This window comes from Labrenzia sp. THAF35, assembly GCF_009363595.1.
Lineage (GTDB): Bacteria > Pseudomonadota > Alphaproteobacteria > Rhizobiales > Stappiaceae > Roseibium > Roseibium algicola.
On record NZ_CP045380.1, the window covers coordinates 2,160,343 to 2,391,028 of the forward strand.

Annotated in this window: 199 protein-coding genes, 2 tRNA genes, 1 other RNA gene and 1 riboswitch (1 of these 203 cut by a window edge); of the genes, 119 read left to right on the forward strand and 83 right to left on the reverse strand. The window is 59.6% G+C overall.

All coding sequences use genetic code 11. The features are described 5' to 3' along the window. The 4 genes from FIU93_RS09925 to FIU93_RS09940 all read left to right on the forward strand — a co-directional run. A protein-coding gene (locus FIU93_RS09925) for an AMP-binding protein (RefSeq protein WP_152505493.1) crosses the window boundary here: on the forward strand, positions 1 to 1,118 show its 3' portion. It extends 121 nt beyond the left edge of the window; only the last 1,118 of its 1,239 coding nucleotides appear in the window; the start codon falls outside the window, past its left edge; its stop codon occupies positions 1,116 to 1,118. Between the two features lie 298 nt (positions 1,119 to 1,416). Further along, entirely contained in the window at positions 1,417 to 2,496 is a 1,080-nt protein-coding gene (gene hemH, locus FIU93_RS09930) for a ferrochelatase (protein WP_152505494.1), read from the forward strand. Between the two features lie 227 nt (positions 2,497 to 2,723). Next, complete coding sequence (locus tag FIU93_RS09935; RefSeq protein WP_152505495.1) at positions 2,724 to 3,713, forward strand: SPFH domain-containing protein; 990 nt, start codon at positions 2,724 to 2,726, stop codon at positions 3,711 to 3,713. Then, positions 3,710 to 4,165: an NfeD family protein gene (locus FIU93_RS09940; RefSeq protein WP_152505496.1), complete on the forward strand. Its 456-nt coding sequence runs from the start codon at positions 3,710 to 3,712 to the stop codon at positions 4,163 to 4,165. The genes FIU93_RS09935 and FIU93_RS09940 overlap by 4 nt, the downstream gene beginning before the upstream one ends. 54 nt (positions 4,166 to 4,219) lie before the next feature. Here FIU93_RS09940 and FIU93_RS09945 read toward each other — a convergent pair whose 3' ends face one another. The 3 genes from FIU93_RS09945 to FIU93_RS09955 form a co-directional block, all read right to left on the reverse strand. Beyond that, positions 4,220 to 5,077, reverse strand: a complete 858-nt coding sequence (locus FIU93_RS09945; protein WP_023003573.1) for a flagellar motor protein MotB — start codon at positions 5,075 to 5,077, stop codon at positions 4,220 to 4,222. A gap of 126 nt (positions 5,078 to 5,203) precedes the next feature. After that, positions 5,204 to 5,971, reverse strand: coding sequence for a MotA/TolQ/ExbB proton channel family protein (locus tag FIU93_RS09950; protein WP_023003571.1), 768 nt, complete (start codon positions 5,969 to 5,971; stop codon positions 5,204 to 5,206). A gap of 157 nt (positions 5,972 to 6,128) precedes the next feature. Then, positions 6,129 to 7,142 (reverse strand): KpsF/GutQ family sugar-phosphate isomerase, encoded by a 1,014-nt coding sequence (locus tag FIU93_RS09955; protein WP_023003569.1) that lies wholly within the window; start codon positions 7,140 to 7,142, stop codon positions 6,129 to 6,131. Positions 7,143 to 7,347: 205 nt separating this feature from the next. Here FIU93_RS09955 and FIU93_RS09960 point away from each other — a divergent pair, with 205 nt between their 5' ends. From FIU93_RS09960 to FIU93_RS09970, 3 genes are all read left to right on the forward strand, one after another. Then, entirely contained in the window at positions 7,348 to 8,811 is a 1,464-nt protein-coding gene (locus FIU93_RS09960) for an outer membrane beta-barrel protein (protein ID WP_152505497.1), read from the forward strand. A gap of 76 nt (positions 8,812 to 8,887) precedes the next feature. After that, complete coding sequence (locus tag FIU93_RS09965; protein WP_209009929.1) at positions 8,888 to 10,159, forward strand: lytic murein transglycosylase; 1,272 nt, start codon at positions 8,888 to 8,890, stop codon at positions 10,157 to 10,159. 34 nt (positions 10,160 to 10,193) lie between these two features. Then, the gene (locus FIU93_RS09970; protein WP_152505499.1) at positions 10,194 to 11,471 is read left to right on the forward strand and encodes a GDSL-type esterase/lipase family protein; all 1,278 of its coding nucleotides are present in this window, start codon (positions 10,194 to 10,196) and stop codon (positions 11,469 to 11,471) included. Between the two features lie 78 nt (positions 11,472 to 11,549). On the opposite strand, the gene FIU93_RS09975 is transcribed toward FIU93_RS09970, so the two are convergent. Beyond that, complete coding sequence (locus FIU93_RS09975; protein WP_031270545.1) at positions 11,550 to 12,980, reverse strand: glutamate synthase subunit beta; 1,431 nt, start codon at positions 12,978 to 12,980, stop codon at positions 11,550 to 11,552. Positions 12,981 to 13,071: 91 nt separating this feature from the next. Continuing rightward, the gene (gltB, locus tag FIU93_RS09980; RefSeq protein ID WP_228866389.1) at positions 13,072 to 17,748 is read right to left on the reverse strand and encodes a glutamate synthase large subunit; all 4,677 of its coding nucleotides are present in this window, start codon (positions 17,746 to 17,748) and stop codon (positions 13,072 to 13,074) included. Between the two features lie 668 nt (positions 17,749 to 18,416). On the opposite strand from gltB, the gene FIU93_RS09985 reads away from it, so the two are divergent. The 5 genes from FIU93_RS09985 to FIU93_RS10005 all read left to right on the forward strand — a co-directional run bounded on the left by FIU93_RS09985 (position 18,417) and on the right by FIU93_RS10005 (position 22,320). Next, entirely contained in the window at positions 18,417 to 18,716 is a 300-nt protein-coding gene (locus FIU93_RS09985; protein WP_023003557.1) for a DUF2282 domain-containing protein, read from the forward strand. Between the two features lie 190 nt (positions 18,717 to 18,906). Continuing rightward, positions 18,907 to 19,803, forward strand: coding sequence for a DUF692 domain-containing protein (locus FIU93_RS09990; protein WP_152505500.1), 897 nt, complete (start codon positions 18,907 to 18,909; stop codon positions 19,801 to 19,803). Position 19,804: 1 nt separating this feature from the next. Continuing rightward, on the forward strand, positions 19,805 to 20,590 hold the full coding sequence (locus tag FIU93_RS09995; protein WP_152505501.1) for a DNA-binding domain-containing protein: 786 nt from the start codon (positions 19,805 to 19,807) through the stop codon (positions 20,588 to 20,590). A gap of 43 nt (positions 20,591 to 20,633) precedes the next feature. Continuing rightward, the gene (locus FIU93_RS10000; protein WP_023003550.1) at positions 20,634 to 21,218 is read left to right on the forward strand and encodes a DoxX family protein; all 585 of its coding nucleotides are present in this window, start codon (positions 20,634 to 20,636) and stop codon (positions 21,216 to 21,218) included. 43 nt (positions 21,219 to 21,261) lie between these two features. Then, positions 21,262 to 22,320, forward strand: coding sequence for a low specificity L-threonine aldolase (locus FIU93_RS10005; RefSeq protein WP_152505502.1), 1,059 nt, complete (start codon positions 21,262 to 21,264; stop codon positions 22,318 to 22,320). Positions 22,321 to 22,429: 109 nt separating this feature from the next. Here the strand turns inward: FIU93_RS10005 and FIU93_RS10010 are convergent, their stop codons facing one another. Then, positions 22,430 to 22,876, reverse strand: coding sequence for an Hsp20 family protein (locus FIU93_RS10010; protein WP_055661173.1), 447 nt, complete (start codon positions 22,874 to 22,876; stop codon positions 22,430 to 22,432). A 274-nt stretch (positions 22,877 to 23,150) separates the two neighbouring features. Between FIU93_RS10010 and FIU93_RS10015 the strand changes: the two genes are divergently transcribed. Next, positions 23,151 to 23,570 carry a hypothetical protein gene (locus FIU93_RS10015; protein ID WP_139314149.1) on the forward strand — a complete coding sequence of 140 codons (420 nt, stop codon included), beginning with the start codon at positions 23,151 to 23,153 and terminating at the stop codon, positions 23,568 to 23,570. 215 nt (positions 23,571 to 23,785) lie between these two features. Next, positions 23,786 to 24,859 carry an alpha/beta hydrolase gene (locus FIU93_RS10020; protein WP_075282862.1) on the forward strand — a complete coding sequence of 358 codons (1,074 nt, stop codon included), beginning with the start codon at positions 23,786 to 23,788 and terminating at the stop codon, positions 24,857 to 24,859. A gap of 30 nt (positions 24,860 to 24,889) precedes the next feature. Here the strand turns inward: FIU93_RS10020 and hisN are convergent, their stop codons facing one another. Both hisN and FIU93_RS10030 read right to left on the reverse strand, forming a co-directional pair. Next, positions 24,890 to 25,696, reverse strand: coding sequence for a histidinol-phosphatase (gene hisN, locus FIU93_RS10025; RefSeq protein ID WP_083660621.1), 807 nt, complete (start codon positions 25,694 to 25,696; stop codon positions 24,890 to 24,892). A gap of 268 nt (positions 25,697 to 25,964) precedes the next feature. Further along, positions 25,965 to 26,810 carry an N-formylglutamate amidohydrolase gene (locus FIU93_RS10030; RefSeq protein ID WP_161633288.1) on the reverse strand — a complete coding sequence of 282 codons (846 nt, stop codon included), beginning with the start codon at positions 26,808 to 26,810 and terminating at the stop codon, positions 25,965 to 25,967. A 444-nt stretch (positions 26,811 to 27,254) separates the two neighbouring features. Between FIU93_RS10030 and cpdR the strand changes: the two genes are divergently transcribed. The 5 genes from cpdR to FIU93_RS10055 all read left to right on the forward strand — a co-directional run bounded on the left by cpdR (position 27,255) and on the right by FIU93_RS10055 (position 30,030). Then, positions 27,255 to 27,614 carry a cell cycle two-component system response regulator CpdR gene (gene cpdR, locus FIU93_RS10035; protein WP_006932209.1) on the forward strand — a complete coding sequence of 120 codons (360 nt, stop codon included), beginning with the start codon at positions 27,255 to 27,257 and terminating at the stop codon, positions 27,612 to 27,614. 149 nt (positions 27,615 to 27,763) lie between these two features. Further along, positions 27,764 to 27,838 (forward strand) — tRNA-Val (locus FIU93_RS10040). Positions 27,839 to 27,987: 149 nt separating this feature from the next. Further along, entirely contained in the window at positions 27,988 to 28,113 is a 126-nt protein-coding gene (gene ykgO, locus FIU93_RS10045) for a type B 50S ribosomal protein L36 (RefSeq protein ID WP_006932207.1), read from the forward strand. A 174-nt stretch (positions 28,114 to 28,287) separates the two neighbouring features. Next, positions 28,288 to 28,938, forward strand: a complete 651-nt coding sequence (locus tag FIU93_RS10050) for a tetratricopeptide repeat protein (protein WP_209010328.1) — start codon at positions 28,288 to 28,290, stop codon at positions 28,936 to 28,938. A gap of 84 nt (positions 28,939 to 29,022) precedes the next feature. After that, positions 29,023 to 30,030, forward strand: coding sequence for an alpha/beta hydrolase (locus FIU93_RS10055; RefSeq protein WP_209010329.1), 1,008 nt, complete (start codon positions 29,023 to 29,025; stop codon positions 30,028 to 30,030). Positions 30,031 to 30,087: 57 nt separating this feature from the next. On the opposite strand, the gene pyk is transcribed toward FIU93_RS10055, so the two are convergent. Both pyk and FIU93_RS10065 read right to left on the reverse strand, forming a co-directional pair. Further along, the gene (gene pyk / locus FIU93_RS10060) at positions 30,088 to 31,524 is read right to left on the reverse strand and encodes a pyruvate kinase (RefSeq protein WP_023003528.1); all 1,437 of its coding nucleotides are present in this window, start codon (positions 31,522 to 31,524) and stop codon (positions 30,088 to 30,090) included. Then, positions 31,521 to 31,952 carry a DUF1036 domain-containing protein gene (locus FIU93_RS10065; protein WP_228148130.1) on the reverse strand — a complete coding sequence of 144 codons (432 nt, stop codon included), beginning with the start codon at positions 31,950 to 31,952 and terminating at the stop codon, positions 31,521 to 31,523. The genes pyk and FIU93_RS10065 overlap by 4 nt, the downstream gene beginning before the upstream one ends. A 467-nt stretch (positions 31,953 to 32,419) precedes the next feature. Between FIU93_RS10065 and FIU93_RS10070 the strand changes: the two genes are divergently transcribed. The 3 genes from FIU93_RS10070 (at position 32,420) to FIU93_RS10080 (ending at position 33,985) form a co-directional block, all read left to right on the forward strand. Then, complete coding sequence (locus FIU93_RS10070; RefSeq protein WP_062487009.1) at positions 32,420 to 33,229, forward strand: N-formylglutamate amidohydrolase; 810 nt, start codon at positions 32,420 to 32,422, stop codon at positions 33,227 to 33,229. Between the two features lie 37 nt (positions 33,230 to 33,266). Next, positions 33,267 to 33,563 (forward strand): DUF1244 domain-containing protein, encoded by a 297-nt coding sequence (locus FIU93_RS10075; RefSeq protein WP_023003523.1) that lies wholly within the window; start codon positions 33,267 to 33,269, stop codon positions 33,561 to 33,563. Positions 33,564 to 33,715: 152 nt separating this feature from the next. After that, positions 33,716 to 33,985, forward strand: coding sequence for a DUF2312 domain-containing protein (locus FIU93_RS10080; RefSeq protein WP_031270542.1), 270 nt, complete (start codon positions 33,716 to 33,718; stop codon positions 33,983 to 33,985). A 90-nt stretch (positions 33,986 to 34,075) separates the two neighbouring features. On the opposite strand, the gene FIU93_RS10085 is transcribed toward FIU93_RS10080, so the two are convergent. Further along, positions 34,076 to 35,899, reverse strand: coding sequence for a DUF882 domain-containing protein (locus tag FIU93_RS10085; protein WP_152505505.1), 1,824 nt, complete (start codon positions 35,897 to 35,899; stop codon positions 34,076 to 34,078). 235 nt (positions 35,900 to 36,134) lie between these two features. Beyond that, positions 36,135 to 37,709, reverse strand: a complete 1,575-nt coding sequence (locus tag FIU93_RS10090; protein ID WP_152505506.1) for a sigma-54 dependent transcriptional regulator — start codon at positions 37,707 to 37,709, stop codon at positions 36,135 to 36,137. A 190-nt stretch (positions 37,710 to 37,899) separates the two neighbouring features. On the opposite strand from FIU93_RS10090, the gene FIU93_RS10095 reads away from it, so the two are divergent. Together FIU93_RS10095 and FIU93_RS10100 are read left to right on the forward strand one after the other, a co-directional pair. Continuing rightward, the gene (locus FIU93_RS10095; protein ID WP_031270540.1) at positions 37,900 to 39,726 is read left to right on the forward strand and encodes a M3 family oligoendopeptidase; all 1,827 of its coding nucleotides are present in this window, start codon (positions 37,900 to 37,902) and stop codon (positions 39,724 to 39,726) included. Between the two features lie 11 nt (positions 39,727 to 39,737). Beyond that, on the forward strand, positions 39,738 to 40,640 hold the full coding sequence (locus FIU93_RS10100; RefSeq protein WP_152505507.1) for a DUF3445 domain-containing protein: 903 nt from the start codon (positions 39,738 to 39,740) through the stop codon (positions 40,638 to 40,640). On the opposite strand, the gene FIU93_RS10105 is transcribed toward FIU93_RS10100, so the two are convergent. Continuing rightward, entirely contained in the window at positions 40,627 to 41,484 is an 858-nt protein-coding gene (locus tag FIU93_RS10105) for a helix-turn-helix transcriptional regulator (protein ID WP_055661180.1), read from the reverse strand. The genes FIU93_RS10100 and FIU93_RS10105 overlap by 14 nt on opposite strands. Before the next feature lie 97 nt (positions 41,485 to 41,581). Here FIU93_RS10105 and FIU93_RS10110 point away from each other — a divergent pair, with 97 nt between their 5' ends. The 4 genes from FIU93_RS10110 to FIU93_RS10125 all read left to right on the forward strand — a co-directional run bounded on the left by FIU93_RS10110 (position 41,582) and on the right by FIU93_RS10125 (position 45,234). Further along, positions 41,582 to 42,469, forward strand: a complete 888-nt coding sequence (locus FIU93_RS10110; RefSeq protein WP_152505508.1) for an SDR family oxidoreductase — start codon at positions 41,582 to 41,584, stop codon at positions 42,467 to 42,469. Between the two features lie 167 nt (positions 42,470 to 42,636). Then, a complete protein-coding gene (locus tag FIU93_RS10115; RefSeq protein ID WP_152505509.1) occupies positions 42,637 to 44,016 on the forward strand; it encodes an AarF/ABC1/UbiB kinase family protein in 1,380 nt (459 codons plus the stop codon). Between the two features lie 155 nt (positions 44,017 to 44,171). After that, a complete protein-coding gene (locus tag FIU93_RS10120; RefSeq protein WP_023003505.1) occupies positions 44,172 to 44,453 on the forward strand; it encodes an aa3-type cytochrome c oxidase subunit IV in 282 nt (93 codons plus the stop codon). A gap of 109 nt (positions 44,454 to 44,562) precedes the next feature. Next, on the forward strand, positions 44,563 to 45,234 hold the full coding sequence (locus tag FIU93_RS10125; protein ID WP_023003504.1) for an RluA family pseudouridine synthase: 672 nt from the start codon (positions 44,563 to 44,565) through the stop codon (positions 45,232 to 45,234). Positions 45,235 to 45,295: 61 nt separating this feature from the next. Here the strand turns inward: FIU93_RS10125 and FIU93_RS10130 are convergent, their stop codons facing one another. The 3 genes from FIU93_RS10130 to rpsU all read right to left on the reverse strand — a co-directional run bounded on the left by FIU93_RS10130 (position 45,296) and on the right by rpsU (position 47,577). Beyond that, a complete protein-coding gene (locus FIU93_RS10130) occupies positions 45,296 to 46,156 on the reverse strand; it encodes a sulfotransferase domain-containing protein (RefSeq protein ID WP_023003503.1) in 861 nt (286 codons plus the stop codon). Positions 46,157 to 46,329: 173 nt separating this feature from the next. After that, positions 46,330 to 47,181 (reverse strand): tetratricopeptide repeat protein, encoded by an 852-nt coding sequence (locus FIU93_RS10135; RefSeq protein WP_209010330.1) that lies wholly within the window; start codon positions 47,179 to 47,181, stop codon positions 46,330 to 46,332. Positions 47,182 to 47,349: 168 nt separating this feature from the next. Beyond that, the gene (rpsU, locus tag FIU93_RS10140) at positions 47,350 to 47,577 is read right to left on the reverse strand and encodes a 30S ribosomal protein S21 (RefSeq protein ID WP_008188883.1); all 228 of its coding nucleotides are present in this window, start codon (positions 47,575 to 47,577) and stop codon (positions 47,350 to 47,352) included. Between the two features lie 403 nt (positions 47,578 to 47,980). Between rpsU and FIU93_RS10145 the strand changes: the two genes are divergently transcribed. After that, complete coding sequence (locus FIU93_RS10145; RefSeq protein ID WP_173017297.1) at positions 47,981 to 49,378, forward strand: MATE family efflux transporter; 1,398 nt, start codon at positions 47,981 to 47,983, stop codon at positions 49,376 to 49,378. Between the two features lie 90 nt (positions 49,379 to 49,468). On the opposite strand, the gene FIU93_RS10150 is transcribed toward FIU93_RS10145, so the two are convergent. The 3 genes from FIU93_RS10150 to FIU93_RS10160 form a co-directional block, all read right to left on the reverse strand. Further along, positions 49,469 to 50,560 (reverse strand): 5-(carboxyamino)imidazole ribonucleotide synthase, encoded by a 1,092-nt coding sequence (locus tag FIU93_RS10150; protein WP_152505510.1) that lies wholly within the window; start codon positions 50,558 to 50,560, stop codon positions 49,469 to 49,471. Positions 50,561 to 50,589: 29 nt separating this feature from the next. After that, on the reverse strand, positions 50,590 to 51,078 hold the full coding sequence (purE, locus tag FIU93_RS10155) for a 5-(carboxyamino)imidazole ribonucleotide mutase (RefSeq protein WP_055661187.1): 489 nt from the start codon (positions 51,076 to 51,078) through the stop codon (positions 50,590 to 50,592). Between the two features lie 148 nt (positions 51,079 to 51,226). Continuing rightward, entirely contained in the window at positions 51,227 to 51,433 is a 207-nt protein-coding gene (locus FIU93_RS10160) for a DUF465 domain-containing protein (protein ID WP_023003497.1), read from the reverse strand. Positions 51,434 to 51,788: 355 nt separating this feature from the next. On the opposite strand from FIU93_RS10160, the gene FIU93_RS10165 reads away from it, so the two are divergent. Continuing rightward, positions 51,789 to 51,968: a DUF465 domain-containing protein gene (locus FIU93_RS10165; protein WP_031270536.1), complete on the forward strand. Its 180-nt coding sequence runs from the start codon at positions 51,789 to 51,791 to the stop codon at positions 51,966 to 51,968. A gap of 58 nt (positions 51,969 to 52,026) precedes the next feature. Here FIU93_RS10165 and FIU93_RS10170 read toward each other — a convergent pair whose 3' ends face one another. Continuing rightward, the gene (locus tag FIU93_RS10170) at positions 52,027 to 53,661 is read right to left on the reverse strand and encodes an acyl-CoA synthetase (protein WP_055661270.1); all 1,635 of its coding nucleotides are present in this window, start codon (positions 53,659 to 53,661) and stop codon (positions 52,027 to 52,029) included. 201 nt (positions 53,662 to 53,862) lie between these two features. Next, entirely contained in the window at positions 53,863 to 54,627 is a 765-nt protein-coding gene (locus FIU93_RS10175) for a sulfite exporter TauE/SafE family protein (protein ID WP_152505511.1), read from the reverse strand. Between the two features lie 185 nt (positions 54,628 to 54,812). Here FIU93_RS10175 and FIU93_RS10180 point away from each other — a divergent pair, with 185 nt between their 5' ends. Both FIU93_RS10180 and FIU93_RS10185 read left to right on the forward strand, forming a co-directional pair. After that, positions 54,813 to 56,720 (forward strand): propionyl-CoA synthetase, encoded by a 1,908-nt coding sequence (locus FIU93_RS10180; RefSeq protein ID WP_152505512.1) that lies wholly within the window; start codon positions 54,813 to 54,815, stop codon positions 56,718 to 56,720. Between the two features lie 135 nt (positions 56,721 to 56,855). Beyond that, positions 56,856 to 57,647 (forward strand): 3-oxoacyl-ACP reductase family protein, encoded by a 792-nt coding sequence (locus FIU93_RS10185; protein WP_055661189.1) that lies wholly within the window; start codon positions 56,856 to 56,858, stop codon positions 57,645 to 57,647. 65 nt (positions 57,648 to 57,712) lie between these two features. On the opposite strand, the gene FIU93_RS10190 is transcribed toward FIU93_RS10185, so the two are convergent. Next, the gene (locus tag FIU93_RS10190; protein WP_152505513.1) at positions 57,713 to 59,521 is read right to left on the reverse strand and encodes an ABC transporter transmembrane domain-containing protein; all 1,809 of its coding nucleotides are present in this window, start codon (positions 59,519 to 59,521) and stop codon (positions 57,713 to 57,715) included. A gap of 319 nt (positions 59,522 to 59,840) precedes the next feature. Between FIU93_RS10190 and rpmE the strand changes: the two genes are divergently transcribed. After that, on the forward strand, positions 59,841 to 60,065 hold the full coding sequence (gene rpmE, locus FIU93_RS10195; RefSeq protein ID WP_006932159.1) for a 50S ribosomal protein L31: 225 nt from the start codon (positions 59,841 to 59,843) through the stop codon (positions 60,063 to 60,065). 375 nt (positions 60,066 to 60,440) lie between these two features. Here rpmE and FIU93_RS10200 read toward each other — a convergent pair whose 3' ends face one another. Together FIU93_RS10200 and FIU93_RS10205 are read right to left on the reverse strand one after the other, a co-directional pair. Beyond that, positions 60,441 to 60,980 (reverse strand): DUF1465 family protein, encoded by a 540-nt coding sequence (locus FIU93_RS10200; protein WP_023003489.1) that lies wholly within the window; start codon positions 60,978 to 60,980, stop codon positions 60,441 to 60,443. A gap of 414 nt (positions 60,981 to 61,394) precedes the next feature. After that, entirely contained in the window at positions 61,395 to 61,592 is a 198-nt protein-coding gene (locus FIU93_RS10205; RefSeq protein ID WP_152505514.1) for a DUF1192 family protein, read from the reverse strand. Positions 61,593 to 61,775: 183 nt separating this feature from the next. Here FIU93_RS10205 and FIU93_RS10210 point away from each other — a divergent pair, with 183 nt between their 5' ends. The 4 genes from FIU93_RS10210 to FIU93_RS10225 all read left to right on the forward strand — a co-directional run bounded on the left by FIU93_RS10210 (position 61,776) and on the right by FIU93_RS10225 (position 66,868). Beyond that, positions 61,776 to 62,780, forward strand: a complete 1,005-nt coding sequence (locus FIU93_RS10210; protein WP_152505515.1) for an NAD(P)H-quinone oxidoreductase — start codon at positions 61,776 to 61,778, stop codon at positions 62,778 to 62,780. Between the two features lie 155 nt (positions 62,781 to 62,935). Then, positions 62,936 to 63,676: a cell cycle transcriptional regulator TrcR gene (locus tag FIU93_RS10215; RefSeq protein ID WP_055661191.1), complete on the forward strand. Its 741-nt coding sequence runs from the start codon at positions 62,936 to 62,938 to the stop codon at positions 63,674 to 63,676. Between the two features lie 208 nt (positions 63,677 to 63,884). Further along, positions 63,885 to 64,841, forward strand: coding sequence for a TAXI family TRAP transporter solute-binding subunit (locus FIU93_RS10220; RefSeq protein WP_152505516.1), 957 nt, complete (start codon positions 63,885 to 63,887; stop codon positions 64,839 to 64,841). Positions 64,842 to 65,074: 233 nt separating this feature from the next. Next, positions 65,075 to 66,868, forward strand: a complete 1,794-nt coding sequence (locus FIU93_RS10225) for a TRAP transporter fused permease subunit (protein WP_031285013.1) — start codon at positions 65,075 to 65,077, stop codon at positions 66,866 to 66,868. A 9-nt stretch (positions 66,869 to 66,877) separates the two neighbouring features. Here the strand turns inward: FIU93_RS10225 and FIU93_RS10230 are convergent, their stop codons facing one another. The 17 genes from FIU93_RS10230 to FIU93_RS10305 all read right to left on the reverse strand — a co-directional run bounded on the left by FIU93_RS10230 (position 66,878) and on the right by FIU93_RS10305 (position 81,643). Beyond that, a complete protein-coding gene (locus tag FIU93_RS10230; protein ID WP_152505517.1) occupies positions 66,878 to 67,126 on the reverse strand; it encodes a DUF1272 domain-containing protein in 249 nt (82 codons plus the stop codon). Positions 67,127 to 67,193: 67 nt separating this feature from the next. Beyond that, positions 67,194 to 67,883 carry a M50 family metallopeptidase gene (locus FIU93_RS10235; RefSeq protein ID WP_152505518.1) on the reverse strand — a complete coding sequence of 230 codons (690 nt, stop codon included), beginning with the start codon at positions 67,881 to 67,883 and terminating at the stop codon, positions 67,194 to 67,196. A gap of 103 nt (positions 67,884 to 67,986) precedes the next feature. After that, on the reverse strand, positions 67,987 to 69,027 hold the full coding sequence (locus tag FIU93_RS10240; protein WP_023003479.1) for a peptidoglycan -binding protein: 1,041 nt from the start codon (positions 69,025 to 69,027) through the stop codon (positions 67,987 to 67,989). A 3-nt stretch (positions 69,028 to 69,030) separates the two neighbouring features. Further along, positions 69,031 to 70,020, reverse strand: coding sequence for a flagellar motor protein MotA (locus FIU93_RS10245; RefSeq protein WP_023003478.1), 990 nt, complete (start codon positions 70,018 to 70,020; stop codon positions 69,031 to 69,033). Between the two features lie 272 nt (positions 70,021 to 70,292). After that, complete coding sequence (locus tag FIU93_RS10250) at positions 70,293 to 71,099, reverse strand: inositol monophosphatase family protein (RefSeq protein WP_152505519.1); 807 nt, start codon at positions 71,097 to 71,099, stop codon at positions 70,293 to 70,295. A gap of 73 nt (positions 71,100 to 71,172) precedes the next feature. Continuing rightward, positions 71,173 to 71,736 carry an elongation factor P gene (gene efp, locus FIU93_RS10255; RefSeq protein WP_006932138.1) on the reverse strand — a complete coding sequence of 188 codons (564 nt, stop codon included), beginning with the start codon at positions 71,734 to 71,736 and terminating at the stop codon, positions 71,173 to 71,175. A 245-nt stretch (positions 71,737 to 71,981) separates the two neighbouring features. Further along, positions 71,982 to 73,142: a tetratricopeptide repeat protein gene (locus FIU93_RS10260; RefSeq protein ID WP_152505520.1), complete on the reverse strand. Its 1,161-nt coding sequence runs from the start codon at positions 73,140 to 73,142 to the stop codon at positions 71,982 to 71,984. 14 nt (positions 73,143 to 73,156) lie between these two features. Next, positions 73,157 to 73,798, reverse strand: coding sequence for a thiamine phosphate synthase (locus tag FIU93_RS10265; RefSeq protein WP_062487041.1), 642 nt, complete (start codon positions 73,796 to 73,798; stop codon positions 73,157 to 73,159). Between the two features lie 116 nt (positions 73,799 to 73,914). Further along, positions 73,915 to 74,982, reverse strand: a complete 1,068-nt coding sequence (gene fba / locus FIU93_RS10270; protein WP_023003474.1) for a class II fructose-bisphosphate aldolase — start codon at positions 74,980 to 74,982, stop codon at positions 73,915 to 73,917. Between the two features lie 234 nt (positions 74,983 to 75,216). Further along, positions 75,217 to 75,585, reverse strand: a complete 369-nt coding sequence (locus tag FIU93_RS10275; RefSeq protein ID WP_152505521.1) for a VOC family protein — start codon at positions 75,583 to 75,585, stop codon at positions 75,217 to 75,219. 24 nt (positions 75,586 to 75,609) lie between these two features. Continuing rightward, positions 75,610 to 76,803, reverse strand: coding sequence for a phosphoglycerate kinase (locus FIU93_RS10280; RefSeq protein ID WP_152505522.1), 1,194 nt, complete (start codon positions 76,801 to 76,803; stop codon positions 75,610 to 75,612). Positions 76,804 to 76,831: 28 nt separating this feature from the next. Continuing rightward, the gene (locus FIU93_RS10285; RefSeq protein ID WP_023003471.1) at positions 76,832 to 77,455 is read right to left on the reverse strand and encodes a LysE family transporter; all 624 of its coding nucleotides are present in this window, start codon (positions 77,453 to 77,455) and stop codon (positions 76,832 to 76,834) included. A 40-nt stretch (positions 77,456 to 77,495) separates the two neighbouring features. Further along, complete coding sequence (locus tag FIU93_RS31375; protein WP_173017298.1) at positions 77,496 to 77,669, reverse strand: hypothetical protein; 174 nt, start codon at positions 77,667 to 77,669, stop codon at positions 77,496 to 77,498. A gap of 22 nt (positions 77,670 to 77,691) precedes the next feature. Further along, positions 77,692 to 77,880, reverse strand: a complete 189-nt coding sequence (locus FIU93_RS10290; protein ID WP_023003469.1) for a hypothetical protein — start codon at positions 77,878 to 77,880, stop codon at positions 77,692 to 77,694. 163 nt (positions 77,881 to 78,043) lie between these two features. Beyond that, the gene (gene gap / locus FIU93_RS10295) at positions 78,044 to 79,054 is read right to left on the reverse strand and encodes a type I glyceraldehyde-3-phosphate dehydrogenase (protein ID WP_023003466.1); all 1,011 of its coding nucleotides are present in this window, start codon (positions 79,052 to 79,054) and stop codon (positions 78,044 to 78,046) included. A gap of 144 nt (positions 79,055 to 79,198) precedes the next feature. Continuing rightward, a complete protein-coding gene (gene tkt / locus FIU93_RS10300; RefSeq protein WP_152505523.1) occupies positions 79,199 to 81,187 on the reverse strand; it encodes a transketolase in 1,989 nt (662 codons plus the stop codon). Positions 81,188 to 81,271: 84 nt separating this feature from the next. After that, positions 81,272 to 81,643 carry a hypothetical protein gene (locus FIU93_RS10305; RefSeq protein ID WP_023003462.1) on the reverse strand — a complete coding sequence of 124 codons (372 nt, stop codon included), beginning with the start codon at positions 81,641 to 81,643 and terminating at the stop codon, positions 81,272 to 81,274. Between FIU93_RS10305 and FIU93_RS10310 the strand changes: the two genes are divergently transcribed. From FIU93_RS10310 to FIU93_RS10340, 7 genes are all read left to right on the forward strand, one after another. Then, on the forward strand, positions 81,642 to 81,920 hold the full coding sequence (locus FIU93_RS10310; protein WP_023003460.1) for a DUF4164 domain-containing protein: 279 nt from the start codon (positions 81,642 to 81,644) through the stop codon (positions 81,918 to 81,920). The genes FIU93_RS10305 and FIU93_RS10310 overlap by 2 nt on opposite strands. Before the next feature lie 6 nt (positions 81,921 to 81,926). After that, the gene (locus FIU93_RS10315) at positions 81,927 to 82,307 is read left to right on the forward strand and encodes a cell division protein ZapA (RefSeq protein WP_023003457.1); all 381 of its coding nucleotides are present in this window, start codon (positions 81,927 to 81,929) and stop codon (positions 82,305 to 82,307) included. Between the two features lie 108 nt (positions 82,308 to 82,415). Beyond that, positions 82,416 to 82,570: non-coding RNA, 6S RNA (gene ssrS / locus FIU93_RS10320), on the forward strand. 44 nt (positions 82,571 to 82,614) lie between these two features. After that, positions 82,615 to 83,193, forward strand: coding sequence for a 5-formyltetrahydrofolate cyclo-ligase (locus FIU93_RS10325; RefSeq protein ID WP_062487054.1), 579 nt, complete (start codon positions 82,615 to 82,617; stop codon positions 83,191 to 83,193). 42 nt (positions 83,194 to 83,235) lie between these two features. Continuing rightward, complete coding sequence (locus FIU93_RS10330) at positions 83,236 to 84,066, forward strand: TIGR00282 family metallophosphoesterase (RefSeq protein WP_023003453.1); 831 nt, start codon at positions 83,236 to 83,238, stop codon at positions 84,064 to 84,066. A gap of 99 nt (positions 84,067 to 84,165) precedes the next feature. Further along, on the forward strand, positions 84,166 to 84,912 hold the full coding sequence (locus FIU93_RS10335; RefSeq protein ID WP_023003451.1) for a YebC/PmpR family DNA-binding transcriptional regulator: 747 nt from the start codon (positions 84,166 to 84,168) through the stop codon (positions 84,910 to 84,912). 99 nt (positions 84,913 to 85,011) lie between these two features. Beyond that, complete coding sequence (locus FIU93_RS10340) at positions 85,012 to 85,323, forward strand: MazG-like family protein (RefSeq protein WP_152505524.1); 312 nt, start codon at positions 85,012 to 85,014, stop codon at positions 85,321 to 85,323. 213 nt (positions 85,324 to 85,536) lie between these two features. On the opposite strand, the gene FIU93_RS10345 is transcribed toward FIU93_RS10340, so the two are convergent. Continuing rightward, entirely contained in the window at positions 85,537 to 86,298 is a 762-nt protein-coding gene (locus FIU93_RS10345; protein ID WP_077291772.1) for a sulfite exporter TauE/SafE family protein, read from the reverse strand. A 190-nt stretch (positions 86,299 to 86,488) separates the two neighbouring features. On the opposite strand from FIU93_RS10345, the gene ruvC reads away from it, so the two are divergent. The 18 genes from ruvC to serA all read left to right on the forward strand — a co-directional run bounded on the left by ruvC (position 86,489) and on the right by serA (position 106,602). Beyond that, positions 86,489 to 87,004 (forward strand): crossover junction endodeoxyribonuclease RuvC, encoded by a 516-nt coding sequence (gene ruvC / locus FIU93_RS10350; RefSeq protein ID WP_062487062.1) that lies wholly within the window; start codon positions 86,489 to 86,491, stop codon positions 87,002 to 87,004. Continuing rightward, entirely contained in the window at positions 87,001 to 87,618 is a 618-nt protein-coding gene (gene ruvA / locus FIU93_RS10355; RefSeq protein WP_023003447.1) for a Holliday junction branch migration protein RuvA, read from the forward strand. The genes ruvC and ruvA overlap by 4 nt, the downstream gene beginning before the upstream one ends. Beyond that, positions 87,615 to 87,860, forward strand: a complete 246-nt coding sequence (locus FIU93_RS10360; protein ID WP_023003446.1) for a hypothetical protein — start codon at positions 87,615 to 87,617, stop codon at positions 87,858 to 87,860. Before ruvA ends, FIU93_RS10360 begins: the two co-directional genes overlap by 4 nt. Then, complete coding sequence (gene ruvB / locus FIU93_RS10365) at positions 87,850 to 88,890, forward strand: Holliday junction branch migration DNA helicase RuvB (protein ID WP_023003445.1); 1,041 nt, start codon at positions 87,850 to 87,852, stop codon at positions 88,888 to 88,890. Before FIU93_RS10360 ends, ruvB begins: the two co-directional genes overlap by 11 nt. A gap of 171 nt (positions 88,891 to 89,061) precedes the next feature. Further along, complete coding sequence (locus tag FIU93_RS10370) at positions 89,062 to 91,116, forward strand: methyl-accepting chemotaxis protein (protein WP_023003444.1); 2,055 nt, start codon at positions 89,062 to 89,064, stop codon at positions 91,114 to 91,116. Positions 91,117 to 91,200: 84 nt separating this feature from the next. Next, complete coding sequence (gene ybgC, locus FIU93_RS10375; protein ID WP_023003443.1) at positions 91,201 to 91,668, forward strand: tol-pal system-associated acyl-CoA thioesterase; 468 nt, start codon at positions 91,201 to 91,203, stop codon at positions 91,666 to 91,668. A gap of 265 nt (positions 91,669 to 91,933) precedes the next feature. Next, a complete protein-coding gene (gene tolQ / locus FIU93_RS10380; RefSeq protein ID WP_023003442.1) occupies positions 91,934 to 92,638 on the forward strand; it encodes a protein TolQ in 705 nt (234 codons plus the stop codon). Between the two features lie 3 nt (positions 92,639 to 92,641). Beyond that, a complete protein-coding gene (tolR, locus tag FIU93_RS10385; RefSeq protein WP_023003441.1) occupies positions 92,642 to 93,094 on the forward strand; it encodes a protein TolR in 453 nt (150 codons plus the stop codon). Positions 93,095 to 93,100: 6 nt separating this feature from the next. Then, positions 93,101 to 94,051, forward strand: a complete 951-nt coding sequence (locus FIU93_RS10390; RefSeq protein WP_023003440.1) for a cell envelope integrity protein TolA — start codon at positions 93,101 to 93,103, stop codon at positions 94,049 to 94,051. Between the two features lie 45 nt (positions 94,052 to 94,096). Then, entirely contained in the window at positions 94,097 to 95,446 is a 1,350-nt protein-coding gene (gene tolB / locus FIU93_RS10395; protein ID WP_023003439.1) for a Tol-Pal system beta propeller repeat protein TolB, read from the forward strand. Between the two features lie 151 nt (positions 95,447 to 95,597). After that, positions 95,598 to 96,083, forward strand: coding sequence for a peptidoglycan-associated lipoprotein Pal (gene pal / locus FIU93_RS10400; protein WP_023003438.1), 486 nt, complete (start codon positions 95,598 to 95,600; stop codon positions 96,081 to 96,083). A gap of 245 nt (positions 96,084 to 96,328) precedes the next feature. Next, entirely contained in the window at positions 96,329 to 97,276 is a 948-nt protein-coding gene (ybgF, locus tag FIU93_RS10405) for a tol-pal system protein YbgF (protein WP_031270520.1), read from the forward strand. 88 nt (positions 97,277 to 97,364) lie between these two features. Beyond that, the gene (tilS, locus tag FIU93_RS10410; RefSeq protein WP_173017299.1) at positions 97,365 to 98,633 is read left to right on the forward strand and encodes a tRNA lysidine(34) synthetase TilS; all 1,269 of its coding nucleotides are present in this window, start codon (positions 97,365 to 97,367) and stop codon (positions 98,631 to 98,633) included. A gap of 169 nt (positions 98,634 to 98,802) precedes the next feature. Beyond that, positions 98,803 to 100,722: an ATP-dependent zinc metalloprotease FtsH gene (ftsH, locus tag FIU93_RS10415; protein ID WP_023003435.1), complete on the forward strand. Its 1,920-nt coding sequence runs from the start codon at positions 98,803 to 98,805 to the stop codon at positions 100,720 to 100,722. A gap of 186 nt (positions 100,723 to 100,908) precedes the next feature. After that, entirely contained in the window at positions 100,909 to 102,252 is a 1,344-nt protein-coding gene (gene glmM / locus FIU93_RS10420) for a phosphoglucosamine mutase (protein ID WP_023003434.1), read from the forward strand. 434 nt (positions 102,253 to 102,686) lie between these two features. Then, positions 102,687 to 103,484 (forward strand): outer membrane protein, encoded by a 798-nt coding sequence (locus FIU93_RS10425; RefSeq protein ID WP_168692129.1) that lies wholly within the window; start codon positions 102,687 to 102,689, stop codon positions 103,482 to 103,484. A 274-nt stretch (positions 103,485 to 103,758) separates the two neighbouring features. Next, positions 103,759 to 104,937 carry a phosphoserine transaminase gene (locus FIU93_RS10430; RefSeq protein WP_152505525.1) on the forward strand — a complete coding sequence of 393 codons (1,179 nt, stop codon included), beginning with the start codon at positions 103,759 to 103,761 and terminating at the stop codon, positions 104,935 to 104,937. A gap of 78 nt (positions 104,938 to 105,015) precedes the next feature. Then, complete coding sequence (gene serA / locus FIU93_RS10435; protein ID WP_023003430.1) at positions 105,016 to 106,602, forward strand: phosphoglycerate dehydrogenase; 1,587 nt, start codon at positions 105,016 to 105,018, stop codon at positions 106,600 to 106,602. 158 nt (positions 106,603 to 106,760) lie between these two features. Here serA and FIU93_RS10440 read toward each other — a convergent pair whose 3' ends face one another. After that, positions 106,761 to 107,657, reverse strand: coding sequence for a DMT family transporter (locus FIU93_RS10440; protein WP_075284533.1), 897 nt, complete (start codon positions 107,655 to 107,657; stop codon positions 106,761 to 106,763). A 317-nt stretch (positions 107,658 to 107,974) separates the two neighbouring features. On the opposite strand from FIU93_RS10440, the gene FIU93_RS10445 reads away from it, so the two are divergent. The 5 genes from FIU93_RS10445 to FIU93_RS10465 all read left to right on the forward strand — a co-directional run bounded on the left by FIU93_RS10445 (position 107,975) and on the right by FIU93_RS10465 (position 114,914). After that, the gene (locus FIU93_RS10445; RefSeq protein ID WP_077291776.1) at positions 107,975 to 109,246 is read left to right on the forward strand and encodes an MFS transporter; all 1,272 of its coding nucleotides are present in this window, start codon (positions 107,975 to 107,977) and stop codon (positions 109,244 to 109,246) included. 283 nt (positions 109,247 to 109,529) lie between these two features. Continuing rightward, on the forward strand, positions 109,530 to 110,822 hold the full coding sequence (locus FIU93_RS10450) for an adenylosuccinate synthase (RefSeq protein WP_023003427.1): 1,293 nt from the start codon (positions 109,530 to 109,532) through the stop codon (positions 110,820 to 110,822). Between the two features lie 264 nt (positions 110,823 to 111,086). Further along, positions 111,087 to 112,859, forward strand: a complete 1,773-nt coding sequence (locus tag FIU93_RS10455; RefSeq protein ID WP_152505526.1) for a hypothetical protein — start codon at positions 111,087 to 111,089, stop codon at positions 112,857 to 112,859. A gap of 81 nt (positions 112,860 to 112,940) precedes the next feature. After that, positions 112,941 to 113,047: riboswitch (TPP riboswitch) on the forward strand. Between the two features lie 57 nt (positions 113,048 to 113,104). Further along, positions 113,105 to 113,950 carry an ABC transporter permease gene (locus FIU93_RS10460; RefSeq protein ID WP_353621964.1) on the forward strand — a complete coding sequence of 282 codons (846 nt, stop codon included), beginning with the start codon at positions 113,105 to 113,107 and terminating at the stop codon, positions 113,948 to 113,950. Positions 113,951 to 113,972: 22 nt separating this feature from the next. Beyond that, complete coding sequence (locus tag FIU93_RS10465) at positions 113,973 to 114,914, forward strand: ABC transporter substrate-binding protein (protein WP_152505527.1); 942 nt, start codon at positions 113,973 to 113,975, stop codon at positions 114,912 to 114,914. Positions 114,915 to 115,218: 304 nt separating this feature from the next. Here the strand turns inward: FIU93_RS10465 and rpoH are convergent, their stop codons facing one another. After that, the gene (gene rpoH / locus FIU93_RS10470; RefSeq protein WP_023003423.1) at positions 115,219 to 116,103 is read right to left on the reverse strand and encodes an RNA polymerase sigma factor RpoH; all 885 of its coding nucleotides are present in this window, start codon (positions 116,101 to 116,103) and stop codon (positions 115,219 to 115,221) included. A 177-nt stretch (positions 116,104 to 116,280) separates the two neighbouring features. Next, entirely contained in the window at positions 116,281 to 117,306 is a 1,026-nt protein-coding gene (locus tag FIU93_RS10475) for an RluA family pseudouridine synthase (RefSeq protein WP_075284841.1), read from the reverse strand. On the opposite strand from FIU93_RS10475, the gene FIU93_RS10480 reads away from it, so the two are divergent. Then, the gene (locus FIU93_RS10480) at positions 117,305 to 117,661 is read left to right on the forward strand and encodes a hypothetical protein (RefSeq protein ID WP_152505528.1); all 357 of its coding nucleotides are present in this window, start codon (positions 117,305 to 117,307) and stop codon (positions 117,659 to 117,661) included. The genes FIU93_RS10475 and FIU93_RS10480 overlap by 2 nt on opposite strands. A 135-nt stretch (positions 117,662 to 117,796) precedes the next feature. Next, a tRNA-Glu gene (locus tag FIU93_RS10485) sits at positions 117,797 to 117,872 on the forward strand. 91 nt (positions 117,873 to 117,963) lie between these two features. Here the strand turns inward: FIU93_RS10485 and FIU93_RS10490 are convergent. The 3 genes from FIU93_RS10490 to FIU93_RS10500 form a co-directional block, all read right to left on the reverse strand. Next, positions 117,964 to 118,746: a DeoR/GlpR family DNA-binding transcription regulator gene (locus FIU93_RS10490; RefSeq protein ID WP_031270508.1), complete on the reverse strand. Its 783-nt coding sequence runs from the start codon at positions 118,744 to 118,746 to the stop codon at positions 117,964 to 117,966. A gap of 148 nt (positions 118,747 to 118,894) precedes the next feature. Beyond that, positions 118,895 to 120,205, reverse strand: coding sequence for a hypothetical protein (locus tag FIU93_RS10495; RefSeq protein WP_209010331.1), 1,311 nt, complete (start codon positions 120,203 to 120,205; stop codon positions 118,895 to 118,897). 139 nt (positions 120,206 to 120,344) lie between these two features. Then, complete coding sequence (locus tag FIU93_RS10500; RefSeq protein WP_023003415.1) at positions 120,345 to 120,950, reverse strand: DUF1134 domain-containing protein; 606 nt, start codon at positions 120,948 to 120,950, stop codon at positions 120,345 to 120,347. A 273-nt stretch (positions 120,951 to 121,223) separates the two neighbouring features. Here FIU93_RS10500 and FIU93_RS10505 point away from each other — a divergent pair, with 273 nt between their 5' ends. The 9 genes from FIU93_RS10505 to FIU93_RS10545 all read left to right on the forward strand — a co-directional run bounded on the left by FIU93_RS10505 (position 121,224) and on the right by FIU93_RS10545 (position 131,121). Further along, positions 121,224 to 121,559, forward strand: a complete 336-nt coding sequence (locus tag FIU93_RS10505) for a hypothetical protein (protein ID WP_208984764.1) — start codon at positions 121,224 to 121,226, stop codon at positions 121,557 to 121,559. 183 nt (positions 121,560 to 121,742) lie between these two features. Further along, the gene (chpT, locus tag FIU93_RS10510) at positions 121,743 to 122,387 is read left to right on the forward strand and encodes a histidine phosphotransferase ChpT (protein WP_023003413.1); all 645 of its coding nucleotides are present in this window, start codon (positions 121,743 to 121,745) and stop codon (positions 122,385 to 122,387) included. Positions 122,388 to 122,521: 134 nt separating this feature from the next. Further along, positions 122,522 to 125,320, forward strand: a complete 2,799-nt coding sequence (locus tag FIU93_RS10515) for a chemotaxis protein CheW (protein ID WP_152505529.1) — start codon at positions 122,522 to 122,524, stop codon at positions 125,318 to 125,320. Continuing rightward, complete coding sequence (locus FIU93_RS10520; protein WP_023003411.1) at positions 125,317 to 125,808, forward strand: chemotaxis protein CheW; 492 nt, start codon at positions 125,317 to 125,319, stop codon at positions 125,806 to 125,808. The genes FIU93_RS10515 and FIU93_RS10520 overlap by 4 nt, the downstream gene beginning before the upstream one ends. 36 nt (positions 125,809 to 125,844) lie before the next feature. Continuing rightward, positions 125,845 to 126,210: a response regulator gene (locus FIU93_RS10525; protein WP_031270504.1), complete on the forward strand. Its 366-nt coding sequence runs from the start codon at positions 125,845 to 125,847 to the stop codon at positions 126,208 to 126,210. Positions 126,211 to 126,230: 20 nt separating this feature from the next. Beyond that, positions 126,231 to 127,454, forward strand: coding sequence for a chemotaxis response regulator protein-glutamate methylesterase (locus tag FIU93_RS10530; RefSeq protein ID WP_023003409.1), 1,224 nt, complete (start codon positions 126,231 to 126,233; stop codon positions 127,452 to 127,454). Continuing rightward, complete coding sequence (locus FIU93_RS10535; RefSeq protein WP_152505530.1) at positions 127,451 to 128,341, forward strand: protein-glutamate O-methyltransferase CheR; 891 nt, start codon at positions 127,451 to 127,453, stop codon at positions 128,339 to 128,341. Before FIU93_RS10530 ends, FIU93_RS10535 begins: the two co-directional genes overlap by 4 nt. A 311-nt stretch (positions 128,342 to 128,652) precedes the next feature. Continuing rightward, entirely contained in the window at positions 128,653 to 129,624 is a 972-nt protein-coding gene (locus FIU93_RS10540) for an MBL fold metallo-hydrolase (protein ID WP_152505531.1), read from the forward strand. A gap of 141 nt (positions 129,625 to 129,765) precedes the next feature. Then, complete coding sequence (locus tag FIU93_RS10545) at positions 129,766 to 131,121, forward strand: lamin tail domain-containing protein (RefSeq protein WP_152505532.1); 1,356 nt, start codon at positions 129,766 to 129,768, stop codon at positions 131,119 to 131,121. Positions 131,122 to 131,204: 83 nt separating this feature from the next. On the opposite strand, the gene ctrA is transcribed toward FIU93_RS10545, so the two are convergent. Then, positions 131,205 to 131,897, reverse strand: coding sequence for a response regulator transcription factor CtrA (gene ctrA / locus FIU93_RS10550; RefSeq protein WP_031270498.1), 693 nt, complete (start codon positions 131,895 to 131,897; stop codon positions 131,205 to 131,207). A 405-nt stretch (positions 131,898 to 132,302) separates the two neighbouring features. On the opposite strand from ctrA, the gene fliI reads away from it, so the two are divergent. The 3 genes from fliI (at position 132,303) to FIU93_RS10565 (ending at position 134,674) form a co-directional block, all read left to right on the forward strand. After that, complete coding sequence (fliI, locus tag FIU93_RS10555) at positions 132,303 to 133,595, forward strand: flagellar protein export ATPase FliI (protein WP_286202443.1); 1,293 nt, start codon at positions 132,303 to 132,305, stop codon at positions 133,593 to 133,595. Between the two features lie 28 nt (positions 133,596 to 133,623). Next, entirely contained in the window at positions 133,624 to 134,031 is a 408-nt protein-coding gene (fliJ, locus tag FIU93_RS10560) for a flagellar export protein FliJ (protein ID WP_023003403.1), read from the forward strand. Positions 134,032 to 134,239: 208 nt separating this feature from the next. Further along, positions 134,240 to 134,674, forward strand: coding sequence for a paraquat-inducible protein A (locus FIU93_RS10565; RefSeq protein WP_055661214.1), 435 nt, complete (start codon positions 134,240 to 134,242; stop codon positions 134,672 to 134,674). An 87-nt stretch (positions 134,675 to 134,761) separates the two neighbouring features. On the opposite strand, the gene FIU93_RS10570 is transcribed toward FIU93_RS10565, so the two are convergent. After that, positions 134,762 to 135,877: a DUF2336 domain-containing protein gene (locus tag FIU93_RS10570; RefSeq protein WP_023003401.1), complete on the reverse strand. Its 1,116-nt coding sequence runs from the start codon at positions 135,875 to 135,877 to the stop codon at positions 134,762 to 134,764. A 298-nt stretch (positions 135,878 to 136,175) separates the two neighbouring features. On the opposite strand from FIU93_RS10570, the gene FIU93_RS10575 reads away from it, so the two are divergent. From FIU93_RS10575 to arsB, 10 genes are all read left to right on the forward strand, one after another. Continuing rightward, complete coding sequence (locus FIU93_RS10575; RefSeq protein ID WP_209010332.1) at positions 136,176 to 138,479, forward strand: mechanosensitive ion channel domain-containing protein; 2,304 nt, start codon at positions 136,176 to 136,178, stop codon at positions 138,477 to 138,479. A gap of 171 nt (positions 138,480 to 138,650) precedes the next feature. After that, on the forward strand, positions 138,651 to 140,171 hold the full coding sequence (gene glpD, locus FIU93_RS10580; RefSeq protein WP_152505534.1) for a glycerol-3-phosphate dehydrogenase: 1,521 nt from the start codon (positions 138,651 to 138,653) through the stop codon (positions 140,169 to 140,171). 76 nt (positions 140,172 to 140,247) lie between these two features. Further along, positions 140,248 to 141,741: a glycerol kinase GlpK gene (gene glpK, locus FIU93_RS10585; protein ID WP_152505535.1), complete on the forward strand. Its 1,494-nt coding sequence runs from the start codon at positions 140,248 to 140,250 to the stop codon at positions 141,739 to 141,741. 297 nt (positions 141,742 to 142,038) lie between these two features. Continuing rightward, positions 142,039 to 143,643 carry an ABC transporter substrate-binding protein gene (locus tag FIU93_RS10590; protein WP_023003397.1) on the forward strand — a complete coding sequence of 535 codons (1,605 nt, stop codon included), beginning with the start codon at positions 142,039 to 142,041 and terminating at the stop codon, positions 143,641 to 143,643. A 118-nt stretch (positions 143,644 to 143,761) separates the two neighbouring features. Beyond that, positions 143,762 to 144,769 carry an ABC transporter permease subunit gene (locus tag FIU93_RS10595; RefSeq protein WP_023003396.1) on the forward strand — a complete coding sequence of 336 codons (1,008 nt, stop codon included), beginning with the start codon at positions 143,762 to 143,764 and terminating at the stop codon, positions 144,767 to 144,769. A gap of 16 nt (positions 144,770 to 144,785) precedes the next feature. Next, entirely contained in the window at positions 144,786 to 145,715 is a 930-nt protein-coding gene (locus tag FIU93_RS10600; RefSeq protein WP_023003395.1) for an ABC transporter permease subunit, read from the forward strand. A 3-nt stretch (positions 145,716 to 145,718) separates the two neighbouring features. Next, the gene (locus FIU93_RS10605; protein WP_055661219.1) at positions 145,719 to 146,555 is read left to right on the forward strand and encodes an ABC transporter ATP-binding protein; all 837 of its coding nucleotides are present in this window, start codon (positions 145,719 to 145,721) and stop codon (positions 146,553 to 146,555) included. A gap of 1 nt (position 146,556) precedes the next feature. Continuing rightward, on the forward strand, positions 146,557 to 147,387 hold the full coding sequence (locus tag FIU93_RS10610) for a dipeptide ABC transporter ATP-binding protein (RefSeq protein ID WP_152505536.1): 831 nt from the start codon (positions 146,557 to 146,559) through the stop codon (positions 147,385 to 147,387). Between the two features lie 193 nt (positions 147,388 to 147,580). Then, the gene (locus FIU93_RS10615; protein WP_055661220.1) at positions 147,581 to 147,934 is read left to right on the forward strand and encodes a metalloregulator ArsR/SmtB family transcription factor; all 354 of its coding nucleotides are present in this window, start codon (positions 147,581 to 147,583) and stop codon (positions 147,932 to 147,934) included. Between the two features lie 158 nt (positions 147,935 to 148,092). Beyond that, a complete protein-coding gene (arsB, locus tag FIU93_RS10620; RefSeq protein ID WP_023003391.1) occupies positions 148,093 to 149,139 on the forward strand; it encodes an ACR3 family arsenite efflux transporter in 1,047 nt (348 codons plus the stop codon). On the opposite strand, the gene FIU93_RS10625 is transcribed toward arsB, so the two are convergent. Beyond that, on the reverse strand, positions 149,136 to 149,783 hold the full coding sequence (locus FIU93_RS10625; protein ID WP_152505537.1) for a GntR family transcriptional regulator: 648 nt from the start codon (positions 149,781 to 149,783) through the stop codon (positions 149,136 to 149,138). The genes arsB and FIU93_RS10625 overlap by 4 nt on opposite strands. Before the next feature lie 192 nt (positions 149,784 to 149,975). Here FIU93_RS10625 and FIU93_RS10630 point away from each other — a divergent pair, with 192 nt between their 5' ends. Beyond that, positions 149,976 to 151,217: an FAD-dependent oxidoreductase gene (locus FIU93_RS10630; RefSeq protein WP_152505538.1), complete on the forward strand. Its 1,242-nt coding sequence runs from the start codon at positions 149,976 to 149,978 to the stop codon at positions 151,215 to 151,217. A gap of 42 nt (positions 151,218 to 151,259) precedes the next feature. On the opposite strand, the gene FIU93_RS10635 is transcribed toward FIU93_RS10630, so the two are convergent. Both FIU93_RS10635 and FIU93_RS10640 read right to left on the reverse strand, forming a co-directional pair. Beyond that, the gene (locus FIU93_RS10635) at positions 151,260 to 151,685 is read right to left on the reverse strand and encodes a GNAT family N-acetyltransferase (protein WP_152505539.1); all 426 of its coding nucleotides are present in this window, start codon (positions 151,683 to 151,685) and stop codon (positions 151,260 to 151,262) included. A gap of 224 nt (positions 151,686 to 151,909) precedes the next feature. Further along, a complete protein-coding gene (locus FIU93_RS10640) occupies positions 151,910 to 152,596 on the reverse strand; it encodes a DUF2270 domain-containing protein (RefSeq protein ID WP_152505540.1) in 687 nt (228 codons plus the stop codon). Between the two features lie 252 nt (positions 152,597 to 152,848). Between FIU93_RS10640 and FIU93_RS10645 the strand changes: the two genes are divergently transcribed. Further along, the gene (locus FIU93_RS10645) at positions 152,849 to 153,787 is read left to right on the forward strand and encodes an MliC family protein (RefSeq protein WP_152505541.1); all 939 of its coding nucleotides are present in this window, start codon (positions 152,849 to 152,851) and stop codon (positions 153,785 to 153,787) included. Positions 153,788 to 153,830: 43 nt separating this feature from the next. On the opposite strand, the gene FIU93_RS10650 is transcribed toward FIU93_RS10645, so the two are convergent. Beyond that, on the reverse strand, positions 153,831 to 156,281 hold the full coding sequence (locus FIU93_RS10650; RefSeq protein WP_152505542.1) for a Tex family protein: 2,451 nt from the start codon (positions 156,279 to 156,281) through the stop codon (positions 153,831 to 153,833). Between the two features lie 406 nt (positions 156,282 to 156,687). Here FIU93_RS10650 and FIU93_RS10655 point away from each other — a divergent pair, with 406 nt between their 5' ends. Continuing rightward, on the forward strand, positions 156,688 to 157,338 hold the full coding sequence (locus FIU93_RS10655) for a TetR/AcrR family transcriptional regulator (RefSeq protein ID WP_152505543.1): 651 nt from the start codon (positions 156,688 to 156,690) through the stop codon (positions 157,336 to 157,338). Here the strand turns inward: FIU93_RS10655 and FIU93_RS10660 are convergent. Both FIU93_RS10660 and FIU93_RS10665 read right to left on the reverse strand, forming a co-directional pair. After that, positions 157,322 to 158,443, reverse strand: coding sequence for an ATP-dependent RecD-like DNA helicase (locus FIU93_RS10660; protein WP_152505544.1), 1,122 nt, complete (start codon positions 158,441 to 158,443; stop codon positions 157,322 to 157,324). The genes FIU93_RS10655 and FIU93_RS10660 overlap by 17 nt on opposite strands. A gap of 401 nt (positions 158,444 to 158,844) precedes the next feature. Further along, positions 158,845 to 160,167 carry an FAD-dependent oxidoreductase gene (locus FIU93_RS10665; RefSeq protein WP_152505545.1) on the reverse strand — a complete coding sequence of 441 codons (1,323 nt, stop codon included), beginning with the start codon at positions 160,165 to 160,167 and terminating at the stop codon, positions 158,845 to 158,847. Between the two features lie 285 nt (positions 160,168 to 160,452). Here FIU93_RS10665 and FIU93_RS10670 point away from each other — a divergent pair, with 285 nt between their 5' ends. Both FIU93_RS10670 and FIU93_RS10675 read left to right on the forward strand, forming a co-directional pair. Further along, the gene (locus FIU93_RS10670) at positions 160,453 to 161,388 is read left to right on the forward strand and encodes a fatty acid desaturase (RefSeq protein ID WP_152505546.1); all 936 of its coding nucleotides are present in this window, start codon (positions 160,453 to 160,455) and stop codon (positions 161,386 to 161,388) included. Then, positions 161,385 to 162,212, forward strand: a complete 828-nt coding sequence (locus FIU93_RS10675; protein WP_209010333.1) for a PhnD/SsuA/transferrin family substrate-binding protein — start codon at positions 161,385 to 161,387, stop codon at positions 162,210 to 162,212. Before FIU93_RS10670 ends, FIU93_RS10675 begins: the two co-directional genes overlap by 4 nt. Before the next feature lie 78 nt (positions 162,213 to 162,290). Here the strand turns inward: FIU93_RS10675 and FIU93_RS31680 are convergent, their stop codons facing one another. Beyond that, positions 162,291 to 162,419 (reverse strand): hypothetical protein, encoded by a 129-nt coding sequence (locus FIU93_RS31680; protein WP_023003379.1) that lies wholly within the window; start codon positions 162,417 to 162,419, stop codon positions 162,291 to 162,293. 168 nt (positions 162,420 to 162,587) lie between these two features. Between FIU93_RS31680 and FIU93_RS10680 the strand changes: the two genes are divergently transcribed. Next, positions 162,588 to 163,490 carry a LysR substrate-binding domain-containing protein gene (locus FIU93_RS10680; RefSeq protein WP_031270486.1) on the forward strand — a complete coding sequence of 301 codons (903 nt, stop codon included), beginning with the start codon at positions 162,588 to 162,590 and terminating at the stop codon, positions 163,488 to 163,490. A 122-nt stretch (positions 163,491 to 163,612) separates the two neighbouring features. After that, positions 163,613 to 163,921 carry a hypothetical protein gene (locus tag FIU93_RS10685; RefSeq protein WP_152505547.1) on the forward strand — a complete coding sequence of 103 codons (309 nt, stop codon included), beginning with the start codon at positions 163,613 to 163,615 and terminating at the stop codon, positions 163,919 to 163,921. A 641-nt stretch (positions 163,922 to 164,562) separates the two neighbouring features. On the opposite strand, the gene FIU93_RS10690 is transcribed toward FIU93_RS10685, so the two are convergent. Then, complete coding sequence (locus tag FIU93_RS10690) at positions 164,563 to 166,998, reverse strand: FAD-dependent oxidoreductase (RefSeq protein WP_152505548.1); 2,436 nt, start codon at positions 166,996 to 166,998, stop codon at positions 164,563 to 164,565. A 66-nt stretch (positions 166,999 to 167,064) separates the two neighbouring features. Then, complete coding sequence (locus tag FIU93_RS10695) at positions 167,065 to 168,642, reverse strand: trimethylamine methyltransferase family protein (protein ID WP_152505549.1); 1,578 nt, start codon at positions 168,640 to 168,642, stop codon at positions 167,065 to 167,067. Between the two features lie 253 nt (positions 168,643 to 168,895). On the opposite strand from FIU93_RS10695, the gene FIU93_RS10700 reads away from it, so the two are divergent. Next, on the forward strand, positions 168,896 to 169,813 hold the full coding sequence (locus FIU93_RS10700; protein ID WP_055661233.1) for a phosphotransferase: 918 nt from the start codon (positions 168,896 to 168,898) through the stop codon (positions 169,811 to 169,813). A 55-nt stretch (positions 169,814 to 169,868) separates the two neighbouring features. Beyond that, positions 169,869 to 170,915 (forward strand): ABC transporter ATP-binding protein, encoded by a 1,047-nt coding sequence (locus FIU93_RS10705; RefSeq protein ID WP_152505550.1) that lies wholly within the window; start codon positions 169,869 to 169,871, stop codon positions 170,913 to 170,915. 71 nt (positions 170,916 to 170,986) lie between these two features. Here FIU93_RS10705 and FIU93_RS10710 read toward each other — a convergent pair whose 3' ends face one another. The 3 genes from FIU93_RS10710 to FIU93_RS10720 form a co-directional block, all read right to left on the reverse strand. After that, entirely contained in the window at positions 170,987 to 172,687 is a 1,701-nt protein-coding gene (locus FIU93_RS10710) for an iron ABC transporter permease (protein ID WP_152505551.1), read from the reverse strand. A 252-nt stretch (positions 172,688 to 172,939) separates the two neighbouring features. Further along, positions 172,940 to 173,920 (reverse strand): ABC transporter substrate-binding protein, encoded by a 981-nt coding sequence (locus FIU93_RS10715; protein ID WP_077291800.1) that lies wholly within the window; start codon positions 173,918 to 173,920, stop codon positions 172,940 to 172,942. Between the two features lie 189 nt (positions 173,921 to 174,109). Next, entirely contained in the window at positions 174,110 to 175,030 is a 921-nt protein-coding gene (locus FIU93_RS10720; RefSeq protein WP_152505552.1) for an MBL fold metallo-hydrolase, read from the reverse strand. Between the two features lie 103 nt (positions 175,031 to 175,133). Between FIU93_RS10720 and FIU93_RS10725 the strand changes: the two genes are divergently transcribed. Together FIU93_RS10725 and gndA are read left to right on the forward strand one after the other, a co-directional pair. Beyond that, positions 175,134 to 175,973, forward strand: a complete 840-nt coding sequence (locus tag FIU93_RS10725; protein WP_152505553.1) for a LysR family transcriptional regulator — start codon at positions 175,134 to 175,136, stop codon at positions 175,971 to 175,973. A gap of 102 nt (positions 175,974 to 176,075) precedes the next feature. Beyond that, positions 176,076 to 177,500 (forward strand): NADP-dependent phosphogluconate dehydrogenase, encoded by a 1,425-nt coding sequence (gene gndA / locus FIU93_RS10730; protein ID WP_208997645.1) that lies wholly within the window; start codon positions 176,076 to 176,078, stop codon positions 177,498 to 177,500. A gap of 126 nt (positions 177,501 to 177,626) precedes the next feature. Here the strand turns inward: gndA and FIU93_RS10735 are convergent, their stop codons facing one another. The 3 genes from FIU93_RS10735 to FIU93_RS10745 all read right to left on the reverse strand — a co-directional run bounded on the left by FIU93_RS10735 (position 177,627) and on the right by FIU93_RS10745 (position 179,888). Then, positions 177,627 to 178,445 carry a sugar phosphate isomerase/epimerase family protein gene (locus FIU93_RS10735; protein ID WP_152505554.1) on the reverse strand — a complete coding sequence of 273 codons (819 nt, stop codon included), beginning with the start codon at positions 178,443 to 178,445 and terminating at the stop codon, positions 177,627 to 177,629. A gap of 85 nt (positions 178,446 to 178,530) precedes the next feature. Next, the gene (locus FIU93_RS10740) at positions 178,531 to 179,478 is read right to left on the reverse strand and encodes a glyoxylate/hydroxypyruvate reductase A (protein ID WP_152505555.1); all 948 of its coding nucleotides are present in this window, start codon (positions 179,476 to 179,478) and stop codon (positions 178,531 to 178,533) included. Next, the gene (locus FIU93_RS10745; RefSeq protein WP_152505556.1) at positions 179,475 to 179,888 is read right to left on the reverse strand and encodes a VOC family protein; all 414 of its coding nucleotides are present in this window, start codon (positions 179,886 to 179,888) and stop codon (positions 179,475 to 179,477) included. Before FIU93_RS10745 ends, FIU93_RS10740 begins: the two co-directional genes overlap by 4 nt. 90 nt (positions 179,889 to 179,978) lie before the next feature. On the opposite strand from FIU93_RS10745, the gene FIU93_RS10750 reads away from it, so the two are divergent. The 4 genes from FIU93_RS10750 to FIU93_RS10765 all read left to right on the forward strand — a co-directional run bounded on the left by FIU93_RS10750 (position 179,979) and on the right by FIU93_RS10765 (position 184,313). Next, on the forward strand, positions 179,979 to 180,851 hold the full coding sequence (locus FIU93_RS10750) for a LysR family transcriptional regulator (protein WP_152505557.1): 873 nt from the start codon (positions 179,979 to 179,981) through the stop codon (positions 180,849 to 180,851). A gap of 478 nt (positions 180,852 to 181,329) precedes the next feature. Next, positions 181,330 to 182,322: an ABC transporter substrate-binding protein gene (locus FIU93_RS10755; protein WP_055661242.1), complete on the forward strand. Its 993-nt coding sequence runs from the start codon at positions 181,330 to 181,332 to the stop codon at positions 182,320 to 182,322. An 82-nt stretch (positions 182,323 to 182,404) separates the two neighbouring features. Next, a complete protein-coding gene (locus FIU93_RS10760) occupies positions 182,405 to 183,289 on the forward strand; it encodes a proline/glycine betaine ABC transporter permease (protein WP_152505558.1) in 885 nt (294 codons plus the stop codon). Next, positions 183,282 to 184,313: a glycine betaine/L-proline ABC transporter ATP-binding protein gene (locus tag FIU93_RS10765; RefSeq protein WP_055661244.1), complete on the forward strand. Its 1,032-nt coding sequence runs from the start codon at positions 183,282 to 183,284 to the stop codon at positions 184,311 to 184,313. The genes FIU93_RS10760 and FIU93_RS10765 overlap by 8 nt, the downstream gene beginning before the upstream one ends. A 163-nt stretch (positions 184,314 to 184,476) precedes the next feature. On the opposite strand, the gene FIU93_RS10770 is transcribed toward FIU93_RS10765, so the two are convergent. The 3 genes from FIU93_RS10770 to FIU93_RS10780 are packed head-to-tail and all read right to left on the reverse strand — an operon-like array spanning position 184,477 to position 189,828. After that, positions 184,477 to 185,817, reverse strand: coding sequence for an HlyD family type I secretion periplasmic adaptor subunit (locus FIU93_RS10770; RefSeq protein ID WP_055661245.1), 1,341 nt, complete (start codon positions 185,815 to 185,817; stop codon positions 184,477 to 184,479). Positions 185,818 to 185,868: 51 nt separating this feature from the next. Continuing rightward, a complete protein-coding gene (locus tag FIU93_RS10775) occupies positions 185,869 to 188,055 on the reverse strand; it encodes an ATP-binding cassette domain-containing protein (protein ID WP_152505559.1) in 2,187 nt (728 codons plus the stop codon). Between the two features lie 9 nt (positions 188,056 to 188,064). Further along, positions 188,065 to 189,828, reverse strand: coding sequence for an ATP-binding cassette domain-containing protein (locus FIU93_RS10780; RefSeq protein ID WP_152505560.1), 1,764 nt, complete (start codon positions 189,826 to 189,828; stop codon positions 188,065 to 188,067). Positions 189,829 to 190,005: 177 nt separating this feature from the next. Here FIU93_RS10780 and FIU93_RS10785 point away from each other — a divergent pair, with 177 nt between their 5' ends. Continuing rightward, complete coding sequence (locus tag FIU93_RS10785) at positions 190,006 to 195,861, forward strand: cadherin domain-containing protein (RefSeq protein ID WP_152505561.1); 5,856 nt, start codon at positions 190,006 to 190,008, stop codon at positions 195,859 to 195,861. A 53-nt stretch (positions 195,862 to 195,914) separates the two neighbouring features. Here FIU93_RS10785 and FIU93_RS10790 read toward each other — a convergent pair whose 3' ends face one another. Then, the gene (locus tag FIU93_RS10790) at positions 195,915 to 197,405 is read right to left on the reverse strand and encodes a TolC family outer membrane protein (protein WP_209010335.1); all 1,491 of its coding nucleotides are present in this window, start codon (positions 197,403 to 197,405) and stop codon (positions 195,915 to 195,917) included. A gap of 196 nt (positions 197,406 to 197,601) precedes the next feature. After that, positions 197,602 to 199,641, reverse strand: coding sequence for an EAL domain-containing protein (locus FIU93_RS10795; RefSeq protein ID WP_152505562.1), 2,040 nt, complete (start codon positions 199,639 to 199,641; stop codon positions 197,602 to 197,604). Between the two features lie 673 nt (positions 199,642 to 200,314). Between FIU93_RS10795 and FIU93_RS10800 the strand changes: the two genes are divergently transcribed. Further along, complete coding sequence (locus FIU93_RS10800; protein ID WP_152505563.1) at positions 200,315 to 200,983, forward strand: GntR family transcriptional regulator; 669 nt, start codon at positions 200,315 to 200,317, stop codon at positions 200,981 to 200,983. On the opposite strand, the gene FIU93_RS10805 is transcribed toward FIU93_RS10800, so the two are convergent. Continuing rightward, entirely contained in the window at positions 200,984 to 202,027 is a 1,044-nt protein-coding gene (locus FIU93_RS10805) for a substrate-binding domain-containing protein (protein WP_152505564.1), read from the reverse strand. It abuts the gene before it with no gap. Positions 202,028 to 202,276: 249 nt separating this feature from the next. Between FIU93_RS10805 and FIU93_RS10810 the strand changes: the two genes are divergently transcribed. The 4 genes from FIU93_RS10810 (at position 202,277) to ugpC (ending at position 207,303) form a co-directional block, all read left to right on the forward strand. Then, entirely contained in the window at positions 202,277 to 203,644 is a 1,368-nt protein-coding gene (locus FIU93_RS10810; protein WP_023001179.1) for an ABC transporter substrate-binding protein, read from the forward strand. 144 nt (positions 203,645 to 203,788) lie between these two features. Next, complete coding sequence (locus FIU93_RS10815) at positions 203,789 to 205,030, forward strand: sugar ABC transporter permease (RefSeq protein WP_075283675.1); 1,242 nt, start codon at positions 203,789 to 203,791, stop codon at positions 205,028 to 205,030. Then, the gene (locus FIU93_RS10820) at positions 205,030 to 206,178 is read left to right on the forward strand and encodes a carbohydrate ABC transporter permease (RefSeq protein ID WP_152505565.1); all 1,149 of its coding nucleotides are present in this window, start codon (positions 205,030 to 205,032) and stop codon (positions 206,176 to 206,178) included. The genes FIU93_RS10815 and FIU93_RS10820 overlap by 1 nt, the downstream gene beginning before the upstream one ends. Before the next feature lie 33 nt (positions 206,179 to 206,211). After that, positions 206,212 to 207,303, forward strand: a complete 1,092-nt coding sequence (ugpC, locus tag FIU93_RS10825; RefSeq protein ID WP_023001182.1) for a sn-glycerol-3-phosphate ABC transporter ATP-binding protein UgpC — start codon at positions 206,212 to 206,214, stop codon at positions 207,301 to 207,303. A 278-nt stretch (positions 207,304 to 207,581) separates the two neighbouring features. Here ugpC and FIU93_RS10830 read toward each other — a convergent pair whose 3' ends face one another. The 5 genes from FIU93_RS10830 to FIU93_RS10850 all read right to left on the reverse strand — a co-directional run bounded on the left by FIU93_RS10830 (position 207,582) and on the right by FIU93_RS10850 (position 212,268). Next, positions 207,582 to 208,145: a copper chaperone PCu(A)C gene (locus tag FIU93_RS10830; RefSeq protein ID WP_152505566.1), complete on the reverse strand. Its 564-nt coding sequence runs from the start codon at positions 208,143 to 208,145 to the stop codon at positions 207,582 to 207,584. A gap of 26 nt (positions 208,146 to 208,171) precedes the next feature. After that, positions 208,172 to 209,494 (reverse strand): FtsX-like permease family protein, encoded by a 1,323-nt coding sequence (locus tag FIU93_RS10835; RefSeq protein ID WP_152505567.1) that lies wholly within the window; start codon positions 209,492 to 209,494, stop codon positions 208,172 to 208,174. Beyond that, positions 209,487 to 210,167, reverse strand: coding sequence for an ATP-binding cassette domain-containing protein (locus FIU93_RS10840; protein WP_152505568.1), 681 nt, complete (start codon positions 210,165 to 210,167; stop codon positions 209,487 to 209,489). The genes FIU93_RS10835 and FIU93_RS10840 overlap by 8 nt, the downstream gene beginning before the upstream one ends. 9 nt (positions 210,168 to 210,176) lie before the next feature. Next, the gene (locus tag FIU93_RS10845; protein WP_209010336.1) at positions 210,177 to 210,635 is read right to left on the reverse strand and encodes a hypothetical protein; all 459 of its coding nucleotides are present in this window, start codon (positions 210,633 to 210,635) and stop codon (positions 210,177 to 210,179) included. A gap of 130 nt (positions 210,636 to 210,765) precedes the next feature. Then, a complete protein-coding gene (locus tag FIU93_RS10850; RefSeq protein WP_152505569.1) occupies positions 210,766 to 212,268 on the reverse strand; it encodes an alkaline phosphatase in 1,503 nt (500 codons plus the stop codon). A 455-nt stretch (positions 212,269 to 212,723) separates the two neighbouring features. Here FIU93_RS10850 and FIU93_RS10855 point away from each other — a divergent pair, with 455 nt between their 5' ends. From FIU93_RS10855 to FIU93_RS10885, 7 genes are all read left to right on the forward strand, one after another. Beyond that, positions 212,724 to 213,530, forward strand: coding sequence for a DeoR/GlpR family DNA-binding transcription regulator (locus FIU93_RS10855; RefSeq protein WP_023001188.1), 807 nt, complete (start codon positions 212,724 to 212,726; stop codon positions 213,528 to 213,530). Continuing rightward, positions 213,527 to 214,615, forward strand: a complete 1,089-nt coding sequence (locus FIU93_RS10860) for an ABC transporter ATP-binding protein (RefSeq protein WP_023001189.1) — start codon at positions 213,527 to 213,529, stop codon at positions 214,613 to 214,615. The genes FIU93_RS10855 and FIU93_RS10860 overlap by 4 nt, the downstream gene beginning before the upstream one ends. 67 nt (positions 214,616 to 214,682) lie before the next feature. Continuing rightward, positions 214,683 to 215,966, forward strand: coding sequence for an ABC transporter substrate-binding protein (locus FIU93_RS10865; protein ID WP_152505570.1), 1,284 nt, complete (start codon positions 214,683 to 214,685; stop codon positions 215,964 to 215,966). Positions 215,967 to 216,086: 120 nt separating this feature from the next. Further along, a complete protein-coding gene (locus FIU93_RS10870) occupies positions 216,087 to 216,977 on the forward strand; it encodes a sugar ABC transporter permease (protein WP_077291824.1) in 891 nt (296 codons plus the stop codon). Beyond that, the gene (locus tag FIU93_RS10875) at positions 216,974 to 217,795 is read left to right on the forward strand and encodes a carbohydrate ABC transporter permease (protein ID WP_062487164.1); all 822 of its coding nucleotides are present in this window, start codon (positions 216,974 to 216,976) and stop codon (positions 217,793 to 217,795) included. Before FIU93_RS10870 ends, FIU93_RS10875 begins: the two co-directional genes overlap by 4 nt. Positions 217,796 to 217,989: 194 nt before the next feature. Next, complete coding sequence (locus FIU93_RS10880) at positions 217,990 to 218,898, forward strand: sugar kinase (RefSeq protein WP_152505571.1); 909 nt, start codon at positions 217,990 to 217,992, stop codon at positions 218,896 to 218,898. A 247-nt stretch (positions 218,899 to 219,145) separates the two neighbouring features. Beyond that, positions 219,146 to 221,566 (forward strand): methyl-accepting chemotaxis protein, encoded by a 2,421-nt coding sequence (locus tag FIU93_RS10885; RefSeq protein ID WP_209010337.1) that lies wholly within the window; start codon positions 219,146 to 219,148, stop codon positions 221,564 to 221,566. A 237-nt stretch (positions 221,567 to 221,803) separates the two neighbouring features. On the opposite strand, the gene iolB is transcribed toward FIU93_RS10885, so the two are convergent. From iolB to FIU93_RS10920, 7 genes are all read right to left on the reverse strand, one after another. Further along, complete coding sequence (gene iolB, locus FIU93_RS10890; protein ID WP_152505573.1) at positions 221,804 to 222,607, reverse strand: 5-deoxy-glucuronate isomerase; 804 nt, start codon at positions 222,605 to 222,607, stop codon at positions 221,804 to 221,806. Continuing rightward, positions 222,604 to 223,500, reverse strand: coding sequence for a myo-inosose-2 dehydratase (iolE, locus tag FIU93_RS10895; RefSeq protein ID WP_152505574.1), 897 nt, complete (start codon positions 223,498 to 223,500; stop codon positions 222,604 to 222,606). Before iolE ends, iolB begins: the two co-directional genes overlap by 4 nt. A gap of 201 nt (positions 223,501 to 223,701) precedes the next feature. Beyond that, on the reverse strand, positions 223,702 to 225,543 hold the full coding sequence (gene iolD / locus FIU93_RS10900) for a 3D-(3,5/4)-trihydroxycyclohexane-1,2-dione acylhydrolase (decyclizing) (protein ID WP_152505575.1): 1,842 nt from the start codon (positions 225,541 to 225,543) through the stop codon (positions 223,702 to 223,704). Beyond that, a complete protein-coding gene (gene iolC / locus FIU93_RS10905) occupies positions 225,540 to 227,498 on the reverse strand; it encodes a 5-dehydro-2-deoxygluconokinase (protein ID WP_152505576.1) in 1,959 nt (652 codons plus the stop codon). Before iolC ends, iolD begins: the two co-directional genes overlap by 4 nt. 28 nt (positions 227,499 to 227,526) lie before the next feature. After that, a complete protein-coding gene (locus FIU93_RS10910; RefSeq protein ID WP_023003004.1) occupies positions 227,527 to 228,306 on the reverse strand; it encodes an ATP-binding cassette domain-containing protein in 780 nt (259 codons plus the stop codon). A gap of 1 nt (position 228,307) precedes the next feature. Continuing rightward, positions 228,308 to 229,435, reverse strand: a complete 1,128-nt coding sequence (locus FIU93_RS10915) for an ABC transporter permease (RefSeq protein ID WP_055656387.1) — start codon at positions 229,433 to 229,435, stop codon at positions 228,308 to 228,310. A 169-nt stretch (positions 229,436 to 229,604) separates the two neighbouring features. Then, entirely contained in the window at positions 229,605 to 230,546 is a 942-nt protein-coding gene (locus FIU93_RS10920; RefSeq protein ID WP_023003006.1) for a sugar ABC transporter substrate-binding protein, read from the reverse strand. Between the last annotated feature and the right edge of the window lie 140 nt (positions 230,547 to 230,686).

Consider the following 230,686-nt stretch of genomic DNA (forward strand, 5'->3'; position numbering starts at 1 on the left):
CACATCTGGACGGATGCGATATTGCTGGCGTTACTGACCGGACAGCGCTTGCGGGACTGCCGGTTCTGCGCAAGTCGGACCTTCTGGAAAAGCAGCGGGCACAGCCGCCCTTCGGCGGATTTCTGGCAGGTGAGCTTTCCGGTGCTGCAAGGGTTTTCATGTCGCCAGGACCTATCTGGGAACCGCAGGCGCCCGGGCTCGATCCCTGGAACGGTGCGCGAACTCTGTTCGCAGCCGGTTTCCGCAAGGGCGATGTGGTTCTCAATGCGTTTTCCTATCACCTGACACCGGGCGGCTTCATTCTGGATCAAGGTGCCATTGCACTTGGATGCACGGTGTTTCCCGCCGGCGTTGGCAATACGGACAGTCAGGTCGAAGCGATCGAGGTGCTCAAACCGTCCGGTTTCGTCGGCACGCCGGACTATCTGAAGATCCTCCTCGATCGTGGCCGGGACCAGGGCCGGGATGTCTCCTCCATCAAGAAGGCCCTGGTCTCGGGTGGTGCATTGTTTCCATCCCTGCGCGAGGAATACGAGGCAGGCGGAATTCGTGTCGGACAGTGCTACGCGACAGCGGACCTCGGCGTCATCGCCTATGAAAGCGAGGCAAGGGAGGGCATGGTCGTCAACGAGGACTATATCGTGGAGATCGTGCGCCCGGGCACCGGCGAGCCGGTGGCAGATGGTGAGGTCGGCGAACTGGTGGTCACCAACTTCAACAGCCTCTATCCGCTGATCCGCTTCGCGACCGGCGATCTGTCCAAGATCATTCCCGGACAGTCGCCCTGCGGACGCACCAACATGCGGCTTGCCGGCTGGATGGGACGGGCAGATCAGCGCACCAAGGTCAAAGGCATGTTCGTCGACCCGGCGCAGATCGCGCAGATCGTTGCCGCCCATCCCGAAATCAGCAAGGCCCGCCTTGCCGTCAGCCGCATTGGCGAGGCCGATGCCATGACACTGACCGTGGAAACCGACGCCTCCGGCAACGGCTTGCCGGAACGGGTTGCGGAAACACTGCGTGAAGTGACCCATCTGAAGGGGGACGTCCTGACCGTTGCTCCGGGCGGTTTGCCGAATGATGGCAAGGTGATTGCGGATGAACGGGAGTACGGTTGAGGCTCGGAGCAACGCGCAGGCATGCCTCCGGAGTTAATGCAAGTTTCAGTCTCATCCTGAAGAAGCGCGCAAGCGCTGTTTCGAAAGATGGCTGCATACTCCGGAGCAAGTTGCCCATCCGACGGGACGAAGCTGGCGGCTCTCCTCAGTTTGAGGTCTTTTGTTGTTGCACTTCCGCCTGAAATTCGGTGATCTGCCTGCTCAAATCTGCGTATGACAAATGCCGCATTGGCCTCGGCATGTGCTTGGCCTATGTATGGCGTCAGACAGACAGATCGTTTTAGGACCAATCCCGCAGATGACCGTTCAACCGACCGCGCCGATCGCAGCCGACCAGGAAGCCGCATTCAGAAAACTCGACCTGCCGAAGGACCATCCTTCGGTCAAGAGCGGCAAGGTGGGCGTGCTTCTGGTCAATCTGGGCACACCGGACGGCACGGACTATTGGCCGATGCGCCGGTATCTGCGCGAATTCCTGTCCGACAAGCGCGTTATCGAGTGGCCCCGGGCAATCTGGTATCCGATCCTCTATGGCATTGTTTTGATGACCCGGCCAGGAAAGTCCGGCAAGGCCTACGAGGAGATCTGGAACAAGGAAAAAGACGAGTCGCCTCTGCGCACGATCACGCGCAGCCAGTCGGACAAACTGTCCGAGATGCTGGGCGATGCGGACGGCAAGCTGAAGATCGACTGGGCGATGCGCTATGGTCAGCCGTCGATCCCGGACAGGTTGAAGGCGCTCAAGGACGAGGGCTGCGACCGGATCCTGATCTTCCCGCTTTATCCGCAGTATTCGGCAACCACCACGGCGACCGTCAATGACGTTGTCTGCAAGACGCTGTTGAAGATGCGCTGGCAACCGGCGATCCGGACCGTGCCGCCCTATCACGACGACCCGGTCTATGTGACCGCCCTCGCAAAATCAGTTGAGCGGCATCTGGAAAGCCTCGATTTCAAGCCGGACGTGGTGCTGACCTCCTATCACGGTATTCCGCAATCCTATTTCAAACGCGGGGATCCCTATCACTGCCACTGCATGAAGACGACCCGTCTCATGCGCGAGGTCCTGGGCTGGGACGCCGAGAAACTGCGCGTGACCTTCCAGTCCCGGTTCGGTCCGGAAGAATGGTTGCAGCCCTACACGGACAAGACCGTCGAACAGCTGGCCAAGGACGGCGTGAAAAACGTTGCGGTGATGAACCCGGGTTTCGTTGCAGACTGTCTTGAGACGCTTGAGGAAATTGCCGGCGAGGCCGGGGAGATCTTCGAAGAGAGCGGCGGCGAGAATTTCAGCCATATCCCCTGTCTGAACGACAGCGATCTTGGCATGGATGTGCTGTCCCATATCGTGCGGCGGGAACTTGGCGGCTGGATCTGACCAGCCGCAAATCCACAGGCGTTTAACCTTGCCGGTGGAAAATACTCGTAAAATTTCGCGATACTGCCCATAAGTCACGGCACTGTTTCACGAGCGCCTTAAGTGTTTGTGCGAACGGGGCTAGCGGACGTGTGTCCGTATAGGCTCAACGCCGCGAATACGCTGGAAACGCTCTGGTATTCGGCGCATAGTGACGGTGCTATTTTAGAAAATTACGGGAGACGTATATGCCAATCGCGGGATTTGACATTTTCCTGATCGGCCTTGTCGTGCTGGTCATTCTGGTCTTTTTCGCCGGCGTAAAGACGGTGCCGCAAGGCTACAATTATACGATCGAACGTTTTGGAAAATACCGGAAGACGCTGACACCGGGCCTGAATTTCATCATTCCGTTCATCGACAGGGTCGGCCACAAGCTCAACATGATGGAGCAGGTGCTGGACGTGCCGACACAGGAAGTGATCACCCGCGACAATGCGACGGTGAGCGCGGACGGCGTAACCTTCTACCAGGTGCTCGATGCTGCCCGTGCTGCCTACGAAGTGCTTGGTCTTCAGAACGCTATTTTGAACCTGACCATGACCAACATCCGCTCGGTGATGGGGTCGATGGATCTCGACAACCTTCTGTCCAACCGCGATGAAATCAATGCCCAGATCCTGCGCGTCGTCGATGCGGCTGCAGAGCCATGGGGCATCAAGATCACCCGTATAGAGATAAAGGATATCAATCCGCCGCGCGATCTGGTGGATGCCATGGCCCGCCAGATGAAGGCGGAACGCGAGAAGCGTGCCTACATTCTCGAGGCCGAAGGCAAGCGCCAATCGGAAATCCTGAAAGCCGAAGGCCAGAAGCAGTCGCTTATCCTGGAGGCCGAAGGCCGCCGCGAATCCGCGTTCCGTGATGCGGAAGCTCGCGAACGCGAGGCGGAAGCGGAAGCCAAGGCAACGCAGCTGGTGAGTGCGGCTATTGCCGCCGGTGACGTTCAGGCGATCAACTACTTCGTCGCCAACAAATACGTCGAAGCCTTCAAGGAACTGGCGACCTCGCGCAATCAGAAGACACTCATCCTCCCGATGGAAGCGACGTCGCTGCTGGGGTCCCTGAGCGGTATCGGTGCCATTGCCAAGGAAGCGTTCGGTGACGACGGCTCTTCAAGCCGGTCTTCTTCCCGCATTCCCAATACCCGCAGCGATGAAGGAGACGAGAACCGGTGAGCCTGATTGAAAGCACGATCGCTGCCCTCGGGGCCTGGAGCTGGTTCGTTCTGGGGCTTCTGCTGCTGGGACTCGAGATCCTGGCGCCCGGCACGATTTTTCTCTGGTTTGGCCTGTCGGCGCTTGTCGTCGGTGTCGTGGCTCTGTTGTTCGATTTCGCCTGGCAGGTGGATGTTGGGCTGTTCCTCGTGCTGTCACTCGTCAGCCTGCTGATCGGACGTCGGCTGATGCAGAAGCTTGCGTCGGAGAAGGGCGATCCGGGGCTCAACCAGCGCGGAAGTCGTTATGTCGGCCGAGAATTCACCCTTGCCGCGCCCTTGAACGAGGGCGCCGGAAACCTGTCCATCGATGACACGATCTGGCGCATTACCGGACCGGACATGCCGGCCGGCACGAAAGTTCGTGTCGAGGCAATTGACGGGGCGCGGCTGGTGGTCTCGCGGGTCAGCTAGATCTCACCGGCATCGTACGCGTTTCCCTTGCAGGGGGGCTCTTGCCGTACGGGACTAAAGTTTGTGGCCGGCCGGCAGCGGCGGTTCTTCAGCCTTGAGCAGAATGCCGATCCTGCGGTTTGCCGCCAAGTAGGGGTCGTTGGGGAACAGCGGTTCGGTGTCGGCCTTGCCAACCACTGAGTAGAACTGATTATCCGGCACGCCGTATTCGGACAGGATCTGCCGGGCGACATTGGCGCGTTCGCTGGACAGCTCCCAGCCGGTATAGCTTGGATCGATGGACTGTCGGCCAGCAGTCGTGTGACCTGTAATCTCGATGCGATTTGGCATCTGCGACAGCACAGGTGCCATCTTGGCGATCAGGCGGCGGGTGGTCTCGTAAGGATACTTCGAGCCTTCCCGGAACATTGAGCGCCCGTCCTGATCGACGAGCATGATGTTCAGTCCGTCCTCGGATTCTTCCAGAATGATGTTGCTGGAAATCTCGGTGATTTCCGGCATCTCCTGCCAGGCCTGGCGCAGCGAGGCGGCAGCCGTCGCAAATTGCCGCGGTTTTTCGATATCGGCTTCCAGCGTGTCGTGCGTGTTGGCTTCCGGACCCTGTTTGCGCCGCTGTTCATGGCGCACCTGGGAGAAGTCGGAATCCATCTCCTGTTCGACCTGGCTGATATCCTTCATGTAGTCGCGGATCGGAATGCCCTCGACCTCGATGATACCGGTCTTGCGGGACGTGTCCTTCACACCGAAGGCTTCGCGCATGGAGCCGGCGACCACCTGAAGCTTTTCCTTGTCCTGAATGGAAAAGGAAATGATCAGAACGAAGAAGCAGACGAGCAGGGACATCAGATCGGCAAAGGTCACCAGCCAGTCCGGTGCGCCGCCGCCGCCTTGAGGTTTCTGTTTCTTTGCCATCGCGCTGTGGTCGCTCTTTTGTCAGTTCCGGATCAGACTTGGTACGATCGATTGCGATTGAGCCCTTACCAATCGCTTCCAGGGTTGGCGAACAATCTGCCCGGGTTCATCTGAACGCTTCCTGCTCTAGGCCGCGTCCGCCAGTTCGGCGCGCAATTTGTCCGGCAGGTATGCAATCAGCATTTCCTTGATCAAGGCCGGGCTCTTGGATTCGCGGATCTGGCAAACACCGTCGATGATCAGCGTCTGGTTGAGATCGTCGACGTCGAATTTCGCATCCAGCTTGTCCACCAGAGGCAGACAAAGGATGTTGGAGATCAACGCGCCGTACAGGGTCGTCAGAAGGGCGACGGCCATGGAAGGCCCGATTGCCGCAGGGTCGTCCATGTTGGCAAGCATCTGCACCAGGCCGACCAGTGTCCCGATCATGCCGAAGGCGGGAGCGGAATCGCCAAGTGCCTTGAAAACGCGCTTGCCTTCCGCGAGCCGGGAAAGCTGCAGGTCGCGCTCGCGTTCCATCGATTCCTTGATGAATTCCAGCTCATAGCCGTCCGCAATATATTGCACACCCTTGGCAAGGACCGGATCGGAGACGTCCACGTTCTCCAGGCCAAGCGGGCCGGACTTGCGGACAATTTCACCCAGGTTGCTGATTTCGGTAATCAGGTCGCGAGGGCTTGCGTTCTTGCCCGCAAGCGCAACCTTGAAGCCCGTAACGAAAGCAGTGGCGATGTCGGTAAGCTGGAAGCGGATCAGTGTGGCGGCGAGACCGCCGCCGACCACGATGAGGACCGACGGCACGTCAATAAACTGACCGAAACTGCCACCAAGAAAAATAGCGGTCGTCACGATGCCAAAGGCACCCACAATGCCGATTAATGTCGCCAGATCCATTCTGTACACACACCAAGGTCTGCGGCGTCAAGCCGATGAAACTTCGGGGCAGTGTAAGAGGCTTATGGCTAATCAAATCCTAATGACGCGCCACTTGCCGGCCGGAAAAGAAACTTTTTCGACCCCGTGAGGCAATATTGCCTGCTTCGGTGAAAGATCAGGCTGCGCCGATGCGAAGAAGATCGTGCAGATGGACAATACCGACGGGGCGACCGTCCTCGATCACGAACACGGAGGTGATCGACAGGCTGTTGGCCAATTCAAGAATTGAAGCCGACAATGTGTCCGGAGAAACGGTCTTTGGAGCACGCGTCATGATTTCACCGGCAGATTTTGCCAGGAGATTTGACGATACATGGCGGCGCAAGTCACCGTCGGTGATGATGCCGATCAACTGTTTCAGTTCGTCGACGACACCCAGCACACCGAAGCCGCGCTGGGTCATCAGGACGATGCCTTCGCTCATCGAGGTGTTTGCGGACACCAGCGGCATGCGTTCGCCGGTGTGCATGATGTCCTTGGCCGTTTTCAGGCTGGCGCCCAGGCGGCCGCCCGGGTGGAACACACGGAAGTCCTGCGCGGTAAACCCACGTCCTTCCAGAAGAGCCACAGCGAGTGCATCACCGACGGCCAGCTGAATGAGGGCGGAGGTTGTCGGGGCGAGGCCATGCGGGCAGGCCTCGGTGACAGCAGGCAGGTTCATGACGATATCAGCTGCACGGCCGAGGGTGCTGTCCTTGCGCGAGGTGATCGCGATCAAGGGCACCTTGAAGCGACGGGTGTAGCTGACGATGCCTGCCAGTTCCTGAGTTTCACCCGACCAGGACAGGGCGATCACGACGTCGTCTTCGGTGATCATGCCCAGGTCGCCGTGACTGGCTTCACTGGCATGAACGAAGAAAGACGGCGTTCCCGTTGACGCAAGGCTTGCTGCGATCTTGGTGCCGATATGACCACTCTTGCCGATGCCGGTGATGACAACGCGTCCCTTGCTCTTTTGAATGAGATCGAAGGTCTTCTGGAACGGGATGGCAAGTCCGTTCTTCAGCGCTGCGCGAACGGCACTCAGGCCGGCAATTTCCGTTTCCAGGGTCCGCTCTGCGGAGACGAGGCACAGGGACGTCATGTCTGTATTTTCTTCGGAAACCGGGTCGCGCAGAACGGTGGTCATGAACATAATTCTTTTTTTATTTAGGATCGCCTAGCTCTATGCCAGTCGCCGACGGGGATCAAGAACCCGTGATCTATTAAATGCATTAGATCAGGTGACTTTATGTAACTTTGTGTAACCTTCCAAATTGCGAAAAAGAAACGAAGGATTAACCATCATTCGTCAGGTTGGACCGGACATTCCACGTCGACTGGTCCCGGAATTCATGCGCAGCTTTCTGCCTCTGATCACTTTTCTTGCCGTTTTGCAGGCCGTTTCCGCGGCTGCACAAACGACGCTCGACGATTTGCGTGGATCGGACGACCCAGGCGGGGCGCAAGAATCAGCAGACCCTTCCGATCAGGCAGCCCAGGCGGCAGACCGCAATCCTACGCAGGCAAATGTCTTTTCCCTTCGTTCGACACTGAATTCGGCAACAGCGGAAACTGGGTCGAGCGGCCTTGGAACCAATGGCAGAGCCACTCCTGTCAGGCCATTTGCCGACAGGATTGCAGCTGTCGACAGGGCGGTTCCTCTATCGGACAGCGGTATCGATGACAGCGTTTTTGGCGGAGATACGACCTTCGATGCAGCAGAGGGGATCCGGCTCGGGTCCTTCACGCTGACGCCCCAACTGACCGTATCGACAGGTTGGACCGATAACCGGTCACAGGCGGCAGACGGAACCTCTGGCAAGTTCTACCGGATTTCTCCCGATGTTTCGCTGAACTCGAACTGGTCACGCCATCAGCTGGACACGTCGCTGCGCGGTTCCTTCACCGGATATCCCGGTGATACCGACGACAACGAGGCGAATGTCTTTGCGGCGGCAAACCTGCGGCTCGACATCAGCGAAGCGACACAGGTCACGACCAGTATATCCTACACGCTCAGCCAGGAGGACGACGGCAGCGCAGAATCGGCTTCCGGGACCGACTACGATCACGAACTTTCGGGAAGCCTTAGTGGTACGCGCGCAGTCGGCATCGTTGCCGCAACAGCTTCGCTCGGCGTCGACCGGAATTTCTATACGTCGGAAAGCGGACCGGAATCCGGACGCAACAACACGCTCTACTCTGCCAGCCTGCGGCTGGACGGCAATACCGGCAGCGTGTTTTCTCCGTTCGTCGAGGGGGCGCTGCTTCTGCGGCGCTATGACGATACCTGTAGCGATGCCTTGTGCGAAAAACGAAATGCCAATGGCTATCAGGTCATGGGTGGTGTCACCATCGCATCCGGCCCCAAACTTACCGGGGAACTCGGTGCGGGGTGGCGGATCGAGGACATTGAGGATGACAGGCTTAAAAACCTGTCAGGCCTGATTGCCGACGCCTCCCTGGTCTGGTCGCCAAGCCGCCTGACGACGGTTACCGCTGGTCTTGGCACCTCCTTCGAGGCGACCGATATCGACGGTGCCAGCGGTTCGATCATCTACTCCGGCGACCTGCGCCTTGCTCATGCCTTCAGTGATCGTCTGGTGGGCGAGACCGGTGTCGGTTACAGTTACCGGACCTATGAAGGTGTTTCGATCGAAGAGCGTACCCTGACAGGGTTTGGTGGTCTGACCTTCGCTGTGACGAAGAACATTGCGGTAACGGCGGATTATACCCATCGTCGTTTCGACAGTTCCCAGCAGGGGAACGACTATTCCGAAAACGCTGTTGAAGCCGGGTTTAGATTGCGGCATTAACGTCACGGTAACCAAATCAACATCATTCATGGGGCGGGGGCAGAAACTTACGGACCTGGGCATCGAGGAGGCCCTGATGCGGAACCTTGCGCAGCTGACTGCGAACGTGAAAACCATATTGCCCTTTTCAGGAAGACTGAGAACCCTCGGGCGCCGGCTGCTTTTGACTGCCGCGGCGACGGGCACTTTGCTGGCCGTTTCGGTGCCGGCACAGGCCGATCAGGGGTTCAGCCAGTTCGTTTCCGGCTTCTGGCCGACGGCCAGGGCAGCCGGCATTTCTTCCCAGACCTACAACGCGGTCTTCACCGGCATGCAGCCGGACGATGACACCTTGCGCCTGATGAGCAAGCAATCCGAGTTCGTGAAACCGATCTGGGATTATCTCGATAGCGCCGTTTCAGACACGCGGGTCGAAAAAGGCCGCGAGATGCTGAAGGAGTACAGCCAGGTTCTTGCGGTCATCGAAAACCGCTACGGCGTCGATCGTGAAGCTGTCCTGGCGATCTGGGGCATGGAAACCAACTATGGCGGCTTCATGGGGCGTCATAACGTAATCCAGGCACTGGCGACGCTGGCCTATGCGGCGCCGCGCCGGAAGAGCTTCTGGGAAAAGGAACTTGTTACCGCGCTGGCGATCGTCCAGGCAGGTCATGTGCGTTTCCAGGACATGGAAGGTTCCTGGGCCGGCGCCATGGGACACACCCAGTTCATGCCCTCCAGCTGGAAGGCCTATGCAGCCGACTATGACGGTGACGGCCGCCGGGATATCTGGACGTCCATACCCGATGCACTCGCCTCAACCGCTGCCTATCTGCAAAAGCACGGCTGGCAGACAGGCAAGACCTGGGGATACGAGGTAGCCTTGCCCAGCGGCTTCGACTATCACATGGCCGATGGCGAAAAGACGCTGACGCTAGGCGAATGGGGGCGATACGGAATTCGCCGGTCAAACGGCAAGGATTTTCCGCGGCCGTCCGACAACGCCATCCTGGTTCTGCCTGCCGGAGCAAGCGGACCGGCGTTTCTGATGCTGAAGAACTTCTACGTGATCAAGCGTTACAACAACGCGACTGCCTATGCGCTTGCCGTCGGCCATCTTGCCGACCGGATCATTGGCGGCGGACCGATCGAGGGCGACTGGTCGCGCGAGCACCTTCCGCTCAATCGCTCTGAAACCGCGGAATTGCAGGCGCTTTTGAACCAGCGTGGATTTTCTGTCGGTACGGCGGACGGCAGGATTGGACCTGCTACCCGAAAGGGTATCCGAGCCTACCAGCGCTCACGTGGCATGGTTCCCGACGGTTATGCATCCATTGTTTTGCTGGCACGCCTGAAGCTGGACGGCTAAACTGGGCGCAGTGCAGCTGCAGCAGGAGCACAGCGTGAGAGTTCAGACACGGCAACGGGAAGGGAAGGGGACACGCGCCGCCTCGCTTCGGGTTGTCGTATGCCTTGGCCTTGCGCTTGTTGCCTGCTCTGCCGGACTCTCTGCCGCACAGAACGCGCAGCGCGGTGAAATCGTGGTTGCGCAGAACGGGCCCTTCCGGGGGTTCAATCCGTTTGCTCCATTGCAGCGGCTGTTTGGCGGTGGGGGCGAGAAGCGCAGAAAGCAGCCGCAAAAGACACAGCAGAAGCCGCGGGTTTCCCGGCCCGCGGGTGCACCGCCCAAATTCGACGTTCTCGAAAAGGACCCCAATGCCGGCCTGATCCTGGTCGTTGGAGACCGCATGGCACGCGGTGTCGCCGACGGGTTGAAATACACACTTGCGCAAAAACCACAGATCCGTGTCGAAGCCATTACCGAGGACAAGGAAGGCTTTGTCGGGGAAGGTTCGCCGGACTGGGCGACGCAGGTGGTTTCCAGGATCCGGGGGGCGGACGTTCAGGCCGTTGTGGTGATGATCGGCCGGCAGGATCTGGGTAAATCCTTTTCCGGTGAACCGCCTGTTGAATTCATGACTGCAGAGTGGCTGGAGAGCTACCGCAGGAAGGTCGACGGGCTTGTGCGTGTGGTGCGACAGGAAAAGAAACCGCTTGTGTGGGCCGGCCTGCCGCCCACGGGCGACGAACTGGTGAACGCGGATTTCACGCAGCTCAACTCGATCTTCCAGGGCGCGTCGGAGGACAGGCGGGTCCGCTATGTCGACATATGGGATATCTTCCTGGCTGAAGACGGCAGCTTTTCCTCTTACGGACCCGATGTCGACGGCAAGAACACGCGTCTGCGGACGAACGACAAGATCGATTTCACATGGGCGGGCTATCGGAAAGTCGCATTCTTCGTGGAACGCGAACTGTCCCGCCTGCTCGGAGGCTATGGCGGGCTGGCTTTCGAAGGCGTGGAGGATGATCCGAACTTCATCGTCCTGACCGGACGTACGACGTCGCCCGAAGCACTGCTTCTGGGTGGTGAGGATGAAGAAGAGATCAATTCGGCCAGCAGGACCTATCGTTTCTTTGTGAAGGGCGAGCCCTTGCCACCCATGCAGGGACGGGTGGACGATCCACGGATGCCTGCCGTTGCAGTGTCTGCGCCGGCTGCCGCTGTTGAGGAAGTGTTTGCCCCTACAAGTGCCGATTTGCGTGAGAGCTTGAGTTCAGCAGCCAGCCAGGATGCGCAAGGCCGCGTTTCTGTGACTGTGCGTCCGGGATCGCAATGACCCTTTGAAATAGGTTCGAAAAACACAAAACCCCGCAGGCGTTTGCCGGCGGGGTTTTTTCATTTCCGGATGTAGAGTTCAGCGCGGCAGGTCGGTAGAGCCGGTCAGGAACTCGTCAACAGCGCGCGCTGCCTGACGGCCTTCGCGGATTGCCCAGACAACCAGGGACTGACCCTTGCGCACGTCGCCGGCAGCATAGACCTTGTCCAGGCTGGTCTTGTAATCGTCGGTGTTGGCCTTGACGTTGGTGCGGCCATCCAGCTCAAGCTTGTCGCCGGCTTCGGCGATGTAGGTTTCCAGCAGCGGGCCGGAAAAGCCTATAGCCGCCAGAACGAGGTCTGCGCGCAGGATGAATTCGGTACCTTCAATCGGGCGGCGCTTTTCATCCACGCGGGCGCATTTGACGCCGGTAACCTTGCCGTCTTCGCCGACAAGGGCAAGCGTTGCGGCAGAAAACTCACGCTCAGCGCCTTCGGCCTGCGACGACGAGGTGCGGAACTTGGTCGGCCAGTACGGCCAGATCGCCAGCTTGTCTTCCTTCAGCGGCGGGATCGGGCGAATGTCGAGCTGCGTCACCGACAGGGCTCCCTGACGGAATGCGGTGCCGACGCAGTCGGACGCGGTGTCGCCGCCGCCGATGACGACGACATGCTTGCCACCGGCCCAGATCGGGGCCTCGTCGCCTTCCGGCTCACCGCCGACCCGGCGGTTCTGCTGGACCAGGTACGGCATCGCCCAATGGCAGCCTTCCAGTTCCATGCCGGAGACACCCGGATCACGCGGACGTTCGGCACCTGCGCACAGGATAACCGCGTCGTGACGCTCGGCCAGTTCTTCCAGGGCAACGGTTACACCGACATTGACGCCGTAATGGAACGTCACGCCTTCAGCTTCCATCTGCTTCACGCGGCGGTCGATGTAGTGCTTTTCCATCTTGAAGTCGGGAATGCCGTAGCGCAGCAGGCCACCGGCCTTCGGCTCACGCTCATAGACATGCACGGTGTGACCAGCGCGGGCGAGCTGCTGGGCGGCCGCCATGCCTGCGGGGCCGGAGCCGATGATCGCCACTGCCTTGCCGGTCTTGGTCGCGGACAGCTCCGGTACGATCCAGCCTTCTTCCCAACCCTTGTCGGCAATCGCCTGTTCCACGCTCTTGATGTTGACCGGAATGTCTTCCAGGTTCAGCGTGCAGGCTTCCTCGCAAGGAGCCGGGCAGATGCGCCCGGTGAACTCGGGAAAGTTGTTGGTGGAATGCAGGTTCTTGAGCGCGTAGTCCCAGTCACCCTGGTAGACCAGATCGTTCCAGTCCGGGATCTGGTTGTTGACCGGACAACCGGTCGGGCCATGGCAGAACGGAATACCGCAATCCATGCAGCGGGCCGCCTGATTGGTGACGTCCTGGTCGTTCAGCGGAATGGTGAACTCGCGGAAATGGCGAATACGGTCAGAGGCAGGCTGATACTTCTGTTCCTGCCGATCGATTTCCATAAAACCGGTTACCTTGCCCAAGGCGACCTCCTCAAAATTTCATGCGTCTGTCCAGGGTGGCTGCAATCGGCCGCGTCATGCGGCCGAGAGCCAGTTCGTGCGTTTGGCCGGATTATTCGGCGGCGACCATGCCGAGGCGCTGTTCTTCCATTTCGCGCAGGGCCCGGCGGTATTCGACCGGCATCACCTTGACGAACTTGGGCCGGTACTGGGTCCAGTTGTCGAGGATTGCCTCGGCCTTTGTCGAGCCGGTCAGTTCCAGATGTTTCGTCAGCATCTGGCGCAGGCGCTCATCGTCATGACGGGTCATGTCGCAGGAAAGGTCCACGCGGCCCTTGTGCTCGATATCGCCACCATGGTGGTGCAGCTTCTCCAGAAGATCGTCTTCTTCGGTCACCGGTTCCAGTTCGACCATGGCCAGGTTGCAGCGGGAGCCGAATGTGCCGTCTTCATCGAGCACATAGGCAATGCCGCCGGACATGCCGGCCGCGAAGTTGCGTCCGGTCTGGCCGATCACGACGACGACGCCGCCGGTCATGTATTCGCAGCCGTGGTCACCCACGCCTTCGACAACGGCAACAGCGCCGGAGTTGCGAACTGCAAAGCGTTCCCCGGCAACACCGCGGAAGTAGCATTCACCTTCGGTTGCGCCGTAGAGCACCGTGTTGCCGACAATGATCGAGTTTTCCGGCACGATCCGGGTGTTCTCCGGCGGGCGGACGATCAGCTTGCCACCGGCAAGACCCTTGCCGACATAGTCGTTGGCATCGCCGACAAGATCAATGGTGACGCCGCGGGCGACGAAGGCGCCGAACGCCTGGCCTGCCGTGCCCTTCAGATTGATCTTCAGGGTGTCGGGGTGTTTAAGGCCCTTGTTGCCGTACCGCTTGGCGATTTCACCGGAGAGCATGGCACCAACCGACCGGTCAACGGAACAGATCGTCTCGTCGACAATTGTCGGTTCCTTGCTGTCCAGGGCCGGCTTGGAAGCGGCAATCAGGCGACGGTCCAGGATGTCGTGGATCGGGTGATCCTGACGCGTGGTCCAGCGGGTCTCTTCCGGTTTTGCTTCCGGCTGGAAGAAAATACGGGAGAAATCGAGACCCTTGGCCTTCCAATGATCGATTGCGGCTTCCTTGTCGAGGAAGTCGGACCGGCCGATCATGTCTTCCATCGTTTTGAAGCCGAGGTTGGCCATCAGCTCGCGCACTTCTTCGGCGACGAAGAAGAAGTAGTTGATGACGTGTTCCGGGGTGCCCTTGAAGCGCTTGCGCAGGACCGGGTCCTGGGTGGCGATGCCGACCGGGCAGGTGTTGAGATGGCACTTGCGCATCATCAGGCAGCCCGCGGCAATCAGCGGAGCGGTCGAGAAGCCGAATTCGTCGGCACCAAGAAGCGCACCGATGATGACGTCCCGGCCTGTGCGGATGCCGCCGTCGACCTGAAGGGCGATGCGCGAGCGCAGTCCGTTCAGCACCAGGGTCTGCTGGGTTTCGGCAAGGCCGATTTCCCAGGGAGAGCCGGCGTGTTTGATCGAGGTCAGCGGTGATGCACCGGTGCCGCCGTCGTAACCGGAAATCGTGATGTGGTCGGCGCGTGCCTTGGCAACGCCGGCAGCAACCGTTCCGACACCCACTTCCGACACCAGCTTGACCGAGATATCGGCTTCCGGGTTGACGTTTTTCAGGTCGTAGATCAGCTGCGCCAGATCTTCGATGGAGTAGATGTCATGGTGCGGCGGGGGCGAAATCAGGCCGACGCCCGGGGTCGAGTGACGCACCTTGGCGATCACCGCATCCACCTTGTGACCCGGCAACTGGCCGCCTTCGCCGGGCTTTGCACCCTGGGCAACCTTAATCTGGATCATGTCGGAGTTGACCAGATATTCCGTGGTCACGCCGAAGCGGCCGGAAGCAACCTGCTTGATGGCAGAGCGCTGCGGGTTGGACGAGCCGTCCGGCAGCGGATTGAAGCGCTCCGGCTCTTCGCCGCCTTCACCGGTGTTCGACTTGCCGCCGATCTGGTTCATGGCGATTGCCAGGGTCGTGTGAGCTTCACGCGAAATCGAGCCGAAGGACATGGCGCCGGTGACGAAGCGCTTGACGATGGCTTCTGCCGGTTCCACCTGGTCGAGCGCGATCGGCGAGCGGCCGATTTCGTCCGCGGACTTGATCCGGAACAGGCCGCGGATCGCGTAGCGTCCGCTCTTTTCGTTCACTTCCTTGGCGAAGGCGCGATAGGTGTCCGGGAGCTTCGCGCGCACTGCATGCTGCAGCAGCGCGACGGAGTCCGGGGTCCACATGTGGCTTTCACCACGGGTCCGGTAAGCGTATTCACCGCCAACTTCCAGCGAGCGGCGCAGGATGGCGACGTCACCGAAGGCCTGCTCGTGGCGCAGAACGGTTTCATCGGCGACTTCGGCAAGGCCGATGCCTTCGATCATGGTTGCCGTGCCGAAGAAGTACTTCTTCACGAAGGACGAGCCGAGGCCGACAGCGTCGAAAATCTGCGCGCCGCAATAGGACTGGTAGGTCGAGATGCCCATCTTGGACATGACCTTGAGGATGCCCTTGTCGATGGACTTGATGTAGCGGTAGACGACTTCGTCCTGATCGACTTCCTCCGGGAAGTCCATTTCCATATGCATGGAAAGCAGCGTTTCAAACGCGAGATAAGGGTTGATCGCTTCCGCGCCATAGCCGGCCAGAACACAGAAATGGTGGACTTCGCGCGCTTCACCGGTTTCCACCACCAGGCCAACAGAGGTTCTCAGACCCTTGCGGATGAGGTGATGATGCACGGCAGCGGTTGCCAGCAGCGCGGGGATCGCGATGCGTGACCGGCTGATCAGACGATCGGACAGGATGATGATGTTGTATCCGTCCAGAACCGCTTTTTCGGCGCGCTCGCACAATTCGTCGAGAGCGCCTTCCATACCGACAGCGCCTTTTTCGGAATTGTAGGTGATGTCCAGTGTCTTGGCGGAGAACTGGTTGTCTGCGATGTCGCCGATCGCGCGGATCTTCTCCAGGTCCTCGTTGGTGAGGATCGGCTGGCGCACTTCCAGCCGCTTGGAGGTCGACAGGCCTTCAAGGTCGAAGATGTTCGGACGCGGGCCGATGAAGGAGACAAGGCTCATCACCAGCTCCTCGCGGATCGGGTCGATCGGCGGGTTGGTGACCTGGGCGAAGTTCTGCTTGAAATAGGTGTAAAGCAGCTTGGACTTGTCGGAGAGCGCTGAAATCGGCGTGTCCGTGCCCATGGAGCCGATGGCTTCCTGGCCGACGGTTGCCATCGGGGTCATCAGAAGCTTGATGTCTTCTTCCGTGTAGCCGAAGGCCTGCTGGCGGTCGAGAAGGCTTTCACCGGCTACCGGCGCGCGCTGGCGCACGCCCGGAAGGTCTTCCAGTACGATCTGGGACCGGTGCAGCCAGTCCTTGTACGGGTTGGCCGTGGAAAGCTGCCGCTTGATTTCGTCGTCGGAAACGATCCGGCCTTCGTCCATGTCGATCAGCAGCATCTTGCCCGGCTGCAGACGCCATTTCTGGACAATGCGCTCTTCTTCGACCGGCAGGACGCCAACTTCGGAAGACATGATGACGAAGTCGTCGTCGGTGACGATGTAGCGGGCAGGACGCAGGCCGTTCCGGTCCAGCGTTGCGCCGATCTGGCGGCCATCGGTGAAGGCAACGGCTGCCGGGCCGTCCCACGGCTCCATCAGGGCAGCATGGTATTCGTAGAAGGCACGACGGTTGTCGTCCATCAGCGGGTTGCCGGCCCAGGCTTCCGGGATCAGCATCATGGCCGCATGGGCGAGCGAATAACCACCCATGACCAGGAACTCGAGGGCGTTGTCGAAGCAGGCGGTGTCCGACTGGCCTTCATAGGAAATCGGCCAGAGCTTGGAGATGTCGTCCCCGAGCAGCGCCGACGATACGGACGCCTGACGCGCCGCCATCCAGTTGACGTTGCCGCGCAGCGTGTTGATCTCACCGTTGTGCGCAACCATACGGTAGGGGTGCGACAGATCCCAGGACGGGAACGTGTTGGTGGAAAAACGCTGGTGGACAAGGGCCAGGGCCGACGAAAAGCGCTCGTCCTTCAGGTCGGCGTAATAGGCCCCGAGCTGATAGGCGAGGAACATGCCTTTGTAGACAATGGTCCGGCTGGACATTGAAACGATATAAAAGCCTTTTGAAACCGCATCGGTTTCGGCACGCACACGGTTCGAGATGACCTTGCGCAGTACATAAAGGCGGCGTTCGAAGGCATCTGCCTCACCGCCGGTCTTGCGGATGAAGACCTGACGGGAAACCGGTTCGGTGGCAGCAATGTCCGGCGCCTTGGAAAGCGATGAATTGTCGACGGGCACGTCACGCCAGCCGATCAGTTCCTTGCCTTCGTCTTCAATGACACGCTCGACGATGGCTTCGCACTTGGCGCGCAGCTCATCGTCCTGCGGCATGAAGATGAAACCGACACCATATTCACCGGCATCGGGAAGCGGTGTGCCGGCGTTCGCCAGTTCTTCTGCAAAGAACGCGTGCGGGATCTGCACCAGCATGCCTGCGCCATCGCCCATCAACGGGTCGGCACCAACCGCGCCGCGGTGCGTGAGGTTTTCAAGAACCTGCAGACCGTCGGCAATAATCTTGTGGGACTTCTCGCCTTTCATGTGGGCGACAAAGCCGACACCGCAGGCGTCGTGTTCGCGCGACGGATTATAGAGCCCTTTGTCGGCGGCCGTGCTCAGTCGTTCCGCAAGTGTAGTGGTTGCGGTGGTCTTCATGTCCACGCTCCCAGCTTGCATGGCTGTGCTCGTCGTCAGCTCTATCTTCGTCATGTGCGCCCTCACTGTTGACCCCAGTGCCGCCGTGGCTGGGAGCGTCCGGTTCCGTTCGGGTCGCATTCCATCAAGAATGCGGTCCGGCGAACCCTGGCTTTCCTGCCCCGGCTCTGTTGTTGTATTAACCACGGCCGTTTATCAAAGCAAACCGCCGCATTGACGCAGCGGTCCTCCGCTGCCGAAACGTTCCGTCTCGCTTCCTTGCGGATCCTCCCCGGATCCGCCCAGTGGTCAGCCTGGCTATCACCGATGCCTTTTTGTCCTGCGCCCTGTCCGGGCCGTTTTGGGCATGGCGATAATTGGGACAGCATACCTGTCCTATTCCAAGCGGCGCGAACATGACAGATTTCGCCGTCGTGAGCAAGAGTGTTTCTGCGTCGCCGCATTATAATTGTTTCGCGCGAAAAGTGCCAATCGTCCGGAAAGGTCAAAACCGACGATAAATATGTAAGAATCTTGCGTTTGTTAAACTTTGTGCAGTTATGCTCGCAAAACAGTCACATGCGTTTGATTTCCTATTTATCTTCAATAGGGTCATCTACGGTGGGTGACTGGCGGCCCAGCAAAAACGCCGGTACGCAGTGATTTTTCAACGACGAGAGGAGATCGAGATGAAGCATAAGGCCATGTCTGCAGCTATTGTTGCCGGTGCGGTGGCAACCGCGGTTGCGGGTCTGTCGTCAACCGTTCCGGCCCACGCCCAGGCCAAGGAAAAATGCTATGGTGTGTCCTTGAAAGGTCAAAACGACTGCAAGGCGGGTGCAGGTACGACTTGCGCCGGTACATCGACCGTCGACTATCAGGGCAACGCCTGGACCCTCGTCCCGAAGGGCACCTGCGTGACGATGGATGTTCCTGGTGGCCGTCACGGCTCTCTGACCGAACTTACGCGCGACCTGCCGGAAGCCTGATAGGCTTCAAACGGCCGCAACTGCGGCAATCTGGTCAGGCAGGCACCTGCTTATCCCGCACTTGGTGCCGAGGCGGGCAGGGTGCCAGCCCTTTCAAAGTCATGAGCCATGGTGCTTCAGTCATTCCAGTCTGAAGATGTCCTCAGCCAGTGTGCCTGCCTGACAAAACTTTTTCCACCCGGAGGGCTCCATGGTTTCCGATACCCGATCAAACCCGGTACAGCGCTGCGAGGCGGCCATTCCGGCGCGCGCCGGAGCCGGTCTGAAGCCGGAGCATGTCGCGGCTATTCTGGAAACATCCGCGGATATCGGTTTTTTTGAAGTTCATGCCGAAAACTACATGGGGGCCGGCGGTCCGCCGCACCGGCAACTGGAGGCAATCCGCGAGCGGTATCCCCTGTCTCTACATGGTGTCGGTCTTTCGATCGGCGGTGAACAGCCTCTGGACAAGGATCACCTGCGGCGCTTGTCAGACCTGAACAAGCGATATGAACCGGGACTGTTTTCCGAGCATCTGGCCTGGTCGACGCACGACACGACTTATTTCAACGACCTGTTGCCGGTGCCCTATGACGAAGCCACGCTGAACCGTGTGTGCGATCACATAGATGAAGTGCAGGAGACCGTCGGACGGCAGATGCTTCTGGAAAATCCATCGACTTACGTCGCCTTTGCACAGAGCACGATGAGTGAACTGGATTTTCTGAGCGAGATCGCGCGCCGGACCGGCTGCGGCCTGTTGCTCGACATCAACAACGTGCATGTGTCCTGCACAAACCACGAGAGATCCGCGAGAGATTATCTTGCCGCCTTCCCGATGGCTGTGGTCGGCGAAATACATCTTGGCGGTCATGCGCCTGACCGGGACGACGCCGGCCGGCCATTGCTGATCGACGCGCATGACCGGGAGGTGGATCTTGCGGTCTGGCAGCTTTATGAAGATGTCGTTCGTTTACAGGGGCCGCTGCCGACCCTGATCGAGTGGGACAACAATGTTCCTGCCTGGCCGGTTCTGCTTGCCGAGGCACAAGCCGCGGACCGCATTCTGGCGCAGCCTGCAGAGGCTGGCAGAAAGCAAGCGGTCTGACATGCGTGGTCCGCTCGCCCTGCCGCACGTCAATGCCGCCTCGTTTGGGCGTGCGCTGCTCGACCCGCAAATGGCAACGCCCGATGGACTGACTGGTCCGGATGGAGAAACGGCGCCGAAGCGATTCAATGTCTACCGCAACAACGTCATCGTCAGCCTGTGCGAAGCGCTCGGTGAAAGCTTTCCTGCAGTGAAGGCGCTTTTGGGGGAAGAGTATTTCAGGGCGCTTGCCCAGGCCTTCGTGACAGCTCATCCGCCGGTGTCGCCCGTGTTGATCTGGTACGGCGCCGGTTTCGCCGATTTCCTGGACGCGTTTCCGCCTCTCAAGGCATATCCTTATCTCGGCGATGTTGCCCGGCTGGAATGGTCTTGGCTCCAAGCCTATCATGCTGCGGATGCCGCGCCTCTCGATCCGGCAATCCTGGGCAGCGTCGATCCGCAAAGACTCGGGCGCGTTCGCTTCGTACCGCATCCGGCGGCGCACGTCGTGACATCTGCCTGGCCGATCTGGGCGATTGCGCGAGCCAACAGGTTTGAACCCGATGAGGCTGAAGCTGTCGATCTTGACGAGCCGCAATCGGTAATGATTACCCGTCCGGACATGGAGGTGGATGTCTATCTGCTGCGTCCGGGCGGGGCTGTTTTCACGATGGATCTCCTGCAAGGGCAGACGCTTGCAGCAGCGGCAAGCCGGGCTCAGGAGGACAACGACGGTTTTTCCTTGTCCGATTGCCTTTCGGACTGTCTTGCAGCTGGTGCATTTTCCGCCCTGCAACTGGATGACTAACACGCACGCGGCAAATGGATGCCGCTTGATCATGGGGGATTAGATGGGTGTGTTGATTGGGTTTTTTGTCAGGCTCTACACGATGGTGTTCGGAGCTCTGGAACGGCTGACAAATGGCTGGTTCATCGGGCTTGCTGCCCGGTTCATTTTTGCCGCGATCCTGCTGCAGTTCTTCCTGAACTCGGCGATGACGAAAATCGGCGGCAACATCATGAACATCTTCACGCCAACCGCAGGTGCCTATGCGCAGATGCTGCCCAAGATGATGGAACAGGTCAGCTACGACACCAGCCAGATTGCGTTCTTCCCGTATGGTCTCATGGTGCTTCTGGGCACCTGGGGTGAATTTGTTCTGCCGGTGATGGTGGTTGTCGGTCTATTCACCCGCTTCGCCAGCCTCGGCATGATCGTCTTCATCTGCGTCATGACCTATGTCGACATCTATGGCCATGGGGCTGACGCAAAGACGATCGGGGCGCTGTTCGACGGTGAACCCTATGCGATCATCGCCGATGACCGGTTGCTCTGGATCTTCCTGTTGCTGGTGCCGGTGCTCAAGGGGCCGGGTGTCGTCTCGCTGGACTGGCTGCTCGGCCGGTCCTATCGCAAGCGCGAGATGTACTACTGAAAAATCGGTTGCCGGTTGTGATGCCAAGTGATTAAACCGGCACATGAATTTTGCCAGTGACAATTGGGCGGGTGCGGCTCCGGCGGTGATGTCGGCGCTGGCCCGCCATAATGACGGGTTCTCGCCGGCCTACGGCACCGACCCGTTGACCGATTCCGTCTCCGCCACGTTCAACGAAATCTTCGAACGTGAGGTTGCCGTCTTCTTCGTGGCGACCGGTTCAGCGGCGAATTCTTTGGCGCTGGCTTCCTGTGCCAAGCCGGGCGGGGCGATCTTCTGCCATTCCGGTGCGCATATTCAGGTTGATGAATGCAATTGCCCCGAGTTCATGACCGGCGGCAACAAGCTGTTGAGCGTGAAGGGACCAAACGGCCGGTTCTCCGCCGATACCCTTCGCGAAAAGATGGCACAGGTTCCTGACGGTGTTGTCCACCATGGTCAGGTCGCGGCCGTTTCCATCAGCCAGGCAACCGAATGCGGCACAGTCTATACGCTGGATGAAATTGGCGCGATCAAGGATGTCTGCCGGTCCCGTTCGGTGCCGCTTCACATGGACGGTGCACGATTTGCCAATGCGCTTGTGACACTCGGCTGTTCGGCGGCCGACATGACATGGAAAGCGGGTGTGGACCTGCTTTCCTTCGGAGCCACCAAAAACGGCTGCTGGTGCGCGGAGGCCGTGGTTTTCTTTGATCTGGACGCCGCAAAATCCTTTGAGTATTTCCGCAAGCGCGGCGGTCATCTTTTCTCCAAGAGCCGCTTCGTGGCGGCCCAGTTCGAAGGCTATTTCCAGGATGACACCTGGCTGACGACCGCAAGCCACGCCAACGGCATGGCGACCCGTCTTGCTGAAGGGGTCCGGCAGGCCGGAGGGCGTACTGCCTGGGCGGTGGAAGCCAACGAACTGTTCCCGATCCTGAAACGCAGCCAGATGGAAGCGCTTCAGGCGGCCGGTGCCAAGCTCTATGAATGGCCGGCAGAGGGCCTCGCCGAAGGCCACGCCCCGGCGTCGGACGAAGTCTGTCTACGTCTCGTCACCAGTTTCGCAACGACGGATGAAGACGTCGATGCGTTTCTGAAAGTGCTGTCCGGGACGGTCTGAGGGCCGCTTCTCGCGCGGCGAGATGTCTCGTGACGCGCAGGAACATCAAAAAAGGCGCCTGGTTTCCCAGGCGCCCCGATGATGCGATTGCCGCAGTTGAACCAGGCGGTTAGTGAGCCGTGGTTTCGATCTGCTTGGTTTCACCACTGGTGATTTCGATCTTGCGCGGCTTCATGGCTTCCGGGATTTCCCGGACAAGATCAACGTGCAGCAAGCCGTTTTCGAGGCTTGCCCCTTCCACGCGAACATGTTCGGCAATCTGGAAGCGGCGTTCAAAGGTGCGCGAGGCAATGCCGCGGTAGAGAATTTCCCGGCTGGCATCTTCTTCAGCTTTTTCACCCTTGATGGTGAGTGTGTGCTCCTTGGCTTCGACGCTCAGTTCGTCGTCGGAGAAGCCTGCCACGGCCATCGTGATGCGGTAGGCGTTTTCGCCCGTGCGCTCGATGTTATAGGGCGGATAGCTCGGAGCTTCGTTGCCGGCGGCATCGAGCATCGAGAAAAGCCGGTCGAAACCGACGGTGGAGCGGTAAAGCGGAGAAAAGTCGAAGTGACGCATGTGTCTGTCCTCTCTTGAGCAACTGATACTTCACTGATGTTGAGCAGTCCTTCGTCCCCCGGATTGGCAGGACAGGCTGCGGTGCAAACCCGGTCTGGCGCTTGCATGAAGAGATTTGGTAATTCGGATTTTCATTTCAAGAGGCGGGAAATGTGGGGTGTCGTGGAAACATGAACGCCACATGAACAGTGCCTTCCGGTTGCGTTCAAGTGGCCCGGTGCATCTTCAATCCAACGTCAGCACGGCGCTGGCGGAACAAACTGGAGATTTGAAGATGTTTGCCAATGTTTCGAAATTGTCCGCCCCGATCGCCGGTGCCATTCTGCTGGTGTCCGCAGGTTTCATCACCACTGCATCCGCTGCCCCGATGGTCGGAAAGACCCAGATCGAACCGGCAAAAGCCGAGCTGGTGGTCAAGGTCGATCATCGCCGTGGTAACGGGCGTGGCGGCAACTGGAACGGCCGTCACGGTGGCCGCCATTTCGAAATGGGTCCGCGCCAGATCCGCCGCAGCCTGCGTCACCGCGGTTTCGACCATATCAAGATCCTAGACCGCCGTGGCCCGATGTACATCGTACGGGCAAAGGGCTGGCGCGGCATGCCGGTTCGGCTGGTGGTCGATTCCCGCAATGCCAACATTGTCCGCAGCCATCCGATCGGTAACCGTGGTCACTGGCAGCGCCGCTGGTACTAAGCAGCAGCTACAAGCTGTCTGACACTTTCAGGGCCGGCTTCCCAGGGAGCCGGCCTGAAGCTTGTTGTGAGGGGTGCCTGGCACGAGTATCACTTGACGATGCAAGACAAAGCCGGACGGTGCCGGCAGGATCTGCAGGCGTGACGAGTTGTTGACGAAAAACCATTATCTGTTTGAAAAACAAACTCTCAACGAACCCGAGTGATTCGCAGCGCATGACCTTGATCGACCATCCCGACAATCCGGTGCCTGAAGGGGCGCGATCCGGGTTCGTCACGACGCCGGACGACAAGAAGATCCGGTATGCGCATTGGCCCGCCGCCGGTGCCCGGCGAAAGGGTACGGTAACACTGCTTCAGGGGCGGGCGGAGTTCATCGAGAAATACTTCGAAGTGATCGAGGATCTGCGTCAGCGGGGCTTTGCCGTCATCGCCTTCGACTGGCGCGGGCAGGGCGGGTCGCAACGCCTGACCCGCAATCCCAGACGCGGGCATGTTTCAAACTTCAACAAGTACAAGCTGGATTTGCGCACCGTCCTGAAGGAAGTCTCACTGGCGACCTACCCCGGGCCTCACTTTGCGCTTGCACATTCAACCGGAGCGCTCGTTGTCCTGTCCGATACGGACCGTCTGCGGACGATGCTGGACCGCGCAGTGCTGACAGCGCCGCTGCTTGGCCTGCCGACGGGAACATGGTCTCCTGGCCTGGTGTCCGGGTTCCGGTCGATCCTGCGCAAGCTCACTCTGGGGCTCTTTGGCCGCCCGGGCCTGAAGGCAACCTCTCCAAAGACGTCCTGGCTGATCGAAAAGGTTGCTATTCCGGTTGCCCGCCTGTTGTCGATGTTCGGACTTGGCAGGTTGTTTGTGCCCGGGGGCAACGCTGAAATTTCCGTCGCCTACGAAAACAACCGGCAAACGACGGACAAGGCGCGGTTCGAGCGGTTCAACAAGGTGCTGGAACAGGCTCCGGAGCTGGGTGTCGGGTCTCCCACTCTCGGTTGGCTGGGGGCGACCGGTCGCGCCATGCTGGCGCTGCGCCGGCGGGAGGCCGGGCCGAATATCAAATTACCCTGTCTGGTGCTGGCTGCGGGCAACGACCGGATCGTCTCCACACCCATGATCGAGGACTTCGTGGCGCGGGCGAAGGCGGCAGCCTATGTGGAAATCGCAGGCGCCGAACATGAGCTGATGATGGAGCGCGATGCCTTCCGCGACCAGTTCTGGGCGGCGTTCGATGCCTTTGTGCCCGGTCTTGAAGCCGAACAGGCGCTGGAACGGGCCGGAAGCTGATCCCGCGCCCTGATGTGGCCGTGTGGCCGGTCAGGCTGCCTTTGCGAGGTCCCGCAGGAGGATTTCATGCAGACGCGGGTCGCCTGACGCAACGATCTGGCCGCCGTCGGCCGGAGAGCCGCCGGTCCACGTCGTGACAACACCACCTGCGCCTTCAATAATCGGCACAAGTGCAACGATATCATAGGCTTGCAGACCGGATTCGATTACCGCGTCGCCGTGGCCGGCTGCGACCATGCAGTAGGCATAGCAGTCTGTGCCATAGCGGGATAACTGAACGGCCGCTTCGATCTGGTCGAACGCTTGGCGTTCGCCATTCTTGAAAAGTGCCGGTGTGGTGGTGAAAATAGTGGCATCTTCCAGCTTCTGACAGGGCCGGGTCTTGAGCTGCCTGGCACCCAAAGGTCCATCGTACCAGGCCGTCTTGCCGTCGCCACCGAACCGTTCGCCGATATAGGGCTGAACCATCATGCCGAGGCTCGGGACGCCATTGGTCCGCAGGCCGATCAGCGTCCCCCAGGTTGGCAGACCGGTGATGAAGGCACGGGTACCGTCAATCGGGTCCAGCACCCACACATGTTCAGCGTCGAGATTTTCCGGGCCGTGTTCTTCGCCAAGGATTCCGTGGTCCGGATAGGTCTCGTTGATCAGGGCGCGCATCGCCGTTTCACCGTTCTTGTCGGCGATGGTGACCGGGTCGAAGCCGGCTTCCCACTTGTTGTCGATTGCAAAGCCCTGGCGGAAATGCGGCATGATCGCACCGCTGGCTGCTTCCGCCAGCCTGTCCAGAAACGGGGCAAACAAATTGGAACTGGAAACAGGCCCTGCCGACATCATTACCTCCTGGCTGCGGAAACCGCTCAAAACCCAAATCAACGTGAATTGCCGCTTGTATAACCGGTTCTGCAAAAAAATGAATCTGCAAAACCTGAATGACTGCTCATACTTTGATCAGTTTGAAAGGGCTGTCGGGCTTGACCTTTGTGCGGTGCAATGCGATTTTATTGCGGTGCGATACGTTGTGTCGTACCGCCCTCCTTGGGCGTTTCCTCCCTAGACTCGGGCCGCCTCTTTTGAGAGCGGCCTTTTTTTTGGGTCCGGGATTTTATTCCGCTGCGATGGGGTCCGCCGGCAAGGCTGCATCCGGCATGGAGGTCAGTTCGCGGGCAAACTGGCGCAGGTTGTGGAAGAGGTCGCCGAAGCCGGGGGTCGGCTGGTGGGTTGCCTCGTCCATATAGAGCCCGCGATTGATTTCGATCTGCAGGGCATGCAGACCGCTTGTGGGGCGGCCGTAGTGTTCGGTGATGAAGCCGCCCGCATACGGCTTGTTGCGCGAGACGGTGTAGCCCATCTCCTTCAGCACCGAGCAGGCGAACTCCGTCAGGTCGCTGCTGCAGCTGGTGCCATAGCGGTCACCCAGGATGAAATCCGGCCGCGTGTCGGTGGTCTGGCATTTCACGCTTGAAGGCATGGAATGGCAATCGATCAGAACCGCGTAACCGAATGTGACATGGGTCTGGGCCAGAAGCCGGCGCAATGTGGTGTGGTAAGGCTTGTAGATCTCCTCCACCCGGCTGAGGGCTTCGGATACCGGCAGCTTGTGCCTGTAGATCTCGTGGTTCTCGCTGACGATGCGCGCCACGGTGCCAAGCCCGCCGGCCACGCGGATCGAACGGCTGTTGGCATAGGTCGGCAGACGCCCGTCGAACATCTTCGGGTCGAGCTCATAGGGCTCGCGGTTCACATCAAGGTAGGCCCTGGGGAAATGCGCACGCAGGAGCGGCGCGCCGAGCGGCACGACATGGGCAAACAGATCGTCGACATAAGCATCCTCCGACCGCCGGATGGCTGTTTCGTCCAGGCGGGAAGACGCTAGAAAGCTTTTGGAATATTGCCTGCCGGAATGGGGCGAATTGAAAACGAACGGAACCCTTTGGTCCGCAGGACACAAAACTTCAAAAGCTGGAAAGCCGTTAAAGTCCGCCTCGAAGGAGGCTTGTGGGGAAGGCTGCTTGTCGTCCGTCAATGGTGTGTCCTGGTTGCCGCCCGGTGCAGGCCATGGCCCATGGTGCCAAGGAATCGCGGCGCAGTCCACCTTGGTGGGATCAAAAGCCCCGCGGCTGTGGGGAAACATCTGGTGATCGAGGGCAGGAATGGCCAGATGCCACGAATGCCGCAGCAGTACCAATGGCCCGGGATTGCCTGCGCCATGACGATTTTCCCCAACGTGAGAAGCCGACAGGTTCTCACGAGGCAAGTGATGGTTCTTTCTCAACAAGAGCCTATCCACACCGTGGGGACGTGATCCAATTCACCCTATCATTCTGTGGAATTCGAGCTATAACCGGCAGAAAGGGAACCGAACCCACACGAACAAAGGACCTGGTCAATTACGATGCCGCGTATCCTGCTTGCCGAAGATGATAATGACATGCGCCGCTTTCTGGCGAAGGCGCTGGAAAATGCTGGTCATGACGTCGTTTCGTTCGATAACGGCAGAAGCGCCTACGAGCGCCTGCGCGAGGAACCGTTTTCTCTGCTTCTGACGGATATCGTGATGCCGGAGATGGACGGGATCGAGCTGGCGCGCCGGGCTACGGAACTCGATCCGGACCTGAAGGTGATGTTCATTACCGGTTTTGCCGCCGTTGCCCTCAATCCGGAATCGGATGCTCCAAAGGACGCAAAGGTCCTTTCCAAGCCATTCCATCTTAAAGACCTTGTCCAGGAAGTGGAGCGCATGCTGGCCGCCTGACAAGGTGTTGACGCGGCGGAAAACAGGGGTTGCGAACCGGGCTGGGGAAATTTTGACAGTTCGGTGAAAAAGGGGGGTTGCACAGTTTGCGGATCCCCGTTATATCGCACTCCACCACGGCGCTGGGGCGTCGGACTACCGAGAAATTCGGGCGTGTAGCTCAGCGGGAGAGCACTTCGTTGACATCGAAGGGGTCACAGGTTCAATCCCTGTCACGCCCACCATTATTGCGCTGATTGAAGTTTCAAGAGGCGCGGATTGATCAGAAGACAGGCGCAGGACCTGCCGCAGCTTCTAGACCAATCCAGTCAAACGTGAGCGCCTTTGGCGCTCATTTGGTTTAAAGAAGCAGGGCCCTTGTGGGGACAGTGACATGAAGATCAAAAACTCGCTCAAAGCGCTCATGACCCGCCACCGCGACAACCGCATGGTTCGCCGTAAAGGCCGCGTCTACATCATCAACAAGAAAAACCCGCGTTTCAAAGCACGCCAGGGCTAATCTTGTTGCCGCGCATTGCGTGGCGGAAGAACTGAAAATCTCTTCCTGAACAAGGCTTTATCTTGTTGTTGGGAGAGGCGACCAGGTCCCTGCCACCGTAGCGCACGAAGATGTGTCAAATTCCCGGATTGACCGCCGCATCCAACGATCCATAATCGTCGGATGCGGATTTTTGTGTTTTCCCTCCTGTTTCTCGCCGGCGTCAGTCTAGCCAGCGCCCAGCCTGTTCCAGATCTCGGTCCGGAAGCAGAGCCACCTTCTGCCGAAGACTTCAATGCACTGCCCGACGATCTTCCAGAAGACGGCGGGCAGGTGGTCGTCGATGAGAGTGATCCGGAAGACGAGAAGTCGCGTCTGGACGAACTCTTTGCCAATCTCGCCAAATCGGACAATCCGAAGGAAGCCGAGCGTATCAGCCGGGAAATCCAGATGCTCTGGATGGATTCTGGCAGTGATACGGTGGATGTGCTGATGTCGCGGGCCGGCAAGGCGATCCAGGCTGACGATCATGCGTTGGCGCTGGACCTCCTGGACACAGTGGTCATCCTGAAGCCGACTTATGCGGAAGGCTGGAACCGGCGTGCGACAGTCCACTACATGACGGAAGATTTCGGCAAGTCCCTGGTCGATATCGAGCGCACACTGGCGTTGGAACCCCGTCATTGGGGGGCCTTGTCGGGGCTCGCCATCATCCAGCGGCGTCTGGGGTTCGAAAGCGAAGCGCTTGCGACGTTCCGGCGGGCTCTTGAAGTCAACCCGAGCCTGGAAAATGCCACCAAGGCCGTGAACGATCTGGAAAAGGAAGCCGAGGGCGAACCCGCTTGAGGTAAGCCCACCTGAGTAAGCTTGGTCAGTCTGTCTTTATGCCGCCGGGCTTGATTGCTGCGAGCGCGGTGCTATGTCCGGGCTATGATCCCGTTCCTGATTGCTCTTCTTGTCGCCGCCTGTCTGTTTGTCGCCTACTCGCTTTTCAGGGCAAGGCAGATTTCGCGCACCTACACACCTGACGGCAGTCTTGCCGAGGTGAACGGAGCGCAGATGCACTATCACTTCATTCCTGCGTCACAGGCGGCCAGCGAGCGGCCTGTGCTGGTGTTTTTGCATGGGGCCAGTGGCAACGCCTATGACATGAAGTTGGCTTTTGAGGGCGCATTCAAGGGGCGCTATTCGCTTCTTTTTATCGATCGTCCGGGACTTGGGTTCTCGCAACGCTCCAGAACGGGCCGGAACACGCCTGAAAGCCAAGCGGAACTGATTACCGGATTGCTCGCGAAACTCGGCATTGGGACATCAGTGGTGGTGGGGCATTCGCTCGGCGGAGCCGTGACGGCTGCTGTGGGCCTTGCTGCACCGGAGCGGGTAAAGGGGCTGGTCTTCCTGGCTCCTGTCAGCCATGTGTGGCCAGGCGGCGTCAACTGGTACTACAAGGTTGCCACGATGCCTGTCATCGGCTGGCTGTTTGCCTGGACGCTGACGATCCCTGTCGGCGAGCGGCTGGTGCCACAAATGCTGAAGCATGTTTTCCATCCGGATCCGCCACTTGCCGGCTATGCGGCGTCTGTCCGTCTGCCGCTGCTTTTCCGTCCCGAAAGCTTCCGCTCGAACGCGGCGGACATCTGCAGCCTGAAGGAAGCTGTCCGGCAACAGTCCCGGCAGTATGGAAAGCTGGGGCAGCCGTCGCTGATCATCACGGGTACGAAAGATACGGTGGTCTGGCCGTCGATCCATTGTGAAGGCCTTTTGCAGGATCTGCCGGATGCGGAGCTGCTGATGCTGGGCGCGGCCGGTCATATGCCCCAGCATACGCATGCGGATGAAATCGTGTCCGGTATCGACAGACTGGTGGCGCGGATAGAGGCGTCAGAGGACAAGGCGGGAGTGGCTGAAGCCAGGGCCGGGACATTGCGCACGGCATGAAAAAGGCGGCCTTGAAGCCGCCTTTCGTCATCCGGTTTGTTTTAACCGATTAGATCGTCAAATGCCGCCCTGGCCGTCGTTGCCGACGAAGGCAATCCGCAGCATGTTCGTGGAGCCCGGAGTACCGAACGGCACACCTGCGGTCACGATAATGCGCTGACCCGGTTTCGCAAACCCTTCGGAGAAGGAGATGCGGCAGGCGCGGTCGATCATGTCTTCCTCGTTGGCGGCGTCTTCACTGACCACACAGTGCAAGCCCCAGCCGAGCGACAGGCGGCGTGCAGTTGCAAGCACCGGCGACAGAACGATCACCGGGCTGGCCGGACGTTCACGTGAGGCGCGCAGGCCCGTTGCGCCAGACGTCGTGTAGCAGACGACAGCAGCAAGGTTCAGCGTTTCGGCAATCTGCCGGGCCGCTGCCGAAATCGCGTCGGCGCCGGTGGCTTCCGGCTCGGTCCGCTGTGCGTAGATGATCGTGCGGTAGTTGGGATCCTGTTCCACCTGTTGGGCGATCTTGTCCATTGTGGACACTGCCTCGATCGGGAATTCGCCTGCAGCGGATTCGGCCGACAGCATGACGGCGTCTGCGCCTTCGAACACGGCGGTGGCAACGTCGGACACCTCGGCGCGGGTCGGCACCGGTGCGTTGATCATGGATTCCAGCATCTGCGTGGCGATCACAACCGGCTTGCCGGCACGGCGGCAGGCGCGGGTGATGCGCTTTTGAAGGCCGGGAACCTGTTCCAGAGGCAGTTCCACGCCCAGGTCGCCACGGGCAACCATGATGGCGTCGGACAGTTCGATGATCTCGTCCAGCCGGCCGATGGCCTGCGGCTTTTCGATCTTGGCCAGGACGCCGGCGCGGCCACGGGTGATCTTGCGCACTTCGGCAATGTCGTCCGGGCGCTGCACGAAGGACAGGGCCACCCAGTCGACGTTCTGGTCGAGGGCGGCGATCAGGTCCTTGTGGTCCTTCTCGGTCATGGCGCTGGTTGCGATTTCCGAATCGGGAACGCTGACGCCCTTGCGGTCTGACAGCTTGCCGCCGACGACGACTTCCGTCACGGCCCTGGTGCGGTCGGCTTCCAGAACCTTGAGCTGGATCTTGCCGTCATCGAGCAGCAGGCGGTGGCCCGGCTCGAGAGCCTGAAGAATTTCGGGATGCGGCAGGTGTACCCTGTCGACACTGCCGCCGGACTTGTCGGCGTCCAGCGTGAACGTTGCGCCGTTTTCCAGCATGACCGGACCGTCGGCAAACGTTCCCACACGCAGCTTGGGTCCCTGCAGATCGGCCAGAATGCCGATTGGTCGTCCAACCTTCTCCTCAACAGAACGGATGCGTTCAACGAGCATCTTCAGACGATCATGATCGGTATGGCTCATGTTGATGCGGAACACATCCGCACCGGAGCGATACAATTTTTCGATGATGTCTTGTTCTGAGGAGGAGGGTCCGAGAGTTGCAAGAATTTTGACTCGCCGGTTACGCCTCATCGCCCACCTGTCCCCTGTTGCACGGGTTCGGTCAGCTGGACCGTCCAGCTGCTCTGTTCGCCCGTGTCGATTTCAAAAAAGCCTGTCCGCTCGAATCCGCGAGCCACACAGTCCTCAATTCCGCGAATGGTGAATTCCTTTTCCCGGGTGCACATGAACGCCCGGCCACCCCATTCGCCGAATTGGTCATAATCAACTGCGTAGATGTAATAGTATCGTGACACCAGCGCCCCGGGTACCAGGGTCTCGCAGGAATTGGAAGCAAGGTTCCACCAGCCTTCGGTGACCCAGTCGGTCTTGTCCTTGTAGCCGATGGCTACACCAACCTGACTGTCGGTCTTGTTGCAAAGGCGCAGATCAGCTCTGGCTTCGTCACTGGATGCGGAGAAAAACAGCACGGTGAGGAATGCAGCAAAGGCAAATTTCACAGGCACGCTGATACATGCCCGAGACTCGCCCTGGTTCCGTTCCCCAACCTTAAACATATGCAGTCGTTCGCTTTGCTGCTTTACAGACATTCGCTTTTTGCGTCGACAAGGGGGCCTTGTCAACGTCGTTAACGGGATACGGAGCCTTTCGCCCAGACTTGTTTCCCGAACCGTCCGGATTTTTTGTCCAAATGAACAGTCCCACCCCCTATGCCGTCAGAAATGGGGCGGGAACATGGCCGCTCCGCCTCAGATCGGTGTTAGCTGTCAATAAAGCGTATACCGCGTTGTACACACCTTGGCAAAAACACAGGTGCCTTGATTGCAAGGAAGGGTGTGGAAGGTGTGGATGGCCTGCGGCGTTGCCGCCGGAAAGCGGTGTTTTCGGGCTTGGTTCCTTCGCCGGTTTGCCGTAAACCTGACCGCCTGCGCGATAGCGAGCCATAAAAGTTTCCACGAAGCGAGACATGATAGAACCAGCAGCCGAAACCGGCCGGGCCTTTCAGCCGACCGAATACGTAAAGGGCGATTTTACTTCCGGATTGCTGCTCCTGTGCGATCACGCCCGCAACACGGTCCCTGAGCCTTATGGCGATCTCGGCGTTCCGGCCGAACAGTTCGAACGCCATATCGGTTATGACATCGGTGCGCGCGCGGTCACGCTCGAACTGGCGAAGCGACTCAATGCACCAGCTTGTCTGACCACCTATTCCCGGTTGCTGATCGATCCGAACCGAGGCGATGACGACCCTACGCTGATCATGCGCCTGTCGGACGGTGCCGTCGTGCCGGGCAATGCAAAGGTCGACACGAAGGAGCGAGCGATCCGCATCGACCGGTTCCACAAACCTTATCACGACCTCATCGACCAGACGCTGGATGCCATGATGGAAGTGAGCGAGCCGCCGGTGATCGTCTCCATTCACAGTTTCACGCCGGTCTGGCGCGGCGTGCCGCGGCCCTGGCATGTCACCGTTCTGTGGGACAGCGACCCACGAGCCGTTCAGCCCATGCTTGAAGGCTTGAGAGCGCAGGAAGACATCGTCGTCGGTGACAATGAACCCTACGACGGAGCTCTCAAAAACGACACAATGTACCGGCACGCAACCCGCCGGGGAGTGGCACATGCGCTTCTGGAACTGCGGCAGGATCTGATTGCCGACGCGGCTGGAGCGGTTGAATGGGCGGACCGACTCGAGCCGGTTCTGAGAAAAATTGCCGGCATGTCCGACTGCCGGCGGATCCAGCATTTCAAGTCGCGCAGCGACGCTGCTTAAGGCCGGGCTACCGGTCCGGGACAGGGAGACCTTCGGGATGGACGATCAGACGAAACTCGAACTGGAAGCTGCGGTTTTCAGACGCCTTGTGGAACATCTGCGTGGACGGACGGACGTTCAGAACATCGACATGATGAATCTGGCCGGTTTCTGCCGTAACTGCCTGTCCAACTGGTATCAGGACGCGGCGCAGGACAAGGGCGTTTCCCTGGAAAAATCCGAGGCCCGCGAAATCGTCTACGGCATGCCTTACGACGATTGGAAGGCCAAATACCAGACCGAGGCGACTGCGGATCAGCAGGCCGCCTTTGAAAAGAACAAGCCCCAACACTGAGCCGGGGGTTGCGTCGGCTTGCTTGGCTGCTTGACGGCCAATGCGGAGTCTGGCAACGCACGGCCAGGTTATTGACGGCGGCTCATATCAGCCGCGGCCATTGAGACCGCGCACTGCGCGACAAGGAAGTACGAGAAGGAGAAACAGAAAACATGTCCGATCCCGGTGGAGTGGCAGGCGACCAGCTGCGCGCGTTTGTAGAGCGTATCGAGCGTCTTGAAGAAGAAAAGAAAGTCATCTCCGATGACATCAAGGACGTCTATGCCGAAGCCAAGGGCAACGGCTTCGACGTCAAGATCCTGCGGAAGGTCGTTTCCCTGCGCAAGAAGCAGCCGCATGAGCGTGAAGAGGAAGAGGCGGTTCTCGACCTCTACCTGCATGCACTTGGCATGGCTGGTGGTGCTGGCGGCGGCGAAGGCTGACAAGCTGCGGTAACCGCGGTTCACGACAAGAAAAAAGAGCGGCTGAAAAGCCGCTCTTTTTTTATGCTCAATCTTTCACTGGTGGACGCTTCAGCGCGCGAAGCGTACCGGAAGGATGACCACTGCCGGACCGTCGAACCGGTCAGTGCGCAGGTCGCCATATGGATTGTTTTCAAAGCTGGCGGAGACAAAGCGGTTGCCCGGCATCATCACATTCTTCAGCTGGCGCTGGTTGGGATGGCTGAGCCACGCGAAGGTCTGATGACGCGTGGTGCCTGCGCCGGACAGAAGCGTCGGAGCGGATTTGTCCGGCAGGCTTGCAAACCCGGCAAGCGGATCGACAATCTGATCACGCGGGATCCGGCCTGAAACGGACTGCTGACGTGCAGGGGCTGTCTTGGCGGTGGCGCCGGCTGCCGGCCGATTGGCCTGTGCCCGTGCCGGTTCGCTTACCGAAGGACGCAGCGAGCGGCTCAGGCTCGTCGGTGCTGCAGAGGCCGAGGCATAGGCAAGCGTCGTTTCCGAACGCGGTGCAGGCACCGGAGAAGGTACGGAGGTGCCCGTTGCCGCGGCAATGGCTGCGACCGGATCATCGGTCGGAGCAGAGCCCGGAACGGGGACATCGCCGGTCAGGCCGAGATTAGCCGCTGCAACCTTGGCAGCATCGCTAAGACCCTTGCTGGGTTTCTGCTGCGGCGTGCGCGAGGCTACCTGGAACCGCGAGTCGATTGCCTTCTCGGGAACCGGGTTTGCACCTTGTGTCGGCGCGCTCGGTTGCCCCGTCTCGATTGCAAACCGCTGTGCATCAAGCGTGTTCGGTGCGGGCGGAGGCGTCTTGCTTGCCGCCACGGCGGGAATATCCGCAGGCGGTTTCACGATCGGCGCGTTGCTGGCCACGACAATCGGTGCTGCTGCCGGTGCTTCCGGTTCGCTTTCCAGGACCTTCCGGCTGGGAACAGGCGGATTTTCGATCACCACAGCCGGTGCTTCGGCAACCGGTGCCGGCGGCGTGTTGCCGACGGCGCCCGGACGCTTGGATGTGTTGTCACGGTTGTTGCCGCCGCCAAAGAGGCTGGCAAACAGGTTGCCGCCACCGGAGGACGCATTGTCATCCTGCGCGGTTACCGGAATCGGTTTGCCCGGGCGGGTCAGATTCTGGTCGCGCGTGCTCAGGCCATTGGAAGAGCTTGAGCGCGTGTTGGACGCGACGATCGTCGGTTTGGAACTTCTCGACCGGCCGGACTTGCTTTCGGCGAGCGCAACCTTGTAGCCGCTCATAGGTTTGCCGTCAGACGGAAAGTGAAGTGTCTTGCCGTCCGGGAACACGCGAGCCAGTTCGGAACGGCTCATGCGCGGCCAGTGACGGACACTGCCGGTGTCCATGTGCACGAAGGGGGACCCGGATCTCGGATAATAGCCGACGCCGCCCACTTCCTTGCGCAGGCCAGTGGCACGCAGGGTGGCAAGTTTCACGCCGGGAATGAAAAAGTCCATCGCCTTGCCGAGCGTGTGCTGGCTGTTCTTGGCAACGCCAGAGGACCGCTTGCGCAGCATGTTGTTGGTTGCGGGAGACCGGTAACTGGAGACGACGTGGATCGGCTGGCTTGCGCCCACCTTCTGGTATACTTCCCAGACCAGATCCAGCAGTTCCGGATCGATCTTGGTCATTTCGTTACGGCGCCAGTCGCGCAGGAAGCGGTTGGCTTCGCGCAGACCATCGGGCAGATAGCGGCCGTTTTTCTTGAAAGTAATCGACACACGCTCTTTGGTATGCGTGTTGTACAGCTTCAGGGTACGCGTCTCGGCCTGGGCAAAGGTGACCAGGCACGCAGACACGACAGCAAAGGCGCCGGCCGCTTTCGCGGCACGCTTCAGCCAACCGACGGCGTCGAAATCAACTAACCGTGTACGCAATCTCTATCTCGCCGTTTTCAGAGGGCTTTCACCCATCCCGTGCTCCCCAGCAGGATGCATAGCCTAGCTGCCGCAGGTTAAGAAGTTTTTACCCTATTTTCGCTTCGCTGATAATCGTTGCAGAACTGCAACGGCGCAAGCGCGTAGTGCAAAAACGCTCCGGTAGCGGTGGTTACCCGGAGAATGCGTCAAAATATCGTCGAAATCGACAGTTTGCGCTATGATTTGCCTCAATTCAGGCTGCCGCGTCCTTGCCGCTCTCGTCCAATCCGTATTCCTTGAGCTTGCGATAGAGCGTGGATCGGCCGATTCCCAACCGTTTGGCAACTTCTGTCATGCGTCCGGAATAATGATTGATCGCTGCGCGAATCAATTCCTCCTCGATATCGGTCAACTTGCGGACGTGGCCCTCCTGATCGAGGTTGCGCATGAAACCGAAGGGCGCCGCTTGCTCAAAACCTGCCTGAGGGGCGGGAGCCGAGGGGGTGTGGTGCGGTGGAACCGAGGGTTCGCTCGGGCGGACCGGTGCTGCGGCAAGATCGCCTCCGGACAATCGGTCCGGATAGGCCGTCTGTGCCTGCGGCTGGAGCGTTGCGCCCGGAGAGGCCGTCTGTTCCGTTGCCGCGGCAACCTGCGGGAAATCGTTGATCGTCAGTTGCGGGCCGTCGCACAAGACGACAGCGCGGAATACCGCGTTCTCCAGCTGCCTGATATTGCCCGGCCAGTGATACTCCTGGAGCATCGCGAGCGTGTCCGCGGTGACGCCGGCCACTTGAGGCTTGCCTTCCTCTGCCGCGAAACGGGCCAGGAAATGGCGGGTGAGCGCGGGAATGTCCTCTCGCCGGTCGCGCAACGGCGGGATCCAGATCGGGAAAACGTTGAGCCGGTAATAAAGGTCTTCCCGGAAGACACCTTCCTTCACCTGGTCGATCAGGCGGCGGTTGGTTGCGGAGATCAGACGGAAATCCACTTTCACCGGGCGGCGAGCGCCGATCGGGTCGATCTCGCTTTCCTGCAGGGCGCGAAGCAGCTTGACCTGAACTTCCTGAGGCAGCTCGCCAACCTCGTCCAGGAACAGCGTTCCGCCATGAGCTTCCTGAAACTTGCCGACATGCTTGTCGACCGCGCCGGTGAACGCGCCTTTTTCGTGGCCGAAGAGAATCGATTCGACCAGATTGTCGGGAATCGCACCGCAGTTGACCGTGACCAGAGGTTTAGACTTGCGGTCGCTGGATCCCTGAATGGCGCTGGCGATCATTTCCTTGCCGACGCCGCTTTCCCCTTCGATCAGGATCGGAATGTTCGACGCGGCGGCCCTCTTGCCCAGATTGATCACCCGTTCCATGGCCGGCGAGTGGGTGATGATGTCGGCGAAGGTCAGTGTGCCGGAGGCCTGTTTACGGATCCGGGTGATTTCGCCTTCCAGAGCCGATGTCTTCAAGAGATTGCGGATCGAGACATTGAGTCGTTCCGGCGCCACCGGTTTGACCACGAAATCCTGAGCGCCCGCGTTCATGACGTTGACCACGGTATCAATGCCGCCGTGGGCGGTCTGAACGATGACCGGCGTTGCGTTCTTGTCGGAGCGCAGACGTTCCAGAACGCCCAGACCGTCTAGCTCGGGCATCACCATGTCGAGAATGATCAGGTCGATCTCGCTGGCTTCCGGGCTCGACATGATGCGCACCGCTTCGGCACCATTCTCGGCCGTTTTCGACCGGTAGCCGAATTTTTTCACGGCTTCCTGAAGCAACCTGCGCTGGATGGGATCGTCGTCAACAATGAGAATTTTGCCGCTAAGTGCTTGCATTGGCGGTTTCGCTCGTCCCGAATTGTCTCGTTTCGAACCATTCTGGTCGCAATTGGGTAAACAAATCGTCCAAGTGCAGGCAAAAAAGTTTTCACAGTCAGATTGCAGGCGAGCCTTTTCCCGGCCTACTAATTCTAACAACAGAAGATTGCCGGACCCGTTCGTCCGCAGACGCACCGGAGAAAAAAACTTGCCCATCCCACATCCCGTCCATGCCCCCCAGGCCGCCGCTTCAGGAGATCTCGGAGCGCTTCCCGAATGGGACCTCACGGATCTCTATCCCGCGGTCGACGCGCCGGAGGTTGCTGCCGACCTGAAGGAGATCCTGGAGCGGTCGAAAACCTTCGAGACGTCCTACAAGGGCAGGCTGGCCGATATGGCCCAGAGCAATGTTCCCGCGCTGGTCACGGCAATTCGCGCCTATGAGGAACTTGAAGACCTGATGGGCAGGCTGATTTCCTTCGCCGGCCTGGTCTATTCGGAAAACACGATCAAACCCGCGTCGCAGAAATTCTACGGCGATGTGCAGGAGCAGATCACGACGGCAAGTTCGCATCTTCTGTTCTTCACGCTGGAGATGAACAAGATCGATGACGGCGTGATGGAAACTGCGCTTCAGGACAGCCAGTTTGCACATTACCTGCCTTGGATCGAGGATCTGCGCAAAGGCAAGCCCTATCAGCTGGAAGACCGCGTGGAGCAACTGTTCCACGAAAAGTCCGTCACGGGCGCGGGTGCCTGGAACAGGCTCTTCGACGAGACGATGGCCTCGCTGACTTTCGATGTCGACGGTCAGGAACTGTCGATTGAACCGACGCTCAACATGCTGGTGGATCCTTCGCCCGATACCCGCCGCAAGGCGTCGGAAGCTCTGACGGAGACCTTCAAGGAAAACCTGCGCACCTTCACGCTGATCACCAACACGCTGGCCAAGGACAAGGAAATCTCCGATCGCTGGCGGAATTTCACGGACATTGCCGACAGCCGCCATCTTTCCAACCGGGTCGAGCGGGAAGTTGTCGATGCGCTGGTGGCGGCCGTGCGCGATGCCTATCCGCGCCTGTCGCATCGCTACTACAAGCTGAAGGCAAAGTGGCTGGGCATGGACCAGCTCAACACCTGGGACCGCAACGCACCTCTGCCGAATGCCGACACGCGAGTGATCCCCTGGGATGAAGCGAAGGACACGGTGCTGTCCGCCTACAGCGCCTTTTCACCCGACATGGCGGAAATCGCAGGCCGGTTCTTCGACCGGCGTTGGATTGATGCGCCGGCCCGCTCCGGCAAGGCGCCCGGTGCGTTTGCGCATCCGACAGTGCCAAGCGCGCACCCCTATGTGCTGGTCAACTACCAGGGCAAGATCCGCGACGTGATGACCCTTGCCCATGAACTGGGCCACGGCGTTCACCAGGTGCTGGCGGCACCCAACGGACCGCTGATGGCGCCGACACCGCTGACCCTGGCGGAAACGGCCAGTGTCTTCGGCGAGATGCTGACGTTCAAATCCCTGCTTGCCAAGGCGGACAACCCGCAGACCCGCAAGGTGATGCTGGCCTCCAAGGCGGAGGACATGATCAACACCGTGGTGCGCCAGATCGCCTTCTATACCTTTGAGCGCAAGGTGCACACGGAACGGCGCAATGGCGAGCTGACGTCGGACAAGATCGGTGAATTGTGGCTGTCCGTGCAGGGCGAAAGCCTCGGTCCGGCGATCAAGTTGAGCGAAGGCTATGAAACCTTCTGGACCTATATTCCGCACTTCATCCATTCGCCGTTCTATGTCTATGCGTATGCCTTTGGCGATTGCCTGGTGAACTCGCTTTATGCGGTTTACGAGGAAGCGGAGACCGGCTTCCAGGAGAAGTATTTCGATCTTCTGAAGGCTGGTGGTACCAAACACCATTCCGAACTTCTGGCGCCGTTCGGACTAAGCGCGGTCGATCCGGATTTCTGGAAAAAGGGCCTGTCGGTGATCGAGCGGATCATCGACGAACTCGAAGCCCTGGAAGAGGCTTGACGCGGTTTCCGATGACACGGCCAGCGTTGCCACCCTTCCACCACACGCCCTATGACGGCACCAGCCAGCCTTTCACCGTCGGTCTGAAGCCGATCGGTGAAGAGGCCTGGCTGGAACCCGATCCCTTTCTGGTGAAACATCTGGGTGAGAAGAAACGGCTGTTTTCCGATCATCTGGAAACGGTTTTCCGTGCAGAGCCGGACACAGATGCCGCGCAGCAGGAGGTCCTGGACCTCCTCATGGAGAACCTCTCGCGGTTTCATGCAGATACCCACCGGGTCGGGGACGCCGAAGTCGAGATTGTCGCCAACGGCGCGCGTATCCCGCTTGCCGGGGCTCCCGCACTCGTAACGGCTGCAAGTCTTGTGCAGGAAGATCTTGTCTTGATGCGGCCCGGGCAGGACGGCTACAGGCTCGCGGCCGCCGCGCTCTGTTTTCCCTCGTCCTGGTCTCTGGCGGAGAAGTTCGGCCAGTCGATGACGGGCATTCATGACAATGTTCCCGGCTTCAACGGAAGCCGCATGGGAATGATGGTGGCCCGGATATTCGACAATCTGAAAGCCGGACAGTTTCTGGAGCGCTTCAACTGGTCGATCTATCCCGACGGCGACCTTCACCATCCCTTGCCGAAACAGATCCGCGTCAAGATTGACGATGGTGCACTGGCCCAGCTTTTCCTCCGGGTCGAGCGGCAAACCTTGCGGCGTCTGCCCGGGTCCGGCGATATCCTGTTCACCATCAAGATCCATCACGATCCGTTGGCGGCACTGGAAGCGCAGGAAGGGCGTGCAGGGCTGGCGGAAGGGCTTCGCAAGCAGCTTCTTGCGCTTGATCCGGATCAGCTTGCCTACAAGGGCCTTGTGGCAACACGGGACGATCTGGCCCGGGCGCTGGAAAAAATCAGTCTCGGCTAGCGGAAGATCGTGCTGTGTGCTGAGCGTCAATCAGTGCCCTGACCTTTTCCCGGTCTTCAGCGCTCGCCGGGTGGTAGACCATCATCGCAAGGTCCGCACGGCCGTCGACGGCAAAGGTCGAACATTCAAGGCTCATCCAGCCGGCCACAGGGTGTTTCAACCGCTTGGTAAGGTCGTCTGAGGCGAGGACGTCATGGTCCTTCCACAGGCGTTCGAAATCCGGGCTCAGCTGGCACAGTTCCTCTACCAGGGTTGTGGTTTCATATGCGGCGCCGGCGCGTACCACATCGGCCCGAAAAGCACCGACGACGAAACGGGCGACGCTTTCCCAATCCGCCTGAATATTGCGGACCCTCGGGTCGCTGAAGATCAGCCGCAAAATGTTGCGTTCGCCGGGGGGCAAGCTGGCGTAGTCGGTCAGGACGGCCGAAGAAGCGCGGTTCCAGGCAACGACGTCCCAAGTGTGGGTCCTGATCATGGCAGGGGTCTGTTCCAGGGCATCCAGAACGTTCTGAAGCCGGGGCGACACGCCTTGCTGTGGTTGGTAGCGAACGTCAGGGGCACGGCCGAGCCCGATAAGATAAAGATGCTCGCGTTCGACATCCGTCAGCATCAGGGCCTTTGAAACTCGGTCAAGGACGTCGGCCGAAGGCGCACCGCCACGTCCCTGTTCAAGCCATGTGTACCAGGTGACGCTTACATTCGCGCGTTGTGCGACTTCTTCGCGCCTCAGGCCCGGCGTTCGCCGGCGGGTGAGGGGAATGCCGAATGCGGCGGGATCCAGTTTTGCCCTGCGATCCTTCAGAAACCGGCCCAGTCTATTGTCTTCCTGGATATCCGCCATCTTATCCTGTCAGTCATTATACCTGTATAAAGTCACTACTTTAACTGGATAAATATTGCCGCAAGACTGCTCGCCGTTCAACCAACGGAGTGTTTTCATGCGAGTATTCGTTACCGGCGCAACAGGGTTTGTTGGCTCCGCCGTCGTTTCGGAGTTGTTGCAGGCAGGCCATCAGGTGCTTGGCCTCAGCCGATCGGAAAGAGGGGCTGCGCTCCTCCGGTCTCAAGGAGCACAAGTGCAGATCGGGTCACTGGAGGACCTCGACAGCCTTCGTGATGGAGCAAGGGCAAGTGACGCTGTGGTGCACACGGCGTTCAATCATGATTTTTCGCGCTTTGCGGCAAGCTGCGAAGAAGACCGTGCCGCCATTCTGACACTCGGCGAGGGGCTATCCGGAACAGACCGGCCGCTGCTGGTTACCTCGGGTGTTGCCGTTGTCCGGTCCGGACCGGTGGCAACAGAAGCCGATCCGGCGGTTCCAACCTCACAGGCCTATCCCAGAGCTACCGAGGCCGCGACGGCCGAATTGGTGCAGGCCGGGATCAACGCCAGGGTGGTCCGTCTGCCGTTCTCGGTTCATGGACCGGGGGATCATGGTTTTGTCCCGATGCTGATCGGCATCGCCCGGGAGAAGGGGTTTGCCGCCTATGTTGGCGATGGTGAAAACCGCCGGCCGGCGGTGCATCGTCTGGATGCGGCAAGGGCTTATCGTCTGGCACTTGAAACACCGGACACAGATGGTCCGTTTCACGCAATCGGCGAAGAAGGCATTCCTTTCCGCGCAATCGCCGAGGCAATCGGCCAGGGGGTGGACCTTCCCGTGCGCTCGCTCACCCCGGATGACGCAGGATCCTATTTCGGCTTCCTGGGTATCTTTGCCGGAATGGATGGTCCTGCGTCCTGCGACAGGACCCGGGCTGCGCTCGGCTGGCAACCGGCAGAATGCGGTCTGCTGGCGGACATCGGCAGGAGCGGCTATTTCTGAAAATAGCCGGGCGTTGCCGGGCAGTTGGACGCCTGCGTCGGAATAGCGGCTGGTGGAGCTGGATATTGTTGCGGTAGTTCATATGTAGTGCCAGGAGACCGTATCCAACGGTTTGATGCATCGGGCGTTCCAGGAGCGCCAGTTGTTACAAGGGAGCCCGCCACCGCATGGCCGACAGCAAAGACCGTGAAAGCAACCGCCTTAGCGCTCGCATGGGGCGCTACGCCAAAGTCGGCACCAACATGGGTGGCATAGCCGCAAAGGTGGCCGGGGCACGATTGTTCGGCATGGAACTCGACAATGCCAAGAACGCGGCCGAACTGGCCGCGGCCCTTGGCGGGCTGAAAGGCCCCTTGATGAAGGTGGCGCAGCTCTTGTCGACGATCCCGGATGCATTGCCGCCGGAATATACGACCGAACTTGCCAAGCTGCAGGCCAGTGCCCCCCCCATGGGCTGGGCCTTCGTCAAACGCCGGATGCGGGCTGAGCTCGGTGCGGACTGGCAAGGCCGGTTTGCCGAATTCGGCAAGGAGCCGGCCGCAGCGGCTTCCCTTGGACAGGTGCACCGGGCCACCGGCCATGATGGGCGCGTTCTGGCCTGCAAGCTGCAATATCCGGACATGGCTTCTGCAGTCGAGGCGGATCTCAAGCAACTGCAGATGCTGTTTTCATTGCACCGGCGCATGAGCCCGGCCATCGATACGCGCGAGATCGCCAAGGAAATCAGCGCCCGGGTCCGTGAGGAGCTGGACTATGCCAGGGAAGCGGCACATATCGCCGTCTATCAGGGCATCCTGGGAGATTTCGACCGTATCCGCGTACCCGAAGTGATCCCGGAGCTGTCGACCAAACGCCTGCTCACAATGGGGTGGCTCACCGGAAAACCTTTGCTCGACTACAAGGAACACAGCCAGGACGAGCGCAATCTGCTCGCCAGAACCATGTTCCATGCCTGGTGGCATCCGTTCAGTCATTTCGGCGTCATCCACGGTGACCCACATCTGGGCAACTACACCGTGTTCGAGCAGGAAGGCGCTCCGGCGGGCATCAATCTGCTGGACTACGGCTGCATCCGCATCTTCCCCGAGGCGTTTGTCGAGGGCGTTGTCGAACTCTATCGGGGCCTTCTGGAAGAAAATGACGATCGGGTGGTCGCGGCCTATGAGCGTTGGGGCTTCAAGGACCTGAAAAAGGAAGTTATCGAGGTCCTCAACATCTGGGCAAGGTTCATCTACGGTCCCCTGCTCAGTGACCGCGTCCGATCGATCGCGGACGGCGTGTCGGCTGCCGAATACGGACGCAAGGAAGCCTTCCGCGTTCATTCCGCCCTGAAGCAACTGGGGCCGCTGACGGTGCCACAGGAGTTCGTCTTCATGGACCGGGCGGCAATCGGGTTGGGCGGAGTGTTCCTGCACCTGCGGGCGGAACTCAATTTCTTTGAGCTGTTCAACGAGCAGATCGACGGTTTTGAAGCGGCAACCGTGCACAAGCGCCAGAACGATGTACTCGCTTCAGCCGGGCTTGCCGGAGCCTCACATGCTGCCTGATTGTGCGAAGGATTTCAGTGCGAAAAGGGATGCCAAAGCCAAAGCTGTCAAAAAGTCGCGACCTGTGTGACGAAATGTGCACTTCCCGTCATTGCCGAACCGGCAGGCTTTATTGTATGTAGGCTGCCGACTATCGAATTTTCCTGGGGGACTTCATGTCTGACGAAACTGCGCCCGCAATGGACTATGACGCTCACGAGCAGACTTACGAGGGGTTCATCAACTTCTCCAAGATCGGCACGATCGCAGTCCTGACCATTGTCGTCTGCCTGATCATGTTCGCCTTTGGCGGCACCGCTGCTACCGTTTTTGGCTGGCTGCTGCTGATCGCAACCCTCATTGCCACCGCTGTCGGCATGGCTCTGGGTGCATCCGGCTGGATCCCGCCTGCAGCTGTCTTCGTTCTGAGCGGCATCCTGGCGATCCTGACCGTCTGAGCTTGGCCTCCGGCCTTCAGGGTCCGGCCAGCAAAGACGAACACATCTGTTTTTGGAAAGGCGCGGTCAGATCCGCGCCTTTTCCTTTTGTTCTTGGACCCCAAGTGCGATGAGCCAAGCCGCGCCAGCATCCTTTGTCTATGACCCGCCGCTGGAGCCGTTTCTGACGGTGCTGCACGCAGATGACGATCTTCTGGTCATCGACAAGCCGAGCGGGCTCTTGAGCGTCCCAGGCAAGGCTGCCGAACATGGCGACTGCGTCGAAAGCCGCGCGCAGGAGCGCTTCCCAGATGCGCGGATCGTTCACCGGCTCGACATGGATACGTCCGGTGTCATGGTTCTGGCAAGGAACCCCGCAGCACATCGGCATCTGGGGCTTCAGTTTGAACGGCGCAAGACGCTCAAGACCTACATTGCCGATATCTGGGGGAGCCCGTCAGAAGACGAGGGAGAAATTGATCTGCCGCTCGTTTGCGACTGGCCGAACAGGCCCAAGCAGATGGTCAGCTTCGAGTTTGGCAAACCTGCGCTCACCAGGTGGAAGGTACTTGAGCGGAAAGAACTGACGACGCGGGTCCGGCTGTTTCCCCATACGGGACGGTCGCATCAACTGCGTGTCCACATGCTTTCGCTCGGGCATCCAATCACCGGCGACAGGTTCTATTCGGAAGGTGAGGCGCTGACAGCCTCCAGCAGGCTTGCGCTTCACGCCGAAACGCTTGAACTGCACCATCCGGCGCATGGGGAGCGGATCTGTTTCCGGTCCGAAGTACCGTTCTGACGCTCATCGGTAATGGTCATTGGTTTGCCGGTCAGCTCAAGACGGCTGACCAAGATCGCGATCAGGCGTTCGCCAGATATCTTTCCATCTGCAGGTCGGGATAGAGCTCCCGCATGCGGTGACCGCAGATCTTGTCGATGATTTCGCATTCCTGACGGGACAGGTTTTGAGGCGGCGTATAGGAAACTTCTGGCTCGAAGTTCGTTGCAGACGTCGGTTTCCAGGTGTTGATCTTCGTGTCGGCCACTTCGGGCTTGATGCCCGTCAGATTGGTGAAGGCCTCTATCCGGTCGATATTCTCCTGAAGGTTTTCCGTCAGGTCCTCATATTCGATGACGTGCAGCATTGCCGGCAGGTTCTCGAACTGATTGCGCTTCAGCGTGACGATCACTTCCGTGTTTGCGATCCACTCGGTGCAGCCTTCGACAAGCTTCGACAGGTCAGTGATCCAGCCCTTCGACTTCTGCGACCGCAGGACATCGTAGACATTCCGATAGATGTAGATGCATTTGAGGTCGCTGATCAGGTCCGACGTCTTGACGACGCTTTGAAAGGAAACATTGGGAACCTTTACCGCCCAGATATCCTTGTCGATTGCCTGTGTCGCATCGTCGTAGCTCTGTCTGTAGACCTGCACGGCTCCAACCAGCGCATGGGTTGGAAATTCTGCCGGCAGATCCAGGCCAACCATCCAGTAGTCATAGTTCTCTTCGAAGATATTGTTCCACTCGAAGGCTTGCCGTTCCTGGTTGTTCTGGACGTTTACAATCTCCTTGTGGGCAAACTCGCACAAGTTGATGATGCGGCGACCACAGGTTTCCCCGTAGCAAATTCCGTTTTCCGAGCTTGTGATCAGCCGTTGCAGGAGCGTTGTTCCTGAACGCGTGGTCGGCGAAGTTACGAGAATGGGACTGGCTGTCATGGTGCGAAGCTGGCTTTTCTTCGTCTGGAACGGCGGTCTCGTGGCGAATCGCTTTGGAAACGCTAACACGATTGAACGCTGACGTCGAAAAGGGTGCGTTTGCGCAACCTGCGCTCGCAGCGATGTGCGAGCGCGATACTGGATGAAAAGGCTTGCTGGATACCGTGGGCGGATCAGCCGTTGCCGACGCGGCCAAGACCTTCGCGGGCGATCTTGTTGGAGTTGTCCAGCGTGATCGCACGGGTGTAGCTCCGGCGCGCATCCTTCGGATTGTTGAGCATTTCCTGGGCAAGGCCCCGGTTCGCCCAGGCAATAGCGGAATCCCGGTCGAGGTTGACAGCCATCGACAAGTCCGAGAAGGCGGCGTTCGGGTCGTTTACCGCGATGTAGGAGATGCCGCGAGCGATATAGGGAGCGCTTGCCTTCGGGTTCAGGCCGATGGCGGTCGCGAAGTCCTCGATCGCGCGCTGATGCTGGTTCTGCGCCTGGTAGATCAGGCCGCGATTGTAGAACGCACGGGCATCGCTGCTGTCACGGGTGATGACGGAATTGAAGTCGGCAAGGGCAGCGTTGTAGTTGCCCTGTTGGCGATAGATGTTGCCACGCCCGACATAGGCCACGTCATAGTCCGGCTTGATGTTGATCGCGCGGGTGTAGTCGGAGACCGCCTGATCGTTCTGGCCCATTCGGCGATAGACAAGACCGCGGTTGGCATAGGTCTGGTAGGACTGCGGGTTGAGCTGCAGAGCCCGATTGAAGTCCTCGACCGCCTTGTCCAGCTTGCCGGCCTGGCCGTAGGCGATGCCGCGGGTGCTGTAGGCGCTTGCATCGTTCGGATTGGCATCGATCACCGCCGTCAGAGAGGCGATGTTGGTCGAAGATCCGGCCGAAGCATTGGTCGGCACATCGTCGTAGACGCCCGTGGTGCAGGCCGACAGAACGGCAGCAAGGCCAAGCAACGTTGCATAAGGCAGAAACTTGCGCATGCGGCACATACGATCTCTAAGGGTCAAGCGATTAGACATGCCGTTCATCTGCCTCCAATAGGGCGGGAGTATGGCTGCTTCACGCTCTTTGAACCGAGCCGGAAGCATTCCCCGCAAAACGCCAAAAGCCGACCGGAACTTCGGTCGGCCTTAGGGCAGTTTTGAGAAGATTGGCGGCCAAATCCGCCAGAAACGCTCAAGCCGAACTTAGCGGCGAGCGGACTTGCCCGGGAGCAGGCCTTCACGCTGTGCCCGCTTGCGAGCCAGCTTGCGTGCACGGCGAATTGCTTCAGCCTTTTCACGCGCCTTCTTTTCAGACGGTTTTTCAAAGTGACCGCGAAGTTTCATTTCACGGAAGATGCCTTCGCGCTGCATCTTTTTCTTGAGCGCCTTCAGCGCTTGATCGACATTGTTGTCGCGAACCAGAACCTGCACGCGTTTTTTCCCGTTTTCGATGCGCTGCAGAGGATCCGCAGCAAGAATAACCATGATGGAAGCGAGGCTTCGCCAACGAACCTTACGGTGGTTTCAAAAACACATGCGAATGCCCATCGGTTTACCGATCAACCAAGCATCCACTTGTGTACAGAGACCTTATCGCCGCTGACGCGTCGCTCACTTTGGCGCGCTTAATACCAGAGCAAACCCTATGTGTCCACAGGCATTCGCAAAGAAACCCGCCAAAATCGGATTCCGGCACCCGCGCCGGAGCGTGTCCCCAACCCGTAGAACAAGTGTGGACACCGGACAGTATCACGACTAGAGGTGGATGTCTCACCCCGGTCAGAAGAGCCTCGTGCAAGAAGGCGTGACCTTGCCCACATTGTTGGAGGAAACAATGGCGCAGAACGCGTCAAGGGCTCCCGATTCGGACAAGAGCCAGTCCCTTTGGCGGAGCGACATACGGCCTACCCTTTCTCTGGGGTTGCCGCTTGCCGGGGCCCAGTTGGCCCAGATGGCCATCAATACCACGGACGTTCTGATGATCGGACGTCTCGGCGCGCAGGAGCTTGCTGCCTCCGTGCTGGCCTTCAATTTCTACATGCTGGTCTGGTTTTTCGGCATGGGTGTGCTGCAGGCGGTGATTCCGCTTGCCGCCCGTGCCCGCGGCCAGAAAAAGCTGCGCGACCTACGCCGGGCCGTGCGCATGGGTTTCTGGATTTCCGTCCTGTTCTGCATTCCGGTCTGGGGCATCCTGATCTTCATCGAGCCTATTCTGCTGATGCTGGGGCAGGAGCCGGAACTGGCCAGGCTCGCGGGAGTCTACATGGTCTATCTGCAATGGACCATGTTGCCCGCTCTGCTGATCATGGCCGTGCGCGGCTTCCTGACCGTAATGGAGCGGACGCAGGTGGTGCTCTGGGCGACGATTGCCGGTGCCATCGCGAATGCGTTCCTGGATTATGTGCTGATTTTCGGCGAACTCGGTTTCCCGCGCCTGGAACTGGTTGGGGCGGGGATTGCCTCGGTTATCAGTGCGACAACGACATTCCTGTTCCTGCTGGCGTATGCCGTGCTGCACCCCAGGCTGCGGCGCTACAACATTCTTGGCCGTATCTGGCGGTCGGACTGGCCTGTCTTCTTCCAGATCGTCCGGCTGGGAACGCCGATTGCACTGACCATCATTGCAGAGGGCTCCCTGTTCACCGCCTCGTCGGTGATGATCGGCTGGCTGGGCACGCTGCCGCTTGCCGGTCACGGCATCGCCCTGCAGATCGCATCCATCACCTTCATGGTGCCTGTCGGACTGTCCGTGGCCGCCATGACCCGCGTCAGCCTTGCTTCCGGGCGGGACGACCACAAGGGGGTCGGCCGCGCCGGCTGGACCGCGCTGGTCGTGACCATGCTGTTCATGGGCCTATTTGCCATTCTCTTCTGGACGATCCCGGAGCAGCTGGTGGGGGCATATCTCGACCTCAGCGACCCTGAAGCCAGGCAAGTTATGGCCTATGGCGTCTCGTTCCTGACGGTTGCGGCACTGTTCCAGCTTGCCGATGGCGGCCAGATTATCGGCGTCAATAACCTGCGCGGCCTGGGCGACACCACGATACCGCTTTTCTATGCCTTGTTTGGATACTGGGTCGTCGGCATCAGCCTGTCGCTTGGACTTGGTTTCGTGGCCGAATGGGGCGGGGTCGGTGTCTGGTGCGGCCTGGCGGGTGGCCTTGCCTCCGTCGCGGTGCTGGCGAACCTGCGCTTTGCCCGGCGGGAGAAGCTGGGTCTCGTGCCCGGCTGAGCCAGCCCCGTGTCGGCAACGTATCGGCGTCAAAACCAGAAAGCCCCGGCTCGTGTCCGGGGCTTTTTAGTGCTTTTCAGATGGTCCTGTTCAGGACTTTTCCGAGATCCGGTTGACGTGGCCCATCTTGCGGCCTTCGCGGGTTTCGGCCTTGCCGTAAAGATGCAGACGGGCGGCGGGTTCCTTGAGAACCTCGTGCCAGCTGTCGGCGTCGAAACCGATGAGATTTTCCATGACGGCATCCGAATGCCGCTCTGCAGAGCCAAGAGGCCAGCCGGCGACAGCACGAATGTGCTGGTCGAACTGGGACGTCAGGCAGGCGTCCTGCGTCCAGTGGCCGGAATTGTGAACGCGCGGCGCAATCTCGTTGACCAGCAGCCTTTCGCCCGCAGCCTCGCGCACCAGGAACATTTCAACGCCCATGACACCGACATAATCCAGACCGGCAACAATCTTCCCGGCCATCGCACGGGCTGCGTCCAGCGTGGCCTGCGAGACGCCGGCCGGAACGGTCGAGGTCTTCAGGATGTGGTTTTCGTGGTGGTTCCGGGCAACGTCGTAGCAGGCAATGCCGCCGTCCAGGTCGCGTGCGACAATCACGGAGACTTCACACTCGAAGGGGATAAGCGCTTCGAGCACCATCGGTACCGCGCCGAGTTTTTCGAAGGCGCCGTCGGCATCCTCGGGCTTGCGGATCATCTGCTGCCCTTTGCCGTCATAGCCGAAGCGGCGGGTCTTCAGTACGCCCTTACCGCCAAAACGCGCGACGGCTTCATCGAGATCCTGCTGCGAGGCAATGTCGGCGAAGTCGGCAATGGCAACACCGGCACCGGAGAGAAACTGCTTTTCGAACAGCCGATCCTGGGAAACCTCCAGCGCGCGTACACCGGGGCGCACCGGAACCTTGGCGTCGAGATGGGCAGCGGTCGGACCCGGCACGTTTTCGAATTCATAGGTGACGGCGTCGACGGAAGAGGCGAAGCGGTCGAGAGCGTCGATGTCCTCATAGGGCGCAACCGTGAAGGTGGCGCTGACGTCAAAAGCGGGACTGTTCGGATCCGGGCAGAAAATATGTGTCTTCAGACCAAGGCTGGCGGCCGATTGTGCCAGCATCCGGCCGAGCTGGCCTCCACCAAGGATGCCGATGGTGTCGCCTGGGCTCAAACGGGTTTTGGCGTTCATGGTATGGATCCTACCCGCGTCGGGCTATTTCAGTCGTTGGATGGCGTTTCGGCGACGGCGGCAGTGCGCTCGGCGCGGAAGGCGGTAAGGGCGGCGTCGATTGCCGGATCATGCAGGGCCAGGACAGCAGCGGCCAGCAGGGCGGCGTTGGTGGCACCCGCCTTGCCGATGGCAAGCGTGCCGACCGGAATGCCGGCGGGCATCTGCACGATGGACAGGAGACTGTCCTCGCCGGAAAGCGCCTTGCTTTCGACCGGAACACCGAAGACGGGCAGCGGCGTCAGGGCCGCAGTCATGCCTGGAAGATGGGCTGCACCGCCTGCGCCTGCGATGATGATCTTGAAGCCTTCGGCCTTTGCGCTCTTGGCGAAGTCGTACATCCGGTCCGGCGTGCGGTGGGCGGAGACGATGCGTGCCTCGTAGCTGACACCGAGCTGGTCCAGCGTGTCGGCGGCGTGTTTCATTGTCGGCCAGTCCGACTGACTTCCCATGATGATGGCGACATCCGCTTTGGCCATAAAATGCTCCAGTTTCCGGCGGGCTCAGAAGAGCCGCGGAGTATAGGCAGCGCGCCGCGCATCGCAAGCGCGAATCGGCAGATTTCGTGTCGGAAATTCACATTCGGGGTGCATGGTGCCGATGCGGGAAACCCGGTGGCAGGCAAGCTCAGGCGATGATGTCCGGGAACAGCTGATCCTCAAGTGCCGTGATCCGGTCCTTGATCATCAGTTTCTTCTTCTTCAGCCGCTGCAGCTGCAAGGCATCTTGGTTCGAAGTTGAGGCGAGTGCCTCCACGGCCGCATCAAGATCTCTGTGTTCCTGGCGAAGCTGCGCCAGTTGCAAACGCAACGCATCACTATCCATCTGCGCCATCTATGTCCCCCAAACAGGAGATAAGTCCTAATCCATTTTGCCGATGACGGGCAAGATATCATCTTAGGCCAGCCGGTGGCCGGTTTTCAAAAGTCCCTTGCTTTCGTCACGCGAACCGGGGTGCAGGTCACGATTTCGTATGTTGAAAACTTGTGAACTGGCAAATCTTTCAAGGGTAATTTTCGTGAGTTTTAAGTGTCTTAATTGGGGCCGCTTCTTCAGGGTTTCCTAAGGATAGCCGCGAGAATGCATAATTTGACGGCGAAACGCTCAAGCTATGCGCAAAGAACAATCGACAACGTCGGAATTCCTGTGGCACGATGAAAATGTTGAGCCAACAGACAGGAGGTTATCCATGTCAATGCAGTCGCATCTCGCAGAACTTGAGCGCCGTCACGCGGAAATGGAACGCAAGATTGAAGACGCTCAGTTACATCCGAGTACAGACTCCCTGCAATTGGCTGACATGAAGCGTCAAAAGCTCAAGATCAAGGATGAGATTACGCGAATACGGGAAAAGGAAACGCTCCATTAGAGGGCAGTTCCACTGAGATTGAACGCCGCGCATTGCGCGGCGTTTTTGTTTTCAGCCGCTAGAGCGCCTTTGCCTGCTCGCGCAGGGCGAATTTCTGGATTTTACCTGTCGAGGTCTTGGGCAATTCGCAGAAGACAACAGTCTTAGGAGCCTTGAAGCTGGCAAGGTGCTGCCTGCAGAAGGCAATCAGGTCGGCCTCGCTAACCGTTGACCCGTCCTTCAGCTCGACAAAGGCACAAGGGGTTTCGCCCCATTTCTCGTCCGGTTTCGCCACCACAGCCGCGGCCTGCACGTCGGCGTGCTTGTAGAGCACTTCTTCCACTTCGATGGAGGAGATGTTCTCGCCGCCGGAGATGATGATGTCCTTGGACCGGTCCTTCAGCTGGACATAGCCGTCGGGATGCAGGACGCCGAGGTCTCCGGAATGGAACCAGCCGCCCTTGAAGGCCTTCTCTGTCGCTTCCGGGTTTTTCAAATAGCCCTTCATCACGACATTGCCGCGGAACATGACCTCGCCAAGGGTCTCGCCATCGGCGGGCACCGGCTCCAGCGTTTCCGGGTCGAGCACCGTCAGACCTTCCAGCGCGACATAGCGTACGCCCTGGCGTGCCTTTTTCTGTGCCTGTTCGGCAAGCGGCAGGTCGTTCCATTCGACCTTCCAGTCGTTGACGACCGCCGGGCCGTAGACTTCCGTAAGGCCATAGAGATGGGTGACGTTGAAACCGGCGGTCTTCATGGCTGCGAGCACGCTTTCCGGCGGCGGGGCGGCGGCTGTGAAGAATTCCACTTCGCGGTCAAGATCGCGCTTGTGCTCGGGCGCTGCGTTGAGGAGCGTCGACATGATGATCGGCGCGCCGCACAGGTGGGTGACGCCTTCATCGGCAATCAGGTCCCACATGGTTTGCGGGCGGACCCAGCGCAGACAGACATGGGTTCCGGCGACAAGCGACAGGGACCAGGGAAAGCACCAGCCGTTGCAGTGGAACATCGGCAGGGTCCAGAGGTAGACCGGGTGCTTGGCCATGGAGGCGGTAATCACATTCGCCTGGGCCAGCAGATAGGCGCCGCGGTGGTGGTAGACCACGCCCTTCGGATTGCCCGTGGTGCCGGAGGTGTAGTTGAGCGCGATCGCATCCCATTCGTCATCCGGAAGCGACCAGGCAAAGTCCGGGTCGCCCGATTGCACGAATTCCTCATAGTCGAGGCTGCCGAGACGTTCGCCTTCCTGCGGAAATTCGGTGTCGGAAAAGTCGATCACGGTAGGTGTCACCGTCGCAATCGACAGGGCTTCCTTGACGACCGGCGCATATTCACGATCGGTGATCAGCACCTTGCAATCGGCATGGTCGAGCTGGAAGGCAATGATAGCAGCATCGAGGCGTGTGTTCATGGAATGCAGAACCGCACCGGCCATCGGCACCCCGTAGTGGGCTTCCAGCATCGGCGGCACGTTGGACAGCATGACGCTGACCGTGTCGTTCTTGCCGATTCCGAGCCGCGTCAATGCGGATCCAAGCTGGCGCGCCCGCCGGTAAAAGGTCCGGTAGTCGGTCCGCTGACGGCCATGGACGATCGCAACCGTGTCCGGAAACACATCCGCCGCCCTTGCCAGGAAGCTCAGCGGACTGAGCGGTGCATAATTGGCGGTGTTCTTGTCGAGACCCCGGGCGAAGGGGTTGACGCTGGCATCCATGACCATCCTCCCTGAAGCATCCCGCCAGCAGATGGGAACGGGATGCCAAAAACGTCTTGAGACCACTCTGGTGCCCTCCGCCACATGGGGGAACGGCACGGTGACCGGTTGATTTTGGCCGTATCAAAACCGGAAACGGTTTGCCGCGCAATTGGTCATTGGCGGGGGTATCCCCTTAGACGATCCACCCTGCACGCCATGTCAGGCAAGAAGGCCGACAATTCCGTCATAAGTCAGCTTGGCGCCGATCACGCCCATGAAGATATAGATGATGGCGTAGAACATTTCCGCCTTGACGATGCGCACCAGCCAGACGCCGACAAGTGTTGCCACCAGCGCAACTGGAAACAGCGTGACGGAAGTCGACAGGTTGGTGGCGTCGAATTGTCCCAGCAGGAAATAGGGCACCAGCTTGATCGCATTCACGGTGGCGAAAAAGATGACCGCCGTTCCGGCAAACATCATGGGCGCCATGCGCAGCGGCAGCATGTACATCTGAAAGGGTGGGCCGCCGGTGTGGCTGATGAAGCTGGTGAAGCCTGCCATCATGCCCCAGAACGTGCCTTTCGGCAGATTGTGGCCGCTCGCGGTGGTGATCTTGCGCTGCTTGAAGAGATAATCGGCGACGAAGGCCAGGGACATTATGCCGATCAGGAAGATGACGAAGGAGTCGTTGACATAGGCGGCCGTGGCCCAGCCGATGCCAATGCCCATCACGGCCGCGGGCAGCAGAATGCTGAGGGTTTTCCAGTCAGCACGGCCGCGATAGGCAATCAGCGCGACAATGTCCATCACGATCAGGATCGGCAACATGATGCCGGCGGCCTGCAGCGGTGAAATGACGAGCGCCATGATCGGCACTCCAAGCATGGCGAAGGTACCGCCGAACCCGCCCTTGGACAGGCCGACCAGAAAGACCGACGGAATGGCGGCCGCATAGAACCAGGGATCAGTAATTGGGATCATGTGCTGAGAAACGCGAGGAGTAGAACGGACAGGCCCGGCAGACAATCATGCCAGAGTGCTTACGTAAAGTCCCGAAGGCCGAATTGCCTATAAGCGGAGGCTTGCAATTTCGGGTGCCCTTACAGCACTCTAGGCCGCAAAAGCCGGAGCTGTGTCTCCGGGCTTGTGTTTGGGAGGACATTGTCATGGCAAGCCGGTATCACGAGATCTACCAGGGCTGGAAACAGGATCCGCTCGGGTTCTGGAGAGAGGCCGCTGAGGAAATCGACTGGGTCTCGACGGGCGACAAGGTGTTCGATCCCGATCAGGGGCAATATGGCCGCTGGTATCCGGATTGGGAGTGCAACACCTGCTACAACTGCCTGGACCGGCACGTGGAGCGCGGTCGTCCCGGCCAGCCGGCACTTATCTACGACAGCCCGATTACCGGACGGACAGCAAGCTACACCTATGCGGAGCTTCTGGAAGAGGTGGAGGCCATGGCCTGCGTGCTGGCCGACCAGGGCCTCGTCAAGGGCGACCGGGCCATCATCTACATGCCGATGATCCCCCAGGCCGTGATGGCGATGCTGGCTTGTGCGCGTCTTGGTGTCATTCATTCCGTCGTCTTCGGCGGGTTCGCCGCAAACGAACTGGCAACGCGAATCGATGATGCGACCCCGAAGGCAATCATCGCAGCGTCCTGCGGCATCGAGCCGGGCCGCGTCATTGCCTACAAGCCCCTGATCGATCAGGCCATCGATATTGCCAGGCACAAGCCGGAAAGCTGCCTCGTCTTCCAGCGCGAGGAACTGACGGCGGACCTGAAAGCGGGCAGGGACCACGATCTCGGAGTTCTTCAGGCAGATGCTGTCGCGGCCGGGCGCAGGATCGCGCCGGTTCCGGTGAAGGCAACCGACCCGCTCTATATTCTCTACACTTCCGGCACGACCGGTCAGCCGAAGGGTGTCGTTCGCGATAACGGCGGCCACATGGTGGCGCTGAAATGGTCGATGCAGAACCTTTACGACATTCAGCCGGGGGAAGTTTTCTGGGCGGCATCAGACGTCGGCTGGGTGGTTGGCCATTCCTACATCTGCTACGCGCCGCTATTGCACGGCTGCACCACGATCGTGTTCGAGGGCAAGCCTGTGGGGACACCGGATGCGGGAACGTTCTGGCGGGTTATTTCCGACCACAACATCGTATCGCTGTTCACGGCGCCGACTGCCTTCAGGGCGATTCGCAAGGAAGACCCGAAAGGCGAGCTGATCCAGAAATATGATCTGTCCCAGTTCCGGTCCCTGTTTCTGGCGGGGGAGCGTGCGGACCCTGAGACGGTCAACTGGGCCATCGACCAATTGCAGGTGCCGGTGATCGACCACTGGTGGCAGACGGAAACCGGCTGGTGCATCGTCGGCAATCCGGTTGGTCTCGGCCAGTTGCCGGTCAAGCCGGGGTCTCCCACCGTGCCGATGCCCGGCTACGACGTTCAGGTGCTGGACGATGCCGGCCATCCGCTGGGCGCCAATACGCTTGGCAACATCGTGGTGCAACTGCCGCTGCCGCCGGGTTCATTGCCGACTTTGTGGAATGCGGACAAGCGATTCTTCGATGCCTATCTCGCCGAGTTCCCCGGTTACTACAAGACCGCGGATGCCGGGATCATTGATGACGACGGGTATCTGTCGATCATGGCGCGGACCGACGACATCATCAACGTTGCCGGCCACCGACTGTCGACCGGCGGCATGGAAGAGGTGCTGGCCACGCATCCCGATGTTGCCGAATGTGCCGTCATCGGCATTGCAGACAAACTGAAAGGCCAGCTGCCTTGCGGGTTCGTTGTTCTGAAAGCCGGTGTCGACCGGACCCACGACGAGATCGAGAAGGAGCTTATCAAGCTGGTGCGCGACAAGATCGGCCCGGTGGCGGCGTTCAAGATCGCGATCACCGTCGACCGGTTGCCGAAAACGCGTTCCGGCAAGATCCTTCGAGGCACCATGCGCCAGATTGCCGACGGAGAAAGCTGGAAAATGCCGGCCACGATCGACGATCCGGCAATCCTGGACGAGATTACCGAAGCGCTCAAAACACACGGAATTTCCGTCTGAATTGACCAGGTGACGTTGCTGGAGGGCGATAACAGCCATCGACACAGCCGTTTTTGACACTTAATGTCGGGCCGCCGCGAAGCGGCCCGCGCTATTTGCGCATCAGAATTAAACTCAAGCAGCCGTGAGGTTTCCGTGTCTTTGGAGAATAAGGTCGCCATCATTACCGGGGCAGCCCGTGGGATCGGATTTGCAGTCGCCAAGCGCTTTGTCGCCGATGGCGCGAAGGTCGTGATTGCCGATGTGGATGACGAAGCCGGTGAAGCCGCGGCTGAAGATCTGAAATCGCAGGGCGAGGCAATGTACATCCATTGCAACGTCGCTGAACGTCTGGACGTTCGCAATCTGGTTGCCGAAACGCTGAACGCCTATGGCGATATCGATGTGCTGGTCAACAACGCCGGTATCGTGGTCGGCGCGGATTTCCTCGACCTGGAAGAAGAGGATTTCGAGCGCGTCCTGTCGATCAACCTGAAGGGCGCTTTCCTGTGCTCGCAGGCCGTTGCCCGCCACATGGTGGAAAAGGTTCAGAACGGTGGCGAGCCGGGCTGCATCGTCAACATGTCGTCGGTCAACTCGGTGCTCGCGATCCCGAATCAGATCCCCTACTGCGTTTCCAAGGGTGGCATGTCGCAGCTGACCAAGACGACCGCCCTGTCGCTTGCCCAGTACGGTATCCGCGTCAACGCCATCGGGCCGGGCTCGATCATGACCGAGATGCTGGCGTCGGTGAACAGCGATCCGGCGGCGAAGAACCGCATCCTGTCGCGGACGCCGATGCTGCGCGTCGGCGAACCGTCCGAAATCGCCAGCGTTGCCGCGTTCCTGGCGTCCAGCGATGCCAGCTACGTCACCGGTCAGACGATCTTCGCCGACGGTGGCCGCATGCCGCTCAACTACACGGTCGCGGTTCCCGACGACGCGTGATTTGACATCGGCATTCATCAGCCAAGAAGGGCGGCAGTCATGCCGCCCTTTTCACGTATGACGGGCTATGCGGTTTCCGCGTCCAGCTCGGCACCAAACTGCAGCCTAGCAAGCTTGGCATAAAGGCCACCGGCAGCGGTCAGTTCGCCGTGTGTCCCGGTTTCGACAATCCGGCCGTTTTCCATCACCACGATCCTGTCTGCCTTGAGAACCGTCGCCAGCCGGTGCGCGATCACCAGTGTGGTCCTGTTCTCCATCAACCGGTCGAGGGCTTGCTGGACCAGATTTTCGCTTTCCGCATCGAGCGCGCTTGTGGCTTCGTCCAGCAGCAGAACGGGTGCGCGTTTCAGGACGGCACGGGCAATGGCAATGCGCTGGCGCTGGCCGCCGGAAAGGGTTATGCCGCGTTCGCCGACGATGGTGTCGTAGCCGTCCGACATCTTCTCGATGAAGGGGGCCGCAAGCGCTGCTTCCGCGGCGGCGATGACTTCTTCCTGGCTGGCGTCCGGGCGTCCGTAGGCGATGTTCTCCGCAATGCTGGCGCCAAAGATAGCCGTGTCCTGCGGCACCAGTGCGATATGGCGGCGCAGGTCTTCCGGGTCGAGATCCGGCAGGGCAACGCCATTGAGGCGGATGTCACCCGAGACGGGATCGTAGAACCGCATCAGCAGGCTGAAGAGGGTCGACTTGCCTGCGCCGGAAGGTCCGACCACGGCAACTGTTTCGCCCGGCGATATGGTGAGGCTGAGGTCGCGGACGACAGGCATTTTCTCCGCGTTGCGATAGGCGAAGGACACATCCTGGAAGACGATCTCGCCGCGTGGCGTCTCAGGCAGGCTGACCGGGTTTTCAGGTGCGGCGATTTCCGGCTGGATTTCCAGAAGTTCCGACAGGCGCTCTGCCGCGCCGGCTGCCTGTGAGAGTTCGCCCCAGACCTCGGAGAGGGCAGCCAGGGATCCGGCCGCCAGAATGGAATAGAGCAGGAACTGGCTGAGTTCACCGCCGGTAATCCTGCCGGAGAAGACGTCGCTCGCACCGATCCAGAGGACGGCGACGATGCTGGCCCCGATCACCATGATGGCAAAGCCGGTCAGCGCAGCGCGGGCGACGATTGCCTGACGGGCAGCCTGGAAGGCGGCATTGACGGCATCTGCGTAGCGGCCTGCGCTGCGGCTTTCATGGGTAAAGGCCTGAAGCGTGCGGACCGAGCCCAACATCTCGCTTGCATAGGCTGATGCTTCAGCAAGGGTATCCTGGGCAAAGCGGGACCTTCTGCGCACCTGGCGCCCGAAGCCGAGGATTGGAATGAGAATGACCGGGATAGCTGCCAGGACGATGACGGAAAGCCGTGGACTGGTGACGACCATCATCACGGCAGCGCCCAGAAACATGATCAGGTTGCGCATGGCAAGCGACGCGCTGGAGCCGAAGGCAGCCTTGATCTGGGTGGTGTCGGCCGTCAAACGGGAGAGGATTTCCCCGGATTTGGCGCTGTCGTAAAAGACCGGGCTGAGCCTGGTCATATGAGCAAAGACATCGGAGCGCACATCGGCGACGACCCGTTCGCCAATCCACATGACCAGGAAATAGCGGACGGAACTGGCAGTTGCGAGAGCGCACACCACGCCGATCAGCACGGCGAAATAGGAATTGACCAGCGCGGGGTCATCGGCGCCGAAGCCGAAGTCGATCATCCGGCGGACCGCCGCAGGAAGAACAAGCGTTATGACAGCGGCCGAGAACAGGGCTGCGACTGCCGCTGCAACCATGGTCTTGTGCCGGAAGAGATACGGCAGCAGCCGGGTAAGCGGGCGAAGCGATCTGCGGGACTTTCCGGATGGGGATTGGGTTTCGTTGGCAGGGGCGTCGGCCACTGGGGTCTCCTTGTTGTTCCTTCCCGTCTTAGCATGTTCCGCAGTGCGGACAATGACTTTGGACAAAGCCGCCAAGAGCTTTAAAAGGGCTTTGCCGGAGGAAAGCGGGCCGCGTCGGCGAGGGGTTGAAATCCTTTGCCGGAGATAGCTGGAAATTGCCGGAATTTGCCCCTTGTCTTGGCTCCTTCCATGGGGTATATCCCCGCCTCATGTTTCTGAGGGCGGCGTCCGCAACCGGATCGGCGGCCCCTCATTTCGTTTTGCGTTTGCTTGGCGGCTTTCCCGGAAGGTTGTCACAGGGCGCTTGAAAGGACCGGCCATGAAAGCGGATATTCATCCCGACTACCACACCATCAAGGTCGTCATGACCGATGGCACCGAATACACCACCCGCTCCACTTATGGTGCGGAAGGCGACACCCTGACGCTCGACATCGACCCGACGTCCCACCCGGCATGGACCGGTGGCGACCGTCAGCTGATGGACCGCGGCGGCCGCGTGTCCCGCTTCAAGAACAAGTTCGCTGGCTTCCTGGGCTCCTAAGCTTCAGCCACGACAGTTTCAAACGAAAAACCCGGCCTCTGGCCGGGTTTTTTGTGTTTTGAGGTCCGCAGGAAGCACAGCTGGTACAGTGTCACCCAGGGCGAGCGCCGCGAGATCCTGGGTTTACCCGTTTCCTGAGAGCTGGCCAGAGAGCTGACCAGAGACCTGACAAGTGACTTGGCCAGAAAACTGGAGCGTGTTGATCTTCATCAGCAAACCCTGGCGCTTCGGCACTTGGCGTTGAGAGCAGGTTTCGGATCTACGCTTCGCTACTCGGGAGGCGTCCTGGGGCTTTACTGGGATCCGGCGCAGGCTCACCCAAAACAAAAAGCCGCCTTGCGGCGGCTTTTCGAATTCGAAAGAGGTTGATCGGACTTAGCCGAACTTGCCGAATGCGGCGTGCAGCTTGTTGATCTGGGAAGCGACCGGATTGTCGTTCGTGGCTTCCTCGACCTGCTCTGCGTCCTTGCGGTACAGCATCTTGTCGAGGTGGACGACGCGTTCCTGCAGCCGGGAAGAGCGGTCAACCAGCTCGCGCAATGTTTCCGGCAGATCAGTCCAGGTTGGGCCGCCCGCAGCTGTGGACAGCTTGTCGAGGCGAACCTTGTTCTTCTCACTGCCGGCCTGCTCACGGGACATCTCGCCCTCGTTGACCGCACGCTGCAGCAGCAGCCATGAGGCCAGCTGCATGAGCCGGGTGGTCAGACGCATGGACTCCGTCGCGTAGGCGAGGGAGGCAGGACGCGGAAGCTGCTTGGCTTCTTCGCGGCCGTTGCCGTCCAGGTACATTGCGGTTTCCTCGACCAGCGACATGCCTTCCTGAAACAGGCTCTGGAAGCTGTCGGAGCTGGCAAGGTGATGCGCGATATGAACTGCGCTTCCTGTGTCACCGGCTTTTTTGATGTCGTCCGTCATAGGATTGCTAAGCCTCAATTACTCTTCCGGTTATCCTGCCATCTCTTCTTGGTCTGTCCCGGGATATGACATCCCGTTTCAGGTGTTCCTTTTTGGAACGTTGCAGGTCTTCATGGCCTGTATCCAGCAAAGCGCGTGCCAAACGGACAGGTAAACGGCCATTAACCAGAACATTGACAAGATACTATGAGGCGTTGGCAAAAAAAAGAGCCGCTTGGTTGCGGCTCTGAGTCTTTAACAGGGAGGCGTCAAACAGAGTGGACAGGAGCCACTCACATCCAGATGACTGGATAGCTATGTTTATATTTTAGAAAGATTAATAAGAGGTAAACGAGTAAATTTTTACCTATCAGCTTTACTGTAAGTGCGTGTCAAAAAAGGACATAAACTCAATTTCTGTAATAATTTACAGGGTCACTTCTGGAAAATTGAGTTGGCTGCATCGCGAATAGTGCCGCGTTGCTCAAGCTCCTTCTGGGTACGGTTAATTTCACCCTTCAGAGCTTCGATCCGTTCCTGCAGCTCCGCCTCGGAAAGACGAGACAGTTCTTCCCCTACGGTAACTGCGCCAACTGGTGATTTTTTGGGGACATCTTCATCAAACAGGTTCATCGGTTTCCTCCTCTGCGGTCCCAGATCGGGGTCCGGCCGCGTTTCCGACCGTTATTTAACCCGAGCCCGGGCGGGTTGCCTCGCCGGGCTGTTTTCCTGCAAATAGACAGACGCTCGATTTACCATATGCCAGGCACAGTTGGCCTAGCCAGTCCCAAAATGAACCAAAAAGGAAACGCCTCTATGCAGAATCTGCCGGATCGCATGACCGCCGTTGCCATTTCAGAGCCCGGAGGACCAGAGGTTCTGCGCGTTGAAGAACGGTCCATTCCCGAATTGGGACAAGGTGAGATCCTGATCAAGGTGGCGGCTGCCGGTGTCAACCGGCCGGATGTCCTGCAGCGCAAGGGAGCCTATCCGCCGCCGAAGGGCGCGTCCGATCTGCCGGGGCTAGAAGTCTCTGGCGAAGTGGTGGCTCTGGGCGAGGGAGCAGGTCGGCACAAGATCGGTGACAAGGTAACGGCGCTCGCCCCTGGCGGCGGCTATGCGACCTACTGCAAGGTGCCGGAAGGACATGCCCTGCCGGTTCCCAAGGGGCTTTCCATGGTGGAGGCCGCAGCCGTTCCGGAAACTTTCTTCACTGTCTGGACCAATGTGTTCGATCGCTGCGGCCTGAAAAGCGGAGAGCGCTTCCTGGTGCATGGCGGCACCTCGGGTATCGGCACGACGGCAATCCAGCTCGCGAAGGCTTTCGGCGCCGAAGTCTTCACCACTGTCGGGTCGGCGGAAAAGGCCGAGGCGGTGAAAAAGCTCGGCGCGGACCATGCCATCAACTACCGTGAAGCGAAGTTCGAAAAGGTGATCCTGGAGATCACGGGCGGCGAAGGGGTTGACGTGATCCTGGACATGGTCGGTGGTGACTATGTTGAACGGAACTGGAAAGCCGCAGCGGTGGAAGGGCGTATCTGCCAGATCGCGACGCTGAACGGCATTGCGGAGAACGTCAATTTCTCTCGCCTGATGGTCAAGCGCCTGACCCATACGGGGTCGACGCTGCGTCCACGCAGCGATGCGTTCAAGACGGCAATTGCCGAAAGCCTGAAAGAGAAGGTCTGGCCGCTGCTCGAATCGAGCAAAGTCGCGCCCGTGATGGATTCCACCTACCCCTTGGCCGAGGCCGCGGAAGCCCATCGGCGCATGGAAGGCTCTGGCCATATTGGAAAAATCGTCCTGACGGTGGATGTCTGATGCCGGATGGAAACCTGCAACTGCGCGATTGTTACGCGAGTATTTGCGTTTCCGTGTTTTTCGACATATATTCCGGCCACTTTCCAGGAAACTGATCAAGGAACACCGCTTTTTCGCCCTGCCGGGCGAGGGAGCAGACGAGAGGAATTTATCTGATGGCGAACACGCCGCTTATGCCGAAGGCAACCGCCGTCTGGCTCGTGGACAATACCGCGCTGAGTTTCACTCAGATCGCCTCCTTCTGCAAACTGCACCCGCTTGAAGTGAAGGCAATTGCCGATGGCGAAGCCGCACAGGGGATCAAGGGCCTTGATCCGATCCTGACCGGCCAGCTCTCCCGTGAAGAAGTCGAAAAGGCTCAGAGAGATCCGAACTATCAGCTGAAGCTTCAGGGTTCGAAGGTGGTCGTGCCTGAATCCAAGCGCAAGGGACCGCGTTACACGCCGGTGTCCCGTCGTCAGGACCGTCCGAATGCGATCCTGTGGCTGGTGCGCAACCATCCGGAACTGAAGGATGCGCAGATCATGCGCCTTGTCGGCACCACCAAGCCGACCATTGCCGCAATCCGCGACCGGACCCACTGGAACTCTGCCAACCTGACGCCGTCCGACCCGGTTACCCTGGGCCTGTGCAGCCAGCTTGAACTGGACATGGAAGTCGAAAAGGCGGCGAAGAATGCTCCGCTGCCGATGGCGGGCGAAGTGAACGAGACCCTGATGTCCGTCGAAGACAGCACAAGCGAAGACGCTATCGCAGCTGCTTTCTCGCTCGATCCGTCCAAGCCGATCCAGCGCGAGGAAGAAGAGGAAATCGACGCCGATGCCGTGTTCGCCAAACTGAACTCGCTGAAGAGCGAAACTCAGGACGAAGACGAAGAAGACGACGAAAACCGCTGATCGCTTCCCGCTTTCTGCAAATTCTGGAACCGCCGGCTGAGTTCAACCGGCGGTTTTTGTTTGACCTTCCAGACGCATGTTTCCGGCTTGCCCGCCCAGGGTGTGGAATGGCTGAATTTTCGACATGAGCCGTACCCAGATCATATGAAAACGCGTTGCCACGTTGAGGATCACACAATAATCTCCCTGAAAAATTCGGGAGACGCTCATGACCTACAGACTTTTGAAACTTGCTTTTGGCCTGACCCTCGCCTTTGGCTCGTTCCAGGCTCACGCGGAAACGCGGATCACCTATAAATCCGCCAAGACCGGTTCCTCCTATTACCAGATGGGTGTCCAGATCGCGGAAGCCATCAAGGCCGGCAGCAATGGCGACATGATTGTCACCGTGGAAGAAAGTCAGGGCTCCGTTCAGAACGTGATGGAAGCCAAGGCGCGCGGTGGTGACTATGTGTTCACGACGCCGCCAGCGCTCGTTTCCCTTGCCCAGGGCGGCAAGGCCATGTTCGAAGGCAAGGGCGATCCGAAGTTCGATGAAATCCGTGCCCTGTTTCCGATCCCGTCGTTGACCATGCATTTCGTCATGTCGGCCGATAGCGGTGTTTCCGACTTTGCCGGCATGGAAGGCAAGACGATCCTTCTCGGCAAGGGCTCCTTCGGTGCGACGGAAGGCGAGAAATATCTGAAGATGTTCGGTCTCGAAGGCAAGGTGAACATCGCTGACGCGGAACTTTCCAATGCGGTTGCCGCGCTCAAGAACGGCCAGATCGATGGTTTCGTGACCGCCGGTTCCTGGCCCGCGCCGAATGTCATCGAGGCGGCTGCCTCCGCGGACGTGACGGTGCTTTCTCTCAGCGACGACCAGATTGCCGAAACCAAGCGTTCGAAACTGGTCATTCCGGCCGGGACCTATGCCGGTCAGGCCGAGGACATCGTCACCACCTCGCTGCCGGTCGTTGCCTATACGACCAGCGCCATGGACGACGACACAGCCTATACCCTGACCAAGACCTTCTGGGACGAAAAAGCCAAGATGGGCGAAGAAGCCCCGTGGTGGAACGGTGTCGACCAGGCACTGATGGCCAATATCACCGGCAAGATCCACCCGGGTGCCGCACGCTACTATCAGGAAGCCGGCATCGAATTGACCGACGCCCAGAAATAAATCACAAGACCGAACGCGGGGCGCCATGGCAGGATCTGCCGGAAAATGGCGCCCCGTATCGTTCGAGCAGACATAATGGTCCGGCGGAAATCGTCCAACGGGCCCTTCCAGGACTGTCCAAAAGCATCAGTTTCCTGCCTTGCGCGGGAGAGCGCTCTGACAGAATGAAACCGTGCAGCGGCATGTCGCCCCTTCGGCAGATAAGCTGCGCAACCAGATAGAAATACCAGCCCATGATCAGTGGTGACACCGCGACATCGCCCTTCCAGCGAATGGCCATGCTTCTTCTCGCAACGGCGCTTGTCGTATTTCATCTCGGGCTGATCTTCTCCGGTCTGGTGCCGAACCTCGTCAGCCGGCCGCTTCATCTTGCACTTGCCCTGCCATGGATCTTCATCTTTGCCAAAGGCGGTTTTCTCACGCGCGTGAGCGGTGCGGTCCTGTGTGCTGCAGGTGTGGCCGTCTGTCTGTGGATCGTGGCCAACCAGTCCGCGCTTTCGGACCAATACGGCTTTCTGGAAGGTGACTTCCAGTTCTGGATGGCCGGCACCCTGTTGCTGGTTGTGCTTGAGGGCGCGCGTCGCGCAATCGGCTGGCCGCTGCCGGTGGTGGCGGCGTTGGCACTGGCCTATGGCATGTTCGGTCAGCATATTCCGGGTGAATTCGGTCACTCCGGCACGCCGCTTGCGAGTTTTCTCGGCACGCTGACCATTGCTGAAGGCGGGGTCTGGGGAAGCCTGACCGGTGTCTCGGTGGGCGTGGTCGCCATTTTCGTGATTTTCGGCGCTGTTCTGAATGCCGGAGAAGCCGGACAAGGGTTCATGAACGTCGCCGCTGCGGCGGCAGGCCGGCTCAAGGGCGGGGCGGCCAAGGTGTCCGTGTTGTCTTCGGCGCTGTTCGGCTCCATTTCAGGCTCCGCGTCTGCCAATGTGGCTTCCACCGGTGCAATCACTCTTCCGGCCATGACTCGGCTCGGCTACCCGAAAAAACTGGCGGCAGCCGTCGAGGCAGTTGCGTCCTCCGGCGGCCAGATCATGCCGCCTTTGATGGGGGCAGGGGCCTTCGTCATGGTGGAGCTGACACGGGTGCCTTATACCCAGATCATGGCAGCGGCCTTGCTGCCGGCAATTCTTTATTTCTTCGCGGTCTGGGTGGGCATCAATGCCTATGCCAAGCGGTATGACCTTGCTGCCATCGACCAGGGCGATCAGCCGCAAATGCGCCAGGTGGCGATTACCTCAGCCTTCTTCCTGGTGCCGTTCTCCGTGCTGCTGTGGGGCATGTTCGTCGCGCGCTATACACCGCAATACGCCGCCTGCATTGCCATTCTGGCCGGGTTCGCGCTGCTATTCTTTAACGCCCAAGGCACCTTTGCACTCAAGGACATCCTGCTGCGGCTGGAAAGCGCGGCTTTGAACTCGGCCCGTCAGGTATCGGTCATCGCGGCGATCATCGTCTGTGCATCGATCATCATCGGCGTGCTGGCGATCACCGGGCTCGGCGTCAAGATCACGTCGCTCATTCTGTCCGGGTCGGGTGGATACCTGTGGCCGTCCTTGTTCCTGACCGCGCTTGCCTGTCTGATCCTCGGCATGGAAGTGCCGACGACCGCGGCCTATGTCATCTGTGTTTCCGTTGCTGGACCCGCCTTGATGCAGCAGGGGTTGGAACCCTTGCAGGCGCATCTTTTCGTCTTCTGGTTCGCGCTGCTGTCGACCATCACGCCGCCGGTCTGCGGAGCCGTCTTCATCGCCGCCGGGATGATTGGTGAAAACTGGCTGAAGGTCGCTCTTTCCGCCATGGCGCTCGGCATTGGCCTCTACATCATTCCTCTGGCCATGGTCGCCAATCCGGCGGTGCTGGAACTTGCGGCCCGCCCGCTGCCGGCGCTGCTTGCCGCTGCCAAGATCGGCCTCGGGCTGGGCCTTGTTTCCTACGGTGTCATAGGCTTCAGGAAGCCCTTGCAGAGGCTGGCCGCAAGCGGCGCAGGCCTTCTGATTATCTTTGTCGGGGGCAATCTGCTCTAGGCAGTCGCCCTAGGTGCCCTGGCCACAGCCTTCCGGCTTGAAAATCCGTTGTGTCGAAGCTGGGTGGCGCAGCAGGGCTGCTGCCGGCCGAATTGGGCGTTGCTGAAAATTGCCGCCGCAGTTGGGGCACGCGCCATTGAGGACATTTTGGGCGCAGTCCGAACAGAACGTACATTCGAAAGTGCAGATAAAGGCCTCTTCCGATTCCGGTGGAAGGTCCTTGTTGCAGCATTCACAATTGGGGCGCAGATCCAGCATGGCGGTCTCCGGTAAGGATGTGTGCCAAGGGTCATCCTTTGCGGTCGGTCAGGTCAAGCGGCAATCGCTAGCCCTTTTGAACGCGCTTTCCGAAATCGACGTTGCTGCTCTTCCCGAGGCCGTGTCTGAGGCACAGGTAGATGATGGCGAGGCTTGCCAGCAGCCAGAGTGCACCCCAGAAAATCGTGGGGCCGCCAAACTCTTCCGCCAGCATGTAGGCATCGGAACGGGCACCTGAGCGACGGATGGTGTCGTCGAAAATGTCGAAAGGTACGTAGAGGATGCTGGTCAGGCCGATGACGCGCAGGATCAGGTCGTTGACCGTGACACTGAGGAACCGGGCAGCCGCCAGCATGGCCACGCCGGTGCCGATGCAGAAGGCGAGGGCAAAGAGATCGCGGATATAGAGCAGCGCGACCAACAAGGTGAAGGCACCGAGCAGGCCCAGCACGATGCGGTCTGCATTTGTTTTCAGGGCAATCATCAAGAGTGCCATGCCGATGGCAAGTGAGCCGAGATACCCGGCCGTCAGCGTCAGGAACCGGCTGCCACCGCGTGTGATCGCATGGCCACCCTGCCAGGGCGAGAGAGAGATTTCCTCCACGGAACCACCGGTCAGGATGGCCGCCAGCGCGTGGGACAATTCATGCAGATAGACGATCAGGATCTTCAAGGGCACGACCAGGATGGTGTTCCAGAAGAGGAACATCACCGCGGTAATGAGGATGAGCTGCCAATGGCCTTTGAGGATCTGCATGAAGTTGAAAAGTCCGTCTGAGGGCGGAAAAGTCAAGCCGGCATGCCCGGTTCGCCCGACATCACGCGTCCATTCCTGAAGATCCGGTGAGCTGACGTAAGTCTCAGCGTTCCGTCAGTTTCAGTTCGATCCGGCGGTTCTTGGCCAGGGCGTCCGGTGTTTCACCTTCTTCCAGCGGCTGGAATTCGCCGAACCCGGCTGCGACAAGCCGCTTGGGGTCGACGCCGCGTTCGATCAGGTAGCGGACCACGGAAATGGCGCGGGCGGCGGAGAGTTCCCAGTTGTTGCGAAGGCGCCCCGTGCCCGACAGGGGTCGGGCGTCGGTGTGCCCGTCGACACGCAGCACCCAGTTGATCTCGTCCGGAATCTGACCGCTGAGTTCCTGGATGGCGTCTGCAAGCTTGTCGAGCTCCTGCCGGCCTTCCGGATTGATGTCTTCCTGACCGCTGTCGAACAGCACTTCGGACTGGAACACGAAACGGTCGCCAACGACGGAGATGTCGGAACGCTGGGACAGAATTTCGCGCAGGCGGCCGAAGAAGTCCGAGCGGTAGCGCGACAGTTCCTGCACGCGCTGAACCAGTGCGGCGTTCAGCCTCTTGCCGAGGCTGGCGATCTTGGCCTGGCTGTCGGCTTCCTTTGCCTCGGAAGCTTCAAGAGCAGCGTTAGCGGCAGCTATCTGGCGGCGAAGTGCCGCGATCTGCTGATTGAGCAGTTCCACCTGGGCAAGGGCGTCCTGGCTTATCTGACGTTCGTCGTCGAGCAGGTTTTCCAGCTGGGTGGCGCGTCCGCCAGCGGCATCGGCTGCACCGGAACTGTTTTCCAGAAGGCCAAGCAGGCGGGTCTGTTCGCTCTGTGCATCGGAAAGGCTGGCCTGCAGGCCGAGGATCGTGTCTTCCAACTCGCCGGAATTGGCGCGCTCCAGGGCGAGAAGCTCCGTCAGCTCGCTGATCTGGGCATTCAGCCGGTTCAGCACCGTGTCGCGGCCCGAAAGCTGCTGCGACAGGAAGAACTGGGCGATCATGAAGATGGACAGCAGGAAGATGATGACGAGCAGCAGTGTCGCCATGGCATCAACGAAACCGGGCCAGTAGTCGGTCGACTGGGCCCTTCGGCGAGCGCGCAATCCTGCCAGTCCGGCCATCGTCTACTCCTTCGCGCGGTCGAAAGCGGCGGCGATCGAGGACAGAAGCCCTTCGATGCGCTTTTGCTGTTCGCCCTGGGCCTCGGCCCAGTCGCGCATCATCTGCTGTTCGGAGCGAACGTGTTTGACGAGGCCCTGAATGCCTTCGGCCAGATTGGCCATGGCCTGGTTGGCATTCTTGCTGCCGCCTTCCTCAACGCTTTTCTGCAGGGCGGAGATAGAGGCTTGTATCTGTTCGACGCCGGGTGAGTCCGGGGCATTGAACAGGCTTTCTTCCGGATCGATGTCAGTGACCGTGGACAGCCAGTCTTCCAGCTCGTTGTAGAACCGGTTCTGGGCCTGTCCCGCCTGCAGATCCAGGAAGCCGAGCACAAGCGAGCCCGTCAGACCGAAGAGCGAGGACGAGAAGGCCGTGCCCATGCCGGACAGCGGCGCTTCCAGGCCTGCTTTCAGATCTTCGAAGATAACGTTGGCATCACCCGAACCGACGTCGAGCGACTGGATGGTCGCGCCGACCGAACTGACGGTCTGCAGCAGGCCCCAGAACGTGCCGAGCAGGCCGAGGAAAACCAGGAGGCCTGTGAGGTAGCGCGACATCTCGCGGCTTTCCTCAAGACGCATTCCGATGGAATCGAGGATCGAACGGGCGGTGGTTGGCGTCAGGGCCATGTCGCCGGACTTGTTGCCGAGCAGGGCAGCCATCGGCGCCAGCAGCACCGGCGAACGCGTGTCGAGGCCCGGGTCGCCGATCCGGAAACTGTTGACCCAGGAGATTTCCGGGAACAGTCGGATCACGCGGCCGAAGAGCAGCAGCACACCGAACACGCCGACAAGCACGATCAGGCCATTCAGACCCGGGTTGCTCATGAAGGCCGTCGAAATCTGCGGGAACAGGATGAAGGCGATGAAGGCAACGATCACCAGAAAGATGATCATGAAGGTCAGATAGGCCCGCGGACTGGACAGGCTATAAGGGTCAAATTCACGGGCCATATTGCGTTATCAATCACCTGAATTGGACGTAACTGATTGATAGCGTGATTTTTAACGGCTTGGAAACCTCGAATTGCCGAAGAGACCCGAATAAAGTCTGGAAAGCCCGAAAACCGCCGGGTTTATCCAAAGGCCTTCTTATGAAGAGACGGGCCGTGGGGCCCGTCTCCCGGGGTGGGCGGTTTGCGCCGCACCTCTTTCAGGTCAGCGTCATGCGCTTTCGAAGATGAAGGTGTTCGCGTCGCGGTGCTGCCTGGAAGCGCTGGGCGCAATCAGCCCTGAGCCGGGGTTGCCGCCTTTTTCAGGAGCTGCAGCAGGTATTTGTGGGCGTCTTCGTTGCCGACAACCACATCGCCGCTTTCCAGCATCTTGTTCTTGCCCTGAAGATCGCTGACGAAACCACCCGCTTCGCGCACCATCAGGAGGCCGGCCGCAATGTCCCAGCTGTTCAGGTTGCGCTCCCAGAAACCGTCGAGACGGCCGGACGCGGTCCAGGCAAGATCGAGGGCAGCTGCGCCGCAGCGGCGGATGCCAGCGACTTCCGGCATGATGTAGCGCAGCTCGCGCAGTGTCCGGCCATGGTCGCCCGACCCGATGAAGGGCAGGCCGGTGCCGAACACCATCTCATGCAATTCGGTGCGGCCGGCAACCCGCAGGCGACGGTCGTTCAGGAAGGCGCCGCGACCGCGTTCAGCGGTGTAGAGCTCATCCATCACCGGATTGTAGATGACCCCGGCCACGATCTCGCCAGCCCGCTCCAGTGCGATGGAGGTGGCGAAGATCGGAATGCCGTGCAGGAAGTTGGTGGTGCCGTCGAGCGGGTCGACATGCCAGCGATGCTGGCCGTCGGTTCCTTCAACTTCACCGCTTTCTTCCATGACCAGCCCGAAGGTCGGGCGGGCCTTGGTCAGTTCGGCGCGCACAATGTCCTCGGCGCGGCGGTCTGCAGCCGAGACGAAATCGCCGGGTCCCTTGCGGGACACCTGAAGGTTTTCAACTTCACCGAAATCGCGAACCAGAGAACGTCCGGCTTTCGTTGCGGCTTGAACCATCACGTTGAGGAGAGCTGTGCGGGCCATTGTTTGTCACTTGTTGTTGGGCGCCGCCCGGCAAAATCCGGGCGCGCCAATTTGAAGTCTTGCCGGGAGGAGATCAGTCCGCGCGGCGGACGTATTCCAGTGAACCGGTGTCGACGATGATCTTTTCGCCGGCGGTGATGAACGGAGGTACCATCACGCGGACGCCGTTTTCCATGAGCGCGGGCTTGTAGGACGAAGACTGGGTCTGGCCCTTCACCACCGCGTCGGCTTCCCGGATTTCCAGGGTCACGAACTGGGGCAGGGTGATGCCGATCGGGCGCTCTTCATGCAGTTCGACGGTCACCATCATGCCGTCCTGCAGGAAAGCGGCGCGGTCGCCAACGAAATCAGCCTGAAGTTCCAGCTGCTCGTAGGTTTCGGTGTCCATGAAAATCAGCATGTCTTCCTGGGTGAAGAGATACTGGAAGTCTTTTTGCTCCAGACGGACGCGCTCGACCTTGTCTTCGGAGCGGAAACGCTCGTTGAGCTTGCGGCCATCGAGCAGGTTTTTCATTTCAACCTGTGCGAAGGCACCGCCTTTGCCTGGCTTGACGTGTTGGACTTTGACAACCGCCCAAAGCGTGTCCTGGTGCTGAAGCACGTTACCGGGCTTTATTTCGTTTCCGTTGATTTTCATGGAACGACCGACTGTTTGATTTGTTTGGATCTTAGGGTCTGTTGACCATTAGAAATCCGCCGCGTCCGGTGGAAACTCCACCCAAACCACGACAAAACTCCAAAACTCAACAGAACCTTTAGCAGGGCGAGACCGGCGGGCCGCCGATGCGCCTGAAATTTGCTCGCGCCTGTCCACCACAAAAGCCGGTGGAGTTCAAGGAAAAAAGGCAAACATCCTTACGATTCCGCGCTTCCTCGCAAGGTTTACGGAGATTCCTTGCCGGGCTCCTCCGACGGGGCCATCAATGTGGCCGAATATTGTTCGGCCAGCTTGCGCGCTTCATCCATAGTGGTTTCGTCCAGACTTTCGATAATCCGGTCGAGCGAGAAATCGGAAACACCCAAGGTGCGGGCAATCAGGTGCCAGCCCGCTGCGGCGGCAAAATCCTGTTCCCGACCACGGCCGTAGGCATAGGTCCGCGCCAGCCGGTTCATCGCAACCGGATTGCCGGACGTGGCGGCCCGTTCGAACCAGTCGGCGGCTTCCGTCTCGTTCGGATCGACGCCCTTACCCTGGAACCGCAGAATGCCGTAGTAAACCTGCGCGGAGGTGTGTCCGCGGCGGGCTGCACGGCCAAGCCAGAACGCACCCAGGCCGGGGTCGTTCAGCCCGGTCTGGGCTTCCAGATAGGAGAGGCCGAGCGCGTATTGCGCTTCCGGATCGTTTAGCTGGGCGGCTTCTTCCAGCAGTTCTCGCGATTTCTTCTCGTCGAAGGGGCGGCCTTCGCCTTCCTCGTAGAGCAGGGCGAGATTGTAGAGCGCAGACGCATTGCCCGCGTTGGCAGCCTCTTCGAACAGGTCCGCTGCCTTCTTCTTGTCGACTTCGACACCGGTGCCGAGCAGATAGAGCTGGGCCAGCTGCATGGCAGAGCCGGTATCACCCTTGGCAGCGGCCAGGCCGTACCAGTCGGCAGCCTTGGCCTTGTCCTGATGAATACCGAGCCCGGCCTCGTGCAGCACGCCTAGCAGGGCCTGGGCGGCCTTGTCGCCCTGTTCCGCCAACGGGGTCGCAAGACCGAGCGCGGTCAGGAACCAGCCGCGTTGAAAAGCGGTGTACGCGGTATCAGCGTTGGCGACTTCGCCTTCTTCCAGTTTCGGTGGACCCGCGTCGACAATGCTCAGCAGTGTCTTGTCCTTGGTCGTGACGTCGATCAGCACCGGTAACGGTTTGCCATCCGGGCCTACTGGTACGTCCGGCACTGGCGCCGCGTCACCGGCCTCTGTTGTTTCGCTGGTGCCGGTGTTGTCCTGGGCAATGGCCGGAGAAAACGACACGGATGACAGCATTCCAGCTGCCAGCAACCCTGCCGCAAGCAGAAAGGGGGCGTGAAGTTTCCGGCGTAGGCTCGTTTCAGGTGTCGGCATGCATCCAGCTCTCGCTATTCGACTTCAGGAAAGGGATGGGCGTCCAGAATACGATTGGCTTCGGCAATCACGGATGAAATATCCGTGTCCGGTTGCCAGGCAGCATCCTTGAGGGCAACAAAATCTGCTCCGGTCGCGGCAACGTCTCCCAGAGTTTCAAGCGTGTTGCCGGCAAGTGCGACGCAGGGTGTTTCGAACAGTTCTGCCCACCAGGAGGCGCTGGACAGGGTTCTGTCATGGGCCTCGGCTTTTTCAGGCAGGTCCAGCTTGCCGAAGAAGATGTAGTCGACCCCGGTTTCGGCCCATTCCATGGAATCATGCTTCAGCTTGGTGCCGCCGGTGCCGACGATACGATCGGGCTTGAAGCTTTCCACGGCCAGCTTCAGGTCTTCCAGCGAGGTGTCGACGTGGACGCCGTCGGCGCCGCTGCGGCCGGCTGCCTGGGTATCGCGATAGACGATGGCTGCCGCACCACCTTCCTGGATGATCGGAACAAGTTCGCTGGCAGCGGCTTGCAGATCCTTGGTGCTGGCGCCAGGGCGGTAGATCATCACGCAAGCGATGTCACCACCGGTGAAGGCCTGTTTGAGCTTTGCCGCCATGTCGGCGGTGTCAAATTCCGGCGGCGTCACGAGAAAGAGGCGGGGACGGTTCACTTGTGCGGTCCTGATTGATGTCTGATCGGGATTTTGTCCCTAAAGACGGCGAAAGAGGGACGCAAGGCCCCTCTTTCAATAAAGTGAAAGAATTTCTCTGCCGGTCCGGCCGAAAATCAGGCGATCTTCGGATCCAGTTCGCCAGACTGATAGCGTTTCGCCATGTCGGCAAGCGTAACGATCTTCTTGATCTTGGACGCCTGGCCGGCCGTGTTGAAGGCTTCCAGACGCTCGATGCACAGCTTCTGCATGGCATCGCGGGCAGGCTTCAGATATTTGCGCGGATCGAACTCGCCCGGGTTCTCGCTCAGGATCTTGCGGATCTGACCGGTCATCGCCATGCGGTTGTCGGTGTCGATGTTGACCTTGCGCACACCGTTCTTGATGCCGCGCTGGATTTCTTCCACCGGTACACCCCAGGTCTGCGGCATCTGGCCACCATACTGGTTGATGATGTCCTGCAGGTCCTGCGGCACGGAAGACGACCCATGCATGACAAGGTGGGTTTCCGGCAGGCGGCGGTGAATTTCCTCGATCACATGCATGGCAAGGATTTCGCCGTCCGGCTTGCGGGTGAACTTGTAGGCGCCGTGGCTGGTGCCCATGGCGATGGCAAGAGCGTCGACCTTGGTTTCCTGCACGAACTTGACGGCTTCTTCCGGGTCGGTCAGCAGCTGGTCATGGCTGAGCTTGCCTTCCGCGCCGTGGCCGTCTTCCTTGTCGCCCATGCCGGTTTCAAGAGACCCCAGAACACCGAGTTCGCCCTCAACGGAGATGCCGCCCAGATGGGACATGTCGGTCACTGTCTTGGTGACGCCGACGTTGTAGTCCCAGTTTGCCGGGGTCTTGCCGTCGGCTTCAAGGGAACCGTCCATCATCACAGAGGTGAAGCCGGCCTGGATGGCCGTCATGCAGGTTTGCGGAGCATTGCCGTGGTCCAGATGCACGCAGACCGGAATATGCGGATAGATTTCCACGACGGCGTCCATCATGTGCTTCAGCATCACGTCGTGGGCATAGGACCTGGCACCGCGGGAAGCCTGGATGATAACCGGGGCGTCGGTCTGGTCCGCCGCAGCCATGATCGCCAGTGCCTGCTCCATGTTGTTGATATTGAACGCCGGAACGCCGTAGTCGTGTTCAGCAGCATGATCAAGAAGCTGGCGGAGGGTGATACGTGCCATCAAAAATCTCCAGAGGGTCCGGTTCCAATGAGCCGACAAGGTTCGCGAAAAATCACGACACCTATTTTGCGGTGCGTCAAGTCCCGCTGGTTCTAACAATATTTGTGGCCATTTAAAGAGGGCCAGCTTCGCTTAAATCAATTAAAATACAAGGGTCTGCCGGAAATCGTGTTGGCAGATTTAATTTGCGGATCGAATTAAATTGAGGTGGTCAGCACCACCGCTCGGCGAGTTTTAAACCGGCGAACTGATATCGACAAATGTTCCGGCCGGATCTCTGACAATCATCCTCATCTGGCCATAGGGCATTTCGCGAGGTGCCTCGACCACGTTCACACCGAGTGTCAGGGCACGCTCGTATACCGTTGAACAGTCGTCGACGACAAAGGTCAGGATCACTCCTGCGGTGGCGCGCTGGGCACGTGCCGGGACAATCTCGCTGGTCTGATTCAGGATGCCCAGCTCGAGGGCCGGGTTATCGGCATCGGCAAGGTTTACAAACCAGTCGGACACGAATTGCGGCTGCAGGCCCAGGAGGTCCTGATAGAAGGCCGCCGTTGCGGCGACCTCCTCGGTCAGGATGTTGGTGAAACAGCGTTGCATGACAGATTTCACCCCGCTTCGATGTCAGGCTTCGAGTGCCTTCACCCCCGGCAGTTCCTTGCCTTCCAGCCATTCCAGGAAGGCGCCGCCGGCTGTGGAGACATAGGAGAAATCGTCAGCCGCTCCCGCGTGGTTGAGCGCTGCGACGGTGTCGCCGCCACCGGCTACGGAATTCAGCTTGCCCGCCTTGGTGTTGGCAGCGGCATGCTTGGCAGCCGCAACGGTTGCGGTGTCGAACGGGGCGATCTCGAACGCGCCCAGGGGGCCATTCCAGACCAGGGTCTTGGCGGCGTCGATCTTGGTTTTCACCGTTTCGATGGATGCTGCGCCGACATCGAGGATCATGCTGTCTGCCGGGATGGCGTCGAGCGAAACAGTTTCGTTGTCCGCGCCGGCCTTGAATTCCCTGGCAACAACGGCATCGGCAGGCAAGACGATCTCACAACCGGCCTTGTCGGCTGCGGTCATGATGCGTTTTGCGGTTTCGGCCAGATCATGCTCGCACAGCGACTTGCCGACGTCCGTGCCTTGTGCGGCCAGGAAGGTGTTGGCCATGCCGCCGCCGATAACCAGCATGTCGACCTTGGCGACAAGGTTTTCCAGCAGATCGATCTTGGAAGAAACCTTCGCACCGCCGACAACGGCGAGAACCGGACGAACAGGATTGCCGAGCGCGGAGCCCAGGGCTTCCAGTTCCGCCTGCATGGTGCGGCCGGCATAGGCTGGCAGAAGCCGGGCAATGCCCTCGGTGGAACCGTGGGCCCTGTGTGCCGCCGAAAAGGCGTCGTTGACATAGATGTCGCCGTTGGCGGCCAGAGCCTTGGCGAAGTCCGGGTCGTTCTTTTCTTCACCGGCATGGAAGCGGGTGTTTTCCAGCAGCAGGACATCGCCATCGACCATCACGTCGACAGCATCCTTTGCCGCCTGGCCGATGCAGTCGTCTGCAAAGACAACGGGTCTGCCAAGCAGGCCGGCAACCGCCAGGGCGACCGGGCCGAGCGACATGCCGGCAACGCGCGCGCCTTTCGGGCGGCCGAAATGGGCGAGCAGGATGACCTTTGCCTTCTTGTCGGACAATTCCCGGATGGTCGGCAGGACCCGCTCGATACGGGTGGTATCTGAAACCTTGCCGCCGTCCATCGGCACGTTGAGGTCGACGCGGACCAGAACGCGTTTGCCTGCAATGTCAGTCAGATCATCGAGAGTTTTGAAAGCCATTGATTTACCTGTTGGAAATCGCCCGTCTTCAAGGACGGCTGGAGTTGGTGGAAACGGCGATGCCGATGCCGAACAAGGTCAGGAGAATGCCAAAGGACCGTTCCATCCAGAGCTTGGCACGCATGAACTTGAGGCGTACGGCGGGAAGTGTGAAGAAGACGGTCACCAGAACAAACCAAAGGAACACGCCGCCCGCCATGATCACGCCGTAACCGATCTGGGTCCAGAGCGGCGTTTCGGGGGACGTCACCTGCAGAAACACCGAAAGGGCGAACATGGTGGCTTTCGGATTGGTCACGTTGGTGAAGAAGCCCCAGCGAAGCGCGCGGAAGGGCGACATGCCGGACAGGGCACCGTCGGCCGGCATCTCCTTAGATGCCGTGCGGTACATGGTGACGCCCAGGAAAACAAGGTAGGCAGCGCCGATCAGTTTCAGCGCGTTGAAGAGCAGGATCGACTGGGAAACGATCAGGCCGATACCCGCCAGTGCGTAAGTGACGTGTACGCCGAGGGCCAGCGCGATGCCGAGCGCAGTCATGATGCCGGCGAGCCGTCCGCCGATGAGGGCATTGCGCAGGACAACGGCAAAGTCGGGCCCGGGAACGATTGCGACCACGACGGTCAGCGAAATGACGGTGAGCAGTTCGAGCAAGCAGGGAACTCCGGGAAGGATAAGGATCGAACAGGGAGAGTTATCGATCTGGCGGCGATTGAAGGTTGGCCATCGTTTCGGACTTTTGGCCATCAACATCCGGCTGCCAGGTCCGTTTGGTGTTTCTTGCGGAGCGTTCCTTCGACCGTTCCACGAAATAGAAGCCGACGCCGATCAGGACAACAAATACGATCAGAAAAGTCAGCGTGGTCATGGTCAGGATCCTTCAATTGGACTCAGGAATTTCCAGCCGGGGAATCCGGCTTTCGCAAGACATCGGTATTGAGGCTGCCCATGTCAGGCTCATCGTCCTGATCTGAAGGGAACCGTTCGTTGTCCCGCTTCATATCGAGCCAGTAGAACCCGAAACCCACAAGGCAACCAACCGCGAACAACGACCCAAGAATGACCAGTAGAGCGGTCATGACGGCGTCTCCAGGATTGAACTGCAAGTCTGCAGCTCCAGTCTACATGACCTTTGCCCCGGGGCTATGCCTGAATCGAGAAAGTTTTTTGCGGCTTTGCCGGAAAGACATCCATACCGACAAAAAAGACGCCGGATGAACCGGCGTCTTTCGAAGGCAGGGATCAGATGAGCTTTGCCATCGCCACGGCCGTGTCGGCCATGCGGTTGGAGAAACCCCATTCGTTGTCGTACCAGGACAGGATGCGCACGAAAGTGCCGTCCATGACCTTGGTCTGGTCGCAATGGAAGACCGAGGAATGGCTGTCATGGTTGAAGTCCATGGAAACCAACTTGTCTTCGGTGTAGCCGAGCACGCCCTTCAGCTTGCCGTTTGCGGCTGCCTTGATGGCTTCGTTGATTTCCTCAACGGTGGTGTCGCGCTTCGCGATGAAGTTCAGGTCGACCACGGAAACGTTCGGCGTCGGGACACGAATGGCCACACCGTCCATCTTGCCGGCCAGGTCCGGCAGTACCAGGCCGACGGCCTTTGCAGCGCCGGTGGAGGTCGGGATCATGGACATGGCCGCAGCACGGGCGCGGTAGAGATCCTTGTGCATGGTGTCCAGCGTCGGCTGGTCACCGGTGTACGAGTGGATCGTGGTCATGAAACCTTTTTCGATGCCGATGGTTTCGTTCAGCACATAGGCGACCGGGGACAGGCAGTTGGTGGTGCAGGACGCGTTGGATACGACCAGGTCGTTCGCGGTCAGCGCATCGTGGTTGACACCGTAGACGATGGTCTTGTCGGCGCCGTCGGCCGGGGCGGAGACCAGAACGCGCTTGGCGCCGGCTTCCAGATGCATGGAGGCCTTTTCCTTGGCGGTGAAGATGCCGGTGCATTCCATGGCGACTTCAACGCCAAGCTCGCCCCAGGGCAGTTCCTTCGGGTCGCGGATCGCGGTCACCTTGATCGGCTTGCCGCCACCGACGGAAATGGTGTCGCCATCGACCTTGACCTCTGCCGGGAAACGGCCGTGCACGCTGTCGTAACGCAGCAGATGCGCGTTGGTCTCGACCGGGCCGAGATCGTTGATCGCAACGACTTCAATGTCGGTGCGGCCGGATTCGACGATCGCACGCAGCACATTGCGGCCGATGCGTCCAAATCCATTGATTGCTACCTTGGTTACCATAATCCACTCCCGCAATCTTCGGTGTGCCTCAGAAGGGGCTAAACCGATTTAAAAACCACATAGTGTGGTCACTTGAAAAGCACTTGATGTGCCCGTAGGCCCGGCACCATAGGAGGAAGTCTTGGTGCCGGGAATTGATTTCGGTTAAACGCTGAGCTTTGCCTTGGCGGCTGCAACCACGGCGTCCGCCGTGATGCCGAAATGCTCATAAAGTTCCTTGTAAGGCGCGCTCGCGCCAAAGCCGGTCATGCCGACAAAGATACCGTCCGCACCAATAAAGCGGTCCCAGCCCATGCGGATGCCGGCTTCAACGGCGATCTTGACCGGGCTGTTGCCGATGACGGCGGCCTTGTAGTCGTCTGACTGTGCTTCGAAAAGCTCGTACGACGGAACGGAGACCACGCGCACGGCGATGCCGGCCGTGCTCAGGTCCTTTTGCGCGTTGACGGCGATTTCGACTTCCGAACCGGTCGCGAAGATGGTCACGGCCGCGTCTTCGTCGCTGTCGATCAGCACATAGGCACCCTTGGCGCAGAGGTTGTTTTCCTCATAGGTCTTGCGCAGCGACGGCAGGTTCTGACGGGTCAGTGCCAGGACCGACGGTCCGTCGCGGTTTTCCAGCGACAGCTGCCAGCACTCGAGCGTCTCGGTGATGTCGGCCGGACGGAAGAAGGTCAGGTTCGGGATCGCGCGCAGGGCGGCGAAATGTTCCACCGGCTGGTGGGTCGGACCGTCTTCGCCAAGACCGATGGAATCATGGGTCATGACGTGAATGACCCGCTGGCCCATGAGGGCTGCGAGACGGATCGACGGACGGCAGTAATCGGAGAAGATCAGGAAGCCGCCGGAATAGGGGATAAGGCCGCCGTGCAGAGCCATGCCGTTCATGGCTGCCGCCATGCCGTGTTCACGGATGCCGTAGTGGATGTAACGGCCGGAGAAATCGTCCGGGGTGACCGGCGCGGTTTGCGGCGTCTTGGTGTTGTTGGAACCGGTCAGGTCGGCGGAGCCGCCAATGGTTTCCGGAACAATTTCGTTGATGACACCCAGAACAGCTTCGGAAGCCTTGCGGGTCGCCATGGTCGGCTGTTCGTCGGCGAGTTTCTTCTTGTAGTCCAGAACGGCCTGGGTGAAGCCCGCCGGCAGGTCGCCACGATTGCGGCGCTCGAATTCGGCGCGGGTTTCGGCGTCAGCTTCGGCAAAGCGCTTCTGCCAGTCCTTGTGAGCCTGGGCGGAGCGAAGGCCGGCAATGCGCCAGGCGTCCAGAATGTCGCTCGGAACTTCAAACGGCGCGTGCGGCCAGTTGAGCGCGGCACGGGTGCCGGAAATTTCGTCTGCACCAAGCGGCGAGCCGTGAACCTTCGCGGTGCCGGCCTTGGTCGGTGCACCGAAGCCGATGGTGGTCTTGGCGGCGATCAGGGTCGGGCGGTCGCTGGCCTGTGCCTGGCGGATCGCTGCAGAAATGGCGACCGGGTCGTGACCGTCGACGCTGAGCGTGTTCCAGCCGGAGGCGGCAAAACGGGCCTGCTGGTCGGTTGAATCGGTGATTTCGACCTTGCCGTCGATGGAGATGCCGTTGTCGTCCCAGATGACGATCAGCTTGTTGAGCTTCAGGTGACCTGCCAGCGACAGGGCTTCCTGGCTGATGCCTTCCATGAGACAGCCGTCACCGGCCAGCACATAGGTGTAGTGATCGACAAGATCCTCGCCGAAGCGGGTGGACTGCAGGCGCTCGGCGATGGCCATGCCGACTGCGTTGCCGAGACCCTGGCCGAGCGGGCCGGTGGTGGTCTCGATGCCAGCGCCGTGGCCGTATTCCGGGTGCCCGGCAGTGCGTGCGCCGAGCTGGCGGAAATTCTTGATCTCGTCGAGGGAGAAGTCTTCATAGCCCAGCAGATACAGCAGGCTGTAAAGCAGCATCGAGCCGTGACCGGCGGACAGAACGAAGCGGTCGCGGTCGGCCCAGTTCGGGGATGTCGGATCGAATTTCAGGAATTCGGTAAAAAGAACTGTCGCGATATCCGCAGCGCCCATGGGCAGGCCGGGGTGACCGGAATTAGCCTTTTCCACGGCATCGATGGCAAGAAAGCGGATCGCATTTGCCATGCGCTGGTGTTTATCAAGATCGGTCATCGTGGTCCCGTTGCTTGCTTTGGAGCCCCCCTTGGCCGAAGCAGAGAGCCCGGCAAGGTTGTTTTGAGGTGCGTTGCTCAAGAATTAACACTCGTCAATCTCGAACAGGCGCCAGACAAATATCAGGAACGGCACCCGAGTCAATAAAGCTGGTTTGGGTCTTTTGAGGGCATTGCCGGGGAAGAATTTTTTCTTCCACGCGTTATAGAGTTGAGGATTCTGCCAATGGTGGCATTGACTGAGAGAAGTTGCGGTGCCTAAGCTCGACGCTCTAACAAAGATTTGCTTTTTCGCCGTGAAACGTGCTTTGCCGCGCATTCTCTGAAATGCCCGTAATTTGAGCAGCAACTCCAGGGTCGAAAGCGCCAAATCTCCAGTCTGACCTAGGAAGGAATGGGCGGACCGCCGCAGAAGAACGATTGGGACGACGTAATTAATGGCGGATGTCGACTGCATGGAAAAGACCAGCCTGGCCGATGCGGTAAAGCGGCTGGACAAAGCCGTCGGCAATCTCGAAGCGGCTGTCCAGCGCCGTCTTGATGCAGACAGGTCGCTCAATGCCCTGCAGGATGACCTGCAGCGGCTCGGCGAAGACCGTTCCCAACTGGCAGCCTCACTCGATGAAAGCGAAGCACGGGCTTCCCGGCTGGAAGAGGCCAACCGGGATGTCTCCCGGCGGCTTGTCTCGGCAATGGAAACCATCCGCAGCGTGCTCGACGCGCACGGAGGCTAGGCGCATATGGCTCAGATCACGGTTACCATCAACGGCAAGTCCTTCCGCATGGCCTGCGATGACGGCGAGGAAGAGCGCCTGATGGGCCTTGCTGCCCGTTTCGATGGCTGGATCAACGACTTGCGAGGCGCCTTCGGCGAAATCGGCGACCAGCGCCTGACGGTAATGGCCGGCATCATGGCGGCCGACCAGCTTTCGGAACTGGAGCGCAAGGTCGCCCGGCTTGAAGAACAGCTGGCCGATGCCAAGAAACAGCAGGTGGCTGCGCTCGACAACATGAGCCAGAACGAGGAAGAGCTGTCGCGTGCCGTCAATACTGCCGCCGCTCGGATCGAAAGCCTTGCGGACGGTCTTTCCAAGAGCTTGCGGGCCCAGGACAACGCCTGAGGCGACCGCCTTTCCGGCCAGACGGCAACGGAGAGTGCCCGCAACTTCGTTTGTGATGAAATCCATGCCGCACTGGTAATTGCCGTCGCACCGGATTATATGCGGTACTTGCGGCTGCCCGATACGTCAGGAACATTATCCCCGGGGCCTTACGCATTCCCTTGGGAGCTGTCCCTGCGCTGGGCCGTGGTCCGTTGCATACGGCGCCCACCTACATTGTAGGTTTCCCGGGATTGCAAATCCAACGGTCGGGCGGCTGCGCGTTTCCTTTTCAGGACGCGGGCCGATCCATTCTATTCGAGGCCCCATGACCGACCTTTCCTCCATTGCTGCCGAAAAAGACAGTCTCCGCAAGCAGGTGCTTGCCCGCCGCAAGGCAATGCCGGAGGTGGAGCGGATCGAACACAGCCTGATGCTCAGCGATCACGCCGAAGATCTGCCGCTGCCGGCAGGAGCAGTTGTTGCCGGGTTCTGGCCGATCCGGGACGAAATCGACCCGCGCCCGCTGATGGACCGCCTGCGCCAGCTTGGGCACCCCCTGTGCCTGCCCGTGATGACCGGCCCGAGCCTCATCTTCCGCCGCCTGGAGCGGGATACGGAACTGGTTTCCGCCGGTTTCGGCACCTCCGAACCCGGCCCCTCTGCCGAGGAAGTGCGCCCGGATGTTCTTCTGATGCCGCTTGCCGGCTTTGACGGCAAAGGCACGCGCATCGGTTACGGCAAGGCTTTTTACGACATTACAATTGCGCAGCTGCAACACTCCGGGCCCCTTTTGTGCATCGGGCTTGCCTTTTCCGTGCAGGAGGTTGACCGCGTCCCCGCGGAAGCGCATGACAAGCCGTTGAATGGGATTCTGACCGAGCAGGGGTACCGGGCGTTCGGCTGACGGCGAAAGTGATCGCCGAAGCAGGCCGCCCAGTGAGGATATATGCGTATTCTGTTTCTGGGCGATCTTGTCGGCCGCGTGGGCCGTACCGCCGTCATTGAGCAATTGCCGGAGCTGGTGGAAAGCAACCAGCTCGATTTCGTGATCGTCAACGGTGAGAACGCTGCGTCCGGGTTCGGCATTACCGAAACGATCCTGCAGGACGTTCTGGATGCGGGCGCCGACGTCGTGACCACCGGCAACCACGTCTGGGACCAGCGTGACACCCTGGTCTATATCGAGCGACAGGACAGGCTGCTTCGACCGGTCAATTACCCCTCCGGGACACCGGGGCGCGGCGCGCACCTCTTCACGGCCAGAAACGGCGCAAGGGTGATGGTGGCCAATGTGATGGGCCGCGTTTACATGGACGCGCTCGACGATCCCTTTGCCGCCATCGACAACGTCATCAACGGGTGTCCGCTTGGCGATGTGGCCGATGCCATCATCGTTGACATGCATGCCGAAGCCACCAGCGAGAAACAGGCCATGGGCCACTTCCTGGATGGCCGGGTCAGTCTCGTTGTCGGAACGCACACCCATGTGCCGACGGCCGATCACCAGATCCTGGAAAACGGCACGGCCTATATGTCCGACGCGGGCATGTGCGGTGCATATGACAGCGTTCTGGGCATGGACAAGGAAGAGCCGGTCAACCGGTTCCAGCGCAAGATACCGAGCTCCCGGTTCACACCGGCAACAGGCGATCCGACCATCTGCGGTGTCGCCATCGAGACGGACGATCGGACCGGGCTTGCCGAGCGGGTTGCGCCGCTTCGCATAGGCGGCCGGCTGGAGCCTGTGATCCCGCCCTTCTGGCCGAACGGGGCCTGACCACGGCCGAGAATTTCTCTGCGCTGGATTTTCCGGGTCAACTTGCCTATAAGCGGCGCAGTTTTCACTGACATCACCTGTAAAGAACCGAGAAGAGCCATGGCAGGCCATTCAAAATTCAAGAACATCATGCACCGCAAGGGACGCCAGGACGCGGCCCGCTCCAAGATGTTCTCCAAGCTGTCCAAGGAAATTACCGTCGCCGCGAAGATGGGCGACCCGGATCCGGACGCGAACCCGCGCCTGCGCCTTGCCGTCCAGAACGCCAAGGCCCAGTCCATGCCGAAGGAAAACATCCAGCGGGCGATCAACAAGTCCCAGTCCGGCGACGACGACAACTACGAGGAAGTCCGTTACGAGGGCTACGGCCCGGCAGGTGTTGCCGTGGTCGTCGAAGCCCTGACCGACAACCGCAACCGGTCCGCCTCCAACATCCGGTCCTATTTCACCAAATGCGGTGGGTCGCTGGGGGAAACGGGCTCGGTCTCCTTCATGTTCGACCGTGTTGGCGAAATTATCTACAAGCCGGAAGCCGGTGAAGCCGATGCGGTTCTGGAAGCTGCGATCGAAGCTGGCGCGGAAGACGTTCAGTCCGACGAGAGCGGTCACACGATCTACACCGCCTTTGAAGATCTGAACGATGTTTCTGCTGCTCTGGAACAGGCACTGGGCGAAGCGGATTCGACCAAGATCATCTGGAAGCCGCAGAACCTGACGCCGGTCAACGCGGACAAGGCCCAGACCATGATGAAACTCATCGACATGCTGGAAGACGACGACGACGTCCAGAACGTCTACTCCAACTTCGATGTCGACGAAGAAACCATGGCCTCTCTGGCTTCCTGAGTTACACAGGATATGAATCTGAAAACCCCGGCCCTGCCGGGGTTTTTGTTTTGGTGGTCCTGAGGCTCGCGCCTTCCTTGAACCAAGGAGACCGATCGCATGTTCAATATCTTCGACCTGACGCAGAAAGACCCGAAAACCTTGCAGGAGCGTGCGCTGAAGCTGGCGGAGGAAGCCGGAGAGCTGGCGCAGGCCGTTCTTTCGGCAACGAAGGCGCCCGGCAGCGAATACAAGAACCAGACGCTGGCAGATGTCCGTGAAGAAGCCGCCGATGCTGCGATCGTGGCGATGAGCGTTCTGGCGCAGGCTTCTTCAAGCAGGGAAGAGTTCGAGGCAGAACTCATGCGGCTGATGGCGGAAAAATGTGCCAAATGGCAGGAGAAGCTGCAGGAAAAGCCTTTGGCCGAATAGGGTTTGCACCGCGTATTTGGCGCGGTTTTTGCTAACTTGATCGGACGGTCCTGGCCATACTCATCCTCATCCTGAGGAAGCGCAAAGCGCTGTCTCGAAGGATGGGCTACATACTCCGGAACAAGAGGCCCATCTTTCGAGACGCCGCTTCGCGGCTCCTCAGGATGAGGGTGTCTGGGTGTTCCTCCGCACTAACATAACGCCAAGAACCGCCTACCGGAAAAGCGGATCCAGCAGGGGCATGCTGGAGAGGGCGGCGAGGGCGATCAGGCCATAGGCGAGCTTGCGATAGAGTTTCGGGTCGGCGTGCTTGAAGCCGTTGGAGCCGAGATAGATCGCAAGGGCATAGACGGGGATCGCCATGATCAGGAGGTGGAACACTTCCAGCGTGAAGAAGCCGTTGAAGATATAGGCGACGAAGGTTCCGATACTCGCAAGCGCGAAGAACACGATCAGGTTGGCACGGACGATTGCCGGTTCCTTTGCGCTGGAGAGCCAGAAGGCAACCACCGGCGGGCCGGAGACCTGCGAGATGCCGCCGAGGATGCCCGCAACTGCGCCAACCCCAAGCGACACCGGCCTGGAGGGTTTGCGTTCATAGCGCCAGCCGGACACCAGCAGCAGTAGCAGTCCGGTCACGATTGCAAAGATCGTCCAGCGTAGAACCAGCACGTCCGCGTTGGCCAGAAGCCAGGCGCCGACGTGAACAAAAACCACGGCACCAACGACCGCGGGAAGCACTGTCGACCAGTTGCACAGCCTGAGCGCCCTGACCACCAAAGGCAGTGCGACAATGCCGTCGATGAACAGAAAGGTGGCTGCCGCGGTTGACGGCAGCATGACGCTGGCGGCCACCGGCATGAAGATCATTCCCGCACCGAACCCTGCAAACCCGCGCACGCAACCGGCCACAAACAGGACCACGGCGAGGAACACCAGGAGGCCGGGCGGAAAGGAGCTGAAGATGTCGGCCATGGAAACTCGCGGAACGGACTGGATCAAAAAGGGATTTGCCCGGCAGATCGCGGGCCTTGGCGGGGGAGGTGGCCTGCCGGTAGGGGCAAGGCCGGATTAAACACGTTGTGAGGTGTTTTTGACAGGCTTTCCGGTGGTAAGCCGCGCTTTGGCTGGCGTCAACGGGGAAGTTTTGTTACCGATTTGTTCCATGATACACGCGATTCGTTTGCTGGGCATCGACCCGGGGCTGCGGCGTACCGGCTGGGGCATGATCGAGGCGACGGGAAATCGCCTGTCCTTCATCGCTTCCGGAACGGTAACCTCCGACAACAAGAAGAGCCTGGCCGAGCGCCTGGTGCAGCTGCATGACGGCCTCAGCGAAGTCGTGCGCCAGCACGAACCGTCCGAAGCCGCGGTAGAACATACGTTCGTCAACAAGGATGCGGGCGCAACTCTGAAGCTCGGGCAGGCACGCGGGATCGCTCTGCTGGTGCCATCGCTCGCCGGACTTCCGGTTGCCGAATATGCGCCGAACCTCGTCAAGAAGACGGTGGTCGGGACCGGTCATGCGGAAAAGGAACAGATCCGGGCCATGGTCAAGGTTCTGATGCCGCGGGCCACTTTCAATTCGGACGATGCCGCCGATGCACTGGCAATTGCCATTTGCCATGCGCAGCACCGGTCCAACAGTACAGCGCGGCTTGCCGCCATGGGGGCAATATGATCGGCAAGCTGAAAGGCACCATCGACAGCTATGGCGAGGACCACGTGATCCTGGATGTGCACGGGGTGGGCTATCAGGTTCATTGTCCCTCGCGCATTCTGCAGGGTCTGCCGCGCGCAGGTGAAGCGGCTGTCCTTTTCATCGAGACAATCGTTCGTGAGGACATGATCCGGCTCTATGGCTTCGGGGTAGAGGCGGAGCGCGAATGGTTCCGTATCCTGATGACCGTTCAGGGTGTCGGTGCCAAGGTTGCGCTGGGCATTCTGGGGATCTTGAAGGCAAGCGAAGTCGCCAACGCAATTGCGCTTGGCGACAAGGCAACGATTTCGCGGGCGCCTGGCGTCGGCAAGCGTGTTGCCGAACGTATCATTGCCGAACTCAAGGACAAGGCACCGGGACTTGCCACGGTGGACCAGGGCACGATTGCGGTTTCCCAGAACGTTGCCGACAACGTGGCTGCTCGGCCGGTGGCCGAGGCGGTTTCGGCGCTCACCAATCTGGGGTATGCACAGGCGCAGGCGAGCGGCGCCGTCGCAAAGGCCTTGCAGTCAGCCGGTGAGGACGCGACCACGGAAACGCTGATCCGCCTTGGCTTGAAGGAATTGGCCGGATGATCGCCGTTACCTATGGCATCATTGCCGTCGTGTTCGTGGTTCTGGGCATCGGCGGTATCATGTACCTTGATCACCGCTTCAGTGCCTCGGTGGGGGATCGTCCGTTTACCGTCAACGGACGCCGTGTGGAGTCGGACGACCCGTTTGTCCTGCGCCAGTTCAAGAAATTCTATGCACTCCGGGTAGCCTATTCGCTGGCTCTTCTGGTGTTGCTGTTTGTGGTCGTAAGCCATGTCGGATGACACTCGCATCGTGACGCCGGAAATCCGGGGGGACGAGATCGATTCAACCATGCGCCCCCAGGTGCTGGATGATTTTGTCGGTCAGGCCCAGGCGCGCGCCAATCTGAAGGTCTTTATCGGTGCGGCGAAGGCGCGGGGTGAGGCGCTGGACCATGTGTTGTTCGTCGGGCCTCCCGGTCTCGGCAAGACGACGCTGGCGCAGATCATGGCGCGCGAACTGGGGGTCAATTTCCGGGCGACCTCCGGTCCTGTCATTGCCAAGGCGGGCGACCTGGCCGCACTTCTGACCAACCTGGAAGAGCGCGACGTCCTCTTCATCGACGAGATCCACCGGCTCAATCCGGCAGTCGAGGAAGTGCTTTATCCGGCGATGGAAGATTTCCAGCTCGACCTGATCATCGGTGAAGGACCGGCTGCGCGATCAGTCAAGATCGACCTGGCGAAGTTCACGCTCGTTGCCGCGACGACGCGGCTGGGCCTCTTGACTACTCCGCTGCGCGATCGCTTCGGCATTCCGGTCAGGCTGCAGTTCTATACGGTTCCGGAGCTGGAGCACATCGTCAAGCGTGGCGCCGCCATTCTCGGCATCGGCATGGTTGAAGACGGTGCCCGCGAGATTGCCAAACGCTCCCGCGGGACACCGCGTATCGCCGGGCGACTGCTGCGGCGGGTAAGGGACTTTGCCATTGTCGCCGGCGTCGAGCGGGTCGACAGGGAACTCGCCGACAGGGCGCTTCTGCAGCTGGAAGTCGATGGTGCCGGGCTCGACAGTCTCGACCGTCGCTACCTGAGCCAGATCGCGGTGAATTTCGGTGGTGGGCCGGTCGGGATCGAGACCATTGCGGCAGCGCTTTCCGAGCCTCGTGACGCCATCGAGGAGATCGTCGAACCCTACCTGATCCAGAACGGGTTTCTGCAGCGGACGCCAAGGGGACGTATCCTGACGCCGATGGCGTTCGAACACCTGGGTCTTGCGGCCCCATCCAGACCGGATGCTCCGCAAATGGGACTGTTCACCGATCCCGAATAGTTTACGTAGTATTTATAAGACAAGGACTTGTCGGTTACATCTAGCTCTGCATAGCGATTAAGCATTTATTCGCGAATCCTGCCGTATCGTCGCGTTAACTATGCGGGGGAAACCATGCGGAAGCGCCTTTCATCTAAACTGGCTCTAATGTTTTTAGCCGGCGCACTCACTATGTGCGTGGCAATTGTCACGGTCACGTCGACCATTTCGCGGGATGTTGCAAACGGTCAGGCTGATGCCGGCCTGCAAAGTGCTACCAAGGCGAAACAGAAGGTTATTGAACTCTCCCTTGGGCAGGTGAAGGACAGCGCTGCGTTCTTCTCCACGCTGGAAGGCGCCAAGGACAGTTTGATGAAGACCATGGTCGGGTGGAAGAACCTGAAAGAAGGGCAGAACGAACTGCTCCGGAAGATCTTCGTGACCGACAATCCGCACCCCGAAGGTGAGCGTCACCTTCTGGTGGAGCCGGAAGAGTCCAACTACTACGTGAACAATCACAAGGTCGTTCATCCGATCTACCAGGAACTTGTCGATCAGGGCCTGTTCTCGGATGCGGCGCTGGCCAATCCGGACGGGTTCATCACCTATACTTTCCGCAAGGGTCCGGAATTCGCCTTCCACGTGGAAGACGCGCAGATCCAGGGCCATCCGGTGCAGATCGCCATGGGCAAGCTGTTCGAGGCCTCGAAAAACGAGACGCTGGCGGCCGGGCAGATCTATTCCTCAGGTTTTGTGACCACCGAAGATGGCACCGTCTCGGAAGTTCTTGCGGTGCCTGTGTTCTATCTGGACCGGTTCTTCGGCGCGATTGCGTTCACGACCAACATGGAGCATCTGGCCGGATTGCTGAACGAGAAGACCGGCCTCGGCGACAGCGAGCGCATCTTCCTTGCCGATTCCGATGGCAAGCTGGTTCAGCTCGACGATATGGGCCGCGCGAGTGCCGTCCACATGATCTCCGATATCAAGGTCAACGACCGGCTGATCCGCCTGGAAGACGGTGACTACCGCTTTGCGGAAGCAAGCAACACGTTTGTCGGTTCGCCCTTTGGTGTTGTCGATGCCGTCAAGCAGACGGAACTGTCGGCTGCCGCCGATCGCATCACCTATGGCGCGATCATTTCCGGTTTCCTCTGTCTGGTTCCGATCGTCGGCCTGATCTGGTGGGTAACCCGGCGCATGTTCGCTCCCATGGAACGCCTTGCGGTCGCGGCTCGCAAGATCGCCGACGGCGACCTGGAAGTGGGTGTCGAAGCGACCGAACGCCAGGACGAGATCGGCCGCATGGCGCGCTGTATCGAAGTGTTCAAGGACAGTTCGATCGAACGCGAGCGTCTGGCATCCGAGCGCAAGGTTGGCCACATTGCCCGCGAACAGCGTGAAAAGACCATCGATGCGCTGATTGCTGCATTCCGGGCCGAGTCGCAGGCGGTTCTGGAGTTGGTGGAAACCAATATTGCCCGTGTGGAAGAAGTCTCTTCCGCCCTCAGTCACCGGTCCACTGCCGCGTCAGACCAGGGGCAGACCGCGGTGTCGACTTCGGAAAACGCTTCCTCCAACGTTCAGGCGGTTGCCTCCGCCACCGAGGAACTCAACGCGTCGATTTCGGAGATCTCCCGTCAGGTCGAAACCACGGCAAGCATCGTGGCCCAGACCACGACCGCCGCGCAGAGCTCCAATTCCAAGATCTCCGGCCTTGCGGAAGCGGCCAACAAGATCGGCGATGTCGTGTCGCTGATTTCAGAGATCGCCGAACAGACCAACCTGCTGGCGCTGAACGCGACGATCGAAGCTGCGCGTGCGGGCGATGCCGGCAAGGGCTTTGCGGTCGTTGCCTCCGAGGTCAAGTCGCTCGCCGGCCAGACCGCCAAGGCAACGGAAGAAATCTCCGCGCAGATCGCGGCTATCCAGGCCTCTACCACCGAAGCGGTGGAAGAGATTGCCCGGGTGTCGGAATCGGTCGAGGAGGTCAACTCCTACACCACCACGATTTCGGACGCCGTGCAGCAGCAGGGCGCTGCCACCGGTGAGATTTCCCGAAACGTTGCAGAAGCCGCGGAAGGTACCCGCAGCGTTGCTGAGACTGTGGCGTCGCTGAACGAAGGCGTTGCCGAAAACTCGGAAGCGGTTGGCGACATGCTGAACGCGACAATCGAGATGAAACAGCAGGCGGAACAGCTTCGTGCGTCCGTCGAGAAATTCCTCTCCGAGGTTGCCGCTGCATAAGATACGGCCTACGTAAGGGCCAGGTACGAGCCTCCCGGTCGGTCGACCGGGAGGCTTTTTCATTCAGCTTTCGAGGGACAAAGCGTGTCGGACTGGCCGGATCTCGCCGGCCGCCTGGAAGATGGCGGTCATGTGCTTCCTGTTCGCGTCTACTACGAGGACACGGATTTCACGGGCATCGTCTATCACGGTGCCTATGTGCGCTTCTTCGAGCGCGCCAGGTCGGATTTCCTCCGTCTCATCGGCATTCACCATCGTGAGATGGCAGAAGGTACCCACGGTGCTTCGCTGGCCTTCGCAGTCAAGACAATGACGCTGGACTTCCAGAAACCGGCCAGGATTGACGATGTGCTGGAAGTTCATACAAGCCTTGCGGAGTACAAAGGCGCCCGAATCCGGCTCGATCAGCTGATTTACCGCGGCGAAGAGCTGCTGATTTCGGCTGCCGTCACCGTTGCGATCATCACCTCGCAAGGACGTCCGACCCGACTGCCGCAGGTCCTTTCGGAAAAACTCGTGCAGCATGCACCTGGAGAAAACACCGACGGTTGAAGGGCTTGGCTCTGAAAGAGCAGGCAAGCTGCTTGGCGGCGGTAAAATACTTTCAAAACCCATTACTGCGTTAATCTTGCAGTAACCTTAATTGATTCCTTTAGAGAGGGACTTTCTTTGATTGGAAAAGTCCCAGTTTTGACAAAATCAAACGTCAGAGAGGCGGCAGGTTACAAGAGCCGGCCGGCTGATTCCGGTTCCTCGCTGTCGTTTTCGAAACCTTGAATGCAAAACAGCGTCAGACGGCCAAGGGGTCATTGAATTTATGGAAACACTTGTCCAATCGACATTGGCGCCAGAGAGCGGCATTTCGTTTTTTGCGCTGTTCTGGCAGGCGCATATCGTCGTCAAGGTCGTAATGCTCGGCCTTTTGGGCGCTTCGGTGTGGTGCTGGGCGATCATCGTCGACAAGATCATGCTGGTCGGCCGGACACGGCGCCAGATGAGCCGGTTCGAAACGGTGTTCTGGTCCGGTCAGTCTCTCGAAGAACTCTATAATACGCTTCACAATCGTGTGAACCATTCCATGGCGGCACTGTTCGTCGCAGCCATGCGTGAATGGAAGCGCAGCCACGAGGGCGCGCGGCCTGCCATCGGCAGCCTGCAGCAGCGTATCGACAGGGTGATGGATGTCACCATCCAGCGCGAAGCCGAGCGGCTTGAAAGCCGGTTGCTGATCCTGGCAACCGTTGGCTCCGCGGCACCGTTCATCGGTCTGTTCGGAACGGTCTGGGGCATCATGACGGCGTTCCAGGCCATCGCGGCATCGGAAAGCACCAACCTTGCCGTCGTGGCGCCCGGTATTGCCGAAGCGCTGTTTGCGACCGCGCTTGGTCTACTGGCCGCCATTCCGGCAGTTATCGCCTACAACAAGTTCTCGGCCGACGTCGGCAAGGCGGTTTCGCGCATGGAAGGCTTTGCGGACGAGTTCTCCGCCATCCTGTCCCGTCAGATCGACGAGAGGGGCTGATCCATGGCCATGCAGGTCGGTTCAGGTCAGGCAGGAAGCGGACGGCGCGGGCGGCGCAGGCGTCGCCACGCACCCATGAGCGAAATCAACGTCACGCCCATGGTCGACGTGATGCTGGTGCTCCTGATCATCTTCATGGTGGCTGCTCCGCTCTTGACGGTCGGTGTGCCGATCGATCTGCCGGAGACCAGCGCCAAGGCCCTGGAAGGCGATACCGAGCCGATAACCATCTCGGTGAACGCGGCTGGTGAAATCTTCATCCAGGATACCCCGATCACGATTGAAGAGATCGTGCCAAAGCTCGAAGCCATTGCCGCCAATGGTTACGAGGAACGTATCTACGTGCGCGGCGATCAGGATGCCGACTACGGCACCATGATGAAGCTGATGGGCCGCATCAGCGCGGCCGGGTTTAAACGCCTCGGTCTTGTCACTCTGGAAGAACGGGACTCGTAACGCGTCATGCGCGCAGGTCTCATCGCGTCTCTGGCCGGTCACTCGGCTTTCCTGCTCTGGGGCTTGATCGCCTTTCCGGACGCTGAGAGCTTTGCGGTTCCGCAGGTGGATTCTCTGCCTGTCGAACTGGTGCCCATCGAGGAAATCACCAGGCTTCGGGTTGGCGAAAAGACCGCCGAAGTCCGGGACGTCGCGGCGGTGAACCCAAGCGATACCCCGGCCGAGGAACCTCCGAAACCGGCCGATAAACCGGGCGAAAGCAAGGTTGAGCAGCCGACGCAGCCCACACCTTCGCCGTCTCCGACGCCTCCTCCGGCACCGGAACCAACGCCCGTTGCGGATCCGGAACCGGCTCCGGCGCCTGCGCCCGAACCAGCGCCGGTGGCCGAACCTGCGCCTGCACCGGATCCTGCCCCGGCGCCGGAGCCTGTGCCGCAGCAGGAGGCCGCGCCTGCGCCCCAGCCGATCGTGACCAAGGTTTCACCGCGCTCCAAGCCGACGCCGCCGAGGAATGCGCCCGAGCCGCCGAAGGATAATTTCGACAGCACCGACATCGCTGCGCTTCTGAACAAGGTCGAACCGGCCAAACAGACCGGCGAAACCAGCCAGAACCCGGCCTCTCTCGGTTCCCGGCGCGGGGAGCAGAACGTGCGTATGAGCCAGTCCGAGCTGGATGCGCTGCGCGGAATGGTGGCGCAATGCTGGAACCCGCCGGTGGGTGCCGTTGGTGCGGAAGACCTGAAGGTTCGTGTCCGTTTCAACCTGTCCCAGGACGGTCAGGTTTCGGGCCAGCCGGAAGTCATGAATTCCAGCGGCAATCCGGCGTTCGGAGCAGCCTCGAGCAGTGCCGTGCGCGCGATCATGCGCTGCCAGCCATACAATCTGCCAATTTCCAAGTATGAAGCTTGGCAGGAAGTCATCATCAATTTCGACCCCAGAGAGATGCTCGGGGGATAGACTGGCCCGGCCAGTTCAAACGTCCATAAGGGAGCTGTTGTGCTCATGCGCGGAATACTGAAAAAACTTTCTGTTTTCACAAGCCGGAAAGCCAGAGGGCTCGCATTTGTTCTCGCTTCTTTTGTGGTGATTGCTCCGCTGCCGGCGGCAGCGCTTGTCGAAATCGATATTACCCAGGGCAACATCGAGCCCTTGCCGATCGCACTGCCGTCGTTTTCCGCCGAAGGCGGAGACGGCAAGCTGGCCGCGGACATGACCAACGTCATTGCCGCCGACCTGAAACGATCCGGCCTGTTCCGGCCGCTTGACCCGGCCAGCTTCATTCAGAAGAACATGAGCGTGAATTCCACGCCGCGTTTCGGCGACTGGCGCCAGATCAGTGCCCAGGCGCTTGTCACTGGTACGGTGATCAAGCAGCCGGACGGGCGTCTGCGGGCGGAGTTTCGTCTGTGGGACGTTTTCGCGTCAGAGCAGATGCTGGGCCAGCAGTTCTACACGACACCCGAAAACTGGCGGCGTCTGGCGCATATCATCGCTGACGCGATCTATGAGCGGCTGACCGGTGAAAAGGGCTACTTCGACACCCGGATCGTCTATGTCGATGAAACCGGCCCGAAGGACAAGCGCGTCAAGCGCCTGGCGATCATGGACCAGGACGGTGCAAACGTGCGTTACCTGACTCGCGGCGACGATCTGGTGCTGACACCGCGGTTCTCGCCGACGAGCCAGGAAGTCACCTACATGTCCTATGGCGGCGCCGATCCGAGTGTCTATCTGCTGAATATTGAAACGGGTCAGCGCGAAATCGTCGGCAACTTCCCGGGCATGACCTTTGCCCCGCGGTTCTCGCCCGATGGCCAGAGCGTGGTGATGAGCCTGCAGCAGGGTGGCAATGCCAACATCTTCAAGATGGACCTGCGCTCTCGCCAGACGACGCGTCTGACGAACGACGCGGCCATCGACACGAGCCCGTCGTTCTCACCGGACGGACGCCAGATCGTGTTCGAATCCGACCGCGGCGGCACACAACAACTTTATGTGATGAGCGCAGGCGGCGGCGGTGCGCAGCGTATTTCCTTCGGGCCTGGCCGGTATTCCACGCCGGTATGGTCGCCGCGTGGAGACCTGATCGCCTTTACCAAGCAGCACCAGGGCCGATTCATGATCGGCGTCATGCGGCCTGACGGAAAGGGTGAGCGTATCCTGACCGAGGGCTATCACAACGAAGGTCCGGCCTGGTCGCCGAACGGCCGTGTGCTGGTGTTTTTCCGGGATACGCCGGGTGCCAATGGCGGGCCGCAGGTCTGGACCGTGGACCTGACAGGATACAACGAACAGCGGGTGGAGACCCCGGCCTTCGCGTCGGATCCCTCCTGGTCGCCGCTGATCGACTGAAGGAGACATGCGGCCTGTGAAGGCAGGCCGTGTTAAGCTTTCGCTAACCATGTTTGAAAAGGCGTTTTTTACCGGTTTTGGCTAGAAAGCGTTTACCAAGAACCGGACGGATGAAATGTCAGGTTGGCGGGCTGGGGTGTAGGAGACAGGAATGTTCAAGAGTTTAAACGCCGGACGGGGCGCGCGCTGGATTGCAGTCTGCTTCGTGGTTCTGTTCGCAGCAGCATGTGCCCAGAACAAACCGGACGGGCTGTCGAGCAATGTGAAGCCGGGCACGGGCCAGGACTTCGTCGTGAACGTGGGTGACCGCGTGTTCTTCGAAGAAGACCAGTCGGTGGTGACATCGCAGGGTCAGGCAACCCTTGCCAATCAGGCCAAGTGGCTGAACCGCTATCCCCAGTACACGATCACGATCGAGGGGCATGCGGATGAACGCGGCACGCGTCAGTACAACATCGCGCTGGGAGCACGCCGTGCCCAGTCCGCACGTGACTATCTGGTGGCGCAGGGCGTGAACGCCTCGCGTGTCCGGACGATTTCCTACGGCAAGGAACGGCCTGTTGCTGTCTGTAACGACAACAGCTGCTGGTCACAGAACCGCCGTGCGGTGACGGTCCTGAACAACGCGACCAACTGATCCGGCAAATGCCGAACAAAAAGGCCGGGCAGCTTGCCCGGCCTTTTTTGTTGGGCCGGCCGGAAATGGCGAAATCACTTCAATGTCAGCCGGTAACGTCAAAATTTGGCCGAAGTCGAAGCGCTCTGTGCACTTGAGTAAGAAGCCGGGCATGGTAAGACATCATGCGCGTGGATCTGCTTGAGTATTGGCGTTTGTCGGACCACGGCCAGACACTGGTACAGCAAATCCAACCGGAGGAGCGAATGCTGAAACTAAAGGGACTGGCAGGTCTCATCATGGCGTTGGTCATCACCTTCGCCACTGCCACACCGTCGCAAGCCCAGCTGTTCGGACGCAAGAATGACGATTCCAGCGTAAGGATCGGTCAGCTTGAGGAACGGATCCGGGTTTTGACCGGTCAGATCGAACAGTTGTCCTATCAGATGCGGGAATTGCAGGATCAGATGCGCCGCATGCAGGAAGACAATGAATACCGCTTCCAGCAGCTGGAAGGCGGCACCCCGGGCAAGCGCTCGGATGTCGCTCCAGGATCGACCGCTCCGGGCCTAGGCCCGGACGGTACTCCGCAGTCGGGCAACCTTATCGCGCCGGGTGGAGGTTTTGCGACCCTCCCTACGGACGGATCTGGAGACGGCAACTGGGATCAGTCCGGCGGCTATGAAAGCGGTTTGCCGAGCGACGGTCCGATCGATCTTTCGCGGCTGGCCAACGGGCTTGAAAACCTGCCTGGCACAGGTCAGGAAATCGCGCCCGATCCCGGTCTTGCCACCGACGATGACCAGATTGCGAGCGTCATCGGCAGCGGCGACCCGAGCTCTGACTACAATCAGGCCTATTCCCTGGCAGTCAATGGCGATTACGCGGGGGCCGAGCGCGGATTCCGGAATTTTCTGGAAACCTATCCCGACGATGCACAGGCGGCGAACGCTCAATACTGGCTGGGCGAAAGCCTGCTGGCACAGCAGAACTACCGCGAGGCAGCCGATGCCTTCCTGAAGACCTACACGGACCATCCCGGCAACGCCAAGAGCCCCGACAGCCTGCTCAAGCTGGGTGTCTCGCTGCGTGGTCTTGGCGAAGCGGATGCGGCCTGCGCAACGTTTTCCGAACTGCTGAACAAATATCCGAATGCCGCTCCAGCCGTTTTGTCCCAGGCGCGGGATGAACGCCGTCGTGCCCAGTGCTCCTGACGGGCCGGTTGAGCCCGAGAGGCTCCCGGCCGATCGCGTCGATGCTCTTTTTTCAAAGCTAAGCTCTTTTTCCAATCTGGCGCTGGCAGTGTCCGGCGGCTCGGATTCCCTTTGTCTTCTTGTCCTTTTCGATGAATGGCGCAAACGCACCGGCTGGCAGGGTGCCGCCGAAGTGCTGTGTGTGGATCATCAACTCCGGCCCGAAAGCGGTCAGGAGGCGGAATTCGTTGCGACGAATGCGCGCGCGTGCGGCCTTGCCTGCACGGTGTTGCGCTGGACTGACACCAAACCGGCTGCAAACCTCCAGGAAGCGGCACGCGTTGCCCGTTACCGGTTGATGGCAGTGCGTATGCGGGACATCGGCGCGGAGGCGCTTGTTCTTGGTCATCACCTTGACGATCAGGCGGAAACTTTTCTGGACCGTCTGACCCGGGGGAGCGGCGTTACCGGCCTCAGCGGGATGGCGGCTGACGAAGGCAGCGGTCCGGAAGGTCTGCGCCTGCTGCGTCCGCTCCTGAGTGTTTCGAAATCCGACCTCGAGGCAACGCTTGAAGAGCGCGGCCGTTCCTGGTGCACGGATCCCTCGAACCGGAACCCGAAATACAAGCGCAGCCGGCTCCGCGCCATCTTGTCGCTGTTGGCCGAGGAGGGATTGAGCGCAGAGCGTCTTGCGCAGACCGCTGCCAATATCCGCCGGGCGCGGGAAGCCCTGGAGCGGACTGCCGATGGCCTGGTCGCTCGGCTGATCACCGAGCACCCGGCAGGACCCGCGCGCCTGGAGCGTGAAGCCTACCGCGAGCAGCCGGAAGAACTCCGTCTCCGGCTGCTCGTCTATCTCATGGCGCGTGTCTCGGGCAAGAATTCCCGACCAAGACTTGCCAGGCTTCAGGCTCTGGACGGGGTTCTGATGTCCGGTGAGGCGAAGCGTCAGACCTTTCAAGGATCGGTTTTCGACGCAGACGCAAGCGTCATCAGAGTGTGGAAAGAACCGGGGCGCGAGCCGCCGGGCATTGTCACGGGTCTTGCTGGATCCGGCTCATGGGATGGCCGCTACCTTTACCGGGTCCCCACTTGTCCTGTTGGCGAAAGTGATGCCCCCTTGTGTCTGGGGCCGCTGATGAACGCGCCTGTAGCGTCCCGGGAAATCGACTGGCCGGCGGGCTGGCCCAAGGCCGCCTTCGACTGCGCGCCGGTCCTGTGGCGGGCAGGGGAGATCCTGACCCCGGCTTCCGCAACGGCTGTTTTGACCATTGGCAATTCCTGCAGCAGCGCAGATTTGAATTTGGAGCGAATGCCGATCCAAGGTAAATTGCCGGATAACTTTATGGACAATGAGGACGCAGACGAGGAAATCTGAGGTTTTCCCCATCTGGAACATCTGTTAGAGGTCCGTGCTTAAGAAAATAGTCAGCGCATCTGCGCAACTATGGCGCACCGCCTTGGCAGCGGGCTTTGGGCGACCTATCTTCGCTCTAAAGAAACGTAACCGCGTGCAGTTAGTCGCGTTGGGCGGTTAAGGAAACGAAATGAACGCACATTTTCGCAACTTCGCTCTCTGGGTGATCATCGCCCTGCTATTGATCGCATTGTTCCAGCTTTTTCAAAGTCCCGCGCAGCATGGCGCAACGAATGACATTGCTTATTCGGACTTCATGAAGCAGGTCGACAACGGCGAGATCCGATCGGTCATCATTCAGGAACAGAAGATCACCGGTACCTACAGCAGTGGCAGTGCCTTCCAGACCTACGCTCCTGACGGCGCGCAATATGTCGATGAGCTGCGCAGCAAGGGCGTCTTGATCAATGCCCGCCCGCCGGCGGAAAGCTCTCCGTTGCTTGGTGCGCTGTTCTCCTGGCTGCCGATGCTGATCATCCTGGGTATCTGGATTTTCGTCATGCGCCAGATGCAGGGTTCCGGCGGCAAGGCCATGGGCTTCGGCAAGTCCAAGGCGAAGCTGCTGACCGAGGCACACGGCCGGGTAACCTTCGAGGACGTGGCCGGTATCGACGAAGCTAAGGAAGACCTTCAGGAAATCGTCGAGTTTCTGCGCGACCCGCAGAAGTTCCAGCGTCTTGGTGGCCGGATCCCGCGCGGTGTTCTGCTGGTTGGCCCTCCGGGTACCGGTAAGACGCTGACCGCGCGTGCGGTTGCCGGTGAAGCCAACGTTCCGTTCTTCACCATTTCCGGTTCCGACTTCGTGGAAATGTTCGTCGGTGTGGGTGCGTCCCGCGTCCGCGACATGTTCGAACAGGCCAAGAAGAATGCTCCGTGCATCATCTTCATCGACGAAATCGACGCGGTCGGCCGTCATCGTGGCGCCGGTCTCGGCGGCGGTAACGACGAGCGCGAACAGACGCTCAACCAGCTGCTGGTCGAGATGGACGGTTTCGAGCCGAACGAAGGCATCATCATCATCGCCGCGACCAACCGGCCGGACGTTCTGGACCCGGCGCTGCTGCGCCCGGGCCGTTTCGACCGCCAGATCGTTGTGCCGAACCCGGATATCACCGGCCGCGAAAAGATCCTGAAAGTGCACATGCGGAAAGTTCCGCTGGCACCGGATGTCGACGTCAAGACGCTGGCACGCGGTACGCCGGGCTTTTCCGGTGCGGACCTGATGAACCTCGTCAACGAAGCCGCGCTTCTGGCTGCCCGCCGCTCCAAGCGCCTGGTGACCATGGCAGAGTTCGAAGACGCCAAGGACAAGGTCATGATGGGTGCGGAACGCCGTACGCTGGTGATGACCGAGGAAGAAAAGAAGCTGACCGCCTATCACGAAGCCGGTCACGCGCTGGTGGCTCTGCACCAGGAAGCTTCCGATCCGATCCACAAGGCAACCATCATTCCGCGTGGACGTGCGCTTGGCATGGTCATGCGCCTGCCGGAGAAGGACCAGGTGTCGCTTACCCGCGCCAAGTGCAAGGCCGACCTTGCCGTTGCCATGGGTGGCCGCGTCGCCGAAGAAATGATCTTCGGCTACGAGAAAGTGACTTCGGGCGCGTCCGGCGACATCCAGATGGCCACCAAGCTGGCCCGCGCGATGGCGACCCAGTTCGGCATGTCCGACAAGCTCGGTCCGCTGCTTTACGGGGAAAACCAGGAAGAAGTGTTCCTGGGACACTCCGTGGCAAAGAACCAGCACGTTTCCGATGAAACCCAGAAGATCGTCGATGCGGAAATCAAGTCCTTCGTCAATCAGGGCTATGAAACCGCCAAGAAGATCCTGGGCGACCACGAAGACCAGTTGCATACGATCGCCAAGGGTCTCCTGGAGTACGAAACCCTGTCGGGTGACGAGATCAAGGGTCTGCTCGATGGCAAGCCGCCAGTGCGCGACACGGACGACGACCAGCCGGTCGGCCGGTCGTCCGCGGTACCGACCGCCGGTGCCAAGCGTGGCGGCGACGAGGCCAGCGGTGGCATGGAGCCGCAGCCGCAGTCCTGATCGGTTCCGATATTCTGAACAACCCAGATGCCCGGCCTGCGCCGGGCATCTTCGTTTGCGGTGAAAGAACAGGGTTGCCAGCCATCAGGGAATGGTAACAATTGCTCACATATTTTGAATCGTGACTTCGGCTGATTGCGTTACAAAGAGCGCAACCAAGACAGATAGATCAGCAAGGCATATTTGATGCGCAAGTTTTTCGGCACCGACGGCATCCGCGGTCAGGCGAACAGCTATCCCATGACCGCCGAGATGGCGCTGAAGGTTGGCATGGCCGCCGGGTTGGCTTTCAAGAACGGCGGACACCGCCACCGGGTGGTTATCGGCAAGGACACCCGCCTTTCCGGCTACATGCTGGAAAACGCCCTCGTGGCAGGCTTCACTTCGGTCGGCATGGATGTGTTCCTGCTGGGCCCGCTGCCGACGCCCGCGGTTGCGATGCTGACACGCTCGCTCAGAACCGATCTCGGTGTGATGATCTCTGCCTCGCACAATCCGTTCCAGGACAACGGCATCAAGTTCTTCGGCCCGGATGGCTTCAAGCTCAGCGACCAGATCGAAAAGACGATCGAAGAGCTGATGGAAAGCGACCTGACATCCCGACTGCCGAGCGCCAGCGAGCTAGGCCGTGCAAAGCGGATCGACGGTGCGCAGCAGCGCTACATTGAATTTGCCAAGCGGACGCTGCCAAGGGAAATGAGCCTGGAAGGTCTGCGCGTCGTGATCGATTGCGCCAACGGGGCAGCCTACAAGGTTGCGCCCGAGGCGTTGTGGGAGCTGGGTGCGGATGTGATCACCATGGGTGTCACCCCGGATGGCTTCAACATCAACAAGGAATGCGGCTCGACGTCGACCGATGCCTTGTCCCGCAAGGTGCATGAAGTACGCGCCGACATCGGCATTGCGCTCGATGGGGATGCGGACCGGGTCATCATCGTCGATGAGAACGGCTCAGTGGTGGATGGCGACCAGCTGATGGCCGTGGTGGCGCAGTCCTGGCAGCAAAGCAACCGCCTGTCCGCGCCCGGGATCGTGGCGACGGTCATGTCCAATCTTGGACTGGAGCGATACCTTCAGAGCCTCGGGCTGGGCCTTGCCCGGACCAAGGTCGGTGACCGCTATGTGGTCGAGCATATGCGTGCCAACGGCTACAATGTCGGCGGCGAGCAGTCCGGCCATATCGTCCTGTCCGACTTTGCCACGACCGGCGACGGCCTGATCGCGGGCCTGCAGGTTCTTGCGTGCGTCAAGGATCAGGACAAGCCCGTGTCGGAAGTCTGCCGCCGGTTCGAGCCCGTACCGCAGATCCTCAAGAATGTGCGCTACAAGGGTGGCAAGCCGCTTGAGCAGGATCTGGTCAAATCCGCGATCGAGGATGGCGAAGCCCGCCTTGGCAATTCCGGCCGCCTCGTGATTCGAGCTTCCGGCACCGAACCGTTGATCCGCGTGATGGCGGAAGGCGACGATGCGGAGCTGGTCAAGCAGGTGGTCAATGATATCGCCGGCGTGGTGGCAACAACCGCGGCCTGATCGGCGAGACAGCAAGTGATAAGAAAAGCCGCCCATGTGAGGCGGCTTTTTTGTTGCGCCTTATCCGCGGAGAACCCCGGATGACACCTGGAATACAGCCTCTGGACAGGGCGACTGGATGCCACTTTCTCGGGAAGTCCTAACAAGTTCATGAAAACGTGGCGACAGGTGGCCTCCCGGATCCGCATCGTGTTTCATTTGACCTGGATGACAACAAGCGGCTCTGGCAGCTATGTCCCCGGCCTGCCTGATAATTTTGCAGGCCAGTTTCTGATCTTTCGACGTTTCTTCGGCTGTTAAGGTTTCCTTAAGGTAAAAAAACGCGGTTAAAGAACAGAGTTAAGTCACAATTAATGAATTCCCGTCAGTATGCTTTCAAGTTTGATGTGTCCGGCATTGGTTAACGCGGACGCTCACTGGAAAAGGACGAGGACATGGACAATTTCTTTAAGCGTTTGTCTTTGACCGGCTTTGCTGTTGCGCTTTCCACTGCTGCATATGCCGCGGATTTGCCAACCCCGGTCATCGAGCACATCCCGGAAGTCCCGGCTGCTGGCGGTTGGTATCTGCGTGGCGATATTGGCTACAAGATCTATCAGGCACCGGATATCAAATACGGCACCTTGGACTTTTACGACGAAGATATGGAAGGCACCTTCATGATGGGTGCTGGTGTTGGCTACAAGTTCAACAACCACTTCCGTACCGACTTCACGATTGACTATGAATTCCCGGCTGAGGCGAAATCAAAGGGTCCCTGTAACCTTTGTGGTTCGCCTGGATATTCCGTCGAGAAGGCAGATATCGATGTCTGGACGTTCATGCTGAACGGCTATGTTGACATTGGTACCTGGAACCGGATCACGCCTTATGTTGGTGCAGGTGTTGGTGCGTCTTACGTAACCACCAGCAACATCAATTTTGTAAATCCGAACGGTGTAGCTGGAACCTACGAAGGGGACAGCAAGTGGAACTTCGCGTGGGCCCTGATGGCTGGTGCTGCCTATGACATCACGCCAAATCTGGCTCTGGATGCAGGTTATCGCTATCTGAATATTGGGGATGCACATTCCGCCAAGTTCTCGACAGCCGGCCAGAACACACGGATCGAATACAAAGATCTGCAAGCTCACGAGTTCCGCCTCGGTGCGCGCTACACCTTCAACACGTTCTCAGCCCCAGCCGGCCCGGTCTACTACGAGCCGCAGGGTCCGATCACCAGCAACTTCTGATCTTCCGATCAGCGAATTTGAAAGGCCGGTCAATCGACCGGCCTTTTCCTGTTTGCGACCACACATTCCCTTGAGTCCTCTTGAGCCAAGCGAAGCAATCCTGATTTCAGGTGCGGTTGGCTTGTCTGAGAGAACACCTCCGGACGGCGATGGGTGTGACCGAATTTATCCGTTCACCCGTGATTTGAATTGACCAAAGGTCAGTAAGGTCCTATCCCCATAGGTGGGCCACCTCTCCCCAACGAGAGGCAACTATCTGCGAGGGTAGACAGATATGACAGACCTCACCGCCAAGCCGGACGTGCGTCCGGCCAATCCCAATTTTTCTTCTGGTCCTTGTGCCAAGCGTCCCGGCTGGTCGCTTGAGGCTTTGGGCGATGCGCCGCTCGGGCGGTCTCACCGCGCCAAGCCCGGCAAGGCCAAACTTGCCGAAGCCATCGAGTTGACCCGCAAGGTGCTGAACGTGCCGGACGGATATCGGATCGGTATCGTCCCGGCGTCCGACACCGGCGCTGTCGAGATGGCGCTCTGGTCGCTGCTCGGTGCACGTGGCGTCGAAATGCTTGCCTGGGAAAGCTTCGGCTCCGGCTGGGTTACCGACGTCATCAAACAGCTCAAGCTCGATGATGCCCGGGTCCTGGAAGCGCCTTACGGCGAACTGCCGGATCTTGCCTCGGTCGATTTCTCCAAGGACGTTGTTTTCACCTGGAACGGCACCACTTCCGGCGTCCGTGTTCCCAACGGCGACTGGATCCCGGCCGACCGCGAAGGCCTGACCATCTGCGATGCGACCTCCGCCGCATTTGCGCAGGACCTTGCGTTCGAAAAACTCGACGTCGTGACATTCTCCTGGCAGAAAGTGCTGGGCGGGGAAGCTGCACATGGCATGCTTATCCTCAGCCCGCGCGCGGTCGAGCGCCTCGAAAGCTATACGCCGGCCTGGCCGATGCCGAAGATCTTCCGCATGACCAAGGGCGGCAAGCTGATCGAGGGCATCTTCAAGGGCGAGACCATCAACACGCCGTCCATGCTCTGTGTCGAAGACTATATCGACGCCCTCAAGTGGGCCGACGGTCTGGGTGGGCTGTCTGGCCTGCGTGCACGCGCTGATGCGAACCTCAAGGTGCTTGCCGACTGGGCGGAAAAGACCTCCTGGGTCGATTTTCTTGCAGTTGACCCGGCAACGCGGTCGAACACGTCCGTCTGCCTCAAGGTCACGGATCCGGGCATTCTTTCGCTCACTGCAGACCAGCAGGCCGCCTTTGCCAAGGCTCTTGCCGGTACGCTCGACGCTGAAGGCATCGCCTATGACATCGGCGCTTACCGCGATGCACCGTCCGGTCTTCGGATCTGGGCTGGCGCGACCGTCGAGACGAGCGATCTTCAGGCCTTGACCCATTGGCTTGACTGGGCATTCCAGTCGGAAAAAGCGAAGCTGCCCCAGGCCGCCTGAGCCTGTTCATCCTTCAACGACAACAGTCCCGGGCGGTGCGCTGCCCGGATCGTTTCTCGTATTCAAGGAGAGGCTCCAATGGCTCCCAAGGTACTGATTTCCGACAAGCTGTCGGACGCTGCCGTGCAGATCTTCAAGGATCGCGGCATCGACGTGGACTTCCTGCCGGACGTCGGCAAGGACAAGGAAAAACTGCTGGAGATCATCGGCAAATACGATGGTCTGGCAATCCGTTCGGCCACCAAGGTTACGGAAAAAATTATCGCAGCGGCTGAAAATCTGAAGGTGATCGGCCGTGCCGGGATCGGCGTCGACAATGTCGACATTCCCAAGGCGACCGCGCGCGGTATCATCGTCATGAACACGCCCTTCGGCAACGCGATCACCACTGCCGAACATGCCATCTCGATGATGATGGCGGTTGCGCGCCAGATCCCGGCGGCGGATGCCTCGACCCAGGCAGGCAAGTGGGAGAAATCCCGTTTCATGGGCCGTGAACTTACCGGCAAGACGCTCGGGTTGATCGGTTGCGGCAATATCGGCTCTATCGTGGCGGACCGGGCCATCGGCCTGAAGATGAAAGTGATCGCCTTCGATCCCTTCCTGACGCCGGAAAGGGCCGTTGCGCTAGGTGTCGAGAAAGTCGAGCTTGACGGCCTCTTGTGCCGGTCCGACTTCATCACCCTGCACACACCGCTCACCGACAAGACGCGCAACATCATCGATGCCAAGGCCATCGAGAAGATGCGCAAGGGGGCGTATCTGATCAACTGTGCCCGAGGCGGGCTTGCGGATGAGGCGGCAGTGCGGGCGGCCCTGGACGCGGGCAAACTCGGCGGGGCGGCGTTCGACGTCTTTGTCGAGGAACCTGCCAAGGAAAACCTGCTGTTCGGCGCGCCGAACTTCGTCTCGACGCCGCACCTGGGTGCTTCCACCACGGAAGCCCAGGAAAACGTCGCGCTGCAAGTGGCAGAGCAGATGTGCGACTACCTGCTACAGGGCGCAGTCCGCAACGCGCTCAACATGCCGTCCATTACTGCCGAGGAAGCACCCAAGCTGGTGCCGTTCGTGCGGTTGGCCGAACAGTTGGGCTCTTTCGCGGGGCAGCTGACGGAGACCGGCATCGAAGGGGTTCGCCTGGAATATGCCGGTGCCGTTGCCGAGATGAACGTGCAGGCGCTGACTGCAGCTGCGTTGACGGGGTTGCTGACGCCGCTCCTGCAGACGGTCAACATGGTTTCCGCGCCCATCCTTGCCAAGGAACGGGGCATGAAGATCGAGGAAATCCGCCGCGAAAAAGACGGCGCCTACGAGACCTACATGCGCCTTACGGTGATCACCCAGCGTCAGGAACGTTCGGTCGCAGGCACAGTCTTTGCCGACGGAAAACCGCGGATCATCCAGGTGAAGGGCATCAATATGGAGGCCGAGCTCGGCCCGCAGATGCTTTACATCACCAACGAGGACAAGCCGGGCTTCATCGGACACCTCGGGATGGAACTCGGCAACAGCGGCGTCAACATCGCGACCTTCCATCTCGGCCGTCTGGCCCCCGGCGACGATGCGATCTGCCTTGTGGAGGTGGATGGCGACGTGTCTCCGGAGGTTCTGGCACGGCTGGAGGCCGTTTCCCACGTCAAGCAGGTCAAGGCCCTGCATTTCTAGAATGGCTGGCGTTCGACGGAACGCCCGCTGATCCGCTATCCGGTCAAAAAGGGTGCGTGCCCCTAATCGCGCCTTCCGGATGTACGTCAGGTGCAGCCCAAGTTCCTGGCGCTTGAGCCTTCTGCCTTTTGCAGAAGGCTCCTTTTTTCCCGAACCGATCAGACTGCCGGCGCGCGGCGCTTTTTGAGGATGCGTCCGTCAAGAACGACGAGGCCTGCCAGCAGCACGGCAAATCCGCCAAGCTGAAGCACACCCAGATTTTCTCCCAGGATCAGCCAGCCGAAGAAGAGAGCGCTTGCCGGGACAAGGAGCGTGACCAGCGAAGCGTTGGTCGCGCCGGCTTCCGCCAGAATCTGGAAATAGATCAGGTAGGCAAGGGCGGTTGCCAATACGCCGAGCGCAAGCACATTGAGCCAGGCCGTCAGGCTGGGATCGGCCATGGTCCAGTTACCGGCAGTCAGAAGAGCGACCGGCAGCATGAGGGTGGTCGAGCCGAGCAACTGACCCGTTGCCGTCACTTGCGGCGGCAGCGTCTTGAAGCGGCGGGCGAAGGTCGCCGCGCAGGCATAGGAGATCGCGGCGCCCAGGCAGCAAAGTTGTGCCCACAACGGGTCGCTCGCAAGGCCCGACAGGCTGCTCCACAACATGATGGCGACCCCTGCAACACCCAGCACCACACCGGCAATCCTGTTGCCCTGAAGCGTTTCCTGTTTCGTCAACAGACCAGCCACGATCACCGTGAAGACAGGCGTCGTCGCATTCAGGATGGATGCGAGGCCCGCACCGATTTCTGTCTGTCCGAGAAACAGGAGAGAGAAGGGAATGGCGTTGTTCAGCAGTCCCATGACCAGAAACGGCACGGCATATTTTTTCTCCAGCCGGTTCAACATGCCACGATGCCAAAGGATCATCAGCAGGACCGTGCAGGCAATGGAAACACGCAGGAATACGAGAACAAACGGTGGGATTTCGGCAACGGCCACCTTTGCGAACAAAAAGGAACCGCCCCAGATGGCGCCAAGGATGGTCAGCATGATCCAGTTACGAAGTGGCATTGCACGATCTCTGATTGAGTGATGTCTCTCAGGTATCACCCCACCGGAAGGAAGAACACCCGAAACGCGAGTAGAGGACTGGTCGCTTGTGGGGATGGGGCGTGATGCTTTGGGGCGCCCCTTGTTCGTCGGGCCGCCAAAACCGGTGAGGTGAAGGTAGGCATTGTCCGGGCTGCCTTCCTGCTTTCGACGACGAATTGAGGCGGCCTGTCCGTTTTGTCTGTGCAAGCGTCGGTCCTGGGCTTGCGCAGTCGGTTCACTCCGGCAACAGTATCGAAGCCGCGTTTTCTTCGGCTGCTCGGAAGAGTTCTTCATTCATGACCCAGGTTGCCCCCGCAGCGGATTCCAGATCGCTTGCCGGACGTTTGACACCGTTGCTGGTTGCCGCCGCTTGCCTCCTGGGTGCGAACGGACTTTCCGTGACAATGATTTCGGTGCGTGCCAAATCGGAAGGCATGTCCGATGCGCTCATCGGGTTGCTGGGGTCGTGCTATTTCGGCGGCATGATCGTCGGTGTGCTGCTGACACCGTTTCTGATCGCGCGGGCAGGGCACATTCGCGTTTTTTCCACGCTGGCTGCAATCAGCGCCATCGCCATTCTGGCGATTGCCTTCACACCTGCCGGCTGGCTCTGGATGGTCGTGCGTCTGGTGAGCGGGGCTGCTTTTTGCGGCACGACGATGGTTCTGGAAAGCTGGCTCAATTCCATCGCCACCAATTCGTCCCGCGGGCGGATCCTTTCCGTCTACCGGATAGTCGACATGATCGCCGTCATGGGCAGCCAGTTCATGCTGCCCGCGTTCGGTCCGCTTGGTCCGGATATTCTGATCGTTCTGGCCATCCTGTTCTGTTTCGCGCTGGTGCCGATCTCCCTGACAAGTGAGCGCAATCCCGCAGCGCCGCCCGCGCGGTTCTTCGATCCGCTCATGTTGTGGCGCGTGTCTCCGGTCGCCCTTGTCGCCGTCTTCACCATTGGCCTCACAAACGGTGCGTTCCGCATGGTTGGCCCGGTTTATGCGGAAGGAATTGGACTGGGGCTTGAAACGGTTGCCGCGTTCATCGCGATCTGGGTCTTTGCCGGGGCAATCTTCCAGTATCCCGCAGGCTGGCTGTCCGACCGGCTCGACCGGCGTGTCGTGCTCGGTGTCTTTACCGTCGGTGCCGGGCTAGCCTGTCTCTTCATTTCGGGGTCTTCGACCCGGCTGGAGCTTTTTGCAGGCGTCTTCCTGTTTGGCGGATTTGCCCTGCCGCTCTATTCCCTTTGTGCGGCCCACGCCAACGACAATGCCGAGCCGGGGCAATTCATCGATGTGGTGGCGGGGCTCACGCTTGCCTATGGCGTCGGCGCCATGGCGGGGCCGTTCATTGCCTCACTGGTGATGGAGCAATTCGGCCCCTCGGCCTTCTTCCTCTATACCGCCACACTGCACCTGTCGCTCGTTGTGTTCATCTTCGCGCGGATCGTCAGCCGGGACGCTGTTCCCGCAAGCAAGCGGCATCGCTTTGTCTGGCTGCTGCGCACGTCGCCGATGATTTTCAGGCTTGCGCGCAACGACAAGCCGGATGCAGGTGAGCCACCGGCTAAATAATCTGCCGTCGCGACATTGCCGCAAATGCAGTCTAATCCGGGAAAAGTCCGTTCAGGTGCACGTCATGACTGGTCAATTGTCACAGGGGTGACCGGGCCGATCAGGAGAGCTGGCAAAAAAACCTGCTTTTGGCTCTCAATCTCCCTGCGGAGACTCGCATGAGCAGGGAAACCTGTCTATAGTCCGCGCCGTTTGCCCCGGTCCGGTTGCCGGGGCTTGTCGTGTTGGCACCCCGGACAAGTTTTGGATGGTGCGGAAGCTGCTTCAGGAGAGCAAAGTCTAGATGGCGAATGTGGTTGTTGTCGGTTCGCAATGGGGTGACGAAGGCAAAGGCAAGATTGTCGACTGGTTGTCGGAACAAGCCGATGTCATCGTAAGGTTCCAGGGCGGGCACAATGCCGGTCATACCCTTGTCATCGACGGTGTCAGCTACAAGCTGTCTCTCCTGCCGTCCGGGGTTGCACGCGAAGGCAAGCTGTCCGTCATCGGCAACGGCGTCGTGCTGGATCCGCATGCGCTGGCAGAGGAAGTCGAACGCCTCAGCAAGCAGGGCGTCGTGGTGACGCCGGAAAGCCTGCGTGTTGCCGAGAACGCAACGCTGATCCTGTCTCTGCACCGCGAGCTTGATGCGTTGCGCGAGAATTCCAACACCGGAACGCGCATCGGCACCACCAAGCGCGGTATCGGACCGGCGTATGAAGACAAGGTTGGCCGCCGCGCTATCCGTTTGATGGACCTGAAGAATCTTGCCACTCTGCCAGCCAAGATCGACCGCTTGCTGACGCACCACAATGCGCTGCGCCGGGGTCTTGGCCAGGATGAGGTTTCCGCACAGGCGATCTACGACGAACTCGCCAGCGTTGCGGACAAGGTCCTGCCCTACATGGACAAGGTCTGGTACCTGCTGGACGATCTGCGCCGTCAGGGCAAGCGTATCCTTTTCGAAGGTGCACAGGGCGCGTTGCTCGACATCGACCACGGCACCTATCCCTTCGTGACGTCGTCCAACACGGTCGCCGGCCAGGCTGCGGCAGGCAGTGGCCTTGGCCCGAATTCGATCAACTATGTGCTCGGTATTACCAAGGCCTATACGACACGCGTCGGCGAGGGCCCGTTCCCGACCGAACTGAAGGACGAGATCGGCGAGTTCCTCGGTACGCGCGGTCACGAGTTCGGTACGGTTACCGGCCGCCGCCGCCGCTGCGGGTGGTTTGACGCTGTGCTGGTGCGCCAGACCGTCTGCACCTCGGGCATCACCGGCATCGCGCTGACCAAGCTGGATGTTCTGGACGGTCTTGATGAAATCAAGATCTGCATCGGCTACGAACTGGATGGTGAGCGCATCGATTATCTGCCGGCTTCGCAGGGTGCCCAGGAGCGCGTGAAGCCGATTTACGAAAGCCTGCCGGGCTGGAAGGAATCGACCGAAGGTGCTCGCACCTGGGCCGATCTGCCGGCGCAGGCGATCAAATATGTGCGTCACGTCGAAGAACTGATCGGTGCTCCGGTCGCTCTTCTGTCGACAAGTCCGGAACGGGACGACACAATTCTTGTGCAGAATCCCTTCCAGGATTGAGATCTGTGACGTTAGAAGCACATTATTAAGGACTGCGGTTGCGTGCTGCGAATCACCGCACGCAACCACCTTTCGTTTTCGGCGTTCCATGTGTGTGCCGAACAAACAATCTGTGTTAGGAAAAGGGTACTGCGAGGTTCTCTGTCGCGGCGAAGTTATTGAAGAAATAGCACCGGTTTTCGAAAAACTTGCTATAAGCCTGAGAATGAAACGAAATCTCGGGCCCGCAGAACAGATCCTTGCAGTCGGCCGGTAGGCAGGAAGATGGCTGATTACTATTCAATTCTGAAGAAAACGATCGCGTCTTTACCTGAAAACAATGGTGCTGCACGCAGAAGCGTTTACAGCCGTGCGCGCAATGCCATCGTCAATCAGCTGAAAGCCTATGAGCCGCCGCTGGCGCCGTCCGAGATCACGGCCGAGCAGCTGCGTCTGGAAGAAGCCATTCGCAAGGTGGAAGCCGAAGCCGCCCGCGAAAGCCTCGGTCTCAGCCCCACTGTTCCGAAGGTCGAAACGCCGACCCCGGCGCCGCAGGTTTCCGCGCCGCCCGTGACACCGCCTCCGGCTGAGCCGGTGGCAGAGGCTGCGCCGGAAGCGCCTGCGCCTGCACCACAGGAACCTGAAACAACTGCAGCACCGGTGGTGGATACCCCGGCTCCGTCGCCCTTGAAGGAAACCCTGACACAGGCCGAAGCGCTTGGCACCGCGGCCAGCCAGGCTGTTCACCACGCCAAGGAAGCTGCCGACCCGGGCGCTGCGCCTGTGCGCCAGGAGCCCTCTTTCGGCGGACCTGTGCAGCCGGAACAGACAGATGATGGCCTATTCGAGCCTGCGGATACCACCGGTGCGGCCGATCCCGCCGATCAGGCTTATCCAGGCGAGGAAACAGCCAAGCCGAAGGACAAGTCGGCCTCCAAGAAAAGCCGCTCCAAGCGCGCCAAGCCGAGTGCTTCGGATGCGCTGCGTGGTGATTCATCCGGCAGCCGCACCGTTCCGATCGTGATTGCTGCGGGTGTCCTGTTGCTGGTGCTCCTGGGCGCCGGAGCCTATTTCCTGATGCCTGCGGGCGATGAGACAGCCGATAGCGGCAACGTGCCGGTCGCGTCTTCTTCGCAAACGCCTGTCGATACGCAGCCGGACACCACGCCGGAGCCTTCGACCGCTGCCCCTGTCGGAGAAGGTGAAGAGCCTTCGAAAAACACCGACCGCCTGTTGAACGAAGGCGAGACCGATGTGGTTGCCCCGGATGCACGTACGGTAACCACGACGACGATTACCGGACAGTCTGATTCGCCTGCGCCGGCCGATACACCGCAGGTCGATACACCAGCTTCCGCTGCGCCCGAACCTTCCCAGCCGTCCATCGTGACGAGTGGAGAAAACGATCAGTCTTCTGCGACCACCGAAAGCCCGATTGCGGTGCCGGAAGACAATCTCTCGGCCATTTCGCCAGACGAAACTTCACCGGCTCCGTCCGCTACGGATGCGGATTCCTCGGTGCAGCGCTCCATCCTTTACGAAGAAGGGGAAGAGTCCGGTGGTGCCGGAACGGCTGCGCAAGGCGCTGTCGTTTGGGGTGTCGATGAAGAAACGAATCTGGACGGCAAGGCTCTCGCGGTTCTGAGCGCCTCCATTGAAATCCCCGAGCGGGATGTGAAGGTCGACATTCGCATCAAGCCGAATGACGATACTTCCTTGCCCGCCAGCCATCTGGTCGAGATCAAGTACGAGTTCCCGGAAAACTTCGCTCCGGGTGACGTCGTCAACGTGCCAGGCCTGGTCATGAAGCCTACGGAAGAAGCTCGTGGCGATGCGCTGATCGGCGCTTCCGTGAAAGTGTCTCCGGGCTTTTTCTGGATTGCCCTTTCAAGCTTGCCGAACGAGCAGCAACGCAATCTCGCCCTGCTGCGTGAACGCGGCTGGATTGACATTCCGATGCTTTACGAAAACGGCAAGCGCGGCATCTTGACCCTGGAAAAGGGAACCGCCGGTGCAGATGCCGTTGAAAAGGCGATCACGTCTTGGCAAGCCGGCTAAGCGCCAGCCTGCCTCCTTTCAAAATCTGAAGAAGCCGCCTCACGGCGGCTTGCCTTTTTTCGTCACACAAGGCATGGTCCGCCTTGGTCCGAGGGGTGTTCCGGTTACCGGAGCTGAGATGGCGTAATGCCGAACCCTTAGAACCTGATCCGGGTCATGCCGGCGAAGGGACGGAATCCTTAGCCTATTCCCGGATCTCCATTGTCATTTTCGGCTTGTCCGAAGACGGGAGATCCTATGCGTACTTGTCTGCGACCACTGCGGTCGCCGCACATCCGAATGCCGGTATCGGCTTTCATGCGTTCCTGTTGGCCAATGGCGGCGGAGGCTGCGGGATGATGGCGTTTGTGAAAGCTGTTGCCAGGACCATACTCGGCCTCCTGCTGACTGTCGTTATCTGGGCGGCAATCGTCCATGTGTTTGACACCCAGCATTATATCATGCCGGGTCCGGACCGCGTCTTTACGGCCTTTGTCAAACACGCAGGCTTCCTTCTGCATCATGCCGGCATCACCGCCTATGAGACGGTGCTCGGGTTTGTGCTGGGGGCAGCCGCCGGGGCATTGCTTTCCGTTCTTTTGTGGCTGTTTCCGATTGCTGCAAGATTTGCCATGCCGCCCATTCTGGTGACGCAGGCCCTGCCTGTTTTCGCAATCGCGCCGATCCTGGTGCTCTGGCTCGGTTTCGGGCTGGCCTCCAAGATCGTCGTCATCATCCTGGTCATCTTCTTCACGGTCACATCGACGTTTTTCGATGGCCTGCAGCGGCTTGACCCGGGTTTGTGCGATCTCGCCCGGCTTTATCGTCTGTCTCGCCTGAAGGAACTCTGGTTCTTTCGCCTGCCGTCAGGCTTGCCGGCGTTTGCCTCCGGCCTGCGGGTGGCCGCGGTGTTCGCTCCCATGGGGGCGATCATTGGCGAATGGGCCGGGGCAAAAGGAGGCCTGGCCTTCATCATGCTTCAAAGCAGCAACCGGATGCAGGCGGACATGATGTTCGCCGCCCTGATCCTGCTCGCGGCGATGGTGCTGATCATGCGCTTTGCCGTGAACCATCTCACCCGACTTCTTGTTCCCTGGCAGCCGCTCACCTAGCTGCCGCTCTACGGAGGACCTCATGAAAAAACAAATCCTGTCACTCGCATTGGCGGCCGGGCTGCTGGCATCGGGGCCGGTACAGGCCAGTGAGAAACTGACCTTGCTGCTCGACTGGTTCATCAATCCGGATCACGCGCCGCTTGTAACTGCGCAGAACATGGGTTTCTTCGAGGCAGAAGGCCTCGAGGTTGAGATCATCGAACCGGCGGACCCGGCGATGCCGCCGAAACTGGTTGCTGCCGGGCAGGGCGATATCGCGGTGTCCTATCAGCCGACGCTTCATGCGCAAATCGAGGAAGAGCTGCCGCTGAAATGGATCGGTACGCTGGTGGAGACGCCCCTCAATTCGCTCATTGTGCTCAAGGACGGCCCGATACAGGAACTGAAGGACCTCAAGGGGAAGAGTGTCGGTTTTTCCGTGTCCGGCTTCGAGGACGCGATGCTGGGCCAGATGCTGCGTTCGGCCGGTTTGACCATGGATGATGTCGAGCTGGTGAACGTCAATTTCGCGTTGTCAGGCTCTCTGCTTGCCGGTCAGGTGGATGCGGTGATCGGCGCATATCGCAATTTCGAGCTCACCCAGCTCGAAATCGAAGGCAAACCCGGCAAGGCTTTCTTCCCGGAAGAAAACGGTGTGCCGATCTTTGATGAGCTGATCTATGTCGTCAACAAGGACAAGACGGACGATCCACGCTTCGCCAAGTTCCTGGCAGCCGTGGAAGCGGCCACGATCTATCTGAGCAATCACCCGGAAGAAGCCTGGAATGCCTTCATAGAAGCGTATCCGAACCTCAATGACGAGCTGAACAGGCGGGCATGGTTCGATACGTTGCCGCGGTTCGCCAAGCGTCCGGCTGCACTTGATGAAGGCCGCTACCAGCGCTTTGCGGAATTCATGGCCGAAGCCGGTCTGATCAGCAAGGTCGTGCCGGTGGAGAGCTACACAGCCGAAATCCGCTGAGGGGTTGAAGGAACGTTGCCAGGGACAAGACGGCGCTGGAGCCAGTCTCCAGCGCTTCTGACCACCGGCAAAGAGGCTCCCTCTCTCCGTCGTCACCCCGGCCAAGCGTAGCGCGAGCCGGGGCCGGGGAGGCGGAAGTCTCTGTGATTGTCTGTGGTTTTCAGGCGATGGCTTCCGGGCTCTCCGATCCCGGATCTTCGCTGCGTTGCGTCCGGGATGACACCGGGAAGGACTTTCAAGCAAAAAGAAAAGCGCTGGAGCCTGGGCTCCAGCGCTTTTTCTGTTTTTTCCAGGTTCGGCTATCTCAGGCGGCGGGCTGGTCCATTGTCCGGGCGCTGTTGCGCACGGCTTTTTGAACCTTTTCGAAAGCGCGAACCTCGATCTGGCGGACGCGCTCGCGGCTGACACCGAATTCGCCCGAAAGGTCTTCCAGCGTCATCGGGTCTTCGGCCAGGCGACGTGCTTCAAAGATGCGCCGTTCACGCTCGTTGAGCACGTCCATCGCGTCGTTCAGCATCTTGCGACGCATGTCCAGCTCTTCCTGATTGGCAAGCAGGGTTTCCTGACTGTCGCTTTCATCGACAAGCCAGTCCTGCCATTCACCGGCATCAGCTTCCGCGCGCACGGGCGCATTCAGGCTGGCATCGCCGCCCAGACGGCGGTTCATGGACACCACTTCCTCCTCGGACACCCCGAGTTTGGTGGCAATCTCAGAGACCTGATGCGGCTTCAGATCGCCTTCGTCCAGCGCCTGGATCTTGCCCTTGAGGCGACGCAGATTGAAGAACAGGCGTTTCTGGTTGGCCGTGGTCCCCATTTTCACGAGGGACCATGAGCGCAGGATGTATTCCTGGATAGCCGCCTTGATCCACCACATGGCATAGGTCGCGAGCCGGAACCCCTTGTCCGGTTCAAAGCGCTTGACCGCTTGCATCAGGCCGACGTTGCCTTCGGAAACGACTTCTCCGATCGGCAGACCATACCCGCGGTAACCCATGGCAATCTTGGCGACGAGGCGTAGATGGGAATTGACTAGGCGTTCTGCAGCTTCAGGGTCTTCATGCTCTTTGTAGCGCTTGGCGAGCATGTACTCTTCCTGCGGCTGAAGCATTGGAAACTTGCGGATCTCGTCCAGATATCGGCTGAGACCGCCTTCCCCTGCTGTAAGCGTCGGAACGTTCTGGGCCATAACATGCACCCCCTTTCGTCAAGTTTGCGACCCCTTCCTCCCGCTGCCCCGCAGTGATACGCAAGCAAGCCATTTTTGAGGGAAGGCGGACGCACAATAGTGTCCGTACAGGCACACAGAAGCTTCTAATATAGGTCCAAATTGGTCGATTGCATGGTCAGAAAACGAAAACGCATCCTAAAATTTTTGTAATCCGGACAAAAGATTTGCGAAATCATCCGGGTAAGGGCTCTCAAAGCGCAAGGTTTTACCATTTGCCGGGTGTTCGAAAGCCAGCAGGCCGGCATGCAGGGCTTGCCTGTGAAAACCGTTCACGAGGCTTTTGAGCGGCTCATCGAGCCTGTTTGCCTTGGTCTTGAAGCCCGACCCGTAATCGTCGTCACCGATCAGCGGATGACCGATATGAGCCATGTGCACGCGGATCTGGTGTGTGCGTCCGGTTTCAAGGCGGCATTCCAGCAGCGAGGCGAGCGCAGGCTGTTCGGCATTGCCGAAGCGCTCCTTCACCTGCCAGTGGGTGATGGCGTGGCGACCGGAAGTCTTGACGACGGCAATCTTCTGACGGTTTGCCTGTGAGCGGGCCAGATTGGCGTTGATCGTGCCTTTCAGGCCGGAGGGTGCTCCCCAGACCAGAGCCGAATAGGCGCGTTCCAGCGGTCCGGTGCGGCCGTGGTCGGCAAACTGGGCTGCAAGGCCCTTGTGGGCCTGGTCGGTCTTGGCGACGACAAGCAGTCCGGAGGTGTCCTTGTCGATCCGGTGAACGATGCCGGGGCGCTTCACGCCGCCGATGCCGGAAAGGCTGTCACCGCAATGATGGATGAGTGCATTGACGAGGGTGCCGGTCCAGTTGCCGGCGCCAGGATGGACGACAAGCCCCGCCGGTTTGTCGACCACGATGAGGTGTTCGTCCTCAAAGACGACCGAGACGGGGATGTCCTCGCCCTTGGGCTCCGGGTCTTCCGCCTGCGGCAAAGTGAGGGTCAGGGCATCGCCTTCATTGACCCGGTATTTCGGCTCCACTATTTTCGCGCCGCCGACGGTGACGTCCCCGGACTTGATCAGGGACTGGATCCTGTTGCGGCTAAGGGCTTCCAGATGAGCCGCCAGCACCGCATCCAGCCGTTTCCCGGCATCGGCTGCATCAACTGTTAAACTGAAATCCTGGTCCAGACCGGCCGGATACTCGAGGGAATTGTCTGTCATGTCACAACCTGATTATCGGGATGAGGGGCCGGGTGAAAAGCCGCTTGATCCTGCGGCCGAACGCATCCAGGCCAAGCTGAAGCGTTTGTTGCTCGGCTCGTCCCTCGTCATGATCGCCGGCTTTATCGCTGTCTTTGCAGCAATTCTCTACAAGATCAACTCCAATAAGTCTGATGTTTCAGCCGATCAATATGCCGCAACAGTGGCAGTTGGCGCTGACGCGGAAATTTTGCAGGCCGACCTTTCGAACGGTCTCTTGCTGGTTCTGGTGCGCGAAGGCAGCAAGACGGCGCTGCTGCGCTTCGATCCTGTCACGGGCAAGCAACTGGGCCGCACGAATTTTGTCGCGCGCTGACGTAGCGTCGCGCATACGGCGCGCGGTTATGAACAGGCATGTGACAGAAAAATGAAAATTAGGGCTTGCGTCTTTTGTCATGCAGCCGTATACGCACGGTCCTCGGCTTGAGGCACTGAGCTTCTCAAGCCCCGCGCGCCCATCGTCTAGCGGTCTAGGACGCCGCCCTTTCACGGCGGAAACACGGGTTCGAGTCCCGTTGGGCGTGCCATTTTTCCCCAAGGCACAAACAGTATATCCACATCCTGCGCACAGGGTTCTCCACCCGTTTGTGCACCGGTTACACGGAGTGCTGTGTTCGATCAGCTGGCAGTGCTGTCTTCCTGCTGGCCGGTCTCGATCAGCTCGACTTCTGCGTCTTGCGCGATCTGCGCGAAGTCTGGCGAGGGGCAATAATCCGTCACGAAAGTAGTGACCTGTCGCAGGTGTCCGACACGGACCGGTGCAGTGCGCTCGAACTTGGTGCTGTCGGCTGCCAGAATGACGTGCCTGGCGTTGTCCATGATGGTCTTGGTGACTTTCACTTCCCGGTAGTCGTAATCGAGCAGGGAGCCGTCGGGATCGATCGCGGAAGCGCCGATGACGGCAAAATCGACCTTGAACTGGCGCATGAAGTCCACCGCGGCCTCGCCGACAATGCCGCCGTCGGAATGGCGCAACACGCCACCGGCAATCACCACCTCGATCTGGGAATAGCCGCGCATCAGGCTGGCGACGTTGATGTTGTTGGTGATCACCATCAGACCGCGATGCTGGAGCAGCGCCTGTGCGACGGCTTCCGTGGTGGTGCCGATGTTGATGAAGATGGACGCGTTGTCGGGAATGAGCGAGGCAACCTTCTCGCCGATGTCTGCCTTTTCCCTGCTGGAGATGATCCTGCGGGCCTCGTAGCCGACATTTTCGATGCCGGACGACAGCAGGGCCCCGCCATGGGTGCGCGCCAGCAGGCGCCGGTCGCAAAGCTCGTTGAGGTCCTTGCGGATTGTCTGCGGGCTGACATCAAACCGCCGGGCGAGATCGTCGACGCTGACGCGGCCCATCTGCCGTGCGAGTTCGAGAATGGCGTTGTGGCGTTCGATCAACATATACGGCAGACTCATCCTGTGCATGACGGGCTGGCTGCGTTCCTGCATCTGCAAACGGAAATGCGGGCGAAGAGCAACAGCGCGTCAGGTTCGTTCAATATTCGGACGAATGTCCATCGGACTAGATGACCGGAGCGACCTGCTCAGATCAAGCCACATCTTTCTTTTTTTGTTTCGTGGCTTTCGTTTTCCGGTCGCTGTCTTGCGCGGCGCCGGTGCTTGCCGGCGTTGTTTCCGCCTCCGACTTTGGCTTGTTCCGGCTGGAGGCAACGATCCTGCTCACCAGCGCTTCAGCCGCGTTGGCGATATCGCCGGATCTTGATTGAGCTTGTGTCGTGCCCTGGTCCGCGTCTGCCTGCAGATTTTCCTTGGAGGATGCCTCAGGCCGGTTGCGATCTTCCGGCGGGCTGTCCTTGGTCTGAAGAGAAACCGGGACGAAAGGCGGTGCCGGCTTTGCGGGAGCGCCTGCGGCAGAAGCATTGACGGCTGGAGACGCCTGACCGGTCAGCTTTTCGGCAAGGGCGCGGAAATCGCGGCGCAGATCCACGAGAGCAGGAACCGAAGACAGGTCCTTCTGCAGCTTTGCCATCTGGGCGGTGATCCGCTGAAGCGCACGGTCTTTTTCAGCAGCGTCGGCCTGGTAGCGGGCGGCTTCGCCGGAAAGCTTTTCCAGCTCGGCATCAAGATGTTTCTGGCGCTCGTTTTCAGGAAGCCTGGCTGCGTCCAGCATCAGCGACAGACGGGTGACTTCAGCCTGTGCGGACACATAGTTGGATTCCGTGTCGACCAATTGGGCTTCCAGTTCGGCGAGCCTTGTCTTGGCGGTTTCGCTGCGCGCAGCATCCATCTGGCCTGCAACTGTCGGCTCATACCGGGCCAGCTTGGCCTTCAAAGTGGCAACTTCCGCTTCAAGTCCGGTGATTGTGGCAAGTGCCATGGTGCCGGACGCCGGCAGCCAGCCGCTGTCGTCTTCTGCGGGTTCTTCCGGCTTCGCCTCGGCAGGCGTGTCTTCGTGGCCTTTTGTCCAGCTTTCCGCAAGAGCCCGTTCGGCTTCCGACAGCTTCTTTTTCAGGGAGGTCACTTCGGACGACAGCATGTCGACAGCGTGCTGATCACTTGCCTGGGCGGCGACTTTGGCTTCCAGGCCGGAAATCGTTTCCTTGTGAGATTTCGTCAGCGCTTCAACTTCCGCCCGCATCCGCGTGGTTTCGAGCTGAAACTTCGCGGCCTTCTCACGCTCGTTGTCGAGACGCTTCTCGACACGGCGCAATTCTACCGCATGGCGCGCACGTTCCTGGTCCTGTGCAGCGCGGACTTCAGCGTAACTGGTCGGATTGACGGCACGCAGGGCTTCTTCGGTCAGTCGGGCGGCCCGGCGGTAAAATGCGGGCAGGATTGCCAGTCCGATCAGGCCGGCGGTGCAAAACCCCAGCGCCACATACATCGCTGCTTCAATCAAGTCCGGCTCCCGGTTACGTTCTAAAAAACGCCCACAACTCCATCATTAGACGACAGTAGGCCTGCCGCCAAGTGTCCTGCGTGGAACGAATGCAACCCGTCTTCGTCGCCAGGTTGCGACAGCCGCCTTCCTGGTCCGATCAGAACGGGTTCCAGGTCGGCTTGTCGGTGAACTTCAGGTATCCCATGTTCAGCCCGAGACGGGCGCCGACACCGGCGCGCACAGGCACCAGCACGATTTCGTTGTTCAAGAGCACGGTCATGCCGACCCCGCCGACCAGGTAGGCCGATCCGTTGACACCGGCAAAGCGGGTGTAGAGGGAGTTCACGGTGGGCAGGTTATAGACCAGCATCATCACCCGGGCACCATCCGCGCCAAAGTCCCAGCCCACGGACGGGCCTTGCCAGAACAGCTTGTGAGTGCCGGCGTTGCGTGTGTAGAGGTTGCCTTCGCCATAGCGCGCGCCGGCGATAAGCGCTCCGGAGCCTTCTTCCCCGAGCACGTAACCGTTCGGTTCGCCGTAGCTGGAAAAGGCCTTCTCGACGACTGATGCAAGCCCACCCGAAACAGAGCCGAAGAACTGGTGGCCTGCCTGCAGGATTTCGTCCTGGTCGTAGGTTTGTCCAGACGGAATGGGCTCGTTGCCGGAATTCTGGGAGTACGCCGGGTTGGAAAACGCAAATGCACACAAGGCCAGGAACGCAGCCGATATCAGGGATACAACTCGCCGGGAACTTTGTGCCATTCGATATTCTCCCAAAATCTGTTGGCCGCGCCGATTGTTGCCGCTCGGTCAGACCGCAATGTTAAACTGATGCAATATCATGCTGATTCGCATGAGATGGTGCACCTTACATAAGCCGAATCAATGGAAAGCTGGCCTCAAAAAAAGACAAGGTTATGTCTTTGTGCTGTATTGATCCTGCTCTCCTGTCTTTTTGCGGGGAAAGTCTTCGCGCGTCCCCAGGTTTTCGTTCCCGATCCGATCACGGGATACGCGCTCGGCGGACATGATCCGGTGAGCTATTTCGTCGATGGTTACCCGCGCAAGGGAAAGCGGAACCATGTGCACAAATGGGGTGGCACGGAATGGATCTTCGTCAATGAAGGCAATCTTGCCGCCTTCAAGCGGGATCCTGAAGCCTATGCACCGCTTTTTGCCGCCTGCGGCGGGTATGCGCTGTCCGAGGGCTTTGGCACGGCCGGCAATCCGTTCATCTACGCCATTGTCGACGGACGACTGGTCTTTTTCCATTCGGTGGTCAACCGGTTCCTGTTCGTCGTCAACGGCAGCCAGCTGATGACGGCGGCCCAAGACAATGCCGAACGGGTCGGCTGCGTGCCGATGCGGTAGGTGGTTACCCGGTTAAACTGCTCCCGGACGCCGGAAAAGGCGGATTTCGGGGCAAACTTTCATCTGGATGACATGGTTTGCTGCCCGCCGCTGCCTTGGCAGCCGCTGTGCGGATGTGTAACTCTTGCAGCCACTATATCGAATCAGTTTCCGCCGCCTCCTCAAGAAGAGCCTCAAAACGCCATGTCTGCACTAAAAGAGCTTTCCTCTCTTGATCTTGCCGCCCTGGTGGCCAGCCGCGTCTGCCACGACATCATTTCTCCCGTCGGGGCGATAACCAACGGGTTGGAAGTGCTTGACGAGGAGGGGTCGGAGGACATGCGTGAATTCGCCATGGACCTCATTCGCAAGAGCGCGCGCCAGGCGTCTGCAAAACTGCAGTTCGCCCGTCTTGCCTTCGGCGCTGCAGGCTCGGCAGGCGCGGAGATCGACCTGGGGGACGCTCAGGTCGTTGCCACCGGGTTCATGGAAAACGAAAAATCCGATCTAAATTGGCAATTGACCCGGCACCTGATGCCGAAGAACTACGTAAAACTACTTCTCAACTTGATCCTCATCGCGAACCAGTGCGTTCCGCGCGGTGGAGAAATCAAGGTTGAAATGGAAGGCGACCCACAATCTCCGTCCTTCACGCTTCAGGCCAGCGGTCTCAATCCGCGCATTCCGCTCGGAATGAAGGAAACTCTGAGCGGAGAAGAGCCTGAACGGGTCGATGCGCACTCGGTTCAGCCGATCTACACGTTGCTGCTCGCCCGTGAATGCGGCATGGTATTAACGATAGATAAACAAGAAGAGTTGGTAAAAATAACGGCCCTCTTGGCAGAATAAACAAGGCCTTCAAAAGTCTCCATCCGCTTCAGCGTATCTTAACTGTTTGCCGTCAACCTAGCTCTCATGGACTTCTCGGTCCAGACGTCCCTTTTGGGATGCGGAACCAGTAACAAGTCGGGTGAGAGCAGGCCATGGACGACCTCCTCAGGGAATTCATTACCGAGACGAACGAAAGTCTCGATGTTGTTGACGTTGAGCTCGTAAAATTCGAGCAGGAACCGAACAACGCGACTATCCTAGATAATATTTTCCGCCTGGTGCACACGATCAAGGGCACCTGTGGCTTCCTGGGTCTTCCCCGTCTTGAAGGTATCGCGCATGCGGCTGAAACCCTCATGGGCAAGTTCCGCGACGGCGCTCCTGTCACGCAAGAGGCCGTTTCCCTCATTCTGACCTCGATCGACCAGATCAAGGACATTCTGGGTGAACTGGAAGCTGCCGAAGGCGAAGAGCCGCAAGGCGACGACAGTGAGCTGATCGGCCAGCTGGAAGAGATGTCCGCGAAAGCTGATGCTGCCATGAAGGGTGGCGCAGCCGTCAAGGAAGCGCCTGTGGCTGAAGCCGTTGCGGCAGAGCCTGAAGCGCCTGCCGAAGAAGCTGCCGCCGAGCAAGCTCTTGAACGTCCACTCCGTCCTGGCGAAGTGTCGCTGGACGAACTGGAGCGCGCGTTCCGCGAAACCGAAGTTGAAGTCGAAGTCGCCGAGCCGGAAGTTCCGGAACTCGAAGAGATCGTCGACGAAGCCGATGAGCCAGAGCCTGCTCCCGTTGCGGTCAAGGCAGAAGCCAACGCGGCTGCGAAAGCCCCGGCGAAAAAGGCTGGCGGCGAAGGCGGCGAGAAGAAATCCTCCGGTGGCGGTGTGTCCAACCAGAGCATCCGCGTTGCGGTCGACACGCTCGAGCACCTGATGACCATGGTGTCCGAACTGGTGCTGACCCGGAACCAGCTTCTGGAAATCGTACGCCGCCATGAAGACAGCGAATTCAAGGTGCCGCTGCAGCGTCTGTCGAATGTAACTGCCGAACTGCAGGAAGGCGTCATGGCGACGCGCATGCAGCCGATCGGCAATGCCTGGCAGAAACTGCCGCGCATCGTTCGCGATCTCAGCCAGGAACTTGAAAAGCCGATCGAACTGGAAATGATCGGTGCGGATACCGAACTGGACCGCCAGGTTCTCGAGATGATCAAGGACCCGCTCACGCACATGGTCCGCAACTCGGCCGACCATGGTCTTGAGCGCCCGGATGAGCGCCGCTCCGCTGGCAAGCCTGAAAAGGGTACCATTACCCTGGCGGCTTACCATGAAGGCGGCCACATCATCATCGAAGTTCGCGATGACGGTAAGGGCATTGATGTCGACAAGGTGAAGGCGAAGGTCGTGGAACGCGGCCTGGCGTCGGAAGCCGAAGTCGACAAGATGACGGACGCCCAGATCCACAAGTTCATCTTCGCAGCCGGGTTCTCCACGGCGGCAAAGGTCACGAGCGTGTCCGGCCGCGGCGTCGGCATGGATGTCGTTCGCAACAACATCGAACTGATCGGCGGTACTGTCGACCTGCGCTCTACCCAGGGCAAGGGCTCGAGCTTCATCATCAAGATCCCGCTGACGCTTGCCATTGTTTCGACGCTGATCGTCGAGGCCGGCGGCGACCGGTTCGCCATCCCGCAGCTTTCCGTTGTCGAACTGGTCCGTGTGCAGACCAATTCGGAACACCGTATAGAGCGGATCAAGGACACCCCGGTCCTGCGCTTGCGCAACAAGCTGCTGCCGCTGGTGCACCTGTCCCAGCTCCTCGGTATCTATGAGGGCGAAAACGCGGACGAGGCGATTGATGCGGACAACGGATTCATCGTTGTCATGCAGGTCGGTAGCCAGACATTCGGCGTGGTTGTCGACGGTGTCTTCCATACGGAGGAAATCGTGGTCAAGCCGATGTCGACGATGCTGCGCAACCTCGGCATGTTCTCCGGCAACACCATCCTGGGCGACGGTTCCGTGATCATGATCATCGATCCGAACGGCATCGCCGGTGCCATGGCAAGCCATGCATCCAGCGCGGTCACCGAGAACCAGGAAGACGAACGGGAAGACCTGCAGAGCCGCGCGATTTCCGGCCAGAGCTCGATCTCGCTTCTGCTGTTCCGTGCCGGTGCGCCGGAACCCAAGGCCGTGCCGCTGTCTCTGGTCACGCGCCTGGAGGAGTTCGAGGTCTCCAAGATCGAACGGTCGAACGGCCGCGATCTGGTCCAGTACCGCGGTGCGCTCATGCCGCTCGTCTATCTGAACGAAGGCGACAGTCACAAGTCGGAAGGCACGCAGCCGATGCTGGTGTTCTCCGATGCGGGACGCTCGATGGGCCTTGTGGTCGACGAGATCGTCGACATCGTCGAGGACCGCATGAACATCGAAGTCGGTTCGGAACGTCCGGGCATCCTCGGCTCTGCCGTGGTGAAGGAACGTGCGACCGAGATCATCGACCTCGGCTACTATCTGCCGCAGGCCTTTGAAGACTGGTTCATGCGCAAGGAAATGGACATCGAGGCGCTGACGAAGAAGGTTCTCTTCGTGGATGACTCGTCCTTCTTCCGCAACATGCTGACACCGGTTCTGAAGGCGGCCGGCTACGATGTGACCACCTGTACCGGTCCGCATCAGGCGTTCGAACTTCTGGAAAACGGCGACAAGTTCCATGCGATCGTCAGTGACATCGAAATGCCGGAAATCAACGGCTTCGAGTTCTGTGAATCGCTGCGCCGCGATCCCCGGTTCCGCAACATCCCGATCCTGGCCCTGTCGTCCATGGTGACGCCGGCCTCGATCGAACGCGGCCGCCAGGCGGGCTTTGACGACTATGTCGCCAAATTCGACCGTCCGGGCCTGATCGCCGCCCTGAAAGACGTCTTCTCCGGTGAAATGGGAGCTGCAGCATGAGTGTGCTGGAACACAAACTGACCGCGGAGCAAAAAGCCGCAAGTGACATGATCCAGTATGTGACCGTGGTCATCGGCGGCCAGCTGTTCGGCCTGCCCATTTCCCAGGTTCACGACGTGTTCGTGCCGGAAAGCGTAACTCGCGTGCCGATGTCCGCACCCGAGGTTCAGGGTGTCCTGAACCTGCGTGGACGCATCGTCACCGCAATCAACATGCGCCGCCGCCTTCACTTGCCTCCGCTGAAGGAAGGGCAGATGATGGCCGTGGGCATCGAGTACAAGCAGGAAAGCTACGGCCTTGTCATCGACACGGTTGGTGAGGTGCTGACGCTGCCGTCCGCATCTGCAGAGCCCAACCCGTCGAACCTGGATCGCCGTTGGGCCGAGATCTCCGGAGGCGTCCATCGTCTGGACGGCCGCCTGATGGTCATTCTGGATGTCGACCGTCTGCTTGGTGCGATGTTCACCGAACCCATGGCTGCAGCATAACTGGGCCGCAATGGCCATTGAGTGGAGTTACGCCTGATGAAACAGTGCCTCGTAGTAGATGACTCAAGCGTCATCCGGAAGGTGGCTCGCCGCATTCTCGAGGATATGAATTTCGAGATTACGGAAGCGGAAGACGGCCAGAAGGCGCTTGACGAATGCCGCAAGACCATGCCGGACGCGATCCTGCTGGACTGGAACATGCCCGTCATGGACGGACTTGAGTTCCTGACCAGCCTGCGTGCGGAAGAAGGCGGAGAAAACCCGATCGTCGTATTCTGCACGACCGAAAACGATGTTGCTCACATCGCCCGCGCCATCCGCGCCGGTGCAAACGAGTACATCATGAAACCGTTTGACCGCGAAATCGTGGAAGCCAAGTTTCAGGAAGTCGGTCTTATCTAGTTTCGAGTTGGGCAGTCTAAATGGCGTTTGCGCAAAGAAGCATAACTGCGGGCACGAGTCCGGGCAGCGACCCCATCAAAGTCATGGTCGTAGATGACGCTGTCGTCATCCGCGGACTCCTGACACGCTGGCTCGGTGAAGACAAAAGTCTGAAGGTCGTCAGCTCGCATCGCAACGGCAAGCTTGCTGTAGAAGATATCGAAAAAAGCAATCCCGACGTCGTCGTTCTCGACATCGAGATGCCGGAAATGGACGGCATGACGGCCTTGCCGCTCATGCTGGCGAAGAAGCGCGATCTCGTCGTGATCATGGCTTCGACCCTGACCCGCCGCAACGCGGAAATCAGCTTGAAGGCCCTGTCTCTGGGCGCGGCCGACTATGTGCCGAAGCCGGAATCGACTTCCGAGGTCACGACGTCCATCGATTTTCGCCGTGAGCTGATCGAGAAGGTCAAGGCTCTTGGGGCACGTGCACTACGTATGCGCGGTCCTGCGCGCACCATGCGTGCAGAAACCAGCGCAGGCCGCACCGCGCAGCCGGTCAGACCGATTTCTGCGCGTCCGGCAACGGATACACGGGCGACCTTTCGCGGAGCTGCTCAACCGGCGGGAGCTGCTGCCGGTGCAGTGAAGTACCAGACACGTCCGTACTCTTCCGCGCGTCCGCGCATCCTTGCGATCGGTTCCTCGACGGGCGGTCCGCAGGCGCTGCAGGAAGTCATGCGCGAAGTCGGTACGGCCATGAATGATGTGCCGGTGGTCATCACCCAGCATATGCCGCCAACCTTCACTGCCATTCTGGCCGAGCATATGGGCAAGGCTGCCCTGCGTCCGTCCAAGGAAGGTGAAGATGGCGAAGTGCTGAAACCCGGCAATATCTATGTCGCGCCTGGCGGCAAGCACATGATCGTGGAAAAGGACGGCGGTGTCGCCAAGATCCGGCTGACCGACGGTCCTCCCGTGAATTTCTGCAAGCCTGCCGTCGATCCCCTGTTCGACAGCGTTGCGAAGGTATTCGGTTCGGCAAGCCTGGGTGTCATCCTGACCGGTATGGGGCATGACGGCGCTGAAGGCGTCAAGACCATTGCAGCAGGCGGCGGCAGCGTGATCACGCAGGACGAAGCCACAAGCGTGGTCTGGGGCATGCCGGGCGCAGCTGCACAAACGGGCGTCTGCAGCGAAATTCTACCCTTGAAGGAGATCGGCCCGAAGATCTCGCGCGTTCTGAAGGGGAACACGAGATGACCCCGAGCGAGTTCGAGTTTCTGAAAAACTTCCTGAAGACCCGCTCCGGCCTGGTTCTGTCCAACGACAAGCAATACCTGGTCGAAAGCCGTCTTCTGCCGATTGCACGCAGCTCCAAGCTGGAAACGCTCAGTGCGGTGATCCAGCAGCTTCAGCGCGGCACCAACAGAGCGCTGGAAACGGACGTTGTCGAGGCGATGACGACCAACGAGTCGTTCTTCTTTCGCGACAAGACACCGTTCGAGCACTTCAAGGACACGATGTTGCCGACGCTGCTGGAAAGCCGCGCGACACGCAAGCAGATCAAGATCTGGTGTGCCGCTGCCTCGACCGGGCAGGAGCCTTATTCCCTGGGCATCTGCCTGAAGGAAGATGCGGCCAAGATGGCTGGCTGGCGAACCCGGATCCTGGGTACGGACCTCTCCAACGAAGTGCTGGAAAAGGCCAAGACCGGCCTCTACAGCCAGTTCGAGGTTCAGCGTGGTCTGCCGATCCAGATGCTGCTGAAATACTTCGAGCAGAAGGGTGACATGTGGCAGATCAATGCCGGCATGCGCGCCATGATCGAATGGAAGAAGCTGAACCTGCTGGAAAGCTTCACCCATCTGGGCGAGTTCGACATCATCTTCTGCCGCAACGTGCTGATCTACTTCGATCAGGCAACCAAGACGGAAATCCTCGGCCGGTTGGCGAAATCCCTGCCGGATGACGGGTATCTCGTTCTCGGTGCCGCAGAAACCGTGGTCGGTCTGACGGATGCCTTCAAGCCGGTGCCCGGTAAGCGAGGCCTGTTCCAGAAGAAACAGGCTGCACAGGCCGCGACCGGCACGGCAGCAACGCCGCGCCTGGCCGTGGGCGCTGGAGCAGGCCTGGGCCTGCAGCGTTAAAGCCTGCGTCCCTTCTTCAGCACGGTTTGGACATTTCGGATCAAGTTCAAAGGCGGCCTCTGGCCGCCTTTTTCATTCGCTGTAGCGTGAAGGAATCCCGTCAAAAAAGCGGTCTGTTGCGAATGAGCAAGTTTTTGAAATTCATTTCGTTCGTTCGCTCTCGTGAAGTTTATCCGGCTGGCGGCGAACAGCACTTGTCTGCATCTGCATCCATTCCATTTTCACGAACGTAAGCTTTGCGTCCTGCCGGGCACTCGGGGTGTTCGACTGTGGGACTGTTTTTATGGATCGGAATTGCAGGGAGTGGGAATATGACCGAGATAAAAGTTGAACTCACACGTCGCGCGGCGCTTCTGGGAGCAGGTGGTGCGCTTGCCGGGGCGAGTCTTGCCGGAACCACCGTTGTCCATGCGGCTGCAGAGAAGCAGGCCGCTGTGCCGGCACCCGTCGCCCGCTATTCCGTAGGCGGGTTCGAAGTGACCACCCTGCACGACGGTGCGGTCTCCCTGACCGAACCGCAGAAGACCTTCGCCATGAATGTGGACGCGGATACATTTTCTGCGACCAATGCCGATAACTTCCTGCCCAACGACAGTTTCCAGATCAGTTTCACGCCAACGCTGGTGAACACGGGCAGCGAATTGATCCTGTTCGACACCGGCAATGGCGAAGGTGCCAGGCCAGGCCGCGGCAAGATGCGTGCTGCGCTGGAAAATGCGGGATACACGCCGGAGCAGGTTGACGTGGTGGTGCTGACTCACATGCATCCCGACCACGTCAGCGGTCTGATGGAAGGCGGCTCGCCGACCTTTGCCAATGCCCGCTATGTGACCGGGCAGAAGGAATATGACTTCTGGGCGGCAATGGATGCGGAAGCCAATGGGGTGACCAAGCTGATGGCGAGCCACGTCAAACCCTTGGCGGAGAAAATGACTTTCCTTGATGACGGCGGCAGCGTGACGACGGGTGTCACCGCGATGGCTGCTGCAGGTCATACCCCCGGTCACATGATCTACATGCTTGAAAGCGACGGCAAGCAGCTTGCCATAACGGCGGATACGGCCAATCACTACGTCTGGTCGCTGGCGCATCCCGAATGGGAAGTGCGCTTCGACATGGACAAGGAAGGCGCCGCGGCCACCCGCAAGACCGTCTTCGGCATGCTGGCCGCCGACAAGATCCCGTTCGTGGGCTATCACATGCCGTTCCCGGCGGTCGGCTACGTGGAGACCAACGACAGCGGTTTCCGCTATGTCCCTGCGTCATACCAGCTGCAGCTCTGATCCTGCCATCGCAAGTGCGGAAAGGCCGGCGGCAACGCCGGCTTTTTTGTTTTTGCCGGACAGTTACGAGTTTCCGTCTGGTAGTGAAAATGTCATAAACGTGTGAAAGCCTTCTTCTCGTTACTTCAGGTTGAGGCTCGCATGTCAGACCATATCTATCAGGCCATTTGGAACGAAGATGCCGACCGGTTCAGCGTCAGCACGCGCAACGTGGATGGCGACTGGACGGACATGACAGCTGACATTCTGCTGGACGAGCAGGTGAAGGCCAAAGGGTCCCGCCAGATCGACCTGGCAGCAAACCCGCTCTTTGCCCGGGTCGATTTCGACAAGATGGCGGCGAGCGATCTGTACCAGTCCTTCATCCGGCTTCTGGACAACTATGCGGTCCACTTTCGCGACCCGGAAACCATTTCGCCTGCCGAGCGAGACGAGATCGAAGGGTTTCTCGATCTGGTGATTGCAAGCCGGCCGATGCAGATCGCTTTCGAGCATATTTCTGCCGAGCTCGTCAGGGACATGACCGCTGAAACCTTCCGGCAGGATCTGTTCCGGATGTGGTTCGAGGTCTACACCAACTTCTTCCGGGGCAAGTCGACCCACTTCTGCACCGGCTTCGAGCATGTTTTTGTCGGCGAGGGCAAATACAAGAAAGGGGCGAATTCCGCCTCGGAGAAGGGTGAAATCTCCGGTTATCACTCCTGGGTGAAATTCGCGCTCGATGAACTCAACAACCGGGTCGACTACCTTGGTTACAAATACGATCTCGGAGGTCCGGGACCGGAAAATCCCCATGTCGTGACGCTGCAGATGGTCTGGAACCACCAGGACATGACCGGCAATCTTGTCGCTGAGCTCTTCAAGAGCAAGGGAGGGTTTTTTGTCGGCAGCAGTCCTGCGTGCGAATTCGCGCTTGGCACGCTTGCCTATTACGAAGGTCTGCACGGCTTGCTCACCAACCAGAAGAAGCGTGTTCAGCTCGGTGAGGGCAAGTTCGATCTGGTGATGTATCACGAGACCACGGCTGATGGCTCGCTGGGACAGCACATCCGCTCATTCTACCCTGTGTTCCTTGGCGACGGCAGCACCCGCACGGATGATTCTGGCAATGTGGTCGTGCGTCCAAGGACCGTTGAAATGCAGAATGACGGTCCGCTTCGCATTCTTTCGGCTTTGCCGAACCCGCCGGGGGATGACCAGGGCACGGAATGGGTGGAGATCTGGAATGCCGGTGCAGCGGACATCGACCTTACGGGCTACGAACTGCGGGACAAGATGTGCCGGCCGCAGCCGTTGGAGGCGGTCGTTCTGATTGCAGGTGCCGTTTTGAAGGTGTCGGTGACGCGGGCAACGGTCCATCACATGCAGATGTCGAACCGCAAGGGGTTGATTACCCTGCATGACAGTTCCGGCGAGATGCTGGCGTCTGTCAATTACGGGCAGGCGGCGGAAGGGGCTGTGCTGACCTTTGCCGAGCGCGCAGGTGGCCAGGGCTAGATCAGCCTTGTCACATCCAACCCTCAACAACAAAAAGCCCCGGCAGTGCCGGGGCTTTTAAAACGTCAACGTCTGATGCTGGATCAGGCGGCTGCTTCGACGTCCGGCTCGCGCAGAACGTAACCTCGGCCCCACACCGTTTCGATGTAGTTCTTGCCGGAGGTTGCAGCTGCCAGCTTCTTGCGAAGCTTACAGATAAACACGTCGATGATCTTCAGTTCCGGCTCGTCCATGCCGCCATAGAGATGGTTCAGGAACATCTCCTTGGTGAGCGTCGTTCCCTTGCGCAGGGAGAGAAGCTCCAGCATCTGGTATTCCTTGCCGGTCAGATGGACGCGCTGGCCGCCGACTTCGACGGTTTTGGTGTCCAGGTTGACCTTCAGGTCGCCAGTGACGATGACCGACTGTGCGTGCCCCTTGGAGCGGCGGACGATTGCGTGGATACGCGCGACCAGCTCGTCCTTGTGGAACGGCTTGGTCATGTAATCGTCGGCGCCGAAGCCGAGGCCGCGAACCTTGTCTTCGATACCCGCGTTACCGGAAAGGATCAGGATCGGTGTCTTGACCTTGGAAACGCGTAGTGTCCGGAGAACCTCGTAACCGGACATGTCCGGCAGGTTCAAATCCAACATAATGATGTCGTAATCGTACAGTTTGCCGAGGTCGATGCCTTCCTCGCCAAGATCTGTCGTGTAGACGTTGAAGTTCTCGGACTTCAGCATCAGCTCGATGCTCTGCGCCGTGGCGCTGTCATCCTCAATCAACAATACACGCATGCCAATCCCCTTGTTCTGCCTTTCCTGGGCAAGTCGCAACGGCTCTGTCGGTGCCTGCTACGAAGGACTGATGTTAACCCCGACTCAAAGCTATCGGTTAATGGTTAACAAAATATGATTCGTAACGGCAAGCTCTGGAGAGAGGAAACTGTGAACAACACTCAACTTATTGAATCCCCAGAAAAAATTCGGATTCACAAATCTTAATGTTGAACTTTAAGAACCGGCGCTAACCGATTCCGTTCAGATTCCTTTCAACAAAGCCGTTTTGACTTCGAAATGGCTCTCGCTTGTCAGCCTTCCAAAGGTTAAGATTAACCAGAGTCGTAAACGATCGGTTACCAAAACCGTTAACGAGGGAAGGAATCTTACGTGAAGGCGCTTTTCGCCGAGATTGATTCGCTCATGCCGACCGAAATTTATGGCCGGGTGACTGCGGTTCAGGGACTTCTCGTCGAGATTGCGGGCCCTATTCACGAAATGAGTGTCGGCTCGAGATTGTTGATCGACAACGGTGAGGATAACCCGAAAGTGCCCGCAGAGGTTGTGGGTTTTCGTGAAGGACACGCACTTTGCATGCCTTTTTCCGGGCTCGAAGGCGTGCGAATGGGTTGCAAAGCCGTGATTCAATCGCGTGACAGCGTGGTTCATCCGGCAAATGCCTGGCTTGGTCGAGTGATTAACGCACTTGGTGAACCGATTGATGGTAAAGGAAGTCTTGTTCATGGCGGAGTGCCTCGCAAATTGCGAAGTTCGCCTCCGCCGGCCTCCGAACGTAAACGAGTTGGACCGCCCCTGGATCTCGGCGTTCGCGCACTTAATACATTCGTAACCTGTTGCGAGGGGCAGCGAATGGGCATTTTTGCCGGCTCCGGCGTCGGCAAGTCCGTGCTGATGTCCATGCTGGCGCGCAACACAAAGTGTGATGTCGCGGTGATCGGCCTTATCGGCGAACGCGGTCGAGAGGTTCAGGAGTTCATCGAGGACGATCTGGGCGATGCGGGGCTGGAGCGCTCCGTGGTTGTCGTCGCGACCTCAGATGAAAGCGTTCTGATGCGGCGGCAGGCCGCCTATCTGACCATGACTGTTGCCGAACATTTCCGCGATGAAGGCAAGAACGTGCTGTGCATGATGGACTCGGTAACGCGATTCGCCATGGCACAGCGCGAAATCGGCTTGTCGATCGGCGAGCCGCCGACCTCCAAGGGCTATACGCCGACGGTCTTCACCGAATTGCCGCGACTTCTGGAACGGGCCGGCCCCGGCAAGGAGAACAGCGGATCGATCACCGGCCTTTTCACCGTTCTTGTGGAAGGTGACAATCACAACGAGCCCGTGGCCGACGCGGTGCGCGGTATTCTCGATGGCCACGTGGTGATGGAACGCGGCATTGCCGAGCGTGGCCGTTATCCGGCAATCAATGTGCTGAAATCCGTGTCGCGAACCATGCCGCGCTGCGTGCCGCCGGAGCAGCTCCCGGTTCTGCGCAGGGCCCGACAACTTCTGTCGACCTATACGGACATGGAAGAATTGATCCGGCTGGGCGCATACCGGAAGGGGTCGGACCCGACCGTGGACGAAGCCATCTACAGGTTCGACATGATCGACGAATTCCTGAATCAGGGAAAAGACGAAGCGACATCACTTTCTGACGGGTATGAGCAACTTGCCAACCTTTTGGAAATGACTCAGGGGTAGACTGCCCGTGTTAGGGGAGTATTGAGTAATGAAAACCCGAGACAGTTTGATCCGTTTGAAGCGGTTTCAGGTTGACGAGAAACGACGACAGCTTGCTCAGATCGAGAGCATGATCGCCGAGTTCAACCGTATGGCCGATGAACTCGATGACCAGATCCGGTCGGAGCAGGAGCGGGTCGGTATTACGGATGTCACGCATTTTGCCTATCCGACGTTTGCCAAGGCCGCAGCGGACCGTCGCGACAACCTGCGCAATTCCGCGCATGAACTGGACGACCAGCTGCAACGTGCCCAGGACGAGCTCAGCGAGGCGATCGAGGAGCTGAAGAAGTTCGAGCAGCTGGAAGAACGCGACCAGCAGCGCGAGCGCACAGCCCAGGAACTGGCGGAGCAGGACCAGCTCGACGAAGTTGCTGCGCGGGCTCGAGGCCGATAACGGCTTACTGAACTTCCCTAAAAACAGCCGGTCTCCGAATGGGGGCTGGCAGGGCTTGATATACGTTCTTATATTCCTGATCGTTGCTCGCGGCGGTCAGGTTTTGTGCTTTCCGATCCGGGTGATATAGGAATTGGTGCTCCTCCCGGTGTTGCCGGGCGCAGGTGCCGCTACAAGTTTACGCGATAGCCAGGGTACGGCAGTTTCAATGCGATTTTTTCTGGCTTTGCTGCTTCCCGTTTCCACATTCTCGTTCGCCCTCGGACTGACGCAGCCGCTCATGCGGTTCGAGCGCCTCTATTTTCTGGAAGACCGACCGACGCTGATCGAAATGGTGACCAGCCTCTATCACGAGGGCGATGCGGTTCTTGCCGCGATCGTGGCGCTGTTTTCGATCGGGTTTCCTGCGCTGAAGATCCTTCTGATCCATGTGGCCGTGCTTAGTGGTGCCAAGACGCGTTCGCTTGCGCTCCTGTCGATGGTCAGCAAGTGGTCGATGCTGGATGTCATGCTGGTGGCGTTGGTGCTTTTTGCCGCCAAGACAAGTGGACTGGCGGCAGCCGCCATTTTGCCGGGCCTCTGGTTCTACGCGGCCGCGACCCTGTCGACAGCAATCGCCGCGACGCTTTGTTCCAAAAGCTGAACTCTCGAAAAACACGGGCTAGAAAAAGCGCTGACAAGGTTGCTCTTCGATGAGTCGGTTGGCGCGAAGCAACGCTACGCGTTGTCGTTACATTGCCGCGACACGTCCGGGACGATCACCCGTGGGTCTTGGTTTCTTTTCCCGACGGTTCGCCTGGAAATCACCGCATCGGGATTGTTTGGTCTGTGCCGTGCTGTCAAGAAATTTCTTGTAGGTGGCCGTCCATTCGGAGCCCTGCGTTGCCGGGATCTTCAAGTGGTCGCAGCGAACCTTGGCGAAAAGGGCGAAGGTCGGCGTGTCGAGGCCGGCTTTCTCCGCGGTTCTGAGAACCAGATCCTTCTTGCCGTTGAAGACCGCATCCTTGAGCGCCTTCTGGGCCGTTCGGCCGCGCGCGCTGAGCAGTTCGATCGCGTGATTGAAGCGGCCATCCTGCAGCAACAGAATCATAAGCTCGTTGACGGTGATTTCCGCACGCTCCGCTTCCCGCCACAGGAGGGTCATGTCCGGATTGTTGAGGGCATCGCCGAACTCCCGGCGCAGCACTTTCAGTCTTGCGATCTGGTCCAGTTGATCCTGCGACAGGGAGCCTTCGATGATACTGCGCAGGCGCTTCTTGGTTTCATCGTCCACAAGCGGCAGCAAGGCCCGGCACACTGCCGGGGAAAGATCGGAGCGCAGGCACAGGTCCTCGCGCAGGACCACGTCTTCCGTGGCGTATTTGACGAAACTCAGCATGGTTTCGCGGGACAGTTTGATCTCGCGGTTGCCGGCCAGAATGCGGTGCACCGGGCGGTCGCCTTTTTCGGCAATGGCATCTGAGACTTCAGGCGAGAGATCGGTGCGGCGGGCAATCACCTGTAGATGGCTGTTGCTCAGCCGTTCGACAAAGTCGATCAGGTCTTCCTGGGTCAGCGCGGGGCTTTGCGCGAGCAGCGGCATGGCCACATTGACGTCGTCTTCGGCGATCTTGCGGGCAAGCTCCGGCGGCGTGTTGACTTGCGAAGCGAGCTTGTGCGCCAGCCTGGCGCGGTCCCTGGGCGAGCCGACACTGTACAGTTTTATGATTACTTCGGAGAAGATTGCCAGTTCCCGGTCGGTCCGCTCATCGAGGTTCGCGATCACAAGTTCGCTCACCTGCGCGAACAGCCGTCGTCGCGCCTCGTCTGTGCCTTCCTGTGCAAGCTTGATCAAGGACCTGGGCATCCTTCCTCCTCGTCGGGCCAGATTGGCGCCCATATTGTTATTATTACGTTACCCGATAAATGGAGGCTGGCATATTACCTTGCGTAAAGGTGAAATCTTTTTGCGATTTCCAGTGAATCCTTGTTTCTGCTGGTTTTGATGCGATCGTTACTGCACGGGAAACTTGCGTTTTATAATAGTACCTAAAAAATGTCCGAAGACAGCAGTCTGAACCCTTTTCATCCGCGAGCGTTCCTCCATATTGTCCCTGCCATGGCCGGACCCCCGCCGGTCTTTCTGGAATTGACAAGAGTTTGAAATGAAGATTTTGCGCTGCTGCCTCTTTGCCCTGATGACAATGATGCTTGCCGGGTTGGCTCCGGTTCTGGCTCAGGAAAGCGGGGGGCAGGCCCCGGCGCAGGAGCAGGCGCCACCGGCCGATGTCGAACAGGCGAGCCAGGCCCTGATAAAGGTTCTGAACGACCCTGAAAGCCGAGCGGCGTTGATCGATCTCTTGCAGAAAAGCACAGGGGACAGCCAGCCAGCTGAAGGTGACAGGCAGGTTCCCGGGAATGAAGCTGCAATTCCGGTTCAGGGTATCTCCCAACCCCTGCAACAGGAAAACTTCGCCCTGCGGATCGGTGAATACACACGGGTTCTGGTAGATGACGCGGGGTATCTGCTGGAGCAGGCAATGCGCTCGTTGAACGGCCTGGTTCTGGTCGCGCGCGGCGATATCCCGGTGAAATGGGACCGGGTCGAGGATATCGCGATCCAGGTCGGCATCGTGCTTCTTGCGGCTTATCTCGGCTTTTTTGCCAGCCAGCTGATCGCGAAGGCACTCTATCCGCGCATGTCGCTTTATGCGCGTTACGGCGGTGGGCTGACGCGCAGTTTCATTCTTGTTCTGACATCGGTCGTCGATGCAGTGACGGTAGGCGTCGGTTGGGCCGTCGGAAACGCGGCGGCCCTGGCAAGCTTCGGTGGAATAAATGCAGGCGTAACACTTCAGGAAAGTCTCGCGCTGAACGCGTTTTTCATCCTTGGCATGGCCAACGTCTCGCTGCGCTTCATATTTGCGCCGGGGCGGCCGGAACTGCGGTTGCTGCCGTTCACCGATGAAAGTTCGCTCTACTGGTACGGCCGTTTGCGGTTGTTCATGTACTGGATGGTCTTCGGCCTGTTCCTGGCCGTGCCGATCGCCAATGTTGCGGTATCCTTCGTGCTCGGCAACGCCTTGCGGTTCCTCGTCGTGCTTCTCGGGATGATCTATCTTCTGGTGCTGGTGCACCAGAACAGGCACCGGGTAAACGAGGGGGCGCGGGATTACGCCGAGCATCTGCAGAGCGCTCTTGCCAAGCGGGCGCTCGTGCTCGTCGGTCAGCTCTGGCACCTGGCTGCCTACGGCTATATCGCGGCGGTTTTCATCATCTGGGTGACCCGGCCGTTTGACGCGACAACCATTATTCTGCGGGCAACGGGACTGTCGATCCTCACCATCATGGCGGGGATGGCCATTTCGCTGGTCGTGACCAAGGCCATCAAGGGCGGGATACGCCTGCCGGACGACCTGAACCGGACCCTTCCGGCGCTTCAGAGCCGGCTGAACGCCTTTGTGCCGCGCCTTCTGAAGTTCGTCCGGTTCGCCGTTTTCCTGGTGACGGTGTTGCTGCTTCTGGAGATCTGGGGTCTGTTGACGGTTGCCGAGTGGCTGGTTAGCGAAGCCGGGGTGCAACTTCTGAGCAGCTACGGTTCTGCCTTCCTGGTCCTGCTTGTGGCTTTCATGATCTGGCTCGCCGTCATGTCGTGGGTGGACCTCAGGCTGCAGTCACGCTCCGGATACATCGTAACAGCGCGCGAACGCACGCTGTTCCAGTTGTTCCGCAATGCATCGACGGTCGTCATCGTGGTGATGGCACTGCTCTTGTCGCTGTCGGAAGTCGGTGTCGATATCGGTCCGCTGATCGCCGGTGCCGGTGTCGTCGGCCTGGCGATTTCCTTCGGTGCACAGACCCTGGTCAAGGACATCATCACCGGAGCCTTCATCCAGGTCGAGAATGCCATCAACGAGGGCGACGTCGTCACTGTTGCCGGGATAACGGGAACGGTCGAGGGGATCACCGTCCGGTCGGTGCGCATGCGCGACATCGACGGAACAACCCACATCATTCCGTTCTCGTCGGTCGACATGGTGTCCAACTTCATGCGCGGCTTCTCCTATCATGTCGCGCTGATCGGTGTTGCCTACGACACGAATATCACCCATGCCAAGGACGCCATGCTGGAAGCCTTCCGCAGACTGAAGGAAACGGATTTCGGACCCAAGATCATCGGTGATTTCGAAATGCACGGCGTTACCAATTTCGGTGCCAGCTCCATTGATATCCGAGGCCGCATCAAGACCGTCCCGGGAGATCAGTGGGGCGTCGGGCGTGCGTATAACGAATTCGTCAAACAGGTCTTTGACGAACGGAATATCGAAATCCCGTTCCCGCAAGTGACCTATCACGCCGCGACGCCTCCCTTCGTGGAAGACGGGAACAAACCGAAACAGCGCAAGAAGGTTGACGTTTCTTCGACCCAGTTGGAGGACGATGCTCCGGCTGAGGACGGAGAAAACTAGGCAGATCAATGCCTTGTAGTTTCTGAGTGGTCTATTTAACCCCGGCGGAGGCGCGAGCTTCTTGCCGGGGTGTTTCGTCTTGGTGTGCGAAATTGTTGATTGAATTTCGAGAAGTTTCGTTTTATTTTCATTTTCAATCCTGAGACGCAAAAACACAGGCCGGGGACAGTTATGGCTGCGGATTACGATCTTTTGATCATTGGTGGGGGCATCAACGGAACGGGCATCGCCCGCGACGCGGTCGGCCGGGGGGCTTCGGTTCTTCTGGTCGAAATGGGTGACCTTGCCGGCGCCACATCGTCGGCCTCGACCAAGCTCATCCACGGCGGGCTGCGCTATCTGGAATATTACGAGTTCGGTCTGGTGCGCAAAGCGCTGAAAGAGCGTGAAGTGTTGTGGCGCGCAGCGCCGCATATTGCCTGGCCGCTGCGGTTCATTCTGCCGCACCACAAGGACCTGCGTCCGGCATGGCTCCTGCGGCTCGGCCTCTTCATGTATGACCATCTCGGCGGGCGGGAACTGCTGCCGGCCACCAAGACCGTGCGTCTGGATCAGCCTCCGTTCTCGCAAGGGCTCAAGAAGCTCTTCAAGAAGGGGTTCGAATATTCGGACTGCTGGGTGGACGATGCTCGACTGGTGGTTCTGAATGCGCGCGATGCGGCTGATCGCGGTGCCGAAATCCAGACCCGTACCAAATGCATCAGCGCGCGGCGGGACGGCGACGTCTGGCAGGTCGTTCTGAAAGACCTTGCAAGCGGCGAGGAAAAGACCGTCACTGCCAATGTGCTGGTCAATGCCGCCGGGCCCTGGGTTGCGGACATGCTGAGCGGCGTCACCGGGGCGAACAACAGTTCCAGCGTCCGGCTGGTCAAGGGCAGCCACATCATCGTCAAGCGCCAGTTCGAACACGACCGTTGCTTCATCTTCCAGAACGGTGACGGCCGGATCGTGTTCGCCATTCCTTATGAAAACGACTTCACGCTGATTGGTACGACCGATGTCGATTTCCAGGACGACCTGAGCAAGGTCGAGATCTCGAAGGACGAAATCGCCTATTTGTGCAAGGCGGCGAGCGAGTATCTGGAAAACGCGATCACGCCTGAAGAAGTGGTCCATACCTATTCCGGCGTTCGCCCGCTCTACGATGACGGTGCAAAGGATGCCAAGGCGGCGACGCGCGACTATGTGCTTGAGCTGGATGCGGGCGATGCAAAGCCGGCGATCCTGTCCGTCTTCGGTGGCAAGATCACGACCTATCGCAAGCTTGCCGAGCATGTCCTGGAAAAGTTGGAGCCGTATCTGCCTTTCAAGCGCGGGGTATGGACGGCCTATGCGCCGCTGCCGGGCGGTGATTTCAAGGTGAGCGAGTTCGATGCGGAAGTGTCACGCCTCGAGGCTGATTATCCGTTCCTCGACAAGGTCTTCGCTACTCGTCTGACCCGTCTTTACGGCACGGATGCGCGCTTCATACTCGGGGAAGCGAAGACGCTCGAAGATCTCGGCCGCTGCTTTGGCTACAATCTTCATGAAGCGGAAGTGAAATGGCTGGTCCGCCGCGAATGGGCCCGCAGTGCGCAGGACATCCTGTGGCGGCGGACGAAACTGGGTTTGCGGCTCAGCGGGGAGGAAGCTGCCGAGCTGGATACCTATCTGTCGGCTTATCTTGCGGAGCAGGCCGGCGCTGCGGCATAGTTTTATCAAACGGAACCAGATGACCTGCCGGCCTTGCCGGCAGTTTTCATGACAAGAAGAAAACGGGAGGTGCGCCATGGCCGGATGTGTTTTGGCAATAGACCAGGGCACGACGTCGAGCCGGGCAATTGTCTTCGGCGACGATTTCCATCCAATCAGTGTGGGGCAGCAGGAGTTTCCGCAACACTTCCCGAAGTCGGGCTGGGTGGAGCATTCGCCGGCCGATATCTGGACGAGCACGCTGCGCGTGTGTCGGGAAGCGCTGGAAAAGGCACCCTCCGGTGGCGCGGATGTCGCCGCGATCGGGATCACCAACCAGCGGGAAACCACCCTTGTCTGGGACCGATCGACGGGCGAACCGGTCTACAACGCCATTGTCTGGCAGGACCGTCGTACGGCCGATTTCTGTGCGAAATTGCGCTCGGAAGGCCGCGAAGGAGTTTTTTCCGCCAAGACGGGCCTGTTGCTGGATCCCTATTTTTCCGGAACCAAGATCGCCTGGATCCTCGACAATGTGGACGGTGTGCGCGAGCGTGCGGAACGCGGTGAGCTTGCCTTCGGCACCGTCGACACATGGTTGATCTGGCAACTCACGGGCGGCAAGGTGCACGCAACCGATGCCACCAACGCTTCCCGGACGCTGATCTACAACATTCACGAAAACAAGTGGGATGAAGAGCTGTGCAAACTCCTCAACGTCCCGCAGAACCTGCTGCCCGAGGTCAAGGACAGTGCGGATGATTTCGGCGTCACGGATACGGAATTGTTCGGTCGGGCAATACCGATCCTCGGTGTTGCCGGCGACCAGCAGGCCGCGACGGTCGGGCAGGCATGCTTCAAGCCGGGAATGGTCAAGTCAACCTACGGCACGGGTTGCTTTGCACTGATGAACACCGGGTCCAAACCGGTCCGGTCCAACAACCGCATGCTGACGACCATCGCCTACAGGCTGAACGGCGAAACCACATATGCGCTCGAAGGGTCGATCTTCGTTGCCGGTGCTGCCGTCCAGTGGCTGCGCGACGGTCTGGGGCTCATCGAAAGTGCCGGCGACACGCAGTCGCTTGCCGAACAGGCGGATCCCAACCAGGACGTCTACCTTGTTCCTGCCTTCGTTGGTCTTGGCGCTCCCTATTGGGACGCGGAAGCCCGGGGCGCGCTGTTCGGTCTGACGCGAAACACGGGTCCGAAGGAAATTGCCCGTGCGGTGCTGCAAAGCGTCGGTTACCAGACCAGCGACCTGGTTGAAGCCATGCGGGCAGACTGGCCGGAGGCCGAACAACCGGTGCTCCGTGTCGATGGTGGCATGACGGCATCCGACTGGACGATGCAGTTTCTGGCCGACATTCTTGGCGCGCCGGTCGACCGGCCGACTGTCCCGGAAACGACGGCGCTCGGGGCTGCGTGGCTCGCCGGATCGAAGGCAGGTGTCTGGCCTGGCGCCGACGCATTTTCGGCTGAATGGAAGCTGGAAAAGCGTTTCGAGCCGCGTTTACAGGAAAGTGAGCGGGCCAGATTGCTTGCCGGATGGCAGGACGCTGTCAAACGAACCCGTTCTACGCAGGATTGAGAAATTCAGAGGCTCCCGTTGTTGCGGGAGCCTTTTGTTTTCAGGCGGTTAGATGAAGCTTGAAAAACGCTGCCGTTGCGGTATTTGTTTCTCGTGAGTTAACGTTGCCGCATTAAAAATTTACGGCAGCAACTCTTACCTAGCAAAAAAATTTCAAAAACATCCTCAAATTAGAAATATGTTGGCAGTTGATTTTCTGCCAAAAAAACGCCTTAGTTTGCGCTGGCTTGGGCTTAACTCCTTTGCGCGATTCAACGATGCAAGGCCCTTGCTCTTCATCAAGGGGAGAACAGTTTGATGAATTTCCAAAAAACCTTGAAGGCATCCCTTCTTGGCGTAAGCCTTGCTGTGATTGCAGCAACCGGCGCTTCTGCAAAAAACCTGGTTTATTGCTCTGAAGGTTCGCCTGAAGGCTTTGATGCTGCACTTTACACCGCAGGCACGACGTTCGACGCTTCCTCCAAGCCGATCTACAACCGGCTTGTCGAGTTCAAGCGCGGCACGACCGAAGTGCTGCCGGGCCTGGCTGAAAGCTGGGAAGTTTCCGAAGACGGTCTGGAATACACCTTCAAGCTGCGTCAGGGTGTGAAGTTCCACACCACCAGCTTCTTCACGCCGACCCGTGAATTCAATGCAGACGACGTGATCTTCACCTTCGAGCGTCAGCTGAAGAAGGATCATCCGTGGCACGAATACACCGCCGGTACCGCGTGGGAATATTTCGACGGCATGTCCATGCCGGACCTGATCAAGGAAATCGTCAGGGTTGACGACTACACGGTCAAGTTCGTCCTGAACCGTCCGGAAGCACCGATGATCGCCAACCTGGCGATGGACTTCGCTTCCGTCGTGTCCGCCGAATACGCAGCCCAGCTTGAAGCAGCCGGTTCCAAGGAACAGCTGAACCAGCAGCCGGTCGGCACCGGTCCGTTCTCCTTCGTGGGTTACCAGAAGGACGCCGTGATCCGTTATGCGGCAAACCCGGACTACTGGGGTGGCAAGCAGCCGGTCGACAACCTGATCTTCGCGATCACTCCGGATGCAGCCGTGCGTCTTCAGAAGCTGAAGGCCGGTGAATGTCACGTCATGCCGTACCCGGCACCGGCCGACATCGCCGACATCAAGGCTGACGGCAACCTGACCCTGATGGAACAGCAGGGCCTGAACGTCGGTTACCTCGCTTACAACACCAAGCAGGCACCGTTCGACAAGCCGGAAGTCCGCAAGGCGCTGAACCACGCGATCAACAAGCAGGCGATCCTCGACGCAGTTTTCCAGGGCTCCGGCCAGGCTGCCAAGAACCCGATCCCGCCGACCATGTGGTCCTACAACGACGCCGTTGAAGACGACGACTACAATCCGGAACTGGCCAAGGAAATGCTGGCAGCAGCTGGTGTATCCGATCTTTCCATGAAGATCTGGGCGATGCCGGTACAGCGTCCGTACAACCCGAACGCTCGTCGTATGGCTGAAGTCATGCAGGCCGACTTCGCGAACGTCGGCGTTAACGTCGAGATCGTTTCCTACGAATGGGGTGAATACCTGTCCCGTTCCAAGGACGAGAACCGCGACGGTGCCGTGCTTCTCGGCTGGACCGGTGACAACGGCGACCCGGACAACTTCCTGGCCGTTCTGCTCGGCTGTGACGGTGTCGGCGGCTCCAACCGCGCCCAGTGGTGCAACGAAGAGTTCGACGCGCTGATCAAGAAGGCAAAGACCGTGACCAGCAAGGAAGAGCGCACCAAGCTCTACGAAGAGGCACAGGTCGTGTTCAAGGAGCAGGCTCCGTGGGCAACCATCGCGCACTCCGTGGTCTTCATGCCGATGTCCTCCAAGGTCTCTGGCTACGTCATGGACCCGCTCGGCGGCCACTGGTTTGACGGCGTGGACATTGCGGAGTAAATCCGCCTAACTCGAAGAGGGCGCTGGCAGCAATGCCGGCGCCTTCGGACATTCTGGCCGGCGGATGCTTTCCTGACATCAGGTCGTTTCCGCTGGCTCTTCGTATCTGGAACCTGACATGCTTCGCTTTCTTCTAGGTCGTCTCGGCCTGTTGATACCGACATTCTTCGGCGTCACCCTCGTCGCCTTCTCGTTTATCCGCATGCTGCCCGGCGATCCTGCCGAACTGCTCGCAGGCGAGCGCGGTATATCTGATGAGCGGAGGGCTCAGGTCCTTGGCCAGCTTGGCTTCGACAAACCGCTCTGGCAACAGTACCTCGACTACATCGCAGGTATCTTCCAGGGGGATCTGGGCACGTCCTTCGTGTCGAAGAAGCCTGTGCTGGATGAATTTCTGACACTGTTTCCGGCGACTGCCGAACTCGCGCTCTGCGCCATAATCATTGCCGTCTGCCTTGGCATTCCCGCCGGCATCTTCGCGGCCGTGAAGCGCGGATCGGTTGCCGACCAGGCAATCATGGGCACGGCGCTGGTCGGTTACTCGATGCCGATCTTCTGGTGGGGCCTGCTGCTGATCATCCTGTTTTCGGGAACCCTCGGCTGGACACCGGTCTCCGGGCGCATCTCGCTGATGTTCTTTTTCCCGCAGGTCACCGGCTTCATGCTGATCGACAGTCTGTTGTCCGGCGAGAAGGGGGCCTTCCTCTCCGCCGTCCGGCACCTGATCCTGCCGTCCATCGTTCTGGCGACCATTCCGATGGCGGTGATCGCACGCCAGACACGATCCGCCATGCTGGAAGTTCTGGGCGAGGACTATGTGCGCACAGCCCGCGCGAAAGGCCTGCCGCCCCGTGCGGTGATCGGTCTGCATGCGCTGCGCAATGCCCTTATCCCGGTGGTGACCACCATCGGCCTGCAGGTCGGCGTGCTTCTTGCCGGCGCGATCCTGACAGAGACTATCTTCTCCTGGCCGGGCATCGGCAAATGGCTCGTCGACAGCATCTCGCGCCGCGACTACTTCGTGGTCCAGGGTGGTCTGCTGCTGATTGCCGGTATCATCATGATGGTCAACCTGATCGTGGACGTGCTCTACGGGCTGATCAATCCGCGAATTCGCCACAACTGAGCCGGGGACAAGGAAAATGACAAATACCTCGCCGGCTGCGAAAGCCGATCAGACCAAGCTCCAGGCCGAAAGCCGCAACGCCACCAAGGCGCAGCTTGTCGAGTTCTGGTACTACTTTTCACAGAACAAGGGTGCCGTTGTCGGCCTCGTGGTGTTCGCGTTGCTGGTCCTCATGGCCATCTTCGCACCGCTGGTCGCACCGCATAGTCCCGACTTTCAGTATCGCGACAGTTTCCTCGTGCCTCCGGTCTGGGAGGAGGGCGGCAAGGCCGCGTTCCTGCTGGGAACGGATGCCGTTGGCCGTGATATTCTTTCGCGCCTCATCTTCGGCGCGCGCTTCTCGCTGTTCATCGGTGTTGTCGTCGTCACCATCGCCCTTGTCGGCGGTGTCGTGATCGGCCTTGTCGCCGGTTACATGCGCGGTATGACCGACACGCTGATCATGCGCGTGATGGACATCATCCTGGCATTCCCCTCGCTTCTGCTGGCCCTCGTGCTGGTGGCTATCCTGGGGCCCGGGCTGATCAATGCCATGATCGCAATTGCCATCGTGCTGCAGCCGCATTTCGTGCGTCTGACCCGCGCCGCCGTCCTGTCCGAACGCACACGGGACTATGTCGTCGCGGCGAAGGTGGCAGGTGCCGGGCACATGCGGCTGATGTTCAAGACGATCCTGCCGAACTGTCTGGCGCCACTGATCGTTCAGGCAACGCTGTCGTTCTCCAACGCGATCCTGGATGCGGCTGCCCTCGGCTTTCTGGGTATGGGGGCACAGCCGCCAACACCGGAATGGGGCACCATGCTTGCCGAAGCGCGCGAATTCATCCTGCGCGCCTGGTGGGTGGTAACCTTCCCGGGTCTGGCGATCCTGATCACCGTTCTTGCCATCAACCTAGTCGGTGACGGTCTGCGCGATGCACTCGACCCGAAACTGAAGAGGAGCTAAGCCATGTCTCTTCTTGAAATCAGAAACCTGAAGGTCGAGTTCGACACCGCCAAGGGCCCGTTCAAGGCGCTTGACGGTGTTGATTATGCGGTCGATGCGGGCGAGGTCCTGGCGATCGTCGGCGAATCCGGGTCCGGAAAATCCGTCGCCATGCTGGCGACCATGGGTCTGCTGCCGAACACGGCAACGATCACCGCCGACAAGATGGAATTCGAGGGCCTCGACCTGCGCACGCTGTCGGCCAAGGAACGGCGCCGGGTGATCGGGAAAGACATCTCGATGATCTTCCAGGAGCCGATTGCCAGCCTCAACCCGTGTTTCACGGTTGGCTTCCAGCTCAGTGAAACACTGAAGACCCACATGGGATTGAAGGGACGTAAGGCCCGGGACCGGGTGGTCGAGATCCTGACCTCTGTCGGTATTCCGAACCCAGCCGAACGCCTCTCCGCATTTCCGCATCAGATGTCCGGCGGCCAGTGCCAGCGTGTGATGATCGCCATGGCAATTGCCTGTGCGCCGAAACTGCTGATCGCCGACGAGCCGACGACTGCCCTCGACGTGACGATCCAGAAACAGATCCTGGATCTCCTGGTCAAGTTGCAGCAGGACAGCGGCATGGGGCTGATCATGATTACCCATGACATGGGCGTGGTGGCCGAAACCGCCGATCGTGTCATCGTGCAGTACAAGGGCCGCAAGATGGAGGAGGCCGACGTGCTGTCCCTCTTCGAAAACCCCAAGAACCCGTATACGAAGGCATTGCTTTCAGCGCTGCCGGAAAATGCCACGGGCGACCGCTTGCCGACGGTGAGCGACTTTGCCGAAGCGGGAGGTTTCTGAGATGGCTAACGATGTGATCCTCAAGGTCCGCGATCTGTACCGGACCTATGACATCAAGGGCGGCATGTTCAAGAAGGCGTCGACCCTGACCGCCGTCAAGGGCGTGAATCTGGATGTGGAACGCGGCACAACCCTTGCCGTGGTCGGCGAAAGTGGCTGTGGCAAGTCGACCCTTGCGCGCATGCTCACCATGATCGACGCTCAGTCTTCCGGCCTTATCGAGATCGACGGCCTGCCGATCGATATCTCCAAGACCGGTATTTCCCGCGAAATGCGCCAGAAGGTGCAGATCGTTTTCCAGAACCCCTATGGCTCGCTGAACCCGCGCCAGAAGATCGGCCATGTTCTGGAAGAGCCGCTTCTCCTGAACACGGACATGCCGTCGGCAGAGCGCCGTGACCTGGCGCTGCAGATGCTGGAGAAGGTCGGGTTGCAGCCGGAGCACTACGGCCGTTATCCGCACATGTTCTCCGGTGGTCAGCGCCAGCGCATCGCGATTGCGCGGGCAATCATGATGAAGCCGAAGTTGCTGGTGCTCGACGAGCCGGTCTCCGCGCTTGACCTGTCGGTCCAGGCGCAGATTCTGAACCTGCTTGCGGACCTGCAGGAAGAGATGGGCCTCACCTATGTGTTCATCTCTCACGACCTGTCGGTGGTGCGCTACATCGCAGACAAGGTAATGGTGATGTATTTCGGTGAAGTGGTGGAATACGGCACGCGGGACGAGGTTTTCGAGAACCCGCAGCACGATTACACCAAGACACTGTTCGCCGCGACGCCGAATGCGGATGTGGAAAGCATCAGGAAACGACTGGCTGCAAAGGCTGCCTGAACCGGCAGTTCTGTCAGACGCTGAAAACAAGACCCTCGCTCTTTCCGGAGCGGGGGTCTTTTGCTTTCGGTCACGGAAGTACCGGGATTGACCTGCGCTCAGATTCCGGCCCGGTCGCAGCTTCGGTTTGCAACTTCTCGCAACGCAGCAATTTTGGGGTTGCATAGTTCCATATTTCGAGTATTCTCGAAATATGGAAAAAGAAGACGCCCTGAATGCATTGGCAGCTCTTGGTCAGGAAACTCGCCTCGACGTCTTTCGCCTGTTGGTGAAGGCCGGAAAAGAAGGCATGACCGCCGGTGCCATCTCGGATGCACTCGATGTGCGTCCGAATACCCTGTCGACCCACCTGGGCGCCTTGTCCCGATCCGGCCTTGTGCACGCCGAACGGGACGGGCGCTCGATTTGTTATCGGGCGAGCCTGGAGGCGATGCAGGGCCTAGTGACCTACCTGCTGCAGGACTGCTGCGGCGGCAACCCGGAACTCTGCGCGCCGATCGCATCGCTTGTGGCCGGTGGCGGCTGTGAACCAGGTGGGAAGTGCTGACATTCAGGAAACAGATACGCCTGGATGCCGGAAGGTTCCTTTCGGCTGCAAGACAAGCTGCGTGACCGGTTCTGAGCGAATTGAAGTTGAGACACCTCGGGCAGGTTTTCCACGCTGCTCCCTGGTTTGCTGAAATGCCGATGTGAGAGAGAGTTGGAATGACACAGGAAACGTCACCCATGGGGCTCTTCGAGCGCTTCTTGTCGCTCTGGGTTGCCTTGTGCATTGCCGCCGGGGTCGGGCTCGGCGCCCTCTTTCCCGGGGTTTTCGAGGCGATCGCCTCTCTGGAATATGCCAGCGTCAATCTGGTTGTGGCCGTACTCATCTGGGTGATGATCTACCCGATGATGGTCAACGTCGATTTTGCCTCGCTGAAGGATGTCGGCCGCAAGCCCAAGGGGCTTTGCATCACGATCGTCGTCAACTGGCTGGTCAAGCCCTTCACGATGGCGGCACTCGGCATCCTGTTCTTCGAGCACGTATTTGCGGGGCTGGTGGATCCGCAGACTGCGAAAGAGTACATCGCCGGCATGATCCTGCTCGGGGTCGCTCCGTGCACGGCCATGGTCTTCGTCTGGAGCCAGCTGGTGCGCGGCGATGCCAACTACACGCTTGTCCAGGTCTCCATCAACGACATCATCATGGTGTTTGCCTTCGCGCCCATCGCAGCGCTGCTGCTTGGTGTGACTGACATTGTCGTGCCGTGGCAGACCTTGCTGCTGTCGGTGATCCTTTATGTGATCATTCCGCTGGTGGCCGGCTATTTTACCCGCAAGGCGCTGGATGGATCGGGGAGCGACGAGCGCATCGCCGAATTCACGGGAAAGGTCAAACCCTTCTCCGTCATGGGTCTTCTGGCAACCGTTGTCCTGCTGTTCGGATTTCAGGCGCAGACCATTCTGGAAAAGCCGCTGGTGATCGTGTTGATTGCCGTGCCCCTGCTGATCCAGAGCTATGGCATTTTCTTCGTCGCCTACGCCTGGGGGTATCTGTGGCGGGTGCCGTTCAACACTGCCGCGCCGGCAGCGCTGATCGGGACGTCCAACTTCTTCGAGCTTGCCGTTGCCGTTGCCATCAGCCTGTTCGGTCTGAACTCGGGCGCTGCCCTTGCGACGGTTGTCGGTGTTCTTGTGGAAGTGCCGGTGATGCTGTCGCTGGTCGCCTTTGCAAACCGGACACGGTCTCACTTTCCGGCGGCTGCCTAACCGGAGCCGCTGACCAGCGTTGTTGCCTGACGGCGCAGGTACAGCATCAGGTTTTCCGCGTGATCCATCGCGGCGGCCTCGTCTCCGGCAGCAACGGCGCGCATGACCTCCATGTGGCTCCAGGCTGCCGGGGTGAGATCTTCCTCACCAAAATGGCGGTACCAGAACCGGCGGCTCTGCGTCTGCAAAGGGGCCAGGGCCTTTGCTGCAAAGGGGTTGCAGGCAGCGGCCGAGACGACTTCGTCGAAGGCTTTGTCCAGGCGCAGATAGTCCGCCACGTCCGGCTTCGCAGCCGCCTCGCGCATGTCTAGCGCAATCGCTTCCAGGGTTCTGCGGTCGTCCTTGCTGGCAAGCCGCGCTGCCAGCCCTGCAACGAGACGTTCCAGGGCGTGGCGGGCCTCAAGGACCTTCAGAAAATCGGACGGGTTCATTTCCGCAACGACAATGCCAAGCCGCGGCCGGATGCTCAAAAGGCCTTCCCAGGACAGCCGCTGAATGGCTTCGCGTATGGGTGTTCTGCCAAAACCCAGTCTCTGTGTAAGCGCGGCTTCCGTTACGGTTGTCCCTGGTTTCAGTTTCAGGGTCACGATTTCTTCTTCCAGCAGGCGATAGGCCTGAGTGGATCGGCTGAAATCTGCGGACATGAAAGTCTGGGCCTTTATATGTTTCAGATGTGCGAGTGATATATCAGAAGGTCAGCCGCTAGACGAGCCTTGCCGGTTCTGGCAGGACGGTGAACCTGAAAGCAGACTGTTGGTCCGGTCGGTGGATCCTTGCGACACCCGCATTGTTTCGCCGAACAGGTCGTTGATCGCGAACGAGAAAAGACACGCCGAATGAGCAAGGGACATGTCCATGTGGTTGGTGCGGGCATCGTCGGGCTGGCAACTGCTGCCAGCCTGGTGCAACGCGGATACGGCGTGACGGTGCTGGACCGCGAAGGCCCTGCGGCAGGCGCAAGCCAGGGCAACGCGGCTGCCATCGCCTGGACAGACGTTGCGCCTCTTGCTTCGCCTGGTCTTTGGAAACAGGCCTTCAAATGGATGCTGGATCCCCTGGGTCCCTTGTCGGTCCGTCCGGCTTATGCGCTCAAGATCCTCCCGTGGATGCTGCGTTTCATGGCGGCTTCAAACCCCGCAAAGGTGGCGCAGAGCACGAAGGCGCTGGCGGATCTGAATGGAGGCGCTCTTCCGGCCTGGGAAGCGCTCTGGCGGACGACGGGAACCCACAACCAGGTGCGCCGGGACGGCTGCCTGGAGCTGTTCGACACGGTGCAGTCGCTTGAAGCCTCTCGCGCGGGCTGGGCCGAGCAGCGCGACTACGGCATCAAGGTTGAGGAGCTGGATGCATCAGCGATCCGGGATCTGGAGCCGGACCTTTCTTCCCGTGTCGTCGGCGGGGCACTCGTGCCGGACTGGGTGCAGGTGGATGAGCCCAAGGTCCTTTGCCTTTCGGTTGCCGAGTGGCTGTCATCTCAGGGTGTCATGTTCGAGGTTGGTGAGGTCAGCCGCTTGCAGCCCAATGACAAGGGCTGTGACGTGATCCTGAAAGATGGCAGCACGATCGCGGCCGAGCGACTGGTGATTGCCTGCGGGGCATGGTCGAAGGCCCTTGCCGCGCAGCTGGGAGATCCGATCCCGCTGGATACGGAGCGCGGTTACAACATCACCATCCCGAACCCCGGCGTTAACGTGAACCGCATGATCATGCTGTCCGGTCACGGGTTCGTCCTGTCGCGTCTGTCCAGCGGCTTGCGCGTCGGCGGAGCGGTGGAATTCGGCGGTCTCGACCTGCCGCCGAACTGGCGCCGCGTGGACGCAATGCTGGCCAAGGCAAAGCTGTTTTTCCCGGAGCTCAAGTCGGAAGGCGGCAAACGCTGGATGGGGTTCCGCCCGTCGATTCCTGACAGCCTGCCGGTCATCTCGCCGGCAACACGGCATAGCAGGATCTTTTATGCCTTTGGGCACGCGCACCACGGTCTGACGCAATCTGCCGTCACAGGGCAGATGATTGCGGACATGATCGAGGGCGCGCGGCCTGATATCGATCCAGCGCCCTTTGCGGCAAGCCGGTTCTGAGCCAGAGTCAGTTGCGGCGGCCCGAAGGCCGCCGCTTTTCTGTCAGGGTTTCATCGTCATTTTAATGCTGATGTGCTGTGCCTGTTCGTGGAAGTATTCTTCGGTCGGCACAAAGCCATAGGCGGTGTAAAAGCGCCGGCTGCGAGCATTCTCCTTGAAGACTTCAACGGTGAGCGGCCCCTTCTGTTTGACCGCGTGATCCACAAGGGCCCTTCCGAGGCCACGTCCATGATATTGCGGGTCCAGAAACAGGCCGCCGATGTAGTTGTCCAGCAGCGAGATGAAACCGACGGCAACACTGTTGATCTCCGTGACGTAGGTTTCCGCCTTCGGCAGATAGATGTCGCGGATGGCGATGGCGGCCATGTCGTGGAAGTCGTCACTCAGAAACGGGTGGGCGAATTCACTGGCCTTGCGCCAGATATGGATGATCCGTTCAGCGTCCTGGCTGACATAGGGTCTGATCATTTGGATAACATTGTCCTTTGCCGATCATGAGGTCACGACCGGGTGGTGTCTCTCTTCAGGTTTGGCAAACGCGGTCCGGAGCAGCCGGAGGCGATTTGCGGATGGGCACCTACAGGTGCCCGAGAGGTCAGGACATAAAATCTCCGAAGTGGACTGAGAGGCCCATACCACACCCTGTTGCCGGAGGAAAAGACACATGCTTCTCGAAGCTGACATCGGCTGTCTCAGATCGACTGCATTGGCGAGCGGCGTTTTTCCCGGTAGAGCTTGTCGAGATGCAAGGTCACGATGGCAAACACCACCCAGCTGGTATGAAAGACAAGACCTGCAAGCATGACGGTCCATCCGGGGATCGGCCCTATCGCCGCCCGTTGGAACACGTCGGCAAGGCTGGTCAGTGGGACAGGGTGTATCGCCAGCTTGCCGTAGTATGCGATAGCCTGGATCGCCAGGATCCAGGAATAGTTGCTGCGCAAGCGCCGTCCTGCCGCCCTGACCAGCGAGATATGATAATGCGGCATTTCATAGTCGTCGGAGAGCATCGTTGCCCAGCTTCCGCGCATGGGCACTTTGCCTCCGGCGAGGATGGGCGCGTAAAAGTCCGTCTCCATCAGCCGAGCCCGCGCCCGAAACATGTTGTAGTAGCGGTAGCGGCGAGCTTCGAAGATCAGGAAAACAGTTACCAGCAGCCCTACCAGCACCATGGGCAAGGGTGAGGCTTCCTTGTTGGAGAATGTCGCGGACAGGGCGATGCCGGTGGTGACGACGGCCCAGTTGGTGGTGTTGTCGAGGCGGGTGCGCCAATGTGTGCTGCGAAACACCTCAGCGCGGTAAAGGTGGGCAAGCGCGGTGAGCGTGCCGGACTCCATGTCCTGCTTGGGCCAGTCCTGTTCCTGATCCTTCTGAGACATATTCCGTTCCTAAACGGACTTCTTGTTAAAACAGAGTAATGCAGTTTCCCGCTATTGCCAGAGGGGCAAAATTGACCATGGCGAAGCCGGGGAAGGGCGCGCGCTGCCTGTCTGACAAAGTGCCGCGCAAGCAACCGCAAATCGAAGTTCCTTTTCCTGTTCGTATGACCTAAAGTTTGTCGTTGAATACAGTAATTTTCTCCGAAGACGCTGCATTTTCTCTTAAGAAACATCAATAGAACAGGCATTTTGATGAACAGGTTTTCGCTTTTTGTCGTGCTGGCAGCACTTGTTTTGCCAGCCAGTTTCGCTTTCGCCTCACCTGACGTCGATTTCCCGCAGAATGGTACATCCTACGGCGGCAAGGTTCGCAGTGGTCCTGGTATGCAATACGGGCAAAGCGGCAGTCTCCGTCAGGGGGATGCCATTTTGATCCTGTCCGGTACCGGGGTCATGATGAATGGATACGAGTGGTTCCAGGTCAGGTATCGCAACGGACAGACGGGCTATCACTGGGGCGGGCTGTTCTGCTCGGAGCGCCCATACCCGGGGATATATGAGGTCTGCGGAGGCCGGCCTCAGGTCCAGAACCCGGTGCCGCAGCAACCTGGCGGCCAACTGTCGGCAGCTCCTGGGGTGAACGGCCAGAATGTTGGTGTTGTCCGGCATTCTGGCGGCAGTTTCACAAACGTTGGAAACGGCCAGTGGCAGGAAGCGGACGTCTACGGCACCGTGAATTTCTATTTTCAGGAATTCGGCCGGGACGACTGGTCGGTGTATCTCCACGATGCTTCAAGAAATGTGACGCTGCAGCTGGATCTGCATCGGCGCATGATCCTTTATGCGCAGGGAAATGGGCCGCGGTCGGACCTTTACCAGATCACCGATGCCTTTCCGGCGCGCAACTATCAACCGGCAGCAGCTGGCAATGTGGCGCAGCCGGCCGCCGGTGACTCAATCACGGTGCATTACACGTGCACCGAAGGATTGCCTTTGACGGCCACCTACGTGCAAAGCGGCAACGGCCACCTGATCTACACCATTGACGGTCACCCACCGAGACGGCTCGAGCAGGTCGTCTCAGGGTCGGGCGCGCGTTATACGGACGGTCAGTACACGGCTCACAGCAAGGGACGTCAGCTCTTGCTCCAGTCGCCTTCGGGCATTGATGACTGTTACGAAAACCAGTAGCAGGTTGATCCAGCGGCGCTGATAACGCCGCTGGATCAGGCCGTCATTTCTTCTTGTTCATCGCTGCGGCGAGTGCCGCGGCCAAGGCGTTGTTGCCGCTGTCTCCGCCGGAGGATTTCGGCGCGCCGCCACCACGGGGGCCATTTCCGCGCGGACCGTTGCCGCCGCCGGGCCCCTTTCCGCCGGGGCCTCGGCCCCCAGGACCGCTTCGGTTCTGGCCGCCCCTGTCCTGACCACCGCGCTCACGCTGGCCCTGATAGTCGGCCTGGGACTTCATGGTCATGGAGATGCGCTTGCGCGGTACATCCACTTCCAGGACCGTCACCTTGACGATGTCACCGGCCTTCACGACCTTGTGCGGATCATCGACGAAACGGTCCGCCAACTGGGAGACATGCACCAGCCCGTCCTGGTGGACGCCGACATCGACGAAGGCGCCGAAGTTTGTAACGTTGGTGACTGTGCCTTCCAGCTTCATGCCTGGTTTCAGGTCGGAAATTTCCTCGACGCCGTCCTGAAGGGTGGCGGTCTTGAATTCCGGGCGCGGGTCACGGCCCGGCTTTTCCAGTTCCGACAGGATGTCCTTCACGGTTGGAAGACCGAATTTCTCGTCGGTGAATTCTGACGGCTCGAGGCCTTTCAGCAGTGAGGCGTCGCCCATGATCTGGCGCACGTCGCGGCCGCAGGCCTTCACGATCCGTTTTGCCAAGGGATAGGCTTCCGGGTGGACGGACGAGGCGTCGAGCGGTTCCTTGCCTTCGTTGATGCGCAGAAAGCCGGCGCAGAGTTCAAAAGCCTTGGCGCCGAGGCGCGGGACTTCCTTGAGCTGTGTGCGACTGTCGAAGCGGCCGATGGCTTCACGGTGTTCGACCACCGCCTTTGCCAGACTGTCCGACAGGCCGGAAATGCGCGACAGCAGGGCGGGAGAGGCGGTGTTGAGATCAACGCCGACGGCATTCACCGCGTCTTCGACAACCGCATCCAGCGCACGGGCCAGCTTGGTCTGGTTGACGTCGTGCTGGTACTGGCCGACGCCGATAGACTTCGGTTCGATCTTGACCAGTTCGGCAAGCGGGTCCTGCAGGCGGCGGGCGATGGAGGCCGCGCCGCGCAGGGAAACGTCGACATCCGGCATTTCCTTCGCCGCCAGTTCGGAGGCCGAATAGACCGAAGCACCGGCCTCGTTGACGATGACCTTCACCGGGCGCTGGGCGGCGGGAATGTCCGCCAGAACGTCGCCCGCCAGCTTGTCTGTTTCGCGGCTGGCCGTGCCGTTGCCGATGGCGATCAGGCCGACCTTGTGTTTCGCGATCAAGGCGAGGAGAGCGGCGCGGGAGCCGGAGACATCATTGCGCGGTTGGAACGGATAGATGGTCGCGGTTTCGACCAGCTTGCCCGTTGCATCGACAACGGCAACCTTCACGCCCGTCCGGATGCCGGGATCGAGGCCGAGCGTGGTTCTGGAACCGGCGGGTGCTGCCAGCAGCAGATCCTTGAGGTTGCGAGCAAAAACCTGGATGGCTTCTTCTTCCGCCTTGTCACGCAGGACACCCATCAGGTCGAGTTCCAGGTGAAGGGCAAGCTTCACCTTCCAGGCAAAACGCGCAGCTTCCATAAGCCACTTGTCGCCAGGACGACCCCGGTCGGCGATGCCATAGGTGTCAGCAACCATCTTTACGGCGGGCAGGACAGGGGAGACGTCGTCAGCATCAACCGTCAGGTCGACAGACAGGATGCCTTCGTTGCGGCCACGGAACAGCGCAAGGGCACGGTGGCTCGGGATCTTCGACCATTGTTCGGAATAGTTGAAATAGTCGGCGAATTTCGCACCTTTTTCTGCCATGCCGTCGATGAGTTTCGATTGAACGACACCACGTTCCTCGACATGGCGGCGCAGGCGGCCGACCAGCTCGGCGTTTTCGGCAAAGCGTTCCATCAGGATCTGGCGGGCACCGTCAAGCGCGGCCTTGGTGTCGGCAACGCCCTTGCCTTCATCCACGTAAGCGGCCGCTTCGGCCTCGGGGTCTCGGGTGGGATCGTCCAGAAGAGTGTCGGCCAGCGGTTCCAGACCGGCTTCGCGGGCAATCTGCGCCTTGGTGCGACGCTTCTTCTTGAACGGCAGATAGATGTCCTCAAGCTGGGACTTTGTATCGGCTGCCTGGATGCTGGCAACAAGATCGTCGGTGAGCTTGCCCTGTTCTTCGATGGATTTGGATATGGCGACGCGGCGGTCTTCCATTTCGCGCAGATAAATCAGCCGCTCTTCGAGCTTGCGCAGCTGGGTGTCGTCAAGCCCGCCGGTGGCTTCCTTCCGGTAGCGGGCGATGAACGGCACCGTCGAACCTTCGTCCAGCATCTGGACGGCCGAATTCACCTGGCCGGCCTTGCAGCCGATTTCATCCGCAATCCTCTGTGCGATGCGCAGGGCGGTCTGGGCGGACAGGTCGGCCTTGGGAGTGGACGTGGTCGGGTCGGTCATCGATACGCTTGCCATTTACGAAAGGTACTTTCCGTCGAGAAAAATCTGAGCCGCAGACGATAAGCCCCCTCAATCGGGCGGAAAAGGGACCGATGAGCTCCGTCCACTGTGAAATACCGAAAGATTGCCGGATCGGGCGCGCCGGATTGAAACAAGCCGAGCCCAATGGCGAACCAATCTTGCGGCAGGCAGTGCAGTGAAATTGTTTTGGTATGCACTTTTAGGTTGAGCTACAGGTAGTTCCTGTACGAATTGCAATAAATTGCGTATTCTGCGTTGAAAACGAGCAGCTATTCTTTCAACAAGATGTCGTGGTCGGTTGGTGGTGCGCATGGGGGCAAGGGCGCACATCCTGCCGAGGTTCAAGGTTCCCGAGCTTTAATAACCGGATCACACGGTTTGTTATGAGGAGTGCAGACCGATGGCGCGCGGACGGCCAAGAAAAATCGATACCAAAGACGCTCTTCATTCCGTGATGATCGCCTTTTGGCAGAACGGCTACACCGGCACATCCATGAGCGATCTTGCCGAGGCGTCAGGCATGGCCAAACCGGGCCTTTACGCGGCGTTCGGCGACAAGGAAGCGCTGTTCGAAAAGGCGCTTCTGCACTATTTCGAAACCTATGGCGGGCCGGTTTTTGCCAGGTTGAAACGGGCAGAAAAACACGTTGTCCAGGACTTCCGGGATTTTCTCGGTGCCGTCGCGGATCTGACGCTGGACAAGGAAACGCCGGCTGGATGTTTTCTCGTCAATGCCCTTGTCGACTGCACATACGGCGCTCAGCGGCACCAGGAAGTCGTGCTGGACCTGAGGGCTGCCCGGTTCAAGGCCATCAGGGATCGCCTCTTAAAGGCGGTTGCCGCGGGGGAGATGTCTGAAGATACGGACGTGGACCGGACGGCAACCTTCATCGACGGACAGTTTTCGGCAATTGCCCTGCTTGGGCGCAGCGGCAGCAGCGAGAACGATCTCAGAACCTTTATTGAGACCGGCCTCCAGGCACTTCCTGCAAGCAATGATCTGCAGGAGATTTCCGAAGCCGCGTTCAACTCGCCTATCTTACGACAGTGATCTGCTCGGCGGCGCGGGTAACTGCGGTATAAAGCCAGCGGCTCTTGTGCTCGCGGAATGCCCAGCTTTCATCGAACAGGACAACGTTGTCCCACTGCGAGCCCTGGGCCTTGTGGACGGTCAGCGCATAGCCGTAGTCGAATTCGTCCGCCTTGCGCCGGATGGCATAGGGAATGCTTTCCGCGCCATCCTCGAACATGGCCGGCAGCACCTTCACCTTGACGGCGTTTCTCGAGAGCTCGTCCTCGGACACGACATCGAAGCGCAACGTGTTGCCACGTGGTGTCCGCAGGCGCTTGACGGTCCAAAGACCGCCGTTCAGAAGCCCCTTGGTCTTGTCGTTCCTGAGGCACACCAGCTTGTCGCCGACCGCTGGCATGGGAGTGGAGAAATCCTTCAACTCGCGAATGCGGGCGTTGTAGAGCCTGCGCGTCTTGTTGGTGCCGACCAGCACCTGATCGGCGGCAAGGATCTGGTCCTTGTCGATGTCGCGCCGGTGGATCACCCGGCTTTCGCCGAATGTGCCGTAGTCGAGCTGGCCACCGTCGCGAATGGTCATCGACATGCGCACGATCGGATTGTCCTGCGCCTGCCGGTGAACCTCGGTCAGCATCACGTCAGGTTCTGCTTCGGTGAAAAAGCCACCGCCCTTGACCGGAGGCAGCTGTGCCGGGTCGCCCAGCACCAGAACGGGCGTGCCAAAGGACAGAAGGTCCTTGCCCAGGTCTTCGTCCACCATGGAGCATTCGTCGATGACGATCAGGCTCGCGGTCGAAGCCTGGCTGTCCCGCTTGATGGCAAACTGCGGGCCGCTGTCGTCATCATCGTCGTCAAGGTCGTCTTCTTCCTTGGCCGAGCGTGGGCGGTAGATCAGCGAATGGATGGTGCCCGCATCCTCGCAGCCTTTCTGGCGCAGCACATGCGCAGCCTTGCCTGTAAAGGCGCCAAAACAGACATCGCCGTCGATGCCTTCCGCCAGATGCCGGGCAAGCGTTGTCTTGCCCGTGCCCGCAAAGCCGAACAGGCGGAACACCTGCCTGTCGCCGCGCTTTAGCCAGGCAGCGGCTTCTTTCAGGGCTTCATCTTGTTGCGGGGACCAGGCCACGGAATGCTCCTTCAGGATCAGAACCGGTTGCTTACCCTGAAACGCGCGATTCGACCACGGCGGAATTGGGGGGCTCGAGGCCGGTATGTTCAGGCGCGCGCACCGGGCGTTCGTCCAGCGAAGCCAGACAGGAGCCGTTTCCAATCCAGACGCCAGCCTCAGACCTTGCCGTAGTTCCAGCCGCAGCCGTAGACCCAGACTCAGCCCCAGCCCAGCCCTAGCCCCAACCTCCCCCTCATCCTGAGGAGGGCCGAAGGCCTGTCTCGAAGGATGGGCAGCACACTCAGGAGCAAGTGGCCCATCCTTCGAGACGCGCACTTTCGTGCGCTCCTCAGGATGTGGGGGAGGGTTGGGGATCGCTCCTACGATTTCGGCTCAGAAGAACAGAAGCTTGAGTGAAATTACCCCAGAACCGAGAACGAGCTTTCCTTGGTCAGCTCGCGCTTGCGGGAGAAGGTCGCCGTGTTGAGCGTGTGGGGGACATGCTCCAGCTTGAATTGCAATGGCTTGGCGTCATGATCGTTGCCAGCTTCGCAGTAACCGATCAGATCCGTCATCAGGCGTCCGGCAACGGTTGCGTTCTTGAACTGGTTGCCGCTGGTTCCGATGGCCAGGTAGTAGCCGTCGACATTGGTGCGGTCGTAAATCGGGAGCCAGTCGTCCGTCGCATCATAGAGCGCTGCCACACCGACAGGGTGTTGGGAAACGCCCAGCTCGGGAACCCGTTGAGAGTAGCGGTAGGCATAGGTGAGACCGCGGTCGGTGAGGTCCATTGCGAAATCGTCGGGATCTTCCACGAGATGCGGGTCGCAGGCAGGGTTCTGGCTGCCGATCATCAACTGGCCGCCACCACCCGGCTTGACGTAGACGGAGATGTCGTTGTCGGAAACGACCAGGCCTTCGCGGGAATAATTCAGACTTTGTGGCGGGGCGATCTGAACCACTTCCTGGCGCAGCGGGCGGTGGCCGATCTTCAGTCCGGTCTCACCTTCCAGGAGCGCGTTCACCTTGCCGGAATGCGGGCCGGCGACATTGATGACGATGGCTGCCGGGATATGTTCGCCGTTTTCAGTGAGAACACCGGTGACACGGTTGTTCTCTACCGGGATCTTGACGATCCTGGTCTTGAAGCGGAACTGTGCCCCAAGCTTGGCTGCCGCATCCTTCAGGTTGCGGGCGGCGATTTGCGGATCGTCGACGTAGCCACCTGCCGGGAAGAACACACCTCCCTGAAGCGCGCCACCGGTCGGCATGCCGAAGTCGTCGTCATCCATGGTTTTCGCCGGGGCGAAACAGTCCAGGTTGTAGCCGGGGAGTTCCTGTGTGATGCGGTCGGCCGACCAGTGTTCATAAGGGATGCCGAGGGCGTCGGCATGTTCCAGAACATGCTTCTGGTAGTTGTCGGATGCGGTCTTCATCACCAGGGTGCCGGTCTCGATGAAATGCGCCAGTTCCCCGGCGTCTTCCGTTTCCAGATAGGCCTGCCAGTTCTTCCAGTCGTGATAGCCTTCAAGGGCCATCGCCGTGCCGTCGCGCGTGGAATAATAGGTGCGGATCACCGCCGCGGAGCTGGAGGTGGAGCCATAGCCGGCTGCCGGCAGGGCGTCGACATTCAGTGTCTTGTAGCCCTTGCGTGTCATGGACAGTGCGATGGCGCAACCGATGATGCCGGCACCGATGATAATCACGTCATGACGGTTCGGCGTTTCGTTTGATGTTGGCATGGCTGTCCTTCCTTCCGGCGTTTCGCACAGAACAGAGGACAGCCCCTTTTTTGTCTAGCGGCAAAACCGCCACTTGATGTTCCGATCCAGTCATATCGTTTGTCGGAAAGGCTGCAGATGCGGCTAAAAATCATCATCTGTTTACAAATAAAACCATCATGATGAGTTTGCTAAATATCGTGGAATTTGTTCTCAAGTCTCAAATTGTCCTGAAGATGGCCTGCGCGCATAGTCAAACCAGTTCATGTCGGTTTGCGCCGATTTTTCAAACATTTGGAGACTTCCTTGCCGCGCGCGAAATTCTGCGAGTGGCCGACACTGGCCTTGATTCTGGCCACCTCGTCGGCTTGGTTTTTGTTGATAGGGTTCTATTCCGAGCTTGGACCTTTCGTGGTCTGCCCTTTGGCGGCGATCCTGGTGACACTGCAATCCTCGCTGCAACACGAGGTGCTTCATGGTCACCCCACGCGCAGTCCCGCACTCAACGAAGCCCTGGTCTACTGCTCGTTCGGCCTGTGCGTGCCGTATCGCCGCTTCAAGTCTCTTCACCTGCGCCATCATAACAACGACCGGCTGACGGATCCCTATGACGACCCGGAAAGCTACTATCTGGCCTGGGCAGACTGGCAGAGCCTTCCTCGTCCGATACAAATGGTCCTGACGATCAACAACACCCTGTTGGGCCGGCTGCTGATCGGGCCGGTGGTCTCGATGGTCGGTTTCGTGGGAGCCGAAATCCGGATGATGCTTGCGGGCGACAAGGTCGTCATGCGCGCCTGGGCACATCATGTTGCCGGTGTGGTGCCAATTGTCCTGTTTGTCACTCTGGTCGGCGGCATGCCGTTCTGGCTGTATGTTCTCGGCGTCGCCTATCCGGGCATGAGCCTGTTGATGCTGCGCACCTATGCGGAGCACCGTGCGCACGAACATGCGGAGGCGCGGTCGATCATCGTCGAGTTCTGCCCGGTGTTCTCGCTCCTGTTTCTGAACAATAATCTCCATGTCGTTCATCACGCCAATCCGCGGGCGCCCTGGTATCATCTTCCGAAGATCTACCGCGCTGCCCGCTCTGAATGGCAGGAACGGAACGGCGGTTATGTCTTTGCGAGCTATTTCCAGTTGGCCAGGCACTATTTTTTCAAGGTGAAGGAGCCCGTTGTGCACCCGATCAAATACAATGAGACCAGCGGATTTCCTGCCGCGGAAAAGGCGGTGTCTTGACCGGTGGATCTTTTCTGGCTGTCCGGCTGCCGATGTACGACTGGCCGGAGGTACGTCATGCCACGCGGGATCTTGAAAGCGCGCTCCAGGGCGCGCTTTGCCGCGTTCTGGGACTGAGTGAAGGCGATATCCGGCCATGGCAGGATGGGCAAGATCTGGTGGAGGCCTGGACGGACCCGGATCTCCTCTTGTCGCAAACCTGCGGATACCCCCTGACCCATGCGCTTGCGGACAAGGTCCGGCTCGTGGGGACGCCTCACTACGATGCCGAAGGGTGCGATGGTCCACGATATTGCAGTCAGCTGATCGTCAAGCATGACAGCTCCCACCAAAACCTGGAGGGCCTGCGCGGTCACCGGGCGGTTTTCAACGGATCGGACAGCCAGTCAGGCATGAATACTTTCCGTCACGCGGTGGCGCAGCTTGATACTGAAGGGGCTTTCTTTTCGGACGTCATTGTGAGCGGGAGTCACCTGGCGTCCGTGAAGGCCGTTGCGGAGGGCAAGGCCGACATCGCTTCCATCGATGCAGTCTGCTGGGCACTGGTCTGCCGGGAAATACCGGACCTGGCGGCGCAAGTCCGGCCACTTGCCCGCACAGCATCTGCGCCCGGGTTGCCGCTGATCACTTCCCGCCGTTTCAGCGAAGCGGAACACGCTCTTATCAGTGAGACCGTTGCCGAGGTGCTTTCAGCACCTGAAACGCAACAAAGCCGTGAACGCCTTGGCATTCACGGCTTTTCGAAACTGTCTTCCGACGATTACGCGGTCATCTTGAAGATGGAAGCCGAGGCGGCAGAGCGTGGGTATCCCGTGCTGGCCTGACGCTGGTTTCAAACCCTCTGGAAAATTGTCAGATTGCCGGCTTCAGGCCGGCAAACGACAGTCCTCCAGGTCGTCAGATCAACGTGTCTTGGACTTCTGAGCTTCGCGCTGGCGCAGGGCCTGGTTCATACGAGCCAGCTCTGCCGTGGTGTGTCCGCTGACGACACCCATGAGATTGGTGCCGAGGGCTTGTGCAAGATAGGTCATGGCGTTGCCAATCCTGAGCGTATTCGATTGTTACAAGAAAGTGCGGTCCACTGCTTAAACGCGAGGCCGCTTGCCTGCTATATGGGCAGAACTTGCAGTTCAGTCAATCGAATAGTATTCATCTATTCGTTCAAAAAAATTGAACTGAACTTCCGGGAAATCTGGACCATGCAAAAGTTGCCCGGCACCGGCATGCCGCTGATCGATCTGGATCTTTACAGGACCTTTTTGGTAATCGCGGAAACCTCAAGTTTTTCAAAAGCTTCCGAACTTGTTGGGCGAACGCCGTCAGCAGTTTCAATGCAGATCAAAAAACTTGAATCGATCCTCGGGGTTTCGGTGTTCGCCCGGGAAGGGCGCACCGTACGTATGACTACGGAAGGCGAAGCTTTGCTTGGATATGCGCGGCGTATCCTGATGCTGAACGAGGAAGCTGTTTCGCTGTTTCTGTCTCCGGAAGTGGAAGGCGAAGTCCGCTTCGGAGCGCCGTCCGATTTCGGTACCAGGTTCCTGCCCAACATCCTGTCACGTTTTGCACGCTCTCATCCTGGTGTGAACGTGGACGTGCATCTCGATGGCAGTCCGATGCTGGACGAGAAGGTGAAGAAGGGGGAGCTGGACCTTGCGCTCTTTACCGCCCGTCCGGGTACCGCACTGGCGCGGGGAGGCACAATCGTCTTCACCGAACCGCTGGTCTGGGTAGGTTTGGAAGGTGGTATCGCCTATGAGCGCGATCCGTTGCCGCTTGCCGTTTCCACGCCCGGGTGCCCCTGGCGCAGAGCTGCGCGGGTTGCGCTGGACGATGCCCAGAAGCCTTACCGCGTTTCCTACACCAGCTTTCACAGTGCCGGCCAGGAAGCTGCGCTATTGGCGGACCTTGCCGTGGCTCCCTTTCCGGCGAGTGTTGTCGAGGCGCCCCTGATGGCCCTGGACGAACGGCATGGCCTGCCGGAGATCGGCGACTATCACATTCTCATGGCCGAGCGGGCCCATGCGGGCAAAGCCACTCATGCGTTCGCCAAGCATGTGGCCGAAAGCTTCAAGGATCTCAGCCACGGTGTCTCGGCCTGAAGTCAGTCTGTCGCGTTAACCATAATTTCCGTTTCACGGGACAAACCCCCAGGACCTCTGGCGCAAAAGTTAACGAGCGGTTACGATTCATGGTAAATGAAGCGTTAACAGCGAGACGTGTCATGAATTCCTTCTGCAAAACCCTGCTGGCCGCAGCCGGCATGAGCATCGCCCTTGGAGCCGCAGCGCAGGCCGAAAGCGGTACGACGCGCATTGTCCACGACGAACCTTATGGTGCCATCGTGACCAAGGAAGCCGGTGTGCTGGTATTCCGCGGCCTTCCGCCGACCCGCAAGGTGATCGTCAATCCGGACGGCAAGACGCCACTGGAACTGAAGCAGACCGAAGTGACCGAGACCAACGTGATGGTTTTCGCCGATCAAAGCGATTACGTGCGCGCCCTCGGGCCGAAGATCATCCGGTTGAAGTAAAGGCCGTGAACCGGTTTGCAGGCGTGTTCTGATAAGCCGACTGGCGTCTGCCATCGGTTTGCTTAGGCCGCATGATAATCTGCCAGTCCCCCCCAAACTCCTCATCCTGAGGAGGGCTGAAAGCCCGTTTCGAAGGATGGTCCACTTGTGTTGGCGTTTGCCGCCCATCCTTCGAGACGGCGCTTCGCACCTCCTCAGGATGAGGGGGGGAGAAGTTCGCGATGAGGGGAGCGGGAGGCGGAGTTCAGCAAAGGCGAAGAATCGGGGTGTTCCGGATGGAGTGACTGCGCAGGTCTCTGAATCGATCTGTCGCTCTGCGCTCTTCGGAACTCGGCAGGTATCCTCAGTGCTGGGACGCTCTTGTCCGCTCAACAGTCCTCGTCTTCCCTGCCTTTTCGTGCCGACCCCACCTCCGGTAAATCCCAATCGTTCCCTACACCAACCCCTCATCCTGAGGAGGGCCGGAGGCCCGTCTCGAAGGATGGGCCGCTTGTTCCCGAGTATGCTGCCCATCCTTCGAGACGGCGCTTTGCGCCTCCTCAGGATGAGGTTGAGGGGAGGGGAGCCCGGGAGGATAGGGGGAGGTGGAGTTCAGGAGGGGGAGGCGGTCGTCGGGGTGTTGGTCCGACGACCGGATGCATTTACATGCGCATGCGTTCGGCTTTCGGGTCGAACAGCGGTTCGCTGATGATGGTGGCCTTGCGGCGCTCGCCGAGGATTTCGATCTCGAAGGCGCCTTCCTGCGTGTTCGTTGCCAGTTCCGAGGGAATATACCCTTGTGCGAGGGATTTCCGCAGGTAGTGGGCGTAGCCGCCGGAAGTCACCCAGCCGATCACCTTGCCATCGTGCCAAACCGGCTCATCGCCCATGACGTCGGCGTCCGACACATCGACCACGAAGCTGACACGCAGGCGCTTCGGTCCTTCATCGAATTCTTTCTGGGCCGCCTCCTTGCCGATGAAGGTGTCCTTGGACAGCTTCACGAACCGGCCAAGATCGGCTTCGAATGCGCCGTAGATCGGGCGGAATTCGCGGAACCAGGTGCCGAAGTTCTTTTCCAGCCGCAGGCAGAGCAGGGCGCGCATGCCGAAGTTGACGATGTTGAACTCGGCTCCGGCCTTCATCAGCGCATCATAGACCTGACGCTGGTACTCCGGCGCCATCCAGATCTCGTAGCCAAGGTCGCCCGTGTAGGTGATGCGGTTGACCTTGCAGGGGGCGTTGGCAACGTCCATTTCGCGGAAGTCCATGAACCGGAAGGCCTCGCCCGAGACATCGTCTCCGGTGATCTTCTCCAGAACCTTGCGCGAATTGGGACCGGCGATGGAGAGGCCAACCCAGCCGAGGTTGATTGCGCGGATCGTCACCGAGCCGTCCTCTGGCAGGTGCTTCTCGAACCAACGCATGTGATAGATCTCAGCCTGGGACGAGCCCCACATGTAGAACTTCTGGTCGCTGGCCCGGGCGATGGTGAAATCGCCGATCAATTTGCCGTTCTCGTTCAGCATCGGCGTCAGGATGATGCGGCCGACCTTCGGCATTGTGTTGGTCATCAATAGCGACAGGAAGCTTTCCGCGCCTGGCCCGGTAATCTCGTATTTGGCGAAGTTGGCCGTCTCCGTCACGCCCACGCTCTCGCGCACAGCCCGGCACTCGGCGCCGATGTGCTCAAAATCGTTGGAGCGGTGGTAAGAAACGATGTCCCTGGCTTCCACGCCTTCCGGAGCGAACCAGAGCGGTGTTTCCAGGCCCCAGCTGTCGCCCATGACGGCGCCTTGCGCCAGCATGCGGTCGTAAAGCGGGGTTGTCTGCTGCGGGCGGGCGGCCGGAAGTTCCTCGTTGGGGAAACGGATCCGGAACCGGCGACGGTAATTTTCCTGTACCTTGGCATTGGTATAGGAGAGCGTTGCCCAGGTGCCGTAGCGGGCAACATCCATGCCCCAGATGTCGTAACCAGGATCGCCGTTGATCATCCAGTTGGCGAGCGTCAGCCCGACACCGCCGCCCTGGCTGAACCCGGCCATGACGCCGCAGGCAACCCAGTAGTTGCGAAGACCGCGAACCGGGCCGACCAGCGGGTTGCCGTCCGGCGCGAAGGTGAAAGGCCCGTTGATGATCTGCTTGATGCCGGCATTCTGCAGGGCGGGGAAATGCTCGAAGCCGACTTCCAGCTCCGGCGCGATCCGGTCGAGATCCGGCGCCAGCAGTTCGTGGCCGAAATCCCAGGGGGTCTGGCGCGGGCTCCACGGGCGGCAGTTCTGCTCGTAGGTGCCGAGCAGCACGCCCTTGCCTTCCTGGCGGGTGTAGATCTCACCACCGAAATCCAGAACGCCGATCAGTTCCTTGCCGGTGGCTTCGTTGTGTGAGGTCACTTCCTCCATCTCGTCGGTCAGGAGGTACATGTGCTCCATGGCGAGCACCGGCAGTTCGATGCCGACCATGCGCCCGCATTCGCGCGCCCACAGGCCACCGGCGTTGACCACGTGTTCGGCGTGGATCGTGCCTTTGTTGGTGATGACATCCCAGGTGCCGTCGGGCGTTTGAACCAGTTCTTCCACCTTGGTGTGGCGCAGGACTGTCGCGCCGTTGACGCGGGCCGCCTTGGCATAGGCATGGGTGGTGCCGGAGGGGTCGAGATGGCCTTCAATCGGGTCCCAGAGCGCGCCGATGAAGTGTTTCTCGTCCAGAAGAGGGAACATCTTCTTGGCTTCGGAGACCGAGATCAGCTCCAGGTCCATGCCGAGATAGCGCCCCTTGGCCTGGGCAAGACGCAGGAAATCCATTCGCTCGGGCGTATCGGCCAGCATGACGCCGCCGGTCAGGTGCAGGCTGCAGGACTGACCGGAAATTTCTTCCAGTTCCTTGTAGAGGTCGACGGTGTAACTTTGCAGCTGGGCTACGTTCGGATCACCGTTCAGGGTGTGGAAGCCGCCCGCTGCGTGCCAGGAGGAGCCGGATGTCAGTTCGTCGCGCTCGATCAGCGTGACGTCTTTCCAGCCGAGCTTGGTCAGGTGATACAGAACGCTGCAGCCGACAACGCCACCGCCAATGACAACAACCTGAGTGTGGGTATTCATGCAATCTGCTCCGGAAGCGCCTGCTCTTGCGCGGCAGGCCGTGTTCGAACGTGAAACGTGAAATGATCAGAAGTCGGTCGGGGCGCCGCCCTCGGCCTTTCGCCTCTCGACAAAGGCGGTGATTTCCTCGTCGATGGCCGGATCAAGCGGGGGCTGCTCATAGGCTTCCAGCGCCTTCTTGTAGAGCATGTTCGCCTTGTCGTAGGCGGTCGGGCTGCCTGCTTCCGACCAGCTTTCGTAATTGCGCCAGTCGGAAACGATGGGCGCGTAGAAAGCGTCCTTGTAACGGTCCTGGGTGTGCTGGGTGCCGAAGAAGTGGCCCGCCGGACCGACCTCGCGGATCGCATCGACGGCAAGGGCTGCCTCTGACACATCAAGCGGCGTCAGGTATTCGGCGATCTTCTGGAGCAGATCGATGTCGGTGATGAATTTCTCGAACCCGGCACTCAGTCCGCCTTCCAGCCAACCGGCGGCATGCTTGATGATATGGGCCCCGCCGTTGATCGCGCCCCATTCCGACAACGTCGTTTCCAGCGCTGCCTGATAGTCGACCGTGTTGGCCGCGCAAACGCCTGACGACCTGTAGGGAAGATGATAGCGCCGGGCGAGCTGGCCGCCGACGATTGCTGCCTTCATGTATTCCGGCGTGCCGAAGGCTGGCGCGCCGGATTTCATGTCGACGTTGGACGTGAAGCCGCCATAGACCACCGGCACACCCGGCCGCACAAGCTGGGCGAAGGCGATCCCGGCAAGGGCTTCCGCGTTCTGCAGGGTCAGCGCGCCGGCAACGGTGACCGGAGCCATGGCACCGGCAAGAGTGAAAGGCGTGACAATGGAAACCTGTCCGGCCTTGGCCATTTCGATCAGGCCCTGCAGCATTGGCGTGTCGAGCCTCAGCGGCGAGGACGTGTTGATGACCGTTGCCACGCACGGCGTCTCGACGAATTCTTCCGGGGTGAGGCCGTAGCCGATCCGGGTCAGTTCCAGTCCGTCGAGGTTGCGCTCCTTGCCGAGCGAATAGATGTGATAGACCTTGTCGGTGAGCCGGAGCATGTCTGCAACGCAGTCGAGATGGCGCACGGAAGCGTGGATATCGACCGGTTCGACCGGGTAGCCCATGACGCAGTGAATGATGTTGAAGAACTGCGACAGTTTCAGGAAGTTGCGATAGTCCTCCTGGTTGCCCGGGCGGCGACCGTGGTCGCGGTCGACGGCATTGGGCGCGCTGGCCACACAGGAAAAGGCAAGGGCATTGCCGCCCACCTGCAGATCATGCGCCCGGTTGCGCGCACGGATCGTGAATTCGGCCGGGGCCTTGGCGACAAGCTCTTCCACCATCGCCCGGTCCATGCGTACACGGTCTTCACCCGGCTTGATGTCGGCCCCGGCATCCTTCAGGATCTGCTTTGCTTCCTCGTGCAGGAAGTCGATGCCGATCTCTTCCAGAACGCGCATGGATGCGTCGTGGATCGCTTCAAGTTCGTCAGCGGAAACGGCTTCCAACGGCTTGAAGATATGCCGCGGCTGCTTGAAGGGTTTTTGCGGAAAGAGATCCGGACCGGTCTTCTCGCCGCCCCTGCGCCGCCGTCCGCGCCGCGCGGGAGCCGTCTCGGCAAGCGAGGCCGTTTCGATGTCATGCGTCATGTCGTCCGCCACTATTCCTGAAAGCCGGACCTGATGCCCTGGAAAGGCTTGGGCGCGGCCCGGTCTGCGCCATTTCATCAGACGTTACTTGAGAGGGCACTTTCAGCGGGCAGTCTCAGAACGACGGCCAGTGCTTCAACTCCGACATCCGGCACCGTGTCCTCGATCCAGCCGTGATCTCGCCCATCGGGGGGCTTGACGGAAAGGGACTTCAAAGCGATCAGAACAAGGAGACTTTTCGTGGGGACCCCTGGTGCGCGTGTTGCTGTCGGATTCGGAACTGCTGGCTTTTCTGAAAACGCTCCTGCCGGTGAAGGACTGGTCAGTTGCGCGGCTACGGCCGTTGCCGGTCGCCTATACCGCCCGGTTTTGGCGGCTGGACACGCCGGGCAGAAGCTTTGTCGTTAAGGAATTCTTCCCCGAAAACGAAGACAACCCTTTGTATCCGACCTTGCCGAGGCAGGAGGCGGACGCCCTTGCCGTTCTAGCCCGCCATGGCCTGTCGCCGGAGCTTGAAGCTTTCACCTACAGTCCGGCGAAAACACCGCTGTTGATCTATGGCTATCCGACCCCGGTCGACAACGAGATCGATGTCGGAGAAGCCGCCGAGCTGATCGGTCGGTTTGCCGCCTTGAGCGAACCTGTACCGGGACACCAGACCGTTCCGGCCGGATATCACGAGGTGTTGGCGCGGGGCGATGCCATGCTGGCGCTCATTCCGCATAGCCGCAAGGCGGCGAACCTGAAGCGGTCGCGTCCGGCCGATGGCGCCGTCAAAAGACGCGAGATCAAGCGTTCGCTCGTTCATCGCAGTTTCTGTCTCGGCACGATCCAGGCAACCGGCGATGGTGCCCGGCTGATCGATTGGCAATTCGCCGGGCTTGGTGACCCGGTCGAGGATATCGCCTGTTTCGTCTCGCCCGGTCTTGCAACGCTCTATGGCCTTCATCCGCTTGTCGCCCATGCGGAGGAAATGTTCCTGACGCGCTACCCTGACCAGGAGACGGTCGAGCATTTTCTGAAGGAGCGCGGCGCCTATCACTGGTGCCTTGCAGCCTATTGCCTGTTCCGCCACGAAACACTGATGCATTCCAACGCCCCGGCGGCCAGGGCCTATGGCCGCGCGCTGGAAGAGGAAGTCGACTTGCTGCTGCGTTTGCGGGGCCGATGAGGGGCGTTTGCAGCAGTTGTAATCAATCTGTCATGGGAGAAGGCTAACGGGAGGCATGTCCATCCAGCTTGCTTCCGTTTCCAAGTCCTTCGATGCCCATAAGGCGCTGAACAGCGTGTCCCTTTCGATTGAGGACGGCACGTTTTTCGTGGTGCTCGGCCCGTCCGGTTGCGGCAAGTCGACCTTGTTGCGCGCCATTGCCGGGTTGGAGCCGGTCGATGCGGGAGAGATCAAACTCAGTGGGCAGGCCGTTGCCGGCAAGGGCCTGCACCTGCCGCCCGAGCAGCGCCAGGTGGGAGTGGTGTTTCAGTCCTATGCGCTGTGGCCGCACATGAATGTTGCCGCCAATGTCGCCTTTCCGCTGGAGACGGCGGGTGAAACGCGGAGCGCGGTGACGGCCCGTGTGGCGGAGTGCCTGGAAACGGTGGCCCTGACACCGTTCCGGCAACGCAAGCCGGCCGAACTTTCCGGCGGTCAGCGCCAACGGGTGGCGCTGGCGCGGTGCCTGGCGCAGGGCGCGCGCACCGTGCTTATGGACGAGCCTCTCGCCAATCTCGATCCGCATCTGCGCAGCACGATGGAAGAAGAGCTGGCGGCATTCCACAGGGCGAGCGACGCGACGACGCTTTTCATTACCCACGACCAGCGCGAAGCGATGGCTCTTGCCGACAAGGTGGCGGTGATGTGGGATGGCTCCATCCTGCAGGCGGACGATCCCGACACGCTTTACCGCCGTCCGAATTCGAAGAAGGTCGCCGGTTTCATCGGCCGCAGCACCCTCGTTCCGGTGGATGTGCTGCGAGTTGAAAACGGCGAGGCGCAAGTGCGCTTCGGCAATGTCATCGCGGTCGTCGATTGTCCAGACCAAACAGGTTCGGGCCCAGCAACGTTGTTGCTCAGGCCGGAACATCTGGTGCTCGCAACGGGCACTTCCGGCTTCGAGGCAACGGTCGAACGGACGATCTACCGGGGTGGCTATTGGGAAGTCTTCGTCCGTCTCGAAGGCCTTTCGCAACCGCTTCTCATGGTGCTTCACCGAAAGGCGGAACCTGGCGAGCTCCTGCAGCTCGATATCCTGCGCGGATGGGTGTTGCCGGAGTGAGTTTTGTTCCTTGTTGTCATCCTGCGTAAAGCGCAGCGCAGACCCGGGATGACAAGAGCTTCGACTATCCCTCAATCCTTCCAGGGGATCGTCCCGGCTGGAACCCTGCGGGCCAGTGCATTCATTGTCAGCATGATCAAAATCGTTGCGGCGACGACCACAACCGACATGGCGGCGGCAAGCGTAGTGTAGCCGCCGTCTTCGTAGTTGAAGATTGTCGTGCCGATGGTCTCGTTGCCGGTGGACCAGAGCAGGGCGGAGACCGTGACCTCGTTGTAAGCGGTCAGGAACACCAGAATTGCACCGGAGGCAGCCGCGGGAGCTGCGAGCGGGGTGAAGATCCTTGTCATGCGCCGGTAGAACCCGGCGCCAGCCACCCGAGCCGCATCTTCCAATGAACCATCCATTTGCAGGAAGGCGGCGGCAACCGGTTTCAGGCCCACCGCCAGGAAAACGGAGACATAGGCAATCAGGATTATCCAGAGGGTGCCGTAGAGCGAGATGTTCAAAAGCGGCAGGGGGCGGATGAACGCCAGGATGAAGGCGATCGACATCACCAGGCCGGGCACGGCAAAGGCGATTTCCGACTGTGTGAGCGCAAGGTTCGCCCAGGTTCTGTGAGCCGACTTCCGATGGGCGAGGAAATAGGCCAGGAACAGGCTGATGACAGCAATGACAAGTGCGGCAACGCCGGCAACGAGAGTTGAGTTGGCGAAGGCCCTGAGCGTGACGGACTGGCGCCAGAGCACCTCGGTGAAGTTTTCGAGTGTCAGGGTTTCTGCAGACAGCGGCAGGCCGTAAGTGCGAACCAGCGAGGTCGCCAGCAACGAGCTTGCCGGCAGCAGCAGCACGAAGGCGACGAACAGCCAGAGAGTGGCTTCCACAAAGGGACGCTTGCGGCCAAGAGAGATCGCCAGAGGGTCTTGCGGCAGACCGATGAGGCTGGTGCGCAGGCGCCGCTGCAGCACACCTTGCAGCAGGATCGCCGCAAGGGCGACAACGGCCAGGATAACCGAAATTACCGCCACGTTTGGCAGGACATCCGGACCGAAGCTTGCCAGCCTTCGCCAGACCAGAACGGGCAAGGTGGTGTAGCGTGCCGGAATGCCGATCAGGGCATTGATGCCGAAATTGCCAAGTGCGGCAACGAAGGCGAGCGCAAAACCGGCCAGCAGGGATGGCGCGAGCAACGGCAAGGTGATCCTGCGCAACATCAAGAAGCTTCCGGAGCCGGAAACGCGGGCCGCGTCTGAGAGTTCGCGCGGAAACGATCTCAACGCGGCACGGACCAGCAGGAACACCAGCGGGCTGTGCTGCAGGGTCAGCAGCAGGACGAGGCCTTCACGGGAGTAGAGAGGGTGGGTGGAGCCGAGTTCCGGAGCCAGCCCAAGCCAGCGCAACACCGGACTGCCCGGGCCGAGCGCCTGTATCCAGGCAATAGCCGTTACATGCGGCGGGATCATCATCGGCAGCAGGATCAGGAAGACCAGCAGGCCCTTGGCGCGAATATCGGTGAGGCCGATCAGGAGTGCGAGCAGGGTGCCGAGTGCGGTTGCTGCCAGTGCCGACAAGAAACTGCTCTCAACGGAATGCCAAAGTGCGCTTCGGACCGACCGGCTCTGCACGGCTTCCGTCAACGGGCCAAGGTCGAGACCGCCATCACCCGTCAGTCCGGTCTTGAACAAAAGCAGCAGCGGCAGCCCGCAGATCAGCGTTGCGCCAAGCACAAGCGCGAGGAGGGTGGTCTTTTCGGAAAGCTTCAATAGCTGCACAGGGATTTGCCGTTGCTTCTCGCAGTCATTCCGGACAAGTGAGGCGTAGCCGAGCGATGATCCGGAATCCAGGCATGTTTCGCGCCGGAGGCGCGGCCAAATTCCAAATGGAACAGTATTCGCTTTGCTCATGCTGATGTCTGGATTCCGGATCAGCATGAGCAAAGCTGCATTTGTCCGGAATGACGGGGGAACGGAAAAAAGCAGCGAAGCTTCCGCCACGCTGCCCGTTGTCGAAAGGAGGCGTTGGCCTTACCCGCCGAAGATCTCGGAGAACTTCATCTTGTCGGCCTGGTCCTGTTCCAGGGCCTTGGCCGGATCGAAATCCATGAGCTTGATCTGGTCGCGCGCGGGAAAGCCTTCCGGAGCCGGGACGCCCGGGTGTGCCGGCAGGTAGCCCTGGGATGCGGCAAGCTTCTGACCGTCTTCGGAAATCAGGAAGTCGACAAATGCCTTGGCGGCATCCGGGTTCTGGGCAGTGGAGAGGATCGCAACCGGCTCGGTGACGGCGGAGACGCCTTCTTCCGGGAAGACGAACTCAACCGGTGCGCCTTTTACCTTTTCGCGGATCGGCAGGAAGTCGACGACGAAGCCGTAGAGTTTCTCGCCACCGGCAATCGCCTTGTAGACGCCGCCATTACCGCCCTGCGGGTTGGCGCCCTGGTCTGCGAGGCCTTCGTAATAGGCCCAGCCAAGCTCCGGGTTGGAGGTCAGCGCAGTCATGTGGATGGTCGCGGCGCCGGAGGTCAGCGGCGACGGCATGGCCAGCTTGTCCTTTGCTTCCGGCTTCAGGAGATCCTTGTAGGACGTCGGCTTCATCGGCGCGTTGGTGTTGTACATGATGCCGGTGGTGATCAGCTTGGTGGAGAAGTAGCTCTTGTCCTTGTCCATGATCGCCGGATCGTAGGCGGAAACGTCGGCCGCCTCATGCGCCATAAGACGACCTTCCTGCTTCAGGCTCTCCATGGTCACCATGTCGGCGATCAGCAGTACGTCCGGCTTCGGCGCACCGGCTTCGAATTCGGCCAGCAGCTTCGCCATGATCTTGGTGGTGCCGTCACGGACCCACTCGACCTCAACGCCCGGATGCGCCGCGGTGAAGGCATCGACGGTTGCCTGGGCGTCGGCGTTCGGCTGGGAGGTGTAGAGCACGAGCTTGCCGGTAACATCTTCGGCGTAAGCGGAGGCGGATGCCGCGGCCAGGAGGCCGGCTGCGATCAGAAGCTTTTTCATGTGACAGATCCTTTGCACAGAGCAGCAAAAGGGTTGCGGATGAAAATCGCCTATCAGCTCTACATGACAGTTTTATTCAGGCAGCGGGTATTTTTACGGGTAATTTTGCCGGCTAATTTTATTTTATGGGAGGCGTTTGCGGCAGCCGGCATCTCCTTTGGAGACGCCGGTGCCCGGTTGTTTTCGTGGTCAGACGTAACTTACGCAGGTGCCTTCCGAAACAAGATCCAGTCCTTGCGTCTTGCCGGCAAGCGCAGTCGGCAGGCTGGTGACGGGTTCAAGATAAAGCGCGTAAGTGGAGTGATGGATCGGCAGCACCTTGCCAGGCCGGAGCTTATCCACGAAATCGGCGGCATGATTAGCGCCCATGCTGATCTGCCCGAGAGGTCCTGAAGTGCCGACGCCGCCAAGATGTGGAATGAACACGTCCGGCGATCCGAAATCCTTGAGCGCGTCGAGGACATTTGGCGTCGGGAAGGTATCACCGGTCCAATAGACAGACTTTGCCCAATCGCCCTGGCGGATCTCCAGCCAGTAGCCGTTACCTGGGCCAAGCAGCGAGGCAATCTCCGGGTTTTCCGAGTGTTCGGCAGGTAGTGTGGTCAGCGAGAGCGTGACGTCGCCCTTGGTGATCACGTGAGGTTTCATCCAGTCGGCCACCTGAACCTGCGTGAACCCCTTTGCGGTCAATCGCTCCCGGTCATGAGAGGGAACGAGGAATGGCATGTCCGGGGCAATTGCACTTTCCGCCGTCTGGTCGAAATGATCTTCATGCAGGTGGGACAGCAGGACTTGATCCACCCTGGAAAGATCGACACCGCGAAACGGGGTCAGCCGTTTGTGGGCCACCACGTCGGGTCCCGTGGCGAGATCGAACATCTCGTTGGGGTCACCCATGCGGAAAGCTTCCTCACCTTCGCCGAAGGCCGGATCGGTGAGGAGGGTGAGGTCGCCGCATTCGATCAGCATGGTCGCACCGCCGAGCCAGGTGACGTCGAGCCGGGGAGAACCTGTTGCGGTTCTTGCGGGAGCGGACGAAACACCGGTCAAGATTGCCGGAACAGCCAGCGACATGGTGCCGGCTGACTTCAGAAAACTGCGCCGTTTCATGGGAATACCTCTTGGGACCTTTGATGGTCCGTTGTAGGTAGACCGTAGATATTGTTCGGTGTAGCTGTATAAAAATGAACAGTCTGGCTGAAAATATCGCGCAATGACAACGTTGGCACATCTGGAAACCTTTGTTGAAGTGGCCGGTCTTGGCAGTTTCGCTGCTGCCGCCCGGCAGCTCGACTTGCCGAGGTCGACAGTGACGGCTCGTATCAAGGCACTGGAGGAAGAGCTTGGCGTCGCCCTGTTCCAGCGCACGACCAGGCAGGTGCGCTTGACGATGGAAGGCGAGGCCTACCGGGAAAAGGTGCAGCCGGCCTTGCGGGATCTGGAGGAGGCCGGAGAACAGCTGAAATCGGCGCAGGCACCGCAGGGGATGGTGCGTGTGTCCGTCCCGGTCGACCTGCCGCTGGATGTTCTGGCAGAGGCGATGGCCAGCTTCAATTTGCGATATCCGGAAGTCCGGATCGAAGTGCATGTCAGCGATCGCCCCGTTGATCTGACCGGCGAGCGGTTCGACTTCGCCCTCCGCGGCAACCGGGTTGCATCGGAAAGTGTCATCGTCCGCAAGATCGCCTCCAGTTTCCTTGTTCTTGTCGCCCGGCCGGAGCTCATGGAAAAGGCCTTGTTCGACGAGCTGTTGACGTCAGGACGGGTGATCGATCCCGCCGAAGTGCTGGAGGAAGCGGGGCAAGGAGGAGGCGCCCCTGTTTACAGGACGCGGAACCTGCAGCTTGCGCTGGCCCTGGTGCTGAATGGCGGTGTGGCGGGTATCTTGCCGAAATCGATGTGTGCCGAATTCCTGGCGGATGGACGGTTGGCCGAGGCTGCGTGTCCGGTCGATCTGCCGGAGCTGCCGCTCTTTGCGGTCCTGCCGTCACGACGGTTCATCCCCAAGCGCGTTCGCCTGCTGGTGGATCATCTGGCAAGTGCTTTCGGCTGATCGGATTTTACACGGTCTTGCCCCAACCAGACATTGCCGTTGGGCAGCTTGTCGGCTATCACCGCCCCACCAGACATTAATCGATTTATGAAAGGCATGTTCATGAGCTCAAACGGCGCGGCCGCGGAAATCGGCCTGATCGGTCTCGGTACCATGGGTGGCAACCTTGCGCTCAATATTGCCGAACATGGCTTTCAGATCGCGGTGTTCAACCGGACCACGGAGAAGACCGACCAATTCATGGCGAAGGCCGGGGAACTCGCGCCGAAACTGGTTCCGACCAAGACGCTGGAAGACTTCGTTGCATCCATCAAGACCCCGCGCGCGGTGATCCTGATGGTTCCGGCCGGTGAAGCGGTCGATGCACAGATCGAGGCTCTGCGGCCGCTGCTCGATGCAGGCGATCTCATCATCGATGCGGGCAATGCCAATTACCACGACACGAACCGCCGCGCGGCGGAAGCTGCCGAAAAAGGCCCTCGCTTCATGGGGATCGGTGTTTCCGGTGGCGAGGAAGGCGCACGCTTCGGTCCGTCCATCATGGGCGGTGGTGCGAAGGACGCCTGGGATCAGGTCGGCCATATTCTGGAAGCGATTTCCGCCAAACACGAAGAAACGCCCTGCGCGGCCTTTCTGGGTGAAGCGGGCGCGGGTCATCTGGTCAAGACCGTCCACAACGGCATCGAATATGCCGACATGCAGATGATTGCCGAGGTCTACGGCGTCATGCGCGACGGTTTCGGCATGTCGGCTTCAGAGATCGGGGATGTCTTCGAGAAGTGGAATGGCGGCATCCTGCAGTCCTACCTGATCGAGATTTCCGGCAAGGTTGCCAAGACGGCGGATCCGGACACCGGCAAACCGATGCTCGACATCATCCTGGACAAGGCCGGCCAGAAAGGCACCGGTCGCTGGACGGCCATCGAGGCGCTGATGCTGGGCACCCCGGCAAGCGCCATCGAGGCGGCCGTTGCCGTGCGCAACATGTCCGCGCGGTATGAGGAGCGCAAGGAAGGGGAAGCCGAATTTGGCGCGGCTCCGAGCGGCATGGACCGCGAGGCCGTGACGATCGATGCGCTGGAAGCAGCTCTCGTTGCCGGCAAGATCATCTGTTATGCGCAAGGCTTCGGTCTGATCCTGGAAGCGGCCAAACAATATGGCTGGGCAATGCCCCTGCCGGAAATCGCCAAGATCTGGCGTAACGGCTGCATCATTCGCTCGTCCATGCTGAACGACATGTCGTCCGCACTGTCCGACGACGCCGAACGCAACCTGATGCTGGCGCCGTTCTTCTCGGCAAAGCTGAAGGAAACCGAAGCGATGCTTCGCCAGGTCGTTGCCCAGTCCGCGCTGCATGGTTTGCCGGTACCGGCCCTTTCGGCGGCGCTGTCCTATTTCGACATCATGCGCACAGGGCGTTCCACCGCAAACATGCTTCAGGGCCAGCGCGATTTCTTCGGCGCGCATGGCTTTGAACGCACCGACAAGGACGGCGGCGGCTACCACGGCCCCTGGGCGATGGGCTGAGGCCAAAAAGATCAGACGCTCAGGCTTTCGCCTGGGCGTCATTGCGGCTTGGCGTGCGCCCTGCGAAGCACTTGTCCGCAATGACGGCGCACGGATATGCGCCGCCTAGCAGTGCCGTCCTGGTGGTTACTGCGCCAGTCCAAGTGCCGCCATGTTGGCAATTGACGCCGGCAGGCCGGAATGGTCGCGCAGTTCGATGATCAGACGGGGATCAGTCTCGAGCTTGGAAAGCGCGCCGAACACGGAGTGCCAGTTGATGGTGCCCTGCCCAAGCGTCCAGTGGCGGTCGGCGTATCCATCCGCGTCCTGCAGGTGGATATGGCGCAGACGATTGCCGGCGGCCCTGACGTAGTAATCGACCGGCGGGGCGCCAGTCGTGACATGAGCATAGTGAGCGTGTCCGGTATCGATAGAGACTTTCACCGCCTGTGAACCGAAGCTCTCGGCAAGCTCTATCCGGGCATAAGGGTCCTTGTCTTCGATGTTCTCGATGACGAGTTCGCAGCCGATCTCTTCTGCCCGCTTGACTGCGTCGCTCATGGTCAGGTGACAGAGCTCTATCTTGCGCTGCCGGGCATTTTCATAATTGTCGAGGTTGTTGAAGTCCCAGGTCGTATAGGGGCTGTGCACGACCATGTGGGTGCCGCCCAGTGCCTCGCAGACTTCCAGCCCCTGCAACAGGCGCTTGCGTACGATCTCGCGGACATCCACGTCCATGCTGTCGACGGTGAAGCCGAAGAAGGGGCCGTGAATGCCGACACGGCCCTGATGGCCGTCCAGCAGTTTTTGGGCCTTCTCGACAATCGGTTTCCAGTCACCGTTCAGCACTTCGGCTGGCCAAAAGTCCTGAAGTTCCAGATCCCGCGGTTTGTCCAGCATCAGATTGCGATGGGTTTCCAGCGCGTCGACTGTCAGCGCGGCACCAAGAATTGGGAGGTCGGTCATGAAACACCTTTGAAGGAGACGAAACGGTTGTCGCCTGATTAGAGGCTGATCCTTGACACTATTGCGACGGAAAGCGGATCAAATTTCAGTATCCACGTTCCCGGTCGACGGCTGGAGGAATCGTATCGTCTTCAAAATACCGGCCGATGTTGTCTGCCACGATCCTGGACGCTGTGCTGATGATGGTCGGGGCGGATATGTGCGGCAGCACCGTGACCTTGTCATGATCCCACAGCGGACTTGACGGTGGCAGGGGCTCTTCATCGAAGACGTCGAGAACGGCATGGCCGAGCGGCCCGTTGTCGAGTTTGTTGATGAGAGCGGCAGTGTCGATAATAGGGCCTCGGGCGAAGTTGATGATCGCAGCGCCCTTCTTGCAGGCACTCAATTCGTCCTGGCCGATCAGGCCGCGTGTTTCATCCGTCAGCGGCATCAGCAGGACGATGAAATCCGACTGGCCAAGCACCTCCAGAAGGCCTTCGCGGCCATGCCGGCAGGCTATGCCTTCAATTGATTTTTCGGTACGGCTCCAGCCGAGCACGTTGAAGCCGTTGGCTTTCATCCGCAAGGCGGCCGCTGCGCCGAGCTTGCCAAGACCCAGAACACCAACCGTGCGTTCCTGTGGACGTTCGAGTACATGGTCCTGCCAGACCTTCTGCCGCTGCTGGGCAATGTATCGGGGCATGCCCCTGTGCAGGTAAAGCGTCCAGGCAAGAACCGCTTCCGACATGGTTTCCGCCATTTGCGGATCCGTCAGGCGGACGATCTTCGGACCGTTTGCGGGAAGCTCACCCATCAGGCGCTCCACCCCGGCCCACAGGCTTTGTACCCAGACCAGATTGGGAAGTGCCGCCACATTGGCGGGGTCGGGATTGGCGACAATGGCAACGCGCGCTTCGGATCGTTGGTCCTCCGTCAGGTCTTCGAACGGCTTGACGTCGGCGATGCCGTCGAGAGCTTTCGGCAGTGCCTCGCGCCAGCTCTGGCGCTCATCAGGGCTTGCAGAGGAAACAAAGGGAACGACGGGCCTCATGCGGCGAAAACCCCGGCTTCATCGGCAAAGCCCTTGATTTCGATTGGGTTGCCGGAAGGGTCCTTGAAAAACATGGTGCTCTGCTCGCCGGGTTGGCCCTCGAACCGGACGGTCGGGGCGATGACGAAGGCGAGGTTAGCGTCTGTCAGTTTTTGCGCAAGCGTCTTCCAGGTCTCCATGTCCAGCACCACGCCCAGGTGCGGCATCGGCACCATGTGATCACCGACCTTGCCGGTGTTGGTCGTCTCGAAAGGCTTGCCGAGATGGAGAGACACCTGATGGCCGAAGAAGTTGAAGTCGACCCAGGTCTGCGTGCTGCGGCCCTCCTTGCAGCCAAGCAGGCCGCCGTAGAACGCGCGGGCTTCGTCCAGATTGGTTACGTGATAGGCAAGGTGAAAACAGGGTTGCATCGCTCGGCTCCTTTGAAAACGGATGTTGAGTAGCAGATCCGATTCAAAACATTTAAGATCTTTTTCTGCTTCTGAGCGAAGGGAAATGTTTTGGACACCCGATTTCTTGAAAGCCTGTTGGCCGTTGCCGAAACCGGATCCATTGCTGCGGCTGCGCGGCAGCAGGGGCTCACGGCCGCTGCCGTCAGCCAGCGTATTCGTGTGCTGGAAGCCGAATTGGGGGCAACGCTTCTCAACCGAACGGCACACGCAGCCCTGCCGACCGAAACCTGTTTCCGGCTGTTGCCCGCAGCACGTCGCCTTGTGCGGGACGCGGAGCAGCTGACAAACCGCATAGATGCTGATGGGTTAAGCGGTCCATTTCGGCTTGGGGCGGTATCGACGGCCCTTTCGGACAACGTGCCCGCGGTCATCCAGCAGTTCCGGCAAAAGGCGCCTCAGGCGGTGCTGACCGTTCGGCCCGGCACGTCGGCCGATCTTTACGAAGGATTGCGCAGCGGGGCGTTGGACGCGGCCATTACGGTTGCCGCCCCATTTGAATTGCCCAAGGACATCATCTGCAGAACACTGGAGGCTCAGGCTATCGTTCATGCCTTGCCGCCCGAACGCGATCTATCCAAAACCGAGGCCGGAAAACTGCCCTGGATTGTCTATGACAGGCAATCGTGGGGCGGCCGCAAACTCTGGGCGGATTTTGGCGCGTTGGTTGGCGAAGAACACATCCTGTGTGAGCTCGATGCTCCGGAAACGATCGCGCAGATGGTGTCTCAGGGAGCAGGACAGGCGATTTTGCCCGTCTGGCAAGGGTTGCGGATGCATGGTCCGGAAATGACCTTGAAAGATCTTCAGGGCGGCGCCGGACGCGAAATGGTTTTCTTGCGAAAGCACACTTGTGCCGCACCGGTACTTGCCGACCTCGTGCACAAGGTGTTGCGCGATCAGGTCATCAGTACACATGGTTAAACTCGGCACTTACTGGTTGATCTTATTGAGTTTAAACACCTTTTAAGGGTGAAAAGAATCACTGTCATAGTAAGAAAATTATGTGTCATGACGAATACCGGCACTAAAATGTCGTTTGCAGGCATGTTCACGAAATTTGACGTATGAATGGTATGAGAATTGCGACTATACTGTTGTGCTAGGAGCCTCTTAATGCAATTGTATTGGTCGTTGGGCCTGAGCTCGGTACAAATACCGAGTATGACCTTCTTCTCAAGTAGAGACGGCGGTCAGGCTTATTTCGAGCAAGAACAACGTATATGCGTCAAATGAAGGCTGAATTAATAAGATTTAATCTAGAGGCCTTCACGGCTCAATTCTGTTCTCAACTCGTTATTCTTTTCCATTGGACGCGCAGGGAGGTGATTGCTTTCACGGAAGCTTTCGCGCGCCGCGCCCAATTCAATCTCAAGCAAACAGACTGCACAGGAGCATCCTCATGAAGAAGTTGTTTGTCTCGGTCGCCGCGACCGCTCTTATCGGCATGGCCTCGTCCGCCATGGCAGAAGAGTGCGGCACGGTCACCGTTGCGGAAATGAACTGGGCGTCGGCAGGCGCTATCGCGCAGATCGACAAGATCATTCTGGAAAATGGTTACGGCTGCGACGTCGAACTGGTCACAGGCGACACGATGCCAACCTTCACCTCCATGAGCTCCAAAGGGAAGCCGGACATGGCGCCGGAACTCTGGATCAACGCCGTGCGCGAGCCTCTTGACAAGGAAGTTGCCGAAGGCTCCCTGATCATTGGCGGTGAAATCCTGAACGAAGGCGGTGTCGAAGGCTTCTGGGTTCCGACCTATATCGCCGAAGAGCATAATATTTACACAGTGAAGGACGCTCTTGCGCATCCGGAACTGTTCCCTGGCGCGGAAGACGAAAGCAAGGGTGCCTTCTTCACGTGTCCGACCGGCTGGAACTGCCGCATCACAACCGGAAACCTGTTCCGTGCCTTCGGCTTCGACAAGGGCGGTTTCGAACTGGTTGATCCGGGTTCTGCTGCCGGTCTCGATGGCTCACTCGCAAAAGCCAACGAGCGCAAGGAAGGCTGGCTCGGTTACTATTGGGCACCGACCGCAATCCTCGGCAAGTACGACATGACCCTGCTCGACTTCGAAGTCCCGCATGACAAGGAAGAGTGGGACACCTGCACCGTGATCGAGGACTGCCCGGAGCCTAAGCCGAACTCCTGGGTGAAGTCTGAAGTCTTTACCGTCGTCACCGACGACTTTGCCAACAAGGCAGGCCCGGCCATGGAGTACATCAAAGGCCGCACCTGGGATAACCGGACGGCCGGCAAGGTTCTTGCCTGGATGACCGACAACCAGGCGACCAATGAAGATGGTGCCTACTACTTCCTCGAAAACTTCGAGGATGTCTGGACCAAGTGGGTTAGCCCGGAAACGGCCGAAAAGGTCAAGTCGGCACTCTGAGCCGGCAATAAGTAGAAGGGCCGCCCCAGCAGGTGCGGCCCTTTCCATATGGGGCAAAAAGAATACCATCAGGATTGGTTAGATGGATTGGATTGAATTTCCCTCGTTAAGCAGGGGTACGTTGCGAGACATTCGCGTGACGATCGACGGCACCGTTGACACTTTTCTGGGGGCCTATGGCGAAGCGATCGAACACGCTTTCGATCCCCTGAAAGATTTTCTCATCTGGCTGGAAGACCTACTGATTTCGTCACCTTGGCCAATTGTGCTGGCTGTTCTTCTCAGCATCGTCTTCCTGATGAGCCGGAACTACAAGATCGTTGCCGGATCACTCTTTTCACTCATCCTGATCGGTGTATTCGGTATGTGGGAAGACACCATGCGGACCATCGCCATGGTCACGGTCTGTACCATGTTGGCTATTCTTTTGGGAATCCCGCTTGGCATTTTGATGTCGCGCTCGGAACGGGTTCAAGGCTGGATCAACCCCATTTTGGACCTGATGCAGACGATGCCGAGCTTCGTCTACCTCATTCCGGTCGTGATGATTTTCGGAATTGGTAAAGTTGCCGGCCTGATCGCGATCGTTGTGTATGCTATCCCGCCGACTATCCGATTGACGAACCTTGGAATCCGCCTTGTCGATCAGGATGTCCTTGAGGCTGCCGATGCGTTTGGATCCAGCCCATGGCAAAAGCTAGTCAATGTTCAGTTGCCCTTGGCGCTACCAACCATCATGGCGGGGATCAACCAGACAATCATGATGGCACTGGCCATGGTTGTTGTCGCGGCCCTGATCGGGGTCAAAGGGCTTGGGCAGCCTGTCCTGAACGCTATCGCAAACCAGTATTTCTTCATGGGGGTTCAGAACGGTCTAGCGATTGTCGCGATCGCTATCATATTCGACCGGGCAACACAGGCATATGGAAAACGCCTTCAAAAACATTCGGAGGTGCTTCATGGCTGAGGCAACGGGTATCGAGATCAAGAATCTCTACAAGATCTTCGGATCGAACGGCAAGGAGATGGTCAAGAAGGTCAAGGACGGCATATCCAAGTCCGAGTTGAACGAGAAATTCAACCATGTGCTTGGCCTCAACGACATCAACATCTCCATGCCGGGTGGCAAGATCCAGGTAGTGATGGGCCTTTCCGGCTCGGGCAAATCCACCTTGATCCGCCATATCAACCGGTTGATCGACCCGACCGATGGCGAAGTGCTTTATGGCAACGATGATGTCTGCAAGATGTCTCAGGCAGAGCTTCGGGAATTCCGCCGCCACAAGACGGCGATGGTGTTCCAGAAGTTCGCGCTGCTGCCACACCGCACGGTGATGAAGAACGCCATCTATGGTCTGGAAATCCAGGGTGTGCCGGTCAAGGAAGCTGAAGAGCGTGCGGCCCGCTGGATTGCCCGCGTCGGGCTGGAAGGGTTCGAGAACCACTATCCCAACCAGCTGTCCGGCGGCATGCAGCAGCGTGTGGGGCTTGCGCGCGCACTCACCAACGATGCTGACATTCTGCTGATGGACGAGGCGTTCTCGGCGCTCGATCCGCTTATCCGCATGGACATGCAGACCGTGCTTCTCGACCTTCAGGAAGAGCTGCACAAGACCATCGTCTTCATCACCCACGATCTGGACGAGGCGCTGCGCCTTGGCGACAGGATCGCGATCCTGCGCGACGGGGCAGTGGTGCAGCAGGGGACCGGTCAGGAAATCGTTCTGAAGCCTGCGGACGCCTACATTGCCGACTTCGTCAAGGAAGTGAACCGTGGCCGGGTGATCCTGGTCGATACGGTCATGGATACGTCCCGGACGTTGGAAAACGGACCGACGATTTCCAGCGGCATCCTGCTGGAAGAAGCGGCCCGGACCTTTGCCGACACGGGCGAGGGCGAGGCTAACATCGTCAACAGCGATGGCCGTCCGATCGGCGTGCTCAACGTGCATGACACGATCTATGCGATGGTGACGCCGGCAACCCACTGAGCCAATGAAGTGTGAAAACGTCAAAACCCCGGAGTTCGCTCCGGGGTTTTTTGTATCCTGGGCGGCGACCTCCACTCTTTCTCGGAAGAAGCCTGGGTGTACCTGCAAGAAGAAAAAGCCCCGGAGTGTTTCCGGGGCTTCAGGATTTCCGGAAAACTCGACTTCAGCGCTCTGTGAAGATCGTTCGTGCCGCACGTGTTACAGGGTGCAGCAGGTAAAGGAGGATCGATTTCGATCCGGTGACCACTTGGGCGTTGACCTGCATGCCAGGGCGGATCGGCCGTTCGTGTGAACCGGCGCCGATGACCTGGCCGGGAAAGGCGAGGGTTGCCTTGAAGTAGTATTCGCCGAATTCGTCCTGGAAACTCGAGGCGGAAATGGTCTCCACTTCCGCGGCCACGGTTCCATAGATGTTCGGGTCGTAGCTGGTGATCGTGATGTCGGCCCTGTCGCCGATGTTGATATGGCCGACGTCCTTCGGATTGACCTTCACCTCGGCAACGAGGTTTTCGGACAGGGGGACGATCTCGGCAATCAGATCGCCGGGATTGACGACCGCACCACGACCGGTCGGGCCAAGGCTCTTGACGTAACCTGCCACCGGCGCCTTCACGAACAGGCGGTCCTGCCGGTCTTTCAGTTTGGCGATTTCCTGTTTCAGTTCGTCGCGCTCCTGGGCAATCCTAGCGCGCTCGTCGGCGACATCCCGGTTCACTTCGGCGCCGGCCTGACTGAGGCTGGCCTGGGCTTCGGTCAGCATTTCACGGGCCTGTGCGAGATTGCCGAACAGCTGTTCCAGTGTGACCTGCGACCGCTGAAAATCCCCCTTGGCCTCCAGGAAGCGGCGACGCGACGTGTAGCCGTCTTTCAGCAAACCTTCCTGGATCTGGAATTTTTCCTTTTCCAGTTCGACCTGTGATTTTTGAAGTTCGACCTGTGCCTCCAGGCTGACCACTTCGGCACGCCTCTGGGCGACACGCGCGGTGTAGGCTTCCTGTTCGTCGGCAACCGCCTTGCGGTTGGCGGTCAAGGCAGCCCGTTGCTGGGTGCTCAGGCCATCCACCGACGGGTCCAGGCGCAGGCCAACTGTGTTGGCATCGCTGTATTCCTGTGCAAGCAGACGGCGTTCCTCAAGTTCCAGATAGCTGAGACGGCTTTGAATGCGGGCGAGTTCCGTGGTCGTATCCTGTTTTTCCAGGTGGGCGAGTGGGTCTCCCGCCTGTACCAGCTGGCCTTCCTCAACAAGGATCTCCGAGACGATGCCGCCTTCCAGGTGCTCCACTTTCAAAATCTGGCCGGCAGGCGCTATCTCCCCGATCGTGTTGGCCACTTCCCGGATCTGGCCGATGGCAGCCCACAGCAACAGGAAGCCGGTCGCGATGGTCAGTCCCATGAGGAGGCGTGAATAAAAGGCTGGGGGCACGCCGTCTTCCAATTCCAGCGGAAGGCCGACGCGGCCGTAGACCGCCTTGCGGAGTGTGTCGGGATCGTCTTTTGCTGCCATTGGAAAGTCCTCGGCGGTTGTCTTGCGGCGGGCTGGCGATGGCCCCTTACGTTATTTCGATTGCTGCTTGAGCACGTCTTCAAGGATGTCCTTCGGGGCTCCGGCCATCGCCACCATGCCGTTCTGCATGTAGACGAGGTTGTCTGCCATGCGCATGTGGCTGGGGCGGTAGGTCGTGATGACGACGGTCGACTTGCCGCGAACCTGGTCGATCTTCTTCATCAGGAACTTGTCGCCTTCGAAATCCAGATTGCCGGCAGGGTTGTCTAGCAGATAGATCGGGGCAGGGCGCATGAAGGCCCTGGCCAGCAGCAGGCGCTGTTTGACGTTGTCCGGCAGCACTTCGATCAGCTGGCCGGTCAACCGGGTCTCCACACCCTGGGGCAGAAGCTCGCCATAGGCGTTGAGGCCGAATTCCTCGAAGGCCTTGCGAACCTGATCGTTGTCCGCCTGCGGATTGGCCATGCGGAAGTTCTGCGCAATCGTACCGTAGAAGAAATCGTGGTGTTCCGGTGCGTAGCCGATGGAGTTGCGCCATTCGCCCGGGTCGAGCTGGCGGATGTCGAGATCGTCGACAAGGACAGCGCCCATCTGGGGTCGATAAAGCCCGAGCACGGCCCGCACCAGCGAGGTCTTGCCGCAACCGCTCGGGCCGGTGATCGCGGTTACGGATCCCTGCTCCATCTGAAGCGAAAAATTGCGCAAGGCTGGTTCCTGGCGGGAAGGATAGCGCAGCACGACGTTGGAAAAGCGGATCGTGCCCTGGAACTGGCGGTGCAGGCTCGGCAGCCTGCCGGGCTGGCGTTCCATTTCGATTTTCAGAAGGCTGTTGATCCGTTCGATCGTCTGCTGGGCCTGGCCCAGTTGCGATACGCTGAGAAAGGCCTGATGCATCGGGCTGAGCGCACGCCAGGAAAGGGCCATGACGGCAATGAGCGCGCCTTGAGAAAGGTCCTGGTTCATGACCAGAACGGCTCCGAAACCGAGGACACCGATGCCGCACAGGGTCATGAACATCTGCGAGACCACTTGCATGACCTGCGACAGTTGCCTCGTCTTCAGGTTCTTCAGCGCAAAGTCCGCGGAAATCGCCCGGTATTTCTCGACCCAGATGTCGTCGGCAGACAGCTCCCGGATGGCCTTTCGCTTCGACAGGATCTCCACAGTGATGTTCTGCATGCGCGATTTTGCATCGCCGGCCTGATTGATTGCCTGTTTCATGCGCGGAACGATGAGCATGGCCGACAGGACATAGAGCACCAGCAGCCCAGCCGGCAGCAGTGCCAGCGGCCCGCCAATGAAGCCGAGAACCATGACGAAAATTACCGAGAAGGGAAGGTCGATCAACGCATTGGCGAGATTGCCGTGAAAGACGTCCCGCACGCCGTCGAACTGCTTCAGACGGGTGATTTGTGCTCCGATGGGGGCAGACGAAATCAGGGGGAGCGGCAGATGCAGGAAATGGCGGAAGGTGGTGTTGGCGACCACCGCGTCGAGCCTGGCGCCCAGGTAGGCCTGGAGATGCGATTTGGTGCCTCTGACCATCCAGTCCATGATCAGCACAAGCGCAATGCCGATCAGCAGTGTGACCAGCACGGAAACGGATTTGGCGCCGATAGCCTTGTCGTAAACGCTCATGACAAAGAGAGGCAGACCGAGAGCCAGGATGTTCGACAGCAGGCCGACGGTCATGATCGACAGCACCGTGCCCCGGAACTGATGGAACAGGCGGGAGGACCAGTGCTGAAAACCGGCGCTTTCGGTGCTGTCATCCGGCTCGATCACGAAGATCTCGGCATCCTTGAGTTCGCTGAAGGCAATGGCGACCGTGCGATGAGCCTCGCCGCTGTAGGCCTGGAACCGGCCGTCGCTTGTGCGCCCTAGGCCGACCAGCAGATTGTCTCCGTGTTTCACCAGGCAGGGAAACTGTTCCGCGGTCAGCTGCTTTGCGGATCGGCCGGTCGGAGTGACCCGAAAATTCAGCCGGGTCAGCACGGCGCGAAGGTCGAAGATGCCCTTTATGCCTTCAAGGTGAGGCAGGGCTTCGAAGAGATGGCGTTCCATGCCATCCCAGCCGAGGGCTTCCAGCAGGGGCAGCAAACAGGCCTCTGCCGGAGACGCGCGGTCGATCGTACTGCCTGAATGCTGCTGGACACGGGTTTCCAGGTTCATCCGGCTCTCTGCCGGGTTCAGGTTCTGAAAGATCGAATCCGCGTTTTCAAAAGCCGCCAGGGACATGTTCAGCTCCTAAGCCTGCTTTTTGGTGTCGGCAGGCTCGCGCCGCCGCAATTTGTATCGAGGGGTGTTCGGCGTGTCCGGCAAGGCGCTAATCCGGCCGTGCTCCATCAGAAACTGCTTGTCGGCAATGGCGCGGAAAGAAGGGCGGTGGCTGACGATCAACGTCGTCAACTGGCCTTTGAGCCGCTTCAACGCTTCAACGAGCTGGGCTTCGCTCTTGTGGTCGAGAGCGCCGTTGGCATCGTTGAGGATAAGGATCTTCGGTTCGCCCGCGAGTGCGCGCGCAATGGCGATGCGCTGTACCATGCTGTCAGTGAGGTTTTCCTCGATCGCGTTGCCGAGCATTGTGTCGTAGCCCAACGGCAGCAGGTGAATGTCCTTTTCAAGGCCGATCAGGTCCGCCGCCAATCGGGCTTTTTGCGGGCTCGCGCGAGATCCGAAGAGAGTCAGGTTCTGCAGGATTGTGCCGGCGAACATCTGGGCGTCGTTGCTGACGTAGGCGATGTGCCGGCACAGATACCGGTGGTCGACACCGTAAAGATCCTGTCCGTCTATCATGACCTTGCCGGAGGTCGGTTCGATATCACCGGAAATCAGGCGAGCAAGCGTCGTTCGGCCGCTGCCGTCGCTGCCCTCAAAGGCAACGGTTTCTCCGGCATTGATCGTCAGGCTCAGATTCTGGACAGGCACGATCGCATCGCTGCGCGCGGCGAAGCTGGCATTTTGCAGCTTGATGTTGCCGACAATTGTCAGGTTCCTGTTTCCTGATCGCTCTTCCTTTGGCAAATCGAACAGGGCGCGCGCTTCGCGGAAATCATGTTTGACCCGCTGCATGTCCGTCCAGTGGTTGATGCCGCGCAGCAGGGGCTGCACGACCTGACCTGCCAGCAGGGTGCAGGCCGCAACCGCCCCGACACTGATGAACCCGGACATGACCATGAGGGCCCCGGCCGACACCACGCAGACCGTTGTGAGGACGGTGAAGAACCCGGAGGAATTCCGTGCCCGGTTGGTGAGATCGATATAGTCGTAGCCAAGGCGAGAATTTTGCGTCTGCAGGCGTTCAAACCTTCGCAGGATGACGGGCTCGAAGGCCATGGCCTTGATGGTGTTGAGACCGGACAGGACCTCGAAGATGAAATCGTATTTACGCTGATCCTGCTCTGCGCGTTTTTCAATCAGGCTGTCGATCCTTGTATTCAAGGCCGCGGTTCTCAGGGCAAACAAGGCCAGGAGAACAAGCGGCACGAAGCCGATCGGCCCCCCGATAAGAAACAGGACGGCAAGAAAGAGGAGGCTGGCGGGAAGGTCGATTGCCAGGAGGCGGGCCTGACCACCGTAATGGTCGCCCATTGCCTGCAGTGAGCGCAGCGAGTCCAGGTGTTTGGTGACTGTCGCCTCAGAGTTGATGTCCGCTCTGGAGTGCAGAAGACGTCTGGCTGCTTCGACGTTGGCCTGGTGGGTGAAAGAGGCTGCAAGCCAGCCCGTCAGATACGACCGTGTCGTTTTCAGAACGGCATCGATCACCAGAACGAAACCCAGTCCTGCGATCAGGATGACGAGCGTGTCGGTCGACTTGTTCGGCAGAATCCGGTCATAGACCTGCAAGATGGTCAGTGGCATCGCCAGACCGAGGATATTGATCAGGATGGAAGCGGTTACCACTGAGCGCGGGAGTTTCGGTGTTGATACTTTTTCTCCGGTTTCGGAGGAAAAAAACTCCATTTGCGGCAGTTTGATACTGGAAAAAGTATCAGTGATAAAAGATGCCATAGTAAGCGCCTCCTTGAATACATTAAGGCGCGTAATTGTTTCAAAATCGTTTACCAAAAATACCACAAATTCTAAATTTACATCAAGTTATACATGTAATTCGAAGATTGAAGTTGGTTTTTATTAAGGTAACCCTGCGTGTGATGACGTTAGGTTTTAACGGAGCACGTGCAAGTCATGGCCGACACCGATACTTCAGCGAATGCAGGCAAGCCCGGCGTTTCTTCTTCAACGGAGACCGCAGCAAAGTCCAACGGCGGATCAGAACCGTCGCCTGCACGCATGGAGGCTCAAGCAGGCGATCCCTACCGCCCGGCCGGTGGTAATGATTATTCCCTGTCCGTGGAACCGGAAGATACCGGTGAAGCAACCTTGGCGAACCTTTATCAGGCTGTGCCTCTCGAAGATCGAGGATCTGGTGCTTCAACCCAGGATGCCGAGGGACTTGGCGGCGACGGCGGCAGAGACGGCCAGGGTGCGCATGGGGGGCTGGGTCAGGGATTGGGCGGAGCTGGAACCGGTGACACGCTACTGCCGGACGGCGGTACCGAAGTGGCCGAAACCGCCGATGGTGGTCCAAACGATGACGGCGGCCTTGGAGACGGTGCCGTTCCGGAAGCGCGTGGTCTCGACCCGACGTTGTCTCAATTCGATCTGGGCGGCGATGGCATTCAGTCATCGGGCTCCCAGGTTGGTGACGGAACCAGCGGCGGAGGCGGAGGTGCTGGTGAAGGCGGCGATGGTGGGAACACCGAGGTCGGCCCTGTCGAGGACGTCGACAGCACCGACAATTTTGTAACGGAAAACGCCGCAGGGGGTACCGTTGTCGGCGTGGTCGCCTTTGCGAATGATCCGGATGCGACCGACACGGTATCCTACTCGATCACCGATAGTCGGTTCGAAATCGACCCGGATACGGGCCTTATTACCGTTGCCTATGGAGCGGTGATTGATCGCGAGACGACCCCCTATATCGATATTGAAGTGACGGCGACGTCCACGGATGGATCGACTTCTACCGGCACCTTCCGGGTCACGGTTGGCGACGAGAACGAGTTCGATATCGGTCCGGTGACGGACGTTGATGGTGCCGACAACTTCGTCCAGGAGAACTCCGCCGGTGGCACGGTTGTCGGTGTGACGGCGTTTGCTGAAGACCCGGATGCAACGGATACAGTTTCCTATTCCATCACCGATAGTCGGTTCGAGATCGACCCGGACACGGGCGTTATTACCGTTGCCGATGGCGCGGTGATTGACCGCGAGACAACCCCCTATATCGACATCGAAGTGACGGCAACGTCAACGGATGGCTCGACTTCTACCGGCATCTTCCGGGTCACGGTGGGCGACGAGAACGAGTTCGGCATTGGACCGGTGACGGACATTGATGGTGCCGACAACTTCGTCCAGGAGAACTCTGCTGGTGGCGCGGTTGTCGGCGTGACGGCGTTTGCTGAAGACCCGGATGCGACCGACACGGTCACCTATTCCATCACCGATGGTCGGTTCGAAATCGACCCGGACACGGGCGTAATTACTGTCGCTGATGGCGCGGTGATTGATCGCGAGACGACCCCCTATATCGATATTGAAGTGACGGCGACGTCCACGGATGGATCGACTTCGACCGGCACCTTCCGGATCACGGTTGGCGATGAAAACGAGTTCGGCATTGGACCGGTGACGGACGTTGATGGTGCCGACAACTTCGTCCAGGAGAACTCCGCCGGTGGCACGGTTGTCGGTGTGACGGCGTTTGCTGAAGACCCGGATGCAACGGATACAGTTTCCTATTCCATCACCGATAGTCGGTTCGAGATCGACCCGGACACGGGCGTTATTACCGTTGCCGATGGCGCGGTGATTGACCGCGAAACAACCCCCTATATCGACATCGAAGTGACAGCAACGTCAACGGATGGGTCAACCTCGACCGGGACCTTCCGGATCACGGTGGGCGACGAGAACGAGTTCGATATCGGTCCGGTGACGGACGTTGATGGTGCCGACAACTTCGTCCAGGAGAACTCTGCCGGTGGCACGGTTGTCGGCGTGACGGCGTTTGCCGAAGATCCGGATGCGACGGACACGGTCACCTATTCCATCACAGACAGCCGGTTCGAGATCGACCCGGATACGGGCGTGATTACCGTTGCCGATGGCGCGGTGATCGACCGCGAGACGACGCCTTTTATCGATATTGAAGTGACGGCGACGTCCACGGATGGATCGACTTCGACCGGTACCTTCCGGGTCACGGTGGGCGACGAGAACGAGTTCGATATCGGCCCGGTGACGGACGTTGATGGTGCCGACAACTTCGTCCAGGAGAACTCTGCCGGTGGCACGGTTGTCGGTGTGACGGCGTTTGCCGAAGACCCGGATGTAACGGACACGGTCACCTATTCCATTACAGACAGCCGGTTCGAAATCGACCCGGATACGGGCCTTATTACCGTTGCCGATGGCGCGGTGATTGACCGCGAGACGACGCCTTTTATCGATATTGAAGTCACAGCCACGTCAACGGATGGGTCAACCTCGACTGGCACCTTCCGGATTATTGTGGGCGACGAAAACGAATTCGATATCGGGCCGGTGAGCGACATCGACCCGGCAGCCAACAGCATTTCAGAGACCGCCAATGGCGGTGAATATGCCGGGATCACCGCCTTCGCCGAGGATCCTGATCCGGCGGACAGTGTCACCTACCAGCTGACTGGTGACGACAGATTCGAGATCGATCCGGATACAGGTGTCATCACCGTAAAGAATGGCGCGCAGTTCGATGCGGAAACAGAACCTTCCATCGAGATGACTGTCACCGCAACGTCAACGGATGGCTCTTCCTCAACGAAGACCTTCACCGTGGCCGTGACAGATAACAATGAAGCACCGGATCTGATCGTTCATCTGGAAAACGGCTCAGAACAGTTTGTCGTCAACGGCAGCTTCGAAATCTATGACGGGGTTCACGGCGGACCAGCCGGGTCCGGCTGGTACGAAAACCCGATTTCGATCGAGGGTTGGACCTACGACAACGTCGATGTGCATGAGGCGGGGCACAATAGTTACGGCGCGACAGACGGCGGTCATCATCTGGACCTTGCAGCCATGAACAATGGCTGGGCTTCTCAGCAAATAGAGGGGCAGCTTGATGGTCAGGTCTATCATCTGACATTCGACATGAAGTCGCGCGGCGGCGTTGGGGAAAGTGTCGCCGAGGTCTATTGGAACGGCGAGTTGATCGACACGATCGACCCGGCCACTACGGGAACGGGCTGGCAGGCCTATGCCTATGACATCGTTGGCGGATCCGGCGACGGCTCCAATACGCTGACATTCGTTGAGATCGGTTCCGATAACCTGGGTGGTGCGCTGATCGACAGTGTGTCCATTGTTTCCGACAACCGCACTGCGGTCGTCGAGGAATATTACGGCGCTGAGATTGCGCCCTTGTCAGTATTCGATCCGGATGTGGGCGATACGCATACATTCACGGTTTCGGACGACCGGTTTGAGGTGGTCGTATCCGGCGACAGATACCTGCTCAAATTGAAGGACGATCAGGCCTTCGATTACGAAACCGAGACTCAGGTGACCCTTGAGGTGACGGCAACTGACCAGGGCGGTCTTTCCGACACGGAGATCGTGGTGATCGACGTGATCGATATCGACGACACCAATTCTCCCATTGGTCCGCTCGCGGACATTGATGCCAGCGCAAATCAGGTCCTTGAAAACGCAGCTGCAGGTGCCGTCGTGGGTCTGACTGCCTTTGCAAACGATCCGGATGCAGGTGACAGCGTGACGTATCAGCTCAGCGGTGACGCGCGCTTCGAGATCGACCCGGTGTCGGGGGTGATCACCGTTGCCAGTGGGGCAAGTTTCGACAAGGAAACCGAACCGGAAATCGATGTTCTGGTGACGGCTACTTCGACTGACGGATCAGTCTCAACCGAAACCTTCACGATTGCGATTGCCGATGCCAATGAGGCGCCGGACCTCGACTTCGATCCGGAACTTGGGCCGGGCGTTTCCGTGACGCTGACCTTTGTCGAGGAATACGCCGGCCACAGCAATGTGCTGGGTGTCTTCTACGTGGACGGCAACGGCAATCCCGTGGCCGGCGAAATCGTCTGGGTCAACCAGAACCAATTGACACCGGGCGATACGGCGACCCTCTATCTGGAAGGCGTCGAAGCGAGCGAAATCGGTTATTTCCTGATCCCGGATGGTGCAGACACGAACAATGGTCTTCTTGCCGGTGACAAGGTGACGTTCCAGAAGGACGGGCAGGGGAACTGGCAGGCCGTCGGACCTGACGGGACGCTGCTGGTCGGGGCCGAGGTCAATGTTCTTTTCTCCGGTAACGGGTCACTCAATCCGGATGGATACGACTACACGGTGGAAAGCGGCATCAGGATCGGCTTTGAGGACATTGCCGGCGGGGGTGACGAGGATTTCGACGACGTCGTCTTCGACCAGACAACTTTCGAAACCACGGCTCGTGCCGCGGTCTATGAAGAAGATCCGGGGGCGGAAATCGGTGCCTTGTCGGTATTCGATCCCGATGTCGGCGATACGCACAGCTTCACGGTTTCCGATAGTCGCTTCGAGGTCATATCGATCAACGGTGAGAACATTCTCAAACTGAAGGACGGTGTGGCGCTCGATTATGAGACCGAGACCCAGGTGAGCGTTGAGGTTACCGTTACCGATAGCGGCGGGCTGTCGGACACGGAAACCATCGTGATCGACGTCATCGACGTGGAGCCGGAAGGGCCTGCCGACGACAATGAGCCGATCGGGCCTGTCAGGGATGTCGATACGGCCCAGAATCTGGTTGCGGCGACAGCTGCTGCCGGAATGGTGATCGGCCTGACGGCATTCGCGGAAGATGCCGACGCCGGAGACACGGTGACCTATTCCATCGACGACAGCCGGTTTGATATCGACGCAGACACCGGTGTGGTGACCCTCGCCAGTGGTGCAGCGCTGGTTGCAGGCGAGACCATCGACGTGACGATCACCGCCACATCAAGTGACGGATCCCAGTCGAGCGCGGTTTTTCCCGTGACGGTGACTTCGGGTGTGATTGAGAACTCGCCGCCTGATCTGATCGTCGGCAACGCGATCTACCGGCCGGACCAGGGCAACAAGCACTGGGACGATCATCATGATGGCCATTGGGGGCATATCCAGGACGGGGAAACGGGGCACTATCACGAAGATGACGGTGTCCACGGTCAGACCTATCACGGCCACGACGACGACTGTACGGGCAACGAGTATCACGTTCCGGAAAACCAGACAGGTGTCGAACTTATCGAGCTTTCGGTAGTGGACCCCGATATCGGCGACACGCACACCTTCACGGTGTCGGATGACCGGTTTGAAGTCGTGAGCAATGGCGACAGCTATCTGCTGAAGCTGAAGGATGATGCGGCAGTCGACTACGAAACGGAGCAAAGCATCACGATAGACGTTACCGCGACGGACAGCGGAGGCTTGTCGGATACCGAGACAATTACTCTGGATGTGGTCGACTTTGATGATGTGCCCCTGTGCGAGGTCGGGACAAGTAATGCCGATACGATTGTTGGGGGCGATTTCGTGGACAGCATTTCCGGACTTGGCGGAAATGATATCCTGCTGGGTCAGGGGGGCAGCGACCTCATCTATGGCGGGGCTGGTGACGATGTGATCCGGGGTGGCGCGGGCGACGACGTTCTTTCCGGCGGTGACGGGTCGGATCTGTTCGCCTACATGCTCGGCGACGGGCATGACAGCATTTACGGCGGTGCCGGCGGGAGCTGGATCGATATCGTCGATCTGAGCAAGGCCGCCGATGGCACCGATATCGGAACCTATGGTGTCGACTGGTCCATCACCATGACGGAAGGTTCCATCGAGAGCATCGATGCAGTGGCGGGCGAGATCACCCTTTCGCAGGATTCGGGGGGCTACATCGAGTTTGCCGATGGCGGACGCATCGACTTCACGGATCTGGAAGGCGTTCAGTACTGATCAGCAGGAAGGCAAAAAAGCGGGCTTGTTACGCCCGCTTTTTGTGTTGCCGGTTATTGAATTGGAGGCAGTGGTTCTGTCTCGATAAAGACGGTGTCGCTGGTCACGACCTCGACGACGGTCGACTGGAAGACATCGTTTTCCGACGGTCCAAGGCGCAGGTCCCAGGTATTGAACTCAGGCATGAGGCGCGGGACCGGTGCCGGCCGTTCCTCGATGATCCCGAAATGCTGCGGCGCCAGCCGACCAATGTTGGCCAGCAGGAAGAAGTCGGCAATGCGGCTGTCATAGCGTGCCCGGACATGGTCGACCTTGCTGAGCAATAGTTCGCGCTCGCCGTCCAGAACATCGAGCAGGGACCGCTGACCGCTGTCGAATTCCACCTGCAGGCCCTTGACCGCGCGCTGGTTGGCCTCAATCGCGCGCTTTACCGCCTTTACCTTCAGTCTTGAGGCAGCCCGCTGCTTCATGGCACGGACAACGTTCTCGCGGATGATCTGCTGGGTGTCGTCCAGCTCGTATTCCTGTTGGGCTGCCGTGAAGTTTGCGCGTTTGACCGCGGCAATGTTGCGGCCACCGGTGAAGAAAGGGGCCGTGACGCGCACGCCAAAGCGGAAGTCTTCTTCGTCCTGATTGCCAAGGTTGCCCTGGTAACCGGTTTGCCATTCGCTTTCCAGCGAGACACGCGGCAGCATGTCGCCGACTGCGGCGCGTGCGGCGTAACGTGCGGCCCTTGCATCTGCCGTTGCGGCGCGGATGGACGGATTGTTCTGCAGCGCGACGTTGATCGCGTCATCCAGACCGGCGGGCTCGATTGTCTGTGGAATGCCAGGCCAGCCGAGCTTGCCCGGCTTTTGTCCGGTCAGGCGCTCATAGACAGCCTCGGAGGCTTCCAGGTCGCCGACCGCCTGGTCGGAATTCCCCTGCGCTTCACCGAGACGGGCAAGCGCCTGTTCGATATCGGTGCGCGTTGCGTCTCCCGACTTGTAACGGGCGCGGGCGGCGTTCACTTCCCGTTGCACCACGTTGGTATAGGCCCGCAGGTGAGCGAGGATCGCCCGATCGCGAACAACGCGCAGATAGGCATCAGCTGTATTGAACAGCAGCGTCTGTTCGGCGCCAATGAGCTGGTTGCGACCGGAATTCGCTTCCTCATGAGCCTGGTTCAGCCGATTGACACCCGCAAAACCCTGAAACACCGTCTGGGACATGGAAATGCCCAGCTCGTGGAAGAACGACCTGTCGCTGTTGCCGCTGCGCTCGCTGCGGAAGGCGTTCTGTTCTCCCAGGTAAGTGCCGGTAACCGTCGGCAGAAACTCGGACCTAGCGGTCCAGACGTCCTGGTTGGTCGCTTCGTAACGCGACCGTTCCGCCTTGAGGCCCGGGTTGATGGCGTAGGCCGACCCCATGGCTTCTTCGAGCGACTGGGCGGATACGGTTGCGCTGGCGAAGGACAGGCTGATCAGTGACGCGCCTGCCAGCAGACCGGCAAGGCGGGTTTTCAATCCGTGCATCAGTTTGGCAGGGGCAGGGAAGGTCGTCATTGCAGCACCGTGATCGTTGTCTGCCCTTAAGGTAAAATTTTATAGTTAATCAAAAGTAAGTTGAGCTTAGAGAATATGGTCAAGAATTTTCAGTAATTACCTAGGGTAATCTTTGTTTGGCGTTGCTTCTTTTAGGATATTGATATTAATATCAAGGTTTAATTTGATAATAATTTAAGTTGAATTCAGTGATAAGTCAGCTTCCCGTTCTGTCTAAACTCGGGTGAAACTTTTTGATCTGCGAAGGCAGTAGATGTTTCCCGAACAGAAAGCCCTGCACTTGCAGGCATCCGGCTTGTTGCAGGAATTGCAGCTGTCGTTCCGTTTCGACACCTTCGGCGATTACTGGGATCTTGAAACTATGGCCGAGCAGAACGGCAGAGCGCAGGATTGCCCGGGCATGAGGGTTGGTTTCCAGCGACTGGGTGAAGGCTCTGTCGACCTTGATCTTGTCGAAGGGAAAGGCTTGCAGCGTGTTGAGCGAGGAATAGCCCTTGCCGAAGTCGTCCATGGCAACGCGCACGCCCATTTTGCGCAGCGAGAGGATCGTCTCGTGAACCCGTTCGTGATCCTCGATCGGGGTGGATTCGGTGAGTTCCACTTCCAGGCGTTCCGCCGGCAGGCCTGTCTTCATCAGCACGGTGGAAACGAGACCGGCAAAATCGCAACGGGAGAACTGCAGCGGGGAAGCGTTGACCGACAGCGTTACCGGGTTTTCCCAGCAGGCAGCTTCCTTGCAGGCAGCTTCCAGGACCCAGTTGCCGATATCCAGGATAATGCCTGACCGTTCGGCAATCGGAATGAAGTCCTCCGGCGGAATCGGGCCTTTTTCCGCGTGGCGCCACCTGACCAGAGCTTCGTAGCCAATCAGCTCGCCGGTCTTTGTCAGGTTCTGTTTCTGGAAGACCAGATTGAGCTGGTTTTCGAGCGTTGCATTGCGCAAGTCAGCCGCCAGGCCCGCCTCCCAGCGATTGGTTTCCTCCATGCCCGTGACATAGGGCTGGATCAGGTTGCCGCCGATCGATTTTGCTTGCTTGGCAGCAAGGTTAGCCCTTTGCACCAGCTTGTTCAGGTCCTTGCCGTCGCGCGGAAACACGGCAAGGCCAATACTGGAGCGGATGGACAGGCGGTAGGAATTCCACTGAACCGGCCTTCGGGCAAGGGAGCGAACCAGACGGGCGAAGTCCACGGCGTCATCCAAAGTGTCGAGCGACGGATTGATGACCAGAAATTCGTCGCCGTAGAAGCGGGAGATGAAGACCCTGTCGCTCAGGTTGTTTTTCAGCGTATTGGCCAGGGTGCACAGGACAGTGTCGCCGACTTCGTAGCCGTGAAGGTCGTTGATGGCCTTGAACTGGTCCAGGCTGATCAGCACGACGGCGCATGTCTTGCCTTCCAGTTCGGCCTTTTCCAGAAGGTCTGCCGCAGCCTTCTGTACAAAATGCCGGTTTGGAAGTCGTGTCAGAGAATCCTGCAGCGACAGGTGTTTATAGGCTCGCCTGGCCGCGTTTTTCCTGTACCGGTCGAGCAGCGCACCAGTTGCAGCCGCAAAGGTGCATAGGCCGAAGATGACCAGCGACATCACCATCATGTGCCTTTCGGACATGAGCATGATTTCGCGCGGGAAACTGACTTCGCGAAGGGGCGTGGCCGGGGAATGCACCGGCAAGTGTATCGAAACTGCCGACAGGAAAAGGAACAGCGTTGCACTTACATATGCGCGCCTGGACTGCAGCTGCGGAACGAAACTCATTGCAATTGCCCCAAGGCACGTTCCGAACAGAAATGTCCAAAGTCCGAAGGCTTCGCTCGTATCAGGTAAACCGGCGATCTCCCTGGCCGTCGTCAGCGTCAGACCCATTCCTGCAATGGCAAGGCCAAACAGGATGCCGCCAAGTTCCGGTGCGAGCCGGATGTTTCGCCGCACAGCGAGCGCATAACCTGACAGAAGACCGGCAAAGACGACAAGCAGGGCAAGCAGAGCCGTTTGAAGCCGGTACCCTGACTCCGCGGGAAGCTTTACCGAAGAAAAGGCGATGATCTGGGCCGCCCAGATTGCCGAGGCGCCGACGAGTGCAGACCAGATGAGCCAGATGACCCGTGCAGGGCTTGCATCGCGGTCGACCTTCGCAAGAAGCAGGAAGGAGAAGGCGCATCCGAAGAGACACGTTGCGATCGCAAGTGTCAAAAGAGCATGGTCATGCTCAAAAGACAAAACTGTTGCGACGCGTTCCATAAAAGCTCCCACCGACGGTTGATTTCATGAAAGCTTAAAAAACATAACAAACTGTGTTTTTCCGGAGTATTTCAAGTATTGCTCTTTGTTTAATCTGGTATTGTTGTAATTGCGCATGAAGTATCCGTTCAATTGGTGGCTATTATTGTCAGTATTGACCTATTTTTCGAGCGGCTTTGGGGTGCATAGGTGCCGCTGCCGGTTTACCTGCGTGCAATTGGAGCGGAAGAGCTGCTTCTGAAGAGCGTGGCAAAACCTGCCCTTTGTCTGAGCCAGGCAATTCGTAAACATCTGCCGCCAAAAGCGCGGCATTTTCAGGAAGTGGCGCGTTCTGCAGCACTGACTTGACGCTTCGGTAACTGGAGCATGTCCTTAAGTCACCGTAATTTTTGACAATATTTTTGAGCCTCAAGAAAGCCCGAAATTCGTGCAAAATCCAGCAAATGAGCGGATCCGGAAGGTCGCGACACTGCCCGGGTGCCCTCAGGGCATGGGGATGGATAAAATTCTATCGATATAATTAGCAATACGGCATTGATTTGCTTCCAAAACAGGGCGGCCGCGCCGGAGGGCAATGCCTTCAGCGATCAGAAATGCCGCTCCGGCCTCGAGCGAGAGGTGCGGGACAATGCAAACTGTTTAAGACACGTCAGGAGAACGGGTGCATCCCGCAATGCCAACGAAAGCCAGATCCACTCGCGTCGACAACGCTTATGAACGCTTGAAAACCGAGATCCTGAACGGGCAATTGCCGCCCGGATTTCAGGCGCCGGAACCGGACATCGCGACACGGCTGGGCATGAGCCGGACGCCGGTTCGCGAAGCGCTTATCCGGCTGGAGGCTGACGGTCTGGTGGACCTCGTGCCCCGCCGGGGAGCAAAGGTTCTGCCGATTTCGCTGCAGGACATCTGCGAGATCTACCAGATCCTTTCGGCGCTTGAAGCCCTCGCCGCAGGCACCGCTTGCCGCAAGGCGGGCGACGAGACGCTCGCGGAAATCGAAGAAGTGCTCAACGAGTCCGATGATGCGCTGGAACGTCAGGACATCGAAGCCTGGGCCGTACACGATGACAGGTTCCACAGGCTGATGGCCAAGGCGAGCGGCAATCTGCGTCTGGAAGCTGAAATCGAGGGGTTTCTCGATCAGGTCTACCGGGCTAACACCGTGTTGCTGCGCCTGAACAAGGCACCGGCATCAAATGCTGCCGATCATCGCAAGATTGTGCAGGCGATCCGGGACGGCGACACCGACGGCGCCACGGAGACGGCGCGATTACACCGTCTCAACGGAATGCTCAGGATGAAGGATGTGCTGCAGGACTGCGGTCTCAGCCACGTTTGATCATTTTGGCGCAGCTGGGGCCGGGCCGGTGGACTGTCCGATGATCAGCTCCGCGTCCAGATGCAGGGAAGCCGGTTTGCTGGCCGGATTGGAAATCATGTTCAGGAGCAGCTCGGCAGCCTTTTCCCCGGCGTAGCGAACCGAGGAGCGGGTGCAGGTGAAAATCGGCACTTCTCCGCTGTTGGGCAGGAAAGACAGGGCATCGTCATGGGTGATGATGGACACGTCCCTGCCTGTCTTCAATCCGCACTGGCCGACAGCGCGGGCGACACCGATCGCTGATATCATGGACGAAATCAGGAAGGCGGTCGGCGGATTGTCGCTCTTCAGCATCTCCATCGCATTGTCGCAGCCGTAAGGTTCGGTCATGTCCGCACTGCGCATCAAGGCCGGGTCCGGTGTCAGGCCCCGTGCTGCCAGCGCTTCCTCGAAGCCGCGCCGGCGCCGGTTGGCGAAGTCCATATGTTCCAGACCGTTCAACAATGCGATCCGGGTGTGGCCGAGATCGAGCAGCAGGTTGGTCGCCCGTTCGAAGGCGCGCCGGTTGTTCATGTCGATCCAGGAGGTTTCGTCCTCGGCGCCGGGAATGCGCCCGTGCACGACGAAGGGCAGATTGAGTTCTTTCAGAAGCCTGTGCCTGCGCTCGTCATTTGCGGGGCCGTGAATGATCACGCCGTCGGCCTTCTTGCGTGAGGCGATCTGCCGGTAGGCGTCTTCTTCCTTGGCATCGTCGACGACGGAGATGATCATGTCGTAGCCGTGGCGCGAATAGGTCTCCCCGGCGCCGGCTATGAACTCCAGAAAGATCGGGTTCATCATCTCGTGAATTGAGCGCGGTATGACATGGCCGATGGCCATTGCGCGGCCGGTTGCAAGCCGCCGCGCCTGGCTGTTGGGCGCGTAGCCGAGCTTGTCGGCCATCTCGGTCACGCGTTTGCGCGTTTCTTCGCTGACTTCCGGATAGCCGTTGAGTGCGCGGCTTACCGTGGTCTGAGACAGGTTCAGCCGTTGCGACAGTTCTTTCAGGTTTACGCCATTGCTCATTCTGGCCCAAAACGCTTTGAAAGCGCCCTCCCAACAGGCTGTTATTGAAATGCAACATTAATTCGCGAGTTGCGCGCTTGACAAGGCCGAAGCCTGAAGACATGGTTAGGGCCAAATCCAAAGCGGTTTGGATAAAGGGTTCTGGTAGAATTGCCGACCTGGAAAAACGGGTTGGTATTGCTGCAAGGTGGCGAGGTATGCCACCTTGGGTGGAGTGTTCCAGCATAGGGACAATCTGGGAGGACAGATATGAAACTACGTTTGAAAGCCTGCACGGCAGGTCTGGCGCTTGCCATCGGGCTTGGCGCGGGCTCTGCATCCGCGGCTGACCTGAAATTCGCTCCGGGCGAAGGCCCGTTCAACTGGGACAGCTACAACGCATGGGCTGAGAGCGCGCCTGACCTGAAGGGGCAGACCGTGACGATCGCCGGCCCGTGGCTGCAGCCGGAAGACGGCTATTTCCGCAACGTGCTAGCCTATTTCACCGAAGCTACCGGCGCTGAAGTCATTTACACCGGTTCGGATTCCTTCGAACAGCAGATCGTGATTGATGCCGAAGCCGGCGCCGCACCGAATATCGCTGTCTTCCCGCAGCCGGGCCTTGCCGCCGACATGGCTGCGCGCGGCCTGCTGAAGCCGCTCCCGGAAGGCATGGCTGACTGGGTCGCCAACAACTACGGGGCCGGCGAAAGCTGGGTGAACCTCGGCACCTACAAGGATGCCGACGGCCAGGATCAGCTGTTCGGCTTCTTCTACAACGTCAACGTCAAGAGCCTTGTCTGGTACGTGCCGGAAAACTTCGAGGACGCCGGCTATGAAGTGCCGACGACCATGGAAGAGCTGAAGGCGCTGACCGAGCAGATCGTTGCCGATGGCGAAACACCCTGGTGTATCGGTCTGGGTTCAGGTGCTGCCACGGGCTGGCCGGCAACCGACTGGGTCGAGGATCTGATGCTGCGCACGCAGCCGGCTGACGTCTACGACCAGTGGACCACCAACGAGATCCCCTTTGACGACGAGCGTGTCGTTGCCGCGATCGAGGAATTCGGCTGGTTCGCACGCGACGATGCCAAGGTCGCGGGCGGTGCGGGAGCCGTTGCTTCCACCGATTTCCGTGACAGCCCGAAGGGTCTCTTCTCCTCACCGCCGCAGTGCTACCTGCACCGCCAGGCATCCTTCGTGCCGGCCTTCTTCCCGGATGGCGTCGAGTTCGGCACCGATGTCGACTTCTTCTACTTTCCGGCCTACGCGGAAAAGGATCTCGGCAGCCCGGTTCTCGGTGGTGGTACGCTGATGGCGATCACCAATCCGTCCGACGCGACCAACGAACTGATGAAGTTCTTCGAACTGCCGCTCTCGCATGAAGTGATGATGGCCCAGACTGGCTTCCTCACGCCTCACAAGGGTGCCAACCCGGCAGCCTACAAGGACGACACGCTGCGCGGTCAGGGCGAGATCCTGGTCAATGCCAGCACCTTCCGTTTCGATGGCTCCGACCTGATGCCGGGTGCCGTTGGCGCGGGCACGTTCTGGACCGGAATGGTCGACTATACCGGCGGCAAGGACGCAAAAGCCGTCGCCGAAGAAATCCAGAAAAGCTGGGACGCCCTCAAGTAATCCTTCAGGCGGCCGGTCTCCCCAGGGAGGCTGGCCGTTCTTCTGACGGATCGGCGAAAACGTCCAACAAACAAAGTTCCTAAACGCAGGAAGCCCCCGGTCTTCCGGGTGCCTCCCCATAATCAATAATGGGAGGGAACGGCCATGCTATCGGACAATCCGGCACTGTTAGGGCTCTTTACCATCGTCGTTGGCGTTGGAGCCTGCCTTGCCTATTTCTTCTTTTCGAATGTCTTTCTCGACAAGGTCCTGTTTCCGGCGCGCGGCCCCAATGCAGGAAAGAACATCAACCGGGCCAACATGATCCGGCCCTGGCTGTTCCTGTTCCCGGCCTTGTTCGCGCTGACGCTGTATCTTGCCTATCCGGTCTTCGAGACCTTGCGCCTGTCGCTGACAGACCGCTCCCAGGGAGGGGCCTTTGTCGGCCTTGCCAACTATCGCCAGATGATGAACGAGGCGAAGTTCTGGGAAGCGGTGCGCAACAACATGCTGTGGCTGATTGTCGTGCCGGCTGCCTCGACGGCTTTCGGGCTGCTGGTCGCCCAGCTCACGGACCGGATCAGATGGGGCAACTTCGCCAAGTCGCTGATCTTCATGCCGATGGCGATCTCTTTCGTTGGCGCATCGGTCATCTTCAAGCTGATCTACGATACGCGCGCCGCCGATCAGAACCAGATCGGCGTTCTGAACGCGATCTGGCTGAAGTTTGACGGTGGCATCGGCTCCGTTGTCTTTCTTCAGCTTCTGCCGACCCTTCTCCTGCTGGCATTCGCTGTTGTTGTTGCCTATGTGGCCTGGACCTTCGTGCGCGGCATTGTCGCCCGGGGGGAGGACAAGTCGATCTGGCTTCTGCCCCTGCGCCTTCTGGTCGCCGTTGGCGGGATCTGGCTGATCTGGATTTCGCTGAGTTCCGCGCTCGGTGTCTGGATTGCCGAGGTGCCTTACGGCGAACCGCAGACCTGGCTGACCTTGCCGCTGTGGAACAACTTCTTCCTGATGGTGGTGCTGATCTGGATCCAGACCGGCTTTGCCATGGTGATCCTGTCCGCGGCCCTGCGCGGCATTCCGGAGGAAACCGTGGAAGCTGCGATCGTTGACGGGGCCAATCCGTTCCAGATCTTCTTCAAGATCAAGGTGCCGCAGATCATGGGGACCATCGTGGTGGTCTGGACCACGATCACGCTCACTGTGCTCAAGGTGTTCGACATCGTCTTCGCGATGACCAACGGCCAGTGGGAGACCCAGGTTCTGGCCAACTACATGTACGACAAGCTTTTCCGTGCCAACGATTGGGGAGTGGGGTCGGCGAGTGCCATCATCATCATGCTGCTCGTCACGCCGATCCTCGTCTGGAACGTTTACAACGCCCGGAAGGAGATGAAGTGATGGCCAGTATTGCTGGGAAAAAATCCGGCCTGACCTGGGCCGTTCAGATCTCCGTCGCAGCGCTCGTTCTGTTGTGGCTGTTCCCGACCGTCGGGCTGTTCGTCTCGTCCTTCCGGACCGCGGACCAGATCTCCAGCTCCGGCTGGTGGGCGGCGCTGTTTCCGGCCGAACAGAACGAGGTCTACCGGACTTCGGATCCGGACGAGACCCGTGTTGCCGATGGAGACTTTTTCACCGTGTCCGGCAACATCTTCGAAGGTGAGCCGCGCGAGATCCGCTCGTGGGGCGTCTCATCCAGAGACGTGTCTGCTTACCAGCCGGGCGAAACGGCGGATATGGGTGATGGCGAAAGCCTGACGCTCCAGGCCGACGGGTCCTATGTCTGGAAAGGCAATGACAAGCAGATCTCCGGCCGTGGCCAGCGTGTTTTCGTGACCGCGACCGTGCCGCCGGAATTCACGCTGGAAAACTACCAGACCATCCTCTTTTCCGGAACCGGACAGGACAACATGGGCAAGGCGTTTTTCAACACGCTGACGGTCACCATTCCGGCGACGATCATCCCGATCGTCATTGCGGCGTTCGCAGCCTATGCGCTTGCCTGGATGGAATTTCCCGGCCGCGCCCTCTTGATCGCCGCCGTTGTGGCGCTGCTCGTCGTGCCGCTTCAACTGGCGCTCATTCCGCTGCTGCGGCTCCATCTCGCCGTCGGTATCGGCAAGGGCTACATGGGGGTCTGGCTGGCCCATACGGCCTTCGGCATGCCGCTCGCGGTCTATCTGCTCAGGAACTACATGGTCGGATTGCCGCGGGACATCATCGAGAATGCCAAGGTGGACGGGGCGACGGATTTCCAGATCTTCACCCGCATCATCCTGCCGCTCAGCTTTCCGGCCCTGGCGTCCTTCGCCATCTTCCAGTTCCTGTGGACCTGGAACGATCTGCTGGTGGCCAAGGTGTTCCTGATCGATGCCACAGGCTCGACCACGGTGATGACCAACCAGATCGTCGAACTCCTGGGAACGCGCGGCGGCAACTGGGAAATTCTCGCGACGGCGGCCTTTGTGTCCATCGCAGTGCCGCTCTTCGTGTTCTTCGCGATGCAGCGCTACCTCGTGCGCGGCCTGTTGGCCGGGTCGGTGAAATAACATGAACAAAATCAACAATCGGGAGCAGCCGGCATGACATCGTTGTCCTTGAAGAATGTCAGCAAGTCCTATGGATCGGTCGAAGTTCTGCGCAACATCAACATGGAGATCAACGCAGGCGAGCTGATCGTTTTCGTCGGTCCGTCCGGGTGCGGAAAGTCGACATTGCTGCGGATGATCGCAGGACTTGAAAAGATCACCGGCGGAACGCTGGAGATCGACGGTGTGGTCGTCAACGATGTGCCGCCGGCACAGCGCGGCATTGCCATGGTGTTCCAGTCCTATGCGCTTTATCCGCATATGACGGTCTACGACAACATGGCCTTCGCCCTGAAGCTGGCGGGCAAGTCGCGCGACGAAATCGACAAGGCGGTGCGGGCGGCTGCGGACAGGCTGCAGCTCACCGCCTATCTCGACCGTCTGCCCAAAGCACTGTCCGGCGGTCAACGCCAACGCGTTGCCATCGGCCGCTCGATCGTGCGGGATCCCAAGGTGTTCCTGTTCGACGAACCGCTGTCGAACCTCGATGCCGCCTTGCGTGTTGCCACCCGGATCGAGATCGCACAGCTGAAGGAGAGCATGCCGGAAAGCACCATGATCTACGTCACTCACGACCAGGTGGAAGCGATGACCCTCGCGACCCGGATTGTCGTGCTGCATGGTGGGGACGTGGAACAATTCGGTGCGCCGCTGGACCTTTACGAGCGTCCCGCAAACACGTTCGTTGCCCAGTTCATCGGCTCTCCGGCAATGAACCTTGTCGATGCCAAGGTGACGGCGACCGGCCAGATGACATCCGTCCAGATGTCCGATGGCGGTCATGCGGATGTACCGATTGCCTCGCTCGACAGCGACAAGGGTGCGCGCGTCAAGCTTGGCGTGCGTCCGGAAGATCTCAGCGTTACCGAAGGTGACGATTATCTGGTCGCGGCGAATGTCGAAATCGTGGAAGCCCTCGGCGAGACAACAGTGCTCTATTTCGCGCCGAGAGAAGGCCACGATGCTTTCATTGCCAAGATCCCGGGTATCTACAAGGTTGAGAAGGGCACGGAACTGCGCCTGACGGCCCCACCGGAAAAGCTGCATCTGTTCGATGGCGAGGGGCGGTCGTTCCTTTACAGGTGATATTCCCGGCAGGGTAGCGAAGGGGTGCATGGCTGCTGACGCCCACCGCAAACCCTTCCTCTCAAGGGGGAGGGTGACTAATGCTTTACCGCGCTAACATGTAGGTGCGCTGAAACCCGCTATCCCTTTTCAGGTATTCGGGCAGACAAGTGAGATCTTTTCAATCTGCACGGACTGATCTCCCTCCCCCTTGTGGGGAGGGGTTAGGGGTGGGGTATTCATCGACTGAAGCTTGGGATACCAACCCCACTTGATCCCTGCCTCTAATCCCGGCAGATCTAATGCTGATGCCCTGCATGGCTGTGCCGGGTTGCATTGATGGATTCGACCTGGGCCTGCATCTCGATATGGCCGAAATCGAATTCGATCTCGATTTCGAACTCCTCTCCTTCCCGGAAAGGGCGGGTAAGGCCGCCGAGGCGCAGGGCCAGGGCGTTGGGAGCAAGAACGAGGGACTTGCCCGGTTGGATCGGAACGGGCGGCAGGGGATCGTAGCCGGTTTCACCGTCCTTCAGGGCAAAGCCGACCAGTTCGACCTTCGAGGCGATCTCGGTGTGACCGCCAACCAGCTTTACCTGCCGTCCGGAGGTGTTCTCGATGTTGACGAAAAGCAGCGCGGAGTTGCCCGATGTCTCCCGGATCCAGGCGTGGACAGCACGCACGCCTTCAGACGTGCCTTCGTGGCTGTCTTCATCCTCATCGTGATGATGTTCGGCCTCGTCATGCGTTTCGTGTGCTTCTGCATCGCCATGCCCTGTTTCGGAGGCGGTATGTGTGCCGGACGCCAAGGCAGAGTGGGGCAGGCAGAACAGCAGCGGCAACAGGACGGCAAGGGCGCGCATATCGGGAAGATCCTTCAGGCTTCAGGTCAGGCGCGCAAATCAGTAATGATATTACGTGACATTGCCATGAAGGCGGGCAAAAGCGCGAGCAGCACCGTCAGACTGACGAAACCGGCGATGAGGTGAAACTCCGGCCAGTCGAGCGTTGCCGTCACAAGAATGTCCGTTCGGGAGGTGACGATTGAGGAGATGACATCGACCGCGATCCAGCCGACGCCGAGCCCGGTAGCCGAGCCCAGGACAATCAGGGTGGCGGCATAAGACCAGACCACGGCAAAGACGAAGCGTCCCGGTGCCCCGAGAGCCCGCAGGAGTGCCAGACGCCTGGCGAACAGCCGGGCAAGGACTATCAGCCCCGTCAGGACACCCGCAGTCACCAGCACCTGGGTCAGCACCGCCATCACCGACATTATCTGACGGATGTCCCCCATGAGTGCATGAAGTTGCGCAAGCACCGCGCCTGGGAAGAACGCCATGGTGTCGTCGCGGGTGAACTCGGACCGCAGGGCGTAATTCGCCCAGAGCTCGTTGGCATGAACAAGTATCGCCGGTGTTCCCGGGAAATAATCCGCGTCAAACGGCGGGCCGATCTGTGTCTGTCGTTCCGGGCCATGGCCATTGGTCAGCCCGTGCACTTCCCAGACGCTTTCCACCGGAACGAGAATGGCCTTGTCCCACGGGCTGCCGGTGGGCGGCATCCTGCCGACGATGGTGAGCGCGTGGCCGGCGTGGGCATCTTCTTCCGCGCTGTCACCAATCCCGTGCGCGGGTTCGAATGTCTCGCCAAGCTTCAGGTCGACCCGCGAGCCGGCAACCGCTTCCCCGCTGCCGGCAAACAGCCTGCCTTCGGCGAGGTTCCCTGCCAGATGCGTGACGAACTGCGGCGTAGTGCCGACAACGGGTGACGACAGGTAGCTGTCGCCGAAGGCAATCGGGGCGGCAAGGTCGACGTCGTCATGGGTGGCAATCTCGTTGTAGATCTCGCCTCCCAGAAGCGGCACGTCGCTTGGTTGCAGATAGACGGCGGCAAACATCATGGTGATTTCGCTGCCGGGGGCTGCGACGATCAGATCGAACTTTTCCGCTGCCCGTGCCGTTCCCTTTCTGAGGCCGCGTTCCTGGGCTATCAGGCCAACACCGATACCGATGGAAATGGCGATCAGGAAAACGAAGGTCAGATTGGTCCAGCGGAAGCGCCAGAGCAGTGCTCCGATCAGTGCCTGTGGCCGGAAGCCCCAGATCACGATCAGGCCGGTTATCAAGGCGGGTAACAGCAGCAGCACGAGCCACAGCGCGTCCTGGGCAAGCGGCGAAAGGTCCTGCCAGCGGTCTGCGAAAAAGTCAGGCACCGGCGGCCTCCGTCTGCAGGTGGCCGTCCGTCACTTCGATGACCCTATCCATCCGGTCCAGCAGATGCTGGTCGTGGCTGACGGCGATCAGCGTCTTGTTCCGCGCGCGGGTCAGGCTGATCAGGTCTTCGATCAGGGCATCGGCGGTCTTGCGGTCGAGGCTTGCCGTTGGTTCGTCCGCGAGAATGATCTCGGGGTCGTGGGCCAGCGCGCGGGCAATCGCAGTGCGTTGTCGCTCGCCGCCGGAAAAACTGTCTACGGTCCGCGCTTCTGCCGGCACCTTGAGGCTCTTGAGAAAATCCCGTGCGGTGTCGGTGATCGACCGGCGCTTTTCTGCCGGGTTGAACGCCGTTGCAAGGGAGGCGTTGCCAAGGGCGCTCAGTTCCTCAAACAGCAGGAAGTCCTGGAAGATCAGCCCGACATGGCTGCGGCGGAACGCGGCGCGGGCGGCGTCGTTCAGCTGCACCAGATCGGTTGCACCCCAGTGGATATGACCTGTCATGGCCGGGTGCAGTCCGGCGAGCGCGTAGAGAAAGGTCGATTTCCCGGCACCTGACGGGCCACGCAGGCCGATGGCCGCACCTGGTGTTGCATCAAAGTGATCGCAGGACAGTAGCACCTGGCCGCCGGGTGCCCTGACGTGGAGATCGGCGACTTGAAGAGCAAGATTCATGAGACGCTGTCAGCTGCGTTCATAGACAGCATCGACAAGTCTTGCCCGGCTGACGAACCCGGTCTCTGGATCCTTGAAGGTTCCCAGTTCCAGAACGCCCCGTGTCACGATCTTGCTGTTGAAGGCGACCACGTCGACAATGCGCTTGGTGTAGATGGCGAGAATGTCCCGCGGCCATTCCGCCTCGGTTTCACAGAACGGGCAAACTGCCATCGGAATCTTGGTGAGCACGAAGAACTGGCTGTCGGCCTTCAGGGGTGGGGCCATGTAGCCACCGACCGATACCCTGGTGCCTTCCAGTGAATGGGCGAGGTCGGAAAAGCTCCGGTCCTTGTTGTAAAGCGTGCGCAACTTGAGGGGGGCATCTGCCGCACAGGCGGTGTCCGGCAGCAGATTCCCGGCAAACGGAGCGAGGCCGAGCCCGACGATAAGCTGTCTGCGGTTCATGACATCCCTGGTTCTGGCCAATTCATGCTCCTAACTTATCCGGCTAATATGACAAACAGGCAAAGGCCTGCCGGGCGGCAGGCCTTCAGGATCCCTGGCAGGTATTCGACCAGGGATCCCACTGAGCGCTTTTTGAACGCTGACTGAAGGCTTATTGGGCGTTCACAGCGTGGTTCATGACGTGGAAGATCACGTTCTGCTCGATGGTTCCATCGACCAGGTGTGCCCACGGGCCCTTTGCGTAGACGGCAACATCTTCACCCGAATGGGTTTCGGAGGACTTGGGGATCAGCGCCTGCTGGACGTAGTCCAGATCGGTGGCGGTTTCCTGGTCGAGGTCCGGGCGCGAGCCGGTGTAGTCGTTTTCGCCTTCGCCCTTCTTCAGAACCGAACCGGTGCCGTTCAGGTAACCGATCACGGTGTACGGCTTGCCGTCGTCCGCGGTCAGAACCTTGTCGGAATGCTTGATGCCCACCTGGGCAACGTCGTAGCAAAGGCCGAGGATGGCCGAGCCGCGGCCGCAATAGCCGTTGAAGGCGATCGCGTGTTCGTGGTCGGCGGTGACGATGATCAGCGTGTCTTCATCGTTGGTCAGCTCGTCAGCAATGGCAACGGCTTCTGCAAAGGCAACACCGTCGCGCATGGCGCGGGCCGCATTGCCGTCGTGGTTGGCGTGGTCGACGCGGCCGGCTTCGATTTCCAGGTAGTAGCCGCCTTCGTTCTTGGACAGATATTCGATGGCTGCCTTGGTCATGTCGGCCAGGGACGGCTCGTCATTGTCGGCGCGGTCGGCCTCATATTCCATGTGGCTGTTGTTGAACAGGGCCAGGACTGGGCTGGAGCCGTCAAGCTTCAGCGACTGGAAACCGGCGGTGTCGGATGCGAACTGTGCACCCAGTCCGGTTGCACGCTCAACCAGGTCGACATTGTCTTCGCGGCGGCCCTTCAGCCCACCCATTTCCTTGTCCTTCGGCAGGAAGTAACGGCCACCGCCGCCCATTGCCAAATCAACGGTGCCGGCTTCCATGGCGTCGATCAGCTGGGTCGCGATGTCTTTCTGTGCGGTGCAGCCTTCCGGCACGGCGTCTTCCCAGTTGCGGTTGGCGGTCTTGGCGTAGACGGCAGCCGGAGTTGCGTGGGTCAGGCGGGCGGTGGAAACCACGCCGACAGACTTGCCGGCTTCGGTCATCATTTCGGAGAACAGGGCAAGCTGGTTGCCTTCGACGGTGGAGCAATCGTCATGGATGGCTTCTTCGCCGAGGTTGATCAGGTTGAAGCGCTGCTTCACGCCTGTGTTCATCGAGCCGGCGGTCGGAGCGGAGTCTGGCGTCTGGGCGTTGATGTTGTAGGTCTTGACCAGGGCGCTGTAGAACTCCGGAGTTTCGTACGGGAGAACGTTTTCCTCGCCCAGCATGCCTTTCTGCTGACCGTCGAAAAGGCGCGTGGCGTAGTTGGTGCCGACACCGTTGCCGTCAGCGATCAGCAGGATCACGTTCTTGGCGCGGTTGGTGTTCGGCTGACGGTCCAAAATGGCCTGAATGGCGGCTTCGCCATCCTTGTACCACAGGCTGGAGGCTTGCGGCAGGGCGTCCTGAGCAAAGGCGACGGAGCCGGTAAGGGCTAGCGCCAGCGAAGTGCAAACGATCGTTTTCATGATATCTCCCGGAGGTGAGGGTGCATCCCGGGAGCTACTTAAAAACGCTGCATGACATCTGATTGACAATTGGATGACGAAACAGATTTGTTATTTTATTACATAACTTCGACGATTGAATTCAACTCTTCTACTTTTGCGCCGTCTTGTCTCTTCTTCGGCAGCGTCTTGTTATCGAACCGCAGGGTTGGCCCCGGCCGGGTAATCGACCTGGCAGCCTCGTGAAAAGCCCGGGCAATTACAGATAGAAAAATGGAGTCCTGAAATCTGAGGACGCTGTCGCGTCCTGTGTTCCTGGGCTGCCCGCTATCCCCTATTGTCACATCATTTTCATATGAGCGTCGAATAAGGTTCATATGAAAATGTTTTAACGGGCTTCGAAGTCAGGCTTTTTCGAGTCAACATGATGCCTTTGGAGCAACTGGCCTTCTGCATCAGCAGGAGGAGAGGGGACGATGGCGGATCAGAAGAACATGCTTGGGCAAATAGACATTTCAAAGCGTCAGGCCGAAATCGCGGATCTGGTACAAAAGGCAGGATTTGCGTCCGTCGAGGAACTGGCGGACCGGTTCGAGGTGACCACGCAGACAATTCGCAGGGACGTCAACGGTCTTTGCGAACTGGGGATCCTGCGCCGGACCCACGGCGGCGTCGAGCCTCCGGCACCGGCGTCCAACATCCATTATTCCACCCGGCAGATCCTCAATCTTCCGGAAAAGCAGCTGATTGCGAAACTGGTGGCCGGCCACGTCGGCAACAACCAGTCGATCGCGTTTTCCATCGGCACCACCCCGGAGATCGTGATGCAGGCCCTGGTTGGGCACGAGAAACTGGCGGTTTTCACGAACAATCTGAACGTGGCCTTCACGGCTTCGGTCAATCCGTCGTTTCAGGTGACCATCACCGGCGGGCGGTTGCGTCATGGCGACCGCGACGTGCTGGGGTCCGCAGCGCAGGCGTTCTTCTCCAACTACAAGGTCGATATCGGCATTTTTGGTGTTGCCGGTGTCGATGAAGACGGCACGCTGCTGGATTTCCATGAGGACGAAGTGGCGGCCCGCCAGTCGATACTCGCCAATTGCCGCCGGTCCTATCTGGTCCTCGATCACAGCAAGTTCGGCCGGAACGCCCATGTGCGCGGCGGTCAACTCAGCGATGTCGATGCGATCTTCACCGATTGCCCGGTGCCGGATGTTTTCCTGGCATCGCTGGAAGGCACGAAAACGGAAGTGTTCGTGGCCGACGACGGGGATGAGGCGTGACATCAGATCCGCATATCCCGGGTGCGAAACCCTCTGGCGCCGGCAAGCCGATCGTTCTTGAGACGGTGTCGCGTGCCTGGGGTGAGACGGTGGCCGTCGATGGCCTGTCGATCGATATTCCGGCAGGCTCCTTCACGGCACTTCTGGGTCCGTCCGGCTGTGGCAAGTCAACGACATTGCGCATGATTGCGGGTCTCGAGAATGTCAGCAGCGGACGCATCCTGATCGGCGGAGAGGATGTCACCGGCCGTCCGTCGGCCAAGCGTGACCTTGCCATGGTGTTCCAGTCCTATGCGCTGTTTCCGCATCTGAATGTCGGTGAGAACATCATCTTCGGCCTGAAGGTCCGCCGGGTCGGCAGGGCCGAGCGGGACCGGCGTCTTGCACGGGTTGCCGATCTGCTGGGCCTTGGCCAGTTGCTGGAGCGCAAGCCGGGTCAGCTTTCGGGCGGTCAGCAGCAGCGTGTCGCGCTTGGACGGGCAATCATCGGCGAAAAGCCGATCTGCCTGATGGACGAGCCGCTGTCCAATCTCGACGCCAAGCTGCGCCATGAAATGCGGGTGGAGATCCGCGCGCTGCAGCAGCAGCTCGGCTTCACAATGGTCTATGTCACGCATGATCAGGTCGAGGCCATCACCATGGCCGATCAGGTGGTGCTTTTGAACGGTGGCCGGCTGGAGCAGGTGGCGAGCCCGCGGGATCTTTACGAAAAACCGGCGACGCCCTTTGCCGCCCGTTTCATCGGCACCCCGCCAATGAACCTCTTTCCGGCCAATGCCTTCAGGAAGCTGTGCACCGCGCCGGACTTCAAGCTCGGCCTGCGCCCGGAGGCAATGCATCTGGAAGACGGCGGCCCGGTCAACGCGTCTGTTCGTGCCGTCGAGTATCTGGGGGCGGATGTGCTGGCCGATTGCGAAGTTGCCGGCACCGGTTTTCAGGTGCGCCTTCCGGCCAGCCGGGCCTTCACGCCCGGCCAATCCGTGCAGCTCGGCTTTTCGCCGGACGATCTTCATGTTTTCGACGCCGATACCGGCCGCCGCCGGGACGATCTCATTTCCGAGTTCGGAGCCTTGTTGCGCTCCTGACCTGCTGCGCACGCCCGCGTAGACCGACCGCAGACCTGCGGATTTTCGAACCTTAGGAAGTAAACTGATGTTGAAGTCCACTTTCCTGAAAGCCGTTGCGGCAACGGCGCTTTCCTTCAGCACCTGGGCCTCCGCTCAGGCTGTTGATTTGCAATTCTATTTTCCGGTCGCAGTTGGCGGCAAAGCTGCTGACACCATCCAGGAACTGACCGACGCCTATGTTGCGCAGAACCCGGACGTTACAATCGACGCCGTTTATGCCGGCTCCTACCAGGACACCGTCGCCAAGGCGATCACCGCTTCGCGCGGCGGCAACCCGCCCCAGCTTTCGGTGATCCTGTCTGCCGACATGTTCACCCTGATCGATGAAGACCTGATCCAGCCCTTCGACGACTATCTGACCAGCGACGAAGACAAGAAATGGGTCGAAGGTTTTTATCCGGCATTCATGGAAAACAGCCAGACCGGCGGCAAGACCTACGGCATTCCGTTCCAGCGCTCCACGCCGGTGCTCTACTGGAACAAGGAAGCCTTCGAAGCGGCCGGGCTTGACCCGGAGGTCGCTCCGGCAACTTGGGACGAAATGGTCGAATTCGGCAAGAAGCTGACGAAGAAAGACGACAGCGGCAATGTCACCCAGTGGGGCGTGCGTATTCCGTCTTCCGGTTTCCCGTACTGGCTGTTCCAGGGCCTTGCCATCGAAAACGGCGCGATCCTGGCCAATGCCGACGGCAACAAGACCAACTTCGACGATCCCAAGGTGGTCGAGGCGCTGCAGTATCTTGTCGATCTCAGCACCAAGCACGAAGTGATGGCTCCGGGCATCATCGAGTGGGGCGCAACGCCGAAAGCCTTTTTCGAAGGCCAGACGGCCATGATGTGGACCTCCACCGGCAACCTCACCAACGTTCGTGACAATGCTCCGTTCAAGTTCGGCGTTGCCATGCTGCCGGAAAAGGCACAGCGCGGCGCACCGACCGGCGGTGGCAACTTCTACCTGTTCAAGGGAGCTTCCGACGAACAGAACAAGGCTGCCGTCAAGTTCGTTCAGTGGATCACGGCTCCGGAACAGTCCGCGAAGTGGACCATCGCAACAGGTTACGTCGCTCCGCGCGCCGAAACCTGGGAAACCGACACGATGAAAGCCTATGCGGCTGATTTCCCGGCTGTCCTGGTTGCCCGCGACCAGCTGAACTTCGCCAAAGCTGAACTTGCGACCTACCAAAACCAGCGCGTGACCGGCATCTTCAACGATGCGCTTGCTGCTGCCATCACCGGCCAGAAGGATGCCGAAACGGCTCTGAAGGAAGCTCAGGCACAGGCCGACGAGATCCTGAGCGAATACCGCTAACGCCATTCGGGGCGGAGCACCGGGTCCCACTCCGGTGTTCCGTCCCGTTCTCCAGACCTTTCGCCGTCCTAACCGCAATTTGCTTTAGGTCGGGTTTTTCTCCTTATCGGGGCCTAGACCATGAAGCGGGGCATTGCCTTGAAACGCGACTGGATCCACGGCTGGCTGCTGTTGCTGCCGGCGATGGTGTTCCTGTTTGCCTTTACCCACATCCCCGCGGTCACGACGTTCCTGAACAGCTTCTTTTCCACCCCGCGCGGACGCCGCCCGGCCAAGTTCATCGGCCTATCCAATTATGAGCGCATGCTGGATGACCCGGTGTTCTGGAAAGTGCTGTGGAACAACGTCTGGTTCGCCTTTGGCACCATTCCGGTCTCCGTTGGTCTGGCGATCGTCATGGCGCTCTGGGTCAACGACAGGCTGGTTGGCAGAAGCTTCGTGCGCATGGCCTATTTCACGCCAACCGTTCTGCCTCTGATCGCCGTCGCCAACATCTGGATGTTTTTCTACACACCCGGCTTCGGCCTGGTCGACCAGATCACCGGTGCCCTGTTTGGCTGGCCTGCCAGCAACTATCTCGGCAACCCGGACACCGCGCTCAACGCCATCATCGTGGTCACCGTCTGGAAGGAAGCCGGCTTCTTCATGATCTTTTATCTTGCGGCGCTGCAGGCAATCCCGGTCACGCTGAAGGAGGCCGCGCAGATCGAAGGTGCCGGGCGCTGGACGATCTTCTGGCGGATCACCTTTCCACTCCTGATGCCGACGACCCTGTTCGTCTGCGTCAACGCGGTCATCAATTCCTTCCGCCTGGTGGACCATATCTTCATTTTGACGGACGGTGGGCCGGACAACGCTTCGGCACTGCTGCTGTTCTACATCTACGAGGTCGCCTTCCGCTTCTGGGAAACCGCCTATGGCGCAACGCTCACCGTCGCTCTTCTGGTGCTTCTGTCGCTGCTTGCCATCGGCCAGTTCTTCTTCTTCGACCGCAAGGTGCATTACAAATGACCGGCGCCGGCTTTTCCTTCGACAGGGTGCTCAACACCTTCGCTGCCTGGGCATTGGCACTGTTGTGGGTGCTGCCGCTGGCCTATGCCATCTGGACCGCGTTTCATCCGGCAGCCTATGAGGCACGGTTCGAGCTTCTTGCACCGCTGACACTCGACAATTTCGTAAAGGCCTGGGATGCGGCGCCCTTCGCCCGTTACTTCCTGAACACCTTCCTGCTGGTGTCGATGATCCTTGCCGGGCAGTTTTTCCTCGGCACGCTGGCCGCCTTTGCCTTCGCCCGGTTCCAGTTTCCGGGGCGCAATATCCTCTTTACGCTTGTCTTGCTGCAGCTTCTGGTGATGCCGGACATCCTGATGGTGGAAAACTATCAGACCATGCGCATGCTCAATCTGGTGGACACCATCCCCGCCATCGCGCTGCCCTACATCGCGTCCGGCTTTGGCATCTTCCTGCTGCGGCAAACCTTCATGACCATCCCGAAGGAACTGGACGAGGCAGCGCGCATCGAGGGTGCTTCGGTTCTGGGCGTGTTGTGGCGGGTCTATATTCCGCTCGCAAAGCCGACCTATCTTGCCTATGGCCTCGTTTCCGTCAGTCACCACTGGAACAATTTCCTGTGGCCGCTGATCGTGACCAACTCGGTGGACACCCGCCCGGTTACCGTCGGTCTCAGCATCTTCTCGGCCATCGACAGCGGGGTGGAATGGTCGGTCATCAATGCCGCGACGTTGATGACCTCCGGGCCGCTGCTGATCGCCTTTCTGCTGTTCCAGAGGCAGTTTGTCCAAAGCTTCATGCGCGCCGGCATCAAATAAAATTAATCCGAGAAACAGCAGAAACCGGGGATGAATGACCATCGTCCGGACGGCCAAACCGCTTTGGCAAGGGGCATAGACCTTTGTGCCACTTTTTAAGGCATGGACTTTTATGCTAATGGATTTAAATCCCGGTTTTCTGCGGGGTTTTTGCCTTAAGTTTTTCTGATCCCCGAGCATCGAGGAGCCCCGCCGTGTCACTCAAATTCCTTGCCATTGGCGAATGTATGGTCGAGATGGCACCAACGGGTGAGGGCACCTATGCCATGGGGTTTGCCGGCGATACGCTCAACACCGCCTGGTATGCGCGCAAATGCCTGCCTGCCGACTGGACCGTCGGCTATTACACTGCGGTTGGCCGCGATCAGGTGTCGGAGCAGATGCTTTCTTTCCTGAAAGAATCCGACCTGGAGACGGCTGCCATCCAGAAGCGGGACGACCGGACCGTCGGCCTCTACATGATCCAGCTGAAGGACGGCGAACGCAGCTTCGCATACTGGCGTTCGCAATCGGCAGCCCGGTGTCTTGCCGCGGACGGGCCACATCTTGCATCTGCGCTTAGTGGTGCGGGGTTGATCTATTTCAGCGGGATTACCCTTGCGATCCTTCCATCGGAAGACCGGGTAAAATTTCTGGACGCACTCAGAACCGCGCGAAAAGCCGGTGCCAAAACGGCGTTCGACCCGAACCTGCGTCCGCGTCTTTGGGAAGATGCAGACACCATGCGGGCAAGTGTTACGGAAGCTGCCGGCTGCTGTGATTTCCTGATGCCGTCCTTCGAGGACGAGCTGGCCCATTTCGGTGATGCAACGCCAGACGTCAGTGCTGACCGCTATCTGGCAGCAGGGGCAGGCATGGTCGTGGTCAAGAACGGGCCGGAAGAGGTGATCTGCGCGGATGCCGTTTCCCGGCAGGCTTTCCAGCCAGCGCCGGTTTCCAGCATTGTCGATACGACTGCAGCCGGCGACAGCTTCAACGCGGCGTTTCTGGCGAAGTATCTTTCGGGGGGCGACGTCCCGGCAAGCGTTAATGCGGGTGCACGTCTCGCCGGCAAGGTGATCCAGCATCGTGGTGCCCTCGTTGCCTGTCTCGAAACTGCCTGAGGGTAAGTGCGTATGATTCGGCTGGTGATTGATTGCTTCAAGAAGAGGCGTTCAACCCAAAAGGGAATATATTGCGAATATTGACAGTATGATTTTGGGGCTGCTCCGAATTCTTTCGCGATTATTTGGCTGAAAATAACTTTATGCGATGAAATTAAGCTTTCGTTCGCTCCTTGTCCTTACCCTACGTTCGGTTTTGATCGTTGGCTGAATGGGCCATCTGAGGGGGGGGCGAATGTTCTCAGGCATGCGTTTGTCGAAAAAAATTCCGGCGCTGGTTTTGGGCGCCGCTGCGGTGGTTGGCATCGGGATCGGTGTTTCAAGTTACATGACATCTTCCATCAGCGTGAACAAGCTGACACAGGAGCGCCTCAAGGCAGCTGCCGGCACCGGCAAGCAGGAAACGCTCGCCTACCTGGAGTCGATTGAGCGCGAACTGGTTCTGACAGCAGAACATCCGGGCACAGCTGCTGCCGTTCAGGAGTTCGCCTCCGTCTGGGATTTCTGGAAAATGTACGGCGGCAATCCGCAGGAAGAACTGCAAGCTGCGTATATCACCGGCAACCCGCATCCGACTGGCGAGAAATACAAGCTCGACCGGGCCGAGACCGGGTCGGCTTACGACGAGGTGCACGCCAAGTATCACCCCTGGTTCCGGAAACTGCAGCAGGACCAGGGCTATTACGATGTGTTCCTGTTCGACGCCAAGGGCAACCTCGTCTACACGGTCTTCAAGGAACTGGATTACGCCACGAATTTCGAAAAGGGTGGTGGCCAGTGGGCCGATACCGACCTGGGCGAAGTCTATCGCAAGGCGATGGCGATCACCGCAGAGGACGAAGTCGCCTTTGAGGATTTTGCCGCCTATAAGCCGAGCTTCGACGCCCCCGCCAGCTTCATGGCGCACCCGATTCACGTGAAGGGCGAAACGGTTGGTGTTCTGGCCTTTCAGATGCCGATCGACAAGATCAATTCCCTCATGGCCAGTAGTCTCGGGCTCGGAAAAACCGGTGATTTGGCCTTGATCGGTGAAGATCGCCTGATGCGCAACGATACGCCGCTCACTGCAGACAAGAACGATATTCTGGTTACGGAGCTGAGCGGTCCTGTCATCGACAAGGCCTTTGCGGAAGGCCACGCCTTCGGCATGAATACCTATTTCGGCGACAAGCTGATGGACGTTGAAGCCGAGAAGTTCACCTACCAGGGCAAGAACTTCGCCATCGTCGCCATGCAGACCTACGCTGAAGCGATGGGGCCGGTGACAACGATGCGCAACCGGATGATCCTCGCCGGGCTCGCCTTGCTTGCGATTGCCGCTGCCCTTGGCTTTTTCGCCGCTCGTTCCATCACGAAGCCGATCGGCAAGGTGGTGTCCGCCATGAACCGGCTTGCCGATGGGGACACACGCGTAGAGACGGACGGGTCCGAGCGTGGCGACGAGATTGGCGACATGTTCAAGGCTGTGGCGATTTTCAAGGAAAACGCCATTCAGCGCCGTCATCTTGAAGACCAGGCCCGCAACGAACGTGACAGGGAACGCCAGCGCCAGGCTTTCCTGGAAGGGGTGATCACGGACTTCAAGTCGATCATGACTGATCGCCTGGCAACCGTGTCCGACCAGATGGAACGGATGCGCGGTGCTGCCACAACGCTGGAAGACCTGGCATCAAATGCGAAGTCTGAATCCGATCAGGCAGGCCACGCCTCCATCAGTGCTTCTGAAAACGTCGCCGCCGTTGCCGCCGCAACAGAAGAAATGACGGCCACGGTTCAGGAAATCGCCAACCAGACCGAAGCCACCACCCGCATCGTTCTGGAGACCGTGGAAGCGGCGGAACAGACCAACCGCAACGTTCAGACGCTGTCGGAAGCCGCCGAGCATATCGGCAGCGTGGTCAATCTCATTCGCGATATCGCCGAGCAGACCAATCTTCTGGCGCTCAATGCCACCATTGAGGCAGCCCGTGCGGGTGAAGCCGGTCGCGGTTTTGCGGTCGTGGCGTCGGAAGTCAAACAGCTTGCAGAGCAGACTTCCAAGGCGACGGACGAGATTTCCGGTCGGATTTCAGGCATCCAGTCCTCGGTTCGCGATGCAGCGGGTGCCATCGAGCACATTGCCGAGAAGGTGTCCGACATCAAGAACCTGACCAGTTCCGTGGCAGGGGCTATCGAGGAACAGCGGGCGGCAAACCAGGAAATCGCGCGCTCGGCCCGTTCGGCCAGCGACAGTACAGGCAATGCAGCCAGCAGCATGTCGTCTGTTTCCGGTGCAGTTGAACAAACGTCGACGGAAGCCGGATCGGTCAACACTGCGTCCGACCTGGTTTCGGAGGCAAGCGACAGCCTTGCCCGTGAGGTCGAGAAGTTTCTGGCGGACGTCACGAAGGACGTCGAGGACCGGAGACGTTCGGTGCGCAAGGCGATTTCCGAGGATGTCGCAATTACCTTCGCGGATGGCCGCAAGCGTGCCGCGCAGCTGATCGACGTCAGTGTCACCGGTGCGCAGATCCTGGATATGACCGACCTGCCGATCGGCGAACGGATGACGCTGGAATTCCTGGATGGCACCGTGCTGCAAGGCAAGGTCGTGCGCCAGACAGGAGCAGGCTGCGGCGTGGAATTCGCCGAACAGCTAGCAGAAAGCCACATTCTTATCGCCGCCTAAGACGGCAATCTCAGGAAACGAAAAGGGCGCCTGTCGGCGCCCTTTTTTGTTGACGAAAGCCCTTGCGCCCCGATCCTGGATCTTTGCTTCGCTGCGTCCGGGATGACGGATGAGGGGGAAAGGAACGGTGCAGTTGGCGCCTTTTCCCTGTCCTCATCATGCACGATCCTCATCCTGAGGAGGGCCAAAGGCCCGTCTTGAAGGATGGGCCACTTGCGCAGTCTCAGCTGCTTGAGCCTACCCAGCGTCCCGTTGGGCGATCCAGTCGTGATCCGGATGGTTCTGGAAGCGCCACTTGCGCATCGGGCCGGCCATGACGTTCAGATAGTACATCTCGTAGCCGTAGGGTGCGCCGCAGGGGTGATGGCCCTTGGGGACCAGCACCACGTCGCCATCGGCAACAGCCATCGTCTCGTCCAGCTCGCCGTCCTCGGTGAAAACGCGCTGGAACCCGAAACCCTGTTTCGGGTTCAGGCGGTGGTAGTAGGTCTCTTCCAGATAGGTCATGTCCGGAAAATTGTCTTCGTCGTGCCGGTGCGGCGGGTAGGATGACCAATTGCCCTGGGGTGTGAACACTTCCGTCACCAGCAGGCTGTCGGCGATATCGCTTTCTTCCATCGCAATCGGGTGGATATAGCGGGTGTTCGCTCCCTTGCCGCGTTCCACCTGGCCGATGTCCGTGATCACACGGGCCTTGTAGTTGCCCTTGCCGGGGGCGGTGCAGACCGCCAGAACGCAGTCGGTTGTCGCCGTTGCGGACCAGCTGCTGCCGTTGGGCACATAGACGCAATGCGGCTTCTTGCGCTCGAACACGCTCATCCGGTCGCCCAGCTCGCCAAAGCTTTCATCTCCAGCGGAAATCGACGCCTTGCCTTCCACGAGGACAAGGATGACTTCCTTGTCACCGGTTTCTTCCGATGCCGACTGTCCCGCTTCCAGATGATACAGGCCGAAGCCGACATAGCCCCACCTGGCGCTTTCAGGCGTGATGTCGTGCACCTTGCCGGGGGTGCCGGACGGTTTGACGAGAAGATGGCTCATGTCAAATCCACTTCCTTTGCGAGTTGCTTGAGGGTCTTGAGGCCGAGGCTCTGATACTGGAACGGATTGCGGACTTCCGGGTCCTGCTCTGCCTCGATAACGATCCAGCCTTCGTAGCCGGTGTCCTTCAGGATCTTTAGAAGAGGTTTGAAATCAACGCCGCCGTCCTCGTCACCCGGTACGGTGAAAACGCCGGCACGGACGCCATCCATGAAGGACTTCTTGTCTTCGCGGATATCCTTCATCACGGCCGGACGTACGTTCTTGGCATGGAAATGCTTCACGCGGGCAGCGTGTTTTTCCAGAACCGGCGCCGGATCCTGACCATTGCTGCCGAAATAGCAATGACCGGCATCAAACAGCAACTTGGTCGCCGGGCCGGTGGCATCCATGAAGGCGTCGATTTCCACCGGTGTCTCGACCACAGTGCCCATGTGGTGGTGGTAGACAAGGTCGACGCCCTGGCTTGCACAGAAGGCCGCGAGTTCCTCGATCTTGGCGCCGAAGGCTTTCATCTCTTCGGCGCTCAGAACCGGGCTGGTGTTGATGTCGACCTGAGAGCCCTGAATGGTGTTGGAGGTCTCGCAGGCAATGCAGACCTTGCAGCCATTGTGCTTCAGCTTGTCCAGATGCGGCTGGATCGCCTTCTTTTCGGCCTCGACCGACTGGGCAAGCAGGTTGAGCGAGTACCAGCCGGAAATGAACTTGAGCCCATGGCCGCCCAGAAGCTGTTTCAGCTCTTCCGGATCGTTCGGCCAGCGGTGGCCGTTCTCGATGCCGTCGAAGCCGATTTCGGAAGCTTCCGACAGGATCTGCTCGGTCGGAATATGTGCGCCAAGGGTCTGGTCGTCGTCATTGGCCCAGGCGATCGGGTTGGTGCCGTAAAGGATCATGGCTGTTGTCCTGTAACGCATCGGAGCGTTGGAGTTGATCGTAATTTTCGAACCTCATCCTGAGGAAGCGCTTCAGCGCTGTCTCGAAGGATGGGCCACTTGTTCGGAATTTGCCGCCCATCCTTCGAGACGGACCTGACGGTCCTCCTCAGGATGAGGTGTGACTGGGTGGAAAAGCTGGGCTGGTGTTCTGCATTCCCCTCAATCGACCAGGTTCTGGTGCTTCAAAGCGTCGACATAGCCCTCACGGGCCTTGTTGACTTCGGTCCGCTCAGAAACCTCCGGCACGGCGACGTCCCACCAGTGACCGCCACCATTCTCACCTGGCCCATGCATCGGGTCCGTATCGATGACGATTACGGTCGGAATGGCCCGGTCCTTCGAGGCGAGGATCTGCGCTTCCAGATCGGCGATGTCCTTTGCCTTTACCGCGTGGGCGCCCATGGCGGCCGCGTGGGCGACGAAGTCGATGTCCGGCTGCGCCTCGACATTGCAGTCCTTGTAGAGGTTGTTGAACTGGTTGCCACCGGTGCCCATCTGCAGCCGGTTGATGCAGCCGTAGCCCCGGTTGTCGGTGAGCACGACCGTGAACGGCACCCGCCGCATGACGGCGGTCGCCAGTTCCGAGTTGGCCATCATGTAGGACCCGTCACCGACGAAGCAGACGACATCCCGCACCGGCTGCGCCAGCTTGATGCCCATGGCACCGGCAATCTCGTAGCCCATGCAGGAATAGCCGTATTCCATGTGATAGCCACCCTGCGGCGCCTGCCACAGAAGCTTCAGGGCGCCCGGCATGGTGCCGGCCGCGCACATTGCGATGGTCTTTTCCGAAGATGTCCGCTGCACCGCGCCGATAACTTCGGCGTCGAGCGGCAGGTAGCCTTCGGGCACCTCGGTCCGCGCACTGCAGTGGGCATCGACCTTCGCCAGCCAGTCAAGACGGGACTGCGGATTGAAAGCCGATTTTGTCTCTGAGCCAAGGGCCGCTGAGATCTTCTCCAGAGACACTTTGGCATCGCCGATGACACCGACGGCGCCATGCTTCAGGGCGTCGTAGCCCTGGACGTTGATGGAGACGAGTTTGCGGCCCGGTTCCTTGAAGAGCGCCCAGGAGCCGGTGGTGAAGTCCTGGAAACGGGTGCCGATGCCGATGACGAGGTCTGCGCTTTCGGCGATCTCGTTGGCGCAGGCCGAGCCGTCGACCCCGGCAGTGCCGAAGTTCATCGGATGAGATTGCGCCAGCGCCGACTTACCCGCCTGGGTCTCGATCACCGGAATGCCGTGCCTGGTCGCAAACGCGCCAAGGGTCTCTTCGGCCTGTGAATAGATCACGCCGCCGCCGCAGACCAGAACCGGGTTCTTTGCGGATTTGATGAGGGCGACAACGTCCGTGATGTCCCGGCTGTCCGGTTGCGGCCTGCGAATGCGCCAGATTTTCGGTTCGAAGAAGCTGGCCGGATAGTCGAACGCTTCTGCCTGTGTGTCCTGGCAAAAGGCGAGGGTGACCGGGCCACAATTGACCGGGTCGGTCATCACGCGGAAGGCGCGCGGCAGGGCCGTCAGCAGGTGTTCCGGGCGGCTGATGCGGTCGAAGTAGCGCGATACCGGACGGAAGCAGTCATTGGCCGAAACCGTGCCGTCGTCGAAATCCTCCACCTGCTGCAGCACCGGGTCGGGAGCGCGGTTGGCAAAGACATCGCCGGGGATCAGCAACACCGGCAGGCGGTTGACATGGGCAAGGGCTGCGGCGGTCACCATGTTGGTGGCGCCGGGTCCGATGGACGAGGTGACGGCCATTGCCCGTGTGCGCTTCTTGGCCTTGGCATAGGCGATGGCCGTATGGGCCATGGTCTGTTCGTTCTGGCCGCGCCAGGTTGGCAGCGCGTTGCCGGCCTGCTCCAGCGCTTCGCCCAGACCGGCAACATTGCCATGGCCGAAGATCGCCCAGATGCCGTCGATGAAACGCTCGCCGTCCTCGGTCATCTGCGCGGAGATATACCGCACCATGGCCTGGGCGGCGGTGAGACGGATCGTGCTCATGCGGAAATTCCCTGGAGTTCGTTGACGTGTGCCTCGGTTCCGGCTTCTGCGCGCGCCGTGTCCCAGATGCTGCACAGGCGGGCGAAGCGGCTCACCATGTCGGCGACGGCAGCTTCGTCTGTCAATTCACCTGCCAGCCATTTGCGGGCTGCTTCGGCAAAAATCGTGCGGCCGACCGCAAAGCCCTTGACCAGCGGGAAGCGGGCCGCTTCGGCAAAACTCGCGGCGAGTTCCTCTTCCGGGGCATCGAGGCCGAGCACCACGATGCCGCGGGTGTGAGGGTCGTTTTCGGAAATCGCGTCGCAAGCCTTCGCCCATGCTTCTGCCGAGGTCATGGGTTCCAGCTTCCACCAGTCCGGATAGATGCCGATCTCGTAGAAACGGCGGATGATATCTGCCGTGGTGTCGGCATCAACCGGACCAACCTTGGAGGGGATGATCTCCAGAAGCATTTCAAGCCGATTGCGGCGGCAGGCGGCAAACAGCCGCTTCAGGACATCTTCCTGCTCGGCCTTCATCGCGTCGGTGTCATGCGGATGATAGAAGCACAGCACCTTGACCACATGCTCCGTCGGCCATTCGGCCAGGCCGCCGAAATCCGGACCGATTTCCGGTTCCAGTGTCAGTGGCCGGGAGGTAGGCCACTCCACCGGATGACCGATCCAAAGCCCGGTTCCGGCGGCCCGATAAAGCGCCTCGCGGCCGTGTCGGCTGTCGCACAGAATGCCATAGCCCGGCTGGCCGTCCGCGACCGAAAGGGCCGCGTCGAGGCAGAGTTTCTTGAACGATCCGATCCGCTCGTGACCGGCGTTGGCCGTATCGGCCATCTGTTCGAGCTGAATACGGTGGTCGAAGGCAAAGACACGCATGGTCGACCAGTTGCCGCCGTGCAGCCGATGCCGGTTTGTGGACCAGTGGATCTGTTCCAGTTCCGGGTCCTTGCGCAGGGCCTTGTCCTTCACGCCCCGTTTCAGGAAGAACTGCAGCTCTTCCCAGCTCGGATAGGCCGGTGTGCAGCCGTGCCGGGAGACGGCAAACGCGCCGCATGCGTTGGCATAGGTCAGGGCCGTGACCCAGTTCTCGCCGGTGATCCAGCCTTTCAGCAGACCGGACATGAAGCCGTCGCCGGCCCCCAGAACGTTGAAGACCTCAATCGGGAAGCCGGGACCGGAAATGCCGTCGTCGAGGCTGTCGGGGATCGCGCCTTCGAAGGCGGTTGCCCCCATCGGCCCGCGCTTGCAGACCAGCGTCGCACCCGACACCTTGCGCACGTTGCGCAGTGCCTCGACCGTGTCCGTGGTTCCACCGGCAATGTGGAATTCTTCTTCCGTACCCACGATCAGGTCGAACAGATGCAGGCTCGATTGCAGCTTGGCCGTCACCTTGTCGGAGGCAATGAAGCGGTTCTCGCCGTCGCCGTGCCCTGACAGACCCCAGAGGTTGGGGCGGTAGTCGATGTCGAGCGCGGTACGGCTGCCGTTTTCGCGGGCAAGCCTCAATGCCTTCAGAACGGCAGCTTCCGTCTGCGGATGGCTGAGATGCGTGCCCGTGGCGACTACGGCCTTGGCCGAGGCAATGAACGCAGGATCGATATCATCTTCGCCAAGTGCCATGTCGGCGCAGTTTTCGCGGTAGAAGATCAGCGGGAACTGTTCCTGGTCGCGGATGCCGAGCAGCACAAGCGCAGTGAGCCGCTCCTTGTCGGTGATCACGCCTTGTGTGTCGACACCGTGCCGTTCCAATTCCTCGCGGATGAAACGGCCCATGTGTTCGTCACCGACACGGGTGATCAGCGCGGATTTCAGGCCGAGCCGAGCCGTGCCGCAGGCCATGTTGGTGGGCGAGCCGCCGATATACTTGTTGAAGGACGCCATGTCCTCCAGACGGCCGCCAGCCTGGGCTCCGTAGAGGTCGACCGACGAGCGGCCTATCGTGATGACATCGAGTTTCTTCACGTGCACATTCCGTTTTTGATTCAGCCCGTCAGATGGTGCCGCCGAGGGAACCTTCCAGTTCCGCCAGTTCCTGGCCACCGGCCATCAGGTCCTGAAGTTCTTCCGCTTTTATGTCTCCGCGCTCTGCGGTGCCAAGCGTCTTGCCGCGGTTGAGCACCGTGAACCTGTCGCCCACGGCCATGGCATGGCGCACGTTGTGGGTGATGAAGACAACACCGATGCCTTTTTGGCGGACCTTGTCGATCGTCGCCAGCACGTTGGAGGTCTGGCGCACACCCAGGGCAGATGTCGGTTCGTCGAGGATCAACACCTTGGCCCCGAAGAAGACGGCGCGCGAGATGGCGACCGTCTGGCGTTCACCGCCCGACAATGTGCCGACCGCCTGGTCCGGCGAGCGCAGGTGAATGCCCATCTTGGCCATCTCGGTCATGGTGACTTCGTTGGCTTCGGAAAAATCGAAGAACTTGAACGGACCGAAGCGCCTTTGCGGTTCGCGGCCCATCCAGAAGTTCCGGGTCACCGACATCAGCGGGATCATCGCCAGGTCCTGGTAGACGGTCGCGATGCCGGCTTCCATGGCGTCCCGCGGGCTGTTGAAGCTGACTTCCTTGCCTTCCATCAGGATCTTGCCCTTGGTCGGCTTGTGGACGCCGGACATGGTCTTGATGAAGGTGGACTTGCCCGCGCCGTTGTCGCCCAGAAGGCAGTGGCATTCGCCGGCCTTGACGGACACGGAGACACCATTGAGGGCGATCACCGGGCCGAAGTGTTTTTCGATATCGACGAGTTCGATGAGGTTGTCGGACATCTTAGCGTTCCCCCGTGATCATGCGGCGGATGTAGGTGTTGAGGATCACGGCGAGCAGCAGGATAACGCCGAGGAAAACCCGGAAAAGCGAGCTTTCGACCCCGGCGAAGAAGAGGCCTTGCTGAACGACGCCGAAGATCAGTGCGCCAAGCGCCGCGCCTACCACCGAACCGTAGCCGCCGGTGAGGAGTGCGCCGCCGATCACCACTGAAATGATGGCTTCGAATTCCTTCAAGAGGCCGCGGTCGGCTGCGGCCGAGCCGAATTCCATCACCTGACAGGTGGCGAAAATAGTGGCGCAGAAGGCGGAGAACATGAACATCAGGATCTTGACCCGGTTCACGGGCACGCCGACATAGCGCGCTGCCTGGGCGTCGCCACCGGCGGCGAAGATCCAGTTGCCGAAGCGGGTGCGGGTGAGCAGGACATGGCCGAACACGATCAGGATGATTGCCCAGATCATCAGCATCGGAATGCCTTCGACCACCGGAAGTCCTGCTTTCGGGCCGGCAACGAACTTGCCGACAATGCCGAGATCGGCCAGCCAGACAAAGAGGCCGGAAAAGACCTTGCCGCCGAAAAGCCATGCGATCGGATCACCTTCCGCCGCTTCACGCACGCCGCCGATAATGGTCTTGCGGGTGGTGGCGATGGAAATGAAGATCGTCAGACCGCGCAGAATGTAGAGGAAGGCGAGGGTGACGATGAAGGAGGGCAGGCCGGTCTTGATGACCAGGTATCCGTTGAGCCCGCCAATGGCCAGCGCCATGGCAAATGCGACCAGGATACCGAACCATGCGGGGAACCCCCACTGAACAGTGAAGAGCGCGATGATGACGCCGGAAAAGCCGATCATCGAGCCGACGGAGAGGTCGAACTCTCCCGCGATCATCAAAAGGCAGGCGCCGACGGCGATGATGGCGAACTGGGCAGAGACTGTGCCCCAGTTGATGATGCCTTCCGGGGCAAACATGCCGCTGTCGCTGGCGATGCCGAGGAAGAACATGAATACGAGAATAGTGCCGCAGATCGCGCCCAGCTCCGGGCGGATCAGGGCCTTGCGCATGGGCGACATTTCGCGGATGCGCTCGTCTTTCCGAGGGGCGGCTGCCGATTGTGTCTCAGCCATAGGTCTCCTCCTGCGTGCCGGGGTGGCCGGCCGCGTCCAGTATGCGGCCCGGCCGCAGAACAGTGTTCTGGAATTCAGCGCTTACCCTTAGGGGTGCGCGAGCGTGTCAGTTGCAAGGGAGAGGCGGAAGGCCGCCTCTCCACAGGGCCGCGCCTGGCGGCCCTTCAGCTTAGCGGTATTCGCCGGCGTATTTTTCCACCAGGGCAATGTTGCCCTTGGTCACGAAACCCGGGCCGGAGTTGATGGAGTTGCCCGGAACCACGCCGTAACGAGCCAGGTTCGTCAGGATGACGACCGGCAGGTAGCCCTGCAGGTAAGGCTGCTGGTCGATGGCAAATGCAATCACGTCACCCTTGATGGCTTCAGCGATTTCGCCGGAAAGGTCAAAGGTGCCGAAGTGGATGGTGCCGGACTTGCCCATGTCTTCCAGCGCAGCCAGCGTCGGATGCGCAGAGGTCGGGCCGAGGGTCAGGACGCCATTGGTGTCCGGGTTGCCCTGCAGGTAGGCCATGACCTTGGACTTGATTTCAGCCGGGTCCTGGCCACTGTCGATCATCTGGCCGCCCAGTTCGACGCCCAGTGCATCAGCATAGCCCTGGCAACGTTCAACCGAAGCCGGGTTGGTGATGTAGTGGTTCACACAAAGGAAGCTGGTGACGCCGGCCGCCTTGGCCTTTTCACCTGCACCCTTGCCGGCATCGTATTCCGGCTGGCCGACATGCATCAGAGCGCCGATTTTCTTGGACTGCTCTTCAGTGCCCGAGTTGATGGTGATGACCGGAATGCCCTTGGCGACCGCGTTGGACAGCGGGCCGCTCAGAACGTCGTAGTCGGCGATCGTCGCGATGATGCCGTTCGGGTTGGACGCAGCAGCCTGTTCGATGATGCGAGCCATGTCGGCAAGGTCGCCTGTCGGCGGGTTGCGGTATTCCACTTCAACGCCCATCTGGCCACCGGCAACGGTGATGGCGTTCTTGATCGTGTTCCACCAGCTGTCGCTGTCCGGTGCATGGCTGACCAGAACGAAACGTTCGCCATCAGCGGAGGCCGGAGCGGCAAGGCCGGTAAAGGCAACGGCGGCAGCCGCCATTGCAATAAGTGTCTTCTTCATGGTGTTCCTCCCAGAACGTGGACCGCGGGCCTCGAACAATCCCACCCGCGTCATCAGAAGTCTGTGGCGGCTCGGGATCGCCGTTGCCGCATTTGGAATATAAATTCCATTTTTATCGAAGCGCAACAGATTTTTTCCAG

Bases quoted from the DNA above. Each gene is read 5' to 3' on its own strand.
- FIU93_RS10445 (WP_077291776.1), top strand. From the start codon at position 107,975: ATGACCCAGGTTGCCCCCGCAGCGGATTCCAGATCGCTTGCCGGACGT.
- FIU93_RS10200 (WP_023003489.1), bottom strand. From the start codon at position 60,980: ATGACGGACGACATCAAAAAAGCCGGTGACACAGGAAGCGCAGTTCAT.
- FIU93_RS10735 (WP_152505554.1), bottom strand. From the start codon at position 178,445: ATGACCGACCTCCCAATTCTTGGTGCCGCGCTGACAGTCGACGCGCTG.
- FIU93_RS10205 (WP_152505514.1), bottom strand. From the start codon at position 61,592: ATGAACCTGTTTGATGAAGATGTCCCCAAAAAATCACCAGTTGGCGCA.
- FIU93_RS10135 (WP_209010330.1), bottom strand. From the start codon at position 47,181: ATGTCTAATCGCTTGACCCTTAGAGATCGTATGTGCCGCATGCGCAAG.
- FIU93_RS10540 (WP_152505531.1), top strand. From the start codon at position 128,653: ATGACCGAGATAAAAGTTGAACTCACACGTCGCGCGGCGCTTCTGGGA.
- hisN (WP_083660621.1), bottom strand. From the start codon at position 25,696: ATGATGTCGGCAGGGCCTGTTTCCAGTTCCAATTTGTTTGCCCCGTTT.
- FIU93_RS10225 (WP_031285013.1), top strand. From the start codon at position 65,075: ATGATCAGTGGTGACACCGCGACATCGCCCTTCCAGCGAATGGCCATG.
- FIU93_RS10830 (WP_152505566.1), bottom strand. From the start codon at position 208,145: ATGCGCGCCCTTGCCGTCCTGTTGCCGCTGCTGTTCTGCCTGCCCCAC.
- FIU93_RS10855 (WP_023001188.1), top strand. From the start codon at position 212,724: ATGGCGGATCAGAAGAACATGCTTGGGCAAATAGACATTTCAAAGCGT.
- FIU93_RS10325 (WP_062487054.1), top strand. From the start codon at position 82,615: ATGACCGACCTTTCCTCCATTGCTGCCGAAAAAGACAGTCTCCGCAAG.
- tolQ (WP_023003442.1), top strand. From the start codon at position 91,934: ATGGAAACACTTGTCCAATCGACATTGGCGCCAGAGAGCGGCATTTCG.
- chpT (WP_023003413.1), top strand. From the start codon at position 121,743: ATGTCTGCACTAAAAGAGCTTTCCTCTCTTGATCTTGCCGCCCTGGTG.
- iolB (WP_152505573.1), bottom strand. From the start codon at position 222,607: ATGAGCCATCTTCTCGTCAAACCGTCCGGCACCCCCGGCAAGGTGCAC.
- FIU93_RS10770 (WP_055661245.1), bottom strand. From the start codon at position 185,817: ATGGCAGCAAAAGACGATCCCGACACACTCCGCAAGGCGGTCTACGGC.
- FIU93_RS10180 (WP_152505512.1), top strand. From the start codon at position 54,813: ATGGCAAGCCGGTATCACGAGATCTACCAGGGCTGGAAACAGGATCCG.
- FIU93_RS10775 (WP_152505559.1), bottom strand. From the start codon at position 188,055: ATGTCCCTGGCGGCTTTTGAAAACGCGGATTCGATCTTTCAGAACCTG.
- FIU93_RS10780 (WP_152505560.1), bottom strand. From the start codon at position 189,828: ATGGCATCTTTTATCACTGATACTTTTTCCAGTATCAAACTGCCGCAA.
- FIU93_RS10610 (WP_152505536.1), top strand. From the start codon at position 146,557: ATGGCTAACGATGTGATCCTCAAGGTCCGCGATCTGTACCGGACCTAT.
- FIU93_RS10760 (WP_152505558.1), top strand. From the start codon at position 182,405: ATGGATTGGATTGAATTTCCCTCGTTAAGCAGGGGTACGTTGCGAGAC.
- fliJ (WP_023003403.1), top strand. From the start codon at position 133,624: ATGAAAACCCGAGACAGTTTGATCCGTTTGAAGCGGTTTCAGGTTGAC.
- FIU93_RS10805 (WP_152505564.1), bottom strand. From the start codon at position 202,027: ATGAGCAATGGCGTAAACCTGAAAGAACTGTCGCAACGGCTGAACCTG.
- FIU93_RS10165 (WP_031270536.1), top strand. From the start codon at position 51,789: ATGTCAATGCAGTCGCATCTCGCAGAACTTGAGCGCCGTCACGCGGAA.
- FIU93_RS10250 (WP_152505519.1), bottom strand. From the start codon at position 71,099: ATGGCCCGCACAGCTCTCCTCAACGTGATGGTTCAAGCCGCAACGAAA.
- FIU93_RS10245 (WP_023003478.1), bottom strand. From the start codon at position 70,020: ATGGCCCGTGAATTTGACCCTTATAGCCTGTCCAGTCCGCGGGCCTAT.
- FIU93_RS10160 (WP_023003497.1), bottom strand. From the start codon at position 51,433: ATGGCGCAGATGGATAGTGATGCGTTGCGTTTGCAACTGGCGCAGCTT.
- FIU93_RS10235 (WP_152505518.1), bottom strand. From the start codon at position 67,883: ATGCAGATCCTCAAAGGCCATTGGCAGCTCATCCTCATTACCGCGGTG.
- FIU93_RS10345 (WP_077291772.1), bottom strand. From the start codon at position 86,298: ATGGCCGACATCTTCAGCTCCTTTCCGCCCGGCCTCCTGGTGTTCCTC.
- FIU93_RS10665 (WP_152505545.1), bottom strand. From the start codon at position 160,167: ATGCCAACATCAAACGAAACGCCGAACCGTCATGACGTGATTATCATC.
- FIU93_RS31375 (WP_173017298.1), bottom strand. From the start codon at position 77,669: ATGACCACGCTGACTTTTCTGATCGTATTTGTTGTCCTGATCGGCGTC.
- FIU93_RS10740 (WP_152505555.1), bottom strand. From the start codon at position 179,478: ATGAGGCCCGTCGTTCCCTTTGTTTCCTCTGCAAGCCCTGATGAGCGC.
- rpmE (WP_006932159.1), top strand. From the start codon at position 59,841: ATGAAAGCGGATATTCATCCCGACTACCACACCATCAAGGTCGTCATG.
- FIU93_RS10240 (WP_023003479.1), bottom strand. From the start codon at position 69,027: ATGGCCGGACTGGCAGGATTGCGCGCTCGCCGAAGGGCCCAGTCGACC.
- FIU93_RS10315 (WP_023003457.1), top strand. From the start codon at position 81,927: ATGGCTCAGATCACGGTTACCATCAACGGCAAGTCCTTCCGCATGGCC.
- FIU93_RS10150 (WP_152505510.1), bottom strand. From the start codon at position 50,560: ATGAACGCCAAAACCCGTTTGAGCCCAGGCGACACCATCGGCATCCTT.
- fba (WP_023003474.1), bottom strand. From the start codon at position 74,982: ATGGCACGTATCACCCTCCGCCAGCTTCTTGATCATGCTGCTGAACAC.
- FIU93_RS10125 (WP_023003504.1), top strand. From the start codon at position 44,563: ATGAGCCAAGCCGCGCCAGCATCCTTTGTCTATGACCCGCCGCTGGAG.
- cpdR (WP_006932209.1), top strand. From the start codon at position 27,255: ATGCCGCGTATCCTGCTTGCCGAAGATGATAATGACATGCGCCGCTTT.
- FIU93_RS10340 (WP_152505524.1), top strand. From the start codon at position 85,012: ATGTTCAATATCTTCGACCTGACGCAGAAAGACCCGAAAACCTTGCAG.
- iolE (WP_152505574.1), bottom strand. From the start codon at position 223,500: ATGATCCTTTACGGCACCAACCCGATCGCCTGGGCCAATGACGACGAC.
- FIU93_RS10280 (WP_152505522.1), bottom strand. From the start codon at position 76,803: ATGGCTTTCAAAACTCTCGATGATCTGACTGACATTGCAGGCAAACGC.
- FIU93_RS10600 (WP_023003395.1), top strand. From the start codon at position 144,786: ATGACAAATACCTCGCCGGCTGCGAAAGCCGATCAGACCAAGCTCCAG.
- FIU93_RS10210 (WP_152505515.1), top strand. From the start codon at position 61,776: ATGCAGAATCTGCCGGATCGCATGACCGCCGTTGCCATTTCAGAGCCC.
- FIU93_RS10680 (WP_031270486.1), top strand. From the start codon at position 162,588: ATGCAAAAGTTGCCCGGCACCGGCATGCCGCTGATCGATCTGGATCTT.
- FIU93_RS10310 (WP_023003460.1), top strand. From the start codon at position 81,642: ATGGAAAAGACCAGCCTGGCCGATGCGGTAAAGCGGCTGGACAAAGCC.
- FIU93_RS31680 (WP_023003379.1), bottom strand. From the start codon at position 162,419: ATGACCTATCTTGCACAAGCCCTCGGCACCAATCTCATGGGTGTCGTC.
- tolR (WP_023003441.1), top strand. From the start codon at position 92,642: ATGGCCATGCAGGTCGGTTCAGGTCAGGCAGGAAGCGGACGGCGCGGG.
- FIU93_RS10455 (WP_152505526.1), top strand. From the start codon at position 111,087: ATGGCTGATTACTATTCAATTCTGAAGAAAACGATCGCGTCTTTACCT.
- ruvA (WP_023003447.1), top strand. From the start codon at position 87,001: ATGATCGGCAAGCTGAAAGGCACCATCGACAGCTATGGCGAGGACCAC.
- FIU93_RS10685 (WP_152505547.1), top strand. From the start codon at position 163,613: ATGAATTCCTTCTGCAAAACCCTGCTGGCCGCAGCCGGCATGAGCATC.
- FIU93_RS10525 (WP_031270504.1), top strand. From the start codon at position 125,845: ATGAAACAGTGCCTCGTAGTAGATGACTCAAGCGTCATCCGGAAGGTG.
- ctrA (WP_031270498.1), bottom strand. From the start codon at position 131,897: ATGCGTGTATTGTTGATTGAGGATGACAGCGCCACGGCGCAGAGCATC.
- FIU93_RS10650 (WP_152505542.1), bottom strand. From the start codon at position 156,281: ATGGCAAGCGTATCGATGACCGACCCGACCACGTCCACTCCCAAGGCC.
- FIU93_RS10480 (WP_152505528.1), top strand. From the start codon at position 117,305: ATGTCACAACCTGATTATCGGGATGAGGGGCCGGGTGAAAAGCCGCTT.
- FIU93_RS10885 (WP_209010337.1), top strand. From the start codon at position 219,146: ATGCGTTTGTCGAAAAAAATTCCGGCGCTGGTTTTGGGCGCCGCTGCG.
- FIU93_RS10800 (WP_152505563.1), top strand. From the start codon at position 200,315: ATGCCAACGAAAGCCAGATCCACTCGCGTCGACAACGCTTATGAACGC.
- FIU93_RS10430 (WP_152505525.1), top strand. From the start codon at position 103,759: ATGACAGACCTCACCGCCAAGCCGGACGTGCGTCCGGCCAATCCCAAT.
- arsB (WP_023003391.1), top strand. From the start codon at position 148,093: ATGACACAGGAAACGTCACCCATGGGGCTCTTCGAGCGCTTCTTGTCG.
- FIU93_RS10920 (WP_023003006.1), bottom strand. From the start codon at position 230,546: ATGAAGAAGACACTTATTGCAATGGCGGCTGCCGCCGTTGCCTTTACC.
- FIU93_RS10870 (WP_077291824.1), top strand. From the start codon at position 216,087: ATGAAGCGGGGCATTGCCTTGAAACGCGACTGGATCCACGGCTGGCTG.
- FIU93_RS09950 (WP_023003571.1), bottom strand. From the start codon at position 5,971: ATGGATCTGGCGACATTAATCGGCATTGTGGGTGCCTTTGGCATCGTG.
- FIU93_RS10010 (WP_055661173.1), bottom strand. From the start codon at position 22,876: ATGCGTCACTTCGACTTTTCTCCGCTTTACCGCTCCACCGTCGGTTTC.
- FIU93_RS10020 (WP_075282862.1), top strand. From the start codon at position 23,786: ATGACCTTGATCGACCATCCCGACAATCCGGTGCCTGAAGGGGCGCGA.
- FIU93_RS10055 (WP_209010329.1), top strand. From the start codon at position 29,023: ATGATCCCGTTCCTGATTGCTCTTCTTGTCGCCGCCTGTCTGTTTGTC.
- FIU93_RS10080 (WP_031270542.1), top strand. From the start codon at position 33,716: ATGTCCGATCCCGGTGGAGTGGCAGGCGACCAGCTGCGCGCGTTTGTA.
- FIU93_RS10635 (WP_152505539.1), bottom strand. From the start codon at position 151,685: ATGATCAGACCCTATGTCAGCCAGGACGCTGAACGGATCATCCATATC.
- FIU93_RS09935 (WP_152505495.1), top strand. From the start codon at position 2,724: ATGCCAATCGCGGGATTTGACATTTTCCTGATCGGCCTTGTCGTGCTG.
- FIU93_RS10615 (WP_055661220.1), top strand. From the start codon at position 147,581: ATGGAAAAAGAAGACGCCCTGAATGCATTGGCAGCTCTTGGTCAGGAA.
- FIU93_RS10645 (WP_152505541.1), top strand. From the start codon at position 152,849: ATGAACAGGTTTTCGCTTTTTGTCGTGCTGGCAGCACTTGTTTTGCCA.
- FIU93_RS10790 (WP_209010335.1), bottom strand. From the start codon at position 197,405: ATGACGACCTTCCCTGCCCCTGCCAAACTGATGCACGGATTGAAAACC.
- FIU93_RS10565 (WP_055661214.1), top strand. From the start codon at position 134,240: ATGCGATTTTTTCTGGCTTTGCTGCTTCCCGTTTCCACATTCTCGTTC.
- FIU93_RS10595 (WP_023003396.1), top strand. From the start codon at position 143,762: ATGCTTCGCTTTCTTCTAGGTCGTCTCGGCCTGTTGATACCGACATTC.
- FIU93_RS10425 (WP_168692129.1), top strand. From the start codon at position 102,687: ATGGACAATTTCTTTAAGCGTTTGTCTTTGACCGGCTTTGCTGTTGCG.
- FIU93_RS10840 (WP_152505568.1), bottom strand. From the start codon at position 210,167: ATGAATCTTGCTCTTCAAGTCGCCGATCTCCACGTCAGGGCACCCGGC.
- FIU93_RS10535 (WP_152505530.1), top strand. From the start codon at position 127,451: ATGACCCCGAGCGAGTTCGAGTTTCTGAAAAACTTCCTGAAGACCCGC.
- FIU93_RS10370 (WP_023003444.1), top strand. From the start codon at position 89,062: ATGTGCGTGGCAATTGTCACGGTCACGTCGACCATTTCGCGGGATGTT.
- FIU93_RS10330 (WP_023003453.1), top strand. From the start codon at position 83,236: ATGCGTATTCTGTTTCTGGGCGATCTTGTCGGCCGCGTGGGCCGTACC.
- FIU93_RS10335 (WP_023003451.1), top strand. From the start codon at position 84,166: ATGGCAGGCCATTCAAAATTCAAGAACATCATGCACCGCAAGGGACGC.
- FIU93_RS10795 (WP_152505562.1), bottom strand. From the start codon at position 199,641: ATGGAACGCGTCGCAACAGTTTTGTCTTTTGAGCATGACCATGCTCTT.
- rpoH (WP_023003423.1), bottom strand. From the start codon at position 116,103: ATGGCCCAGAACGTTCCGACGCTTACAGCAGGGGAAGGCGGTCTCAGC.
- FIU93_RS10090 (WP_152505506.1), bottom strand. From the start codon at position 37,709: ATGCAAGCACTTAGCGGCAAAATTCTCATTGTTGACGACGATCCCATC.
- tolB (WP_023003439.1), top strand. From the start codon at position 94,097: ATGCGCGGAATACTGAAAAAACTTTCTGTTTTCACAAGCCGGAAAGCC.
- FIU93_RS10490 (WP_031270508.1), bottom strand. From the start codon at position 118,746: ATGTTGATCGAACGCCACAACGCCATTCTCGAACTCGCACGGCAGATG.
- FIU93_RS09955 (WP_023003569.1), bottom strand. From the start codon at position 7,142: ATGACCACCGTTCTGCGCGACCCGGTTTCCGAAGAAAATACAGACATG.
- FIU93_RS10170 (WP_055661270.1), bottom strand. From the start codon at position 53,661: ATGGATGCCAGCGTCAACCCCTTCGCCCGGGGTCTCGACAAGAACACC.
- FIU93_RS10655 (WP_152505543.1), top strand. From the start codon at position 156,688: ATGGCGCGCGGACGGCCAAGAAAAATCGATACCAAAGACGCTCTTCAT.
- FIU93_RS10005 (WP_152505502.1), top strand. From the start codon at position 21,262: ATGAATTTTGCCAGTGACAATTGGGCGGGTGCGGCTCCGGCGGTGATG.
- FIU93_RS10305 (WP_023003462.1), bottom strand. From the start codon at position 81,643: ATGCAGTCGACATCCGCCATTAATTACGTCGTCCCAATCGTTCTTCTG.
- FIU93_RS09985 (WP_023003557.1), top strand. From the start codon at position 18,417: ATGAAGCATAAGGCCATGTCTGCAGCTATTGTTGCCGGTGCGGTGGCA.
- FIU93_RS09965 (WP_209009929.1), top strand. From the start codon at position 8,888: ATGCGGAACCTTGCGCAGCTGACTGCGAACGTGAAAACCATATTGCCC.
- FIU93_RS10865 (WP_152505570.1), top strand. From the start codon at position 214,683: ATGTTGAAGTCCACTTTCCTGAAAGCCGTTGCGGCAACGGCGCTTTCC.
- FIU93_RS10220 (WP_152505516.1), top strand. From the start codon at position 63,885: ATGACCTACAGACTTTTGAAACTTGCTTTTGGCCTGACCCTCGCCTTT.
- FIU93_RS10465 (WP_152505527.1), top strand. From the start codon at position 113,973: ATGAAAAAACAAATCCTGTCACTCGCATTGGCGGCCGGGCTGCTGGCA.
- FIU93_RS10000 (WP_023003550.1), top strand. From the start codon at position 20,634: ATGGGTGTGTTGATTGGGTTTTTTGTCAGGCTCTACACGATGGTGTTC.
- FIU93_RS10520 (WP_023003411.1), top strand. From the start codon at position 125,317: ATGAGTGTGCTGGAACACAAACTGACCGCGGAGCAAAAAGCCGCAAGT.
- FIU93_RS10115 (WP_152505509.1), top strand. From the start codon at position 42,637: ATGGCCGACAGCAAAGACCGTGAAAGCAACCGCCTTAGCGCTCGCATG.
- FIU93_RS10630 (WP_152505538.1), top strand. From the start codon at position 149,976: ATGAGCAAGGGACATGTCCATGTGGTTGGTGCGGGCATCGTCGGGCTG.
- FIU93_RS10625 (WP_152505537.1), bottom strand. From the start codon at position 149,783: ATGTCCGCAGATTTCAGCCGATCCACTCAGGCCTATCGCCTGCTGGAA.
- FIU93_RS10605 (WP_055661219.1), top strand. From the start codon at position 145,719: ATGTCTCTTCTTGAAATCAGAAACCTGAAGGTCGAGTTCGACACCGCC.
- ykgO (WP_006932207.1), top strand. From the start codon at position 27,988: ATGAAGATCAAAAACTCGCTCAAAGCGCTCATGACCCGCCACCGCGAC.
- FIU93_RS10815 (WP_075283675.1), top strand. From the start codon at position 203,789: ATGCTATCGGACAATCCGGCACTGTTAGGGCTCTTTACCATCGTCGTT.
- FIU93_RS10215 (WP_055661191.1), top strand. From the start codon at position 62,936: ATGGCGAACACGCCGCTTATGCCGAAGGCAACCGCCGTCTGGCTCGTG.
- FIU93_RS10725 (WP_152505553.1), top strand. From the start codon at position 175,134: ATGACAACGTTGGCACATCTGGAAACCTTTGTTGAAGTGGCCGGTCTT.
- FIU93_RS10720 (WP_152505552.1), bottom strand. From the start codon at position 175,030: ATGAAACGGCGCAGTTTTCTGAAGTCAGCCGGCACCATGTCGCTGGCT.
- FIU93_RS10705 (WP_152505550.1), top strand. From the start codon at position 169,869: ATGTCCATCCAGCTTGCTTCCGTTTCCAAGTCCTTCGATGCCCATAAG.
- FIU93_RS10765 (WP_055661244.1), top strand. From the start codon at position 183,282: ATGGCTGAGGCAACGGGTATCGAGATCAAGAATCTCTACAAGATCTTC.
- FIU93_RS10875 (WP_062487164.1), top strand. From the start codon at position 216,974: ATGACCGGCGCCGGCTTTTCCTTCGACAGGGTGCTCAACACCTTCGCT.
- FIU93_RS10785 (WP_152505561.1), top strand. From the start codon at position 190,006: ATGGCCGACACCGATACTTCAGCGAATGCAGGCAAGCCCGGCGTTTCT.
- gap (WP_023003466.1), bottom strand. From the start codon at position 79,054: ATGGTAACCAAGGTAGCAATCAATGGATTTGGACGCATCGGCCGCAAT.
- FIU93_RS10440 (WP_075284533.1), bottom strand. From the start codon at position 107,657: ATGCCACTTCGTAACTGGATCATGCTGACCATCCTTGGCGCCATCTGG.
- FIU93_RS10070 (WP_062487009.1), top strand. From the start codon at position 32,420: ATGATAGAACCAGCAGCCGAAACCGGCCGGGCCTTTCAGCCGACCGAA.
- FIU93_RS10850 (WP_152505569.1), bottom strand. From the start codon at position 212,268: ATGAAAACGATCGTTTGCACTTCGCTGGCGCTAGCCCTTACCGGCTCC.
- FIU93_RS10105 (WP_055661180.1), bottom strand. From the start codon at position 41,484: ATGGCGGATATCCAGGAAGACAATAGACTGGGCCGGTTTCTGAAGGAT.
- FIU93_RS10275 (WP_152505521.1), bottom strand. From the start codon at position 75,585: ATGCAACGCTGTTTCACCAACATCCTGACCGAGGAGGTCGCCGCAACG.
- glpD (WP_152505534.1), top strand. From the start codon at position 138,651: ATGGCTGCGGATTACGATCTTTTGATCATTGGTGGGGGCATCAACGGA.
- FIU93_RS10695 (WP_152505549.1), bottom strand. From the start codon at position 168,642: ATGACGCATGACATCGAAACGGCCTCGCTTGCCGAGACGGCTCCCGCG.
- FIU93_RS10230 (WP_152505517.1), bottom strand. From the start codon at position 67,126: ATGCTGGATCTGCGCCCCAATTGTGAATGCTGCAACAAGGACCTTCCA.
- pal (WP_023003438.1), top strand. From the start codon at position 95,598: ATGTTCAAGAGTTTAAACGCCGGACGGGGCGCGCGCTGGATTGCAGTC.
- FIU93_RS10915 (WP_055656387.1), bottom strand. From the start codon at position 229,435: ATGGCTGAGACACAATCGGCAGCCGCCCCTCGGAAAGACGAGCGCATC.
- FIU93_RS10500 (WP_023003415.1), bottom strand. From the start codon at position 120,950: ATGGCACAAAGTTCCCGGCGAGTTGTATCCCTGATATCGGCTGCGTTC.
- FIU93_RS09995 (WP_152505501.1), top strand. From the start codon at position 19,805: ATGCGTGGTCCGCTCGCCCTGCCGCACGTCAATGCCGCCTCGTTTGGG.
- FIU93_RS10690 (WP_152505548.1), bottom strand. From the start codon at position 166,998: ATGAATACCCACACTCAGGTTGTTGTCATTGGCGGTGGCGTTGTCGGC.
- glpK (WP_152505535.1), top strand. From the start codon at position 140,248: ATGGCCGGATGTGTTTTGGCAATAGACCAGGGCACGACGTCGAGCCGG.
- FIU93_RS10390 (WP_023003440.1), top strand. From the start codon at position 93,101: ATGCGCGCAGGTCTCATCGCGTCTCTGGCCGGTCACTCGGCTTTCCTG.
- ruvC (WP_062487062.1), top strand. From the start codon at position 86,489: ATGATACACGCGATTCGTTTGCTGGGCATCGACCCGGGGCTGCGGCGT.
- FIU93_RS10910 (WP_023003004.1), bottom strand. From the start codon at position 228,306: ATGTCCGACAACCTCATCGAACTCGTCGATATCGAAAAACACTTCGGC.
- FIU93_RS10590 (WP_023003397.1), top strand. From the start codon at position 142,039: ATGAATTTCCAAAAAACCTTGAAGGCATCCCTTCTTGGCGTAAGCCTT.
- FIU93_RS09960 (WP_152505497.1), top strand. From the start codon at position 7,348: ATGCGCAGCTTTCTGCCTCTGATCACTTTTCTTGCCGTTTTGCAGGCC.
- FIU93_RS10810 (WP_023001179.1), top strand. From the start codon at position 202,277: ATGAAACTACGTTTGAAAGCCTGCACGGCAGGTCTGGCGCTTGCCATC.
- tkt (WP_152505523.1), bottom strand. From the start codon at position 81,187: ATGACCGATCTTGATAAACACCAGCGCATGGCAAATGCGATCCGCTTT.
- FIU93_RS10260 (WP_152505520.1), bottom strand. From the start codon at position 73,142: ATGCCGACACCTGAAACGAGCCTACGCCGGAAACTTCACGCCCCCTTT.
- purE (WP_055661187.1), bottom strand. From the start codon at position 51,078: ATGGCCAAAGCGGATGTCGCCATCATCATGGGAAGTCAGTCGGACTGG.
- FIU93_RS10145 (WP_173017297.1), top strand. From the start codon at position 47,981: ATGGCGCAGAACGCGTCAAGGGCTCCCGATTCGGACAAGAGCCAGTCC.
- FIU93_RS10120 (WP_023003505.1), top strand. From the start codon at position 44,172: ATGTCTGACGAAACTGCGCCCGCAATGGACTATGACGCTCACGAGCAG.
- FIU93_RS10570 (WP_023003401.1), bottom strand. From the start codon at position 135,877: ATGCCCAGGTCCTTGATCAAGCTTGCACAGGAAGGCACAGACGAGGCG.
- FIU93_RS10820 (WP_152505565.1), top strand. From the start codon at position 205,030: ATGGCCAGTATTGCTGGGAAAAAATCCGGCCTGACCTGGGCCGTTCAG.
- efp (WP_006932138.1), bottom strand. From the start codon at position 71,736: ATGAAAATCAACGGAAACGAAATAAAGCCCGGTAACGTGCTTCAGCAC.
- serA (WP_023003430.1), top strand. From the start codon at position 105,016: ATGGCTCCCAAGGTACTGATTTCCGACAAGCTGTCGGACGCTGCCGTG.
- ybgF (WP_031270520.1), top strand. From the start codon at position 96,329: ATGCTGAAACTAAAGGGACTGGCAGGTCTCATCATGGCGTTGGTCATC.
- FIU93_RS10515 (WP_152505529.1), top strand. From the start codon at position 122,522: ATGGACGACCTCCTCAGGGAATTCATTACCGAGACGAACGAAAGTCTC.
- gndA (WP_208997645.1), top strand. From the start codon at position 176,076: ATGAGCTCAAACGGCGCGGCCGCGGAAATCGGCCTGATCGGTCTCGGT.
- fliI (WP_286202443.1), top strand. From the start codon at position 132,303: ATGCCGACCGAAATTTATGGCCGGGTGACTGCGGTTCAGGGACTTCTC.
- FIU93_RS10290 (WP_023003469.1), bottom strand. From the start codon at position 77,880: ATGACCGCTCTACTGGTCATTCTTGGGTCGTTGTTCGCGGTTGGTTGC.
- ftsH (WP_023003435.1), top strand. From the start codon at position 98,803: ATGAACGCACATTTTCGCAACTTCGCTCTCTGGGTGATCATCGCCCTG.
- FIU93_RS10715 (WP_077291800.1), bottom strand. From the start codon at position 173,920: ATGAAAAAGCTTCTGATCGCAGCCGGCCTCCTGGCCGCGGCATCCGCC.
- FIU93_RS10575 (WP_209010332.1), top strand. From the start codon at position 136,176: ATGAAGATTTTGCGCTGCTGCCTCTTTGCCCTGATGACAATGATGCTT.
- ruvB (WP_023003445.1), top strand. From the start codon at position 87,850: ATGTCGGATGACACTCGCATCGTGACGCCGGAAATCCGGGGGGACGAG.
- FIU93_RS10175 (WP_152505511.1), bottom strand. From the start codon at position 54,627: ATGATCCCAATTACTGATCCCTGGTTCTATGCGGCCGCCATTCCGTCG.
- FIU93_RS10075 (WP_023003523.1), top strand. From the start codon at position 33,267: ATGGACGATCAGACGAAACTCGAACTGGAAGCTGCGGTTTTCAGACGC.
- FIU93_RS10450 (WP_023003427.1), top strand. From the start codon at position 109,530: ATGGCGAATGTGGTTGTTGTCGGTTCGCAATGGGGTGACGAAGGCAAA.
- FIU93_RS10100 (WP_152505507.1), top strand. From the start codon at position 39,738: ATGACACGGCCAGCGTTGCCACCCTTCCACCACACGCCCTATGACGGC.
- FIU93_RS10015 (WP_139314149.1), top strand. From the start codon at position 23,151: ATGTTTGCCAATGTTTCGAAATTGTCCGCCCCGATCGCCGGTGCCATT.
- FIU93_RS10640 (WP_152505540.1), bottom strand. From the start codon at position 152,596: ATGTCTCAGAAGGATCAGGAACAGGACTGGCCCAAGCAGGACATGGAG.
- ugpC (WP_023001182.1), top strand. From the start codon at position 206,212: ATGACATCGTTGTCCTTGAAGAATGTCAGCAAGTCCTATGGATCGGTC.
- FIU93_RS10360 (WP_023003446.1), top strand. From the start codon at position 87,615: ATGATCGCCGTTACCTATGGCATCATTGCCGTCGTGTTCGTGGTTCTG.
- FIU93_RS10745 (WP_152505556.1), bottom strand. From the start codon at position 179,888: ATGCAACCCTGTTTTCACCTTGCCTATCACGTAACCAATCTGGACGAA.
- FIU93_RS10130 (WP_023003503.1), bottom strand. From the start codon at position 46,156: ATGACAGCCAGTCCCATTCTCGTAACTTCGCCGACCACGCGTTCAGGA.
- hemH (WP_152505494.1), top strand. From the start codon at position 1,417: ATGACCGTTCAACCGACCGCGCCGATCGCAGCCGACCAGGAAGCCGCA.
- FIU93_RS10755 (WP_055661242.1), top strand. From the start codon at position 181,330: ATGAAGAAGTTGTTTGTCTCGGTCGCCGCGACCGCTCTTATCGGCATG.
- iolD (WP_152505575.1), bottom strand. From the start codon at position 225,543: ATGAGCACGATCCGTCTCACCGCCGCCCAGGCCATGGTGCGGTATATC.
- gltB (WP_228866389.1), bottom strand. From the start codon at position 17,748: ATGAAGACCACCGCAACCACTACACTTGCGGAACGACTGAGCACGGCC.
- FIU93_RS09945 (WP_023003573.1), bottom strand. From the start codon at position 5,077: ATGGCAAAGAAACAGAAACCTCAAGGCGGCGGCGGCGCACCGGACTGG.
- FIU93_RS09990 (WP_152505500.1), top strand. From the start codon at position 18,907: ATGGTTTCCGATACCCGATCAAACCCGGTACAGCGCTGCGAGGCGGCC.
- pyk (WP_023003528.1), bottom strand. From the start codon at position 31,524: ATGAGGCGTAACCGGCGAGTCAAAATTCTTGCAACTCTCGGACCCTCC.
- FIU93_RS10545 (WP_152505532.1), top strand. From the start codon at position 129,766: ATGTCAGACCATATCTATCAGGCCATTTGGAACGAAGATGCCGACCGG.
- FIU93_RS10475 (WP_075284841.1), bottom strand. From the start codon at position 117,306: ATGACAGACAATTCCCTCGAGTATCCGGCCGGTCTGGACCAGGATTTC.
- FIU93_RS10110 (WP_152505508.1), top strand. From the start codon at position 41,582: ATGCGAGTATTCGTTACCGGCGCAACAGGGTTTGTTGGCTCCGCCGTC.
- glmM (WP_023003434.1), top strand. From the start codon at position 100,909: ATGCGCAAGTTTTTCGGCACCGACGGCATCCGCGGTCAGGCGAACAGC.
- FIU93_RS10530 (WP_023003409.1), top strand. From the start codon at position 126,231: ATGGCGTTTGCGCAAAGAAGCATAACTGCGGGCACGAGTCCGGGCAGC.